General features: G+C 64.0%; 226 protein-coding genes, 8 tRNA genes, 3 pseudogenes and 1 riboswitch (1 of these 238 only partly in view). Of the genes and pseudogenes, 101 read left to right on the plus strand and 136 right to left on the minus strand.

Features of this window, described 5'->3' with window-relative positions:
- Nucleotides 1–360, plus strand: a 360-nt coding sequence (locus tag ACFRJ8_RS14300; protein WP_377986830.1) for an IS30 family transposase, incomplete at its 5' end; no start/stop codon positions are given.
- A gap of 64 nt (nt 361–424) precedes the next feature.
- Here the strand turns inward: ACFRJ8_RS14300 and ACFRJ8_RS14305 are convergent.
- Entirely contained in the window at nt 425–1,168 is a 744-nt protein-coding gene (locus tag ACFRJ8_RS14305) for a potassium channel family protein (protein ID WP_377986831.1), read from the minus strand.
- Nucleotides 1,169–1,840 carry a TrkA family potassium uptake protein gene (locus ACFRJ8_RS14310; RefSeq protein WP_090581885.1) on the minus strand — a complete coding sequence of 224 codons (672 nt, stop codon included), beginning with the start codon at nt 1,838–1,840 and terminating at the stop codon, nt 1,169–1,171. It lies immediately after the preceding gene.
- Nucleotides 1,841–1,994: 154 nt separating this feature from the next.
- Between ACFRJ8_RS14310 and ACFRJ8_RS14315 the strand changes: the two genes are divergently transcribed.
- The 11 genes from ACFRJ8_RS14315 (at nt 1,995) to ACFRJ8_RS14365 (ending at nt 17,042) form a co-directional block, all read left to right on the plus strand.
- On the plus strand, nt 1,995–3,971 hold the full coding sequence (locus ACFRJ8_RS14315; RefSeq protein WP_377986832.1) for an APC family permease: 1,977 nt from the start codon (nt 1,995–1,997) through the stop codon (nt 3,969–3,971).
- Nucleotides 3,968–5,353, plus strand: a complete 1,386-nt coding sequence (locus ACFRJ8_RS14320) for a class I SAM-dependent RNA methyltransferase (protein WP_377986833.1) — start codon at nt 3,968–3,970, stop codon at nt 5,351–5,353. The genes ACFRJ8_RS14315 and ACFRJ8_RS14320 overlap by 4 nt, the downstream gene beginning before the upstream one ends.
- 219 nt (nt 5,354–5,572) lie before the next feature.
- Nucleotides 5,573–8,398 carry an aconitate hydratase gene (locus ACFRJ8_RS14325; protein ID WP_377986834.1) on the plus strand — a complete coding sequence of 942 codons (2,826 nt, stop codon included), beginning with the start codon at nt 5,573–5,575 and terminating at the stop codon, nt 8,396–8,398.
- A 231-nt stretch (nt 8,399–8,629) separates the two neighbouring features.
- A complete protein-coding gene (dxs, locus tag ACFRJ8_RS14330) occupies nt 8,630–10,603 on the plus strand; it encodes a 1-deoxy-D-xylulose-5-phosphate synthase (RefSeq protein WP_377986835.1) in 1,974 nt (657 codons plus the stop codon).
- 75 nt (nt 10,604–10,678) lie between these two features.
- Nucleotides 10,679–11,236 carry a hypothetical protein gene (locus ACFRJ8_RS14335; protein ID WP_377986836.1) on the plus strand — a complete coding sequence of 186 codons (558 nt, stop codon included), beginning with the start codon at nt 10,679–10,681 and terminating at the stop codon, nt 11,234–11,236.
- A gap of 68 nt (nt 11,237–11,304) precedes the next feature.
- On the plus strand, nt 11,305–11,523 hold the full coding sequence (locus tag ACFRJ8_RS14340) for a hypothetical protein (RefSeq protein ID WP_377986837.1): 219 nt from the start codon (nt 11,305–11,307) through the stop codon (nt 11,521–11,523).
- 63 nt (nt 11,524–11,586) lie between these two features.
- Nucleotides 11,587–12,564: an aldo/keto reductase gene (locus tag ACFRJ8_RS14345; protein WP_377986838.1), complete on the plus strand. Its 978-nt coding sequence runs from the start codon at nt 11,587–11,589 to the stop codon at nt 12,562–12,564.
- Between the two features lie 86 nt (nt 12,565–12,650).
- The gene (locus ACFRJ8_RS14350) at nt 12,651–13,679 is read left to right on the plus strand and encodes a nucleoside hydrolase (RefSeq protein ID WP_377987108.1); all 1,029 of its coding nucleotides are present in this window, start codon (nt 12,651–12,653) and stop codon (nt 13,677–13,679) included.
- 144 nt (nt 13,680–13,823) lie between these two features.
- On the plus strand, nt 13,824–14,645 hold the full coding sequence (locus ACFRJ8_RS14355) for an ECF transporter S component (RefSeq protein WP_377986839.1): 822 nt from the start codon (nt 13,824–13,826) through the stop codon (nt 14,643–14,645).
- 73 nt (nt 14,646–14,718) lie between these two features.
- Nucleotides 14,719–15,477, plus strand: a complete 759-nt coding sequence (locus ACFRJ8_RS14360; RefSeq protein WP_377986840.1) for an energy-coupling factor transporter transmembrane component T — start codon at nt 14,719–14,721, stop codon at nt 15,475–15,477.
- Nucleotides 15,474–17,042: an ABC transporter ATP-binding protein gene (locus ACFRJ8_RS14365; protein ID WP_377986841.1), complete on the plus strand. Its 1,569-nt coding sequence runs from the start codon at nt 15,474–15,476 to the stop codon at nt 17,040–17,042. Before ACFRJ8_RS14360 ends, ACFRJ8_RS14365 begins: the two co-directional genes overlap by 4 nt.
- A gap of 17 nt (nt 17,043–17,059) precedes the next feature.
- Here the strand turns inward: ACFRJ8_RS14365 and ACFRJ8_RS14370 are convergent, their stop codons facing one another.
- Entirely contained in the window at nt 17,060–18,418 is a 1,359-nt protein-coding gene (locus tag ACFRJ8_RS14370; RefSeq protein ID WP_377986842.1) for a glycosyltransferase, read from the minus strand.
- A gap of 62 nt (nt 18,419–18,480) precedes the next feature.
- Here ACFRJ8_RS14370 and ACFRJ8_RS14375 point away from each other — a divergent pair, with 62 nt between their 5' ends.
- Nucleotides 18,481–19,134 carry a TetR/AcrR family transcriptional regulator gene (locus ACFRJ8_RS14375; RefSeq protein ID WP_377986843.1) on the plus strand — a complete coding sequence of 218 codons (654 nt, stop codon included), beginning with the start codon at nt 18,481–18,483 and terminating at the stop codon, nt 19,132–19,134.
- Nucleotides 19,135–19,283: 149 nt separating this feature from the next.
- Here the strand turns inward: ACFRJ8_RS14375 and ACFRJ8_RS14380 are convergent, their stop codons facing one another.
- The 9 genes from ACFRJ8_RS14380 to ACFRJ8_RS14420 form a co-directional block, all read right to left on the minus strand.
- Entirely contained in the window at nt 19,284–21,476 is a 2,193-nt protein-coding gene (locus tag ACFRJ8_RS14380; protein ID WP_377986844.1) for a 3-hydroxyacyl-CoA dehydrogenase NAD-binding domain-containing protein, read from the minus strand.
- Nucleotides 21,473–22,729 (minus strand): thiolase family protein, encoded by a 1,257-nt coding sequence (locus ACFRJ8_RS14385; protein WP_377987109.1) that lies wholly within the window; start codon nt 22,727–22,729, stop codon nt 21,473–21,475. The genes ACFRJ8_RS14380 and ACFRJ8_RS14385 overlap by 4 nt, the downstream gene beginning before the upstream one ends.
- 221 nt (nt 22,730–22,950) lie before the next feature.
- Nucleotides 22,951–24,309 (minus strand): HRDC domain-containing protein, encoded by a 1,359-nt coding sequence (locus ACFRJ8_RS14390; protein WP_377986845.1) that lies wholly within the window; start codon nt 24,307–24,309, stop codon nt 22,951–22,953.
- A 61-nt stretch (nt 24,310–24,370) separates the two neighbouring features.
- Nucleotides 24,371–25,018, minus strand: a complete 648-nt coding sequence (locus ACFRJ8_RS14395; protein WP_377986846.1) for a DUF3000 domain-containing protein — start codon at nt 25,016–25,018, stop codon at nt 24,371–24,373.
- Nucleotides 25,019–25,090: 72 nt separating this feature from the next.
- Nucleotides 25,091–26,179, minus strand: coding sequence for a threonine aldolase family protein (locus ACFRJ8_RS14400; RefSeq protein ID WP_377987110.1), 1,089 nt, complete (start codon nt 26,177–26,179; stop codon nt 25,091–25,093).
- A 151-nt stretch (nt 26,180–26,330) separates the two neighbouring features.
- A complete protein-coding gene (locus ACFRJ8_RS14405; protein ID WP_377986847.1) occupies nt 26,331–27,110 on the minus strand; it encodes an SDR family oxidoreductase in 780 nt (259 codons plus the stop codon).
- A complete protein-coding gene (locus tag ACFRJ8_RS14410) occupies nt 27,107–28,534 on the minus strand; it encodes a DUF6421 family protein (RefSeq protein ID WP_377986848.1) in 1,428 nt (475 codons plus the stop codon). The genes ACFRJ8_RS14405 and ACFRJ8_RS14410 overlap by 4 nt, the downstream gene beginning before the upstream one ends.
- A 157-nt stretch (nt 28,535–28,691) precedes the next feature.
- On the minus strand, nt 28,692–29,207 hold the full coding sequence (gene msrB, locus ACFRJ8_RS14415) for a peptide-methionine (R)-S-oxide reductase MsrB (RefSeq protein ID WP_377986849.1): 516 nt from the start codon (nt 29,205–29,207) through the stop codon (nt 28,692–28,694).
- Nucleotides 29,208–29,221: 14 nt separating this feature from the next.
- Complete coding sequence (locus tag ACFRJ8_RS14420; RefSeq protein ID WP_229993284.1) at nt 29,222–29,710, minus strand: hypothetical protein; 489 nt, start codon at nt 29,708–29,710, stop codon at nt 29,222–29,224.
- A 123-nt stretch (nt 29,711–29,833) separates the two neighbouring features.
- On the opposite strand from ACFRJ8_RS14420, the gene ACFRJ8_RS14425 reads away from it, so the two are divergent.
- Nucleotides 29,834–31,147 carry an alpha/beta hydrolase family protein gene (locus tag ACFRJ8_RS14425; protein WP_377986850.1) on the plus strand — a complete coding sequence of 438 codons (1,314 nt, stop codon included), beginning with the start codon at nt 29,834–29,836 and terminating at the stop codon, nt 31,145–31,147.
- A gap of 128 nt (nt 31,148–31,275) precedes the next feature.
- Here the strand turns inward: ACFRJ8_RS14425 and ybaK are convergent, their stop codons facing one another.
- The 3 genes from ybaK to ACFRJ8_RS14440 all read right to left on the minus strand — a co-directional run bounded on the left by ybaK (nt 31,276) and on the right by ACFRJ8_RS14440 (nt 33,283).
- Nucleotides 31,276–31,773 carry a Cys-tRNA(Pro) deacylase gene (ybaK, locus tag ACFRJ8_RS14430; RefSeq protein ID WP_377986851.1) on the minus strand — a complete coding sequence of 166 codons (498 nt, stop codon included), beginning with the start codon at nt 31,771–31,773 and terminating at the stop codon, nt 31,276–31,278.
- Between the two features lie 25 nt (nt 31,774–31,798).
- Nucleotides 31,799–32,272, minus strand: coding sequence for a SufE family protein (locus tag ACFRJ8_RS14435; protein ID WP_377986852.1), 474 nt, complete (start codon nt 32,270–32,272; stop codon nt 31,799–31,801).
- Nucleotides 32,273–32,365: 93 nt separating this feature from the next.
- Entirely contained in the window at nt 32,366–33,283 is a 918-nt protein-coding gene (locus ACFRJ8_RS14440) for a sulfurtransferase (protein ID WP_377986853.1), read from the minus strand.
- Nucleotides 33,284–33,509: 226 nt separating this feature from the next.
- On the opposite strand from ACFRJ8_RS14440, the gene zapE reads away from it, so the two are divergent.
- Nucleotides 33,510–34,547: a cell division protein ZapE gene (zapE, locus tag ACFRJ8_RS14445; RefSeq protein ID WP_277524478.1), complete on the plus strand. Its 1,038-nt coding sequence runs from the start codon at nt 33,510–33,512 to the stop codon at nt 34,545–34,547.
- A 198-nt stretch (nt 34,548–34,745) separates the two neighbouring features.
- On the opposite strand, the gene ACFRJ8_RS14450 is transcribed toward zapE, so the two are convergent.
- The 6 genes from ACFRJ8_RS14450 to ACFRJ8_RS14475 form a co-directional block, all read right to left on the minus strand.
- Nucleotides 34,746–35,033 (minus strand): antitoxin, encoded by a 288-nt coding sequence (locus ACFRJ8_RS14450; RefSeq protein ID WP_377986854.1) that lies wholly within the window; start codon nt 35,031–35,033, stop codon nt 34,746–34,748.
- A gap of 179 nt (nt 35,034–35,212) precedes the next feature.
- Nucleotides 35,213–35,284, minus strand: a tRNA-Val gene (locus ACFRJ8_RS14455).
- A 39-nt stretch (nt 35,285–35,323) separates the two neighbouring features.
- Nucleotides 35,324–35,396: transfer RNA gene (locus ACFRJ8_RS14460), tRNA-Gly, on the minus strand.
- A 57-nt stretch (nt 35,397–35,453) separates the two neighbouring features.
- Nucleotides 35,454–35,528, minus strand: a tRNA-Val gene (locus ACFRJ8_RS14465).
- Nucleotides 35,529–35,567: 39 nt separating this feature from the next.
- A tRNA-Cys gene (locus ACFRJ8_RS14470) sits at nt 35,568–35,638 on the minus strand.
- Nucleotides 35,639–35,684: 46 nt separating this feature from the next.
- Nucleotides 35,685–35,757: transfer RNA gene (locus ACFRJ8_RS14475), tRNA-Gly, on the minus strand.
- Nucleotides 35,758–36,147: 390 nt separating this feature from the next.
- Between ACFRJ8_RS14475 and ACFRJ8_RS14480 the strand changes: the two genes are divergently transcribed.
- The 15 genes from ACFRJ8_RS14480 to hisF all read left to right on the plus strand — a co-directional run bounded on the left by ACFRJ8_RS14480 (nt 36,148) and on the right by hisF (nt 48,352).
- Nucleotides 36,148–36,219, plus strand: a tRNA-Val gene (locus ACFRJ8_RS14480).
- Nucleotides 36,220–36,305: 86 nt separating this feature from the next.
- Nucleotides 36,306–37,151, plus strand: coding sequence for a cytochrome (locus ACFRJ8_RS14485; RefSeq protein ID WP_377986855.1), 846 nt, complete (start codon nt 36,306–36,308; stop codon nt 37,149–37,151).
- Nucleotides 37,152–37,263: 112 nt separating this feature from the next.
- Nucleotides 37,264–37,836, plus strand: a complete 573-nt coding sequence (gene def, locus ACFRJ8_RS14490) for a peptide deformylase (protein WP_277524475.1) — start codon at nt 37,264–37,266, stop codon at nt 37,834–37,836.
- Nucleotides 37,833–38,753 carry a methionyl-tRNA formyltransferase gene (gene fmt / locus ACFRJ8_RS14495; protein WP_377986856.1) on the plus strand — a complete coding sequence of 307 codons (921 nt, stop codon included), beginning with the start codon at nt 37,833–37,835 and terminating at the stop codon, nt 38,751–38,753. The genes def and fmt overlap by 4 nt, the downstream gene beginning before the upstream one ends.
- Nucleotides 38,750–40,351 carry an RsmB/NOP family class I SAM-dependent RNA methyltransferase gene (locus ACFRJ8_RS14500; protein ID WP_377986857.1) on the plus strand — a complete coding sequence of 534 codons (1,602 nt, stop codon included), beginning with the start codon at nt 38,750–38,752 and terminating at the stop codon, nt 40,349–40,351. The genes fmt and ACFRJ8_RS14500 overlap by 4 nt, the downstream gene beginning before the upstream one ends.
- Nucleotides 40,352–40,428: 77 nt before the next feature.
- Entirely contained in the window at nt 40,429–41,085 is a 657-nt protein-coding gene (rpe, locus tag ACFRJ8_RS14505; RefSeq protein WP_377986858.1) for a ribulose-phosphate 3-epimerase, read from the plus strand.
- Nucleotides 41,086–41,194: 109 nt separating this feature from the next.
- A riboswitch (FMN riboswitch) is annotated at nt 41,195–41,346 on the plus strand.
- A 94-nt stretch (nt 41,347–41,440) separates the two neighbouring features.
- Nucleotides 41,441–42,139 (plus strand): nicotinamide riboside transporter PnuC, encoded by a 699-nt coding sequence (pnuC, locus tag ACFRJ8_RS14510; RefSeq protein ID WP_377986859.1) that lies wholly within the window; start codon nt 41,441–41,443, stop codon nt 42,137–42,139.
- 116 nt (nt 42,140–42,255) lie between these two features.
- Nucleotides 42,256–43,371: a bifunctional diaminohydroxyphosphoribosylaminopyrimidine deaminase/5-amino-6-(5-phosphoribosylamino)uracil reductase RibD gene (gene ribD, locus ACFRJ8_RS14515; protein WP_377986860.1), complete on the plus strand. Its 1,116-nt coding sequence runs from the start codon at nt 42,256–42,258 to the stop codon at nt 43,369–43,371.
- Nucleotides 43,371–44,057, plus strand: a complete 687-nt coding sequence (locus ACFRJ8_RS14520) for a riboflavin synthase (protein ID WP_377986861.1) — start codon at nt 43,371–43,373, stop codon at nt 44,055–44,057. Before ribD ends, ACFRJ8_RS14520 begins: the two co-directional genes overlap by 1 nt.
- Nucleotides 44,054–44,767, plus strand: coding sequence for a 3,4-dihydroxy-2-butanone-4-phosphate synthase (gene ribB, locus ACFRJ8_RS14525; protein WP_377986862.1), 714 nt, complete (start codon nt 44,054–44,056; stop codon nt 44,765–44,767). Before ACFRJ8_RS14520 ends, ribB begins: the two co-directional genes overlap by 4 nt.
- 46 nt (nt 44,768–44,813) lie before the next feature.
- Nucleotides 44,814–45,476, plus strand: coding sequence for a GTP cyclohydrolase II (ribA, locus tag ACFRJ8_RS14530; RefSeq protein ID WP_377987111.1), 663 nt, complete (start codon nt 44,814–44,816; stop codon nt 45,474–45,476).
- Between the two features lie 141 nt (nt 45,477–45,617).
- A complete protein-coding gene (ribH, locus tag ACFRJ8_RS14535; RefSeq protein WP_018772462.1) occupies nt 45,618–46,103 on the plus strand; it encodes a 6,7-dimethyl-8-ribityllumazine synthase in 486 nt (161 codons plus the stop codon).
- A 175-nt stretch (nt 46,104–46,278) separates the two neighbouring features.
- The gene (locus ACFRJ8_RS14540) at nt 46,279–46,542 is read left to right on the plus strand and encodes a phosphoribosyl-ATP diphosphatase (RefSeq protein WP_018772463.1); all 264 of its coding nucleotides are present in this window, start codon (nt 46,279–46,281) and stop codon (nt 46,540–46,542) included.
- Between the two features lie 104 nt (nt 46,543–46,646).
- Nucleotides 46,647–47,489, plus strand: a complete 843-nt coding sequence (hisG, locus tag ACFRJ8_RS14545) for an ATP phosphoribosyltransferase (protein WP_377986863.1) — start codon at nt 46,647–46,649, stop codon at nt 47,487–47,489.
- 86 nt (nt 47,490–47,575) lie between these two features.
- Complete coding sequence (hisF, locus tag ACFRJ8_RS14550; RefSeq protein ID WP_377986864.1) at nt 47,576–48,352, plus strand: imidazole glycerol phosphate synthase subunit HisF; 777 nt, start codon at nt 47,576–47,578, stop codon at nt 48,350–48,352.
- Between the two features lie 110 nt (nt 48,353–48,462).
- Here the strand turns inward: hisF and ACFRJ8_RS14555 are convergent, their stop codons facing one another.
- A complete protein-coding gene (locus ACFRJ8_RS14555; RefSeq protein WP_377987112.1) occupies nt 48,463–49,107 on the minus strand; it encodes a TIGR03085 family metal-binding protein in 645 nt (214 codons plus the stop codon).
- Nucleotides 49,108–49,283: 176 nt separating this feature from the next.
- Here ACFRJ8_RS14555 and hisI point away from each other — a divergent pair, with 176 nt between their 5' ends.
- The 11 genes from hisI to pyk all read left to right on the plus strand — a co-directional run bounded on the left by hisI (nt 49,284) and on the right by pyk (nt 64,899).
- A complete protein-coding gene (hisI, locus tag ACFRJ8_RS14560) occupies nt 49,284–49,730 on the plus strand; it encodes a phosphoribosyl-AMP cyclohydrolase (protein ID WP_377986865.1) in 447 nt (148 codons plus the stop codon).
- A 116-nt stretch (nt 49,731–49,846) separates the two neighbouring features.
- Nucleotides 49,847–51,424, plus strand: coding sequence for an anthranilate synthase component I (locus tag ACFRJ8_RS14565; protein WP_377986866.1), 1,578 nt, complete (start codon nt 49,847–49,849; stop codon nt 51,422–51,424).
- The gene (locus ACFRJ8_RS14570; RefSeq protein ID WP_377986867.1) at nt 51,424–52,068 is read left to right on the plus strand and encodes a Trp biosynthesis-associated membrane protein; all 645 of its coding nucleotides are present in this window, start codon (nt 51,424–51,426) and stop codon (nt 52,066–52,068) included. Before ACFRJ8_RS14565 ends, ACFRJ8_RS14570 begins: the two co-directional genes overlap by 1 nt.
- A 107-nt stretch (nt 52,069–52,175) precedes the next feature.
- On the plus strand, nt 52,176–52,463 hold the full coding sequence (locus ACFRJ8_RS14575) for an HGxxPAAW family protein (protein ID WP_229995248.1): 288 nt from the start codon (nt 52,176–52,178) through the stop codon (nt 52,461–52,463).
- A gap of 2 nt (nt 52,464–52,465) precedes the next feature.
- Nucleotides 52,466–53,284 carry an indole-3-glycerol phosphate synthase TrpC gene (trpC, locus tag ACFRJ8_RS14580; protein ID WP_377986868.1) on the plus strand — a complete coding sequence of 273 codons (819 nt, stop codon included), beginning with the start codon at nt 52,466–52,468 and terminating at the stop codon, nt 53,282–53,284.
- 125 nt (nt 53,285–53,409) lie between these two features.
- On the plus strand, nt 53,410–54,774 hold the full coding sequence (gene trpB / locus ACFRJ8_RS14585; RefSeq protein ID WP_377986869.1) for a tryptophan synthase subunit beta: 1,365 nt from the start codon (nt 53,410–53,412) through the stop codon (nt 54,772–54,774).
- The gene (gene trpA / locus ACFRJ8_RS14590) at nt 54,771–55,604 is read left to right on the plus strand and encodes a tryptophan synthase subunit alpha (protein ID WP_377986870.1); all 834 of its coding nucleotides are present in this window, start codon (nt 54,771–54,773) and stop codon (nt 55,602–55,604) included. The genes trpB and trpA overlap by 4 nt, the downstream gene beginning before the upstream one ends.
- 3 nt (nt 55,605–55,607) lie before the next feature.
- Nucleotides 55,608–56,954: a prolipoprotein diacylglyceryl transferase gene (gene lgt / locus ACFRJ8_RS14595; RefSeq protein WP_377986871.1), complete on the plus strand. Its 1,347-nt coding sequence runs from the start codon at nt 55,608–55,610 to the stop codon at nt 56,952–56,954.
- Between the two features lie 264 nt (nt 56,955–57,218).
- Nucleotides 57,219–61,835, plus strand: a complete 4,617-nt coding sequence (gene gltB, locus ACFRJ8_RS14600) for a glutamate synthase large subunit (RefSeq protein ID WP_377986872.1) — start codon at nt 57,219–57,221, stop codon at nt 61,833–61,835.
- The gene (locus ACFRJ8_RS14605) at nt 61,828–63,285 is read left to right on the plus strand and encodes a glutamate synthase subunit beta (RefSeq protein ID WP_377986873.1); all 1,458 of its coding nucleotides are present in this window, start codon (nt 61,828–61,830) and stop codon (nt 63,283–63,285) included. The genes gltB and ACFRJ8_RS14605 overlap by 8 nt, the downstream gene beginning before the upstream one ends.
- Nucleotides 63,286–63,396: 111 nt before the next feature.
- Nucleotides 63,397–64,899, plus strand: a complete 1,503-nt coding sequence (gene pyk / locus ACFRJ8_RS14610; RefSeq protein ID WP_377986874.1) for a pyruvate kinase — start codon at nt 63,397–63,399, stop codon at nt 64,897–64,899.
- Between the two features lie 94 nt (nt 64,900–64,993).
- Here pyk and ACFRJ8_RS14615 read toward each other — a convergent pair whose 3' ends face one another.
- Nucleotides 64,994–65,599, minus strand: a complete 606-nt coding sequence (locus tag ACFRJ8_RS14615; protein WP_090581781.1) for an ANTAR domain-containing response regulator — start codon at nt 65,597–65,599, stop codon at nt 64,994–64,996.
- A gap of 205 nt (nt 65,600–65,804) precedes the next feature.
- Between ACFRJ8_RS14615 and ACFRJ8_RS14620 the strand changes: the two genes are divergently transcribed.
- From ACFRJ8_RS14620 to ACFRJ8_RS14635, 4 genes are all read left to right on the plus strand, one after another.
- A tRNA-Leu gene (locus ACFRJ8_RS14620) sits at nt 65,805–65,886 on the plus strand.
- A 112-nt stretch (nt 65,887–65,998) separates the two neighbouring features.
- Nucleotides 65,999–66,196: a hypothetical protein gene (locus ACFRJ8_RS14625; protein WP_377986875.1), complete on the plus strand. Its 198-nt coding sequence runs from the start codon at nt 65,999–66,001 to the stop codon at nt 66,194–66,196.
- A 151-nt stretch (nt 66,197–66,347) separates the two neighbouring features.
- Nucleotides 66,348–67,331, plus strand: coding sequence for a tyrosine-type recombinase/integrase (locus tag ACFRJ8_RS14630; protein ID WP_377986876.1), 984 nt, complete (start codon nt 66,348–66,350; stop codon nt 67,329–67,331).
- Between the two features lie 91 nt (nt 67,332–67,422).
- Nucleotides 67,423–67,605: a hypothetical protein gene (locus ACFRJ8_RS14635; protein ID WP_377986877.1), complete on the plus strand. Its 183-nt coding sequence runs from the start codon at nt 67,423–67,425 to the stop codon at nt 67,603–67,605.
- On the opposite strand, the gene ACFRJ8_RS14640 is transcribed toward ACFRJ8_RS14635, so the two are convergent.
- From ACFRJ8_RS14640 to ACFRJ8_RS14695, 12 genes are all read right to left on the minus strand, one after another.
- A complete protein-coding gene (locus tag ACFRJ8_RS14640; RefSeq protein ID WP_377986878.1) occupies nt 67,602–68,297 on the minus strand; it encodes a hypothetical protein in 696 nt (231 codons plus the stop codon). The genes ACFRJ8_RS14635 and ACFRJ8_RS14640 overlap by 4 nt on opposite strands.
- 3 nt (nt 68,298–68,300) lie before the next feature.
- Nucleotides 68,301–69,971 (minus strand): hypothetical protein, encoded by a 1,671-nt coding sequence (locus ACFRJ8_RS14645; protein ID WP_377986879.1) that lies wholly within the window; start codon nt 69,969–69,971, stop codon nt 68,301–68,303.
- Between the two features lie 61 nt (nt 69,972–70,032).
- Nucleotides 70,033–70,263 (minus strand): holin, encoded by a 231-nt coding sequence (locus tag ACFRJ8_RS14650; protein ID WP_377986880.1) that lies wholly within the window; start codon nt 70,261–70,263, stop codon nt 70,033–70,035.
- Nucleotides 70,264–71,058 (minus strand): N-acetylmuramoyl-L-alanine amidase, encoded by a 795-nt coding sequence (locus tag ACFRJ8_RS14655; RefSeq protein WP_377986881.1) that lies wholly within the window; start codon nt 71,056–71,058, stop codon nt 70,264–70,266.
- Nucleotides 71,059–71,065: 7 nt separating this feature from the next.
- Nucleotides 71,066–71,437, minus strand: coding sequence for a hypothetical protein (locus ACFRJ8_RS14660; RefSeq protein WP_377986882.1), 372 nt, complete (start codon nt 71,435–71,437; stop codon nt 71,066–71,068).
- Nucleotides 71,430–71,876 (minus strand): hypothetical protein, encoded by a 447-nt coding sequence (locus tag ACFRJ8_RS14665; RefSeq protein ID WP_377986883.1) that lies wholly within the window; start codon nt 71,874–71,876, stop codon nt 71,430–71,432. Before ACFRJ8_RS14665 ends, ACFRJ8_RS14660 begins: the two co-directional genes overlap by 8 nt.
- 202 nt (nt 71,877–72,078) lie before the next feature.
- On the minus strand, nt 72,079–72,732 hold the full coding sequence (locus tag ACFRJ8_RS14670; RefSeq protein WP_377986884.1) for a hypothetical protein: 654 nt from the start codon (nt 72,730–72,732) through the stop codon (nt 72,079–72,081).
- Nucleotides 72,732–73,673 (minus strand): hypothetical protein, encoded by a 942-nt coding sequence (locus tag ACFRJ8_RS14675; RefSeq protein ID WP_377986885.1) that lies wholly within the window; start codon nt 73,671–73,673, stop codon nt 72,732–72,734. Before ACFRJ8_RS14675 ends, ACFRJ8_RS14670 begins: the two co-directional genes overlap by 1 nt.
- A gap of 9 nt (nt 73,674–73,682) precedes the next feature.
- Nucleotides 73,683–74,990: a hypothetical protein gene (locus tag ACFRJ8_RS14680; RefSeq protein ID WP_377986886.1), complete on the minus strand. Its 1,308-nt coding sequence runs from the start codon at nt 74,988–74,990 to the stop codon at nt 73,683–73,685.
- Between the two features lie 8 nt (nt 74,991–74,998).
- Nucleotides 74,999–75,829 carry a hypothetical protein gene (locus tag ACFRJ8_RS14685; RefSeq protein WP_377986887.1) on the minus strand — a complete coding sequence of 277 codons (831 nt, stop codon included), beginning with the start codon at nt 75,827–75,829 and terminating at the stop codon, nt 74,999–75,001.
- Nucleotides 75,829–79,068, minus strand: a complete 3,240-nt coding sequence (locus ACFRJ8_RS14690) for a phage tail tape measure protein (protein ID WP_377986888.1) — start codon at nt 79,066–79,068, stop codon at nt 75,829–75,831. Before ACFRJ8_RS14690 ends, ACFRJ8_RS14685 begins: the two co-directional genes overlap by 1 nt.
- Before the next feature lie 19 nt (nt 79,069–79,087).
- On the minus strand, nt 79,088–79,627 hold the full coding sequence (locus tag ACFRJ8_RS14695) for an HNH endonuclease (RefSeq protein WP_377987113.1): 540 nt from the start codon (nt 79,625–79,627) through the stop codon (nt 79,088–79,090).
- Nucleotides 79,628–79,939: 312 nt separating this feature from the next.
- Between ACFRJ8_RS14695 and ACFRJ8_RS14700 the strand changes: the two genes are divergently transcribed.
- Nucleotides 79,940–80,155, plus strand: coding sequence for a hypothetical protein (locus tag ACFRJ8_RS14700; protein ID WP_377986889.1), 216 nt, complete (start codon nt 79,940–79,942; stop codon nt 80,153–80,155).
- 287 nt (nt 80,156–80,442) lie between these two features.
- Here ACFRJ8_RS14700 and ACFRJ8_RS14705 read toward each other — a convergent pair whose 3' ends face one another.
- The 11 genes from ACFRJ8_RS14705 to ACFRJ8_RS14755 all read right to left on the minus strand — a co-directional run bounded on the left by ACFRJ8_RS14705 (nt 80,443) and on the right by ACFRJ8_RS14755 (nt 85,358).
- On the minus strand, nt 80,443–80,958 hold the full coding sequence (locus ACFRJ8_RS14705) for a hypothetical protein (protein ID WP_377986890.1): 516 nt from the start codon (nt 80,956–80,958) through the stop codon (nt 80,443–80,445).
- An 86-nt stretch (nt 80,959–81,044) separates the two neighbouring features.
- Entirely contained in the window at nt 81,045–81,557 is a 513-nt protein-coding gene (locus ACFRJ8_RS14710) for a hypothetical protein (protein WP_377986891.1), read from the minus strand.
- Nucleotides 81,557–81,727 carry a hypothetical protein gene (locus ACFRJ8_RS14715; RefSeq protein WP_377986892.1) on the minus strand — a complete coding sequence of 57 codons (171 nt, stop codon included), beginning with the start codon at nt 81,725–81,727 and terminating at the stop codon, nt 81,557–81,559. The genes ACFRJ8_RS14710 and ACFRJ8_RS14715 overlap by 1 nt, the downstream gene beginning before the upstream one ends.
- Before the next feature lie 14 nt (nt 81,728–81,741).
- Nucleotides 81,742–82,155 carry a hypothetical protein gene (locus ACFRJ8_RS14720; protein ID WP_377986893.1) on the minus strand — a complete coding sequence of 138 codons (414 nt, stop codon included), beginning with the start codon at nt 82,153–82,155 and terminating at the stop codon, nt 81,742–81,744.
- Nucleotides 82,152–82,589: a hypothetical protein gene (locus ACFRJ8_RS14725; protein WP_377986894.1), complete on the minus strand. Its 438-nt coding sequence runs from the start codon at nt 82,587–82,589 to the stop codon at nt 82,152–82,154. Before ACFRJ8_RS14725 ends, ACFRJ8_RS14720 begins: the two co-directional genes overlap by 4 nt.
- A complete protein-coding gene (locus ACFRJ8_RS14730; RefSeq protein ID WP_377986895.1) occupies nt 82,586–82,981 on the minus strand; it encodes a DUF6093 family protein in 396 nt (131 codons plus the stop codon). The genes ACFRJ8_RS14725 and ACFRJ8_RS14730 overlap by 4 nt, the downstream gene beginning before the upstream one ends.
- Nucleotides 82,981–83,352 carry a hypothetical protein gene (locus ACFRJ8_RS14735; protein WP_377986896.1) on the minus strand — a complete coding sequence of 124 codons (372 nt, stop codon included), beginning with the start codon at nt 83,350–83,352 and terminating at the stop codon, nt 82,981–82,983. Before ACFRJ8_RS14735 ends, ACFRJ8_RS14730 begins: the two co-directional genes overlap by 1 nt.
- A gap of 16 nt (nt 83,353–83,368) precedes the next feature.
- The gene (locus ACFRJ8_RS14740) at nt 83,369–83,554 is read right to left on the minus strand and encodes a hypothetical protein (RefSeq protein ID WP_377986897.1); all 186 of its coding nucleotides are present in this window, start codon (nt 83,552–83,554) and stop codon (nt 83,369–83,371) included.
- 10 nt (nt 83,555–83,564) lie between these two features.
- Nucleotides 83,565–84,479: a hypothetical protein gene (locus ACFRJ8_RS14745; protein ID WP_377986898.1), complete on the minus strand. Its 915-nt coding sequence runs from the start codon at nt 84,477–84,479 to the stop codon at nt 83,565–83,567.
- Between the two features lie 16 nt (nt 84,480–84,495).
- Nucleotides 84,496–84,861, minus strand: a complete 366-nt coding sequence (locus ACFRJ8_RS14750; RefSeq protein WP_377986899.1) for a capsid cement protein — start codon at nt 84,859–84,861, stop codon at nt 84,496–84,498.
- A 5-nt stretch (nt 84,862–84,866) separates the two neighbouring features.
- The gene (locus ACFRJ8_RS14755) at nt 84,867–85,358 is read right to left on the minus strand and encodes a hypothetical protein (RefSeq protein ID WP_377986900.1); all 492 of its coding nucleotides are present in this window, start codon (nt 85,356–85,358) and stop codon (nt 84,867–84,869) included.
- A gap of 196 nt (nt 85,359–85,554) precedes the next feature.
- Here ACFRJ8_RS14755 and ACFRJ8_RS14760 point away from each other — a divergent pair, with 196 nt between their 5' ends.
- The 3 genes from ACFRJ8_RS14760 (at nt 85,555) to ACFRJ8_RS14770 (ending at nt 86,579) form a co-directional block, all read left to right on the plus strand.
- Nucleotides 85,555–85,779, plus strand: coding sequence for a hypothetical protein (locus ACFRJ8_RS14760; RefSeq protein ID WP_377986901.1), 225 nt, complete (start codon nt 85,555–85,557; stop codon nt 85,777–85,779).
- A gap of 327 nt (nt 85,780–86,106) precedes the next feature.
- Nucleotides 86,107–86,442 carry a hypothetical protein gene (locus tag ACFRJ8_RS14765; protein WP_377986902.1) on the plus strand — a complete coding sequence of 112 codons (336 nt, stop codon included), beginning with the start codon at nt 86,107–86,109 and terminating at the stop codon, nt 86,440–86,442.
- A complete protein-coding gene (locus tag ACFRJ8_RS14770) occupies nt 86,439–86,579 on the plus strand; it encodes a hypothetical protein (protein ID WP_377986903.1) in 141 nt (46 codons plus the stop codon). Before ACFRJ8_RS14765 ends, ACFRJ8_RS14770 begins: the two co-directional genes overlap by 4 nt.
- A 190-nt stretch (nt 86,580–86,769) precedes the next feature.
- On the opposite strand, the gene ACFRJ8_RS14775 is transcribed toward ACFRJ8_RS14770, so the two are convergent.
- From ACFRJ8_RS14775 to ACFRJ8_RS14950, 36 genes are all read right to left on the minus strand, one after another.
- Nucleotides 86,770–88,683, minus strand: a complete 1,914-nt coding sequence (locus tag ACFRJ8_RS14775; protein WP_377986904.1) for a hypothetical protein — start codon at nt 88,681–88,683, stop codon at nt 86,770–86,772.
- 3 nt (nt 88,684–88,686) lie between these two features.
- On the minus strand, nt 88,687–90,018 hold the full coding sequence (locus ACFRJ8_RS14780; protein WP_377986905.1) for a phage portal protein: 1,332 nt from the start codon (nt 90,016–90,018) through the stop codon (nt 88,687–88,689).
- 15 nt (nt 90,019–90,033) lie between these two features.
- Complete coding sequence (locus ACFRJ8_RS14785) at nt 90,034–91,632, minus strand: hypothetical protein (protein ID WP_377986906.1); 1,599 nt, start codon at nt 91,630–91,632, stop codon at nt 90,034–90,036.
- On the minus strand, nt 91,632–92,054 hold the full coding sequence (locus ACFRJ8_RS14790) for a hypothetical protein (RefSeq protein ID WP_377986907.1): 423 nt from the start codon (nt 92,052–92,054) through the stop codon (nt 91,632–91,634). Before ACFRJ8_RS14790 ends, ACFRJ8_RS14785 begins: the two co-directional genes overlap by 1 nt.
- 102 nt (nt 92,055–92,156) lie before the next feature.
- Nucleotides 92,157–93,044: an HNH endonuclease gene (locus ACFRJ8_RS14795; RefSeq protein ID WP_377986908.1), complete on the minus strand. Its 888-nt coding sequence runs from the start codon at nt 93,042–93,044 to the stop codon at nt 92,157–92,159.
- 640 nt (nt 93,045–93,684) lie between these two features.
- Nucleotides 93,685–93,921 carry a hypothetical protein gene (locus ACFRJ8_RS14800; protein ID WP_377986909.1) on the minus strand — a complete coding sequence of 79 codons (237 nt, stop codon included), beginning with the start codon at nt 93,919–93,921 and terminating at the stop codon, nt 93,685–93,687.
- Nucleotides 93,922–93,978: 57 nt separating this feature from the next.
- Nucleotides 93,979–95,289 (minus strand): hypothetical protein, encoded by a 1,311-nt coding sequence (locus ACFRJ8_RS14805; protein ID WP_377986910.1) that lies wholly within the window; start codon nt 95,287–95,289, stop codon nt 93,979–93,981.
- Nucleotides 95,290–95,384: 95 nt separating this feature from the next.
- Nucleotides 95,385–95,460 (minus strand) — tRNA-OTHER (locus ACFRJ8_RS14810).
- A 151-nt stretch (nt 95,461–95,611) separates the two neighbouring features.
- Nucleotides 95,612–95,875, minus strand: a complete 264-nt coding sequence (locus ACFRJ8_RS14815) for a hypothetical protein (protein ID WP_377986911.1) — start codon at nt 95,873–95,875, stop codon at nt 95,612–95,614.
- Between the two features lie 40 nt (nt 95,876–95,915).
- Entirely contained in the window at nt 95,916–96,107 is a 192-nt protein-coding gene (locus tag ACFRJ8_RS14820) for a hypothetical protein (protein WP_377986912.1), read from the minus strand.
- 9 nt (nt 96,108–96,116) lie between these two features.
- On the minus strand, nt 96,117–96,605 hold the full coding sequence (locus ACFRJ8_RS14825; RefSeq protein ID WP_377986913.1) for an HNH endonuclease: 489 nt from the start codon (nt 96,603–96,605) through the stop codon (nt 96,117–96,119).
- Nucleotides 96,606–96,809: 204 nt separating this feature from the next.
- Nucleotides 96,810–97,493: a hypothetical protein gene (locus tag ACFRJ8_RS14830; RefSeq protein WP_377986914.1), complete on the minus strand. Its 684-nt coding sequence runs from the start codon at nt 97,491–97,493 to the stop codon at nt 96,810–96,812.
- Nucleotides 97,494–97,585: 92 nt separating this feature from the next.
- Nucleotides 97,586–98,248, minus strand: coding sequence for a DNA-methyltransferase (locus ACFRJ8_RS14835; protein WP_377986915.1), 663 nt, complete (start codon nt 98,246–98,248; stop codon nt 97,586–97,588).
- A gap of 273 nt (nt 98,249–98,521) precedes the next feature.
- Nucleotides 98,522–98,944 (minus strand): hypothetical protein, encoded by a 423-nt coding sequence (locus tag ACFRJ8_RS14840; protein WP_377986916.1) that lies wholly within the window; start codon nt 98,942–98,944, stop codon nt 98,522–98,524.
- A complete protein-coding gene (locus tag ACFRJ8_RS14845; protein ID WP_377986917.1) occupies nt 98,941–99,078 on the minus strand; it encodes a hypothetical protein in 138 nt (45 codons plus the stop codon). Before ACFRJ8_RS14845 ends, ACFRJ8_RS14840 begins: the two co-directional genes overlap by 4 nt.
- Nucleotides 99,075–99,242, minus strand: a complete 168-nt coding sequence (locus ACFRJ8_RS14850; protein WP_377986918.1) for a hypothetical protein — start codon at nt 99,240–99,242, stop codon at nt 99,075–99,077. The genes ACFRJ8_RS14845 and ACFRJ8_RS14850 overlap by 4 nt, the downstream gene beginning before the upstream one ends.
- Nucleotides 99,243–99,338: 96 nt before the next feature.
- A complete protein-coding gene (locus tag ACFRJ8_RS14855; protein ID WP_377986919.1) occupies nt 99,339–99,689 on the minus strand; it encodes a hypothetical protein in 351 nt (116 codons plus the stop codon).
- Nucleotides 99,686–100,372: a hypothetical protein gene (locus tag ACFRJ8_RS14860; protein ID WP_377986920.1), complete on the minus strand. Its 687-nt coding sequence runs from the start codon at nt 100,370–100,372 to the stop codon at nt 99,686–99,688. Before ACFRJ8_RS14860 ends, ACFRJ8_RS14855 begins: the two co-directional genes overlap by 4 nt.
- A 112-nt stretch (nt 100,373–100,484) precedes the next feature.
- Complete coding sequence (locus ACFRJ8_RS14865) at nt 100,485–100,865, minus strand: hypothetical protein (RefSeq protein WP_377986921.1); 381 nt, start codon at nt 100,863–100,865, stop codon at nt 100,485–100,487.
- 2 nt (nt 100,866–100,867) lie between these two features.
- Complete coding sequence (locus ACFRJ8_RS14870; protein ID WP_377986922.1) at nt 100,868–101,758, minus strand: hypothetical protein; 891 nt, start codon at nt 101,756–101,758, stop codon at nt 100,868–100,870.
- Entirely contained in the window at nt 101,759–102,085 is a 327-nt protein-coding gene (locus tag ACFRJ8_RS14875) for a hypothetical protein (protein ID WP_377986923.1), read from the minus strand.
- Nucleotides 102,082–102,378: a hypothetical protein gene (locus ACFRJ8_RS14880; RefSeq protein ID WP_377986924.1), complete on the minus strand. Its 297-nt coding sequence runs from the start codon at nt 102,376–102,378 to the stop codon at nt 102,082–102,084. The genes ACFRJ8_RS14875 and ACFRJ8_RS14880 overlap by 4 nt, the downstream gene beginning before the upstream one ends.
- A complete protein-coding gene (locus ACFRJ8_RS14885; protein ID WP_377986925.1) occupies nt 102,375–102,686 on the minus strand; it encodes a hypothetical protein in 312 nt (103 codons plus the stop codon). The genes ACFRJ8_RS14880 and ACFRJ8_RS14885 overlap by 4 nt, the downstream gene beginning before the upstream one ends.
- Nucleotides 102,683–103,009 carry a hypothetical protein gene (locus ACFRJ8_RS14890; RefSeq protein WP_377986926.1) on the minus strand — a complete coding sequence of 109 codons (327 nt, stop codon included), beginning with the start codon at nt 103,007–103,009 and terminating at the stop codon, nt 102,683–102,685. Before ACFRJ8_RS14890 ends, ACFRJ8_RS14885 begins: the two co-directional genes overlap by 4 nt.
- A 266-nt stretch (nt 103,010–103,275) precedes the next feature.
- Nucleotides 103,276–103,740, minus strand: coding sequence for a single-stranded DNA-binding protein (locus ACFRJ8_RS14895; RefSeq protein ID WP_377986927.1), 465 nt, complete (start codon nt 103,738–103,740; stop codon nt 103,276–103,278).
- Nucleotides 103,741–103,742: 2 nt separating this feature from the next.
- The gene (locus tag ACFRJ8_RS14900) at nt 103,743–103,931 is read right to left on the minus strand and encodes a hypothetical protein (RefSeq protein ID WP_377986928.1); all 189 of its coding nucleotides are present in this window, start codon (nt 103,929–103,931) and stop codon (nt 103,743–103,745) included.
- Between the two features lie 2 nt (nt 103,932–103,933).
- The gene (locus tag ACFRJ8_RS14905; RefSeq protein ID WP_377986929.1) at nt 103,934–104,203 is read right to left on the minus strand and encodes a glutaredoxin domain-containing protein; all 270 of its coding nucleotides are present in this window, start codon (nt 104,201–104,203) and stop codon (nt 103,934–103,936) included.
- Nucleotides 104,204–104,363: 160 nt separating this feature from the next.
- Nucleotides 104,364–104,909, minus strand: coding sequence for a hypothetical protein (locus tag ACFRJ8_RS14910; protein WP_377986930.1), 546 nt, complete (start codon nt 104,907–104,909; stop codon nt 104,364–104,366).
- Nucleotides 104,910–104,911: 2 nt separating this feature from the next.
- A complete protein-coding gene (locus ACFRJ8_RS14915; protein WP_377986931.1) occupies nt 104,912–105,742 on the minus strand; it encodes a PD-(D/E)XK nuclease-like domain-containing protein in 831 nt (276 codons plus the stop codon).
- 154 nt (nt 105,743–105,896) lie between these two features.
- On the minus strand, nt 105,897–106,064 hold the full coding sequence (locus ACFRJ8_RS14920) for a hypothetical protein (protein ID WP_377986932.1): 168 nt from the start codon (nt 106,062–106,064) through the stop codon (nt 105,897–105,899).
- Nucleotides 106,061–106,189, minus strand: a complete 129-nt coding sequence (locus ACFRJ8_RS14925) for a hypothetical protein (RefSeq protein ID WP_377986933.1) — start codon at nt 106,187–106,189, stop codon at nt 106,061–106,063. The genes ACFRJ8_RS14920 and ACFRJ8_RS14925 overlap by 4 nt, the downstream gene beginning before the upstream one ends.
- A complete protein-coding gene (locus tag ACFRJ8_RS14930; RefSeq protein WP_377986934.1) occupies nt 106,186–106,407 on the minus strand; it encodes a hypothetical protein in 222 nt (73 codons plus the stop codon). Before ACFRJ8_RS14930 ends, ACFRJ8_RS14925 begins: the two co-directional genes overlap by 4 nt.
- A gap of 273 nt (nt 106,408–106,680) precedes the next feature.
- The gene (locus ACFRJ8_RS14935; protein ID WP_377986935.1) at nt 106,681–107,046 is read right to left on the minus strand and encodes a hypothetical protein; all 366 of its coding nucleotides are present in this window, start codon (nt 107,044–107,046) and stop codon (nt 106,681–106,683) included.
- The gene (locus ACFRJ8_RS14940) at nt 107,046–107,393 is read right to left on the minus strand and encodes a hypothetical protein (RefSeq protein ID WP_377986936.1); all 348 of its coding nucleotides are present in this window, start codon (nt 107,391–107,393) and stop codon (nt 107,046–107,048) included. The genes ACFRJ8_RS14935 and ACFRJ8_RS14940 overlap by 1 nt, the downstream gene beginning before the upstream one ends.
- A gap of 112 nt (nt 107,394–107,505) precedes the next feature.
- On the minus strand, nt 107,506–107,742 hold the full coding sequence (locus ACFRJ8_RS14945) for a helix-turn-helix domain-containing protein (RefSeq protein ID WP_377986937.1): 237 nt from the start codon (nt 107,740–107,742) through the stop codon (nt 107,506–107,508).
- Nucleotides 107,742–108,074 (minus strand): helix-turn-helix domain-containing protein, encoded by a 333-nt coding sequence (locus ACFRJ8_RS14950; RefSeq protein WP_377986938.1) that lies wholly within the window; start codon nt 108,072–108,074, stop codon nt 107,742–107,744. The genes ACFRJ8_RS14945 and ACFRJ8_RS14950 overlap by 1 nt, the downstream gene beginning before the upstream one ends.
- A gap of 335 nt (nt 108,075–108,409) precedes the next feature.
- Between ACFRJ8_RS14950 and ACFRJ8_RS14955 the strand changes: the two genes are divergently transcribed.
- From ACFRJ8_RS14955 to ACFRJ8_RS14975, 5 genes are all read left to right on the plus strand, one after another.
- Nucleotides 108,410–109,078, plus strand: a complete 669-nt coding sequence (locus ACFRJ8_RS14955) for a helix-turn-helix transcriptional regulator (protein WP_377986939.1) — start codon at nt 108,410–108,412, stop codon at nt 109,076–109,078.
- A 221-nt stretch (nt 109,079–109,299) separates the two neighbouring features.
- Nucleotides 109,300–109,695: an ImmA/IrrE family metallo-endopeptidase gene (locus ACFRJ8_RS14960; protein WP_377986940.1), complete on the plus strand. Its 396-nt coding sequence runs from the start codon at nt 109,300–109,302 to the stop codon at nt 109,693–109,695.
- A gap of 10 nt (nt 109,696–109,705) precedes the next feature.
- Nucleotides 109,706–109,939, plus strand: coding sequence for a hypothetical protein (locus ACFRJ8_RS14965; RefSeq protein WP_377986941.1), 234 nt, complete (start codon nt 109,706–109,708; stop codon nt 109,937–109,939).
- A 121-nt stretch (nt 109,940–110,060) separates the two neighbouring features.
- Nucleotides 110,061–110,420 (plus strand): hypothetical protein, encoded by a 360-nt coding sequence (locus ACFRJ8_RS14970; protein ID WP_377986942.1) that lies wholly within the window; start codon nt 110,061–110,063, stop codon nt 110,418–110,420.
- A gap of 89 nt (nt 110,421–110,509) precedes the next feature.
- Nucleotides 110,510–110,746 carry a hypothetical protein gene (locus ACFRJ8_RS14975; RefSeq protein WP_377986943.1) on the plus strand — a complete coding sequence of 79 codons (237 nt, stop codon included), beginning with the start codon at nt 110,510–110,512 and terminating at the stop codon, nt 110,744–110,746.
- Between the two features lie 1,577 nt (nt 110,747–112,323).
- On the opposite strand, the gene ACFRJ8_RS14980 is transcribed toward ACFRJ8_RS14975, so the two are convergent.
- Nucleotides 112,324–113,424 (minus strand): EAL domain-containing protein, encoded by a 1,101-nt coding sequence (locus ACFRJ8_RS14980; protein WP_377986944.1) that lies wholly within the window; start codon nt 113,422–113,424, stop codon nt 112,324–112,326.
- Between the two features lie 706 nt (nt 113,425–114,130).
- Here ACFRJ8_RS14980 and ACFRJ8_RS14985 point away from each other — a divergent pair.
- The 3 genes from ACFRJ8_RS14985 to ACFRJ8_RS14995 are packed head-to-tail and all read left to right on the plus strand — an operon-like array spanning nt 114,131 to nt 117,970.
- Entirely contained in the window at nt 114,131–115,351 is a 1,221-nt protein-coding gene (locus tag ACFRJ8_RS14985; protein ID WP_377986945.1) for a methylhydantoinase, read from the plus strand.
- Complete coding sequence (locus tag ACFRJ8_RS14990; protein WP_377986946.1) at nt 115,348–116,430, plus strand: DUF917 domain-containing protein; 1,083 nt, start codon at nt 115,348–115,350, stop codon at nt 116,428–116,430. The genes ACFRJ8_RS14985 and ACFRJ8_RS14990 overlap by 4 nt, the downstream gene beginning before the upstream one ends.
- Nucleotides 116,423–117,970 (plus strand): PucR family transcriptional regulator, encoded by a 1,548-nt coding sequence (locus ACFRJ8_RS14995; protein ID WP_377986947.1) that lies wholly within the window; start codon nt 116,423–116,425, stop codon nt 117,968–117,970. Before ACFRJ8_RS14990 ends, ACFRJ8_RS14995 begins: the two co-directional genes overlap by 8 nt.
- Nucleotides 117,971–118,180: 210 nt before the next feature.
- On the opposite strand, the gene ACFRJ8_RS15000 is transcribed toward ACFRJ8_RS14995, so the two are convergent.
- From ACFRJ8_RS15000 to ACFRJ8_RS15010, 3 genes are all read right to left on the minus strand, one after another.
- Nucleotides 118,181–119,179: a zinc-dependent alcohol dehydrogenase family protein gene (locus tag ACFRJ8_RS15000; RefSeq protein WP_377986948.1), complete on the minus strand. Its 999-nt coding sequence runs from the start codon at nt 119,177–119,179 to the stop codon at nt 118,181–118,183.
- A 364-nt stretch (nt 119,180–119,543) separates the two neighbouring features.
- Nucleotides 119,544–120,368 carry an aspartate/glutamate racemase family protein gene (locus ACFRJ8_RS15005; protein WP_377986949.1) on the minus strand — a complete coding sequence of 275 codons (825 nt, stop codon included), beginning with the start codon at nt 120,366–120,368 and terminating at the stop codon, nt 119,544–119,546.
- Nucleotides 120,365–121,717: an MFS transporter gene (locus ACFRJ8_RS15010; RefSeq protein ID WP_377986950.1), complete on the minus strand. Its 1,353-nt coding sequence runs from the start codon at nt 121,715–121,717 to the stop codon at nt 120,365–120,367. The genes ACFRJ8_RS15005 and ACFRJ8_RS15010 overlap by 4 nt, the downstream gene beginning before the upstream one ends.
- Nucleotides 121,718–122,253: 536 nt before the next feature.
- Here ACFRJ8_RS15010 and ACFRJ8_RS15015 point away from each other — a divergent pair.
- From ACFRJ8_RS15015 to ACFRJ8_RS15045, 7 genes are all read left to right on the plus strand, one after another.
- Nucleotides 122,254–124,305 (plus strand): hydantoinase/oxoprolinase family protein, encoded by a 2,052-nt coding sequence (locus ACFRJ8_RS15015; RefSeq protein ID WP_377986951.1) that lies wholly within the window; start codon nt 122,254–122,256, stop codon nt 124,303–124,305.
- Nucleotides 124,306–124,315: 10 nt separating this feature from the next.
- The gene (locus ACFRJ8_RS15020) at nt 124,316–126,037 is read left to right on the plus strand and encodes a hydantoinase B/oxoprolinase family protein (RefSeq protein WP_377986952.1); all 1,722 of its coding nucleotides are present in this window, start codon (nt 124,316–124,318) and stop codon (nt 126,035–126,037) included.
- Complete coding sequence (locus ACFRJ8_RS15025; RefSeq protein WP_377986953.1) at nt 126,034–126,489, plus strand: GAF domain-containing protein; 456 nt, start codon at nt 126,034–126,036, stop codon at nt 126,487–126,489. The genes ACFRJ8_RS15020 and ACFRJ8_RS15025 overlap by 4 nt, the downstream gene beginning before the upstream one ends.
- Nucleotides 126,490–126,553: 64 nt before the next feature.
- On the plus strand, nt 126,554–127,807 hold the full coding sequence (locus tag ACFRJ8_RS15030) for an amidohydrolase family protein (RefSeq protein ID WP_377986954.1): 1,254 nt from the start codon (nt 126,554–126,556) through the stop codon (nt 127,805–127,807).
- 1,263 nt (nt 127,808–129,070) lie between these two features.
- A complete protein-coding gene (locus tag ACFRJ8_RS15035) occupies nt 129,071–129,448 on the plus strand; it encodes a hypothetical protein (RefSeq protein ID WP_377986955.1) in 378 nt (125 codons plus the stop codon).
- Nucleotides 129,449–130,254: 806 nt separating this feature from the next.
- Complete coding sequence (locus ACFRJ8_RS15040) at nt 130,255–130,956, plus strand: DinB family protein (protein WP_377986956.1); 702 nt, start codon at nt 130,255–130,257, stop codon at nt 130,954–130,956.
- Between the two features lie 627 nt (nt 130,957–131,583).
- Nucleotides 131,584–131,946: a phosphotransferase family protein gene (locus ACFRJ8_RS15045; RefSeq protein ID WP_377987114.1), complete on the plus strand. Its 363-nt coding sequence runs from the start codon at nt 131,584–131,586 to the stop codon at nt 131,944–131,946.
- Nucleotides 131,947–132,320: 374 nt separating this feature from the next.
- On the opposite strand, the gene ACFRJ8_RS15050 is transcribed toward ACFRJ8_RS15045, so the two are convergent.
- From ACFRJ8_RS15050 to ACFRJ8_RS15075, 6 genes are all read right to left on the minus strand, one after another.
- The gene (locus ACFRJ8_RS15050; RefSeq protein ID WP_377987115.1) at nt 132,321–132,425 is read right to left on the minus strand and encodes a YdeI/OmpD-associated family protein; all 105 of its coding nucleotides are present in this window, start codon (nt 132,423–132,425) and stop codon (nt 132,321–132,323) included.
- Nucleotides 132,426–132,687: 262 nt separating this feature from the next.
- Nucleotides 132,688–132,840, minus strand: coding sequence for a hypothetical protein (locus ACFRJ8_RS15055; RefSeq protein ID WP_377986957.1), 153 nt, complete (start codon nt 132,838–132,840; stop codon nt 132,688–132,690).
- A gap of 395 nt (nt 132,841–133,235) precedes the next feature.
- Complete coding sequence (locus ACFRJ8_RS15060) at nt 133,236–133,382, minus strand: lmo0937 family membrane protein (RefSeq protein WP_377986958.1); 147 nt, start codon at nt 133,380–133,382, stop codon at nt 133,236–133,238.
- Nucleotides 133,383–133,490: 108 nt separating this feature from the next.
- Nucleotides 133,491–133,688, minus strand: a complete 198-nt coding sequence (locus ACFRJ8_RS15065; RefSeq protein WP_377986959.1) for a hypothetical protein — start codon at nt 133,686–133,688, stop codon at nt 133,491–133,493.
- A 115-nt stretch (nt 133,689–133,803) separates the two neighbouring features.
- Nucleotides 133,804–134,763, minus strand: coding sequence for a C2 family cysteine protease (locus ACFRJ8_RS15070; protein WP_377986960.1), 960 nt, complete (start codon nt 134,761–134,763; stop codon nt 133,804–133,806).
- 9 nt (nt 134,764–134,772) lie between these two features.
- Nucleotides 134,773–134,982, minus strand: coding sequence for a DNA/RNA non-specific endonuclease (locus ACFRJ8_RS15075; protein ID WP_377986961.1), 210 nt, complete (start codon nt 134,980–134,982; stop codon nt 134,773–134,775).
- A 52-nt stretch (nt 134,983–135,034) separates the two neighbouring features.
- On the opposite strand from ACFRJ8_RS15075, the gene ACFRJ8_RS15080 reads away from it, so the two are divergent.
- The gene (locus ACFRJ8_RS15080; RefSeq protein ID WP_377986962.1) at nt 135,035–135,298 is read left to right on the plus strand and encodes a hypothetical protein; all 264 of its coding nucleotides are present in this window, start codon (nt 135,035–135,037) and stop codon (nt 135,296–135,298) included.
- Nucleotides 135,299–135,434: 136 nt separating this feature from the next.
- On the opposite strand, the gene ACFRJ8_RS15085 is transcribed toward ACFRJ8_RS15080, so the two are convergent.
- The 4 genes from ACFRJ8_RS15085 to ACFRJ8_RS15100 form a co-directional block, all read right to left on the minus strand.
- Nucleotides 135,435–136,016, minus strand: a complete 582-nt coding sequence (locus tag ACFRJ8_RS15085) for an NADPH-dependent FMN reductase (protein ID WP_377986963.1) — start codon at nt 136,014–136,016, stop codon at nt 135,435–135,437.
- 36 nt (nt 136,017–136,052) lie between these two features.
- Nucleotides 136,053–136,991 carry an NADP-dependent oxidoreductase gene (locus ACFRJ8_RS15090; RefSeq protein WP_377986964.1) on the minus strand — a complete coding sequence of 313 codons (939 nt, stop codon included), beginning with the start codon at nt 136,989–136,991 and terminating at the stop codon, nt 136,053–136,055.
- A 199-nt stretch (nt 136,992–137,190) separates the two neighbouring features.
- Nucleotides 137,191–138,042 carry an NmrA/HSCARG family protein gene (locus ACFRJ8_RS15095; RefSeq protein ID WP_377986965.1) on the minus strand — a complete coding sequence of 284 codons (852 nt, stop codon included), beginning with the start codon at nt 138,040–138,042 and terminating at the stop codon, nt 137,191–137,193.
- 115 nt (nt 138,043–138,157) lie between these two features.
- Nucleotides 138,158–138,622, minus strand: coding sequence for a DUF6069 family protein (locus ACFRJ8_RS15100; protein WP_377986966.1), 465 nt, complete (start codon nt 138,620–138,622; stop codon nt 138,158–138,160).
- Nucleotides 138,623–138,715: 93 nt separating this feature from the next.
- Here ACFRJ8_RS15100 and ACFRJ8_RS15105 point away from each other — a divergent pair, with 93 nt between their 5' ends.
- Together ACFRJ8_RS15105 and ACFRJ8_RS15110 are read left to right on the plus strand one after the other, a co-directional pair.
- Nucleotides 138,716–139,177 (plus strand): MarR family winged helix-turn-helix transcriptional regulator, encoded by a 462-nt coding sequence (locus ACFRJ8_RS15105; protein WP_377986967.1) that lies wholly within the window; start codon nt 138,716–138,718, stop codon nt 139,175–139,177.
- A 599-nt stretch (nt 139,178–139,776) separates the two neighbouring features.
- Nucleotides 139,777–140,208, plus strand: a complete 432-nt coding sequence (locus ACFRJ8_RS15110) for a hypothetical protein (RefSeq protein ID WP_377986968.1) — start codon at nt 139,777–139,779, stop codon at nt 140,206–140,208.
- A 191-nt stretch (nt 140,209–140,399) separates the two neighbouring features.
- On the opposite strand, the gene ACFRJ8_RS15115 is transcribed toward ACFRJ8_RS15110, so the two are convergent.
- Nucleotides 140,400–141,140 carry a DNA/RNA non-specific endonuclease gene (locus ACFRJ8_RS15115; protein WP_377987116.1) on the minus strand — a complete coding sequence of 247 codons (741 nt, stop codon included), beginning with the start codon at nt 141,138–141,140 and terminating at the stop codon, nt 140,400–140,402.
- Here ACFRJ8_RS15115 and ACFRJ8_RS15120 point away from each other — a divergent pair.
- Entirely contained in the window at nt 141,139–141,288 is a 150-nt protein-coding gene (locus tag ACFRJ8_RS15120; RefSeq protein ID WP_377986969.1) for a hypothetical protein, read from the plus strand. The genes ACFRJ8_RS15115 and ACFRJ8_RS15120 overlap by 2 nt on opposite strands.
- Nucleotides 141,289–141,917: 629 nt before the next feature.
- Here ACFRJ8_RS15120 and ACFRJ8_RS15125 read toward each other — a convergent pair.
- Nucleotides 141,918–142,331 carry a PRC-barrel domain-containing protein gene (locus tag ACFRJ8_RS15125; RefSeq protein WP_377986970.1) on the minus strand — a complete coding sequence of 138 codons (414 nt, stop codon included), beginning with the start codon at nt 142,329–142,331 and terminating at the stop codon, nt 141,918–141,920.
- Between the two features lie 317 nt (nt 142,332–142,648).
- Between ACFRJ8_RS15125 and ACFRJ8_RS15130 the strand changes: the two genes are divergently transcribed.
- The 5 genes from ACFRJ8_RS15130 (at nt 142,649) to ACFRJ8_RS15150 (ending at nt 148,059) form a co-directional block, all read left to right on the plus strand.
- Nucleotides 142,649–143,623, plus strand: a complete 975-nt coding sequence (locus ACFRJ8_RS15130; RefSeq protein WP_377986971.1) for a CorA family divalent cation transporter — start codon at nt 142,649–142,651, stop codon at nt 143,621–143,623.
- 15 nt (nt 143,624–143,638) lie between these two features.
- Entirely contained in the window at nt 143,639–144,583 is a 945-nt protein-coding gene (locus ACFRJ8_RS15135; RefSeq protein WP_377986972.1) for a helix-turn-helix domain-containing protein, read from the plus strand.
- A 269-nt stretch (nt 144,584–144,852) separates the two neighbouring features.
- Nucleotides 144,853–145,110 (plus strand): hypothetical protein, encoded by a 258-nt coding sequence (locus ACFRJ8_RS15140; protein WP_377986973.1) that lies wholly within the window; start codon nt 144,853–144,855, stop codon nt 145,108–145,110.
- A gap of 71 nt (nt 145,111–145,181) precedes the next feature.
- The gene (locus ACFRJ8_RS15145; protein ID WP_377986974.1) at nt 145,182–146,360 is read left to right on the plus strand and encodes a PucR family transcriptional regulator; all 1,179 of its coding nucleotides are present in this window, start codon (nt 145,182–145,184) and stop codon (nt 146,358–146,360) included.
- 361 nt (nt 146,361–146,721) lie between these two features.
- A complete protein-coding gene (locus ACFRJ8_RS15150; RefSeq protein WP_377986975.1) occupies nt 146,722–148,059 on the plus strand; it encodes an alpha-amylase family glycosyl hydrolase in 1,338 nt (445 codons plus the stop codon).
- Between the two features lie 149 nt (nt 148,060–148,208).
- Here the strand turns inward: ACFRJ8_RS15150 and ACFRJ8_RS15155 are convergent, their stop codons facing one another.
- From ACFRJ8_RS15155 to ACFRJ8_RS15175, 5 genes are all read right to left on the minus strand, one after another.
- The gene (locus ACFRJ8_RS15155; protein WP_377986976.1) at nt 148,209–148,343 is read right to left on the minus strand and encodes a hypothetical protein; all 135 of its coding nucleotides are present in this window, start codon (nt 148,341–148,343) and stop codon (nt 148,209–148,211) included.
- 316 nt (nt 148,344–148,659) lie between these two features.
- Nucleotides 148,660–148,872, minus strand: coding sequence for a hypothetical protein (locus ACFRJ8_RS15160; RefSeq protein ID WP_377986977.1), 213 nt, complete (start codon nt 148,870–148,872; stop codon nt 148,660–148,662).
- A 232-nt stretch (nt 148,873–149,104) separates the two neighbouring features.
- Complete coding sequence (locus tag ACFRJ8_RS15165) at nt 149,105–149,350, minus strand: hypothetical protein (RefSeq protein ID WP_377986978.1); 246 nt, start codon at nt 149,348–149,350, stop codon at nt 149,105–149,107.
- Nucleotides 149,351–149,897: 547 nt separating this feature from the next.
- Entirely contained in the window at nt 149,898–150,866 is a 969-nt protein-coding gene (locus ACFRJ8_RS15170) for an NAD(P)-dependent oxidoreductase (RefSeq protein ID WP_377986979.1), read from the minus strand.
- Nucleotides 150,859–152,166 (minus strand): MFS transporter, encoded by a 1,308-nt coding sequence (locus tag ACFRJ8_RS15175; protein ID WP_377986980.1) that lies wholly within the window; start codon nt 152,164–152,166, stop codon nt 150,859–150,861. The genes ACFRJ8_RS15170 and ACFRJ8_RS15175 overlap by 8 nt, the downstream gene beginning before the upstream one ends.
- Before the next feature lie 81 nt (nt 152,167–152,247).
- On the opposite strand from ACFRJ8_RS15175, the gene ACFRJ8_RS15180 reads away from it, so the two are divergent.
- Nucleotides 152,248–153,141 (plus strand): LysR family transcriptional regulator, encoded by an 894-nt coding sequence (locus ACFRJ8_RS15180; protein ID WP_377986981.1) that lies wholly within the window; start codon nt 152,248–152,250, stop codon nt 153,139–153,141.
- A gap of 317 nt (nt 153,142–153,458) precedes the next feature.
- On the opposite strand, the gene ACFRJ8_RS15185 is transcribed toward ACFRJ8_RS15180, so the two are convergent.
- From ACFRJ8_RS15185 to ACFRJ8_RS15240, 12 genes are all read right to left on the minus strand, one after another.
- The gene (locus ACFRJ8_RS15185) at nt 153,459–154,199 is read right to left on the minus strand and encodes a YoaK family protein (RefSeq protein ID WP_377986982.1); all 741 of its coding nucleotides are present in this window, start codon (nt 154,197–154,199) and stop codon (nt 153,459–153,461) included.
- On the minus strand, nt 154,192–155,469 hold the full coding sequence (locus ACFRJ8_RS15190; protein WP_377986983.1) for an amidase family protein: 1,278 nt from the start codon (nt 155,467–155,469) through the stop codon (nt 154,192–154,194). The genes ACFRJ8_RS15185 and ACFRJ8_RS15190 overlap by 8 nt, the downstream gene beginning before the upstream one ends.
- On the minus strand, nt 155,466–156,575 hold the full coding sequence (locus ACFRJ8_RS15195) for an acetamidase/formamidase family protein (protein ID WP_377986984.1): 1,110 nt from the start codon (nt 156,573–156,575) through the stop codon (nt 155,466–155,468). Before ACFRJ8_RS15195 ends, ACFRJ8_RS15190 begins: the two co-directional genes overlap by 4 nt.
- A gap of 58 nt (nt 156,576–156,633) precedes the next feature.
- Nucleotides 156,634–157,287, minus strand: a complete 654-nt coding sequence (locus tag ACFRJ8_RS15200) for a FadR/GntR family transcriptional regulator (protein WP_377986985.1) — start codon at nt 157,285–157,287, stop codon at nt 156,634–156,636.
- A 110-nt stretch (nt 157,288–157,397) separates the two neighbouring features.
- Complete coding sequence (locus ACFRJ8_RS15205; RefSeq protein ID WP_377986986.1) at nt 157,398–158,729, minus strand: MFS transporter; 1,332 nt, start codon at nt 158,727–158,729, stop codon at nt 157,398–157,400.
- A gap of 515 nt (nt 158,730–159,244) precedes the next feature.
- Nucleotides 159,245–160,288, minus strand: coding sequence for an NAD(P)-dependent alcohol dehydrogenase (locus tag ACFRJ8_RS15210; RefSeq protein WP_377986987.1), 1,044 nt, complete (start codon nt 160,286–160,288; stop codon nt 159,245–159,247).
- A gap of 438 nt (nt 160,289–160,726) precedes the next feature.
- On the minus strand, nt 160,727–161,182 hold the full coding sequence (locus ACFRJ8_RS15215; protein WP_377986988.1) for a leucine zipper domain-containing protein: 456 nt from the start codon (nt 161,180–161,182) through the stop codon (nt 160,727–160,729).
- Between the two features lie 275 nt (nt 161,183–161,457).
- Nucleotides 161,458–162,471, minus strand: coding sequence for an alpha/beta fold hydrolase (locus ACFRJ8_RS15220; protein WP_377986989.1), 1,014 nt, complete (start codon nt 162,469–162,471; stop codon nt 161,458–161,460).
- 379 nt (nt 162,472–162,850) lie between these two features.
- Entirely contained in the window at nt 162,851–163,969 is a 1,119-nt protein-coding gene (locus ACFRJ8_RS15225; protein WP_377986990.1) for an acetamidase/formamidase family protein, read from the minus strand.
- Nucleotides 163,966–164,391, minus strand: a complete 426-nt coding sequence (locus tag ACFRJ8_RS15230; protein ID WP_377986991.1) for a RidA family protein — start codon at nt 164,389–164,391, stop codon at nt 163,966–163,968. The genes ACFRJ8_RS15225 and ACFRJ8_RS15230 overlap by 4 nt, the downstream gene beginning before the upstream one ends.
- 7 nt (nt 164,392–164,398) lie before the next feature.
- Nucleotides 164,399–166,018, minus strand: a complete 1,620-nt coding sequence (locus ACFRJ8_RS15235; protein ID WP_377986992.1) for an amino acid ABC transporter permease/ATP-binding protein — start codon at nt 166,016–166,018, stop codon at nt 164,399–164,401.
- A gap of 6 nt (nt 166,019–166,024) precedes the next feature.
- Complete coding sequence (locus tag ACFRJ8_RS15240) at nt 166,025–166,942, minus strand: ABC transporter substrate-binding protein (protein ID WP_377986993.1); 918 nt, start codon at nt 166,940–166,942, stop codon at nt 166,025–166,027.
- Nucleotides 166,943–167,167: 225 nt separating this feature from the next.
- On the opposite strand from ACFRJ8_RS15240, the gene ACFRJ8_RS15245 reads away from it, so the two are divergent.
- Nucleotides 167,168–167,935, plus strand: coding sequence for a FadR/GntR family transcriptional regulator (locus ACFRJ8_RS15245; RefSeq protein WP_377986994.1), 768 nt, complete (start codon nt 167,168–167,170; stop codon nt 167,933–167,935).
- Between the two features lie 166 nt (nt 167,936–168,101).
- On the opposite strand, the pseudogene mgrA (ACFRJ8_RS15250) reads toward ACFRJ8_RS15245, so the two are convergent.
- From mgrA (ACFRJ8_RS15250) to ACFRJ8_RS15265, 4 genes and pseudogenes are all read right to left on the minus strand, one after another.
- Nucleotides 168,102–169,147: pseudogene (gene mgrA, locus ACFRJ8_RS15250) on the minus strand (L-glyceraldehyde 3-phosphate reductase).
- A 54-nt stretch (nt 169,148–169,201) separates the two neighbouring features.
- The gene (locus ACFRJ8_RS15255; protein ID WP_377986995.1) at nt 169,202–169,663 is read right to left on the minus strand and encodes a LacI family DNA-binding transcriptional regulator; all 462 of its coding nucleotides are present in this window, start codon (nt 169,661–169,663) and stop codon (nt 169,202–169,204) included.
- 41 nt (nt 169,664–169,704) lie between these two features.
- On the minus strand, nt 169,705–170,394 hold the full coding sequence (locus ACFRJ8_RS15260; RefSeq protein ID WP_377986996.1) for an aspartate/glutamate racemase family protein: 690 nt from the start codon (nt 170,392–170,394) through the stop codon (nt 169,705–169,707).
- Nucleotides 170,391–171,179: a hydroxypyruvate isomerase family protein gene (locus ACFRJ8_RS15265; protein ID WP_377986997.1), complete on the minus strand. Its 789-nt coding sequence runs from the start codon at nt 171,177–171,179 to the stop codon at nt 170,391–170,393. The genes ACFRJ8_RS15260 and ACFRJ8_RS15265 overlap by 4 nt, the downstream gene beginning before the upstream one ends.
- Nucleotides 171,180–171,681: 502 nt before the next feature.
- On the opposite strand from ACFRJ8_RS15265, the gene ACFRJ8_RS15270 reads away from it, so the two are divergent.
- Nucleotides 171,682–172,353 (plus strand): GntR family transcriptional regulator, encoded by a 672-nt coding sequence (locus tag ACFRJ8_RS15270; protein WP_377986998.1) that lies wholly within the window; start codon nt 171,682–171,684, stop codon nt 172,351–172,353.
- On the opposite strand, the gene ACFRJ8_RS15275 is transcribed toward ACFRJ8_RS15270, so the two are convergent.
- Both ACFRJ8_RS15275 and lhgO read right to left on the minus strand, forming a co-directional pair.
- Nucleotides 172,340–173,452 carry an Ldh family oxidoreductase gene (locus tag ACFRJ8_RS15275; RefSeq protein WP_377986999.1) on the minus strand — a complete coding sequence of 371 codons (1,113 nt, stop codon included), beginning with the start codon at nt 173,450–173,452 and terminating at the stop codon, nt 172,340–172,342. The genes ACFRJ8_RS15270 and ACFRJ8_RS15275 overlap by 14 nt on opposite strands.
- Complete coding sequence (lhgO, locus tag ACFRJ8_RS15280) at nt 173,449–174,636, minus strand: L-2-hydroxyglutarate oxidase (protein ID WP_377987000.1); 1,188 nt, start codon at nt 174,634–174,636, stop codon at nt 173,449–173,451. The genes ACFRJ8_RS15275 and lhgO overlap by 4 nt, the downstream gene beginning before the upstream one ends.
- Before the next feature lie 225 nt (nt 174,637–174,861).
- Here lhgO and ACFRJ8_RS15285 point away from each other — a divergent pair, with 225 nt between their 5' ends.
- Nucleotides 174,862–175,581: a substrate-binding domain-containing protein gene (locus ACFRJ8_RS15285; protein WP_377987001.1), complete on the plus strand. Its 720-nt coding sequence runs from the start codon at nt 174,862–174,864 to the stop codon at nt 175,579–175,581.
- Between the two features lie 145 nt (nt 175,582–175,726).
- Nucleotides 175,727–176,443 carry a fumarylacetoacetate hydrolase family protein gene (locus ACFRJ8_RS15290; protein ID WP_377987002.1) on the plus strand — a complete coding sequence of 239 codons (717 nt, stop codon included), beginning with the start codon at nt 175,727–175,729 and terminating at the stop codon, nt 176,441–176,443.
- 68 nt (nt 176,444–176,511) lie between these two features.
- Here ACFRJ8_RS15290 and ACFRJ8_RS15295 read toward each other — a convergent pair whose 3' ends face one another.
- Together ACFRJ8_RS15295 and ACFRJ8_RS15300 are read right to left on the minus strand one after the other, a co-directional pair.
- Nucleotides 176,512–177,294 carry an MBL fold metallo-hydrolase gene (locus ACFRJ8_RS15295; protein ID WP_377987003.1) on the minus strand — a complete coding sequence of 261 codons (783 nt, stop codon included), beginning with the start codon at nt 177,292–177,294 and terminating at the stop codon, nt 176,512–176,514.
- Nucleotides 177,295–177,399: 105 nt separating this feature from the next.
- The gene (locus tag ACFRJ8_RS15300; RefSeq protein WP_377987004.1) at nt 177,400–178,176 is read right to left on the minus strand and encodes an NAD-dependent epimerase/dehydratase family protein; all 777 of its coding nucleotides are present in this window, start codon (nt 178,174–178,176) and stop codon (nt 177,400–177,402) included.
- 228 nt (nt 178,177–178,404) lie between these two features.
- Here ACFRJ8_RS15300 and ACFRJ8_RS15305 point away from each other — a divergent pair, with 228 nt between their 5' ends.
- The 9 genes from ACFRJ8_RS15305 (at nt 178,405) to ACFRJ8_RS15345 (ending at nt 191,560) form a co-directional block, all read left to right on the plus strand.
- On the plus strand, nt 178,405–179,793 hold the full coding sequence (locus ACFRJ8_RS15305) for an MFS transporter (RefSeq protein ID WP_377987005.1): 1,389 nt from the start codon (nt 178,405–178,407) through the stop codon (nt 179,791–179,793).
- 159 nt (nt 179,794–179,952) lie between these two features.
- Nucleotides 179,953–181,206, plus strand: a complete 1,254-nt coding sequence (gene otnK, locus ACFRJ8_RS15310) for a 3-oxo-tetronate kinase (RefSeq protein ID WP_377987006.1) — start codon at nt 179,953–179,955, stop codon at nt 181,204–181,206.
- The gene (locus ACFRJ8_RS15315) at nt 181,203–181,874 is read left to right on the plus strand and encodes a class II aldolase/adducin family protein (protein WP_377987007.1); all 672 of its coding nucleotides are present in this window, start codon (nt 181,203–181,205) and stop codon (nt 181,872–181,874) included. The genes otnK and ACFRJ8_RS15315 overlap by 4 nt, the downstream gene beginning before the upstream one ends.
- 263 nt (nt 181,875–182,137) lie before the next feature.
- Nucleotides 182,138–182,353, plus strand: a complete 216-nt coding sequence (locus ACFRJ8_RS15320; RefSeq protein ID WP_377987008.1) for a hypothetical protein — start codon at nt 182,138–182,140, stop codon at nt 182,351–182,353.
- A gap of 1,299 nt (nt 182,354–183,652) precedes the next feature.
- Nucleotides 183,653–185,581: a hydantoinase/oxoprolinase family protein gene (locus tag ACFRJ8_RS15325; RefSeq protein ID WP_377987009.1), complete on the plus strand. Its 1,929-nt coding sequence runs from the start codon at nt 183,653–183,655 to the stop codon at nt 185,579–185,581.
- Between the two features lie 40 nt (nt 185,582–185,621).
- The gene (locus ACFRJ8_RS15330) at nt 185,622–186,077 is read left to right on the plus strand and encodes an acetone carboxylase subunit gamma (protein WP_377987010.1); all 456 of its coding nucleotides are present in this window, start codon (nt 185,622–185,624) and stop codon (nt 186,075–186,077) included.
- Between the two features lie 15 nt (nt 186,078–186,092).
- Nucleotides 186,093–188,219: a hydantoinase/oxoprolinase family protein gene (locus ACFRJ8_RS15335; RefSeq protein ID WP_377987011.1), complete on the plus strand. Its 2,127-nt coding sequence runs from the start codon at nt 186,093–186,095 to the stop codon at nt 188,217–188,219.
- 64 nt (nt 188,220–188,283) lie between these two features.
- Nucleotides 188,284–190,614 carry a hydantoinase B/oxoprolinase family protein gene (locus ACFRJ8_RS15340; RefSeq protein WP_377987012.1) on the plus strand — a complete coding sequence of 777 codons (2,331 nt, stop codon included), beginning with the start codon at nt 188,284–188,286 and terminating at the stop codon, nt 190,612–190,614.
- Between the two features lie 121 nt (nt 190,615–190,735).
- Nucleotides 190,736–191,560 carry a hypothetical protein gene (locus ACFRJ8_RS15345; protein ID WP_377987013.1) on the plus strand — a complete coding sequence of 275 codons (825 nt, stop codon included), beginning with the start codon at nt 190,736–190,738 and terminating at the stop codon, nt 191,558–191,560.
- 29 nt (nt 191,561–191,589) lie between these two features.
- On the opposite strand, the gene ACFRJ8_RS15350 is transcribed toward ACFRJ8_RS15345, so the two are convergent.
- Complete coding sequence (locus ACFRJ8_RS15350; protein WP_377987014.1) at nt 191,590–194,385, minus strand: LuxR C-terminal-related transcriptional regulator; 2,796 nt, start codon at nt 194,383–194,385, stop codon at nt 191,590–191,592.
- Nucleotides 194,386–195,388: 1,003 nt separating this feature from the next.
- Here ACFRJ8_RS15350 and ACFRJ8_RS15355 point away from each other — a divergent pair.
- Nucleotides 195,389–197,209, plus strand: a complete 1,821-nt coding sequence (locus ACFRJ8_RS15355; protein WP_377987015.1) for a glycoside hydrolase family 15 protein — start codon at nt 195,389–195,391, stop codon at nt 197,207–197,209.
- A 59-nt stretch (nt 197,210–197,268) separates the two neighbouring features.
- Here ACFRJ8_RS15355 and ACFRJ8_RS15360 read toward each other — a convergent pair whose 3' ends face one another.
- The gene (locus ACFRJ8_RS15360) at nt 197,269–198,168 is read right to left on the minus strand and encodes a helix-turn-helix transcriptional regulator (RefSeq protein WP_377987016.1); all 900 of its coding nucleotides are present in this window, start codon (nt 198,166–198,168) and stop codon (nt 197,269–197,271) included.
- 525 nt (nt 198,169–198,693) lie between these two features.
- On the opposite strand from ACFRJ8_RS15360, the gene ACFRJ8_RS15365 reads away from it, so the two are divergent.
- From ACFRJ8_RS15365 to ACFRJ8_RS15380, 4 genes are all read left to right on the plus strand, one after another.
- Complete coding sequence (locus ACFRJ8_RS15365) at nt 198,694–198,975, plus strand: hypothetical protein (protein WP_377987017.1); 282 nt, start codon at nt 198,694–198,696, stop codon at nt 198,973–198,975.
- A gap of 71 nt (nt 198,976–199,046) precedes the next feature.
- Nucleotides 199,047–200,093, plus strand: coding sequence for an L-glyceraldehyde 3-phosphate reductase (gene mgrA, locus ACFRJ8_RS15370; protein WP_377987018.1), 1,047 nt, complete (start codon nt 199,047–199,049; stop codon nt 200,091–200,093).
- Between the two features lie 152 nt (nt 200,094–200,245).
- Nucleotides 200,246–201,091 (plus strand): aldo/keto reductase, encoded by an 846-nt coding sequence (locus ACFRJ8_RS15375; protein ID WP_377987019.1) that lies wholly within the window; start codon nt 200,246–200,248, stop codon nt 201,089–201,091.
- Nucleotides 201,092–201,370: 279 nt separating this feature from the next.
- The gene (locus ACFRJ8_RS15380; protein ID WP_377987020.1) at nt 201,371–201,766 is read left to right on the plus strand and encodes a hypothetical protein; all 396 of its coding nucleotides are present in this window, start codon (nt 201,371–201,373) and stop codon (nt 201,764–201,766) included.
- A 180-nt stretch (nt 201,767–201,946) separates the two neighbouring features.
- Here the strand turns inward: ACFRJ8_RS15380 and ACFRJ8_RS15385 are convergent, their stop codons facing one another.
- Nucleotides 201,947–202,645: a BMP family ABC transporter substrate-binding protein gene (locus tag ACFRJ8_RS15385; RefSeq protein ID WP_377987021.1), complete on the minus strand. Its 699-nt coding sequence runs from the start codon at nt 202,643–202,645 to the stop codon at nt 201,947–201,949.
- 328 nt (nt 202,646–202,973) lie between these two features.
- Here ACFRJ8_RS15385 and ACFRJ8_RS15390 point away from each other — a divergent pair, with 328 nt between their 5' ends.
- The 4 genes from ACFRJ8_RS15390 (at nt 202,974) to ACFRJ8_RS15405 (ending at nt 208,599) form a co-directional block, all read left to right on the plus strand.
- Complete coding sequence (locus ACFRJ8_RS15390; protein WP_377987022.1) at nt 202,974–204,209, plus strand: HupE/UreJ family protein; 1,236 nt, start codon at nt 202,974–202,976, stop codon at nt 204,207–204,209.
- A gap of 143 nt (nt 204,210–204,352) precedes the next feature.
- The gene (locus ACFRJ8_RS15395; RefSeq protein ID WP_377987023.1) at nt 204,353–205,723 is read left to right on the plus strand and encodes a fibronectin type III domain-containing protein; all 1,371 of its coding nucleotides are present in this window, start codon (nt 204,353–204,355) and stop codon (nt 205,721–205,723) included.
- 963 nt (nt 205,724–206,686) lie between these two features.
- Nucleotides 206,687–207,559, plus strand: a complete 873-nt coding sequence (locus ACFRJ8_RS15400; RefSeq protein WP_377987024.1) for an NAD-dependent epimerase/dehydratase family protein — start codon at nt 206,687–206,689, stop codon at nt 207,557–207,559.
- 8 nt (nt 207,560–207,567) lie between these two features.
- Nucleotides 207,568–208,599: an aldo/keto reductase gene (locus ACFRJ8_RS15405; protein ID WP_377987025.1), complete on the plus strand. Its 1,032-nt coding sequence runs from the start codon at nt 207,568–207,570 to the stop codon at nt 208,597–208,599.
- A gap of 374 nt (nt 208,600–208,973) precedes the next feature.
- Here ACFRJ8_RS15405 and ACFRJ8_RS15410 read toward each other — a convergent pair whose 3' ends face one another.
- Complete coding sequence (locus tag ACFRJ8_RS15410; RefSeq protein ID WP_377987026.1) at nt 208,974–209,966, minus strand: EAL domain-containing protein; 993 nt, start codon at nt 209,964–209,966, stop codon at nt 208,974–208,976.
- A 448-nt stretch (nt 209,967–210,414) separates the two neighbouring features.
- Here ACFRJ8_RS15410 and ACFRJ8_RS15415 point away from each other — a divergent pair, with 448 nt between their 5' ends.
- On the plus strand, nt 210,415–210,630 hold the full coding sequence (locus tag ACFRJ8_RS15415) for a YegP family protein (RefSeq protein ID WP_377987027.1): 216 nt from the start codon (nt 210,415–210,417) through the stop codon (nt 210,628–210,630).
- Between the two features lie 11 nt (nt 210,631–210,641).
- Here ACFRJ8_RS15415 and ACFRJ8_RS15420 read toward each other — a convergent pair.
- A pseudogene (locus tag ACFRJ8_RS15420) lies at nt 210,642–211,012 on the minus strand (integrase core domain-containing protein); the annotation flags it as partial.
- A 121-nt stretch (nt 211,013–211,133) separates the two neighbouring features.
- Nucleotides 211,134–212,744: an alkaline phosphatase D family protein gene (locus ACFRJ8_RS15425; RefSeq protein ID WP_377987028.1), complete on the minus strand. Its 1,611-nt coding sequence runs from the start codon at nt 212,742–212,744 to the stop codon at nt 211,134–211,136.
- Nucleotides 212,745–213,019: 275 nt separating this feature from the next.
- On the opposite strand from ACFRJ8_RS15425, the gene ACFRJ8_RS15430 reads away from it, so the two are divergent.
- A complete protein-coding gene (locus ACFRJ8_RS15430; RefSeq protein ID WP_377987029.1) occupies nt 213,020–213,250 on the plus strand; it encodes a hypothetical protein in 231 nt (76 codons plus the stop codon).
- 364 nt (nt 213,251–213,614) lie between these two features.
- Here the strand turns inward: ACFRJ8_RS15430 and ACFRJ8_RS15435 are convergent, their stop codons facing one another.
- Nucleotides 213,615–214,565, minus strand: coding sequence for an alpha/beta fold hydrolase (locus tag ACFRJ8_RS15435; RefSeq protein WP_377987030.1), 951 nt, complete (start codon nt 214,563–214,565; stop codon nt 213,615–213,617).
- Nucleotides 214,566–214,646: 81 nt separating this feature from the next.
- Between ACFRJ8_RS15435 and ACFRJ8_RS15440 the strand changes: the two genes are divergently transcribed.
- The gene (locus ACFRJ8_RS15440; protein WP_377987031.1) at nt 214,647–214,868 is read left to right on the plus strand and encodes a hypothetical protein; all 222 of its coding nucleotides are present in this window, start codon (nt 214,647–214,649) and stop codon (nt 214,866–214,868) included.
- On the opposite strand, the gene ACFRJ8_RS15445 is transcribed toward ACFRJ8_RS15440, so the two are convergent.
- The 5 genes from ACFRJ8_RS15445 to ACFRJ8_RS15465 all read right to left on the minus strand — a co-directional run bounded on the left by ACFRJ8_RS15445 (nt 214,865) and on the right by ACFRJ8_RS15465 (nt 220,772).
- On the minus strand, nt 214,865–216,457 hold the full coding sequence (locus ACFRJ8_RS15445) for an APC family permease (protein WP_377987032.1): 1,593 nt from the start codon (nt 216,455–216,457) through the stop codon (nt 214,865–214,867). The two genes, ACFRJ8_RS15440 and ACFRJ8_RS15445, sit on opposite strands and share 4 nt — an antisense overlap.
- A gap of 145 nt (nt 216,458–216,602) precedes the next feature.
- Nucleotides 216,603–218,243, minus strand: coding sequence for a GMC family oxidoreductase (locus ACFRJ8_RS15450; RefSeq protein ID WP_377987033.1), 1,641 nt, complete (start codon nt 218,241–218,243; stop codon nt 216,603–216,605).
- Entirely contained in the window at nt 218,244–219,740 is a 1,497-nt protein-coding gene (locus tag ACFRJ8_RS15455; protein WP_377987034.1) for an aldehyde dehydrogenase family protein, read from the minus strand.
- Nucleotides 219,741–219,874: 134 nt separating this feature from the next.
- The gene (locus ACFRJ8_RS15460) at nt 219,875–220,045 is read right to left on the minus strand and encodes a hypothetical protein (protein WP_377987035.1); all 171 of its coding nucleotides are present in this window, start codon (nt 220,043–220,045) and stop codon (nt 219,875–219,877) included.
- A gap of 97 nt (nt 220,046–220,142) precedes the next feature.
- A complete protein-coding gene (locus ACFRJ8_RS15465) occupies nt 220,143–220,772 on the minus strand; it encodes a TetR/AcrR family transcriptional regulator (protein ID WP_377987036.1) in 630 nt (209 codons plus the stop codon).
- A 46-nt stretch (nt 220,773–220,818) separates the two neighbouring features.
- Between ACFRJ8_RS15465 and ACFRJ8_RS15470 the strand changes: the two are divergent.
- Nucleotides 220,819–220,944 (plus strand): annotated as a pseudogene (locus ACFRJ8_RS15470) (IS110 family transposase); the annotation flags it as partial.
- A 129-nt stretch (nt 220,945–221,073) separates the two neighbouring features.
- Nucleotides 221,074–221,412: a universal stress protein gene (locus ACFRJ8_RS15475; RefSeq protein ID WP_377987037.1), complete on the plus strand. Its 339-nt coding sequence runs from the start codon at nt 221,074–221,076 to the stop codon at nt 221,410–221,412.
- A gap of 507 nt (nt 221,413–221,919) precedes the next feature.
- Here ACFRJ8_RS15475 and ACFRJ8_RS15480 read toward each other — a convergent pair.
- Nucleotides 221,920–221,976, minus strand: the end of a protein-coding gene (locus ACFRJ8_RS15480; RefSeq protein WP_377987038.1) for an FAD-binding oxidoreductase. 1,350 nt of this gene lie beyond the right edge of the window; only the last 57 of its 1,407 coding nucleotides appear in the window; the start codon falls outside the window, past its right edge — the gene reads right to left on this strand; its stop codon occupies nt 221,920–221,922.

Below are 221,976 nucleotides of genomic sequence, written 5' to 3' on the forward strand. Positions count from 1 at the left end.
GGCGGTCAGAACCGGGCCGAGGCCCTCCGGGACGGGCTCGTCAGGAAAATGGGCCCCTTGCCCGATGAACTGCGCCTGTCCCTGACCTGGGACCAAGGCACCGAGATGAGCCGGCACAAGGAAGTTAGGATCGCAGCCGACATTGATATCTACTTCTGCGATCCCCACTCACCCTGGCAACGCGGCACGAATGAGAACATGAACGGGCTCCTGCGCCAGTACTTCCCTAAAGGCGCCGACCTGAGCGTCTACAGCCAAACCGACCTCGATTACGTCGCCCACGAACTCAACGACCGACCCCGCCAGCGCTTCGCCTTCCGCACCCCCAATGAGATGATCAGAACCTTCCTGTTGCGATAACCGCCAGAAACCGCCCCCTGGGAACGGCCATATCTGATAGAGCAACTAATGGGAGCGGACGGCTCTAGCCGTCGAAGCCGTCGTCCCCTGACGGCTGGGTGCTGTGGCCGTGCTGGTCCGAAGTCACCGGGTGCTGGTCCTCGAGCGGGGATTCGGGCGCCAGCAGGGCGCGGAGTTCGTCCTCGGCCGCGATCGTGGTGACAAAGAACAGTTCGTCGCCGCCGTCGATCACGTCGTCGCGGCTGGGCGTGATGGGCGCCTGGTCCCGCAGGATCGCCACGAGGGTGGAGTCCTCGGGCCACGTGACATCGCCCACGGTCAGGCCGATCACGTGGGAGTCGTGCGGGACCGTGAACTCCACCAGTGAGGACACCCCGGTCTGGAGGGTCAGCAGCCGGACAAGGTCACCGATCTCCACCGCCTCCTCCACCAGCGCGGTCATGAGCTGCGGGGTGTTGACCGCGACGTCGACGCCCCAGGAGTCGTCGAACATCCAGTCGTTCTTGGGGTTGTTGACCCGGCCGACGGTGCGCCCGACGCCGAATTCCGTCTTGGCCAGCAGCGAGACCACCAGGTTGACCTTGTCGTCACCGGTGGCGGACACCACGACGTCGGCGTCCTCGAGTTTGGCGTCCTGCAGGGTGCTCAGCTCGCAGGCATCCCCGACCAGCCAGTGCGCGCCGCGCAGGCCGCTGCGGCCGATGACCTCCGGCTTCTCGTCGATCAGCAGGATTTCGTGCTTGTGGGCCAGCAGTTCGCGGGCGATCGAGGAACCGACGCTTCCGGCACCGACGATGACGACTTTCACTCAGGACTCCTTGGCGGGGGATTTGGCGAGAATATGGCCGATCTCGGAGCTGCGGTCCACGTTCAGCATGGCGTGAACGGTATCGCCGTCCTGATAGGACGTGCCCGCAGCGGGCAGCATGCCCTCGCCGAACCGGGTCAGATACGCGATCCGGATGCCGGCCGCCTTCTCGATCGAGGAGATCGGGTGCCCGATCCAGTCGGGGTTAAGGTCAACCTCGGCGAGGACCAGCCGGCCCGAGGGCTCCCGGTAGTCGCCGGCGATGTGCTGTTCGGGCAGGATGCGGCGCAGCACCTGGTCGGCGCTCCAGCGGACCGCGGCGACCGTGGGAATGCCGAGACGCTGGTAAATTTCGGCGCGGCCCGGATCGTAGATCCTGGCCACCACATGAGGAACGTGGAAGGTCTCCCGCGCCACCCGGGTGGCGAGGATGTTGGAGTTGTCGCCGCTGGAAACAGCGGCGAAGGCGTAGGCTTCCTCGACGCCGGCCCGCTTCATCGTCTCGCGGTCAAAGCCGACCCCCGTGACCTTCCGTCCGGAAAACCCTGTGCGGAGCCGCCGGAAGGCGCGGTCATCCTGGTCGATGATGGCCACCGAATGGCCTGCGTCCTCGAGCGTGTGTGCCAGGGTTGACCCGACTCGGCCACAACCCATGATCACGAAGTGCGCCACATGGGCCTCCTCTTGGTTCTGCGTCTGATACTGCGTAAAACTCTACCGGCCACGCGGCGCCGTGAGGCCACGGCCACGGGACGCCGGGACGCGTGCTTGCGGGCGCCAACTTCGCCGTCATGACATCGCGTCCGAATCAGACTAGTTTTGTCTGGTGCTGACAATTTTCAATGCCGTGAAGCGGGTGCTGGTAGGCAAGCCCTTCCGGAACGACCGTCTGGCCCACACGCTCTTGCCGAAGCGGATCGCGCTGCCCATTTTCGCCTCGGACGCCCTGTCTTCGGTGGCCTACGCGCCGGATGAAATCCTCCTGACCCTGGCCCTGGCCGGCGTGAGCGCGGTGGCCATCGCGCCGTGGGTGGGCCTCGCCGTCATGGTGGTGCTCCTGACCGTTGTGGCCTCCTATCGCCAGAACGTCCACGCCTACCCCTCCGGCGGCGGCGACTACGAGATCGCCAACGTCAACCTCGGCAAGTACGCAGGCCTCACCGTAGCCTCGGCGCTGCTGGTCGACTATGTGCTGACCGTGGCCGTGTCCATGTCGTCGGCCGCGACGTACCTGACCACCGCCGTGCCCTCCCTGCACGGACAGCAGGCCGCGATTGCCACGATCGGCGTCGTGATCCTGGCCCTCGTGAACCTGCGCGGCATCCGGGAGGCCGGCAGCGTCTTCGCCGTCCCGACCTACATCTTCATGGCCTCCATCCTCGGCATGACCGCCGTCGGGGTCTTCCAGGCCGCCACCGGCCAACTGGGGCAGGCGCCGTCGGCAGCGTTCGAGATCGTGCCGGAGCCGGGCTTCGACGAAGGCCTCGTCGGGCTGGCCGGCGCGTTCCTGCTACTGCGCGCGTTCTCCTCCGGCGCCGCGGCCCTGACCGGCGTCGAGGCCATCAGCAACGGTGTGCCCAACTTCCAGAAGCCCAAGAGCAAGAACGCCGCCACCACGCTGCTGCTGCTCGGCGTGATTGCCTCCGCCATGCTCGCCGGCATCATCTACCTGGCCAACGCCACCAAGGTGCACATCGTGCTGGATCCGGCAACGGAGTTCCTCCTGAACGGCCAGCCGCTCCCAGAGGGGTACATCCAGAACCCGGCCATCAGCCAGATCGCGCAGACGGTGTTCGGAGCGGGCTCCATCCCGTTCTACATCGTGGTGGCCGCCACCGGCGTCATCCTGGTGTTCGCCTCCAACACTGCGTTCAACGGCTTCCCGGTGCTCGGCTCCATCCTGGCCCAGGACGGCTACCTGCCGCGCCAGCTGCGCACCCGTGGCGACCGGCTGGCCTTCAGCAACGGCGTCCTGGCCCTGGCCGCAGGCGCCCTCGTCCTGATCATCGCCTTCAACGCGGACGTCACAAAGCTGATCCAGCTCTACATCGTGGGCGTCTTCATCTCCTTCACGATGAGCCAGCTGGGCATGATCCGGCACTGGGGCAGGGAATTGAAACTGTCCAAGGAACCTGCGGTGCGGCTGCGCATCATCAAGTCCCGGACCATCAACACCGTGGGCTTCTGCATGACCGGCCTGGTGTTGGTGATCGTCCTGATCACCAAGTTCACGCAGGGCGCCTGGATCGCGCTGCTCGCCATGTTCGTGCTGTTCCTGATCATGTGGAGCATCAGGGCGCACTATGACAACGTGGCCAAGGAACTCGCCGTGGACGAGGACTCCTCGCCGCGCGCCCTGCCCACCCGCGTGCATGCCGTGCTGCTCGTCTCGCACGTGCGCAAACCGGTCCTGCGCGCCCTCGCCTACGCCCGGGCCTCCCGCCCGTCGCGGCTGGACGCCATCACCGTGGACATCAGCTCGGAGGAGACCGAAGCGACTGTCGCGGACTGGGAAAAGCTCGAAATCCCGGTACCCCTGACCGTGCTCGCCAGCCCGTTCCGCGAAACGGTGACGCCCATCATGGAGTACATCAAGAACATGCGCCGGGATTCGCCCCGCGACCTGATCGTGGTTTACATCCCGGAGTACGTCGTGGGCAAATGGTGGGAGCAACTGGTCCACAACCAGACCGCGCTGCGCATCAAGACCCGGCTGCACTTCGAGCCTGGCGTCATGGTGTGCAGTGTGCCGTGGCAGCTGAAATCATCCGAAGAAGCCAAGAATCTGCAGGATATCCAATGACCCCCGACACCCGGACGCACGCCCACACCGATCTCGTCGTCGACGTCGGACCCGTCGCCCATGGCGGGCACTGCGTGGCCCGGCATGAGGGACGCGTCGTGTTCGTCCGGCACGGCATTCCCGGCGAGAAGGTCCGGGTCAGGCTCACCGACGACGGCCCCGACGCCAAGTTCTGGCGCGCCGATGTGGTGGAGGTCCTGGAGCCCTCACCGGACCGCGTGCCGCACTTCTGGGACATCGCCGATTCCGCGCGATCCTGGTCGCACCGGCATCCACCGGTCGGCGGCGCCGAGCTCGGCCACATTTCGCTGGCCCGCCAGCGCAGCCTCAAGGCCGACGTCCTGGCCGAACAGCTCAAGCGGCTGGCCGGCGTCGAGCTTCGCCCCGAAGTAGAACCCGTCGGCCTGGCCGGCGACGGAACAACTCACGGCGCAACTGACGGTGAGCCTGCTGGCGCTGGCGTGTCCGGCCTGGGCTGGCGGACACGCGCCGGCTTCGCCGTGACGCCCGCCGGCAAGCTCGGCATGCACGCCCACCGCTCCGATGCCGTCCTGCCCGTGCGCGAAATGCCGCTGGCCGTGGCGGGCATCAACGCGCTCCGGCTCTGGGAAATCGACCTGCAGGGCATCGACCGCGTCGAAGTCGCAGCCCCGGCGAACGGCTCCCGGCCGCTGGTGCTGCTGGTGCCGGCCCCGGGCACCCGCTCCAAGCGGCTCAGCGCCGTCCTGGCCCAACTGCCGGACGACGTCTCGGTGGCCAGCCTGGACCCGGCCACCGGCGAGGTCCTGCAGTTGCGCGGCCGCACCTATGTCCAGGAGTCCGCGGCGGGCCACGACTACCGGGTTACCGGCGACGGCTTCTGGCAGATCCACCGGGACGGCCCGGAGACGCTCGTCGGGGCAGTCACCGGCTTCCTGCACGACGGCGGCTTCCTGGCCCCGGGCTCGGTGGTGGCGGACCTGTACGCCGGTGCCGGGCTGTTCACGGCACCGCTGGCCGATGCCGTGGGCGTGACCGGATCCGTGCTCTCGGTGGAGGGGGCGCCCGGAACCAGCCGTGACGCACGCAAGAACCTGCACGACGCCGCCCAGGTGGAGATCGTCCAGGGCCGCGTGGAACGGGTGCTGCGGCAGAAACCGCGCAACTTCGATGCCCTGATCCTGGACCCGCCGCGCGCCGGAGCCGGCAAGGCGGTAGTCAAGCAGCTGATCGACGCCGGTCCCCGGGCCGTCGCCTATGTCTCCTGCGATCCGGCGTCATTCGCCCGCGACCTCGGCTACTTCCGGCAGGGCGGCTGGGGGATGGCCGGGCTGCGTGCCTTCGACCTGTACCCGCACACCCATCACATGGAGACTGTGGCGTTACTGACTCCCCAACCGTGATGCCACTAGGATGGGCGTAGTAGTCCGTCGTCGCGCTCCATCACCATTGCAGTTAAATCACAATTGCTTAATGGACTGGCGTTCTATCGGCCGTTCCCTGCGTTTCGTACCTGCATTGCGTACCACGATGTACTGATGCCTGTATTAGTTAGGCCGACCTAACTAGCAAGGGTCCTGCGGCGCGACAAAGATGAAACTGTTGCGAGAGGAGTCCTGCGAATGAGCATTGTGGACAGTTTCGGTTCAAAAGGCAAACTTAATGTAGCCGGAACCGAATATGAAATTTTCCGGTTGAACTCCGTCGAAGGTGCAGAAAACCTTCCGTTCAGCCTCAAGGTATTGCTTGAAAACCTGTTGAGGACCGAGGACGGTGCCAACATCACGGCCGACCACGTCCGTGCGCTGGCAGGCTGGGATCCCAGCGCCGAGCCCGACACCGAGATTCAATTCACACCGGCGCGTGTGATCATGCAGGACTTCACCGGCGTGCCCTGCGTCGTTGACCTCGCCACCATGCGTGAGGCCGTCAAGGAGCTCGGCGGAGACCCCAAGCGGGTCAACCCGCTGGCACCGGCCGAAATGGTCATTGACCACTCGGTCCAGATTGACGCTTTCGGCAACTCCGGCGCACTGGAGCGCAACATGGAGATCGAATACCAGCGCAACGGTGAGCGTTACCAGTTCCTGCGCTGGGGCCAGACGGCATTCGATGACTTCAAGGTCGTCCCGCCGGGCACCGGCATCGTGCACCAGGTCAACATCGAGTACCTGGCCCGCACCGTCATGACCCGCTCGGTGGACACCGAGACAGGCACAGTCGTCCGCGCCTACCCGGACACCTGCGTCGGCACCGACTCGCACACCACCATGGTCAACGGCCTGGGCGTGCTGGGCTGGGGCGTTGGCGGCATCGAGGCCGAGGCTGCCATGCTCGGCCAGCCCGTCTCCATGCTCATCCCGCGCGTCGTGGGCTTCAAGCTCACCGGCTCCATCCCGGCCGGCGCCACCGCCACCGACGTCGTCCTGACTATCACCGAGCAGCTGCGCAAGCACGGTGTGGTTGGCAAGTTCGTCGAGTTCTACGGTGAAGGCGTCGCGGCGGTGCCGCTGGCAAACCGTGCAACGATCGGCAACATGAGCCCGGAGTTCGGTTCCACTGCCGCCATGTTCCCGATCGACGACGTCACCCTCGACTACCTGCGCCTCACCGGCCGGTCCGACGAGAACGTCGCCCTCGTGGAGTCCTACGCGAAGGAACAGGGCCTCTGGCACGATCCCTCCCGCGAGATCAAGTTCTCCGAGTACCTCGAGCTGGACCTGTCCACGGTTGTTCCGTCGATCTCCGGCCCGAAGCGCCCGCAGGACCGCATCATCCTCACCGAGTCCAAGGCCCAGTTCCGCGAGGACCTGCGCAACTACGTGAAGGAAGACCTGGCCGACGGAAGCCTGGACGAAGCGATCGACGAAAGCTTCCCGGCGTCGGACTCGCCCTCGTTCACCGCCTCAGCCTCGCACCTGAGTGACGTGGCCCCGCACGGGCATGGCCCGAAGTCCAACGGCCGCCCGTCCAACACGGTCAGTGTTAAGACCGCGGACGGACGCGAGTTCGAGCTGGACCACGGCGCAGTGTCGATCGCCTCGATCACCTCCTGCACCAACACCTCCAACCCGTCCGTGATGCTGGCCGCCGCACTGCTGGCCCGCAACGCCGTCGACAAGGGCCTGACGTCCAAGCCGTGGGTCAAGACCTCCGTGGCTCCCGGTTCCAAGGTGGTCACCGACTACTACAACAAGTCGGGCCTGACCCCGTACCTGGAGAAGCTCGGCTTCTACATCGTGGGCTACGGCTGCGCCACCTGCATCGGCAACTCCGGTCCGCTCGACGCCGAGATCTCCGAGGCCATCCAGGCCAACGATCTCTCCGTCACCGCCGTGCTCTCCGGTAACCGCAACTTCGAAGGCCGGATCAACCCGGATGTGAAGATGAACTACCTGGCCTCCCCGCCGCTGGTCATCGCCTACGCCCTGGCCGGCTCCATGGACTTCGACTTCGACAACGACGCCCTGGGCCAGGACGAGGCCGGCAACGACGTCTTCCTGAAGGACATCTGGCCGAACCCGGTCGAGGTCCAGCAGGTCATCGATTCCTCGATCGACAAGGAAATGTTCGCCCGCGGCTACGAAGGCGTCTTTGAGGGTGACGATCGCTGGAAGGCGCTCGACACCCCGGCCGGCGACACCTTCGCCTGGGACGAGAAGTCCACGTACGTCCGTAAGCCCCCGTACTTCGAGGGCATGAAGGCCCAGCCGGAGCCGGTCCAGGACATCACCGGTGCACGCGTGCTGCTCAAGCTCGGCGACTCCGTCACCACGGACCACATCTCCCCGGCCGGTTCCTTCAAGTCGGACACCCCCGCCGGCCAGTACCTGCTGGCCAACGGCGTGGAGCGCAAGGACTTCAACTCCTACGGCTCACGCCGTGGCAACCACGAGGTCATGATCCGCGGCACCTTCGCGAACATCCGCATCAAGAATCAGCTCCTGGACGGCGTGGAGGGCGGCTTCACCCGCGACTTCAGCCAGGCGGGCGGCCCGCAGGCCTACGTCTACGACGCCGCGCAGAACTACCAGGGCGCCGGCACCCCGCTGGTGGTCCTGGCAGGCAAGGAGTACGGCTCCGGTTCGTCCCGTGACTGGGCGGCCAAGGGCACGGCGCTCCTGGGCGTCAAGGCTGTGGTGGCCGAGAGCTACGAGCGTATCCACCGCTCCAACCTGATCGGCATGGGCGTCCTGCCGCTGCAGTACCCGGCCGGCCAGAACGCTGCCAGCCTGGGCCTGACCGGCACGGAAACCTACGCAGTTGAGGGCGTCACAGCCCTGAACGACGGCACCACGCCGAAGACCCTCAAGGTCACAGCCACGGCCGAGGACGGCACCGTGACGTCCTTCGACGCCGTGCTGCGCATCGATACCCCGGGCGAGGCGGACTACTACCGCAACGGCGGCATCCTGCAGTACGTCCTGCGCCAGATCTCCGCGCACTAGGCGGAGCTGCCGGCGACATCCGGCAACGCAAGCAAAGGCCCCGGCCGGTCACTGACCGGCCGGGGCCTTCGCGTTCCCGGTTCCGGGACGGCGGGGGCCGGCGGGGGCCCGGGTGCGGGGGACCGGCGCAGGTCCCCGGGCCTGTCCCCGGACCGGGGCAGGGCTCCGGCGCGGCGGCCCGCCCGGAGGCGTTAGAGTTAAAAGGATGTCTACCACCCGAAGGAGGGGCCGTTGGGAATCTTGGACACCATCCGGAATCCGCAGGACCTGAATAAGTTGTCCGGGGCGCAGCTGGATCAGCTGGCAGCCGAGGTCAGGGATTTCCTGATCGGCAACGTCTCCCAGACGGGAGGGCACCTGGGCCCCAACCTCGGCGTCGTCGAACTCACCATCGCGGTACACCGGATCTTCGATTCCCCCCGCGACAGCATCGTCTTCGACACCGGTCACCAGTCCTACGTGCACAAGCTCCTCACCGGACGGCAGGATTTCAGCACGCTCCGCCAGCAAGGCGGCCTGTCCGGCTACCCCGATCGCGGCGAATCCGAGCACGACATCGTCGAAAGCTCGCACGCGTCCTCGTCCCTGTCCTGGGCCGACGGCATCTCACGGGCCCGGCAGCTGACCGGCGACGGCGACCGCTTCGTCGTCGCGGTGGTGGGCGACGGCGCCCTGACCGGCGGCATGGCCTGGGAGGCCATCAACAACATCGCCGCGGACAAGAAACGCCGCGTCGTGATTGTGGTCAACGACAACGGCCGCTCCTACGCCGCGACAGTGGGCGGTTTCGCCGACTACCTCGCCTCCCTGCGTCCCACCATCGATTCCCTCCGCGCCGCCCCCTCCTACGAAGGCACGCTGGAGTGGTGGAAGCGCAAACTGCAGAACGGCGGCCCCGCGGGCCAGTTCACCTACAAGAGCCTGCACGCCATGAAGAAGGGCATCAAGGACTGGTGGGCGCCCCAGGGCATGTTCGAGGACCTCGGCATGAAGTACATCGGCCCTGTCGACGGTCATGACCTCCAGGCCATGGAAAACGCGCTCTCCACGGCCAAGAACTACGCCGGCCCCGTGATCGTGCACGCCATGACGGAAAAGGGCCACGGCTACGCCCCGGCCCGCGCCCATGAGGCGGACCAGTTCCACGCCGTGGGGATCATCGATCCCGAGACCGGCGCACCGACAGAGGCCGGCGGCGCCAAATCCTGGACCGCCGTGTTCGCCGACGAGATCGCCGACATCGCCGACGAGCGCAAGGACATCGTCGGCATCACCGGGGCCATGTTGATTCCGGTCGGGCTGCACAAGTTCGCTGCCCGGCACCCGGAGCGCGTGTTCGACGTCGGCATCGCCGAGCAGCACGCCCTCACCTCGGCTGCCGGCATGGCGTTCGGGGGATTGCATCCCGTGGTCGCGGTCTACGCGACGTTCCTGAACCGCGCCTTCGACCAGTTGCTGATGGATGTGGCCCTGCACAAAGCCGGCGTCACGATCGTGCTGGACCGGGCCGGCGTCACCGGACCCGACGGCGCCAGCCACCACGGCATGTGGGACATGGCCATGGTCCAGATCGTCCCCGGACTGCACCTCGCGGCACCGCGCGACGCCACCCGGCTGCGGGAAGAACTGCGCGAGGCCGTGGCCATCGAAGACGCCCCCAGCGTGATCCGCTATTCCAAGGGCAGCGTCGGTGCCGAAGTTGAGGCGGTCGAACGCCTCGACGACGGCGTGGACGTGCTGGCCCGCCGACCCGCGGGCTCCAGCGAGAACGACGTCCTGATCGTCAGCGTGGGCGCCATGTCTGAACTCGCGCTGGATGTCTCCAACCGGCTCGGTGCCCAGGGCATCAGTTCCACGGTGGTGGATCCCCGCTGGGTCCTCCCGGTCCGGCGGTCCATCATCGATCTCGCCGCACGCCACCGCTTGGTCATCTGCATCGAGGACGGGGTGCGGGCCGGCGGCGTCGGCTCCCGGATCCGCCAGGAGATGCGGGCCGCCGGCGTGGACACCGCACTCAACGAGGTCGGGCTGCCGGTGGAGTTCCTCGATCACGGCACCCGCAACCAGGTACTCGAACGCGTCGGGCTGACCGCCCAGCAGATCACGCACGACGTCGTCGCCCAGGTCCTGGGCACCAAGGTGCCGTTTGCCCGCCCCTTGCCGGGCCAGGAACACCCCAGCACCGGCAGCCTGCCGCTGCTGTAGCCAGCACATCTGTTGAGCACGACCCCGTCCTGTGCCGCTCTTTGGGTGCCGGACGGCCCAGGAAGGAACTGGCATATGAGTGGAATTATCCGGGTTTACAAGCGCGACGAAGAGGGCACCCTGCAGTTTAGGGAAGCCTGGTTTGATGAGGATTACAGCCAGTTCGTCATGAACCACGGCGTCGTCGGACACCAGAGCACCACCGACGAGACCGACGTCGAAAACGCCGAAGCCGCGGAACGCCTCATGGACGCCTTCGCGGTGCAGTGCGCCGAGGACGGTTACGCCGAAATCCCCGAGCAGGAACAGTTCTGGGTGGTGGCCCAGTACGCGCTGAAGACCAAGGACGGGACCAGCCGGGACCGGTACCTCGAGGAAAAAGCCAAGGACGCCCTGATCAGCCACCTCGCCTGGCGTGGCCTGGGGATTGTGGACCGCAGCGAGTTCTCCGACTCCAAGCTCAATATCTTCTGCCTGACCCCAGACGTCAACAACACGGTCAGCGCCATCAAGGTCTGCATCCGCGGCGAGGACCTGGACTTTACCAAGCTGAGCATTGGCGCCGCGCCGTTTGGCGAGGACACTTTTAAGCTCAAGCACTCACCGAAACCGGCCAACAGCTTCACGCTCTAGGCAACACCGGTAAGGAGCCGGGGGGCGGCTCACATCAGTTTGGGGGACACCGACTGGAAGGCAACGCAGTGACGCGAAAATCTTCTCGACCAGGCAGCACTCCACTACCCGCAGGACTGGCGGCGCCCGCGCGCAAGTCGCTTGCACACGCGGGGGTCGAAACCCTCGAACACCTCGTGCAGCTTGGCAGGCGCCAGCTTGCCGGAATGCCTGGCGTCTGCCCGCGCACCATGGCGCAACTCCAGGACGCCATGGACGAACACGGGCTGGAGCTGCCCGCAGGCTAGCAGCAGTGTCCCGGGGCGGCAGGCTTGGACGGGACGTCGGCCGGGGCGATATAGGCTAAATCCATGACTGAATACCGCCGCGTAGGAAATTCCGGACTGTCCGTCTCAGTTGTGGGACTTGGCTGCAACAACCTGGGCCGCTCCGGGACCGTCACCGAGTCGCAGGAAGGCACCGACGCCGTCGTCCATGCGGCCCTCGACGCCGGGATCACCTTCTTTGACGTCGCGGACACCTACGGCCGGGAACCGGGCCTCAGCGAGACCATGCTCGGCAGGGCCCTGGGCGGCCGCCGGGGCGACGCGGTCATCGGCACGAAGTTCGGTATGGACATGCGCGGCGCCAATGGCGAGGATTTCGGGGCGCGCGGATCCCGCCGCTACATCATCAAGGCCGCGGAAGCCTCGCTGCGCCGGCTCGGCACGGACTGGATCGACCTCTACCAGTTCCACACCCCGGACCCACTCACGCCCATCGACGAGACGCTTTCGGCCCTCGACCACCTCGTCACCAGCGGCAAGGTCCGCTACATCGGCCACTCCAACCGGGCCGGCTGGCAGATCGCTGAGGCCGAGTACGTGGCCCGCGCCCGCGGGGGAGCCCGCTTCATCTCCAGCCAGAACCACTACAACCTGCTGGACCGGCGAGCCGAGCTCGAAGTCACCCCTGCGGCCGAGGCCTACGGCCTGGGCGTCCTGCCGTACTTCCCGCTCGCCAACGGCCTGCTGACCGGCAAATACTCGGCAGGCAAGGCCCCTGAGGGATCCCGGCTCAGCCACACCCGCACCAACCTGGTCCACGACGCCGACTGGGAGCAGTTGGGTGCCTTCCGCAAGTTCGCCGCCGCACGTGGGCTCAACGAAGTCCAGGTGGCGTTCTCCTGGCTTGCCGCCCAGCCGTCCGTCAGCAGCGTCATCGCCGGTGCCACCACACCGGAGCAGGTGCGCCAGAATGCCGCCGCCGTGGCCTGGGTCCCCAGCCTGGCCGAGCTCGCCGAGCTGAACGATCTCTTCCCGCGCACGCCTAAGGTGGCACTGTTCTGAGCGATCCCGCCATGAACGATCTGGCCTTAAACGGTCAGGCTGTGGGCACCCCCGCGGCCGGACCGGCCGTCACGCACTCGATCCTGATGGACGTCGACACAGGGATCGACGACGCCTTGGCGCTGGTCTACCTGCTGTCACGGCCCGACGTCCAACTCCAGGCAATCACGTGCACCGCCGGGAACGTCGGGGCCCGGCAGGTGGCGCTGAACAACCTGGCCCTGCTGGAGCTATGTGGCCGCGAGGGCATCGAGGTGGCCATTGGCGCCGAGATCCCGCTGGAGATCCCGCTGGTCACTACCGAGGAGACCCACGGGCCGCAGGGGATCGGCTACGCCGAGCTGCCGCCGCCGCACCAGCAGATCTCGGCGCGGCACGCCGTCGACGTCTGGGTGGAGAAGGTCCGCGCGCATCCGGGGGAGATCACCGGGCTGATCACCGGCCCGCTGACCAATTTCGCGCTGGCCCTGCGCCGCGAGCCGGAGCTGCCGCGGCTGCTCAAGGGACTCGTCATCATGGGCGGCAGCTTCTACTACCAGGGCAACACGACCCCCACCGCCGAATGGAACACCTCGGTGGACCCGCATGCTGCCAAGGAAGTGTTTGCCGCCTACCGGGGGATGCCAGAGGACAAACTGCCGGTGCTGTGCGCCCTGGAAATGACCGAGCGGATCGAGATGTACCCGGAGCACCTGCGCCGCCTCGGCGAGGCCGCGGGCGCGCTGGAGCCTGAACTCGTCCTCCCCGAGCAGCCCGAAGGCCAGCGCAGCCAGTCCGGCAACCCCCTTGTGGCGTGCCTCTCCGATGCACTGCGCTTCTACATGGAATTTCACCGGCTCTACGACCAGGGCTATGTGGCGCACGTGCATGACGCTTTCGCGGCCTGCGCTGCCGCGGGACGCACACCGTTCGCCACCCGGCTGGCCACGGTCGACGTCGAAACGGACTCCCCGCTGCTGATGGGCACCACAGTGGCCGACTACCGCGGGCTGTGGGGGATGGCGCCGAACGCGAAGATTGTCACGGACAACAACCCCGGGCACTGCTTCGACGAACTGATTTCCTCGGTCGGGGCCCTCGCCCGCACGGTGGGCTCCCGGTCCCCGACGCCCTGATGGCGGGCACCTTTGCTGAGTCACGGCAGGGAGTTCCCGGGCGGGCCCGCAGATCGCCAGAAAGGTAGCTGCTCGCTAGGATGGTAGCTGCGCCGAGGTGACATGAGGCGGAACTTGTTGCACCCAGCCAAAGGAACAACCCCCATGTCACAGCCAGCCCTCACCATCATTGCCCCTGGACAGGCGGCCGGCCGCAGGCGCCGCCTGCTCGAAATCGCGGGCGCCGCCGCCATCGCCGCCACGTACATCTTCCTGGTGCTCACCCAGCCCGCTGACATTGCCAACGGCCCGGCCAGTTTCTCGGCCCTAGTGGCCCTCGGAGGCTTCCTGCTCGGCGCGGTGCTGCTGATTGTGGCCGTCCTGCCCGTTCTCCCCACGTCCACCGTGGTCCTGATCCCGGTAGCGCTGGTCCTGAACGTGGTCCTCGGTCAGCTGATGGGCAGCACGGGCCTGCCGTTCTACCTCGACGCGATCGGCACCGTCCTGATCGCCGTTCTGGCCGGCCCGGCAGCCGGTGCCGCCACGGGCGCGCTCAGCAGCATCGTATGGTCCTTTTTCAACCCCACCGTCCTGCCCTTCGCCGCCGGCGCTGCCCTCATCGGGTTCCTCGCCGGCATGGCCGCCCGCGGCGGGCTGTTCCGCCGCTTCTACTTCGCCCCCATCGCCGGTTTCGTTACCGGCATCCTGGCCGGCGTCGTCTCCGCCCCGATCGCCGCGTTCGTCTTTGGCGGCACGTCAGGCCTGGGCACGGGGGCGATCGTCAGCGCCTTCCGTGCCATGGGGGACACGCTCCTGGCCGCCATCACCAAGCAGGCACTGATTTCCGATCCCATGGACAAGGCGATTGTCTTCGCGATCGCAGCGCTGCTCGCCTACGCCCTGCCCCGCCGCACCACCTTCCAGTTCCCGTTCGTGCGCCGCTACCGGGTGCTCGCCGGCAAGGCCCCGGCAGCGCCGGACGCCTGACCCCTCTGACCCCTCTGACTGCTGTGGCTGCTGTGATCTTGCGGTGGTGACTCTCCGATACCGCGACTATGACATGAGACCGCCTCTCCACCCCTTCACCGCGCTGACCGCCGCCGCCTGCGCCGCTGTCGTCACGACGGCGGCCGCGTACTGGCCGCTGTCTGTCGCCGTGGCCCTCGCCACGGCGTTCCTCGCGGTGCGCCGTGGAGTTGCGGGGCGTGTCCTGCCTGCCGCGGCGGTGATCCTGACGCCCCTGTGCCTGTCCCTGCTGGTGCTGCACGGCCTGTTCTTCCCCGAAGGCCAGACCGTGCTGGCTCAGTGGGGGCCGGCAAGGGTCACGGCCGAGGGTCTGGGCTTCGCGCTGGAGCTCGGAACGCGGACCACCGCCTGTGTGCTGGTTTTCCTGCTCTTTTCCTTCACCGTCAGCGTTCCGGACCTCATCTCCGCCCTCGCCGGGCGCAGGATCCCGCCGCAGTTCGGCTTCGTCCTGGCCTCCACCCTCACCCTCCTGCCCGCCGTCGCGGTCCGCCTGGACCGGATCCGGCAGGCGCAGGAGACGCGGGGGATGGTGGTCCGCCGCGGCCTGCTGTCCCGGCTCGGCGCCCTCCGCCTCCAGATGGTGCCGCTGGTCCTTGCCTTGATCGACGACGCCGGCGGCCGCGCCCAGGCGCTCGACGCCCGCGGCTTCGGCAGCCCAGGACCCCGCACCAGCTACCGCGAAGTCGTCGACCCGCCCGCCCAGCGACGCTTCCGGGCGGCCGCCCTGCTGTTCGCGGCAGCCGCCGTCGTCGGGCGGATTGTCGCCTCCTGGCCTGCAGGAGTGCCGTCATGACGGCGGCCACCCGGACGGCGCTGCAGATCCGGATCGAGGCGTTCACGTTCCACGGCGAGAACACCCCGGTTCTGAGCGGTGCAACGGTCTCGATCGCGCCCGGCTCCCTGACCGCCGTCCTGGGAGGCTCCGGGAGCGGAAAATCCACACTGGGCAAACTCATGGCAGGCTGGCTCCGGGCCGGTCACGCGGGAGCATTCCGCGGCAGCCTGGAGCTCGGCGACACTTTGCTGGAATTCCACGGTGCGCCCGATGATCCCCGGATCAACCCCGCCGAATGGTCGCGGCGCGTGGCCTTCGTCCCGCAGGACGCGTCCGCGATGCTCTCCTCCGTGCGCGCCACGGTCGCCGAAGAGCTGGCCTTCGGTTTGGAAAACCGTGCGACGCCGCGGGACGATATGCTCCGCGCGGTGGAACGCACGGCCGCGCGCACGGGACTCTCGGACCTGCTGGACCGGGATCCGGCCACGCTCTCCGGAGGGGAGCTGCGCCGGCTCGCAGTGGGCTGCGCCGTCATCGGTGAACCGGACATACTCATCCTGGATGAGCCGCTGGCATCGCTCGACGCCACCGGGGCCGCGCAGGTCGAGGATCTGGTCCGCAGCCTCCGCGGCGCCGGAACCGGCGTCGTCCTGCTGAGCCAGGCGGCGGACCGCCTCGCGGGCGAAGCCACGCACTGGATAGTTCTCGACGGCGGGACAAGACTCGACGGCGGAACGGTCACCGCCGCGGGAACGCCGGCGCAGCTGGCCGGCTCGGCCGAGCTGGACCGCGCCGGTGTGATGGGTGTAGGAGGCCCCGGGGATGCTGGGCCGAGTGATATTGGACCCAGCCTTGCCGCCGGAGCCCGCAATCCCGATCCGGTTCCTGTCCCGGCGTCCGGGCCGGCATCGCTGGAATTGCGCGGGGTGGGGTTCGGCTACGGCGCGGACCCGGGGCGGCGAGGCGCCCCCGCGCAAGCCTCGGTCCTCCGGGACGTGCACTTGGCCGTGAACCCGGGCGAGATCATCGCCGTGACCGGGCCCAACGGCGCCGGCAAATCGACACTGCTGCGTCACTTCAACGGACTGCTGCGGCCCTCGGAGGGGGACGTGCGGGTCTGCGGGCGCAGCATTGCCGGCGTGCCGGTGGGAACCGTCGCGGCCTCCATTGGCCTGTTGTTCCAGCACCCCCGGGACCAGCTGTTCGAACGGACTGTCCTGCGGGAGGCCGCGTTCGGCCTCCGGCAGCTGTTCGGGAAAGCCGAAGCCGAGGGCAAGGCCCGGGCGGCGCTGGCCGCGGTGGGACTGTCCGGCACCGAGGCGGCCCACCCGGCCGAACTATCGGCCTCCCGGCAACGCCTCCTCGCCCTGGCGACGGTCCTGGCCCGTGAACCGGCTGTGTTGGCTTTGGACGAGCCCACCGTGGGGCTGGACCGGCACGGCCTCGCGGCGTTGCAGTCCGCCGTCGTCCGCGCCGCCGCGAAGGGCACCGCCGTCGTCATGGTCACCCATGACCTGGCCTACGCCCGGATGAACGCGCACCGGGTACTGGAACTCCGGGACGGCCAGCTGAGCGGGATCTGACTCCGGCGGGGTTTGCGCTACTCCCGCTCGAGGGAGCGATCGCTGCACACGCTCGCCACCAGGTCCGCGAGCTCATCGACGCCGCGGGAGGCGCGTATCGCGGTTCCGATCCGGCTGCTTGCTTCCCGGTAGGAGCTGTTGGACAGGATGGTGCGGACGGCCTTGGCGACGGCTTCGGGCGTGGCCCGGTTGGTACGGAGGTTGATCCCGGTGCCGGACCAGGCCACGCGGGCGGACACTTCGGCCTTCTCCTCGGTCTGGCCAGCCACCACGAGCGGCACGCCGTGCCGCAGCGCAAACTGCACCCCGCCGTATCCGCCGTTGGTGACCAGGACGTCGGTCTTGGGGAGCAGCTCGTCGTACGGCAGGTAGGACGCGACGCGGACGTTCTCCGGCAGCGGGCCGGTGAGCGCGTCCACCGGGCGGCCGCCGGTGGTGACCACCACCAGGACGTCGTCCTGCGCCAGGCCTTCGACGGCCGGGCGAACCAGGTCGTCAAAGTCCCTGTTGGCCACGGTGCCCTGGGTGACATGGACAACGGGGCGGCCGGCGTCGAGGTCGGCCCACCACGCGGGAAGCTCGGAATCGGGCGACCCGCCGGCACTGCCAGTACTGCCCGTCCTACCTGTCGCGTCTGCGGTGCTCTTTCCGCCCTGCGACACCGGGCCCACAAAGTGGACCGTCCCGGGGAGGTCGGAACGCGGGTATTCAAAGTCCGTAACGGTGAACTGGGCGATATGGTCCGCGGCGCGCGGCCACTCCATGAAGAAGGACGGGAAGGGGGAGCCGGTGACATCCCTGGAGATGGCGTCGGCGTACTTCTGTACGGGCCCAAATACAACTTTTTCGGTCAGCGCCCGCATGGCCCAATTCCGCACCCGGCCGGGCAACCCCGGCATCGGCTCGATGCCCAGTCCGTACGGGGCGGTGTCCCGGCTGGCGAGGCTGAGCGGAACGATTCCACAGTTGATGACCGCCGGGCGGTTGCCCGCCGGCCCGGCCAGCAGCAGCGCGGCACCCATAAACAATGATTCGGCCAGCACGGCATCGACGCGGCGGTCCGCGGATGCCGCCAGGATGGCCTGGTACTGGGCCTTCCCCGGGCGCATGAAAATCTCTTGGATATCGAAGCGGATCCCCTTTGGCCCCTTCAGGCCGACACGGCCCGGGAAGGCGGCATCCAGGCTGGTGTCATCGAAATCCGCTTCCGGGGGCAGAGGGATGAACAAGGCGCCGGTCCCGGACACCTGGCGTTCGAAGCGCTTGCCGGTGAGGAAGCGGACTTCGTGTCCGTGTTCAACGAGGCCGGCGGCAACCGCAAGCATCGGTGTGACGTGGCCGACCAAAGGGCTGGAGCAGACGAGTACCGATGCCATGATGTCTCCTAATGGGATGAGTGCGTTGCATCAGTTTTCATTACTGTGAGACAGTAGTCAATATGGCATTGGAAACTTCCCGCCCGAGGCGCTACCGGTCCGCATTGCGCGAAGAGCAGGCCTCGGCCACGCGCCGACGAGTACTCGAATCGGCCGGCCGTTGCTTTGCGGCCAAAGGGTTCACGGCAACGACGCTGGGTGCCATCGCGGCCGACGCCGGTGTGTCCGTTGAAACGGTCCAGGCCCACGGGCCCAAGAGGCGGCTGCTGCTGGCTGCCCTGGAAACGGCGTCAGCCGGTGAGGAAGGCGGCCGCTCCATCCTTGAAGTGCCGGAGGCGCAAGCCGTGCTGGCCCAGGAGGACGCCCGGGCCGGACTGCTTGGCCTGGCCTCCTTCGCAGCGGAACTCAACGGCAGGATTGGGCGGTTGTGGCAGGCCATGGCGGCCGCGGCGCAAGGCGACCCTGAGATCGCGTCGGCGCATGCCGGCTTGCAGGAGCGTATCCGGACGGACTTCCTGAAGGTCGCCGGATTCCTCCAGGAGCGTGGAGGGCTGCGATCGGATGTTCCGCTGGAGGAAGTGGCCTTGACGCTGTGGCTCCTGACCTCCCCGTACCAATACGAGCACCTCGTGGTGCAGGCCGGCTGGACGCCGCAGCGTTACCTCGCGTGGCTGCAGCGGGTGCTTCTCGAGGGGGCGCTGGCGCCCGGAAAGTGATGGCCGTGCCTGACTGACACGCGGCACAATCAGCCGGTACGAGAACGCGCGGCGCCAACGAAAGCGGCGCCGCCGCCCGGACCGAAGTCCGGGCAGCGGCGCCACAGGGCCACGAGGCGCGCCTCCGCCGGGCAGGCCAGCGTAGGCAGCTAGGCCGGTTCGGACGCCACGCCTGGTGCCAGGAATTTCTTCCCGTTGACCCGCTCTGAGGCTCCTACCCGGTCCAGGTACGGGGTGATGCCGCCCAGGAACATCGGCCAGCCCGCGCCGAGGATCATGCAGAGGTCGATGTCCTCGGGGCCGGCTACGACGCCTTCCTCGAGCATGAGGCCGATTTCCTCCGCCAGCGCGTCCTGCGTCCGGCGCAGTACCTCCTCGCCGGTGGACGGGGTGCTGCCGAAGGACATCAGCGCCAACGTTTCGGCCGGGACAAATGGCTTGCCGTCCGGGCCAGGCACTGGTGTCCCATTTTGCGCGGCCCAAATGGAGGTCACTCCGTTGTCGATCAGCGCCTGCAGGTTCTTCGAAACCCGGAAGCGGTCCCCGAACGCCGCGTGCAGCGATTCCTGGACGTGCTGGGCCACGGGCAGGCCCACCATGGCACCGAGCACGAAGGGAGTCATGGGCAGGCCCATCGACCGCAGCGCGTTATCCGCCACGTCGGCGGGCGTGCCCTCGTCGAAGGCGGCGGTGACTTCACCCATCAGGCGCAGCAGGACGCGGTTGACCACGAACGCCGGGGCGTCCTTGACGAGCACGGCGGACTTCTTGAGCCCCTTGGCGAGGTCGAACGCGGTGGCCAGCACGGCGTCGTCGGTCTTCGGCGCGCGCACAATCTCCAGCAGCGGCATCACAGCCACCGGGTTGAAGAAGTGGAAGCCGATCAGGCGCTCCGGGTGCTCCAGGTCCTCTGCCATCGCCGTGACGGATAGAGAAGAGGTGTTGGTCGCGAGGATGCACTCTGCCGAGACAATGGCCTCGACTTCCTTGAAGACCTGCTTCTTGACGTTGAGTTCCTCGAAAACGGCCTCGATGACGAAGTCGGCGTCGGCGAAGGCCTCCTTGGCAACTGATCCCGTGACGAGCGAGCGGGTGCGGTTGGCGGCGTCGGGGCTGATCCGCCCCTTGGCCAGGAGCTTCTCCACCTCGGCGTGGACGTAGCCGACGCCCTTGTCCACGCGGGCCTGGTCAATGTCCGTCAGCACCACCGGAACCTTGAGCTGGCGGGCGAAGAGCAGGGCCAGTTGGCTCGCCATCAGCCCGGCGCCTACGACGCCGATCTTCGTCACCGGGCGGGCGAGCTTGGGGTCCGGCGCGCCGGCTGGACGCTTGGCGCGCCGCTGCACGAGGTCCAGGAAGGCGTAGACGGTGGAGCGGAACTCGTCGGTCTGCATGAGGTCCGCCAGCGTCTCGCATTCGAGCTGGGCGGATTGCGCCTGGGTCAGGGTGCGGTTGGCTTCCATGACGTCCAGGACCTTGGCCGGCGCCGGCGAGGCGTTGGAGGTCTTGGCCTCAACAAATGCCCGGCCCTTGGCGACGGCGGCCGCCCAGCGTGCGGCAGCGTCGGGGGCGGACGGGTCCACGGCGTTCGCCCGCTCCGGCGCCACGGCACCGGCAAGGACCTTGGCGGCCCATGCGAGGGACTGTTCCACAAAGTCGGCAGGTTCAAACATCGCGTCCGCCATGCCGAGCTCGTAGGCCTGCGGCCCGGTGAGCGTGCGGTTGTTGGTCAGCGGGTTTTCGATCATGACCTTGAGGGCGTTCTCCGGCCCGATCAGCCGCGGCAGGATGTAGACCCCGCCCCAGCCCGGGATGAGCCCGATGAAGGCCTCGGGAAGGGCCAGGGCTCCGGCGCCGGTGGAGACCGTGCGGTAGGTGGACTGGAGTGCGATCTCCAGGCCGCCGCCCAGGGCCAGGCCGTTGATGAACGCGAAGCTCGGCACGCCCAGGTTGGCCAGGGTGGAGTAGACGTCGTGGCCGAGCTGGGCCATCCACAGGCCCTGCTCGCGTCCGCTGACGGACTTGACCGTGGACAGGTCGGCGCCGGCCACGAGGAAGTACGGCTTGCCGGTGATGCCGACGCCGGCTATCTCGCCGCGGGCGGCGCGTTCCTTCAGCCCTTCCAGGACCGTGCCGAGCTCGATCAGGGTGTTGGGTCCGAGCGTGGTGGGCTTGGAGTGGTCCAGGCCGTTGTCGAGGGTGACCAGTGCGAAGGTGCCGGGGCTTTTGCCGCCATTTGTCTTCCCGCCTGCGGCGGGCAGCTCGATGTCCTGGACATAGGAGTGGGTGACCGTCTCGTTCGGGAAGAGATCGGCAAGCTTGCGGAAATCAGCGGCGCTCATGCTGTGGCTCCAGTCTCGGTGGTGGTGGTCTCTGCCGGATCGGCTGCCGTGCTGCGCGTCTCGGTGCCGTAGTCCGCGTGATGCGGGTTCTCCCAGATTACGGTGGCGCCCATGCCCAAGCCGATGCACATCGTGGTCATGCCGAAGCGGACCGAGGGGTCCGCCTCGAACTGCCGGGCCAGCTGGTTCATCAGCCGGACCCCTGAGGACGCCAGCGGGTGCCCGACGGCGATCGCACCGCCGTAGCGGTTGACTCGGGGGTCGTCGTCGGCGATCCCGAAGTGGTCAAGGAAGCTCAAGACCTGGACGGCGAAGGCCTCGTTGATTTCGAAGAGGCCGATGTCTCCGATGCCGAGTCCGGCGGTCTTCAGGGCCTTTTCGGTCGCCGGGACCGGCCCGATGCCCATGACCTCGGGTTCTACGCCGGCAAAGGCGTAGGAGACCAGGCGCATCCTGACGGCCAGTCCGAGTTCCTCGGCGGCCTCGGCGGAGGCCAGCAGGGCGGCCGTTGCGCCATCGTTCAGGCCGGCGGCGTTGCCCGCCGTGACCCGCCCGTGGGCGCGGAACGGGGTCTTGAGGGCTGCAAGGTCCCCGAGTGAGGTTCCGGGGCGCGGGGGTTCGTCCACGGTGTTGACGGTCCAGCCCTGGCCCGGCTTCATGGTGGCGACGGGTACGAGGTCGGGCTGGATCTGGCCGTTGGCGTAGGCGGCGGCGAGCTTGTCCTGCGAGGCGACGGCGTAGGCATCCGTGCGGTCCTTGGTGATGGCCGGGAAGCGGTCATGCAGGTTCTCGGCCGTGTTGCCCATGTTGAGGGCGGCAGGGTCCACGATCCGTTCGGACATGAAGCGCGGGTTGGGGTCTGCGCCGGCGCCCATCGGGTGGTTTCCCATGTGTTCCACGCCGCCGGCGATCACGACGTCGTACGTCCCGAAGCCGATGCCGCTCGCCGTCGTGGTCACGGCGGTCATGGCCCCGGCGCACATGCGGTCGATCGCGAAGCCGGGCACGGTCCGGGGGAGTCCGGCCAGCAGCGCGGCGGTGCGGCCGATGGTCAGGCCCTGGTCCCCGGACTGGGTGGTCGCGGCGATCGCGACCTCGTCGATCCGGTCCGCCGGAAGCGACGGGTTGCGGCGCATCAGTTCGCGGATGCACTTGACCACAAGGTCGTCGGCGCGGGTGCCGGCGTAGATGCCTTTTTCGCCCGCGCGGCCGAACGGGGTGCGGACGCCGTCGACAAAGACGACATCGCGCACGGCGCGGGGACTCGCGGCGCGGGGACCCGCGGTGCGGGGACTCGCGCTGCTGGTGCTCTGGGCTTGGCTCACGTGCTTCTCCTCATTGAGACATGGGTGCCGGATCCGGGCCTGTGGCAGGGCTTGCCTCAGGCAGGCGGGATCCGAACGACATCATGAATAATGTTACTCGCCAGTAACATAGCGCGCAAGGAGGAGAGGAGCGGCCCGGGAAATACCTGCTAGACCGTGGAACCCGATGGCGCTTCCGCGGAGGCCTTGGGCTCCTTCGCGGGCAGCGGAGCGGGGTGCAGGAAGGCCTGGGCAATGAGCGGCGCAGTAATTTCGATCTGCCACTGGCGCGCCCCGAGGTTCGCCAGTTCCTCGGCCACACCTTCCTCGCTGAGCTCTGCCGGCGGACGCCACGCCACCCGCCGAAGGTAGTCCGGAGTCAGCAGGTTTTCCACGGGCAGGTTCAGTTCCTCGGCCCTGGCCTGGAGTTTGGGCCGGGCGGTGGCAAGCCGGGCAGCCGCCTCCGGGTCCCGGTCGGCCCAGACGCGCGGGGGCGGGGGAGCGTTGGTGGCCAGGTGCAGCGGCGGCAGGTCCTCGAGTGCCCGGGCCATGCTGATGCAGCGCAACCAGCGGGGCGCCTCGCGCTGGGCGGCGCGGCCGTGGAAGCCTTTGGTGCCGAGGAGCTGGGGGACCGTGGAGGGCATGGCCTTGGCGGCGGCGACGAGGGCGGAGTCGGGGATCAGCCGGCCGGGAGCGACGTCGCGCTTCTGGGCCAGGGAATCGCGTTCCAGCCACAGTTCCCGTACTGCGGCCAGCTGGCGGCGATCCCGGATCTGGTGCAGCCCGGACGTCTTGCGCCACGGATCAACGCGCGGCGGGGCCTGCCCGGCCTCGAGGATGGCAGCGAATTCCTGCTCGGCGTATTCCAGCTTTTCGTCCGCCACGAGGAGTTCGATCAGTTCCTCGCGCAGTTCGGTGAGGACTTCGACGTCGAGCGCCGCATAGCGCAGCCACGGTTCCGGCAGGGGACGGGTGGACCAGTCGGCCGCGGAGTGTTCCTTGGCCAGGCCGAAGCCCAGGAGCTGTTCGATGACGGCGGCGAGGCCCACCCGGGGCAGCCCGGCCAGGCGCGCGGCGAGCTCGGTGTCGAAGAGCTTGTCCGGCCACATGCCGAGTTCGGACAGGCAGGGGAGGTCTTGGCTGGCGGCGTGCAGGATCCATTCGACGCCGCGCAAGGCGTCATTGATGATGCTCAGATCCCCGAAGGGCTCTGGATCGATCAGCCAGGTCCCGGAGCCTTCGCGCCGGATCTGGACCAGGAAGGCGCGCTGGCCGTAGCGGAAACCTGAGGCCCGTTCCGCGTCCACGCCCGCAGGGCCGTGTCCGGCGGCGAGGGCTGCGGCGCAGCGTTCGAGTCCGGACTGGGTTTCAATGACCAGCGGCACGCCGTCGCGGGGTATGTCGAGGTCGATCACTTCAGGGACCAGGCTGTCGAAGCCTTCCACGGTGATGTGGGCTGTGGTGTCAGCAGCCTCGGCCGTATTGCGAATGGCGCCGGCCGTGCTGATTTCCGGATTCTGAGGGGTCATGGTCATTACAGTTTACCGACAACATGGCGGCTAAGGCCGTGACCGTGGCCGAACCCGCGCCTCATACGTGTCCGCGGGGGCGCCGGGGAAGGGGCGTCACGCCCTCGGGCAGCGGCGGTAGTCCGGCGAAGGTGCAGACCATGTCCGACCACGCCTCCAAGTGGGAGGTGATGTCCGGGGTGGCCGGGGTCCAGGAGGCCCGGAGCTCGATGTCGATTGAATTCGGCCGGTCGGACAGTGTTCCAAAGCTCTCCGAGAGCACCCTGGTGGCGGTGCCGCCGGCGGAGCGGTACGGGGCCTGATGGTTATCCAGCGCCTCGACCAGCCACGTCCACGCCACGGAGCCGAGGAGTTCGTCGTTGCCCATCTCGGGCTCCAGTTGGGCACGGATGTAGGTGACGATCCGGAACTCCCCGTCCCACACGGCAGAGCCGTCGGGATCGTGGAGCAGAATGAAGCGGCCGGTGGCCAGTTCGACGTCGTCACTGCCGGATGCCCGTGCCAGGGCCGCGGCAGCCGGGCCGTGGACCGGTCCGCCGGCGGGGGGCTCGCCCGGTCCGATTACCTCGGCCCCCAGGGCCACCGCGAACGGCGCCAGCCGTGACGGGGCGGGGATCTCGTCCAGATGCAGCTCGCTGCGGCAGCGTGCCTGTCGAAGGGTCCCCAAGGCGAAGAGGAAATCTGCCGGAACCTGATCGAGGGAGCTCACCTTGGAAGGTTATGCAACGGTCTGGCCACTGCCCGGCAGGCTCGCCGCCGGGCAGTGGAAGCCGGGCGGGGCTCAGGCGGCTGCGAGCTCGCGCTTGATGGCCGCAATGAAGGAATCAACGTCTTCCTCGGTGGTGTCGAAGGAACACATCCAGCGGACCTCGCGGGCCGCCTCGTTCCAGTCGTAGAAGCGGAAGGACTCGCGCAGCCGGTCCGCGACGCCGGCAGGCAGGACGGCGAAGACGCCGTTGGACTCGGTCTTTTGGCTCAGTTCGACGCCGGGGATGCCCTCGACGCCGGCGCGCAGCCGGGCGGCCATGGCATTGGCATGAGAGGCCGAGCGCAGCCACAGGTCACCCTCGAGGAGGGCAATGAACTGGGCGGACATGAACCGCATCTTGGACGCCAGCTGCATGTTCATCTTGCGCAGGTAGACCAGCCCATGGGCGGCTTCGGGGTTCAGGGCGACCACAACCTCGCCGAACAGCAGGCCGTTCTTGGTTCCGCCGAAGGAGAGGATATCCACGCCGGCGTCGCGGGTGAAGGCCCGCAGCGGGACGCCCAGGTGCGCGGCCGCGTTAGCCAGCCGGGCGCCGTCCATGTGCAGTTTCATGCCCTTTGCGTGGACATGTTCAGCGATGGCCCGGACCGCGTCAGGGGTGTAGCACGTACCGAGCTCGGTGGTCTGGGTGATGGAGACGGCCAGCGGCTGGGCGCGGTGCTCATCGCCCCAGCCCCACGCTTCCTGGTCGATCAGTGCAGGCGTGAGCTTGCCGTCATGAGTGGGGACCTGCAGCAGCTTGATGCCGCCGATCCGCTCCGGTGCACCGTTTTCGTCCATGTTGATGTGGGCGGTGGAGGCGCAAATGACGGCACCCCAGCGCGGCAGCAGCGACTGCAGGGACAGGACGTTGGCGCCGGTGCCGTTGAACACCGGGAAGCACTCGATGCCTTCACCGAAGTGCCCTTCCATCAGCTGCTGCAGGCGGGCGGTGTAGTCGTCCTCGCCGTAAGAGACCTGGTGGCCTTCGTTGGCGGCGGCCAGGGCCGCGAGAACCTCCGGGTGCACGCCGGAATAGTTGTCCGAGGCGAAGCCGCGGACGGAAGGATCGTGGAGCCGCACCGAGGTGCTGGCAGGGACAGTTTCAACTGTGCTGGTCATCGTTTTGCTCACGCTTTCAGTCTAAGAGGTCGGGCCCCAGCGGCTAAGTCAGGGTGGCTAAGCCAGGGGGCTAAGTCAGGCGGCGGAGCCGGGACGCTGGGTCCGGGGCGCTGTGTGTGGGGCGCAGTACCGCCGCTGAGTCAAGGACAGCTCAGCGGCTGAGCAGCAGCCGCTGGCCATTCAGCCCGCCGGCAGGAGTGCTGAAGAGCCCGGCGGCGGCAGCCGCGAGATCGGCGACGTCCGTGAAGCCCGGGAACGACCGTTCCGGCGCCTTCGCCCGCATTCCCGGATCAACGAGCGCCTTCACCACGAAGATGGCGGCGGCGCTGCGCAGCTCCGGTATGTCCTGCTCCACGCTTCCCGGTTCGGTTGCGCCAGCCCCAGTGCCGGCGTCGGCGGTCGCCGCGTGGGCCCGCCGGAAGCCATCAGCGACCGCCAGCGTCCAGGCTTCAGCGGCGGCCTTCGCCGCGGCGTAGCTGGCCCCGCCCGCCGTCGGGGCGCTCACGGCCGTGGAGGACACCATGGCAAAGCGTCCAGTGTCCGACGCGGCGAGGTCGTCAAAGAAGACCCGCGTGACATTTCGGAGCGTGGTGACGGCATTGCGTTCCAGGAAGTCCCAGTCGTCGTCGCTCTGGTCCGCGATGCCCTTCGCGCCGCGCCAGCCGCCCACCAAGTGGATGACGCCGTCGACGTTCCCGGCCCTGCCGGCGACGCTCTCCCGCAAGGCCTTTACGTCCGCCAGGTCCGCGAGGTCGCAAACAAGCGCGGTGACGCCGCCGCCGGCTTCGGCGGCGGCGGCATCGATGCGGCCAGCATCAGAACCGACAGTGAAGACCCGGTGGCCGGCGTCCCGAAGGGCCCTGGCCGTGGCGATCCCGGACGGCCCGCTGCCGCCCGTGACCAGCACGTTCAAGGTGCGTCCGTTGCTCATCCGGCGTTCAGGGCCTGGACGCCGCTGGCCCCGCCGGTGGCGGTGCCCGTATCTGTGCTGGTGTCTGACGACCCTGTGATGCCGGCGGTGGATTCGATGACGGGCCGCATCTTCTTCTCCAGCGCCTCGTAGAACATGGAGAGCGGGAACTCGTCGTCGAGGACCTGGTCCGTGAGGCCGCGGGGCGGACCGTCCAGGGGCAGAGCGTCCGGACCCTTGGCCCAGACCGAGGCCGGGTTGGGCGTGACCGTGCCGGAGATGAGCTCGTAAGCGGCGAGCCAGTGGGCCATCTTGGGACGGTCGATCGAGCGCCAGTACAGTTCCTCGATCTTCGCGCCGAGTTCAACCACGACGCCGGCGGCCTCGTCCCAGTCGATGCTGAGTTTGCTGTCCGTCCAGTGCAGGACGTGGTGCTGGTGCATCCAAGCGAAGAGCAGTTGGCCGCCGAGGCCGTCGTAGTTGCGGACGCGGGTGCCGGTGATGGCGAAGCGGAAGATGCGGTCGAAGATCACGGCGTACTGGACCAGCTTGGCGTGCCGGCGTGCCTCCGGGTCGGCGTCCTCGTCCTTCTCGATCTTCACGGATTCGCGGAAGGCGGTGAGGTCGCAGCGCAGTTCCTCCAGCGAGTAAAGGAAGAACGGCATGCGCTGCTTGATCATGAACGGATCGAATGGCAGGTCCCCGCGCATATGGGTGCGGTCGTGGATGAGGTCCCACATGACGAACGTTTGCTGCGTCAGCTCCTGGTCCTCGAGCAGCCCGGCGGCGTCCTCGGGCAGCTGCAGGGAAGTGATCTCGGCGGCGGCGCGCAGGACGCGGCGGAAGCGGGCGGCCTCGCGGTCGGCGAAGATCGCGCCCCACGTGAACGTCGGGGTCTCGCGGACAGCGACGGTCTCAGGGAAGAGGACTGCGGAGTTGGTGTTGTAGCCCGGGGTGAAGTCCAGGAAACGGATCGGGACGAACAGCTTGTTGGAGTATTCGCCCGTTTCCAGGCCTGCGATGAACTCGGGCCAGATGACCTCGATCAGCACGGCCTCGACCAGGCGGCTGCTGCTGCCGTTCTGCGTGTACATCGGGAACACGACGAGGTGCTGGAGTCCGTTGACCCGGTGCTGCTGCGGCTGGAAGGCCTGCAGGGAATCCAGGAAATCCGGCACGCCAAAGCCGCCGTCGGCCCACCGGCCGAAGTCGGTGACGAGCAGGTCAAGGTAACGGGCGTCGTGGGGGAACGACGGTGCCAGGGCCGTGACCGCCGCGGTGATGGTTTCAACGTGGCCGGCCGCGGCTTCGTGGGCTTCGGCATCCGGCACGGATCCGTCCTTGATCTGGAGGGCCTGCAGGGCCGTGGCGGCAGCCTTGAGCCGCAGCCATTCCTGGTTGCCGGCAGTGATCGGGGCGGGGGCGGTGAGAGCGGTGATGGTCATCGTCGCCTTTCTGGTTGCTGTGGAGCGTGTCGCTGGATCTAAACCGAGCGTAGCAAGCAAACAGATGCTCTAATGCAAAATTGCCTTGAGCATAAGAAAGTCTGTGGCAACTGATTCTGAAAAGCCGTTCCAGCGGAAGCAGGGGAAGGGCTGCGGGCTACTGCCCGGCGTTGTCCGCGGGAACGAGCTTCAGGGAGACGGAGTTGATGCAGAACCGCTGGTCCGTGGGGGTGCCGTAGCCCTCGCCGTCGAACACGTGTCCCAGGTGGGAATCGCACGTGCCGCAGCGGACTTCCACCCGGTCCATGCCCATGGTGCGGTCATGGATGTAGCGCACGGTGCCCTCGGCGAGAGGCGCCCAGAAGGACGGCCAGCCGCAGTGCGAATCGAACTTTTCGTTGCTGGTGAAGAGTTCGGTGCCGCAGGCCCGGCACTGGTAGACGCCCCGCGTGTGCGTGTCCCAGTATTCGCCGGTGTACGGCCGCTCGGTGCCGGCCTGGCGGAGCACGCGGTACTCCTCCGGGGTCAGCTCCTCGCGCCACTGGGCATCGGTCTTTTCGGCCGGCTGGTGGGTAGGGGTCTGTTCGCCAGAGCGCAGCTCCGGCGGCGTTGCGGCGGACTCGGGGGCAGGCACTGCCGAGGGCATGGATTTGGACCTGTTAAAGATGCTCATAGCTTCAATAACGCTCAGGAGTCCCCGATAAATCCCGAACCGGCGTAGAGATGCAGGACGGGAAGTCCCAGCTTGTCCTGGGCCTTGGTGGCCCAGTCGGTGTGGAAGGTGTCTGCGACAGCGTGCGGGCGCGTGATCACCACAGCCTGTCCGGCGCTGAGTTCCTTGACCTTGGCAACCAGGCCGTCCACGGCCTTGCCCTCGACGACTTCGCCGGAGACGCCGCCGCCCAGGCCGGCAAGTGCGGCCAGCGAGGCGGCCAGGGTGTCGGCGGCTTCGGCCCGCTCCACGGCGGGGTCGGAGTGTGCCGTCAGTTCACGGAAGGCTTTGGCGATTTCCAGCAAGGAAAGATTCTCCAGGAAATCCACCACCAGGTGCCGCTCGGTGTTGGCCGGCACCAGGATCAGCACGGGGGCATCACCGCCGGCAATCAGGGTTTCAATGTTGACGCGGTCATCCGCACCGAGGGGCTCTTCTGTCAAAATGACGATTGGATCACTCATGACCCCAGCCTAGTCGCGCTGGTGGTGCCCTGCATGGTTGTGTCCCGCGGCAGCCTTGCGTGTTCATACCGACTTAGCGACGGCAATGCCATGGTTGGGCCGCGGTTCAGACAGAATGGTGCCATGGCAACCACCTTGCGCCTCCGCCCTGACCGCCGGACAGCCCCTGCTGCGGCGGGCGCTGGTACCGCCCCGTCCGGAAGTGCCAAGTGGGCGCTGGGGGGCATCATCGGTGGGAGCGCGGCTGCGGGCGTGCTCGCCGCAGGGTCCTCCGCCCTCGCCCTGTATTTCGCCCGCCGGGTCATCACGCCTGCCCGGTTCCGCGCGGAGGACCAGGAAGTGCTGGCCGTCATCCGCGAGGGGCGGGCGATGCAGGTCATCCTCGCCGCCACCCCGGATTCCACCGTGGACGGCGTCTACGGTTTCTTCTTCGACGGCGGCCGCGGCCATGCACGGATCGGCCGGATCCTGTCGTACTCGCCAGCCGAACGCACCGTGCTGCGCGAAGTTGAGCACGTCTACAGCGGGGACATTGCCACCGCCCGGCGCGGCTGGTGGAGCGGGGCGACCTATCCGGATCCGGCCGCTTTGGGGCTTCCGGTGGAGGACGTGCTGATCGACGTCGATTCCGGGACCGCGCCGGCTTGGCTGGTCCGTGCCACGTCGGCGGCGGAGGATCTAACCCCGGACGTCTGGGCGATCATGGTGCACGGGCGCGGCGCCACCCGGCAGGAGGGCCTGCGGGCCCTCCGGACCGCCGGGGAACTGGGCATGTCCAGCCTGCTGATCTCCTACCGGAACGATGGCCTGGCACCGTCAGCCAGCGACGGGCGCTACGGCCTGGGCTCCACGGAATGGCGCGACGTCGAGGCCGCCATCGGCTATGCCTTGGAACAGGGCGCCCGCGAGGTGGTCCTGTTCGGCTGGTCGATGGGCGGCGCGATCTGCCTCCAGACGGCTGACCTCTCCCGGCATCGCCACCTGATCCGGGCAATGGTCCTGGACGCGCCGGTGATCAACTGGGTCAACGTGCTGGCGCATCATGCGGAGCTGAACCGGATCCCGTCGTCCGTGGGCCGCTACGGCCAGCTGATGCTCAGCCACCGCCTGGGCCGGCGGCTGACCGGGCTGGCCGCCCCCGTCGACCTCAAGGCCATGGACTGGGTTTCGCGGGCGGTGGAGCTGCGGACGCCCACCCTCATTGTGCACAGCGTGGACGACGAATACGTGCCTTTTGGGCCGTCCGCCGCGCTTGCCGAGAAGAACCCGGAGATGGTCACGTTCGAGCCCTTCGACAGGGCCCTGCACACCAAGGAATGGAATGTGGATCCGGAGCGCTGGGAGCGGCAGGTCGCGGCCTGGCTCCGGCAACAGCTGGCGCCGCGTGCCAACCCCGGCGACCAGGAGCCGGCGGCCGGGAACGCCACACCCACCTAGCAGTTCACGGCAGTGTAGTTTCGCGCGCACGGCCGCGATGTGTCGCCTCGAGAGGGACAGCAAGTCTGAGTCAGGAGTCTGAGACGGCAGTTTGAGACCGTAGTTTGAGACCGTGGCTTGAGACCGTGTCAGTCGCGCCGGGTCCCGATCCTGGCGGTGCGCGCAGCCGTGAGCCGAATGAGCTCGGCCGGATCCAGCTCGATGTCCAGGCCGCGCCGTCCGCCCGAAATAAGGATGGTTTCCAGCTCCAGGGCACTGTCATCCACCACCGTGGGGGAGGACTGGCGCTGCCCGAGCGGTGAGATGCCCCCGAGCACGTAGCCGGTCCGTCGCTGCGCCGCGGCCGGGTCGGCCATCTCCGCTTTTTTGCCGCCCAAGGCAGCGGCCATCGCCTTAAGGTCCAGGCTTCCGCTCACAGGCACGACGCCGACGGCGAGCCGGCCATCGACGTCCACCATCAGGGTCTTGAAGACCCGGGCAGGGTCGACGCCGAGCACTTCCGCCGCTTCCAGGCCATAGCTGGCCGCCGCGGGGTCATGTGCGTAGGGGTGGGCGACAAAGGGAACCCCGGCGGCCGCGAGTGCTGCGGTGGCCGGAGTTCCCTGCGACGCGTGTTTGCGGGCCATGTCCCGTGGCTGTCCGGGCGCTAGGTCAGGACTGCGCCGGCGCCGGCCGGGTACCGGACGCGACCACTTTGCGCTTGATCCGGCCCAGCATGGCCGTCATCCCGCGCATGCGCAGCGGAGTGATGGCCCGGGTGAGGCCCAGCAGATCGGGCATGTCGTCCGGGACGGCCAGGATTTCCGCGGCGCTGAGCCCGTCGAGTCCTTCATGGAGAACGCCGGCGAAGCCGCGGGTGGTCGGGGCCTCCCTGGGTGCCTTGAAGTAGAGCCGGACGCGCTCCGGCGCGACGCCGTCGGCCTGTTCCGTCTCGACGGCCAGGAAGAGCGGCGTCTGGCATTCCACAACCTGCTCCAGCAGCTCCGGGTGGTCCAAGAGGCGCTCCGGTAGTTCCGGCAGTCCCTGCGAGAACTCGAGCAGCAACTGCAGGCGCTCTGCTTCGGTCAGGGCCTGGAAATCATCGACAATGTCCGCCAGCGAGGCGGGGAGGGCTGAAGTATTCATCATTCCCAGCTTACGCACGCACGCCGATTGTGTCCCGGTCCGGTCCCGGTCCCGGTTCCCATCTCTGACGGTTCCGGTCCGTGCAGCCTGTCACTATCGGCCGGCCGGAACCGCGCCGCGCTCGGCACCCTTGACGATCGGGACGCGGACCGCGTTGCCCCATTCGGTCCAGGAACCGTCGTAGTTCCGGACCGTCTCGAAACCGAGCAGGTACTTCAGCGCAAACCAGGTGTGGCTGGAGCGCTCGCCGATCCGGCAGTATGCCACGACGTCGTCGCCTGCCTTCAGGCCGGCCTCACCCAGGTACAGGGTCTCGAGTTCGCCGCGGTTTCGGTAGGTGCCGTCGCCGGCGGCCGCGCGGGCCCAGGGGATGGAGGCCGCGGTGGGGATGTGGCCGCCGCGCAGCGCGCCTTCTTCCGGATACGCGGGCATGTGGGTCCGCTGGCCCGTGTATTCCTCGGGCGAGCGGACGTCGATCAGCGGCTTGCCGAAGTGGGCCAGGACGTCGTCCTTGAAGGCGCGGATCGGGGCGTCGTTGCGCTCGACGACAGGGTAATCAACGGGGGAGGCGACGGTCGTTTCGGTGGAGAGCGCCCGGCCCTCCGCGATCCACTTGTCCCGGCCGCCGTCCAGGAGCCGGACGTCCTCGTGGCCGAAGAGCGTGAAGACCCACAGGGCGTATGCGGCCCACCAGTTCGACTTGTCGCCGTAGATCACCACCGTGCTGTCCCGGGAGATGCCCTTGGCGCCGGCCAGCGCGGCAAACGCCTTGCCGTCAACATAGTCACGCGTGACCTCATCGTTGAGGTCCGTGTGCCAGTCAATCTTCACGGCCCCAGGGATGTGGCCGGTCTCGTAGACCAGGACGTCTTCGTCGGATTCCACCACCACCAGGGTGCCGCCGTCGAGGGCCCCCTCCTCGATTGCCGTGGCCAGCCATTCCGTGGACACCAGGCGGTCCGGGTGGGCGTAGGCGGCGAATTTCTCGTTCTCTTCAACGGGGTAGGACATTGCGATGGCCTTTCACTGGAACGGTCAGGAGGCCGGGCGCGGAAAGCTTGCGCGGCGCCGGGCCTGTTACAACACTAGTCACGGGCCGGCGGGAATGCTCCACAGGGTTCACACGGGGAAATGTGGTCTTCCTCACGCCGGCCGCGGGTCCGCAGGCGGGCAGGTGGGCCCGGCGTGCTTTGCCGGTATTCTTGCTGGGGACAAGAGACCAGCAGAACGGACCACCTTGGTACAGATCGAACAGCTCGCCGCCCGTACGCCGGCAGTTTCCGTGGATGAACTCCTCAAAGGGTTTTATCCGTCGCCGCGGTTCGGTGAGGTGTCGTTTTCCAGCTACCGGCCCGATCCGTCCCAGCCCAGCCAGGCCCGTGCGGTCCATGCCCTCGAGCATTTCGCGGCGGGTGTGGGAGCCCGTGACGGTGATGGCCTGTTCAAGCGGCTCTTCGGCAAGAAGGACACGTCCCGGGCCGGGATCTACCTTGATGGCGGATTCGGTGTAGGCAAGACCCACCTGCTGGCGTCGCTGTGGCACGCCGCCCCGGGACCGAAGGCGTTCGGCACGTTTGTCGAATACACCAACCTCGTCGGTGCCCTGTCCTTTCGCAAGACCGTCGAGGCCTTGAGCCACTACAAGCTCGTCTGCATCGATGAATTTGAACTCGATGACCCGGGCGACACCGTGCTCATGTCGAGGCTCATGCGCGAGCTTGCCGACGCCGGCGTGAAACTTGCCGCAACATCGAACACTCTCCCGGGCTCCCTCGGCGACGGGCGCTTCGCCGCCGTCGACTTTGCCCGCGAAATCCAGGTGCTGGCTGACCAGTTCGACGTCGTCCGGATCGACGGCGAGGACTTCCGCCACCGCGGCCTGCCGGCTGCGCCCGCGCCGCTGCGCAATGATGACCTGACCCATCACATGCATGCCGAGTTCGATGGCAAGACCGTGGCCCGCGATGAGTTCAGCACCTTGATCAACCACCTGGCCGGCGTGCACCCAAGCCGTTACCGCCAGCTGCTGGAGGGGATCGAAGGCGTCGTCTGGAAGAACGTCCACACAATCACCGAGCAGGCCGTTGCGCTGCGCTTCGTGGTGCTGGCGGACCGGCTGTACGACAAAGACGTGCCCATCCTCGCCAGCGGTGTGCCGTTCGACCAGCTCTTCACCGAGGAAATGATGACCGGCGGGTACATGAAGAAGTATTTCCGCGCCGTCTCCCGGCTCACCGCGCTGGCCCGCGAGGGCCAAAACCACGAGCCGTCCTAGCGCCGAGCTCCCTCAACTCCAACGCGGGGTCACTGAGCGCCCATCCTGATGGGCTCAGTGACCCCGCGTTGCTTCGTTAAGTGCCGCTTCGTTGAGTGCCGCTTGGCGACCGGCGGCCGAACGCCAGTATCGCCGTTAAATGCCGGAGGTGCCGGCGCTACCTCTCGGCGGGACCGGCACCTCGCTGACGTATCTGGGTCAGAGGCCTGGCTGGCGGGGTTCCCCGGTTACGGGGGGTTCCCCGGCTACGCGGGGCTCACCGGCTACGGGAGGCTGATCGGCGACGGGGGCCGTCTCCGGCCGGTCGTTCGCCTTGTCCACGAAGTCGGAAGCGCCACGCTGCACGGCATCGATCTTGTCGGCGTGCTTTCCGCCGGTCTTAGTGTCGACGAAATCGCCGGCCTTTTCGATGCCGTCCTTGATGGCTTGTTCGTTGCCACCAATCACTTGCTGAGCCTTGCCCTTTAGATCGTCAAGTAAACCCACGGGCACCTCCCTTCGGTCGCGGAGCCAGATCGCTCCTAGCGTTTTCCACCCTAGCGGGCGCTGACGGGGGTGCCAAGGGTGTCCGCCCAGAGGATAAAAGACGCCAGGGCCAGATGCACAGGGCAGAAGGACCCGAAATGCACAAAAAAGAGCAGCTCCGCGGGAGCTGCTCTTGTGAGTGGGCGATACTGGGATCGAACCAGTGACCTCTTCCGTGTCAGGGAAGCGCGCTACCGCTGCGCCAATCGCCCGCAACCGGAAGGGATCCGGAGTGGAGTTGTAATGAAGAGAGCGGACGACGAGATTCGAACTCGCGACATCCACCTTGGCAAGGTGGTGCTCTACCAGCTGAGCTACGTCCGCATTTTTAGTCCATGCCGGCTGGGCCGGTGGTACTGCATCAAGCAAGTTGCCTTGCTTTGGTGGGCGATACTGGGATCGAACCAGTGACCTCTTCCGTGTCAGGGAAGCGCGCTACCGCTGCGCCAATCGCCCCTTGCATCCGGCCGGAACCGGAAACCAGGGTTTTCACCGAGGTGGGTACGGGATTCGAACCCGTGTATACGGCTTTGCAGGCCGCTGCCTCGCCTCTCGGCCAACCCACCGTGTAGACAGGATTCCGAAGAACCACTGCCGTGACAGTGTCCTGCGAGCGGACGACGAGATTCGAACTCGCGACATCCACCTTGGCAAGGTGGTGCTCTACCAGCTGAGCTACGTCCGCAATGTTGGCGTGTGTTTCCGTGCCGCATTCGGCATTTCCTCGCGTTCCAACGAGTAAGAACTCTATAGGAGGTTCCGGGAATCTACAAATCGAGGCGCATTGACCCCCTTTCCACGGCCCTACTTCCTTGTGTTGTAGGGGATTTTGCTAATTACAGCGCTGTAATTTGGTGTGTATCAAACCGGGGCTCGAAGCGGTGCCCGTACTGTTTCGCGGGGCGGGGGAGAACGCTCGTGGGCAGGACCAGAGCAGGACGGTTGCGAGGGACTGTGGTGGGGAGGTTGCGAGGGACTGCTGCGGGGGAGATCACCGCGCACACCGGCGGCGGAGCCGGGTTCCCCGGACCGATTTCTAAAATCCGGCCGGGTGGGCTAGCATTCAATGTCGTTAGGGCGATTGGCGCAGTGGTAGCGCGCTTCGTTCACACCGAAGAGGTCACTGGTTCGAACCCAGTATCGCCCACTAACGAAATGGTCCGTTCCGCTGACTCAGCGGAGCGGGCCATTTTGCTTTTCACCGTTGTCTGACCCCCGTGAAAGAGTCTTTCTATGACCGCTCCACTCCTCGCACACGCCACGGACTATGGCCGCATGTACGCCCGCTCCACATCGGCACAGTTCTCTGTCCCCTCTATCACCACGGTGATCGGCCAGCAGCCGCACGGCCTGGATGGCTGGTTCGGGTACATGGGCGCGAACAGCCTGGCCCAGGATCCCGGGCTCCCCGGCATTCTGGGGAGCCCGGCCAAGCTGCGCCAGGCGGTCAGCCGGGCTGCCAAGGCTGCGGAGTCATACCGGGACGATGCCGCCAAGCGCGGCGACCGGGTCCACAACTACTGCGAGCAGGTTGCGCTGCGCGCCCTCGGCCGGCCGCATCAAATGAAGGAAACACGAGAGGCCCTGGCCGCCAACGGTGAGGAAGCCTTCGCGGCGCGCTTCGACGAATGGTGGGAGCTCTTCGGCGTTGAACCCATCGCCCCGGAGATCACGGTGTGGAACAAGACAGTCGGCTACGCCGGCACCCTGGACCTCGTGGCACGGATCAATGGCAGGATCTGCCTTATCGACTACAAGACCAAGGGCACCAGCCGGGACGGCACCATCAAGCCGCTGGATGACAAGGTGGTGATGCAGCTGGTCGCCGGCATGAAGGCAGAAGAAAGCCTCGTGGATCCGGTGGCGGGGGAGTGGGAGGCGTGGCAGCACGGCGAATCGCCCATCCTCCTGGCCGTGGCGGTAGGCGAGACCGAAGTCCGTCCGCAGCGTGCCAACCCCGAGGTCCTGAAACACCACTGGTGGAAATTCTGTGCGCTGCGCCGCGTGTGGGAGATGTCAGCCGACACGGCGACCGCCGGAGCAGCACTGCTCCCGCTGGCACCGCCCGTGAAGCGCTGAACCGGCCACGCTGAACCCGGCAGCACTGAACAGGCCTCGCAGAGCGGGAGCCCGGCAGCTGCAACTAAACTGGACTGGATCCCTAGCCGCTCACCGTGAGGACAGACTGCACATGGCCATTTTGAATATCCGCATCATCGGGGATCCTGTGCTGCGCACAGTCGCCGATCCCGTGACGGAATTCGGGCCTGAACTGGCAAAGCTCGTCGCCGATATGACTGAAACCATGGAGGACGTGGAGGGAGCAGGCCTCGCCGCACCCCAGGTGGGAGTCAGCCTGCGCGTCTTCACCTACCGGATCGGCGGCGTCGAAGGTCACATCATCAACCCCGTGCTGGAAAACAGCGAGGACTTCCAGCCGGACCAGGTCGAGGGATGCCTGTCCATCCCGGGCCTCGGCTTCCCGGTCCGCCGCTACCGCCATACCCGGGTGACCGGCGTGGACCTCCACGGCAACCCCGTCGCCGTTGAGGGCGAGGCGATGCTGGCCCGCTGCTTCCAGCACGAGACCGACCACCTCGATGGCATCCTGTACACCGACCGGCTCGAAGGCGATGACCGCAAGGCCGCGCTGCGAGCCATCCGGAATGCCAACTACGACGCCATTACGGAACAGACCACAAGCAAGCGTGCGAAAAGCGTCGGGACGAGCTTTGGCGGTTCCAGCTTCGGAATCAACCCGTGAGGGTCCTTTTCGCGGGGACCCCGGCCGTCGCCGTGCCGTCCCTGGACGCCCTGATCGAGGCCGGGTTCGACGTCGTCGCGGTCCTCACCCGCCCGGACGCGCCGCTGGGACGCAAGCGGGTCCTGACGCCGTCGCCCGTGGCTGCCCGGGCGGCCGAGCTCGGCATTGAGATCATCCACGCGGCCAAAGTCGATGCCGGGGTCACCGACCGCATTGCCGCCGCCGCACCCGACGTCGCGGCGATCGTTGCCTACGGCGGCCTGATTCCCCGCGCTGCCCTCGCTGTTCCCCGCCACGGCTGGGTGAACCTGCACTTCTCCCTGCTGCCGGCCTGGCGCGGCGCCGCCCCCGTGCAGCGTGCGGTCATCGCCGGCGACGACGTCACCGGCGCCGTCACCTTCCGTCTCGAGGAGGGCCTGGATACCGGTCCGGTCTTCGGCACCCTTACCGAGACCGTGCACCTCGGCGATACCGCCGGGGCCCTGCTCCAACGGCTTTCCCACAGCGGTGCCGTCCTGCTGGCCCAGACCCTGTCCGCCATCGACGCCGGCAACGCCGTCGCCCTGCCGCAACAGGGCGAGGTCAGTCTGGCCCCCAAGCTCAGCCTCGAGGACGGCCGGATCGACTGGCAGCAGCCGGCACTGGCGATCGGCCGGCGGGCCCGCGGAGTCACGCCCGAGCCCGGCGCCTGGACCCTGCTCGATGGCCAGCGGATCAAGCTGGAGCCGGTGCAGCCGGCCCCGGAGTCCGCCGCGCTTCGGCCCGGACAGCTGGCCATGGACGGCAAACGCGTCCTCGTAGGGACGGGTTCGCACCCGGTGGAATTGACGCGGGTTCAACCCGCGGGCAAGAAAATGATGGCCGCCGCTGACTGGGCGCGTGGGCAGGCAACACTTGAAAGCGTGGTATTCGAATGAGCGAGTCCGGGACCAGCGGCAGCAGCCGAGGCAGTGGCGCTCAGCGCGGCGCCGGGCAGGGCGGTGGCCAGGGCGGCCGGGGACGTGACGGCAGCATCCGGAACGCGCAGGGCAGGGAACGCAACCGCGGCCCGCAGCGCGGCTTCACCGAAAGCGCCCCGTCCCAGCGGACCCGCCGCGCCGATCCTGCCCGGCTGGTCGCCTTTGAGGTGCTCCGCGCCGTGGAGGCCGAGGACGCCTACGCGAACCTGGTGCTGCCTGCCCGGATCCGGCACCACGGCCTGGACAAGCGCGACGCCGGCTTCGCCACCGAGCTCAGCTACGGCGCCCTCCGCGGCCAGGGCACGTACGACGCCATCCTGGCCCGCTGCGTCGACCGGCCGCTGGACCAGCTGGATCCCGCGATCCTGGACGCCCTGCGGATCGGCGCGCACCAGCTGCTCGCCATGCGCGTGCCCGCCCACGCCGCCCTGGACCAGACTGTGGGACTGGCCCGCGCCGTGATCGGGGCCGGTCCCTCGGCCCTGATCAATGCCGTGCTGCGCAAAGTCTCCGCCCGCACCCTCGACGAGTGGCTCGAGCTGCTACTCAGCACCGAGACCGACGCGACCACCATCGCGTCCATCCGCTATGCCCACCCCGAGTGGATCGTCCGTGCGCTCCGCCAGTCGCTGGTGGCCCACGGTCGCCCGGCCGCTGAGATTGACGGGCTCCTCGAAGCGGACAACGCCGCGCCCGTGGTGAACCTCGTGGCGCTGCCCGGCATCGGCAGCCTGGACGAGGCCCTGGAAATTGGGGCCACCCCGGGTGAACTCGTGGAGGGATCCGCGCTTTCCAGCGGCGGGGACCTCGGCCGGCTCGCCTCGGTCCGGGACGGCAGCACCCGAGTCCAGGACGTCGGCTCGCAGCTCGTGGCCCGGGCCATGGCCGCGGCCGATCTCGGCACCAACCCCAGCGCGGACCCTGACGGGGAAGCCGGGACGGACAGCGAGAGCGCGGGGGAGCGCTGGCTGGACCTCTGTGCCGGCCCCGGCGGCAAGGCCGCCTTGCTCGCTGCCCTCGCCCGGCAGCAGGGCGCCCACCTGCTGGCCAACGAATCCGCACCTCACCGGGCCAAACTCGTCCGCCAAGCCCTGTCCGCGGTCCCGCGGGAAGCCTGGGAGGTCAGGACCGGCGACGGCCGCGACATCGGCGCCGAGCAGCCGGAATCCTTCGACCGTGTCCTCGTCGATGTCCCGTGCACCGGTCTGGGCGCCCTGCGCCGGCGCCCGGAGTCGCGCTGGCGCCGCACGCCCAAGGACCTCGTGGATCTTGGCCCGCTGCAGCGCCAGCTGCTCAACTCAGCGCTCGATGCCGTCAAGCCTGGCGGCGTGGTGGCCTACGTGACCTGCTCGCCGCACCCGGCAGAGACCACCGCCGTCGTCAGTGATGTGCTGCGCAAGCGCCAGGACCTCGAGCTCCTCGACGCCGGCGCCGTGCTGGACAGCGTCAGCCTCACCGGCCACCTCGAGGCCGGGCACGAGCTCACCGCCCAGCTCTGGCCGCACGTGCACCAGACGGACGCCATGTTCCTGGCGCTGATTCATAAGAAGGCCTGAGTTTCACTTACTGGGGCACTGTCAGCTAAGAACGAATCAGCAAAGCGAACAGCTAAGTACGAACGAGAAGGAAATCCATGGCCCAGTGCTGCATCAACCCGAGCATCCTTTCGGCTGACTTCGTCAATCTTGAGGCCGAACTGCGCCGCATCAGCAATGCCGATGCGGTGCATGTGGATGTCATGGACAACCACTTCGTGCCCAACCTGACCATCGGGCTGCCCGTGGTGCAGCGCATCCAGGCCGTCAGCCCTGTGCCGCTGGACGCCCACCTCATGATCGCCGACGCTGACCGCTGGGCACCGGGATTCGCCGACGCCGGAGTGGCCTCGGTGACGTTCCACGCCGAAGCCTCGATCGCGCCGATCAAACTTGCGCGGGAACTGCGCGCCCGCGGCGCCAAAGCCGGCCTGGCGCTGCGCCCGGGCACCCCCGTGGAGCCGTACCTGGACATGCTCCAGGAACTGGACCTGCTGCTGATCATGACGGTGGAGCCAGGCTTCGGCGGGCAGTCCTTTTTGGACCTGACGCTGCCCAAGATCCGGCGGGCCCGGGCCGCAATTGACGGCTCCGGCGTCAACGTGGCGCTGCAAGTCGACGGAGGCATCACGGAGGAGACGATCGTGCGGGCCGCGGAGGCGGGAGCGAACGTCTTTGTGGCGGGCTCCGCCGTCTACGGCGCCGCGGATCCGGCGGAAGCCATCGAAAGGCTCCGGACGGCCGGCAAGCGCTGAGACCACGACGGTCCCGGCAGGGAACTGCCGCCAAGATGACTCAGACCGTAACCTGCGCGGCCGGGAATAGCCCGAGCAGGCCGGCAGTTGTGTCAGAATAGCAACACACATACGTGCTCCGGGGTCGGTGTAAGTCCGAACCGGCGGTTACAGTCCGCGACCCGCGCGCCAGCGCCTTCCTTCGGGAAGGATGCCGGCAAACGGTTGAATCGGTGAAATTCCGGTACCGACAGTTAAAGTCTGGATGAGAGAAGCACGTACAGCTGTTACTGCGGCGCCCAGACGGCGCCGCATAATTGTGCTGTCGTATACCCCCGGAGCCATCGCGGTTCTTGAGGGAAGGAACGACACACGCATGGACCTCTTGCGATGGCTCTTCGAAGCGCAGATCCCAGTAGGCGGATCTGTCCTGATTCTTCGTGAAGTGCTGGGCAACATCTTTGGCCTCGCCAGCGCCTTCGGCGGCATGCGCCGCCGGGTCTGGGCATGGCCCGTCGGCATCGCCGGCAACCTGCTGCTCCTGACGGTCTTCCTGGGCAACGTCTTCGGCTCCGCCACGCCCGCCACGCTATGGGGCCAGGCGGGGCGCCAGGTGATGTTCATCGGCGTCGCCCTCTACGGCTGGTACCGCTGGCAGCAGGGCAGGCAGTCCGCCGACGGCGGGGCAGCCGTCGCGCCGCGCTGGGCCAGCAACAAGACCCGGGTCATCCTGGGTCTCAGCCTCGTGGCCGGGACCGCCGCGCTGACGCCGCTCTTCGACTCGCTGGGCTCCTACCCGCCGGTCTGGGCCGATGCCTGGACTTTCATGGGCTCGCTGCTGGCGACGTACGGCATGGCCCGCGGCTGGACGGAGTTCTGGCTCATCTGGGTGGCCGTGGACATCGTCGGTGTGCCGCTGCTGTTCAGCGCGGGCTATTACGCCAGCGCCGTCATGTACCTCTTCTACGGTTTCTTCACGCTCACCGGATTCTTCGTCTGGTGGCGCGCCTCGAAGCAGGCGGACCGGCCGGTCACGGTCGAAACCGCCTTCCCCGACCCGCTGGTGGTCAAGTGAGCGCCCCCGACAGCGCAGGCTTGGGCACCGGATTCAGCGCTGCCCCGCCCAATCCGTCCCCATCCAGCGCCGCCCCATTCAGTGCTGCCGAATTCAGCGCTGCCGAGAATGCCGCAATGCAGGCTGCCCTCGCCGCCGCGGCGCAAGGCCCGCGGGGCGCCAACCCGCTCGTGGGCGCCGTCGTCGTTGGGACCGACGGCACGCTCCTCGCCACCGGATACCACCGCGGGGCCGGGACGGCCCACGCCGAAGCGGACGCCATCGCCCAGGCGAAGGCGGCGGGCCTGGATCTTCGCGGCGCCGCGATCGTGGTGACCCTGGAGCCCTGCAACCACTGCGGGCGCACCGGCCCCTGCGCGCAGGCGATCATCGACGCCGGGATCATCGACGTCATCTACGCCGTCGACGATCCCCATGATCCGGCCGCCGGCGGGGCCGGGACGCTCCGCGCCGCGGGCGTCCGGGTCCGTTCCGGGCTGGCGGCCGACGCCGCGCTGGACCTGAACCGGCGCTGGTTCGACGCCGTCGCCGCCAAACGGCCCTTCGTCACCCTGCATATCGCGCAGACCCTCGACAGCCGCATCGCTGCCAGCGACGGCACCAGCCAGTGGATTTCCAGCCCGGAATCCCTCGCCGACAACCACGCGCTGCGGGGCCGGATTGACGCCATCCTGGTGGGCACCCAGACGGTGCTGATCGACAACCCCCGGCTCACCGCCCGGAACGCCGACGGCGAAGCAGACGGCAAGCAGCCCCTGCGCGCGGTCATGGGGTACCGGGGGATTCCCGACGACGCCGCCATCCACGGAGCGGACGGCAACGTCATGCATCTGGCCACGCGCGATCCCCGCGTGGCCCTGGACCAGCTGTTCGCAAGCGGCGTCCGGCACCTCATGGTGGAAGGCGGCTCCCGGATCCTGAGCGCGTTCCTCGCGGCCGGCCTGGTGGACGAACTGATCGTCTACCTGGCGCCGACACTGCTCGGCTCCGGCACGGCCGCCCTGGAGGGCCTGGGCATCACCACGCTGGCCGATGCCCAGCAGTGGGAATGGGACCCGGCATCCGGGGGCGCCGTCCAGGTCCTCGGCCGCGACCTCCGGCTCCATCTCCGCCCGGCGACCCCGGTCACTTCGGCCGGGCAGGCCACTCCGGCTGCCCCGGCCGCCACGTCTACTTCATCCGATACAACCCCGCACCGCACCGGCGCGGACACCGCCGCAGGAGGCAATTGATGTTTACCGGAATTATCGCCGAGCAGGGGAAAGTGCTCTCCGTTGAGCGCAACGGGGACAGCAGCGCCACCGTTCGGCTCCACGCGCCGGGCACCACGGACGGCCTCGCCCTAGGCGGCTCCATCGCAGTCAACGGCGTCTGCCTCACCGCGACGCAGATCGATGGCAGGGACTTCAGCGTCGACGTCATGGGTGAGACCCTTGACCGCAGCACCATTGGAGAACTCGCCGCGGGCGATCCGGTCAATCTGGAACGCTGCGTGCCCGCCGGGGGCCGGCTGGACGGTCATGTCGTGCAGGGACACGTCGACGGCGTCGGCCAGCTCCTGGAGCGCGAAGGGCTTGGCAACTGGGACCGGCTCCGGTTCGCAGTGCCGGCCGGACTGGCCCGGTATATCGCCGAGAAGGGATCCATCGCCGTCGACGGCGTCTCCCTCACCGTTGCGGCCGTCAGCCCGGCCAACGAACCGGCCCCCTGGTTTGAAGTGGGGCTGATCCCCACCACCCTGGCCGAGACCGGCCTGGGCCAGAAGCCCCTCGGCGGCCACGTCAACCTAGAGGTCGACGTCCTGGCAAAGTACACCGAGCGCCTGCTGTCTTTTGCCAACGGAACGTCGCCCGCAGCGCACAGGGCGCCCGAAGTTGCCGCCGGAGAATCCGCACCCACGGAAGAGGCCGCGAAATGAGCCGGGTCACAGACCACGTCAAAGACCAGCCCGGCGCGGCAGAGGCGTTCCGCGCCGCCGGCGCCGGCCGGGTGGGCCTCGATCCGATCGAGGATGCCATCAGCGCCATGGCGGCCGGGCGCCCCGTCCTGGTGGTGGACAACGAGGACCGCGAGAACGAAGGCGACATCATTTTCGCCGCCGAGCACGCGACCCCGGCGCTGATGGGCTGGACTGTCCGCTACAGCTCCGGAGTGATCTGCGTACCGCTCGACGCCGAGCGGGCCGATGCCCTTGCCCTGCCGCCGATGGTGGCCATTAACGAAGACGCCAAGGGCACCGCCTACACCGTGTCCTGCGATGCCGCGGTAGGTGTCAGCACCGGAATTTCCGCCACGGACCGCGCCCTGACGGCCCGGATCCTGGCCGACCCGCAAAGTCAGCCAAATTCCTTGACCCGTCCCGGGCATGTTTTTCCGCTCCGCGCCGTTAAGGGGGGAGTGCGGGAACGTCCCGGCCACACCGAGGCGGCCGTGGACCTGTGCCGGCTGGCCGGACTGGAGCCCGTGGGAGTGATAGCAGAGCTTGTGTACGACAACGGAGAAATGATGCGGCTGGACGGATTGCGCGGCTTCGCCCTTGAACATGGCTGCCCCCTGGTTTCGATTGCGGATCTGGTGGCGTACCTTGAATCGGAACAGCACGGCCGCCACGTAACGGACCCCGTCTGATGGAGGAGAAATAGTGACGACTTCGGAGACCCGAGAAGAGAAGGCCATGCCGCGCCAGCCGCATCCGGTCAGCGCAGGACCCATCGTCCAGCTGCCTACCGCCTTTGGCGATTTTGTGGCGCAGGCCTGGACCGACCTGGCCACCGGTGCGGAACACCTGGCTGTCAGTTCACCCCTGGCCCCGGCTGATGGCCGGCCCCCGCTGGTCCGCCTCCATTCGGAGTGCCTCACCGGCGATGTGTTCGGCTCCTATCGCTGCGACTGCGGCGAACAACTGGCCTATGCCCTTGAGCTGATCAACGAACTCGGCGGCACGCTGCTCTATCTGCGCGGCCAAGAGGGCCGGGGGATCGGCCTGGCGAACAAGATGAAGGCCTACGCCCTGCAGGAGGCCGGGTTTGACACCGTGGAGGCCAATGAGCAGCTCGGACTGCCGGTCGATGCGCGCTGCTACAAGGCCGCCGCCCAAATCCTCGCGGAGATGGGACTCCACGAGATCCGGCTCCTGAGCAACAACCCGGACAAGCAGGACCGGCTCGCCCAGGCAGGCGTCAAGGTGGTGGAGATGGTCCCCACCGAGGTTCCCTCCCGGGAGCAGAACATCCGCTATCTGCAGACCAAGAAGGACCGGATGGACCATCTTCTGGTCCTGGACGGTGAACCCGCGCCGGCCGCCAGCCTGCCCGGATTCGAGCCAGACCAGGATTGACCGGGCGGCCGTGCAGGCCGCCCTTACCCGCTTCGCCCCGCGTTCCCTGCCAGCCTGTCCGGCCGTCCTGCCAAGGACCGGCCGGCAGCGGCTGGCCGGCCAGCGGCCCAACCACCAGACTCAAACAGCAAGGAATACCCTATGAGCGGCCACGGCGCCCCGCAGATCGACCTCAGCACTTTCAAGCCGGAGGAAACCTCACGGCTCAAGCTGGCCATTGTGGCCGCGAGCTGGCACACCCAGATCATGGACGGACTGCTCGACGGCGCCCTGCGCGCCGCCAAGGACGCCGGGATCAATGAGCCGACGGTCCTGCGCGTGCCCGGCACGTTTGAGCTCCCCGTCGCTGCGGCCCGGCTGGCACCGCATTTCGACGCCGTCGTGGCGCTCGGCGTCGTCATCCGGGGCGGCACGCCGCACTTCGAATATGTCTGCGAGGCAGCCACCCTGGGCCTGACCGAGGTCAGCGTCCGCACCGGCGTTCCCGTGGGCTTCGGCGTGCTGACGTGCGACACCGAGCAGCAGGGGATCGACCGGGCCGGCCTGCCGGGATCCACCGAGGACAAGGGGCACGAGGCGGTTACCGCTGCCCTGGCCACCGCCGTGACCCTCAAGCAGTTCGGCTAGCCCTCAGGCTCAGCCCCCGGGCTGCAACTGCAGTTGCCGCCACGGCCGGCGCGGGCGCCACCTTGGGCACCCGCGCCTGCCGTGGTGGCTGTGTTATGTGTGTCGCCTCACATCCCCTCCGTCATGCAACCGCCCGGCGAGGGTTCCCGCGCCGGGAGCAAGTAGGCTTGGGGGCGTGAAGAATTTCGAGTCGCTGTTCGCAGAACTGAGTGAAAAGGCCGCCGTCCGTCCGGAGGGCTCCCGCACCGTCGCCGAACTGGATTCCGGAGTCCATGGCATTGGCAAGAAGGTCGTGGAAGAAGCAGCCGAGGTTTGGATGGCTGCCGAGTATGAATCCGATGAAGCCGCGGCCGAGGAAATTTCGCAGCTGCTGTACCACCTGCAGGTTCTGATGCTCGCCAAAGGACTCACCCTGGAAGACGTCTACAAGCATCTTTAGCCGCGCCCGCACCGGAAACCGCCATGACTTCGCTGGCGGATCCCGTGCACCGCGTGGCCGATGTGCCCCCACAGATCCTTCCGAACCCAAGAGAGACTTTTCCCATGCTGAGAGTTGCCGTCCCGAACAAGGGATCCCTGTCCGAAGCTGCCGCGGCCATGCTGGCCGAGGCCGGTTACCGCCAGCGCCGCGATACCCGCGAGCTGGTCATGGTGGACCCGGACAACGACATTGAGTTCTTCTTCCTCCGCCCCCGCGACATTGCCGTGTATGTGGGCCAGGGAACGCTCGACGTAGGCATCACCGGCCGCGACCTGCTGCTCGACGCAGAGGTCGAGGCTGAGGAACTGCTGCCGCTGGGCTTTGCCGCGTCCACCTTCCGCTTCGCCGGCCCGATCGGCGACTTCACCAACGTCGCCCAGCTTGAGGGCAAGCGCCTGGCCACGAGCTACGACGGACTGCTGCGCGGCTACCTGGCCGAGCGCGGCATCAACGCCAAGGTGGTCCGCCTCGACGGCGCCGTGGAATCCTCCGTCCGCCTCGGCGTCGCGGACGCGATCGCCGACGTCGTCGAGACCGGCACCACGCTCAAGGCCGCCGGCATGGAGATCTTCGGCGAGCCGATCCTCAACTCCGAGTCGGTGCTGATCGGCCGCAAGGGCGAGCAGAACCCGGCCACTGAGGTGCTGATCCGACGGCTCCAGGGCGTCCTGGTGGCCCGGCAGTACGTGATGATGGACTACGACATCCGCAAGGAACTCGTGGAGCAGGCCGCCGCACTCACCCCGGGCCTGGAATCGCCCACCGTCTCGCCGCTGCGCGATTCGGACTGGGTGGCCGTCCGCTCGATGGTGCCCAAGCGGGAAACCAACCGGATCATGGACGAGCTCTACGACCTCGGCGCCCGCGCCATCCTGGTCAGCAGCATCCACGCCTGCCGCATCTAGGCGCCCCACCCGCCGGGCCCGGCCAGCGGACACCTCCAGCAATCACCCCTGCCGCAATTACCCTCCAGCAAACATCAGGAGAAGTCATGACAGTTGCCGTGCGCGTCATCCCGTGCCTCGACGTCGATGCCGGCCGCGTGGTCAAGGGCATCAACTTTGAGGGCCTCCGTGACGCCGGGGATCCCGTGGAACTGGCGCACCGCTACGACAACAGCGGCGCCGACGAGCTGACCTTCCTTGACGTCACGGCGTCCTCCGGCAACCGGGAGACCACGTTCGACGTCGTCCGCCGCACCGCCGAGGAAGTCTTCATCCCGCTCACGGTGGGCGGCGGCGTCCGGGGTGTGGCTGAGGTGGACAAACTCCTGCGCTGCGGCGCGGACAAGGCCGCCATCAACACCGCGGCCGTGGCCCGGCCAGACGTGATCGACGAGATCACCCGGCACTTTGGTTCCCAGGTCCTGGTGCTCTCCCTCGACGCCAGGCGCACCCGTCCGGGCTCGCAGCCCACGTCCTCAGGCTTCGAGGTCACCACGCACGGCGGACGGCAGGGGACCGGGATCGATGCCATCGCGTGGGCACGGGAAGCGGCCGACCGCGGCGTAGGTGAAATCCTGCTTAACTCGATCGACGCCGACGGCACCAAGGATGGCTTCGACCTGGAACTGATCCGTCTGGCGCGGGCCGGGGTCAAGGTCCCGCTCATCGCCTCCGGCGGCGCCGGCAAGCCGGAGCACTTCCCGCCGGCCGTGGCAGCGGGGGCTGACGCCGTCCTGGCGGCCTCGGTCTTCCACTTCGGCCCGCTGGACATGATCGCGCAGGTCAAGGCAGCGATCCGCGAGGCAGGCTTCGAAGTCCGCTGATCCCCGCCCGTATAAACTAACGCGGGGTCCCTGACCGCCCATCCCGGAAGGGATACGGGCAGTCGGAGACCCCGCGTTGTTTGGTTCTGCGCAGGTTTTGCGGGTGGGGATTAGAGGCCGACTTCGGCGGACTGCAGGAGCGCGACGGCGTCCGGCTGGCCTTCGAACGTCACCAGGGCGTGGCGGGTGCGGCCGTGGGCGTGCATGAGCAGCTCGCCCGGCTCGCCGACGATGGCCACCGAGACGGGGGCGCGTTTGGCCACATGCCGCGGACCGGAGGGGCTCACCAGCACAATGCCCAGATCCACGCCGCGGTACAGGATTGCGGCCCGCTTGACGAGCTCGTCCCACAGAGCGTCCGAGTAGGCCTCGTCCAGGGCCCGCGGGGCCCAGCGGTCCACGGCGCGGCGGACGTCCTCGGTGTGCACAAAGTACTCGATCAGGTTGGAGCTCTCGTCCAGGGCCTTGATCCGGAGCGGGGACAGCGCCGGGGGCCCGGAGCGGAAGTCGTTGATCAGCTTGGCGTAGTCATCGGCGGTCTTCAGCGTGCTCGCCAGTTCGGCTGTCGCATGGTCTGAGGCCTTGGAGAGGCGTTTGATCAGCAGGCCGAGTCCGACGGCGATTTTCCGCTCGCGCAAGTACAGGTGCGCGGCAAGATCGCGCGTGAGCCAACCTGCGCAGAGCGTGGCGGCATCAGGGCCGGCCGCAAGCAGGGTTTCGGCCAGGACTTCTCGGGACGGTTCGACGAAATGCATCACTTGTGAAACTAGCACGAGAGGGCCGTGCTTGGGCACAGGAATCGCCGCCGTAACCGTGCCTGGCGGCATGATCCGGCGGGGGACCACGGCGGGCGCCCTGATTGGACCACAGTGTTAAGCAACGGGACGGCCCGCAGGCCGGCGGCCTGCCCGGAGGCACTAGACTTGATCTGATGTCTGAGCAGCCCGCCCCCGCCCCCAGCCCCGTCGATGACAGCGCCGGCCCCGTCACCAGCTCCGTCGACGGCAGCCCCGTCAACGGCAGCCCCCTGCCGGCCGGACTGGCGGACGCCCTCAAACGGGACAGCGCAGGGCTGGTGGCCGCTATCGTCCAGCAGTTCGATACCCACGAGGTACTGATGCTGGGCTGGATGGACGACGAGGCGCTGCACCGCACCATGACGAGCGGACGCGTGACGTTCTTTTCGCGGTCCCGCCAGGAGTACTGGCGCAAGGGCGACACCTCCGGGCATGTGCAATGGGTCAAGTCGCTCGCCATGGACTGCGATGGCGATGCCCTGCTGGTCCGGGTCGACCAGGTCGGCGCAGCCTGCCACACCGGAACCCGCACCTGCTTCGACGGCCGCGAACTCGACGCCGTCGTCGGCCACGGAGGCTAAGCGCCCCCGCAGTAGGAGACCCGCAACAGGACACACAGCTTCACGAACCGGACCACACAGATCCCTGACCGGATCCGGCGGCCGGTCCACCTAAAGAACAGGCGGAAAGCACAGCCATGCAGGACCTTGGAATCATCAGCCCCGGCCTCGAAGAGTTCCGTGAACTCGCCGGCCACAGCCGCGTCATCCCCGTCCGGCTCAAGGTGCTGGCTGACGCCGAAACCCCGATCGGGCTCTACCGCAAGCTCGCCCAGGGCCAGCCCGGCACATTCCTGATGGAATCGGCGGCGGTCGGCGGCGCTTGGTCCCGCTATTCCTTCATCGGCTCCCGCTCCCGGGCCACCCTGACCACCAAGGACGGCAGCGCGCACTGGCTGGGCGAGCCCCCGGTCGGTGTCCCGCTGGACGGCAACCCGGTCGACGCCATCCGCGACACCGTCGCGGCGCTCCGCACCGAACGCTTCGACGGCCTTCCGCCGTTCACGTCCGGCCTGGTCGGCTTCCTCGGCTGGGAAACCGTCCGGCACTGGGAGAAGCTGACCAGCCCGCCGGAGGACGACCTCCAGCTGCCGGAAATGGCCCTCAACCTCGTCACGGACATGGCGGTCCACGACAACATGGACGGCACCGTCCTGCTGATCGCCAACGCCATCAACTTCGACAACAGCACCGAACGCGTCGACGACGCGTGGCACGACGCCGTGGCCCGCGTCAAAGCCCTGCTGGAAAAGATCAGCCGCCCCGTGGAGCAGCCCGTCTCCGTGCTCGAAACGGCCGCCCTGGATTTCGCGTCGAGCGTGCAGGAACGCTGGGACGAATCCGAATACCTGGCCGCCCTGGACCGCGGCAAGGAGGCGATCGTGGACGGCGAGGTCTTCCAGGTGGTGATCTCCCGGCGCTTCGAAATGGAGTGCGGCGCCGACCCCCTCGACGTCTACCGGGTCCTGCGGAACACCAACCCCAGCCCCTACATGTACCTCTTCAGCTTCGAGGACGCCGCGGGCCGCGAATACACAATTGTCGGCTCCTCGCCCGAGGCCCTCGTCACCGTGACCGGGGACGAGGTCATCACCCACCCCATCGCCGGCTCACGGCCGCGCGGAAAGACGGTGGAGGCGGACAAGGCCCTGGCCGAGGAACTGCTGGCGGACGAGAAAGAACGCGCCGAGCATCTGATGCTGGTGGACCTGTCCCGCAACGACCTCTCCAAGGTCTGCGTCGCAGGATCCGTCGACGTCACCCAGTTCATGGAAGTGGAACGCTTCAGCCACATCATGCACCTGGTGTCCACGGTGGTGGGCGAGCTGGCTCCGGCCGCGAAGGCCTACGACGTCCTCAAGGCCACGTTCCCGGCCGGCACCCTCTCCGGTGCCCCGAAGCCGCGGGCGCTGCGCCTCCTGGACGAACTTGAACCGCACCGGCGCGGCATCTACGGCGGCGTGGTGGGGTACCTGGACTTCGCCGGGGACATGGACATGGCGATCGCGATCCGCTCGGCCCTGCTCCGGGAAGGACGCGCCTACGTCCAGGCCGGCGGCGGGATCGTGGCAGATTCGGTCAACCCCACCGAGGCCCAGGAAACCGTCAACAAGGCCGCCGCCCCGCTCCGCGCCGTGCACACGGCCAGTTCGCTGTACAACATCAACGGTGACGCAGTCACCGGCTCAGCGCCCGACGCCGGGGCGGAATCCTGATGGGGCAGCCGGAAGGAACCGTGAAGACCACCACTCGGCCCGCCGTCCCCGGCTGGGCCCGCAAATCCACCCTGGTCCTGGTGATCGCCGCCCTGGCGCTGGCCGTGTTCGGGACCACCACCCAGACCTGGCTCACCGTGCACCTCGACCCCGCGCAGCTCGGCGCGGCCGTGGCCAGCCAGGACGGGCTGCAGGTCCAGGGCAGCAAGGCTGCGACCACTGTGACGGCCCTGGCCCTTGTCGCCCTCGCCGGCGGACTCGCGGCCTCCATCGCCGGCCGCGTGGCCCGCTGGGTCATCACAGCGATCATCCTCCTCGCGGCCGCGGGGATCGTTGCCGCGGCAGCCGTCGTGCTGGCGGACCCGCTGGCGGCCGCGCAGGGATCGATCGCGGCCGCCACCGGGATCAGCGGCAGCAGCGTGCAGGTGGACGTGACCGTGTTCCCCGTTCTCGCCGTCGTGGCCGGCGTCCTGCTGGGAATTAGCGCCCTGGCGATCGTGCCGGCCGGTCGTTACTGGAAGAGCCGCACCAAATATGACGCGGCAGCCGCCGGCGGGACAGCAGTTGGGGGCACTGCCTCGGCCGCCCCCGCGGACGAGATTGACAGCTGGGACCGGTTGTCCCGCGGTGACGACCCCACCTGAGCTGATGCCGCGACCAGCAGCGCTGCCAGCAGCGGCCGGCAACGCGGCCAAAAACGCTCGCCAAAAAATGGCAGAATGTAAGCAGTATTCATCCTGAGGAGATTTCAATGAGCAAAGCCACTGTTTCCGCATCCACGTCCGCTGCGCCGAAGGGCGTCTACGACGACGTCGATCACAGCGAAGCGCCGGGTCACGGCAACAGCCCGGCCGCATGGACTTGCGTGATCGTGATGCTGGTCGGCGCCCTCATTGCGTCCATCGCCTTCGTCATCGCCAACACCCCGATCTTCGTCGCGGGTGCGGCAATCATGGTGATCGGCCTGCTCGCCGGCTGGGCCATGCGCAAGGCCGGCTACGGCGTCGGCGGCAGCAAGCTGAAGAACTCCGGCCACTGAGCGTGAGCGTTCTCGACGACATCAACGCCGGTGTCCTGGAGGATATGCAGGCACGCCAGCGTCTGGTCACGCTCGCGGAACTGAAGGACCGCGCCGCAGCGGCGGCGCCCGCCCGTGACGCCTGGGCCGCCCTGGGCGGGACCTCCAGCACCCGGGACCAGCTCAAGGTCATCGCCGAGGTCAAGCGCCGCAGCCCGTCCAAGGGCCAGCTCGCGGACATCGCCGATCCCGCCTCGCTCGCCGCGCAGTACGCCGACGGCGGGGCGGCCGTGATCAGCGTCCTGACCGAGGAGCGCCGCTTCGGCGGCTCCCTGGCCGACCTCGACGCCGTCCGGGCCGCAGTGGACATTCCGCTGCTGCGCAAGGACTTCATGGTTGACGAGTACCAGATCTGGGAGGCCCGGGCCCACGGTGCCGACCTGATCCTGCTGATCGTGGCGTCGCTCTCGGACGCCCAGCTGCGTGACTTCACGGCCCTCAGCCGCGAGCTCGGCATGAACGTGCTGGTCGAGACGCACACGGCCGAGGAAATCGAGCGCGCGGTCGCCGCGGAGGCCCGGATCATCGGCGTCAACGTGCGCAACCTCAAGACGCTCGACGTCGACCGTTCCGTTTTCGCGGAGCTGGCGGGCGGCATTCCGGCCGGTGCCCTCGTGGTGGCCGAATCCGGTGTGCGCGACGTCGAGGACGTCAAGCATTACGCGGCCCGCGGCGCCAACGCGGTCCTGGTCGGCGAGGCGCTGGTCAGTGATGCGACGCCGCGCGAGCGGATCGCCGAATTCATGGCTGCCGGCGCCACGGCAATCGCCACCCGCGCCTGAGCCCGGCCGGTCCTGGCGCCTCCGTCCGGACCGTAAGCGGTACCGGGCCCGCAATTTGCCCGGACAATGAGCGGATCTCGTCTGCAGATCCGCAAAGCTAGCAGTGGAACAGGATGGTGAGACTGATGGTCGATGCGCCAGCAGCCGGCTCTGACGAAAGTGCCGTGGACGCGTTCCTGCAGGGCGGCCGCCCCCAGGAATCTACGGCGCAGGGCGAACCGTCCCTGCGGCACGCCCCGGGGCCCTACTTCGGGAACTACGGCGGGCGCTGGATGCCCGAGTCGCTCATCGCGGCCCTGGACGAGCTCGAGGACACCTTCGAGAAGGCCAAGGCCGATCCCGAGTTCACGGCCCAGATCGCCGACCTGAACAAGAACTACTCCGGCCGCCCGTCGCTGCTGACCGAGGCCAAACGCTTCGCCGAGCACGCCGGCGGGGTGCGGATCTTCCTCAAGCGCGAGGACCTCAACCACACCGGCTCGCACAAGATCAACAACGTCATCGGCCAGGCGCTGCTCGCCAAGCGGATGGGCAAAACCCGCGTCATCGCCGAGACCGGCGCCGGTCAGCACGGTGTTGCCTCCGCCACGGCGGCCGCCCTGCTGGGCCTGGAATGCGTGGTCTACATGGGCGCCGAGGACTGCCGCCGGCAGTCCCTCAACGTGGCCCGGATGGAGCTCCTCGGCGCCACCGTCATCCCGGTGACCAACGGATCCCAGACGCTCAAGGACGCCATCAACGAGGCCCTGCGCGACTGGGTCGCGAACGTGGGCAACACCCACTACCTGCTGGGCACCGCCGCCGGCGCGCACCCGTTCCCGGCGCTGGTCCGCTACTTCCACGAAGTAATCGGCGAGGAAGCCCGTTCCCAGATCCTGGATCAGACGGGCCGGCTTCCGGACGCCGTCTGTGCCTGCATCGGCGGCGGCTCCAACGCGATCGGCATTTTCCACGGCTTCCTCGATGACCCCTCGGTCAAGATCTACGGCTTCGAGGCCGGCGGCGACGGCGTCGAAACCGGACGGCACGCAGCCACCATCACCCTCGGCAAGCCCGGTGTGCTGCACGGCGCGCGCTCCTACCTCATGCAGGACGACGATGGCCAGACCATCGAGTCGCACTCCATCTCGGCGGGCCTGGACTACCCCGGCGTCGGCCCCGAACACTCCTACCTGGCCGACATCGGCCGGGTCAGCTACGAGCCCATCACGGACAGCGAAGCCATGGAGGCCTTCCGGCTCCTGTGCCGCACTGAGGGCATCATCCCCGCCATCGAGTCGGCCCACGCCCTTGCCGGCGCCATCAAGGTGGGGCAGCGGCTCGCCGCGGAGGACGCCGGCACGGCCACAGGCAAAGTATCAGAGAAGATCGTGATCGTGAACCTCTCCGGCCGCGGCGACAAGGACGTGGCCACCGCCGCGGAATGGTTCGACCTGCTGGATGCGGACTCACCTGAAGCCGAAATCGCCAAAGAGGGGGAACAGCTGTGAGCATCAGCCAGGACGGCACCCAGAACACCGCGGAGCACGCCAGCAAGTCGGCCGCGGCCATTGACCGCGCCCGCGCCCAGGGCCGGGCGGCCCTGATCGGCTACCTGCCCGCCGGCTACCCGAGCGTCGCAGACACCATTGCCGCCGGCATCGCCCTGGCCGAGAACGGCGCCGACCTCATCGAGGTCGGCATCCCGTACTCCGATCCGGTCATGGACGGCCAGGTCATCCAGGCGGCCACGACGGAGGCCCTCGCGAAGGGCTTCCGGGTCCGCGAGGTCTTCGACGTCGTCCGCGGCATCACGAGCAAGACCGACGCCGCCGTGCTGGTCATGACCTACTGGAACCCCGTGGTCCGGATGGGCGTGGATGAGTTCTCCCGCCGTCTGGCCGAGGCCGGGGGAGCCGGGCTGATCACACCCGACCTCATCCCGGACGAGGCCGCCGAGTGGATGGCAGCCTCGGACAAGTACGGACTGGACCGGGTGTTCCTGGTGGCTCCCTCGTCTTCCCCGGAACGCATGAAGCGCACTGTCGACGCGAGCCGCGGCTTCGTGTACGCCGTCTCCATCATGGGCGTCACCGGCGCCCGGACCTCGGTCAGCTCGGCAGCCAAGAGCGTTGTGGCCGCCGCGCACGCCGCCGGCGCCGAACGCGTCTGCGTGGGCCTGGGCGTCTCCACCGCCGGCCACGTCCGCGAGATCGCCGAGTATGCGGATGGCGTGATTGTGGGCACCGCCCTCGTCGCGGCCATCCGGGACGGCGGCGTGGATGCGGTAGCCTCCTTGACGAAAGACCTCAGCACCGGCCTTACCAAGGAAGAAGCGTAAGCAATGCAGTCAGTCCTCCACGCGGCGGCGATGATTCCCGCGAGCATTCCGAGCCCGAGCTGGTCCGGATTCGACATCCCGCTGCCGTGGGGGGCCCTGCGCATCCACGCCTACGCCCTCTGCATCCTCGCCGGCATCATTGCCGGCCTGTGGCTCACCTCCGTCCGCTGGGCGCGCCGCGGCGCGCCTGAGGGCAGCGTCTGGGACATCGCCATCTGGGCCATCCCGTTCGGCATCATCGGTGGACGGCTCTACCACGTGTTCTCCTCGCCGGACGCCTACTTTGGTCCCGGATTCGATGGCACGGGCGATCTGTCCCTGATTCCGCAGATCCAGCGCGGCGGCCTGGGCATCTGGGGCGCCGTCCTGCTGGGCGCCGTGGGCGCCTGGATCGGGTGCCGGCGCGCCGGGGTGAAGCTGACCGCCTTCATGGACGCGGCGGCCCCCGGGCTGCTGCTGGCCCAGGCAATTGGCCGGTGGGGCAACTACTTCAACCAGGAGCTCTTCGGTGGCCCCACCACGCTTCCGTGGGGGCTGCAAATCGATCCCAACAACCCGAACTTCCCCGCGGGCATGCCGGCAGAGACGCTCTTCCACCCGACGTTCCTCTACGAGTCGCTGTGGAACCTGGCCGGCGTGCTGATCCTGCTGGCCCTGGACCGGAGATTCAGCTTCCGCCGCGGCCGCCTCTTCTGCGTCTACGCTATGTACTACACCCTTGGCCGCGTCTGGATCGAGGCCATGCGGATCGACGACGCCGAGCAGATCAGCCTCTTCGGGATCACCACCAGGCTCAACGTCTGGACCAGCATCATTGTCTTTGCCGGAGCCCTGCTCGCCTTCATCCTCCTCGGCCTGCGCAAGCGCTCCGAGCCGGACACCGTGTTCCTCCCGGGCCGCGAACCGGCAGAGACTAAGCCCGTGGACGCAACGCCGGCGGAGTCCGTCTCGGACGAGACAAAGCCGGCGGAGACAGAGACGCACGCTGCAGCCACCGACGTCGAGCGCACCACCGCCGCCGACCGCACCACCGACGCCGCCGCTGGCGCAGGCGCCGCCGCGCCGGCCGCCGGCGTCGGGACGAACGAAGCGCGGGCGAATGACGCCGCCGAGGGGGAGCGCACCACCGTTCCCGCGGAAGCAACAACCATCCGCCATGCGGACACTGCTGTCTCAGATAGTGAATCCCGTGCTAATCTCCGGAATAACCAAAGCGGACCAGTTCGCGCATCCGAGGATGCGGACAAGGACTCCACCGGCGGCACCGCGCCCGCCTCAGGAGCTCCGGCAGCCGGAGTATCCGGACGCCAGGGGACTGGAACCGCGCCGGAGGCTGAGGGCACCAAGTAGCTCAGCACCGGTATCCCGGGTTGCGGAGCCACCGCTCGCAGGACCCGAACCCCACAGCGTCGTGGCAAGAAGGCTTGCTGCGGACAGCAGATCGACGCTGTCCGTGCAAGCCCGGGCCAGCACCTGCGTAACTGTTAGTACAGGAGGCCGGGCTGGCCTACAATTCCAGTTAGAAAACACTCTGTTGCGCCCATCACACCGGCCGGCCGAGTGGGGCCAATGTTGTCCCTCCCATACGCACGATCAGGAGGAAGGACGTCTCCAATGACCCAAACTCTTCACAGCCCCAGCTGGTCCGATCCGGACCCGACTCCGGCTGCCGAGTCACCCTTCAGCCGGTTCGCGGCGATTCCGGCGGCTGCCGGTCTCTACAACCCGGAGAACGAGAAGGACGCCTGCGGCCTGGCCATCATCGCCACGCTCCGCGGCGAACCTGGCTATGACATCGTCGACGCCGCCCTGACCGCCCTGCGCAACCTCGAGCACCGCGGTGCCGTGGGCGCCGATGAAGGTACCGGTGACGGCGCCGGCCTCCTCATGCAGGTGCCGGACGAATTCTTCCGCGCGGTCACCGACTTCGAACTTCCGGCCCCCGGCCAGTACATCGTGGGAACCGCGTTCCTGCCCGCCGAGCAGCGTGAATCCGACGCCGCCCGCTCCGGCATCGAAGGCCTCGCCGCGGACGAGGGCCTGACCGTCCTGGGCTGGCGCGACGTCCCGATCGTGGCCGACCTGGTCGGGGCCATGGCCCGGGCCTGCATGCCGCACTTCTCGCAGCCCTTCTTCGCCTCCAGCACCGGCGAAACCCTCGAGCGCAACGAGCTCGATTCCCGCGCCTGGCGGATCCGCAAGCGCGCCCAGAACAAGTTCGGCGTGTACTTCCCGTCGCTGTCCTCCCGGACCATCGTCTACAAGGGCATGCTCACCACCGCGCAGCTGGAGCCGTTCTACCCGGACCTTTCGGACAAGCGCTTCAAGACCAAGCTCGCGATCGTCCACTCCCGCTTCTCCACCAACACGTTCCCGTCCTGGCCCCTGGCCCAGCCGTTCCGCACCATCGCACACAACGGCGAGATCAACACGGTCAAGGGCAACCGGAACTGGATGCGGGCGCGCCAGTCGCAGCTCTCCAGCCCGCTGCTGGGGGACTCACCCGAAGAGCTGTTCCCGATCTGCACCCCGGGCGCCTCGGATTCGGCGTCGTTTGATGAGGTTGCGGAACTGCTCTGGCTCTCCGGCCGGCCCATCACGCACTCGATCATGATGATGATCCCGGAGGCGTGGGAAAACCACGCCACCATGGATCCGGCCCGCCGCGCCTTCTACGAGTACCACTCGATGCTCATGGAGCCCTGGGACGGCCCGGCGGCCGTGTCCTTCACAGACGGCAACCTGGTCGGCGCCACGCTGGACCGCAACGGGCTCCGCCCGGGCCGGTACTGGATCACCGAGGACGGCCTCATCGTCTTCGCCTCGGAGGTCGGCGTGATCGACGTCGAAGCCTCCAAGGTGGTCAAGAAGGGCCGCGTCTCACCCGGCAAAATGTTCCTGGTGGACACCGAGGCAGGCCGGATCATCGACGACGCCGAGGTCAAGGCCGAGGTCGCCGCCGCGAACCCCTGGGCCGAATGGGTCAAGGACAACCTGATCGACCTCAACCACCTGCCCGAACGCGAGCACGTGGTCCACACCGCTGCCTCGGTCAACATCCGCCAGCGGACCTTCGGCTACACCACCGAGGAACTGAAAATCCTGCTGGGCCCGATGGCCCGCACTGGCGCCGAGCCGCTCGGTGCCATGGGTTCCGATACTCCGGTTGCCGTGCTGTCCAAGCGGCCGCGGCTGCTCTTCGACTACTTCGTGCAGTCCTTCGCGCAGGTCACCAACCCGCCGCTGGATGCCATCCGTGAAGAGCTTGTCACGTCCCTGATGTGCGCGATCGGCCCGAACGGCAACCTGCTGGACACCACTCAGGTACGGCAGCCGCAGGTCTCGCTGCCGTTCCCCGTAATCAACAACGATCAGCTCGCCAAGATTGCGAACATCGAAAGCGCCGACGGCGGCAAGGTGGCCATGAAGGTCCGCGGGCTGTACCGCCCGGAAGGCGGCGAGAACGCCCTCCGCGCCCGGCTCACCGAGATCTGCGAGCAGGTCTCCGGCGCCATCAACCGCGGCGTGCAGTACGTGGTGCTCTCGGACCGCGACTCGAACGCCCAGTGGGCTCCGATCCCGTCCCTGCTGCTCGTCAGCGCCGTGCACCACCACCTGCTGCGCAGCGCCAACCGGACCAAGACCGCCCTCGTGGTGGAGGCCGGCGACGTCCGCGAGACGCACCACGTCGCAGTACTCATCGGCTACGGCGCCTCCGCCGTGAACCCGTACCTGGCCATGGAATCCGTGGAACAGCTCATCGCCACCGGCGACGTCGTCGGGGTCACCGCGCAGGACGGCGTCTACAACCTGATCAAGGGCCTCGGCAAGGGCGTCCTGAAGATCATGTCCAAGATGGGCATCTCCACCGTGGCCTCCTACACAGGCGCCCAGACCTTCGAAGCCCTCGGCCTCGGCCAGGACCTGGTGGACGAGTACTTCTCCGGCACCCATTCCCAGCTCGGCGGCGTCGGCCTCGAAGTCATTGCCGCCGAAGTCCTGGCCCGGCACCGGATGGCCTACCCGGAGAACGGCATCGAACTGCCGCACCAGCCCCTGCTCGGCGGCGGCGAATACCAGTGGCGCCGCGACGGCGAACCCCACCTGTTCAACCCGGAGACCGTTTTCCGGCTCCAGCACGCCACGCGTGAACGCCGCTACGACATCTTCAAGGCCTACACGCGCGGCGTTGACGACCAGTCCGAGAACCTCATGACCCTGCGCGGGCTGCTGAAGTTCAAGGCCGGTTCGCGTCCCGCGGTGCCGCTTGAGGAAGTGGAACCGGTTTCAAGCATCGTCAAGCGGTTCTCCACCGGCGCCATGAGCTACGGCTCCATCTCCAAGGAAGCCCACGAGACCCTCGCCATCGCCATGAACCGGCTGGGCGGCAAGTCCAACACCGGTGAAGGCGGCGAGGACGTGGACCGCCTGCTCGATCCCACCCGCCGTTCCGCGGTCAAGCAGATCGCCTCCGGCCGCTTCGGCGTCACCAGCCTGTACCTGTCCAACGCAGACGACATCCAGATCAAGATGGCGCAGGGTGCCAAGCCCGGCGAAGGCGGCCAGCTGATGGCGCAGAAGGTCTACCCTTGGGTGGCCCGCACGCGGCACTCCACCCCAGGCGTCGGCCTCATTTCGCCGCCCCCGCACCACGACATCTACTCGATCGAAGACCTCGCCCAGCTGATCTACGACGCCAAGCGCGCCAACCCCTCGGCCCGGGTCCACGTCAAGCTCGTCTCCGAGGTCGGCATCGGCACCGTGGCGGCCGGCGTCACCAAGGCGAAGGCCGACGTCGTGCTGGTTTCCGGACACGACGGCGGTACCGGCGCCTCGCCGCTGAACTCGCTCAAGCACGCCGGTGTCCCGTGGGAGCTCGGCCTCGCCGAGACCCAGCAGACCCTGATGCTCAACGGCCTGCGCGACCGTGTGGTGGTGCAAGTGGACGGTCAGCTCAAGACCGGCCGCGACGTCGTCATTGCCGCGCTGCTCGGCGGCGAGGAGTTTGGTTTCGCCACGGCTCCGCTGGTGGTCTCCGGCTGCATCATGATGCGCGTCTGCCACCTGGACACCTGCCCGGTGGGCGTCGCGACCCAGAACCCCGAGCTGCGCTCCCGCTTCAACGGCAAGCCCGAGTTCGTGGTGAACTTCTTCGAATTCCTTGCCGAGGAAGTCCGCGAAATCCTCGCGGAACTGGGGTTCCGCAGCATCGAGGAGGCGATCGGCCATGCCGAGATGCTCGACTCCCGCGACGCGATCAACCACTGGAAGGCCGAAGGGCTGGACCTGGATCCGATCCTGCACGGCCTCGAGTTCGACAACGACGCGCCGCTGCGCAACCTCACCGGCCAGAACCACGAACTCGACAAGCACTTCGACCAGCGCCTGATTGCCATGGCCGCCGAAGCGCTCAGTGACCGCACCCCGGTGAAGATCTCCGTGAACGTCATCAACACCGACCGCTCCGTCGGCACCATGCTCGGCCACGTGGTCACCAAGACCTTCAGCACCGACGTCCTGGCCACGGACACGATTGACATCACGCTCAGTGGCACCGCGGGCCAGTCACTCGGGGCGTTCCTGCCGGCCGGCATCACGCTGCGCATGTTCGGCGACTCTAACGACTACGTCGGCAAGGGACTCTCCGGCGGCCGCATCATCGTCCGGCCGGACCGCACCAACGTGTTCCCCGCCGAGCGGAACGTGATCGCCGGCAACGTGATCGGCTACGGCGCCACGAGCGGTGAAATGTTCCTGCGCGGCCAGGTGGGCGAACGCTTCCTGGTCCGCAACTCGGGCGCCACCGCGGTGGCCGAAGGCATCGGCGACCACGGCTGCGAGTACATGACCGGCGGCCAGACGCTCATCATCGGCCGAACCGGCCGCAACTTTGGTGCCGGCATGTCCGGTGGGACGGCCTATGTGCTGGACCTGCAGACGGAACGCGTCAACAAGCAGGCCCTCGAGTCCGGTGAGCTGAAGCTGGTCGAGCTCGACGCCGAGGACCGCGACATCGTCCACGGGCTGCTCGTCAAGCACCTCGAGGAAACCGAGTCGCTGCTCGCGGCCCGGCTGCTTGAGAACTTCGATGACACCGCTGCCCGCATAACCAAGGTGCTGCCGCGCGACTACGCGGCCGTCCTGCAAACCCGTCTTGACGCCATCGAAGAGGGCCTGGACCCCGACGGCGAAGAAGTTTGGTCTCGAATCCTGGAGGTGACCGGTGGCTGATCCACGCGGATTTCTGAAAGTACGTCAGCGCGAAACCCAGCCCCGCCGTCCCGTTCCGGTCCGCATCATGGACTGGAAAGAGGTCTACGAGGCCCAGGAAAAGGGTGTCCTGAAGAGTCAGGCCGGCCGCTGCATGGACTGCGGCATCCCGTTCTGCCATCAGGGCTGCCCGCTGGGCAACCTCATTCCGGAATGGAATGACCTCATCTGGCGGGACAAGGGCGAGGAAGCGATGGAGCGGCTGCATGCCACCAACAACTTCCCCGAATTCACGGGCCGGCTGTGCCCGGCCCCCTGCGAGGCGTCCTGCGTGCTGGGCATCAACCAGCCTGCCGTGACCATCAAGCAGGTCGAGGTGTCCATCGTGGACCAGGCCTTCGAGAACGGCTGGGTCAACCCCCTGCCGCCGGCGCGACTGACCGGCAAGACGGTTGCCGTCGTCGGTTCCGGTCCCGCCGGGCTCGCTGTCGCCCAGCAGCTGACCCGGGTGGGCCACACCGTGGCTGTTTACGAGCGCGACGACAAGATCGGCGGGCTCCTGCGCTACGGGATCCCCGACTTCAAGATGGAAAAAGAGCAGGTGGACCGCCGGCTTGAGCAGATGAAGGCCGAAGGCACCCGGTTCCGCACCGGCGTGGCCGTCGGCACCGACGTGACGTGGGAGCAGCTGCGCCGCCGGTACGACGCCGTCGTGATCGCCACCGGCGCCACCGTCCCGCGTGACCTGCCGATCCCGGGCCGCCAGCTCGAGGGCATCCACTTCGCCATGGACTACCTCGTGCCGGCCAACCGGGTGGTGGCGGGGGAGACCGTGGAGAACCAGATCAACGCCGCGGGCAAGCATGTGGTCATCCTCGGCGGCGGCGACACCGGCGCCGACTGCCTCGGCACCGCGCACCGGCACCAGGCCGCCTCCGTGACCACCCTCGCGATCGGCAAGCAGCCGCCCGTCGAGCGTGCTGGCCACCAGCCGTGGCCGACGTTCCCCACCCTGTTCGAGGTCGCCAGCGCGCACGAGGAAGGCGGCGAACGCACCTATCTCGCCTCCACCGTGGAGTTCGTCGGCGAAAACGGCAAAGTCACCGGCGTGAAGGTGGCGGAGACGGAATTCGTCGACGGCAAGCGACTCCCGAAGGCCGGCACCGAGCGGATCATCCCGGCGGACCTCGTTTTCCTGTCCCTGGGCTTCACCGGCCCCGAGCCGGCCGGGATCACCGCCCAGGTCCAGGCCGACTTCGACGGCCGCGGCAACGTGGCCCGGGACGGCTACTACATGACCAACACCGAGGGCATCTTCGTCGCCGGGGACGCCGGCCGCGGCCAGTCGCTGATCGTCTGGGCCATCGCCGAGGGCCGCGCCTGCGCGGCCGCGGTGGACAAGTTCCTGATGGGCAGCACCATCCTGCCGGCACCCGTGGCGCCGACCGACCGTGCGATGGCTGTTCTGTAGTTCAACAGCTCGAGGCCAGCAGCTAGAGTCCAACAGCTCGAGTCCACCAGGTCGCCCGGGATTCATCCTCACTTCAACTTAATCCATGCAACAGACCACTAGGGTAGGTATATGAGACGCGCTAAAATCGTGGCCACTTTCGGACCGGCAATCGCAAGCTTTGACAACACGCTTGCGGTGCTGGAAGCCGGCGTCGACGTGGCCCGCATGAATATGAGCCACGGCGATTACTCCGTGCACGACACCACTTACGAGAACGTCCGCAAGGCAGCGGGACAGCTCGGCAAGGCCGTGGCCATCATGGCCGACCTTCAGGGCCCCAAGATCCGTCTGGGACGCTTCGTCGACGGACCGCACCTCCTAGAGGTCGGTGACACGTTCACGATCACCACCGAGGATGTTCCCGGCACCAAGGACATCTGCTCCACGACGCTCAAGTCCCTCACCGAGGACGTCAACCCCGGCGATGCCCTGCTGATCGACGACGGCAAGGTCGCCCTCCGCGCGATCGACGTCGACGCCGTCAAGGTGGTCGCCCAGGTGATCGTCGGAGGCTGGGTCTCCAACAACAAGGGCATCAACCTGCCCGGCGTGGCCGTCAACGTGCCGGCGCTGAGCGAAAAGGACGAGGACGACCTGCGCTGGGCCATGCGCCGCGGCGTGGACATGGTTGCCCTGTCCTTCGTCCGGGACGCCTCGGACATCGTCCGCGTCCACGAGATCATGGACGAGGAAGGCCGCCGCGTGCCGGTGATCGCCAAGATCGAGAAGCCGCAGGCTGTTGAGCAGCTCCCCGAAATCATCGACGCCTTCGACGCCATCATGGTGGCCCGTGGCGACCTCGGTGTGGAACTTCCCCTCGAGGAAGTGCCGATCGTCCAGAAGCGCGCCATTGAACTGGCACGCCGCTGGGCCAAGCCGGTCATCGTGGCCACCCAGGTCCTCGAGTCCATGATCGACAACCCGCGTCCCACCCGCGCCGAGGCCTCCGACTGCGCCAACGCGGTGCTCGACGGCGCCGACGCGGTGATGCTCTCCGGCGAAACCAGCGTGGGCAAGTACCCGATCGAGACCGTCAAGGTCATGGCCCGGATCATCGAGTCCACCGAAGAGCACGGCCTCGAGCGCGTCCCCCCGCTGGGCACCAAGCCCAAGACCCGCGGCGGCGCCATCACCCGTGCCGCCGTCGAGATCGCCGACCAGCTGGAAGCGAAGTACATCTGTACCTTCACCCAGTCCGGTGACTCGGCCCGCCGCCTCTCCCGTTTGCGCCCGATCAGGCCGGTCTTCGCCTTCACCCCGGTGGAGCACGTCTGGAACCAGCTCGCACTCACGTGGGGCATCCAGCCGGTCCTGGTCCCGATGGTGGGCCACACCGACGAGATGACGGCACAGGTTGACCGCAGCCTGCTGGAGCTGGACGTCGTCGAGGACGGTGACCTGGTGGTCATCGCCGCCGGTTCGCCTCCCGGAAAGGCCGGTTCGACCAACCTGCTGAAGGTCCACAAGGTGGGCGACCTCGCCGACATCGGCGGCCAGGGCGAAGCAGCCGTGACCAAGGACAAGCTCGGCCCGTGGCCGGAAAAGAAGAAGAAGAACCGGGCCCAGGCCTAGTTCTGAAACCTTGAACGCAAAAGGGAGGATCCCCGCCGGTTGGCGGGGATCCTCCCTTTTTGGTGCTTTGTTGCTGCGTTGCCGTTGGTGACGGCTAGTTGACCTGGTTGATGATGGTTTCGGCCACCTCGCGCATGCTCAGGCGGCGGTCCATCGAGGTCTTCTGGATCCAGCGGAAGGCTTCCGGCTCCGTCAGGCCCATCTTGGTGGTCAGGAGGCTCTTGGCGCGCTCCACGAGCTTGCGGGTGGCGAACTGCTCCTGCAGGTCGGTGACCTCGCTCTCGAGGGCCTTGATTTCCTCGTGGCGGGACAGCGCGATCTCCAACGCCGGGATGAGGTCAGCCGGGGTGAAGGGCTTGACCACGTACGCCATGGCGCCGGCGTCGCGGGCGCGCTCCACGAGCTCCTTCTGGCTGAAGGCCGTCAGCAGGACCACGGGGGCGATCCGGGCCTTGACGATCTTCTCAGCGGCCGAGATGCCGTCCATGACGGGCATCTTGACGTCCATCAGGACCAGGTCGGGCTTGAGCTCCTCGGCAAGCTGCACGGCCTTCTCGCCGTTGTCCGCCTCGCCGACGACGTCGTAGCCTTCGCCGCGCAGGATCTCGATGATGTCCAGGCGAATGAGGGTCTCATCCTCTGCGACAACAACGCGGCGAGCCGGCTGGGAAGTGGGGGATGACTCCGTCTGTTCTGACACGGGAACTCCTTGGAAAGGTACGGCGGGAACTACACCATCATAGGTTTCGTCCGCCGATGTACTTGGACCGGTTTGGTTCGATGCGGCGTCACTGGCGCGATTCTGGAATTCAGCCTATCTGCATGTAGAGTAATTTCGCGCACTGGAAGCGATCGCGTTGCTCACAGCACTGTGGTTGAGTGATTGTTACACCGGTGTACTCCGCGCCCGAGTGGCGGAATTGGCAGACGCGCCGCACTCAAAATGCGGTATCGAAAGGTGTGTGGGTTCGAGTCCCACCTCGGGCACTGAATTCTAGCGGTTTTTAGAGGGTTTGTTGACGGGGATGCTGTTAATGTTGACGAACTGCTGTTAAACTTAGAGTGATGCACTACTACAACTAACAGCAGGGAACACGAGATGCCGCAGATCAAGACGCTTTCCAACGAAGACCGCGAGCTTGGACAGATCCTCGCCAAGCGGGCAGGGCTTGACCCTTCGACGGTTCTTGAGGATTGGGACGTGCAGTCGTTCGATGACGAGGTCATGTTCACGTTTCAGGTTGTGAGCAAGATGCCGCGGGCTGAGTGGGAAGCCCTCGTCGCAGCACATGGCTAGTATCCGTACCCGCACCCGTGCGAACGGGTCTGAGTATCACACGGTTGGTTGGCGGGATGATGCGGGTAAGCAGTGTGGGCAGTCGTTTGACACTGTCGCTGAGGCGGAACTGTTCAAAGCCGCGCTCGAACTGAACCACAACTCGTATAACGTGGCTGAGGCTGTCGTGTACGCGCACACACAGAACGCCCGCACGGTGGCCCAGGTGTTGACGGAGCATGTTGACCTGCTCGTTAAACCGACCTCGCAGACCATCCGTAACTACCGGAACATGATCGAGGACCACATACAGCCGCACATTGGGGGCGTGGCTGTGACCCAGTTGGACATCCGGCATTTGACGGGCTGGGTTCGGGCCATGCAGGAGAAGAAACTCGCGCCGAAGACGATCAGGAATGTGCACGGCCTCATCAGCGCCGGCATGGAAACCGCGATCAGGCTTGGCTACCGGCCCGATAACCCTTGCCGCGGGGTAGCGTTGCCGACCACGGAGCACGCCGAGGATAAGGAACAGTTCCTGACGTGGGACGAGTGGGAACTCCTCTACCGCAACCTGAACCCACTCTGGCAGCCGCTCGCGTTGTTCCTGGTCATGTCCGGGGCAAGGTTCGGTGAGGCTACGGCGGTGAAGGTGGGGGACTTCGCGCAGGTCAGGGCTGATGGTGGGGTTACGTGGGTGGTGCGTATTAACAAGTCGTGGAAGCGTGACGGGGCGAATGCGTACTACATCGCCCAGCCTAAGACCGCCAGTTCTAAGCGGAGTGTCAGCATCCCTCCGATGGTTGTTGAGGCGCTTAAACCAGCCATGGAAGGCGTCTCAGGTGACACGCTCGTGTTCCGCACCTCAACAGGTGGCAGGGTCGCGCAGAAGTACCTTTGGAACGCCTGGCAGGAAGCGATGGAGAAGGCGCGTGCTGAGGATCCAACGTTCCACAAGACGCCACGGCTACACGATCTGCGCCACACCAGCGCCTCGTGGGGGCTCCAAGGCGGGCTCAGTTTGTACGAGGTGGCCCGCCGCTTGGGCCACTCCTCAACAGCGACCACAGAGCGCGTGTACGCCCACCTGATGCACTCCAGCCACACCAAGGGCGCCGCAGTGTTCGGCAAGATGGGCAAGCAGCTCGAGGCGTAGATACACAAGACTCACAAGATACACCGGGATACACAAAAAACGCCCCGCTCATCCGTGATGGATGGCGGGGCGTTTGTGTTAATCTGTGGGCATGGAACATGTGAAGCGGATGCTGACCTTGCAAGCTGAGTACGCCGAGCTCTTGAAGACGGACGTGGTTGACCGCACCCGCTCCCTGGAACAGGTTGAGCAGGAGTACGCGGTCGCGCTGTCGGACTCGATGCAGTATCTGGCACCCGCTCATTCCATGGGCGAAATGTCCATCGACTACTAGATCCCGTACTGCCCCTTGAGCTGGGCAACAATGGCGGTCCGCTGTGCTGTGGTCATGGTGCCGGGGATGAGTGCCACGCGCTTGTAGTCCACCTCTGAGCGGAGGTCGGCGAGGTTGCCGAAGCCGAGGGTGATGCCGTTGCGTTGTGCGACCGGGACGTTGCCGAGGGTTTCGGCGTTGTCCACCCGCAAGGCCGAGGATGTCCCTTGGTGGCTGAGGATGAACACGTGCCAGTTCGCGTCAGGTGCCACGACTGGGCTCATGGAAAGGCTCTGGCCGCCGCCGTTCGCGTTGAAACTGGTCCCGCCCGAGTTGATGCCGAGCGCGCCTTCAGTGTTGGATGCTTTGCCGTAGACGATCTGGTCTGAGGCGACAGGGGTGCGGAGTTTCGCGACCGCCACGATACTGTGTGCGGTGTTGAGGTTGACGTTGATCTGCATCCGGTCGATGGTGCCGTTGAACCGGACCGTCTTGGATGCGCCATCTGTGATGACGGTCGGCGTGGTTGTGCCGTCAGCGACGAGGGGCAGGCCGTCCACGAGGGAAGGCCAGGAAGCTACCGGGCCCAACGGCAACTGGTCTACGGCGAAGTCGTACAGCGCCCCGACGAGCGGCTGGATGTAGGTGATGTCGATCTTCGGGAGGGTGGTGTCTCCGAAGCTTACGTTCGAGACTATGGCGCGTCCTGGCATGGGCTAGACCCATCCTCTCGTGGTGAGGTAGTTGTTGATCTGTGCGGCAACGAGTGTGGCGGTTGCTTTGGACCAGTGGGTGTTGTCTGTTCCGCCGTCCATGATGGATGCGGGGAGCGTGTCGGCTGCCATGGTTGCTAGGTCGGCGGACGTGGGCGTTATGCCGAGGTCGTAGATGGCTTGGTTGACGAGGTATGACCGCAGGTTGAGGAACCGTGACGGGTACGCTGCTGCGAGGCGGGCGTTGATGTCCGCGATGTTCGTGTAGCCGCCGGTCCCTGATGTTTCACTGGTGGTCGTGGTCGCGGAAACGACGAGGACTTGTTTTATCTGCGGGGTTAGCCAGTTCACAATCCGGTCGATTCCCTTGGCGACGTGCTCACCAATGGTCGCGTCGGCACCCTTGATGGAGTAGGACACGTTGTTGCGGCCTAGCAGGATGATCGCGGTATCCCCGGCATGGCCTGCGAAGTCAGGGACGTACACCGTGCCTGCGGGGACCGTCACTGCGCTGCCGTCTGTGGTGCGGGTGAAGCTGAACACGGTGTCGCTGGCGTTGCGCGTCAGCGTTCCCGGGATACCCGCGAGGGTGCCGGGGATGGTACGGACTGTGCCGGTTGCCCGCCATCCGATAACAGCCGTGGTGGTCACGTCTACCGGCCCTGATGCGGGGATGGATCCGCCCGTGACAGTGAGCGGCAACGGGATGGCGCCGATGCGTACGGCTTCCTCGTCCGTGGTGTATCCGCTGTTGCCGAGGTTGAAGACCTGCACACCGGCGGGCACCATTTCGCGGAGGCGTGACGGGTAGGAGTCTGCGTCCTGGTTGCCCACACCGCCGAAGTAGCCGTCCGTGAGGGAGTCGCCAATCGCGGCAATCTTCGTCCTCGAGGATCGGGGATAGCCGATGGTTTCGTTTGCCAGCTTCAGAAGGTTCGCGGGGGTGAGGTTCAGTTTCGCGAACTCTGCTGTGCCATCATTCTTGATTCCGCCGGCAACGTACCCGTCCTTGTCTGCGAACGGGATAGCCCAGCCGGTCGCGTTCAGGGGCCGCATGGTCACGTCAGCCTGACCCTTGACCTGCGGGGTTTTCTCAAAGTTCCAGCGCCCATCCGACAGGATGCCGCCGGACACGTAGCCGGTCGCATCCGTGAAGGGGAGAGCGTAGCCGGTGGCGATGATGGACCGCCCGGCCCTCACGTCGGTGCCCTTCAGGATGTCAGAGTTTGTGAGGGCTATGCTCACGGCGTTTGCTGCTGCTGTTGCGGGCGCGGTGTCCGAGGCGATGACTGCCGCGACAATGGGTTGAACCCGTGCGGTCAGGCGGGTGTCGAGGGCCGCGGCGGTTGCGACACCGTTCTCCAGCGTCTCCGCAAAAGCAAGATCATTCAGCTCGAGCGGATCACCGGTGAAGCCTGCCGCGTGATCAAGGTTCGCGAGGTGGGCCGCGTGAGTTGCGAGGGTTCCGTCCTGCACGGAGTTCTTCGCCTCAACAGCATTGAGCCGCCCGTCCTGCGTCGAGTTCTTAGACTCGATGGCGGTCAGCCTGCCGCGTGCGTCCTGGTGCAGCTCCTCAGCTTTCGCGCCGTTCGCTGCGATGAGGTTGTCGCCGTTGCGGGCAAGTTCGTTCCCGTCCGGTTTCTGGAACCCGAGCGGGGTTGTTTCAATAGCCATAGCGGCGTCTCCTTAAATGCGAAAGGCGCCCAAGGGGACGCCGCGGATGGTTGGCTACGTGTTAGGGCTTGACGGTTTCGGCGTTCGTTGCGGACGGGTTGCCGTCCTTGCCGCCGAATGCCAGGGCCTTGAGCAGTGACACGACGCCGGCACCGAGGGCAACCGATGCGATGCCCTGCCAGTCGGCTTGGATGACGCCGAACGAGTCAGCACCAATAGCGCCGAGTGCACCGCCAGCAATGGACGCCACGACCCGCTCAGCGGTTGCTTTCCAGAATGCGAGGGTGAACATTTACTTGCCTCCGTTTACGTTGACATCGACGGTCACGCCGTCAGCGAGCCCGGCTTTGACTGCGGCGGTGATCTGTTCGGCGGTCAGGTCGGGGTTCTTGGACAGTGCGCCGACGAGTGCGCGGAGTGCCTGCGCCTCGGTCTTCGCGTCGGCGAGTTCCTGCTTCACGCTGATCTGCCGCCCGCCGCGGAGGACAGTCTGTGACCACACCTTCTCCGGGACCGAGCCAACGGGCGCGTCGAGGTAGCGGGTGATCTTGGTGTACAGCTCGTCTTGCTGGGCGTCGGTGAGTGCCATGAGGAATCCTTTGGGGGTAGTCGTGGTGCTTTGCGGGGCGATGGCTGCGGTGCCTGCGAGCCGGTCGATGCGGGGCAGGTCCCAGATGCCGGGGCATGCGGTCGCGTTCCATTGCCGGTGCGGACTGAGGGGCAGGGCGCCGTATTCGTTGCGGAGGAAGCTGACTAGTTCGGCTACGGTTGCGTAGTCCTCATCCGTGGCTTCGGGGTGGCATTCGATGCCAATGGTGGTTGCGTTGCCGACCGCGTTGCCGGAGTGCCAGGCGGCGTCTAGTGGGGACACGAGGCAGTCGATCCGACCCGCGCTGACAACGAAGTGTGCCGAGGTGGTGCCGGGGCCGCTCACGAAGAACTTGACCACGTCATCATGCCGCTGACCGAGGCTGCCCCAATGATGGATCACGATCCCGTCGATGGTCCGCTTACGTCCGAACGTTGCCGGGACTCGAGCGGCGGGCGTGTAGCCCTTCGCCGTCTGCGATTCGTTGATAGTTGTCATGCGGTCCTCATTGGTCTAGGTCTTTGGGCCATTCGAGCGGGACGCCGCCCATTTCGTGGACTTGCCCGCGGAGGCCGTGAATGTACGCGCGATACCCGCTGAACTGGATCTGCACGGACTTCTTGAATTCCTCGAAGTCTTTGCGGAGCTGCCCGAAGTCGTTCTTGTGCTGCTCGCGTTCGTCTTTGAGTTCTTTCTTGGCGAGGTCGCGTTCTTCCTGGACCTCGTTGGCGAACTTGTTGTAACGCTCAACCTCGAAGTTTGTGCCGGTGAGTTTGTTCGTTTCGGACTGGGAGCGGCGTGCCCATAGCGCGGTGAGGACGCCAACGGATGCGGCGATGAGGCCGGAGACGATCGCGGCCCACGGGAATTCATTCACTTGTGTCCCCCGGCTTCTGCACTATCTCCGGGTGGGAAGGCGCGTGGTTCATCATGCGGGCGCACCCTGCGGCAGAGAGTGCCATAGAGGCGAGCAGTGCGGCGGACAACCAGCCGGGGTTAGTCGTCCCGTCGCGCATGACTGGCATGCGGAAGAAGTACTCAAGGAATGACAGAGACCACAGGGACAGCAGCCCCGCGACAGCACCGAGGGCCCGCGACTGGTCAACCTTGAACGCTGAGGCCGCGAGCATGAACGACACGAGAAACCACACCACGGCCCAGATTTCGAGCGGGAACAGCCGCGTGACCATTTCCAGGGCGGGCTGCGGGCGGGATCCCTGTAGCCCGAGGTAAGCGACACCGAAGCACGCGCACATGACCGACTTGCCTAGCATGACCATGCCACGCGGCCCGTACACCTTCGGCAGTGTGTCCATGGCGTGCGACCGTAGCCGGCACAACCATGCGGGGGAGCTAATGCCGAACAGAGACGGTTTGCGGCGTGGCGTTAGGCTAGACATCGGAGGTCCCCCCATATGGGCGTAGTGTGTGGTTTACCCATACGGGCGGGCCTCCTATTTAGGCTTGACTGTGTGGTGTTGTGTGGCCCTGGAGCGCAAGTCCGGGGCCACACGTTTGTTAGTCGTCTTGCGGGCGTACTTCGGCGTAGAACTGCGAGTAAGGGGCTTGAACGCTCACGGCGTGGGTTACTAGGCCGTCAAGGACTTCCACCCACGCCCGGATGAACGGGTCAGTGTTCGCGGCGACGTTCATCCAAGGAGTCTCGGCTGTGCCGGACTGGAGATAGTTGCCGGGCGCGAAGTAAGCGAGCCCGAATTTGCCCTGCGCCGTGGCGACGGATGAGGTGGCGCCAGACACTGCGACGTTCACCCACAGGTTGCCGCTCGTAATCGCTGCGACGCTGATGCCGAGCCGGCAGACGGCTCGGTAAGTTTGCGGGTAGGGCTTGGTCACGCCGGGCATCGTGTACAGCAGGCGGCTCGCGGTGCCGGATGCGTTCTGGAAGTCGGCGACGTTCGCGTCAACGCGCCGCGGAGCCGAGCGGTACTCCCAGCCAGTACTGCCCTGACCGGTGTAGGTCTGGATCCAGTTGTCACGGTCCAGTCGCACAACCTGCATGCCCGGGTATGTGGTGAGCGCGTCACGGGCAGCTTTATTCGCAACCGGGACGGCGACGTGCGTGGTGTCGGCCATCTTCGCAAGGTCGCTGGTGAGGCTGTAGTCGTCAGAGTTGATCGGAACAACTGTCCCGTTGGGGCGTGTCTGTGGCATTATGCTGTCCAGTCCATTTCTATACGCCCCGATTGGGGGTCAACGAGTCTGCCGTCGAACCCGGTGTAGGGGTCGCCGGCTATGCTGATGCCGCCGCCTGCTTTGAGGACGTCAGCGAAAGTTAGGGGAAGGGTGATCCAGTGCGCGCCCTGCGACTGGGTTACGGTCACGTCCCATGGCCCGACTGTGCGGGTAACGTCACCGCCCGGCTGCGACTTCGACGTGTGCGCGTAAAGGTGGACGTTTGCTGAACCGGACGAACCAACGCCGCCAAGTCGCTTCGGGAGGCGGAACCTGATCTCCGTGATGGTTTTGCCGCCGAGGTTCGTGAACGCTGCCCCGTAGAACCATGCGCCAGTGACCGTGTTACCGGACCATGTGCCGGAATAGACTTGTTCGCCGCCGCCCGCCCATGAGCCCCAACCGCCCGGACCCCAGAACGTGTTTGACTTTGTCGCCGCACCCTTAGCCGTGCCCGACTGCTTGACGGGGGTCGCGGCTACGGGCGGGCTCGTGGGGGGTGTCGGGGTGATCCCGGGAAGCTTCCCAAGCACAATCGGGGTCGCCGCGTCCCACGCCACATAGACTGGATCGCCGACCGAGTACGAGCCGGAGAACCTGTCCGTCGTGTACGTGACCCCGTCCGCGCCGGTCATCACCAGTTGAGTAACACCAATCGCAAGAACTGCCCCGGTGGATGGGTGGGGCTGATCCGAGTACCCGTCAATGACGAGCGCCGAGGACTGCCCGTCGCCGTTGTCCGTGAGGTCAACAACGATAGGCCCGTCCTGTTTCGGGCTGACAGCGTTCAACCAGCGGGCGTCGATCAGGTTGCCGTTCAGGTTCGCCCACCACCTAGACCCGTCAAAGTAGGCGGTCCCGTACACGCGGCGAGTACCACCCGCAGGTATGGCCGCCAAAGTTTTCTTCAAAGCAGCCACGGGCGCCTCCTACGGCAAGTTGTTCCAAGTGATCGCGGGGAGTGCGCCCCAACTGGAGGGCATCCGGTCCCAGGTGAGGGCGGGTTTCGTGCTGGTCAGATGCTCCGCGAACGGGGTGGTGTTGAGCGCTATGGCAACGTCCGCGTAAGCGCATGACACGGTGAACTTCGTAGGCCCGGGGATGGGGGATCCGCCGGCAGAAACCGAGACGACCTCACCCGGCAGGTACACGACGTGACCGGCGGGCATGGGACAGCCGACCTCGATCCGGTCGCCCGCCTGAATCTCAGGGCGCGGAACCGTCTCGACCTCAAGCTCAACCGCATACGATGCTGCTTGCCGGTCGCGGAGGATTCCCGCATACTCCGCAGCCTGCCCACGCGTCGTGATCATTTCGGAGCTGTAGAAGTACGGCACTCGACCGTGCGGGCCGTCCCACCGGAGCGGGCCAGCGCGAAGGAATGCGGTTGCGGTCACGGGCTTACCGTTCGCGCCCTCTTTACCCTCAACAACCCACGCGTTATACAGCCCGTCGATGGTCTGTTTCCGGTGGACGCTGACCAGGCCCGCGCCCGGCTCAACGCGCCACGCGGGGGCCGCGGCGCCCATCGGATAGATGTGCATTTCACCGTCGCCGCCCATGCGGAAGCGGGCGCTGACGTTGGCTAGCAAATCCTGGACAGCCTCGAGGCGTTCGCGCTCATAAACGAGCTTCCCCGATACGGCCTTATCCGTTACCCCGTCTTCCACCACAACCGGGAAGTGATCGCGGACTAGGCGCGTAACCTCCCCCAACACTGTTGGGCCGGTGCCGTACGGGGACTGTGGCGCCAGGAACTTGTCACGGTCAACGTCGGCGGTCAAATCCACGGCGTCAACATCAACGACAGCCCCAGTGAATGCGAACACGCGGCGTTCGTGCGGGGCAGCAGGCGAATCTGACTCAAGGTAGCCGTACTCGGGGAGCGTGTAACCATTCACCGAACCGTCCGGCGCGTTGCCCTCAACACGGAACCAACCAACGTTCACAGCACCAGCACCGCCAACACGGTAAACAACCTGCAACACCACGCCGCCAACACCCAGCGGATCATCAAACAGCCACGGCGACAGTGACCCATCCGCGTCCGCAACCTTCAAACTCAGTTGCCGTTGAACCTTCGTAGACGCATCCGACGAACCAGACAGCGACCACGACACAACCCCCAACGGATCAGGCCACGCAAGATCACCGTCATACCAAGCCCACACCACCAACTCATCAGCAGGCCGCGAACCATCCAACGCCGCACGCGACACATCATCAATCGGCAACATAGGGGCTCCTAACCGAGCGGGTGTTTCAAATCATCCAAATAGGTGCCCGTAGCCGCGTCCTGCTTCTGCTGATACGTTGCGAACAAGAGGGCAACGTCGCCATAGGTGAACGTTGCTGTGAGGACCTTCAAGACCGGGGCTGCTACTGTGTCAGCCTTCAAATCCCACCACGTCAACGAACCGCCCCACGCCACATCGACCGGGACCTCAACAGCGCTAGGGACCGTGACGAACATGCTTCCCGGCAGGTCAACGCCGAAACCAGGAACAGGCCGGAACAACAGCAGCGCAGACGACATCAGCAGACTCTTGAGCTTGGCGTTCTGCTCAGCAGACCGCGTGCCCATCGACAACGGAACACCACGGGCAGCCATGCGCTGACCAAACAACGCCATCGGCTTATCCGAGCCCATCACATTGATGAGCGACACGTCAGCCGAATACTCGAGCTGCGCCAATGCCTCACCACGCAGATACGGCGTGCCGTCCGTGTCGTGCGTACCAATGATCGGCACAGCAGACTGCGGCACCAAAGGATCCATCAGCCAGCCCGTCAAAGAGTTGACCGTCACCGAAGATGAGGTGACACGGTCAGCACCAGACGGGCCGCTCACCACCTCAACCTCATATGTGATGGGCCGACCAAGCGGGGCGTCATAATCAATCAGGTATGTTGAATCCACGAGCGTCACGCGGCGGGCCCCGCGGACAGGCTCACGAAGCCCATCCGCGGAACGCCACACAGACACCACCGAATCACCAACGCCGAGGCCCGTGATCGTAATGCCCACACGAGGGCACGGTGCATCAACCAAAGCCTCAACCGATACAGCAACCATCAGCGCCTCCCAGGACGTGCATAAGTGGACTGACGATCAGCCGCAGAAACAACAGACGACGCAACCCGATAAGTCCGGGCATCCAACTGCTCGTTACCGATCATCACCGTCACAGCAGGGGCCGCGACGGTTACATTGGAAGCCGCAGAACCGGCGAACGACTGGGCCGCGTACATGCCGCCCGTTGCAAATCCGGGCAGCTTCGGGAACGTGCCAGCGTTGATAGCCGCAAGCTCCCGGTTATAGCGGTTCGATGAGCGACCATTGATGATCCACTCGTCTTTATCCACGCGAGCCATTGGCATACCGAGAGAATTGACCGCAAGGAACCCGTCGGTCGTTTCCGTGCCGGGCCCAGTTGACGGAAGCTTGCCACCATCCGTGAAGCCCAGTAGCCGGCCGCCAGTCTGCTTCTCCTTAGGCCGGGCTATGCTGGAGGGTGGAGCACTAGACGCTGGCAAGCCGACCAGCCTCTCAAACGTCGTCTTGTACGTTTCAATGCCGACACGAACAACCCTGCCGTCGATATTGTTTAGGGCGCCCGTGGTGAGGTCAGCCATCCGCTTAGCCTCACTTGACATCCAAGACTGGATGCTGACGCCATCAGGCACACCAAGCACCGACCGCGCCAAAGCATCAGCCTTAGTGCCAGTGATACCGAACTGCCCAGCCGCGGCAATCAACCCGGCGTAAGTGTTACTCAGCGCACCCTGCAACTCCTGGTTGCTAGCACCAGCAGCGGCCATCGACTGAGCATTACGGATGCCAGCCTGAGCAACCCCGTCGAACATCGCCTGATTCTTGATGCCCTTCGCGGTGGTGTTATCAAACTCAGTACCGAGGCTGCCGACCTTCCCGCCAGTACCGTCAGCCTGCAACCCCATATCCAGGAGCGCCTGCGACCAGTTGCGCGAGGCATCGCGGGCGCTAAGTTCGCTAAGGCCAGCATCAAAAAGCGCCTTCGCGAACTTGTCAACGCTGACGATAGCCCCTTCGGCGTTAATGCCAAGCTCGTCAAGAGCCTTAGCCACTTCCGCGGTCGGCTCTTTAGCGCCAGCAGCCGCGGCCCCGGCGGCGCCGATGCCCTTAGCGGCTGCTTCCCCACCCTCGCCAGCGGCTTTCGCGTCAGCCTCGGCCTGCTTCAAAGCATCCGTGTAAGCCGGGAACTTTGTCGTCAGTTCCTCAATGGTGACGCCGCGCTCTTTCGCAGCCGCGGCAACAAGGTCGAAGTTCTTGACCGCATCCTCAGCGTTACCGCTTGACACCATGTCAGCGAGGCCCTGATCGAGCCGGTCAAACGATGCGGCGAGGATCTGGGAAGACCCCTGTACGCCCGTTACCCCATTAATCAGGCCTTCCGCCCAGTCGTTGAACTCCTGGTCGCGGTTCTTGTTGAACGTACGAGTCAGCGCGTCACCCAGATCATCGACACCACTGATGAGCTTGCCGCCATCGCGAGCCTTGAACAGCGAGTCGATGCCAGCCGCCGCGCCGGGTGAGTTCGCCGCCACGTCCTGCAACGCAAGCGACACCTTGCCCATGCCGGTATCAATCTTCGACATGTAGTCGGCTTCGGCGAGCCGCGCCAAAGCCAGCGCAAAGGTTCCGATCGCCGCCGCGGGCAGGGCTACCTTGCTGATTTTGTCCAGTGCGCCGCGAGCCTTGCCACCAGCCGGCGCGAGGTCGTTTAGGGCGTCCTTGGTTTCCTTGATTTTAGGAATGATTGTGATCAGCGCGCCGCCGACCAGTCCGGCGGTGCCCACGATAGCAGCCAGCCCAGTCCCGGCAGCGAGTACCGGCGCGGGGACCTTGCCGACGACATCAACAAGACCCTCAAGGCCCTGGACAAGCCCGCGGAGAACATCGTTCGCGCCAGAGCCTGACTGAATCAGTACCGTGTCGAACGAGCCCCCAAGCTTCTCCAGGTCTCCTCGTAAGTTGTCCTGTTTTCGGGCGGCCGTGTCAGCGGCGAAGCCCGCATCGTTGACCGCGGCTTCCCACTTGCTGATACCCGCCGCGCCCTGCTCGTAGAGCACGGAGGCGGCCCGCACAGCGTCAGAGCCGAAGATCGTTTTGAGCGTCGCGTTACGCTGCTCGTCTGACATATCTTTCAGGGCGTTTTGCAGAATGCCCGCATACTCGGACATGCCCACAAACTTGCCTGAGGCGTCGTAAGCGTTGATGCCCAGGTCGTCCATGAGCTTTGCGGCTTCTTTGGAACTCGGCGTAAGGGACATCAGCATCGTCTTGAATGACGTTCCCGCGTCAGAGCCGGTCAAGCCCGCAGAAGCGAACGCCGCCAGGGCGCCCGTGGTTTCCTCGATGGACAGGCCAGTTTGTTCGGCAACCAGCGCGGACTGGTTCAACGCGGCGCCCATATCCTGCACTGACCCCTGGGCCTTGCCGGCCGCAGCGGAGAGCAAGTCCGCGACGTGGACTGCAAGCTGTCCTTTATTTTCGATGTTCTTACCGAAGATCGTCATGGCCGTTGCAGATAGTTCGGCAGCTTCGCCGACGCCCAAGGCGCCAGCGGCGGCAAGATCTAGGGAGCCCTTTAACCCGCCGCCGATGATGTCCTTTGTGGACACGCCAGCCTTAGCCAGCTCCTCGATACCCTGCGCGGCTTCGGTGGCGGAGAATGCCGTGTCCGCGCCAGCGTCAATAGCCGCCTGCCGCAACAGGTCCATGTTCCCGGCAGTTTCGTGAGTTGCGGCGTCGATGCTTGACATCTGCTTATCGAAATCCGCATAGGCTTTTACGGCGAGGCCCACGCCAGCCAGCACGGCAGCGCCGCCAATAGCCGATACGCGCCCTACTTCTTGAACGGATTCCTTGTGCTTTTCCGCAGCCGCCGCGGCTTTGGCTTCAGCTTCAGCAGCAGCCTTGGCCGCCTTTTCCGCATCTTCACCGGCGGCAACCGCAGCCCGCCCAGCAAGGTAGGCCTCTTTGGAGAACGTCTGCAAACCATGAGTTGCCGCCTGCTGAGAGCTGACAGCCTTGCCATTCATCGTGACAAGCTGACCCGTCTTGTCATACTGGATGCCAACAGCCTTCGCCGCCGCGTGATGAGCGAGCGACTGCTTAGCTATCTCCTCCGCGCTCTTATCGGCGGCCTTGCCGGCATCCTCAGAAGCCTTCTTGGCCTTCGCCGTGGCCTGAGCGGCTTCTTCCATCGCCCGCTTGAAGCCCTGGATCTCTGCCGTGAACTTGACCGAAACATTGCGCTGCGAACCAGCCACGGGAGCCTCCAGTATTTATTTAAGCGGGGATGCGCGCCCCCTTGCTGATATTGCAAGTAAGGTGGGCGCCTTGAACGTTGGCGAGCGTGTCAGTGCCGCCGAGTGAGAGCGGCGTGATGTGATCCACGCTTGGGCTGTACCTGTGAGGCCACTTGAGCGATTCGTCCATGCGCTCCATGCAGAGCTGGCAAATCCACAGATCGCGGGTAAACACTTCGTGCGGGCGATAGTTGTCAGACTCGACCGACGCGAGCAGTGCGCGGCGGGCGTGAACATATTTCTTTGCGCAAGTTCGGCATTCACCGCGCTCCGCCCGGAACAGCCCAATGGGAAGGTCGCGTTTGCACTGACTGCAAATCTTGTGGCCGTCAAGGACTTCACCCTGAAGCCTCGCAGTCGGGCTCCCGTGGCGCCTGTTCCGAGTGAAGTGCGCACTGCACCACCCGTGGGCGTAATGGCTTTTACCGCAGTCCACCACAGAGCATCCGATGGGGAATGACGAAGCGCCTAGTGCGGCATCACCGTGCTTGCGCCAGCGCTGATAGTGCATCGGGCACATCTGCCTGGAAAAAGATGGCTTGTTGCAATCTTGGATTGTGCAAGGTGCGGCGTCACTCGGCGGGCGGGTCTGGTACTTGGTAATCAGAGGGTCGCCGTGGCGCACGAATCGCGTATGGTGGAGCTTACAAAATCCGGTGCTGTGGTATTTGCGTGCACAGTTGGCCACGGAGCATGTACGATTAGTAATGTCAGCCTGCTTTCATCAGGTTGTCCACGCCCCCGGAGTCCGCCAAAGACTCGCGGGGGTTCTTACTCTCCATTGTATCGTGGTTTGTTTTAATCGCCCAACCGATGGTGTAGGATCGCGTGCATGACAACACCGGGGGATGTCCACAAAAAGCGCGGAGCGAATACGATAAAAACCGGCGTGGCAATGCTCGTCTTTGGCGTCGCGATTGCCCTAGCAACTGCCGGCGAGAACGGCAACCATTTCCTAAGTAGTTTCGCTAGCGTTGTCGCCCTCGCCGGGTTTATCGTCGCCATTGTTGGCGTTGGTAAGTGGCGCGAACGTCCTGCGGGTAATTAGTTCGTCGTCAATCTCGGTCGCATAGAAGCGCTGGCCCGGATCCGGCTTGAAGTTCTTCTGCCCGGTGTGTTCTTCCACCGCGGCCTGCGCGTAGCAGGTAACGTCAGCGACCTCATACAGGCCCGCGTTAGCTTCGTTGCGGCACTCAAACTTGGGGCGCCCACAATCACACAAGCCCTCTAGATAGAGCGTGTAGGCGAACTCCAGCAGCCTGTCCTTCGACTCAGGCAGGGGCCCAAGATAGTCGGACGGGGGCCGCTGGAACCGCTCAGCAGTCTTGAGGGCTGCTAAGACTCGCCACCATCGTCCGGTGTAGAGCGCTTCGGCAAAAAATCGGCGCTCACAGAAGGCAGTTCCGTGGACGCTTGGTGGTAGGCGGTGAGGATGAGCCCGAACTGTGCCGGGCCGATAGCCTTCTCGAGCCGCTGCACCTGCGCGGGCGTGACCTTCGGGGACTTGATAGCGTCGGCCAAGACGATGCGCCCAAGTTCGGATCCTGAGATGCCCTTGTTCGCCTCGGCAAACTCGCGCTTCTCATCGTCGCCATGCCCGCCAACGCGAACCGTCAGCGCCGAATCGTGAAACTGCTTAGCTAGCTTCGCGTACTCGGCACGGAGCTTCCCAACGCCGCCAGCCATCGACGGACCATCGGCCTCGTCCTCGTCAGCGTTGGTGATCTGCGCCTCGAGACGGTCAAGCTCAGCAATCAAGCCAGCCTTCTGATACACGGTAACGCTGCGTTCAGGCCGCTCCGCATCATCAAGCCACTTATCAAAATCAAAATCCTGCGGGGATACACTCATGGTTTAGGCTCCATAAATTGTGGGTAGGCTCGGGAAAGTTGAGGTTGGCGGCGCGGAGCCTAAACACACGCCGCCAACCGGTCTAACTAGGCGCCGGCTGCAACCTCAATGAAGGGGTAGCCGCGCTGAACCTCAGCAGGGATCCGGTACTTAATGAAGCCCGAACCGTCCGTGCGCTGCGGGGTGTCCGTAATGAACTCAGCGCCCAGGTAGATCTCGTCGTCCGCGGCCCACGCATCGGTCGCATCCTTGTCCGTCTGCCGCGCGTAACCGTAGAGAGTAGTGCCCTTCTCCTTCAGCGCCGCCCAGCCGGTCTCAGCGGTCGCATCGAACCCGCCAGCCGTAGCGAACTTCCGCCAGAGCGTCAGGCCCGCCGTGTAGTTCGACGCACCGATAGCGTTCGCGTTGCCCTCATCGCACAGGGCCTTCTCCGCGATCTTGTCCGAGTCGGTAGCGCCAAAGGCGAAATCGCTGGACAGGATGTCGCATGACAGGTCAACGCCGGCGTTCAACTCGGTCGCCGTAGGGGCTGACGGGTTCGCGGGCTTGGTAGTCAGGATGGTGAATTTGGTTTTGCCGTCGGCAAGAACACGAGCCATTACTTGGCCTCCTTCGTTTCCGGCGAGGCCGGCTTTGGTGTTTCCCGCGCCTTCTGGCGGGGAGTCTTAGCAAGGTCGTCGAACGGGGCGTCAGTGCGGTCCAGCCATGCGGCGGGCACGACCTGCTTAGCCCCGGTCGTCTTGGAATAAGCGTCAATGAACTGAGTCATGGACTACCTTTCGGTCAGAGTTTCGAGGACACCAAAGCGAACTCGTCAACAGCGAAGATTGGGTGAGCGCCACCAGTCAGGGTCACGCTCGTGTCGGTTTGGGCGTCCATGAGGGAAGACTGCCACAGCTTGCCCGGACGCCAGCCAGCAACAACGGGAGTCTTCCGGTTCAGGGCCGCGCGAACATTCCGGGCCACAATCAGAACAGAGTCGCCAGTCAGGCCCGCATATGTCGCCCGCACATTCAGCGCCAAAACATCCGGCACGTCCTCGAGCGAATCCCCATCGGGCCCGCCGGACGACTCGTTGCCAAGATCGCCCCACAAGACAACGTAGGGATAGGCGGGCGTGTCAGGCACGTTCCACATGTACACGCGCACAGTCGACGGCAACAGGGCTTTCACTGCGTCGTAATGCTCCTTGATCACAGCAAACCCTCCGTCGCCTTGAACGCATACTCGTAAAAGTTCGGCGCCTCCTCGAGCATGGCGTCTTCCGGATTACGAACCGTCCCACCACCAGGCTTCGACGTACCGAAGTAGGCGATACCGGCTAGGGAAGCCGCAGACCCGCCAGTCGCACGCCCGCCGCGACCAGCGCCGCCATAGCCGCCAGAACTTGACGATGGACCAATCTCGGCCTCAATCACGCCGTCACCGAAGAACTCCATAACCCGCAGGTCATAGGAGATCGTCGGCGCGATTTGCTTGAAGTGCCGCGACTTGCGCGCATCCGCCTGCATGATCTTCTTCGTGTTCACGGCGGATTTAGCCACAACACCCTTTAGCTTCGGAACCATCAGCGCCGGGATCGCGCGAAACGACCTAGCCAGCCCGTCAAGCTCCGACGCGTCCGCGCTCACTCCGTCACCTGCTGGACACGGGTACGCTGCGCCGTAGCCATCGACTTGTGAAACAACTCAACAACCCGGTACTCCGAACCCACAAGCTGCGGATCCAGCACCGAGACCGTGATCGTCACAACGTCATCAACGTTCAACGGACCGGCACTAACCGGGAAATCAACCCGCGAATCCTGGACAGTGAACGCATGCTCACCAGCAGTAGGAGACGACGCCTGCGAAATAGTCTGCTGCACCTTACACGGACCGGAATAAACGAACGTCTCGCTCGGGGTCACCTCGCCCGTGTCTGGATCCGTGGTCGGCTCACCCGGGCGTTGGACTTTGCAGGCATCGATCATGAGTGATTCAGCGGCTGCGCGACCCCGCAGAGTCGCATCAATCGCGCCCACTAGCTACGCGGCCTAATCTCGAACGCCCGCGGCTTGACCGCAGACTCTGGCGCAACACCAAGCCAGCCAAGCTCAACCTCAGACGCGTACAGCTCGCCAGTGGACAGCGCCGAATCAACGGTGCCGCCCTCCGTATAGTCATCAATCGACTCGTTACGGATCCGGTAGCCGTCCGGGTTTTTCATCACCCGGCGAACCATCCGCGCCACAACGAGCCGGGCGATGTTCGGATCCTTGTCGTCAAGGCCGGGGACTGTGACCGCCAACAGCACGAGCGCCTCAGCGATCAAACCGTCGGCGGTCACAACCTCAGCCGGCGAAAGGGGACGCCACCCCGCAGCAACATCATCAGACGTAACAAAAACAGCCATGACGCCCCCTCCCTAACTACTTCGCCGAACGAGCGGCAGGCTTAGCCTCAGGCTCAGCCTTTTCGAGCATCCCGGCCTCAACCAGGCGATCAACGTCGCCCTTGTCAAAACCGTCAGGCACGGTTGCGCCCTCATAGAAATACGTGTTCTTGCCAGCCGGATCCTTCACGGAAACCAGCGGGGCAGTAACTTTGTGAGCCACAAGGGCCTCCTTAGATGCCGGTGATCTTGATGGCCGCGCCGGGCTCGGTCACGTACGGGACGCAGACGCGGCGGGCACGCAGGCGCCACTTGTCGTTCAGGTCCTCGCGGATGACCTTCGTCTCCAGTGCGCCAGCCTTGGCGTAGTCGCCGCCGAGGTCTTCGTCAGCGATGCCACCGAGAGCGGCGGTGTCGATCAGCCATGCACCGGATCCGCCGGGGATGTTCGGGGTAGGCAGGATCGTGAGGCCGGCAATCGTCGGGAAGTTGCCCGTGTAGATCGAGTTGGCGGAATCTTCGCGTCCGCGGGCGTTCATAACGCCGGAATCGGATGCGAGGTAAGCCCAGGTGATGTCATCGACAACCAAGACGTTCGGGTCGTAGCCCTTGTTCAGGGCCGTGACCTTGGCCTTGGCGAGCATGATGTCACGCAGGATCGCGGCGGTGCCCGAAACGGACCACTGACCGGAAGTGACGGTCTGAGTCTGGGTCACGGTCGCGGCGATCAGGGAGAGGCTGATCGAGTCAACCTTCTTGATAACCGAGTTGGACAGCTTGCCCAGACCCTTTTCGACGGCGGCGAAGTTCTGACGCTTGATAGCCTCGTCCGTGACCTCGGTATCCTGGCCCCACTTGGTGACCTTGGCAACCTGCGGTGTGCCGTTGGTCAGCGTGGTCAGGTCGTACTCTCCACCGGCGGAAACGGCGGTGACGGGGCGAACCGTGTAAAGGTCCTCGTCAACGTCGTAAGTGATCGCGCCGCCGGAAACGTCGGTGCGGCCAGTCAGCAGCACGTCCGCGATGAAGCGGTTAGCGCTGATGTCCTGCACGCGCCGGGCCACAACGGACGGGGAGTTGAGGAAGCGGGAAATGGTTTCGTTGTCGCCCGAAAAGGTAGGGGCAACCGGGGGGTATGAATAAGCCAATGTAGTTGTCTCCTAGTTATCGGGCGAGCTTGACGCGGACGTTTGCGCCATCAGCAGCCGTGGTCAGTGCCACGCCAACCTGAGTCGCAGCAGCCGGGGTTGCGGACGATACGACGGTGCCGGCAGCGCCAGACACAACAGCCGCACCAGCAGTGATAGCGCCGGAAGCCTTCAGCTCCTGCACGCCACCCGCGTAAACGGTGACAAGGTCGCCGGAAGCGGTATCAAACGCCGCGACACCAACCCATGCGACAGACGCGGCGCCAGCGGGGGCGACAGTGCCGGAGCCGGAGACAGCTAGGAGCTGCCCACCGGTGATAGAAGCGGACGCGGTCGAAACCAGCGCCTGACCCGGGGTGTTTACCGGAAGATATTCAGCCATTTTTGTTAGGCCTTCCTTGATCCATAGATGGATTCGTAGAGTTGGTCATCCTCGGAGAGCGCGTTGACCCGCGCGCCTTGTGAGGCGTCGGGGGCTGGCTTCCGTGGCTTGTTCAGATCAGCGAGGATTTCTAGGGCATCCGCCCGAAGTTCTTCCTCAGAGTCGCCTTGGAGGCGTCCCACCCACTTGGCCGGCAACCCGGCGTCAAGTGCTACTTGCTGGCGGAGGGTGGCGGTGCGGAGTTTGTTCAGTTCCTGAGCGGCTTCGGCAGCATCGCGCTGCGCCTTCTCAATCTCTGACAGTTTCGCGTCGTCAACTTCCTTCAAGCGGAGCCGGTTTTTCTCGGCTTCCTTGTTGGCTTTCGCCAGGGCGGCCCGCAGCCGGTCAAGCTCGCCCTTGTCGGGCTCCGTCTCGGTTGCCGCGTTTTCGTCAGCCACTACTTCGGCAGCCTGGGCGGCTTCCTCAGCAACAGCCTCGGTGGTTGTTTCATCAGCCATCACGGCCTCCTGATCTGTTGTTGGTTCTTCCTAATCCATCCCGGAAAGGAAACTGATACCGCTGCGGTGCACTCACGCAGGGAAATAAGGGGTACTTGAAAATACTTCGTGAATTAAGTGCTTTTGAGTAGACAAGGGTGTCGGGACACCCTAAGCTAGGTACAGAAGCAAGGGACAACGAACCAAGGAGAACAACGTGAACAAGGTCCAGGAACTCGAAATCGTAACCATCGCCGGCGCCGACTACACCGTCGAGAACTGGCACGGCGACACGGTCCTCATCTCCAAGCGCGGCACCGCGTACATGATCGCCGAGGGCATCTCCCAGCCGGTCTCCTTCCCCGGCGGATCCCCCCTCACCAAGAAGGGCAACGCAGTCCGCGTCATGAACGTCGGCGGCATCATCGAGCAGGTCAAGTAACCAACCGAGCGGGGCCGGGAAACCGGCCCCAAAGGGGGAGACGTGAAGAACCCGAAGCAAGACGCTATCAGCGCGCTATTCAGTGCCGCCCACGCATGCCCCAGCCGCATCGACCAAGACGCCTACTGGGAATACCAAGCCCGCGTCATGGCACCACTACGCCAAGCCATTCGGGAAGCTCAATGAGCAAGGGCACCACGAAGCGGAGCATCCGCATAGATGACGGGCTGTGGGACCGGGCCACCGAAGTGGCGACGGCACGCGGCGACAACCTATCCGCCATTATCCGGGCAGCACTAGCCGCCTACATAAACGAAGGGACCAGCCATGATGATAAGTGACGAAGCGGTTGAGGCGGCGGCGAAGGAGCTATACGAGATCGGGAACGGCGAACTATTCTCGGATGCTGACAACGAAGACCGCCAGCATATGACCGAGTGGGCTACCACAATCCTCAAAGCCGCGGGGCCTCGCATCAGGGCGCAGGTGCTTGAAGAAATGGCGGCGTCAGTCCTCACTAATGACCCGCTCGACTTCTGGGACATGCACCTGCCGGAAGGGCTTGGCTTCCAAGAAGCAGTGTCCCGGTGGCTCAAGGCTTATGCCCGCGCCGAAATGTCACAAACTCCTGACGACTTTGCGACGCACAGGAGCCAAGCGTGAGCAAGGATGCACCGACGCCTGAGGAGGTAGACGCGATCCTTCAGCACCAGTACGGCGCCTATGGCGTGAACCTGCCAGACTGGTATCTCACGCCATCCGACTACACCCGGCGCATCTCGCACGAGCCCCGTGGCTAGTATCCGTACCCGAGACATTGACGACATGGAAGACATCATCGACGACCTACTGATGCGAAGGAAGTCCGGGAAGTACATCGCCGAGACGTTAGTTAGCTCCGGATTTGGGCGCCTGCCGATTCGGGCAGTGCTTGATTAGTGTCCGTACCCGCTAGCCAGGCCCCCACCTTCGGGTGGGGGCCTTCGGGGCTTACTTAGCCCTCAGGTTCTTCACGAGCCTCGCATGGATGCGCTTGGATAGTTCAGTCGCGCTTGCTCCATTTATCTCGACATCCACGAATGCTTCCGCAATAAGCTCGGCGTTGTCGCTTGCGCCATACGTCGATACCTGCTTGCGCCATTCGGGCGAGTTCACCTTGACCTTAAGCTCGGACCGGAGCCCGGCCTTAATCTTGGTCAGGTCATCCCTTGTGGCGTGGTTCGTCATGTTGTCGATTACGTGCCCGAACTCGTGAGTCATCGTATAAGTAAGCCCTTGGTCCGCGTCGTGGGAATGATGATGCCCACTGCGAACCGCAAACCCCGTGGCGCGCGCCCTGGCGGCGTCATTGAGTGCATTTGCGTTATTGATCCGCACAACCCCGCCAAGTGTGTTGCCGGCGACATTTCCGCGCAGTTCTCCGAAGTAGACCCCAGAGAACTCCGCTTCGGGGTACTTTTCTGCCAACTTTGCCGCAGTCAGCGCCACTTCCTTAGCTGCGCTTATACTCACTTTGCCATCATCGAAGCCGCCCACGCTGAATCCGCGCCCACTCGCGGAACTGTAGGAAGCAAGCGCTTCCCCAACTTCCTGGGTCGTCTTTGCGGACGTGATGGCATTCAACCCCGCGTCCAGTGGAGTCTGGATCGTTTTAGGTGCGGTGGTGATGACCGCGCGCGGCGCGCGGGACTCAACCGTGCGGGCAAGTTCTTTCCGGTATGCCATCTCCACTCTCGCGGCAACCTCCGGCGTAACTTTCGCGCCCTTGCGGTTCGTGAACGGGTTGCGGCCAGCTTGCACCGCGTCCCAGTTCGCTTGCGCATCGAATGATCGACGCTCGGCAGCTGTCATCGTCGCCCGGCTCAGTGGATCCCGGACGCCCGTCTCACGAGCACGCAGGACGGCCTCACGAGCGCCAACACGAGTACCGCCGTGCCCCAGTTGCCCGAAGCCCTCGGCCTGCCCCCTAATGACGCCCAGTGGGTTTTGACCGCCCGGCAGGATGTAGCCGTAGCGCTCAAGTTCCCGAAGCGTCTCAGCGCGACCAAGGCCCTTGCCGTAGATGGCTTCGGGCGTCAGGCGTGGCCCGCGAGTGTTGCCGAAGTTACCTCGCCGCGTAGCACCCTCGGTCGTGACCAGACCGCCCGGCTTCATGCCACGGCGAGAGTTCACCACCTGGAACAAGTCGCCGCCATCGCGGATAGCCTGAGCGCCAGCCTTCGTGTAAGCCTTGTCCTGATCCGCCTGTGACAGCGAATGGAAGTACTCGTAGGGGTCGTGCATCAAGCCCTCAGTCTGCGCAGCCTCGACACTCGTCTGCACATGGACGCAATCGCACTTAGGGTGCCGATCGAACCCGTTGTTCCACCTGTAGAACTTGCCCGCCAGCACCGAGCAGCGAGAGCAAGACGGCGGGTTCAGCATCCGCACGAATCCGGTATTCTTGCGGGTCGCAACGTCAACCCCAGCAGCGCCACGCCCGGCATCAGCAACCTGCGTCCGCGTCAGCGTGGTCAGATGCCTCCCGCCGGCCTCAAGCGCCATCCGCGGATCCATACCGCCCGCAATCAGCGCCTTCGTGTGTGGTACCGGCGAGTAGAGCAGCCCCGCGAGGGTTCGGCCATCAGAAGCCGCGCCAGCGAACGCCCGAGGATCCACAAAATGCTCTGGCGCCTCATACAATCCCTGTGCCGCCAACGTCGCTGCGCCATACGATGCACCGGCAGTCGCAGCCTTCAACTGGACTGCCGACAACACCGAAGCCATAGCCGGAATCTGCCGCGCCCACGAGCCCGTAAGATCCGCAACGCCAACCTCAGACCACAGATCCGCCGCCGCCATAACCACCAGGCCCTGCAAAGACTGCATCTGCTTGTAGTGGGCAACTGCGGCGTCAGGGATCATTAGTTACTCCCCGTTGATAGACCGTGCCAGGTTTGCAATATCAGGGTTGGATTTCGCCCGCGCGTCCATCTCAACCATGTTGTCCCGCTGCTGCTGCGTGTAACCCAGATCAATGCGAGCCTGCTCCACAGGAACAATGCCCGTCTGAACCTTCTTCACAGTCGCATCAGCAACCTGCGCAACAGTCGGCGTGGACGGATCGCGCCAGACCGTTTCAAGAGTCTTCGCATCCTCATCCCACACACCGTTCTTGAAGCGCAACACAAGGCGCTGCACATCTTCCCAAGACCCGCCGAAGTACGTGTGCTTCCGCTCCACACGCTTCACAAGCTGAGTCTCAGACGAACGGATAGCATCAGCCGACGCCGGATTATCCCCAACGAACGACAGATAGTGCGGCGGTAGGGCGAGCATCTGAGACGCGAGCTGCGCCAACAGCTTGATCGAGTTATGGAACACGGACAAGTCCGCCTCCTGGAACTGACCAAACTTCGCCTGATCATTCTCAGAACCCCACAACGTGCCCGTATCACGCGACCATGCGCTAATCGCGTTGCCGTCCTTGTCCACAAAGTCATCAGCCTTCAAGCCAACAGCCCAGCGGCGCGGCATCGCATGATACTCAGCTGACACCATCATGTCCGTAGCCATCTTGTTAGCCGCATCAGCCACCGGAATGACATCCTGGAACTCAGACAAGCCATCAGGCCGCAGGATCCGTGGGCGATTCACCAACGGAACAACAGGGACGCGCCCAAGCTCGTGGTCGTCAGCTTTGCCGGTTGACTTCCACTCCTTGCTGAACGCGAATGACTCCGTCGAATCCGGCAGGTACAGCGTCGCCCGCTGCACGGCGTCCTCGCCCTCGCCCTCCTGCCAACGCTTCACAGCCGCAGTAACGCGCCGAGTGCGCGGATCCCGCTCAGCAAACACCTGAAACGGGCTCTCAACAGTCACAACAGGGTCAGAATCGTCCTCGTCGCCACTGCCAACAATCACATAGGACCGGCCCAGCACCAGCGCGTCAAGGTGAGCTTGCTGCGCCTGCTCATCAAGCCCGTTCGCCTGCCAAATCCGCCACAGTTCCTCATCGCTAGACGACTCGCCCCGGTAGCGGAACCCCTCAATGTCAAGGCGGTTCTCATACGCTTCGGCGCCAAACCGGAGCCAGTTAAGCACAAGCTGACTTACCCTGTCGCCAATCTCCGCCTGCATCACCGGAGCCATGTACTTCAACGGCTGCGCGCCCTCAAAATACTTATCAACCCGGTCAAGACCAGGAATCAGGCCCGCTAGCTTCGTATCCAACCGAACAAGGGCATCAGAAACAGCCATCAGGCCCTCCATCGACTAAGAAACAACAACACGGCGGCGCTTCGGGACAGCAGTCCAGCCAGCAGAGATAGCATCAGCGCGCGCCTCGTAAGCCAACGCAGCGCCAATGACCGAGTCAATCTTTCGCTCGGATTTCGGGTGTTCCTTGCGCACCAGGCGATAAACGCCCTTGTTACGCACGTAAGAGTTAGAAAAGTGCTCAACCATGACCTTGTCCCCGTCGTGGAACAGCGAACCGTTCATAAGGTCAGTGCGGATCCGGTCAAGAGCTGCGTGCATCGCGTTATCCCGGCCCGTCGTCCAAGGAAAGACCCGCTCGCCGAACTCCTCAGCAAGCGCATCAATATCAGAACGCCACTCGTGAGGGTCCATATAGGCGCGGGTCACGTTGTACTTGCCGAACGTCTCCCGGATCCTCGCCAGCACATCGGCCCGCGGAACCTCCCACCAGTTGCCGGCGGGACCTTCAGGCTTAGCCCAAATCTCAATCGGGAACACGAACCCGTCAGACATTCGGGACGCGATAAGGACCGTGCTGTCATCGTTGAGGCTCCCATCGAACCCCAACGCAATATCAGTACCGGGCGCAACAGCCTCAGGCGCGATCTGGCGCTTCACAATGTCATCAGCGATCCAAGCATCCTTAGACGACATGGGCCGGTTCAGGAAGTAGCGTGCAGCGGTTTCCTCATCAGGGCAGATGCGAATATCGCGCATATCCCGATACTTGCGGTCCATGTCGATCCACTCAGACGCCGCTCCGTAAACCTCGCGGAGCTGCTTCATCGTCCGCGGCTTGTCTCCGAGGTCGATCTTGCCCGTAGCTTCCTTGTGATTCACAAAGACCGCTTCAGGCAATTCGCCCTTCCGCCACATCGTCAGCGTCGTCTCAAAGACCGACATCTCACCAGGGCGGTAAGCCGTGGAAGTCTGATGCATCCAAGCATCCGCATCCTTACGCTTGCCCATATTGCGGGCAGTCGTCGCATACATCGAACGCAACTCAGGGAGGACGTAAAGGTGTGTCTCGTCCGCCACAATATGCGTTTCCAGCCCGCCATCCTTAGACGCGGCGCCAGACGTGCAGGCGCGGATCTCGCCGCCATCCGGCAGATAGATAGCCGATGCTGACTGATAGCGACGAACGCCACCAGCACCACCGTAAATCTCTGGGTGCATGTCCTGGCCCCACTCGCCGGCAATAAACGCCACATTCGAGAACGTGTTGCCAGCCTGCGACTCCTCAGTCGCAAGACACTTAATTAGCGGGGAACGCACAGGACGCGCCACCGGCTGACCATCAGCACCCCACCCATCAAAACGGGTAGGGGCAAACGCCTCAGCAACCACAATCAGCGCCGCAAGCTCAGACTTCGCACGCCCCTTAGGGCGAGACAAAACAGCCTCGTTAAACACGCGCCGCCCCGTCGCCGGGTCAATCTCATAGCACTTGATGATGTGCTCGCGCATCTCGTCATCAAGGTCAATCGGCAGGCCCTGAATATCGCCAACGCCGTGGCACTCATATTCATGGATCCAATCAAGGACCTCATAGCCGACAGAGCAGATATGCCCATCAAACATCGGACCAGCCCAGCGAGTATGCTTACCCATCAGGCCCCCGTCTTGGCAGCCCTCGCCCTATCCAAAGACGAAACCTTGCCCGAAGCAGCCTTCGGAGTCGCCGCATACGCGCCACGAGCCCCGCCCCGCTGCTGAGGCTTCTTACCCTCAACATCAGGCAGGCGCAACGCGGCAAGCAGCTGCTTCAACAAGTTCGCCGTCGTATTAGCAGACGCAAGCGCCGAATCAATCTTCAGCTCGTGATACTCCGAACGGTCATCCTTGATAAGGCGCATCCAAGTTTCCTCGTCGCCCCGCAACACCTCATCAAGCTTGTCAAGGCGATCCTTCGAGCGGCACGCCTCCAACAGTGTGACCTCCTGGACCGGATCAAGTTCATGCGCATCAGAGACAGCCCGCCAAAGGGAGCGACCGCCGCCAGAGAGGCCCGCGGGAGTGCGTGAAGTAGCCATTGCGAACCTTTCTCAAAAGGACATTTCAGGTGCCGCGAACTGCGAGGGTGCTCACCGGCGGTGGTTTGGAGGGGGTGGGGGAGAGTGTAGGTCCCCGGGTGGTTAGGCGGCGAGGGACAAGGTATGCCTCCATGCATTGCCCGTCGCTTCACCGAGCGTCAGGTGCTTGAAGCGGGGGTCGTGATAGGGCAGTGAGTACCTGAGCGGCGGCTTGCCTAGCCTGGCGCGTTCGGTCGCCCACTCGGCTAGCGTCAGGTCGCACTTGTCCGCGTTGCATGAGTGGCAACATGGGACTATGTTGCCTAGGTCATTGCGTCCGCCGCGACTGATCGGAGTGACGTGGTCCGGGTCTGGTTGCTCTGTCATTACCTTGTCGCAGTAGCTGCACTGCTTGCCTGCTGCGATCCAGATGCGGATAACCTCAACCCATCGGAAGTTGCCGGGTGCGTTGTGCTCGCGGGCTTTACGCGCCCGCCTGCCTACTCGTCGGCTGCATCTGTTCGAGCAGTAGCTACTTGGGTTGTGGTTGTTAGCTTCCACAAAGCGGGTGCCGCAGTCGTCACATGAGTTGGAGATGAACGCTGGAATCTCCCGCTTGGGTTCCTTGACCTTAGGTGGTGCCCATGCGCTTGCCTTGCCGTACCATCTGGCCCAGTGGTCTTCGGGTAATGCGGTTCCGAAGGTGAGGGTGCGCTTGCATTCGTCGGAGCAGACGGATGCGCGAGCCTTGCTGTTGCTACTGAACTTGAGTGCCGGCTTGTCGCATATAAAGCATGGCGTCATCGTCGGTGAGTGACGGTTTGCCGCGTACTGCTGGTTGTAGTGGGATGAGCATAGGTCGCGGGCGCGAACGTTCTTTGTGCATCCGTCTTCAGCGCAAGGCCTGGCCGCATCCCGGTTTGCGGTGCGACTGCATGTGCTGGTGCAGTATTTGGCTTTACCGCTGCGTTCGGACGGGATGGGTTGCTGACAGAGGGCGCATGTGCGCATGTGTATTCTCCTGAGGAATGGCGAAGGCCCCAACACTCAGGATGTTGGGGCCTTCTGACCGCGGTAATTAGTCGCGGGTTCTTTTGTGTTCAGTTATTGGTGGGACTTTCGTCCGCCTGCCGCTCTGTTGCAGCGGTGGGAGTGTTCGGCTCCGCGATAGATTGTGCGGTCGGTGTCGTCGTGGCCGAGGTCAAATGGTTCGGTGGGTAGGATGATCTCTCGGCAGCGCCAGCAGACCAGCGTGCCGTCTTGGTGTTCCTTAATGAATGCCTTGCGAAGTGACCTGTGCGCGTTGCCGTACCCTCGTTGTTCGCGGGTGCCCCTTGCGTTGTCTGCTTCGCGTCGGTGCTGTAGGCATAGCCGGGCGTCCACGATGGCGGGGCATCCGGGCTTGGCGCATATCTTCTTAGCCCTCGGCATCTACTCTCCACGTAAGTTTGTGTGGCTGCCTGCTTCTCAGCGGTAGCCGTGCGCTGTGACCCTGCGCGGGAGATAAGCCACTTCCTCTCGGTTGCGTTCTCTTATCTGTTTGCCTGCTGACACCAGGCGTTTGCCCCGGCGGCGTAAGGTAGCGATTCTTCTGCCCGGCGCAAATCTAAACGCGACTGATAATCAGCCGCGTGCATGCGATAGTGGAATATCAGTCGTCTTCGGTTCCGTTGACCAGCATCTCTAGCCCTCTATGGATCAGGCCTAGTCGGTGATGGTATGGAGCGTCGGCCCCGATGTTGAGGTAGAGCGTCTGGCTCGGGTCGCTTGCTATTGCTGCTGCGACCGTTGCATTCCAGTCGGTGAGCAGTAGCACCTCGTCATCGCATTCATCCGCGATGTGCTTTGCGATGGCCTCGTGGATTGTTCTAAGCGTCGCGTCACTCATTGGCGCTCCTAACGCAAGATAGGCAGAACAGGAACCAGAGGAACAGCAGCAGGTATGTCATGCGGCTAGTTCCATGCCGCCGAGGAGTGCGACGCCGTTGCGGATGCGGTAGACGGACGGCCATGATTCGGTGTCGTTGTAGTAGGCGAGCCCGAATCCTTGCTGCCAGTTCTCGACTATGCGGGCTGGTGTTCCGTCTGCACCGATGGCCCCGTTAACGGAGGGTACGGCGCCGTCTACACGGCATAGGCATCCGGGGTTGGCTGAGTAGGATTCGACGGCTTCACCACGGGCACCCATAACTGAGCGGTAAGTAATTTCTACCCGGTGTGTGTGGCCTGCCCATGTGTTGAGGTGGGGCAGTTCGAACACGTACTGGCTGGTAGTGGATCCGCGGCTGTTCGCTTTGGTCCCGTGAGTGTTCCTGGTGGTGTCGTTGTCCCAGTCTGTCGCGGCAGGGTAGGCGTCAACGTACTGGACGTTGAGTTCATCAAGCCGGAGCAGGTAGGGCAGGCTCATGACAGGCCACGAGTCAGGCAAGCCGGCACGCTTGAGGCCGAACGCAGCGACAGCGTTCGCCTCGATGAAGTTCTGCATCCGCTTGTCGTGGTTGCCTTCAATGACAACGATCTCAGCGTCAGGGCAAGCGGCCCTGAGTTTGGCTAGGAACAGGTGTCCGGCGTTGAGCGCTTCCTGTGTGGTCTGCGCAAACGCGGCTTCCTGAGCGAACCTGCCTTGCGAGGCTAGGTCCAGGAAGTCACCAAGAATCTGGATCTTGTCAGGCTGTAGTTGCGTGGCGGCTTGGATGAACACGCCCATAGCCGCTTCATCATGGAACGGGTCAAGGCTGCCGTCAGCGAGGCGACGGAAGCCGATCTGCGTATCCGCACCCTTGAGTGCAAGCTTCTTATCACGGACAGGCTTAGCGGGCCGGTCGCCGATAGTGACGTTCACCGGCTCGGCGGGCTGAATAACAGGCCATGCCGGGTATTCAGAGTTAGACCCCGAACCAGCAATAGGGCGAACGTTATTTAGCTTATTCCAGAATCCGCCCGCGGGGTTTGAAGTCCAGCCGTGGGAGAACGTGACAGCGTCGGGATCCTGTCCAGTTGAGCGGATGAACTCGCGGTAGTCGTCGTAACCCCAGGGCCGTTCGCTGTAGCGAACGTATGATGCGGTGCCGTCAGCGTTGTGCGTCTCAGATTCGCCGGCAGTTGATGCGGGCGCTTCAACGACCTTGCATGAGCAATCGCCGCGCCTGTGATCCCCGATGGCTGACTTGGACATCCCGAGGAACTTAGCGGCCTGACGTGATGTCATGGCTTCCGTGTTGACGGTCAACGCCGCACCATACTTGCATAGTGACATTCGGGATCCTTGCTCAAGGGGTTGGAATAGACGGTTACTGGCTCTGCCCGCTGTGGGCGCTCGTGGCGCGTGCTCTTCGGGGGCTGTCACCGTCAGTGGGATGGCAGGAATCGAACCTGCATCATGGCGTCTCTATTGGTCACCACTGCTCTACCTTTGAGCTACAACCCGTCCGTGCATTTATTGAGCCGCGCACGGTCGCGGACATGAATTGGCGTACTGGCAGCCCATCGGATGAGCGGCCGGTAGGGCTTGCGCGGCACGGAAAGGGGGAGCCCACATCGCGGCTTACACGCTTCACCAGCACGCCAAACTTAGGGGGTCAGCTGATTCGGACTCCAAAGTTCTGCCCGACGAGGCGCGCTGGATCTAGGACGGCGGTGGCGGGGGCGGTGAATTTAATCCGGGTGCTTCCCGCGTAGGCGGCGAGAATGGCCTGATAGTCGCTCTTAGTCGCGGCCCAGAGTGCAGCTTGTGCGTCTAGCTTCGCCGCTTGTCCGCGCAGGTCTTCGGCGTCTGTTTTGGCCCGTTCGATCTGGCTTGTCAGCGTATCGATTCGTGAGTGCATTTCTTCAATTGCTTTCATCTTGCTTCTCCTTGCGTTGGCCTTGCTCTGGTGTTGCGGTTTAGGGGGTGAGACTCCGGGATGCACCGCGGAGGATCGTAATCGCGTGCATGGCGGCTTGACGGGCCGCGGCTGTGCTCATCGTGTCGATGGTGCCGTCCAGGAAGGTGGCAGCCTGGGCGAGAGTCGCACTGTCGTTGAGTTCGGCGACAGCGACCGGGTGCCGTGGCCTGCGAGATGGATCGTAAGCCACGGCGTTCTCCTATGCTGCTTGTCGGTCTAAGTCGTTGTGTGTGAAGAGTTCGTTTCGCTTGGCAATTACGGCCGCTTCAGCTTCCGCGAGGCTGTCGTAGCTCCCGGCGTAGTGCTGCTTGCCGGAGTGCCTTACTTCCGCAACCCACTTATTTTTCCCCGGGCGCCACCTGACGCCTCGTACACCGCTGCGACTAGCGGACGATGCGCCCTTGCGGTTCTCGTGATTCTGCTTGTGCGTGACAGGGCGCAGGTGGTCGGGATTGACGCACATCCGGTTGTGGCAGATGTGATCAATGGACATGCCTTCGGGGATGGGCCCTTTTGCTAGTTCATAGGAGAGCCGATGCGCCTGGTACTGCTTCTTCTTCGTGCCGCCCGGGGGGAGCATGTAGAGGAATCCGTACCCGCTGTTTCTTGGCTTACCTGTCCAGTTCCAGCACTCGTCGCTCTTGTTGACTCGCGCCCAGAAACGTTCTTCGACACTAAGATTTGTCATTTTCCAACCTCCAGAGGGTATGCGTAAGGCCCCGCACTCTGGATGCGGGGCCTTACTAGGCCGCGAGGATCAGTCGCGGAGTTCTAATGGCTAAAGGAGCTGCATATTTCTTGGGGCAGTCATTCCATCTAATCACTACGTTACGGCAATTTGGAGTAAAAAGATACCCAAAGGTACTTGATTGTACTTACCGTTACAGTACCGTTATGAAACCTTGCGGCGTTCCTTCATCCGCTTGGCAACTGCCCAAACCTCATTGACCCGGTATTCCTTGCGCCCTTCGCCATCAACCGGCTTGAGGTGCCCCAGCTTGACCCAGTTCTTGAACGAGGACATCCGCACATGAATCCCGTACTGAGCAAGGGCCTTGATGATCAGCGGCGGTGGGCCTACGGCGTTCCATGAGGCTCCGATAGCGTCACGCTGCCTAGCCTTCACATCCCATGTGGTCCCGCACACCTTGCACCGGATCTCGTCTTGATCCTTTAGGGGGGTCAGCGGGTTCGTGCATTCAACGTCGGAGATGATCGCGCCACAGTTGCCCACGCTCACCCGCTCGCCGGGGGGCTGGGTTGCTTGGATCGCCTTCTTCAGCAGCCCGCGCAACTCAGCTTCTACCCCGGGCGCCCACTCTTGCCGGCGGAGTGCGTCAATGTTCCTGAGCAGGTACGACGCGAGCCCCTGCGAACTCCTGTCACTGAGCGGCCCAATAACCTCAGCCAGCCTCAACCCAGTCCGCATCAGCCAAGTGTGCAGCGCATGCCGCGCATCAAACACGGCCTCGTTAATGAGCAGCGGCGCATGCAACGGCCCCGAACTGGACACCCGCTCGCCGTACCCAGCCACCCCAGGCATCCGACCAACACCCGCATCCAACACCTCAACCACACCATCAACCTCAGCCAGTGCGTAGGCTAGCGACTCGCCACACGTTGCGCACAGGTAGAAGCCGTCCGGGAGTTCGGACCCGCACTTGCAGATCATGATGCCATCCCGAAGTCGAGGACATCTTGAGCGCATCGCTTGGCAATTAGTTCGCAGTAGCGTTCTTCAAGTTCGACTCCGATTGCTTTGCGGCCCATTGCTTTTGCCGCGACAAGAGTTGATCCGGACCCGGCGAACGGATCCGCGATTGTGCCGGTGGTCCATTCGATCAGGTTCTCCAGTAGGCCGGTCGGCTTGGAGTGGGGGTGTTCGGTTCGGTAGCGTGATACCCCGCCGCCCGTAGTTAGGACTGAGGACCTGGACGGTGGGCGCTTCGGGTGCTTGCCGGTCAGGAAGATCAGTTCCGTGTCAGTGCGGTAGCCGGTTGTGGATCCTACCACGCCCGCATCTACCGGCTTCTGCCACACGAGCGTCTGCTTCACGCCCGCGGGGAACGGCGCCCTGAATGAGCCGAACACAAATGCGGGCCGAGTTGAGCCCCAGATCGCGAGGGCCGCATCCCTGACTGACGCGTCGTGGTCATTCTTGATTCCCGCGTGCGCGTTGGATCCGGCGGCGTTGTTCTGCCCCTTCTTCCATGCGATCCCATAAGGCGGATCCGTAACAAGCACGTCGGCTGTCCACCACGGCTCGGCATCATCGCCTACGCATGACCCGTGGTAGAGCGTTACGAAGTCATCTTGATAGTAGAGACTCATACCCCACCTTCCGTTCCAAGTAGTTCCTTCAAGCGCCCAATGTCGTAAACCCCGGCCCCGCTCATGAGTTCGAGCGCGCACCTGGCCTTCTGGAGCCGTTCCCGCGACTCCGACTCACGGGCGAGGAGGGCGTCGTAGTTTACTGTGCGATCACTCACTGTCCGCACCTCGCGCAAACCCCGTCCGTGTGGGATCCTTCCGCGATGCACTTACGCAACCGGCGGGTCAGGATCGCGTTCGCTAACAGGGTGCCGGCGTCCATGATTTCCGCGGTCACGGCTTCGGCTCCAATGCGGCGCGGATGTGGGAGGCGGCTTCAAGCTTTACATCGGCAGAGTCGGGCTTGCACGCCGTCTCATGAAATGAATCGATTGCCAGATCATCAGCGACTTTGCCTACCGCCTCCAGTTTCGCGGCCTGCTCCCGGACCAGCGCGAGGAGGTAGGGGACGTCAGCGCGCGCGTGGGCGATGAAGTTGGCGTTCCATGTCCTCAAGCCGCGATCAGGGTCTGCCGTGTTCGCGATCAGCAGCGCATCGTCCAAGTCGGAATTGCCTACCGGATCAGACATAACATCCATGCCCCAGAGCTTCCAAGGGCCAGCCGTCGCCTTGTCTGCCCTGCGCTGGATCTGGTCGAGCACGTCCCCGTCCCCGTCCCCGCCGGCCTGCGAGATCAGGTGTTTATAGTCGCTCACTTCGCGGCCTCCAGGTTCTCGGCGATCTTCGCCAAATGGTGCGTGATCCGTTTGATCGCCCGGACGTCCATGTAGTTCGGGCCATCGTCAGCCAAATTGTCAACCAACGTGATCAGCTCATCGATGATGGTCATGCGACGTACGCGAATTCGCTGAAGAACTCCGAGGCATCGACGGTCGCTACAAGCACGCCGCCGACCCGGATGCATACTTCGCCGTATGCCGGGAAGTGCTCGATGGTGACACGTTCGCCGCCGTCAATGTTTTCTCCGATGAAAGTTCGGGTTGGTTCGTTCATGGTGCTCATCTCCATTTCGTGCCCCACGCGCAAGGCGAGGCGATACCTAATTATACCTGATATGCTGGGTAACTTTAAGTGCCCAGCAGGGGAAAGTTAAGGGCGTTTGCCTGTCAGGATGGCTACTAGATCATCAACGGTCATAGTGACCCATTGTTGACCTGCCTTACCCTTGCCGTGACGCTTGTGGACGATGACGCCGGCGAGGGCTTCGTCATTCACCCGCTCCGTTTCGGCCTCCGTTGCCCAGGTTCCGAGGCTGATCTTCGATGTGTTCTTGCACTCGAGCACCAGCCGGCCCGCATCAGTCCCAACCCCACCGACGTCCCCGCGGTCCTTCGCGCCGTTCTTGACGCGCCGGTCAGCGAACGGGAAACCATTGGCCTTCAGGTAGTCCGCGATCAGACGCTCAAAGCTGCTGCCCTTCTGGCGGTGATAGGCGGTCATGCTGCGAGTTCCTTAATCGAGGCTTCGCTTTCGAGCCGGGTCATGATCTGCCCGCCGATGAAGCGGGTATACGCCGGCGGGATTGCCTCGGCGATGCTCTTGCGGTTGTCAGTCCACGTCATGCCCATCGCTTCCTGCCACTGCGCAACGGTGCCCTTGCCTCCACCGTCTCCATACACCGCGAAGTAGGGCCCGTCGAACCATTCGCCGTGACGCCAGCCGGCAACGCGTCCACGATGGGCCTTGTGCTCGAGCGGCAACGCGGCAAACCCGGACACCTCGAAGTAGCGGTGCCGGATTACCCCGAGGCCGAACATTTCGCCGCAGAGGGTGAGGTCGCGGCGTAGGTCGGATCCTTGGACGTTCTCGATGACGGTGGGTTTGTTGTGGAGTGCGAGGAGGGCGCGGGTTGCGGGGATGAGGTTTAGGTATTCCTTGCCCTTGTTCGTGCCTTTGGTGAGGGCTGATGATGCCTGGCAGGGTGGGGATGCGTGGATGGCGTCGTATTCGTGGCCATGGGCTGCGAGGTAGGCGAGTGCGTCACCCTGGATGAACGTTCCGGGGTAGTCGGGCTGGGGTGCGATGTCCACGCCGGTTACGTCGAACCCGGCATCCATGTAGCCGCGACCAGCACCGCCGGCACCGCAGAAGAGGTCCAAGAGCTTGGGGGTGTTGTTGCTCATTTGGTGAAACCTTCCATTCTCGTCTGTACTGGCCTAGTTTTTGTCGGGTGAGTACTTGGGCCGCTAAGTACCTTTGAGTACCGCAGTGGGCAGCAGGGAGCCGCTGAGGGCATCATGCGGCGCCCCTCTCAGGCAACCCGAGTTCCCGGCGGCGGTCAGCAGCGCCGATAGCTACGAGCCGATCCCATTCCTCCGGGTTCCGCGACCGCCACGACATGGGATGCACCCTGGACTGCTTCGGGTTAGCCTCGATGGCCCGTTGCCCTGCGTCACGGCTGCTCTTGATGTTGCCGGCCCGCTTAGCAATGGCTGCCGGCGTCACTGCGATGGCCTCATGCTGCCGAACGTGCTCAAGGACCGCCTGCTTAGCGACTGCCGCGTCAACCGTCCGCAGCGAGTAGTGCCAGAACTCCACCGCCGAATCGTTGAACTGCACCCGCGGATCACCCTCGTTGATCCACCGGAGCATCGAAATAACTTCCTGAACCTGCACGGCTAACCCTCAATCTCTAGGAATGGCTGATCGTTCTGCGCGTTGAACCTGGCGAGCATGTCCGCCTCTTTCGCCCGGGCCCTCGCGCTGTGGTCCATGCGCTGCGGTTGGGGGTTGTTGTGGGCTTGGGCTTTGATCTTCAAGGCCTCGAACTTTTCCCGCAGCTTGGGGATGGAGAGGATGTTCGATTTCCAGAACTCGTCCGTCGTGGCGAACCTGGCAACGTAGAGGATCTGCTCTGGCGTGTACCCGTCCTTGTCGATCAGCAACCTTGCCGCGGTCCGCCACGCCTGTCCCGGCTTGTGTTTTACGTCGTTGGCTTTGAGGAGCTCAGAGAAGGAGGAGATGACCTGTTCCACGTCGGGCCGGGACGGCTCCGATGAAGAAGCTTTAGCTTCTTCTCTTTCTCTCTTTCTTTCTCTCTCTCTAGCCATTGCGATTTCGTCAGAATCGCATTGCGGATCGCTATGCGATTCGTATGCGGTTCGCATGCGATTCGCATTAGGGTCCGCATTTTTGTTGCCCCATCGTGCGGCGGCGCCCTTCTTGCCGGCCTCCGCTGACCTTTTCACCCCGCCTGAGGTGCGGTTGTGCTCGGTGTAGTCATGGACGTAGACCTTCCCCGCGTCCGGTTGCGGGCAGTATTCGCAGCCGTGCCCTGGTGGGTGCCATAGTCCCCGCTCGACCAACAGGTCCGCGTCACCGTTCGTGCCGCCAACCTTGCGTTGCATCGGCTTCGCGGTGATAACCCCGTCCGTGAGGTGCTGCGCGCAGTACAGGACTGAGGCGAAGTGCATGAGGATCGCGATGGGTGATTCATCGAACACTTCCATGATTTTCGGGTTGTCCAGGTAGCCGACGTCGAATTGGGCGAACGCTCTTTTGTCAGCCATTCATGCCGCCAGTTCCCAGTTGTTGACAACGCGGTTGTAGAGGTCGTTGCGTCCGTGTTTTTGGAGGCGCCTTTGGAGTGAGGCGGGGTTGTTGGTGTATCCGGTGGCTTTGAGGATGGCGTGTTCTCCTTCGCCGGCGTTGAGGAGGAAGGTGATGTCTTCGATGAGGTCGGCTGCTTTGGTGTTGGCGTTGATGCCGTTCGCGCGTCTTAGGTTTGCGCGGTATTCGCGGTTGGCGGTTGTGCAGGGTTCGCATGGTGGTTCGCCGGCTTGGTGGTGGCGTCGGTATGCGGCGTATGTTCCGCAGGGTTTCAGTGGGGTGCTCATTGGTAGTCCGTTTCGTGGGCGTGGGGGAGGTGCTCGAAGCGGAGCATGGTGGTTGCTCGCTTGCTGGCTGTCACTGCGGTTGCGTCTTCTTCCACTCCGAGCGGCGTCCAGTAGGTGAGGCTTTCGTGATTGCTTGCCTCGATATAGTCGGCGCGTGCACTGTGAAATTCCGCGGCCAGCTCGGCATTCGTGAACCGCTTGTCCTGACTAACGAGCGCGTAGGGGGAGTAGAACCCGCCGACACGGTATGCGTCCGCCGCGGGGTGCTTCTCGAAGATTTGCAGGGGGATCATGCTGCTTTCTTCCCTGCGTCGTGGGCTGCGGCTTCTGCTGCTGCCCTGCGGAGTCCTGCGGGTCCGCCGTGGATGGGGCGGGGCATCTGTGCGACACGGAGGCAGTTGGCGGCCCAGTAGTCCATGGCCGCCTGTGACGGCTCGTATGTGGCTTTGTGTTTCAGCTTGTATTTGGCGGCTTCGATGCGGGCCAGTTCGCGGCGCTTCTCCAGGATGGCGTCTTCGATCTGCCGCTCAACCTCGCGGTACTCTTTCAGCTTCTGGTTCAGATCCTTGACGTTTGATACGCCGGGTAGGTAGTTGCTCATGCTGCCTTCCTTGCTCGGTAGTCGGCCATGTATTGTGCTGCTGCTTTGCGGCACGGTTCGCAGGCTGGTTGTTTGTAGAAGTAGTGGCGTGCGTATCCTGCGTTGGTGCCGCATTTGTCGGGGGTGAATTGGAAGACTTTGCGGCCCCGGGTTTTGCGTTGTTCGTAGTTGTTGCGCCAGTAGGAGTTGGCGGCGTCTTTGCAGTCCCGGCAGGTGTCCTCGTCCTTGCGGAGGTGTGCCCGGTATCCGGCGTACGTGCCGCAACCGCTGACAATGACCGGCTCATCCTCAACGAACGTTGATCCGCTGTACTTGTATGCCATTACTCGCCCCTCCAGCACTTGCGGAACTCGGGGTCCATGTGGTCACACGGGCTATGAGGACAGGTAGCCCATGTGGTGAGGGGGTGGTTCGTTGTGTGCCAGCGGACAAGGGCCCGCATGTTGTCGCTGACGCTGAGGTGGAACGGGCTCATTGGGTGCTCCTAAAGTTGTGTGGCGCCCCGCCCGAAGACGGGGCGCCTACTCAATTATGCTTCATGAACTAAGTATCTTTAAGTACCTTGGTGCTTAAGAAAAAACGTGGCGGATCAGAACGGCGGATCCGCGGGACCGTTGCCCCAGGTGGACGCTGCGGGCTGTGCGGCGAAGTTGTCTGTGGAGGTGGGCGTGTTGCTGAAGCCGCCGCCCTTCTGCTTGCGGGCGACCTTGGCGGTCGCGTACTTGAGGCTGGGGCCGATCTCGTCCACCTCGAATTCGATGACGGTTCGCTTTTCGCCTTCCTTGGTTTCGTAGCTCCTGGACTTGAGGCGTCCCTGAGCGATGACACCCATGCCCTTGGTGAGCGATTCGGCGACGTTCTCCGCAGCCTCACGCCAGACCGATGAGCGCAGGAACAGGGTTTCGCAGTCCTTCCATTCGTTGCTGTTCTTGTCGAACGTGCGTGGGGTGGATGCGATTGTGAAGTTTGCGACGGCAGAACCGCTGGGGGTGAACCGCAGCTCCGGATCGCTGGTCAGGTTGCCGATGACGGTGATGATGGTTTCGTTAGCCATGTTTACTTGCTCGCTTCGATGTCGTTGGTGGTGGTGTAGGCGAATCCGACGCGGGTCTGGTCGGCGGCAGGGTCGTAATCGGCGGTGACTGCGGTGAGACGTTCGCCCCAGGTGTTCGGCCCTTTGATTTCGCCGATGATGTGGGTGGTGTCGCCGGGGTAGGTTGCAAAGCGGGCTGATGTGTTGCTCATAGTTATGCTGCCTGTTCTGTGGTGTGGACGTACTTGTTGAGGTTGTTGATTTCGAAGCCGGACCACATGAGGTCAGTCTCGGCGTCACCCGTGGAGACGATGACGACGGGGGCCTGCTGGAATCCGAGAGCCTTCACAGCCTCCGCATCCTCGGGTGATTCCGTGATGTCGATCAGGGTGTACGGGATTGAGCGTTTATCAAGCCAACGCTTCGTCGCGTCACACTGAACACAGCGCGGCTTCGAATAGACGGTGATGGTGCGGGTTTTCATTCGTTCCTTCTATTGGATGGGTTCAAGCATTCTTGTCCAGTGGTATGACCCGTGCGAGCAGGGGTAGAACCTGACCCGAGCTTCCCCGCCCCTTGCCGCCCATATACGGGCGTGGAGTTGGCGGGCTTCGTCAAGGCTCGAGGACCGGACCTTGCCGCAGTTACACCTGCGCGGGCTCATCGGGGGCCACCATAGCAGCGATAGTGTCGAGTACGGCTTGGGGTTCGCCGGCGGATTTCGCGGCGGTCCACAGCGCGCGGAGTGTGGCCTTGTCACCGTTCGCCGCCTCAGCCTCAGCCAGGAAGTCGCGCTTCGCGACCTCGGCCAACGGCGCGACGGTGAAGTTCTTGCGCTTCCCACGGGTTGCGGTGAGTGCCACGGTCAGCGGCTTGGGGATGTGGCTGAGGTGACTGATTTCGATGCCGCCGACTTTGTCCCTGCCGAACGTGATTTCGGGGTTGCGGAACAGGGTGATGCGGTGCCCGGCGTACGTGCTCGCCTCTGCCCCCCACGCCGACACGAGCACCCGGCGCATGCTCTTGGACGGGCGGTAAGCGCGGCCCGGGAACTCAACCAGGTGCACATCCACAGGCTGCTCCGGGCTACCCTTAGCGACTTCCCGGATAGTCACGGTCACGGGGCCCGCCATGAGGTCGTCAGCGTTGAGCTGGTCAGACTTCGGGGCGATACTCTCGGTCAGATCCATGCTTAGAGCTCCATTTCGATGTCGTGGACGATGCCGAGGATGTCTTCGGATTTGTAGATGGCCCAGAGTGGGAGGCTGATGGGCTCAGCGGTGGGGTAGCCGGGCCAGGTGTTGCTTTCGGTGCATTCGCGGTAGATGCGCTTTGCCCGGTCGTTGAGAGCGCGACCGATAGTGACGGCTTCGTCATCGAGTTCGACCACTGACACAAGGTAGGGCGCCGTCTTCTCAACCAGCACGAAATGGAAGGGGAGTTCTTCGCCGGTCGCTTCTTTGACGCCGTCGATGTAGTGCGCGGCTGACTGGTGGTAGCCGAACTTAGCGGCGGTCTTCCCGAACTCGTTGGGGTCCGCGTCGATGGTCGTCTTGAGGTCAACAAGCAGTCCAGGTTTCCATGCGTCCGGGCGGCACTTCAACGCGAGCCCATCCTCATCCCAGAACACCGACTGTTCAGCCTTGTGCCCGCTGAACAACTTCCCAGCTACCGGGTGATCCATGACGGCGTCACGCATTGCGGATACCTGCGTCCACTCCTTGCTAAGGAGCGGCTGCTTGCCCTCAGCCAAAGCAGCGGCTTTGAGTTCCTTCGCAGCCTTGGTCAGCCAACTATCAGCCGTGACCACAACGATGTTGGAGATATCGTCTTCAAGGATCCAGGAGTGCGCCGCGGTGCCGAGGGTGAAGGCGTCCGAGCTTTTCGGGTGGGTCAGGTCGTGCTGGTAGTGGGCGGGTGTCTTCGTTGCCAGCGTCTTCAGGGACGTGCTGCCGAGTGCCGGGTCACGGTGGTAGGCGGCGTTCGTAATGCCGTCGTAAATGCCGGTGGTGGTAACGGTCATCCTAGGTCCTCCAGATCAATGGGCGTGGTCATGGCGTCGTCTTGCCTGCATAGGCAGTTGTGTCCGCATCCTCGGCGGGCGAGGTCCTGGATTCGGGCGAGGTGGTCGCGCTCACGGAACGCGGCCTGCTCGGTCGGGTCGTTCGGGTCCGGGGTCATAGCACGTGCCCAAGAACCATGCCGACGAGATCCGGCGCGTACTTGTTCATGTAGGTGAGGGCGAGTTTTTCGGCTTCCTCGTCCCGCTGGACGTCGTTGAGGACGTGTTGGTGTCGGAACGTTTTCGTTGCCGTGACGGTCGAGTTGCGCGGGTTCTGGTTCACTGGTTCTCCTCGGTGTATGCGTCGTGGTGGGATTTGTCGGTGCAGTTCTTGTCCGGCTCCGAGTAGTGGACGGTCAGCAGGCCGAACCTTTCGACGCGGGTGCGGCAGGTGGGCAAGTGGCTCATGATTCTTTCCAATCCGTGTAGGTGACTTCGCGGGAACGGACCTTGTTAGTCCCGTAATACTTGGCGTTGTTGCGGGCCGATTCCTCGGGGCAGTTCGGGTTGGCCTTGACCCAGAAGCCGTCATCGTTGAGGAACTGCCATTCTTCGACGGTGGAGATTCCGACTGACACGAGCCCGAATCCTGCGAGGTATTCCTTGACGCGTTCCATTTCGCTCATTGCTTGCTCCTGGTTGGTTGTGTGATGAGGCGGGCCGACTGGATGCCGAAGTAGACGGTTCCGAGGAGGAGGACCAGGGCGCTCATTTGCTGTTCCGCTGAACGGTTAAGATGGCGGATTCCCAGCGGATGTAGGCGTCGCATAGTCCCCAGCAGGATCCGTCATAGCTCGAATTGGTGAGGTCGTGTGCAGCGTTGTTGACGCATTTCCGATCACGCAGCGCCCACGGGAAATCCGGATCGCCACTGTTCTTGCGAATAACGAATCGAGGCTTCACGCGAGCACCTTCTCTCGGCTCATGGGTTCGGCTGCTGCGAGGAGTTCGGTGATGGTCGCGTTGATTTGCTGGTTGATGCGGTCGGTGAGTTCGCCGGTGTTGTCGATGGTGCCGGCGTTGTTGACGGTCAGGTCGGGGTGGGTGCCACACTCGAGGCTTTCCAACTCCTCAAAGTCGGTGATGAGCTGGTTCAGGTCGGCCCCGTTCACCCTTGCCCCGAGCGCCGCGTTCATCGCTGCTTGCGTGCGTCGGGCCCGTGCGATCCAGGAAGCTGACGTTTCAGCCCACCCGGTTTCGGCTACGTGCTGCTGTGCGTACTTACGGACCAACCAGCGGGCGTGCATATCGGATGCGGGGGTCATTAGGACTCCTTCGGGGTGTAGAGGACAGTTGCGGGGAGGTCATCAAGCTCGTCTGAACTGAGGCACCACTCGGAGTCGTCCGCGGTGAACCATTCCGATTCGTTGTGCCAGAACGCAGCCTTTACTGCTACCCGCGGATCGCATTCGTCTTCGACCCCAGAGGTTCGGATAACAGACCCGACCGGCAGTGCATCAAGTTCAGCCTCGGTAGTGATCGTGCGCGGCTTCGAGTAGCCCGCGGCGAGGACTGCGTCGGCAACGATGTTCGCGCCGGTTGCGGAGATCGTCTGTTCGTCGTGGTGCGAGGTCTCCCAGATGATCCGTCCGAGTTCGTGGCGGGCGCTCACTTGCGGAACCCCTTCGTCAGGTCAACGCGCTTACCGGACGGGACAAGTACCGACCGCAAAAGGTCGTCGCGGAAACGTTCGGCGGTCCAAGTCGTGCGGTGCTTACCAGTGCTCATTTGTTGTTCCTCTTGTTCGCTCGTGTGCCGATGCGTGGTGTCCGGCGTTCTGGTGCGGGGGTTTGCGCGTACTTCGCTTGGATGGCTGCTACATCTTCGGGACTGAAACGGATCTCGGTTCCGAACCTGTGACTCGGCCAGTTGTCGCGCTTCTTGAATCGGTAGGCGGTGCTCCGGCTGATGCGGAACATGACCGCGATCTCATCGATGGTGATGAATTGCTGTTCCATCACTAGGCCGCGAACTGTGTTGCGTGCTCCATGTCGGGGCGTTTGATGGCTTTCGGATTGACCCCTAGGTAGCGGGCGATTGCGTAGAGCATGTCGTTGTTCATGTGCTTGGCGCCGTTGCAGAGCTGCGAGATGTAGGTCCTGTGAACCCCACGCTTGCCGTTGAGGACAATGTTCTTCGCCATGTCGCTATGGGTGATCTTGCGGAGGACCAGGAAGCCTTCTTCGTTGATTTCTTCGCGGTGCATGAGTGCCTGAAGGGTCAGGCCAATGCGGACATCTTCCGGGTCATATGCGGTGTGAGTCTCCCGGGTACTCATCTGTACTTTGCTCATGGATCAACCATGCAGTATCGCTGAGTATCCTGTCAACCCTAAGTTGGGTATCTTCCAGTATCCATTCTCAAATTCCGCGCCAGTACTGGGTATCAGGGGTACTGTTCGAATACATATTCGAATGCCCTATGACCATGGGATACGCCGATTAATCGCGTACGGTACTCAGGGCGCCTGATTGCGGATACTCAGAATTGTTTGCAAGTCTGTGGCCAGCGCAGAACTAAGTACCTCAGCAAAACGGAATGAGCGCCGGCTGAGTGTTTCTAGGTAGCGGCACGCGGGAAAACGAGTACCGCGAAGTATTTACAGACCAACGCATGGGGAGAAAGATCATGAGCATGAACAGCCTCGGAGCAAACGAGATCCGTTCATACCGCGAGTCGCTGGGGATGAGCGTCCAGGAACTAGCCGATAAAACGGGAGTCACTATGAGCGCGGTAGTTGAGTGGGAGAATGGGACGAAGGATGTCCCGCAAGGGAAGGTCGCCAGTGTGCGGAAGGCCCTAGAGATGAGTGGTGAGTCTGTGCCGGAGTTCGGGCATGGGGCCCTGCTTCGGCAGCTGGGTCGGCTGGCTAAGCAGCGTCGTGAGGAGATCGGCCTGGGGAGGCCGACGTTCGCGAAGGAAGCCGGCATGGGGTCAGATAAAACGATCACACAATTCGAGTTCGGTCGGGTGCTTCCTTCTGGCACGAACCAGCGGCGCATGGAGAAGGCCCTCGGGTGGCGGCTCGGCGTGATCGAAGACATCATGAGGATGGTTGATCGCAAAGCCAGCGACATCACCATGGAGGAAGTTGACGCTGAGGATTCTTTGCACATTGCGGCGGCTGGTGGGATCAAGGGTGCGGCTCTACTCACGAACGCTGAACTAATCGCGGAACTGACCCGCCGCCTGTCTCAGGTTCCGTCGCCGATGGAGGCCCGTGTGCGTGACATGTTCGGGCTCGCTGCGTCAACGAACGTTGAGCACCTGGAAGAAGACGAGCACCCCGAGGACTAGCCGCAGGTTTGGCGCAGGATCGGCGCAAGCCAACCGTTAGTGCACTAACCGTCAGTAGGCTGTGTGATTAAACCGACCGCGCCAAGGATCCATTAGAGGCGGCTCCGGTGCTAAAAATGTCACCGCTGTCATTTACGCTTCTCGTATGCCGGTTATGCAGTGGCCGACACAACGTTCTATTGCTGGGGGTTTTTGGTTTGACGGTGGTATACAAAACGCGGATGCCTGATGGTGTCGCGGCCCGTACTGATGGTGTTGACATCTGGGTTGACGACAGGCTTAACGAGGTGCAGGAGCGCTGCGCCATCGTCCACGAGGAAGTCCATATCGAGCTCGGCCATTCGACTATCCAGGTTGAGGCGGTTGAGATGATGGTCCGGTATGAGACTGCCCGCCGCCTCCTTCCCGACAGCAACCTGCGTGAGGACGGCCCGCGGTGTCAGGGTAAGTCGCTCGCCCAGGTTGCGCGTGGTCTTGGTGTGACGCGGCAGGTTCTGATGGATCGTGCGGCGACACTAACGGATGCGCAGGCTGAGGCTGTTGGTTGCTTGACGTGCCGGCTGTGCCCCATCGTTGAGGCAAGGTACCCGGCACGGCAGCTCGTCGGCGCGTTGTAGGATGGCCCGCATGGACATTGTCACGGATGATGAGTACGCGCTTATCTGCAAGAATCTCCCGGCTTGCTCGGTGGAGTTTTTTGACAGGATGAGGTTTCTTGGGTTGAAGCTTGGCGACGTGGACAAGATGCCTCACCTGTTTGCATGGGGCCGCGCTGTGGAAGCGGCCCAAGGTGAGGGCTTAGGCCGTTATGTCCGCGCCCATGACCTCCGCGCAACTTGGCTCCACCACGCTTACGCCTGATGCTCGTCGGCGCGTGACCCCCAGCGCAGGAGGCCCCTAGTTTTGGGGGCCTCTTTTGCTTGGGTGGATAGATACTTAAAAACACTGTGCGCGGGGAGTGTTTCAGGGTAGGATAGGGGGTATGAGTAACTTACTAACTGAGACCCTGTCCGCCATCCAAGATTCCGGCCATGAGGTCGCAGACATCGTCTTTGTCGGCTCGAGAGATGCAGAATATCGCTGCGCTTGGGATGAGTTCACGCAATTGGCGAATGTCGAATATGACAGCGCCTACGGGTCTTCGGAGGTCGCAACTGACCTAATCGTTATGTTCAGCGACGGGCGGCGGATGTGGCGGTGTGAATATGACGGGTCCGAATGGTGGGCGTTCGACCCCATCGCAGAAATCGACTACACAAGGCCGGGCAAGGCGATCAGCAAGCTCACTGGGGGCGCCGGGGGCACGTTGGCCGAACTCAATGAGGATGGGGCTGCCAAGTGATCCCGGATGAGGCGGTTGAGGCGTGGGAATCACGCGCGCACCCTGACTCGATCATTGGACGACTCCGCGACGATAGGAAAACTATGAGGGTGCCGGAAGCTGCGGTCGAGGCGGCGGCGGGCACCTTGCACGAGAGTTGGTACGACTATGCCTCTCCTGGACAGTGGCAGGAAATCATGCGCGCCGCCCTCGAAGCCGCAGCCCCGCACATGCTGCGTGACGCGAAGGCTGAGGCGTGGGATGAATGTGAGGCCGCAAAATATGAGATCCGACTGAACCAATCCGGTAATGCTTGGGAGCCTGTCAAGGACAACCCTTACCGCTAACCCTGTGGCCCGAAACGGCAGGTAAGTACGTGAGCAAGTGCGCTGGCCGTGTTGGGCGCAATGTCGCTAACTGGCTCACGTCGCCAAAAGGAAGGCCCCCACCTGATGGTGGGGGCCTTTTGCGTGCCCGTTGACGGCTGTTGACGGCGTCATCAAATTTGCGTGTCGTTGACACTCGTAGACACTCGTGCGGACTGGAATGTAGGCGTTTTCCCCTACCTGACGCCATCGGGATACGGGTTCGAGTCCCACCTCGGGCACGTGTTTTACCTGTTCAGGGGCTTGTGGGCCGCTGAATGTGTACAAATCTCCTTTGATGGTCCCCTGCGGGGGACCATTTTTGTTGCTGGCGGCTGGTCTGGCGGCTCCTTTTCTTGGCTTGGACAGCGGTGTTGCTCTGTACTCCTTCATGGCGGGGAGCGCCTGGAACTGCATGACTTGCTGCAACTTGGGATCAAATCGTCATGGTCATCCCTGCAGGCTGCCGGAAATCCTGGGAAAGTCTCGTCATGACCTCGATGATGTTCTCGGGCATCGGGTAGGGGCCGGGCGAACCTATCGGGTTTGGTGACGACAAGGGGAGTCGCCGGCTCGGACAGCCGCCAGGGCTTTCGCTTGGTCCTGGCCGTTTTTCCTGTGGGTCAGTCATTGTCGCAATAGATCGGGCCCTCGGGGGATACCCAGCCGATAAGCGCATTGCGTTGCGCTGTAGGGTCCTTTCGTTAGTGGAGGAGACCCGGGCGTAGCCCAGTGATCTGCGCGGACAGGGTTCCACTGTCGCGATTGTCCACCCTGAGCGGGACAGTTTTTCGGGCGGGGTGTACGCGAATCAAGGTCTCCAATATTTGTTTCGGATCTCTCACAGCGCCAGTGCGGGCGGATGGCGTCGCGGCGGGGGACCGGCTAACGGGCGCGGGGGGCAACGATGAGCGTCTTGGAGAAGTGACGGAGTCAAGCCGGGAGCGCGTGTTTTGGCCGGCGACTTCGGTTGTTCTGGGACACTTCAAGCATGACCAAGCGCCAGTTCCCATTCAGCCCAAGAACCAGCGGAGAGCTGGAGCAGGGGGATGTCATCGCAGTTCCTTGTGAGGGAGTGCGTTGGGCCTGCCTGCCAGTTGTTGAACTGACTGCCAGTCACGGAGCAAGGACTAACTCGAATTGAGCTTTTCACTGAGGGGGTCTGCAAGTCGTCGCGAATAGCTCTGGTGTGCCGACCGCCTTCGCATTGAACCACCGAGAGCTTGCGGGGGGTACTCGGCACCGCGTCTGGGGATGGAAGACGGCAATCCGCGAGCCGATAGCAGCGGCAGATGCCACCTGATCACGTGCCCCGGTGAGGGACCGGCTTACTGGCTGCGAGGGGGACTGAGGCAACCGCACAATGGCGTTGCGAAAACATTGCCGGGCGGGCGGAGGGCGGGTCCGGTGAAAGAAGCCCGTCGGTAGGATCGACCTATGACCCGTAAGCCCTGGATGACTCTTGCTCCGCCTGCCCATGTATGCGACCGGCTCGTACAGGACGAGCGAGCAAATATCGTCACAGGCATCCGGACGGGGAATGGGCCTTCGTCGGCGGGTCAGGACCGCAGGCTACCGTCCGGATTTGTAAAGGACCGTGCTTCCTGCCCGGCAGGGGTCCACCCGTTCCAGTCCTCCGGCCGGGTGGTGGGCGCGCCCAGCAAATAGCCCTGACCGGCGGTCATGCCTAGCCCCGTGACTGCCGCCAGTTCTGCGCAGGTTTCGATGCCCTGGGCGATCACGACGGCACCGATATGATCGGCGAACCCGATCATTGCCTCACACAAGGATGAATGAATCGGGTCCGTAGCAATGCCGGCAACAAGGTTGCGGTCCAGTTTGATGATGTCCGGCCGGAGCTGCCTGATATGCCGGATCGACGTGACGTACGAGCCGGCATGATCAAGGGCAAGACGGACTCCGCTCCTTCGCAGCGGAGCCAAAGCCGTGAGCAGCGCGGCGGGTTGCTCCCTGGTCAGGGCCTCGGTGAGTTCCAGGACCAGGCGCGCAGGGGCGAGTGCCGATTCCTGCAGGAACCCCGGCAGGAGAGGGTCCAGGCAGGTGGACGGGGACAGTTTCAGAGCCACGTACAGCTGGGCCGGGAGGATTCTGGCTGCGGCGAGGGCCGATTCCATTGCCGCGAATTCAAGATCGCTTCCCAGCCGCGCATCCCTGGCTTCGGCGAACCAGTCCGCAGGCTGGTTGCCGGTGTCGCCAAGAAACCGCGTGAGGGCCTGCGCGCCGACGACTTCCCCGTTGGAGAGGTCACGGATCGGCTGGAAGGCCGTCAACAGCATTCTGTCCTGCAGCACCGCCTCGATCCGCGAATGGACGCTCCCGCCCGGGCCAGAATACGTGGCTCGACCGTCCTCGGGCGCATCGCGCCGGCCCCTGGGAGGAAATTCGGTCAGGGCGCCAAGGGCGATAAGGTGCTCCAAGAGCGCTGTTTCCGGCCGGTCGGGATGGGCGGCAAGACACTGACGCAGCTGTTCCCGGGCGGCCGCCTGCTCCGGCGCTGACGCGGACAGCACCGCCTCGATGATCTCGGATGCCTGTTGGCGTATCTCAGGCACCCGGCCGCCACCGGGCGTGGCCTCGGTCGGGTCGTCGGGACCCGCCGCATTCGCGAGTGGCGGAAAAGACGATGGCTCTACCGGCATTGGCTATTCCTTTGGTCCCCGTTCCGGCTGAGCCCGGAACGGACAGCCGGCCGCCCGCTCCCGCCTTCCGGATTCCCTGACGCTGGAGCAGAAAGACCGTGACAAAACTTTACAGCATGAATGACTCGCATGTCATCCTGCGGTTAGCAGCGCTGCCGCAGTACCGCGTACGGACAGGACCCGGCCGAACTCGACGGCATCCAGGCAATCCGCTCCCCGTCGATGCCGAAGGGACCAGTGACCGCCGGCGGCGCCGATGAGCGCTAGCTGGAACTGCCGTCCGAGCCGGGCCGCGGTGACGGACCGGCGCCGGGCCAGCCACGGTCTTGAGGAATACCTGGTATTGCGGGCCAGGACGGTTCCCTCGCCCCCACCGGATCGATATCAGCCCGGCCCCCGGATCCGCCCTTTGAGGGTCTCCAGCACATCGGGTATTCGTGCCCGTGGTGGGGACTTAGCTAACGGGCCGCGCTGGGTATCTTCGTCAACGTCTCGATAGGCCGAGGAGCACGAAACGATGCTCTCTCCGCGCCTGGGGGAACACTAGAGGACGACTAGTGGTGCACTCTATACACATGGAAGATAGACGCCAGGCAGGAACTGAACAATGAGAGTGGGACTGCGGCTACAGGGAACCAGCTGCCGGACCGTTGTACTCGACGGGCGGACTGTAGTTTCCGCCGCTCGGGAGGTGCACGCGGGCAGCTTGTCGGAAGCATTGGAGTCGTCCCTGTCCGGGCTCCGTCGGGAGTTCGGGTCAGGCATCACGGAGATCACTGCTGACGTCGGACGGGTCTTGGTGGAGCGGAAACTGGCCGACGTCGTCGCCATCCGCATTTCACCCCGTCCCCCCGCGGACGACTTTCACATGACCGTGCTGCCAGCCCTTGTTGAGCCGGCAGTGACTCGGACCGTGCATGTCCGCGGGGGTCACGACCTGCGGGGACGGCCTCTGGCTCGGTTGGGCCTGGAGGCGTTCCTGTCCGACCTCCCCGGCATCCTTGCCGGTGACGTGCGGAATGTGGCGATCACTTCGGTCGGTTCGACAGCGTCAATGGACCATGAAACGCGCATAGCCGATGCCATCCTAAGCAACGACAGAGATATGCGGATCAGTATTTCCAATGACTTCTATTCCAGCGTTTTCCGGGACCGCGACTACACGGCCATCCTTAACAGCGCCCTGATGGAGTCGGGGGAAGAGCTGGCTGCCACGCTTGAGGAGGCAGGCCGGCGCCAGTTCCCGGCCGCCCTCTTGTCGTTTGCAAAGAACGACGGCGGCCGCGCACCTCTGTCACGGCTGGCCTTGGCGCCTGTGCACGGGTTGCGCGCCCAGCCCGCGATGGCAATCCTTGGCGCGGCCACGTTGGCGGGAATCCCCGAGGGGGAAGTCATTCTCTGCATGGAGGACGGGGTCACCGTGGGCCACACCCGTGGAGGCCTGCCTGTCACCAGAAGCCTCATTCGCCAAGGATTTGACGCAAGCCTCGCCAGCAACGCCGCCATTCTGGAGCCGTACACCGTCCATCATCCGGTTCGCACCGACATCCCCTCGGTGATTGCCGACCTCCGCGAGTGGCAGGAGAGTGCACTGCCCTTCGGGCTGGTGCCCACTCTGCCGGCGGTGCAGGACGCCGCACTGGTAGGATCTGCCGTGGCCCCGCTGACGGCGTGGATCGACAGGCTCGAGACCGTCAGCGGCCGGGTTGACCTGCGACGCGTGCAGAACCTCGCCGAGGAGGACGCACACTCAGCGGCGGTCCAGTTGGGCGCCAGCCCCGGGCAGACCCACATCATTGAATCGAACGTCTTTGCCATGCCCTACGGCAACCCCGGAATCGTTCGAATCCGGGTCCAGGCGGCCGGAGAAGCGTCCGCCGACGAGGAACACGTGCTGCCGGCAGCCGCGCGGGGAACCAACCCATGAGCACCGTACTCACTACCGAGGACGTCCGGAACCTCAGAACAGGTGCCCACTTCCTGGCTTGCACCATCGACCCGACGGCAATCTACGTCTACGCGGAGATGATCCAGCGGGCGATGGAGGACCGGTCACTGGAACTCATCGCCGTCGATGAGCTTGCTCCCGACGACCTGGTGGTGGCGGTCGGAATGGTAACGCAGGGCCTTTTCATCGCCGACATGCCTCCCGTGGGCGACGAGTTCCTCGGCTGCATCAGTGCCATCGAGGCCCGTCTCGGCCGGAGGGTGAGGGCGATCTATTCGCTCGCCGCCGCAAACATCAATGGAATCGTACCCCTCATGGTTGGGCTGCAGTCCTCGCTGCCCGTCATCGATTCCGACCCCATGGGCCGCGTTTTCCCCTTGATCAGCCAGACAACTCTGAACATTGGAAACGTGGCGATCGGCCCTATCGCGCTCATGGGGGTAACCGGGGAACGGGCGGTGGTTGAGGTCGACAGCCCGCAACGGGCCGAGACGCTGGTGCGTGCACTGGTGACCGAACTCGGCGGCTGGGCAGCCACCGCCATGTATCCGTGTTCCGCACAACGGCTGAGAGAGCATGGCGTCCACGGCTCCATCAGCCGCATGATCCGGATCGGGCAAATCCTCGACGCGAGCAGCTCGGTTGAGAGAAAGCTGTCGTTGCTCGCCGATCTCCTCGACACCACGCGCATCGCCCGAGCCCGCGTGAGCCACATCGAAAGCCTCTCCCGGCCCACCGACCTCGGCCTGCCGGCGCAGCCGTCCAGCGTAACGCTCGAAGACGAAACCACCGGCCGCATCGTGCGTCTTGAAATCCAGAATGAGATCCTGCTGGTCCTCGTGGATGGTGCGATAACAGCAGCCGTCCCGGACATGGTGACGCTACTCAATTCCGAGCAGGGCACGGTGGTGAACCTCGACGACGTCCAAGTGGGCGACGTCGTGGATGTCCTGAAACTGGCCGCGGCGCCGCAGTGGTATTCGGAGGCCGGACTGAATCTGGCAGAGCCCAAGGCTTTTGGGATTCCGCTCGAGCATCCAAGGCGCCATCATGACTAGGTCGAAAAACGAAACCCGGCTCGATGTCGCTGGGCTATTGGCGCACGGTTCCCTCCGTGGCACCACGCCGCTATATCTCACTCCATCCAGCGCGTTGATAGAAAGTGTTGTTCTCGTCTCCCAGCTTGAGGCAATCCGGCAGGTGCGGCCCAATACTGTGGTGGTCCTCTCCTCAGAGATGGGTTCAGGGGGTTGGCTGGTGTCCGCGGCGCTCCGCCATGCGTGGGAGCGGCGGGCCAGCGCCGTCGTCGTGGCCGGCAGCGCCTATGCAAGCGCGGCGGTCGGACTGGCGGAGCGGTTGAGCATCACGCTGCTGGCCACTGACGGGGAGCCTGCAGCCCTTGCATTGGCCCTGGCGGCCGAGATCGGCGCGGCCCTGTCGGTGGTCGATGCGGAACTGGCCAGGGTCTCCCGGACAGTCGCAAAGGACACCACACTCGGTGATGTCCTCAAGACCATTTCCAGGGAACTGGACGGGGTCGGAGTTTTGCTGGAGTACGACGGCGTGGTTCTGGCCTCCGCCGGGCTGCCTCCAAGGGAGACTGACGAAGTCATCACCGTGGAAGTCGGCGGGGCCAATAGCGTCGTCCGCTGCACCCTCACGGCCCGCGTGCCCACTTCCGGCATCCACAACCTGCGGCTGGTGCGCTCAATCCTTGAGGTGGCCACGCCCGCGGTGAAGGCTGCCTGGCTGTTGGAGGAGCTACTTAGTACTGCCCGGGCCGTTCCCACAGCGGCGATCGCCGGGTTGGATCAGGACCCTGCCGCGTCGGGCGCGGAGTTCGAGGAAAAACACCGACATCTGCTGACCCAGTTGGGCTGGCGCGAAGGGGAGCCATACGTGGCCCTATGGCTCCGCAGCGGGGAGGTGCAAGACCACCGGCCCGAACTGACGGCCGTGTTGCGCCTGCTCTGGCGCAAGGTCACAGTACGCAGCCCCTTGGCTGAGGTTCAAGGCGGTTGGCTGACGCTCGTACCCGCCGGGGATCAGGATGCCTCGACCCAGCTCGAAACCCGAATCAGGACACGTCTGGGGCCAGCTCTTGCCGAGCTTGGCCTGGTGGCGGGATTGTCCCGATGGCAGGAGGATGCCCCTGCGCTGGCGTTGATCGTGCGTGAGGCGCGGCTGGCTGCACAATCCGCCCGGTCAACGGGGCCCGGCACGGTTCTAGGCTTCGCCAACCTCGGGGTGGTCGCGGCCACGACCTTCGTCGACATGGACGCCGTCGCGCTCGTGGCAGAACTATCACTGCCGCGACTGATGAGCTCCCCGGACCGCGACGTGATCATTACGGCAGTGGCCGCCTTCCTCGATCACCGCGGCTCAGTCAGCCTCGCTGCGAAATCCCTCAACCTGCACCGGAACACCCTGCAGGCCCGGCTTAACCGGGCACGGGATCTCGGTGTCCCGCTTGATATCCCCTCTGAGCTGCTGTCCGTCCACCTCATCGTCAAAGTGCTGCGGCGATCTCTGCGAGACAAAACGACTTCCGAAGACCCCCTCGAATACCAGAAAGGACTCCCTGAGATCCCAGTCTGATTCCTTCAATGATTGCCCCGAGGATTTCTGGCTTCGGCCAGCGCCTAAAACTGCCCCCATCGAACGCAGGGGGCACGAGCACGGCGCGCGTCTCCATCCGTCAGCAGTCCGTGACGGCGGTCCATGCGTGAGCCCGACCCCGGTCCGTGCCCGCCGGACTGTTCCACGGACACGGACACGGACACGGACACGGACCCAGGCGCGGCAGGGCTAACTTATTTCGACGACAATTTTCCCTGACTGTTCGTTCGACTCCATATAGCGGTAGGCATCAAGCACTTGGTCGAAAGCAAAGACCCGGTCGACTCTGGGCCGCAGGGCCCCAGAGCTAATCCCCTCGCGGATGAAGTCGACACCTCGCTGCCGCTCATCGGCCCGTCCGACGTGGTTGAACATTGAGTACGGGTGGAAAACCGATTGAGTTCTGCACATTGCGGCCATAGGGATAACGGGCTGCAAATCGCTCAGCGTGCCGTAGCCGAAAATGACGGCGTTAGGTGCGAGGTGATCGACGTAGGTGCCGAGGGACTCTCCTCCGACAGGATCGAAAGCGACCCGCACGCCTTTGCCGTCGGTGGTGCGGTCGATGACCTCGCCGAGGTCGTCGACCCCCACGAGGGCTACTTCGTTTGCGCCGGCCTCAAGGAGGAGCGATCGCTTCTTCTCCGACCGCGTCGTCGCGACCACCTTCGCCCCAAGTGCGCGTGCGATCTCGATGGCGCCAAGCCCGGCCGAACTGGCGGCGGCAGTGACGAGCACTGTGTCTTCACATCCGAGATTGGCTGTCTCCGCGAAGGCGAAGTAAGAAGTGAGATATTGCATCCAAACAGAGCAGGCCTGGGCATCCGAAAGTTCCGGTGGAGCAAGGGTTAGGTAGTCTGCCGGTAGGACGGCCGTTGTTCCCTGCACGCCGTCGGTTGCGGTGAAGAAGGGAATGCTCGTGACGCGGTCGCCGATGCTGAAAGCTGTGACTTTCTCGCCAATCTCGGTGACGGTACCCACTGCCTCGGACCCAATGCGCGAGGGGAACTCCGGGATGGTGTAGTGCTCGCCGTGGATGAACATTAGATCTGCCCTGTTGAGTGCGAATGCTGCGACGTTGATGCGGACATCGTTTTCCGCGACTTGACGTGGAGAAGCAGCTTCGACGGCCAGCACTTCGGGGCCGCCCAATGTGCGGAAGACAACCGCGGATTCTGGCCTGCTCATCGCTGGACCAGCGAGAAGTTGGGCTTGAGGGGGGACAGCAGTCCGATAGGGACATAGTAAGCGTGGGTCATCATGGGCTTGATACATAGGGTCCGTCTGGACATATCCTTACCTCCGTTTTTGAGTGCTATATGCCACGTTTGATTTTGATTGGGTTAGCCGGCGCTGATGCCGCCGGGGTTATGGGAAGGATGCGGTTACCCGTCCCCGCATTGCTGGTGACCCGCGGGGGTTCCCTCGCCTGCCTCGATCACGGGATGTCAAGGCAAGCGAGGGTATCGGGGTAACCTCCGGCCAAAGATGCCCTAGGGTGGAGGGGCTCTGTGACGCGCAAGCAGTCGGCGTCACGGGCGGTGCAATGTATTTACGAGGACACCGTGGTCATTGACACCATGTGCTTTGGCTCGAGAGCCGGGAAGAACCGCTGGCGTTCTTGGGCCGTGGGCCCGTCGTAGCCCAGGCGCTTGCTGTGCGTCCAACCGAACCGACGAACCGAGTCAACGAGCTGCTCGGCGTGTTTGAGCGGGGCCACAGTCGCGTCGATCACGGGTACGCCAATTTCCTCTTGAACCGTTCGGAAGAATCCGAATTCGGCCGTGCAGCCGAGGATGACGACGTCTGCGCCGTCCTGTTCCACGGCCTTGCGGGCTTCGGTCATGATCCGCTTTTCCGTGAGCGCCGGGTCCTCCTGGAAGTCATCGACGCCCATCTCGAGCACGCGCCATGAGGCAAGTCGCTCTGATGCGCCGCAACGATGGACGTTCTCGGCCATCTCGGGAATCCACTTCTTCCGTCCAACGAGAATGGAGAATCGCTCGCCCAGACTTCCGGCGATGCTCAGCGCCGAGTGCGCCGGGCCTACAACCACCATGCGATCGGTGATTTCGCGTGCCGCCCGCAGCGCCGGGTCGTAAAAACAACCGATGACGGCGGCGTCATAGCCTTCTTCTTCCGCCCACCGCACGGTTCGCAACAGCTGCGGAAGCATAAGTGCCTCGAAAGCATTGTATTCAACGTGGGAGGGGCCCTCTCCGTCAAGGGAAACGACATCAACTTCGGTGCCCGGACGGACTATCTGGCGGAAGGAATCCGCCATCGCTCGGTTGTACACATCGGTGTAGAGCGGGTTGATCCACAGGATTCGGGCGTTCTCCGAGAGATCGTCAAGATTGTCGGTGGGGGTGATCATTCCAATTCACTTCCTTCGGTTTCGGGCAAGAACAGGCTGAGGATGACGGTGACAAACAAGAACATGTTGATAAACAGAATTGTCGACGTGACTCCGGTGGCGGAGGCTAGGAGGAACCCGACAAGACTCGGTGCGACCGTATTTGCGACGCGCTGACCGAAGACACCGAACCCGTAGCCTGAGCCACGAAGGGCCGAGGGATAGAGTTCGCCCATCCACGTGTCCCAGACACCCCAGGCTCCCAGAGCGAAGAAGGCCAGAGAGAACATGCCGATATACATCTCAGTCTCGGTTGAGGCTGTCGCGAAGAAGAAGCCGCCGCCAGCCGCGGCGAGGACATAGATCGTGAATATCCATTTGCGGCCAAAGCGTCCGGTCAGGTAGGAGGCCGTCATGTATCCCGGGATCATGAGGACCGCGCTCAGGGCAATGAAGGAAAAGCTTGATGAGGCGCTCAGTCCTCGCCCTTGAAGCAATGTTGGCATCCACGATTGAAGTCCCCAGTAGCCCCAAGAGAAGGTGAAGTTGATGAGGACTTGAATGATCGTGATCCGGCCCATTCTCCCCTTGAAGAGGCTCCAGATGGACTGCTTCTCGCCCTCCGACACGGTGAAAATGGTGCCACGCGAGATGGGGTGGGCTCCCAGACGGTCGAGGACATCGTGCGCGTCTTCATTCCGCCCCCGCCTCGCGAGCCAGTACGGGGATTCCGGAACGACCTTGTACAGTACGATGCCCCACAGGCTGGCAAGTGCGCTAGCAGCAGTGACCCAGCGCCAGCCGTGCCCGCCGATCAGAGCAGCGGTGCCGAGGGCGGCCAGGATACCGATCGGCCACCCTGCGGCAAGATAGACCGTGGCCTTTCCGCGGACCTTAACCGGGAGCAGCTCTTCAAAATAGGGGAAAGTCACAGTGAAGACGCCCGAGAACAACAGCCCGGAGAGGAAGCGAGCCACCGAGAGGGTCTCAAAGTTCGGTGCGAAGCAACTCAGGAGCGTGAAGACACCATAACCGGCGAAGCTCCATGCACACGTGGATTTCCTCCCGATCCGGTCAGAGATGGGCCCCCAAATTAGTGACCCGGGGATCATGCCCAGGAAGAGCGCCGAGATGGCGATTCCTACCTGCGTCATGCCGACCTGCAGGCTAGTAGCCAGATCACTAGCAACGTAGGTGAGCATGAGCATTTCCCAGGCTTCGATTGCGAAAGCGAAGAAGAGGACCGCGCAGATTTTAAAGTGGATGGACCCGAAAGGCATGTCGCGGAACGCGTGCCCGACGGCCATGGAGCGAGGCGGGCTCGCCGTCCCGGGCGCTCGCCCTGAAATGAGTGGGTCGATACTGGACATGTCTTGACCTCCGATAATTTGGACACGATTAGAAGTACACGCAGCGTTTCTGTGCACGGAGAACAGTCCGGATATCAGGGAATTCACCTCGGAGCAGCTCACCCAAGCCTCCACTCGGAGTAGCTCTCCTAGCCTCCCGCCGAGTGATTGCCCTCACACTACAAACGAAGAGCGCTCAGACGGTGTTCACTTTGCACTTCTTTGATTCGCCCGTTTGGGCGGAAAGCACTGCGCTTGTAAACGCGCACCCTCTGCGCAGGTCAGAAGGACTGTGTTTTTTGGTGACATTGGGCAGTCTCTGTCCGCCGTTATTGCGTTGTCGCACTGAGGAGGGACAAGCGCCAATTCAGTAAACCTCGCGCCGTTGGAGCCGAGCCCACCGGCCTCGACAGTCGGGTGCGCGCGCACCACTGTTATGCACTCTGCCCGTCCAGGTGAAGCCGAATCATGCAGTATGCCCACTATCTTGGTCGGCCCCGTATGTACCGTGATCTCCCACACACAAAGTTCCATTCCAAGACCATGAGGAGATACACATGCCGAACTACAGGGTGTCGATGGATATCGGCGGAACCTTTACTGACATAGTGGCGTACGACCAGGACGCCGGAACCTACGCGGCTACGAAAGCGTCCACCACGCCGTGGAACCTGAGCGCCGGCGTCATCGCAGGCCTGGAATCGATAGTTGATGATCTATCGGACATCGATTTCCTGGTCCACGGCACCACCCAGGGCCTGAACGCGTTCCTAGAACGTCGTGGGGTTCCCGTGCTACTGCTGGCCACGGCCGGCATCGAAGATACCTATCACATCGCCCGCGGCCCCCGCCTTGAGCTCTACAATGCGCAGTACCGCAAGCCTGCCCCGCTGATCGAGCGCAAGGACGTCATCGGCGTCCGTGGCAGGCTGGACAGCCAAGGCCAGGAACTCGTGCCCTTGGACGAACTGGCAGTCCGCCAGGCCGCGCGCCGGGCAGTGGAGGAGGGCTACGGCGCCGTCGCCGTTGCGTTCCTCTTCAGCTACAAAAACCCCTCGCACGAAATCAGGGCCCGCGAAATCCTGCTCGAGGAACTCGGGGAAGAGTTCACAGTCTCCCTTTCGCACGAAGCAGCCAAGGAATGGCGCGAATACGAGCGCACGTCCTCCGCCGTCGTCGAGGCCTACACGGGGCCGGTCGTACGTAACTACCTCCTGGACTTGGAAGAGAAACTCGGTGACCGGGGAGTGGAAGCCCCGCTGCACATTATGCAGTCCTCCGGCGGCGTGCTTACCGCCGAGTCCGCCCGTAAGCGGCCGCTGCAGACATTGCTTTCCGGCCCGGTCGGCGGTGCCATGGGCGATGTCGAACTGGCGGGTGTCTCGGGAAACCGCAACCTCATCGGTGTGGACATGGGCGGCACATCCTTCGACGTTTCCTTGGTGGTCGACGGCAAGCCGGACGTCTCCACGGAGGCCCACCTTGAAGGTCTGCCGATGCTGATGAGCGTCGTCAACATCCACACCGTCGGCGCTGGCGGCGGCTCCGTCGCGTGGCTCGAAGCCGGCGGCCTCCGGGTCGGGCCGCGTTCCGCAGGAGCCACCCCCGGACCGGCTTGCTACGGCCGCGGCGGGACGGAACCCACAGTCACTGATGCCAATCTGGTGCTCGGCCGTGTCGACCCCGACTGGTTCGCCGGCGGACAGGTCGCCTTGGACCGTGAAGCCGCGATCACAGCCCTGAAAACAGTTGGTGATCAGCTCGGCCTTGACCCCATCGCCATGGCCGAAGGCATCTGTGACGTCGCCAACTCCCAAATGGCCCAGGCGATCCGGACCATCACCATCTCCCGCGGCATCGAACCCCGCGACTTCGCCCTCGTGGCCTTTGGCGGTGCCGGACCCATGCACGCCGTGTTCCTAGCCAAGGAACTCGGGATTCCGGAGACGGTCGTTCCCCGCTTCCCCGGCGCTTTCTCCGCATGGGGCATGCTCCAGACGAACATCCGTAAGGACTTTTCCGAACCGTACTTCTACCTCGACGAAGACATCGACGTGGCAGACATGGCCGGCATCCTGCGCTCCATGGAAGTCGAAGGCCTGTCGTCACTGATCTCGGAAGGCGTCCCGGAGGAAAGCCGCGCCACCACGGCGTCCGTGGACGTCCGCTACCAGTCGCAGGAGTTCTCCCTGAATGTTCCGCTGACGTCCGCTGACGAACCCGAGTCTCAGGACTTCGTCGCGAACCTCGCTATCCGTTTCTCCGCGATGTACCACGAGCGCTACGGCCACTCCAATCTCGGCGCCCCGATCGAAATCGTCACGCTGCGCACGCAGGCCGTCGGCGACCTGGGACGGCTGGAAGCTCCGAGTTACGTCACCGCAGAGGGCCCGGAGTTCAAGCACGAAATCCGCCGGGTGGTCTTTGACCACGTCGAACACGACACCACCGTGGTTCGCCGTGACGACCTCGGCGCCGGCCACACATTCGAAGGACCCGCCATCATCGTGGAGCAGACCGCCACCACCGTGGTGCCCCCCGGGTTCAACGTCAAGGTCGACAAGTTCGGCTCCCTGGTCATCCGCTCTGAAGACGTCGAAGGAAACTGAGGTACCAAAAATGACAATTACAGCAGTCAAAACCCTTGATCCCGTCACCGTGGAAATCATCCGCAACGCGCTCACCAGCGCCGCGGATGACATGAACGCCACCCTGATCCGCTCCGCTTACTCACCCATCCTCTACGAGGGCGGGGACTGCGTCGTGGCCCTCCTGGACACCGAGCACCGCGTGCTCGGGCAGTCCGCCGGTCTGCCGCTGTTCCTAGGCAACCTGGAAACCTGTTCCATCGCCGTGGAGGAGATGTACGGCCGCACGGTCTGGCAGGAAGGGGACATCTGGATTCTCAACGACTCATACCTGGGCGGCACCCACCTGAACGATGTGACCATTTTTGCTCCGATCTTCGACGAAGGCGCGGTGGTCGGATTCGCGGCCACCCGTGCTCACTGGATGGACATGGGGTCCAAGGATGTCGGCGGTTCCATGGACTCGACGGACATTTTTCAAGAGGGCTTCAGGATGGGGCCAGTCAAGCTGGTCGAGGCCGGAGTTGAGACTTCTGTTGTGGACCTGATCCGGACCAACGTGCGCTTCCCTTACCAGACCATTGGTGACATGCACGCCATGATCGCCGCCCTCCGGATGGGGACCACCCGAATGAAGGAGCTCGTGGGCCGGTACGGGATGGAGCAGCTCGATGCCGCCCGGGATGAGATATTCCGCCAGACTGAGGAAATCGAGCGTGCGACCGTACGCAACATTCCGGACGGGGTCTACGAAGCCGAGGGTTTCCTGGACAACGACGGCATCAATCTGGACACTCCCATTGCGATCAAGCTGCGGATCACCGTAGCCGGCGACACGGTTGACTTCGACGTCACCGGATCGGCGGACCAGACCATGGGTCCGGTCAACTGTGGCGCCGCCCAGGCCGTCTCGGCGCTGCGCGTGGGTTACAAGCTCCTCGTCAGCCCGGAGTCCAACTCCAACGGCGGATCTTTCCGGCCAATGACCACCCAGGTACGGTCCGGCTCAGTGCTCGGCGCCGTGACGCCAGCCCCGTGTCAGTGGTACTTCTCCCACCTCGGGCTTCTGATCGACCTCGTCTCCAAGGCAATGGCCCCGGCCATGCCCGACCGCGTCGCCAGCGCCAGCCACGGTGACTCAATGATCATCACCGCCGCCGGTTTCGACACCCGCTTCGGCCGGAACTTCGTCACCATGGAAGCAACTCTGGGCGGCTGGGGTGCCTGGCAGGGCACGGATGGCGAATCCGCCATGATCAACAACGTCAACGGCTCCCTCAAGGACCTGCCGATCGAGATGCTGGAGACCCGCTACCCGTTCCGGATCAACGAGTACTCCATCCGCCCCAACTCCGGCGGCCCCGGGCAGTACCGCGGTGGCAACGGCGTGGTACGCGAATACGAATTCCTGGCCGACTGCGTTGTCGGACTCTGGTTCGAACGGTCAAAGACGCCCGCCTGGGGGCTCTTCGGCGGATCAGACGCCCAAGGCCCCGAAGTTGTGATCAACCCCGGCCGCAGCGATGAGGTCCGCACGCTGAAGGCGAACGCCCACAAGGTCAAGGCCGGCGACGTCGTCCGCCTCGCCGTGGGAGGCGGCGGCGGCTTCGGAGAGGTCTCCAAGCGCTCCCGCGAGGACATAACGTACGACATCGTCAACGGTTTCATCACCGAGGACTTCGCCAAGACGCACTACGGCTACCAAGCACCGCCAGCGGATGGGTTCCCATCAAGAAAAGAAAGGACTCCATGAGTTCCCAATTTGAATCCTTCGACGACGTGTACGCCCACGCCCAGCAAGCAGTCGGTGTCACGCTCTTTACCGCCTCCGTCATTGCCGATAATGGCACCAGTATGGCCCGCGTCTACACCACCCATCCCGATGTCTATCCGGTGGGCGGGAAGAAGACTCTCGCCGAGGACACGAACCGGGTGTGGCTGGAGCAGGTGCTCAATGGACAGCAGCCGTTCCTGGGGGCGGATAAGGAAGCGGTCCGCGCATTCTTCTTTGATTCGGCAACCATCGAGTCATTGGGCTGCGGGGCCATCGTCAACGTTCCGGTCGTGAGAAACGGCCGGACTATCGGTTCCATGAACTTCCTCGCACCTGAGGGCAGCTACGACCAGAGTTCGGTGGATGCAGCCGTGGACGTCGCACGGCGGTCTGTCCATCTCCTCGAAGAAGCCCTTACCGCAGCCAACTAGTTCCTTCGCGGGCGGGCACCAATTGGGGGGCCCGCCCGCGGGGGGCAACAGGAAGGAACAGCACGTGACCACTCCGGGAAGCCTGACAATACGGAACGCCCTAATCTTTGACGGTGAATCACCTGACCTGATTGAGGGTTCTATCAGCATCCGGGATGGCCGGATCACCGCCGTAGGGCTGGTGGTGGAAGAGACCGGCGCCGTCCTTGACGCCGGCGGCCGAACCGTGATTCCAGGACTCATCGATGCGCATTTTCATGCCTACGCCCTCAGCCTGACGTCCGCCAGGAACGAGACGGGGCCACTGAGCTATTCCGCACTTGCCGGGGCACGGCGCCTCGCCGCTGCACTGCTCCGCGGCTTCACTGCGGTTCGTGACGTTGCCGGTGGTGACGTTGGCCTTGCCAGTGCCATCGAGGAGGGCCTGTACCCCGGTCCGCGGTACTTCTTCACCGGCCCGGCGCTCAGCCAGACAGGCGGCCACGGCGATATCCGGGCCGCGAACCACGGAGGATGCTTCCACGGCGGGCACATGTGCGAAGTGGTGGACGGCGCCGATGACCTGTTGCGGGCCGTGCGTCACCGATTCCGCACAGGTGCCTCCGCCATCAAGCTAATGGCCTCCGGCGGGGTCGTCTCACCGGTCGATCCGATTCGGGTTCCGCAGTACAGCGCGGCGGAAATCCGCGTCGTAACGGAGGAGGCCTCCCGCCGGGGCAGCTACGTGACGGCTCACGCATATTCGCCCGAGGCCATTCGTCATTCAGTGCTTAATGGGGTTCGCTGCATCGAACACGGCAATCTGCTGGATGCGGAAACCGCCCAGCTAATGGCTCACAATGACGTCTATCTAGTCCCCACCTTGGTGACCTACGAAGCCATGGAACGGCGCGGCAGGGAAGTCGGCCTCACCGAAGTGGGAGCAGCCAAGAACCGGGAAGTGTTAGAGGCCGGGAGGAACGCCGTGGCACTGGCCCGAGATGCCGGGGTCCGGATTGGGTTCGGAACAGACCTCATGGGTGAACTGGAGGATGAGCAACTGGCCGGACTCCGCCTGCAGTGTGAAGTGCTTGGCGTGTACGGCGCACTCCGGTCGGCAACATCAACCAATGCCGCCCTGCTTCGGCGCGGTGACCTTGGACGCATCACCCGAGGGTCCTGCGCGGACTTGGTGGTCCTGGACGGGGATCCCTTCCATGAACCCTCGATCCTCTGGGACGAAAGCAAGACGCGTACCGTTATCAAGGACGGCCAGATCATCTCCACGGGTGCCCTTTGGGATGCCAGGGATTTGCCGTTAGACGTTCCGGTTGCCTAGGAAAGCCGCAAAATAACCGCTAATAGGCGGAGGGCTCGCCAGGCTGACAATGGGAGCAATGCGCCATAACCTCACACAATATCCACTATCGGCCGTCAACTCGGTTGTGCTGCGGGGATGGTGCCTTCATTTGAGGGCCGATAACGGACCTTCTGTTTGGTGTGGCAGCGTTGCGCCTGATGCTGCGGCTGACCGGAATTCCGTTCCGAAAGTCTCGTGGCACAGAATTCAGAACAGCCAGCTCGACTCGGGGAGTGGGGCCGCAATGCTCTGAGCTGTCCAATCTGGCGTGTGTACATTGTCCACATTTTGGGCGTCGGATCGGGTCGTACTGTTGCAGGATCGGGCTGGATTCCGCATGTTTCCGCGGGATCCCAGTGTTTGCGGGGGAGGGAATGCGGTTCGAGTCCCACCTCGGGCACGTGTTTTCCCTGTTCAGGGGCTTGTGGGCCGCTGAATGTGTACAAATCTCCTTTTATGGGCCCCTGCGGGGCCCATTTTTGTGGGTTGCGACTGGTCTGGCGGCTCCTTCTCTTGGCCGGGACGGCGGTGTTGCTCTGTACTCCTTCATGGCGGGGAGCGCCTGGAACTGCATGACTTGCTGCAACTTGGGATCAAATCGTCATGGTCATCCCTGCCGGCTGCCGGAAATCCTGGGAAAGTCTCGTCATGACCTCGATGATGTTCTCGAGCATCGGGTAGGGGCAGGGCGAACCGATGGAGTTTGGGGACGACCAGAGTCTCGCCGGGACGGACAGCCGCCAGGGCTTTCGCTTGGTCCTGGCCGTTTTTCCTGTGGGTCAGCCATTGTCGCAATAGATCGGGCCCTCGGGGGATACCCAGCCGATAAGCGCATTGCGTTGCGCTGTAGGGTCCTTTCGTTAGTGGAGGAGACCCGGGCGTAGCCCAATGATCTGCGCGGACAGGGGTTCGACTGTCGCGATTGTCCACCCTCAGCGGGACAGTCTTGCGGGCGGGGTATACGCGAATCCAGATTTCCTGGATCTGTTTCGGATTTCTCGCAGCGCCATTGCGGGCGTACGGTGTCGCGGTTGGGGACCGTCCAACGGGCGGTCGCAACCTGGGGCCGGCCCACCGATGTCATTTTCCGAAGTCGCCTGCACGGAACGTCAGGAGTCCTCTGCACTACAGGAACAGCTCATCTGGGGCGGGGCGGGTCGAGCAAGGATCCAGCGGGCCCGCCTGATTGGTGGTGCGGTTTGGCTAATTCGTTGGTGAGGCGTGCATGCCACAATGAGGCCCATGACTCGAATCCTCATGATCGGCATCCACGCGCGAGCCCTCGACTATAGCAAGCTGCCTCCTGGCCTCGACGAGGCCACGATGACCGAACGGATCGAAGCGGGGTTCGGGGCCACTAGGGCCGCCGGCTTCGACGCCGTCAACTGCCTGATCGGCACCTCCCCGGACGAAGCCGAAGCAGAGATTCGCTCGGCGTTCGGTCGTGATCGTTTCGGCCTCGTGATGATCGGGGGCGGCATCAGGATGATCCCGGAGTACACCGAGCTCTTCGAACGGATCATCAACGTGTGCAATGCGGAATCGCCCGGAATCACCTTCTGCTTCAACACATCGCCCGAGACGACTCTGGACGCGTTGGAGCGTCACGCCCAGCCGTGAACGTTTGCGACGCGATCCGGTGCGTCGACTAGCCTCGGCGTTTCGTGTCGGCGGTCATGAGATGCGCCTCTGCTCACGTGCGGCTGCGATGTATTGGGAATAGGTGCTCGCCTTACGGGCACTGTTGCGACACGGAGCGACCAAAAAACGCCGCCACAGAGCGACCAACTCCACATGTGCAGTGTTTCGTGCAAAGGTCAGTGTCGGCGTTCCGCGAATTGGCGCGGCGTCAGGAGCCGCGGACGATGCGGTGTGGCCAGCGCACGAATACGACCGTTACTGGTCACGCTCACTCGCGGCGGCGCTGCGGTCACCCAGCGCGTTAGGTGAAGGAGCCAACAAAACCAGGGTCATTTCCAACCGTCACCCGACGCGTCGTTCCCCGTGCCAGAACTCGCCCGTTGATCAGCACGGCTTGACTCCGGTCGGTCATGCCGACCGCTGAGGACGACCACGGAGAAGGACCAAGAGAATTGCTGTGACGACAGCTGCGGCGATTCCGCCCAGAAGATCTGACCAAAAGATGACAGGGAGCTTGGTAATGACGAACAGCAGTTGTATCAGCGCGCTCAAGCGGCAATCCCGGCGCCGGCGATCATTAGTCTCGTTCTGTGGTCCATGCCATCCCCCAATGCGGTGGGCTGTTCCGCAGCCCGTCGCAGCCAGCATATCTGACGGCCTATTCTCGCTCCGGGCTGAGCATTCGAGAGCCGGAAAGGGATCCCTTGGCGCGCACTTGGTGGTGGACAGCCAGCAGATGCCCCGAAGACGAACATCGACCGTGCGTAGGCGCCTAACGGCATCTCGTGGGGTATAGGCTGCATGCCATGATGACCAACCAGCGCCTCAAGCCACTGCTCGAGCAGTACGACTGGGCGACGGAACGACTTCTTAGTCGCCTCGCCGGGCCCACCAGCAACTCGGGTGATGACAGCGACGTCGACGTACCGGTACTGACGGACGCCGAGTATCTCTGGGAACCGGTCGACGCGTGCTGGTCGGTACGGAGGCGCGCCGATGGGCCCGGACCGGGCGCCATCAAGCTCATCGGCGCGGGTGAGTGGGGGCGAGACGGCGCCCCCGAAAGTCCGTGGCCTCCGCCCCTCACGACGATCGCCTGGCGACTTGACCACATCTCCGAGACGCTGTTGGGCCGATCCAACCACCTCGGGGGCGACGGAACGTTCGATCGAGCGACGTACGAATCACGACCAGATGCAGCCGGCGCTATCGAGAGGTTCCGTCAGGCCGCAGCCGACTGGCGCCGGGTACTACTCAGTGTCGATGAGTCCGACTATGACCGGACCGGGCTAAGCAGCTACCCGTACGGCAGCGATGCCGAGGAGACGTTTCCGTCGATCGTGTGGTGGGAGAACCAGGAGATCCTGCACCACGGAGCCGAGATCGCGCTCCTCCGCGACCTCTACGTTCACCACGCTCAGTGGCGACGAGCGCGCACCGCGGACAACTCAGCTGGCGGAGTCTCTACGAAGTCGGCAATTCCATGAATGTGTCCCGCGTCATAGAGAATTTAACGTCATCTCGTGCACGAGATGATCAAGAGGATTACGTCCGCATCGGTGCATAGGTGCCCGCAGGCCGATCCCTCAGCGGGACGTTCGGTGTAATGGCAGACTGCTGGCTATGAGCACTCTTGAGCGGGACGCCTCCGCGGCTTGGTCGGCTCTTCGGAGTGTTTGGTCAGATTTGGCGTGGACAAGCCCCGTCTACAGTCATGGAGCTTTTCATCATGTCGCGGTGCTGGGCTCAACCGGCGTCGTGCGCGTGTCTTTTGCTGCCAACCATGGGGCGCAGATCGCCCGTCAGAGCGCTGTGCTCCTCGCTGTCAGCAGTGTCGGGCTCAAGACCCGCATCCCGAAGCTCCTTCGAACACTGACCGGTGACACCTGGTCAGCGATGGCGTGCACCGTCATCGAGGGAGCCCATATGGCGGATCGGCCGTGGCATGAGGTCCGGCACTACTTCGCCGGTGTCCTCGATGACCTTCAATGTGCGCAGCTATTGACAGGGTTGCCTACTGCACGCTCGTGGTGCGGCGGAAGCTCCTGGCCTGACGTCGTTGACGCATCACGGCAGGTTACGGCTCTCGTGTGCGGAAAGCTGCTCAAATTGTGGTGCGGGAGGTTCTGAGTCTCGAGGAAGGGGTAAGCCCTTCCCTCGTCCATGGTGACTTCGGTCCGCACAACATTTTGTGGGACGAGTCCGGCGCACCGGGCCTGATCGACTTCGACAATGCGTGTGCGGCAGATCCTGCTATCGATGTTGCTCCACTCATCGGGTTTTACGGAGCGTGCAAAGTAGGGGAAATTGTCGACGCAGACGTGCTGGCGCGAGCGAAAGTGTACCGCGCATCTCTACCACTCCAGGTAGCGGCGGGCGCAGCGCTTGGGGCAGACCGCAAGCTCCAAAGCCACGCACTGTCGAACTTCGCGCGCCGGCTCGAGGCGGGATCACTCCACGATCCAGCAGCTACCTAGACATGCACGAATAGGGATCGGCTTACGGGCACCAAGGGTGACATTTAGCGCTGCGAAAATGCCGCCACTTATCGCTGCGACTCACACGCCTCGGTGCTTGCAGCTCGCTGCAAGCACCGCCATTCTCGATTCAAGGTGTTCTTGTAATCTTTCGTTTCCGAGAAGGCCTCGTTGCCGGCAGCCAAGCGGACGGCGTTCTGGCGGATTGCGGCTTCATTCGCGCCTGAGCTTTGAGGGCGGTTTGTCCGCTCCCTTTTGCTGCGACAGACAGGTCTCAGCCTGTTCTCAGCTCCGGGCGGGACATTGGTAACAGGCCCTGAAAACTTGACACCGACTCGGCTGTCGTTTCACAGGTCCCGGGCCGCACGCTTCCCTCAACCGGCGTGCGGCCGCTGGCTGCTGTAGGGGAGCGTCGCATAGAAGGCCTTCGCTCCGGGGTCCGCTTCCAAGGCGGCCGCGAGGATTTCGGGGACGTCGATGACTGCCTCTGCGCATCCGGTTCGACATCGACCTCCACGGTGTCCCCGGCCGAGGCGCCGGTCCGTCCCGTTTGGCGGCGCTGACGCCGATCATGTTCTGGCAGCCGGCACCGAGTGCGTTGACGAGCTCGGGCTTGGAGCGGACAACCCGGTACGGGCTCCCGGAGTGCGTGGACCGGCCGGCGTGCCAAGTTTGCATGTGATTGGCGCTCCAGTTGGACATGATGCGCGGGACGTTGGATCCGGCGAGGACCCGGTCCGCCTAGGTTCCTGTGAGGCGGGCGATGACCGGGGCGCCATAGGTAACCCATACCACTATCCCAGCGGCGATCAGGACCAGGAGAATGGCGACGCCCAGGAGCATCAGGGGAACATTTTGACGGTTCCAGAAGCGTCGTTCCCGTTTTGGTGACATCGTTGGCACCTCGCTGTTCGGAGGATACTGAGGTGGCGTTGCGTGTCTGCCTGACAGCCTTGCTGCAGGTGCCATTTCTCTTGCGTCGAATGATCATGCCGCTCGTCACCGACGCTCCAATAAGTCCTACCGGCCGTTATCGGGGCATCTCTGGTTTGAATAACAGTGGGCTCGGCGACTGTGTTGAGAATAGCGGTCGCCTGTGAGATTGCTGTGAGACGGTTTGCACGTCCCGGAAGCGCCTCACTCAATGGTCTTTTGTTGGCAGGTGACCGGCGGGGCAACGCCCGCCGGCCATCCTGTCCCGGCGCCTTGTGTGGATGGGCGTCATTGATGATCTTCCGGCACCTGCCGGCCGTCCGACAATTCGGCGAAGGCGGGATCATCGTTCGTATTTAGACACGGGACCTGCCGCGGAGGAAGTGGAAGATCAGGACGATCACGGCGATAACGAGCAGCAGGTGAATGAGCCCGCCGCCGATGCCTCCGAGCAGGCCGAGAAGCCAGAGAACGGCGATGACGATGGCTATCCAAAGCAACATGAGAGTCTCCCTTGCAAGGGCCTCGCGCAGGTTCGGTTCGGGTTCCGTGCGGCCTGCACGGCGCCCGCCCGTCTCCGGTGCGGCGTAGAGCCGGGTTGGTGTGGACGGTTAGACGTCAGGGGATCTTTCCGTGGCCGGGGGGTGTTCTGCGGCCAGGTGGTGTGCTTCCTTGAGATGGCGTGCGAGCTTTTCTTCGGCGGCCGCGCGCCGTTGCCCGATGGTGCGCATCTGGTGCGTGGTCAGATCCTCGCGGCGCGTCCACGGGGCGGCACGTTGTGCCGGGCCGGGTTCGGCGTGTTCGCTCATGACCGCATCGTCGCACACGATTTTTCGGGGCAAAAGGCACAATTTTGCAACGTTCCGGAAATGCCGGCGTTCCCCGATGGATCGCGGAACCGGCCCGGGGTTCAGCAGTCTGGTCTTAGGGATATGTCGGTATCGCGATGTACTGGTTGATGTTCGTGGACCGGAAGGTCTCAAACGACAGCGTCTCCTGGCCTCCCTCCGGATCTGCCACCACGACGGTTTGGTCGGAGGAATTCACGCCCAGCAATGCGTAGGCGTGGTTGGATACCAGCTTGCCGTCGGAGTTGGAGGTCCCCAGCGTTACGAGGCCTTGCTCAAAGTCCTGCTGCATCTGTTCAAAGCTCACTCCCGTCATCGGGCCGCCTGGGTTGCGGTCGATGGGCACCTCGCCGGTGATGGCATAGAGGGCGTTATGGACATCGTGGTCCTGAATGTCGCTGAGGTCGGTGCCCTCGATGCCCTTATAGCTGTTGCCGTTCGCCGCCGCCCATCCTTTTTCGATAATCGCCGCCCAGGACACGTTCTTGCCGTCGATATTTTCGATGCCATTTTGGAAGGGTTTGCCGCGGCGGTACGGGAGGTCACCGTTGACCGTCACCTTTACCGGATTGGGCTCGCCGTTGTACTTGCTGTGGAATGAAACGGTGTAGGTGCCGTCGTCGTTGTCATGAACCATGTTCAAGATGGTCTCGGGCGCTTTGGCGGCCACTGTCAGCAGGGCTGCCAGGAAATAGCAGTCTCCGGTGTCGCCCTGGGCGATGTTCGTCAGGTCGCCGGAAATATCCGGGTTGCCGGCGCTGTCGAGTGCAAACAGCACCTGATCCGGGACTGTCTGGTAGGTGGCGCGCCCAGACACCATTGGATCACTCCAGGGAAGCCCCGACGGTCCCAGAACCGGCGTAGCGGTCGTCCGGTAAATCCAAATGTACGCAATTCCAAGAATTACGATCAGGACGATTAGTGAGTAAGAGACAATGCTGCGAAATTTGGCTGACATGGTGCGGGGGACCTTTCCCCGGCGGGCCGCGTCAGTGTCAGGGGCCGCCAGATCCGGCTGGTCGTCGATGAGTCCCATGGGCTAAGGCTACGGATCCAACCCTTGGTTAAACTTGGCCGCCTGCGGGGCTGCGCTCGTGTAGTGGAAGGTGTCCGCGTTGGCCCGGGCGGCTTCCGCCCTCGTGTCGCCCCATACCGCTGATGCCCTGCGGACGAGATGGCCGCGGATTGATCCGTCCCCGGCCCATGGCCCCTTCCGTGGTTGACCACACGGGCGTAGCTTGACTCTGTCCGGCATCGCCCACTCCCATGGATGGCGCGCAAGGCAACATGATTCTTAGGAGCCCGGGATGGCACTGTTACTGATACTGCACCGCGTCGCCGACTACGAGGCCTGGCGAAAGGTCTACGATTCCGTATCAGACATGCCGGTATTCGGCGGGATTAGGCGCGAGTCCGTGCACCGCATGGTTGGTGATCCGAACAACGTTCTCGTGCTCCACTACTTCGATTCCGTGGACGAGGCCCGCGCTTTCACGACCCTGCCGGAACTGAAGGAGGCTATGCAGCGGGCCGGCGTCCAGGGCGAACCGCGCTTCGAGCTCTACGAATAGGGAATAGCAGGGCTTGTGGGCGTGGATGACGATGGCGAATAAGACGCAGCTCCCAGGACCTCTGGGTGCTACCGGCCGGAATTTGTGCCCGTTGCCCCCTGGCGGCGGCACGGCGGTGGACGCGGTCCGCGGTTCGCTAGTCGTCGGCGGCGCGGGCGGTGGCGAGGGCGCGCACCCACCATTCCAGCCCGTCGGCGAGGGCTTTGAGCTTGGGTTCGATGGGTTCGAACACGCTGAAGTCAGTTGGATCCTTGGACTGCATTGCGGGACGGATGACCTCGGGGAGGATGTGCACGGCGTTGCGCAGCGGGGCCATTTCCAGTTCGATGGCGACCAGTCGTAACTGTTCGATCACGCGGGCCCCGCCTACGCCCCCCCATCCGACGTAGGCCACCGGTTTGCGGTGCCATTCGATGTGTGTGTGGTCGATGGCGTTCTTCAGCACGGCCGGATAGCCGTGGTTGTACTCGCCGGTCAGGATGACGAATCCGTCGGCCTCGTCCAGCTTGTGGCCCAGGCGGGCGATGTCGGCGGTGGGGTAGTTTCGCAGCGTGACGGAGGGCGGGAGTTGATCGAAGAAGGGCAGTGGGTAGTCCCGCAAATCCAGAAGTTCCGCGTCGAACCGGTGGTCTTTGAGCCGTTGCAGCACCCACGGGGACACCCGTTCATTGAAGCGTCCGGTCCTCGTGGTGCCCATGATGACCTGGATCTTGGCCATTGTCTTCTTACACCTGCCTTGCTGTACTTTGGTCGTTCACGGTTCCAGCACCAATTTGCCGTGGGTGTGGCGCTGTTCGAGCTCCCGGAACGCGTCCCGCACATCGTCGAGGGCGAAGACTCCGGCGATCGGCACTTCCAGCTCACCCCGTGCGATGAGGTCCGCCAGTTCGGCGACCACCGCTGCGGTCGCGGCTTCCGCGCCGCCTGCCGACTGGACCCCGAACCGGTCCACGGCGTCGAAGTCGGCGATGGTGTCAACCCTGTCGCGCGGGACGTTGAGCTCCTCGACCGCCATGGCGACATATCCGCCGCCGAAGAAATCCAGCAGGGCGTTGATGTGTCCGGACGGTGCTGCGGCGCGCAGCCGGGCCGGCATGTCATCGCCATAGTTGACCGGGACCGCGCCGTGGTCGGCGAGCCATGCGTCGTTGGACGGCCCGGCGATGCCGAGGACCGTTGCCCCGGCGCGTCGGGCGAGTTGAACCGCGATCGAACCGACGCCGCCGGCGGCATTCGCGATCGCTACCGTGTCTCCCGGCGCGAGGTGCACCGCCCGTACCGCGCCGTAGGCGGTGGCGCCTGCGACAAACAGTGAGCCGGCCACCTCCCAGGGAACTTCCGGCGGCTTGGGCGTCAACTGGTTTGCCGGCACCGTGACGTATTCGGCCTGGCTGGAGCGCCGCATGGAGAATCCGATCACCTCGTCGCCGACGGCGACAACGGTGACGCCGGAACCGAGTTCGGCCACCACGCCGGCCAGGTCGCTGCCCTGCCCGGACGGAAACGTGCCAGGGAAAAGATCGTGCAGGGCACCCGTGCGGATCACCGCCTCGCTGATGTTGATGCCGGCGGCCCTGACCTGGACCAGAACCTCCCCGGCTGCCGGGATAGGGCGGGGCACGTCGCGGACCTCGAGGACGTCGATGCCGCCGTAGGAATCGAACTGCACTGCTTTGGACATGTCGTTGGTCATGGGGTGTTCCTTTCCGGTGAGCTGTTTTTGATCGGGCCGTAGGCGCGGTTCTTGAGTGTCTGTGTGCATCGGGCCGGGCGCGGTCGGGATAGTTGCGATAAGGCGTCCTGCATTTGTTCCCGCTTCAGCGGCGGTCGTCGCCCACGGGACGTTTTGTTTTTCGCGGAGCATCGTGGTCACGGCGGCCGCCAGTAGTTGCTCAGCCGAGGTCCGATTGGCGCGCGAGCCACCGCTGCAGATCTTCGGCATCGGGCACGAGCTCGCGGGTGCGACCGAAGTCGGCGCGATAAGACGGCGGCGTTGCGAACCAGCGAAACATCCTCTTGACGTCCTCGTTTGGGCCGAAGACGTCCAGGGGTACCTGGACGAACGTGGCGGGAGCACCGATTCGATGTGAGACCAGTTCTGCGATCTGATCGCCGGTGACCTCGTCACCGGCGATCTCGACCGGCGCCGTGTCGGGGTTCCGTTGCGCAAGAAGGGTGGCGGCCGCTTTGCCGATGTCTCGCACCGAGATCATCTGCAGCGGCACGTCGCCGGGCATGGGCATTCGGACGAGCAGTTGGTCACCGTCGCGGGCGATCATGCCGAGCAGGTTCTCCATGAAGAACGTCGGCCGGAGGAAGTTCACCGGGACCGAGTCCATGAGGATTTCCTCGATGCGCCTCTTGCTCTCGAAGTGAGGGATACCGGTATTGCGGTCGGCTCCGCCGACGGAGCTGTAAACCAGGAACGGCAGCTGTGCTCCCCGTGCCGCTTCACGGATCGCCTGGCCGTGCGAGATCTCGCTTTCGGTGCCACGGGGTCCGGTGATGCTGGTCATCGCGAACCCCGCGCCGGCACCTTCAAGAGCGCTGCGGAGGGACTCGGGGGCATCCAGGTCGGCAGCGACCACGGCCACCCCCCGCTCAGCCAATGCGCGTGCCGGGCCGCTGTCCACAGTGCGGGTCAGCGCCCGGACCGACTTCTGGCGATCTAGCAGCGCGTCGACAGTTGCCGAGCCCTGCTGACCGGTGGCTCCGACGACCGCGATCTCGTCGGTGGTGTTCATCGCTTGTTCCTAAATGTGTAGGCGTCCGGGGTTGGTGACCTGGGCGTAGCTGATGAGTTGTTGCTGCTTGTCCGGCCTGGTGCAGGCAGTCCCCAGTCCGCGACTGCTTGTTCCCTCATGTTCCCGCCCCGATCCTCCGCTTCCTGGCGGCCGTCCGTTGTCCGGCTCTGGGCAGGCCGACGATCAGGACTCCAGCCACGGCCAGGTGCATCAGGGACAGAGTTGTTGTCACGGCCACCGTGGTCCCGCCAACAATGGGTCCGTACAGCGAGAGCACGAGCACCGCGGCGGCCAAGACTCTCCACACGGAAACTCCTGACCTCAGGAAATGCCTGGACACCCCCAGCAATGCCCAGGCGAACAGGCCAGCGACCAGCGGCGCCGCCGCGACCGAAACCGGCGACACGGTCTGCGGCGGAGTGCCGGGAAATTCGACAACCAACGCAATGCCCAGCACAGGCACGGCAATGACCCAGATGAAGAGAGCCGCCAGGGCCGACAGCACTACCCATCCAAATGACGGGATCGGCTGCAGGCTGACCGCACTGTTCTTGCCTGCACGCTCCGAGACGATGCCCATAACCGACTCCTCTTCAGTCCGCCTTGATATAGTTAGGCGTCTAACGATATGGATTAAGGTTAGGCGCCTAACTAATCGGTGACAAGAGGTTCGATGGACAACGAGCAGGCCTTTGCCCTCAATCGGGCTATCCGTACGATTGGCATGCGGCACCGGACCCTGGCCGCTGCCGAGCTGAACCGCATTGGCCTCTCCGTCGGCCAGGAGATTTTGATCATGGAACTGGCGAATCTAGGGCCCCGCACGCAGGCGCAACTCGCCGCAGCCGCCAGCTGCGAAGCCCCGACCATAACCTCCGCCGTACGGAAGCTTGAAGCGCTGGGACTAGTCAGCCGGCGCCCATCCACCGAGGACCGGCGTGCGACGGTGGTGGAGCTGACTGCCGAGGGCGAGGCGCTGCTCGGCGGGGTGTTAGCTGCTTGGAAGGATCTGGCCGAGGCGACGGTGGTCGGTTTGTCCCGGACCGGGGTGGAAGAGTTGATCGGGGCACTGGCTGACCTGGCCGAGAGCCTGGAGACCGCGACTCGCGATCTGGACGCCCCCGGGCCTGCCTGATACGGCGGTGACCGTTGGGGTGCGGTCGTCCACCGGCGGGCTCGTCTGGCTGGACCGGTCCGCAAAAGCGCAGCCTTGGCACAGGCGCCCCGGGCGGCTCAGGCGGGCGATGACAGGGGCGGGCTGCGCACGACGCCCGAACCAGGCGATGACAAGGGCGGCCTGAGGCAGGCACAGGCGCCCCGGGCGGCTCAGGCGGGCGATGACAGGGGCGGGCTGCGCACGACGCCCGAACCAGGCGATGACAAGGGCGGCCTGAGGCAGGCACAGGCGCCCCGGGCGGCTCAGGCGGGCGATGACAAGGGCGGGCTGCGCACGACGCCCGAACCAGGCGATGACAAGGGCGGCCTGAGGCAGGCGCCGGAACCGGGGGATGACAGCGGTGGCCATGGTGGCCGCGGCAGCGACGACTGAACCCTGGCCTGGCTGACTGTCCAGCAATCCTGCAACCCCAAGGTGGTCCTCCTGCACCTGGCGTAGAGGAGGACCGTCTTTGGTTCCGACCCACTGCGTGGACACCTAGAGGCGGGCACGAGTCGTGGACAAACCTTGGATCTCCCTGGCTTCATTCTTTTCTCTGGCCGTCCTACAGTTGAGCCATGAAAAGTTGGGCAGCCCTCGCACTTTCAATTGCCGGGATCCTCTTTATCGGCTCCGCCGCCCTCGCCGTGAATATCTACACCCTCAACGGCTCACACACATCAACCCTCGGCAACGCCGGCAACGTCCTGCTGCCGGACCCTTCGGTCACAACAACCGGCGCCCCAGCCCACGTCCCGACCAACACCGTGGCCAGCCCCAAAGCAGCACCAAAGGCGCCGAGCGCAGCGGGCAGCGGCAAGAATGGGGTCAACAGGAAAGCTGTACCATCCAAGAAGCCGTCCCCAGCTCCTGCGCCGACGAGCAACCAGGCAGCCCCCGTCACGGTCCAGCCTGATCCCGGCAGCGGCGGAACCATCGCCACCCAGCCAGGTGATGACAAGGGAGGTCTCCGCGGCGGAGGCGGCGGTGGCCACGGCAGTGACGATTGAGCTAGCCCGGACCACTGTTTGAGTACCTAGCGACCCAAGATTTTGTCCCATGTCGTCATGGCGCAGGGCTTTGAGGCAGGCGGCCAGTTGGGGCTGGTCATCCCTCGTTCGGCAGCGAATCGTGCGTACATGGTACCTGCGTGCGCTCCGCTGGCCGTAGGCTCCCTCCGTGCAGTTCGCGCCGCGACTTCCTAGTCGTTTGGATCGAAGTCGAGATCGAGGTCCCGCGGTGTTCTGAGTCGCCGCCAGGTTGAGGCGACCCCGGCGGTGGGCAGGGTTGACGCGATGGGCATCCGGTCCACGGCGGTCAGTTGTTCCAGGTCTAGCCCGGTCAGTACCGCGATGTCTCTGATGAGTACCTGGAATGTTCGGAACGGACCCAATGGGGGAGCCTCGTCCAGTGCTCCAGGCCGGGGTACGTCCGGGAGGTCCGCCAGCTGTGGCGTCTGGTCCACGACGTATCCGGTGGCGGCGAGGGAGCCGTGGTGCATGAAGGCGGCAGCTTTGAAGAACTTCAGCGGAATCTGCACGCCGCGGTAGACGGGGTCGGTGTCACCGAAGATCGGGCCCGTGAAAACGACGAGACGCCGGCTGTTGTCGGCTGCGTTGTCCTGCAGGTAGGACTCCAGGCCGAGCCAGAGGTCCATACCCTGGTTAAACTTGGCCGCCTGCGGGGCTGCATTCGTGTAGTGGAACGTGTCTGCGTTGGCCCGAGCGGCTTCCTCGAGGGTGTCGCCCCATACTGCTGATGCCCTGCGGACGAGGTGGCCGCGGTCGATGTCGTTGCCGGCGTAGACCATCTCACCCCTCTGCTGGTCCGCGCGCAGCCGCGGATCCAATCTCCACTGGATCCCGGACCGGCCCAGATCGATCAACTTGGTGCCGTCCATTCCGAGCGCAGTGACCGCGGCCAGACGCTTGTCCAGCCGCATGAGCACAGAAAAGTGGGTGTTGGGGGAGCAGGACCAATTCGACGCCCTCGAGGGCCGGAATGCCAACCCCGACACCCAGGAACTGTTCATCGAACCCGGGACGATCGGAAAGATCCTCCACGTTCAATGCGAGCTGGGCCTGCACTAGTTCATCCATGGGCAGACCGTATCAGCGCCCGGCGACAGAAGGAGATACACCTCCCGACTAGCTTTCTGGGTTTCCACTATCCCTCTCGTAACCCGATTTAGGGCTCTTGAGCGCCCGTTCAGTTTCGAGAACCATTTGTGGAATCGCAGATAGGAGGATCCTCGGCTAACGGCGGTGTTGCCGATTCTCGATTCGAAGCGCTCTCCAAATCCTTCGTCGGCAATGTCCCGCTGCACAACCGCAGCGTAACTGGCGGTGTGCCTGGATGGGATGCCGACGTATTCATCCAGTGCAAAGCCCCTTGCGTTGGACAGATCGACGTCGCCAATTTGGCGCATGGCCGCGAGCTCTGAGTAGATCCCGGAAGGCGAGGATCCGTCGGAATCGTCCGTCCTAACGAATTCTTGACGCGGCCGGGTCGAGTCCTGACGCCTCCCTAAACTCAGAGCATGCTGTCCGACACGCTACGGACCGGCGGGGCGGGGGTCTTGCGTATTCCTGCACGAAATTCGCCAATTTGTGCACTGGGCGTGCCGTACGGCAGTCCCGCGCGTCGCGGTTAGACTGCATGCCCCGAAAGGGGCCGGCCGACCAGAGAACTTCGCAGGTCTCTGGCCGGGCCGGTCGAGTCACACGTAGTAGGGGTATGCCGGGTAGACGTACTCGTCGTACCAGTAAGGCGAGTAGCCGTAGTAGCCGTAGACGTCGACGTAGTAGGCCTCGTCATAGACCAGCGTCGGGTCGTATGCCGGCGCGGCACCGATCTTGTCCTTGTCTCGGTCGATCACGACCTCGTCGGCCGTGATCCGCGCGACGGCGTCAACTGGGATTGCCGACGTGGTCTTGGTGAAGAGGTGGCCGTGGCCGACCACCAGTGCACGAACTTTGTTCGTCGTCAGGTCGACCAGGAGATCGTTGACTTTTCCGAGGTCCTCTCCGGTACTGTCTACGACCTTGCGTCCGCGGATGTCCGCGTCGGGGTCGAGCGTCACCTCGTACGTGTCGCTCAGCCTGACGAGTTCGTTGGGGTTGTATGTGGTCATTTGTCCTTCTCCTGACTTCGGTGTTGAGAGGCGTCGAATGCTCGATGCGTTAACCACGCTAGGAACGGACGTGGCCGGAGTCTTGAACGAACGTGAATGACAAATCTCCAATTCGTGTACGCCTCCGCGGCGACGGTCTGATCGAAGTCATAGGTCTGAGCACCTGGGCGTTCGACGTAGGAGTATCGGTTGTTCCGGAGCACATTTTCGGGCACCTGATCGTGTTAACGGTTCCATTGCCCGCCCGGCCGACGCCAGCCAATATTGGTTCTGTCACCCCTCAAACCCCCTGATCGGAGCCGTTCAGCATGCAACGAGTGATTCGTGGATTCGACGCAAACGGTGGGCGGACCAGCGCTGAGAGTCTGCCCGGTCAGGGGGTCGTCGTCGCGAGCACGAACGGTGGCTTTGTCTGGGTGGACGTTTCGGGTCTCGACGCCGCGGAAATGATGGAGCTGGGCAAGGAACTCGGTCTGCATCCGCTGGCCGTCGAGGATGCAACAGCCAGTCGGCTGCAGCCCAAAGTGCAGTGGTTCGAACAACACCTTTTCATCGTGATGTGGGAAGTCCGATCCGCGATATCCTCGGACGAATCGGTTATCATCGAGACCTTCATTTTCGCTCGCCCCGGTCTCCTCGTCACAGTTCAACGGGGATCGGCGGAGCAGCAACCGGTCGACCTCTCATCCGTTCTCGAAAATGCGCCAACGGGCCTGGCGGGCGGCGTGATGAGCGGAGTTCACGCGATCGTTTCGAGCATCATCGATGGATACATCGTTGCGACGAGCCTGAACGAATCCGAGTTGGAAGAACTCGAGGACCAGGTGTTTGACGAGGCCGTCCAGGATGAGCCGAAACGTATCTACGAGCTGCGCAAGCGGATCGGCAAAGTGACGCGGGCCGTCTCTACTCTCGCGATCGCGTTCTCCAACAACAAAGATCGGCTCGATGAACTTACGGCCGGGAATCGTGATCTCGAACCGTTCGTTCAGGATCTCATCGACGACCTGACGGGAGTCAATCAGCTTTGCGCCGACCAGGAGGTCGCTCTCGACGGCGTAATCTCCACTCACGAGAACGCGATTGCGAGCGCCCAAGGCGTCGACTCCCGAAAGATCTCCGCGATCGCGGCGATGCTTGCGATTCCGGCAGTTATCTCCGGCCTCTACGGAATGAACTTCACGAACCTTCCCGGCACGAACTGGCCTTATGGGTGGGTGGTAATCGCCCTCGTCATCGTCCTCATCGAGGTTTGGGCGTACATCCTGTTCAAGCAACGCGCATGGTTGTAGGAAGTAGCCCCAGCAATGGTGTTGCATTCGCTCTTCGATGTGCCGCAGCGTCAGCGCGCCGAGGCGCTGAGGTCCTCGTTTCGAGACGGAGATGCTTCCGCCGAGTTCCGAGTCGGTCATGATCGCGGCCTCGGCGGCCATTTCGGTGCCAGCCGTATAGGGGAACTCACAGTCGCAGAAGTACTCATAAACGGTGTAGACAGTTCGCTTCATCGACAAGGGAAGCCTGGCGAGGGCGACCTGGAAGTGCTGCTCTTCAATACGACGGACGCGGGCAGAAGCGCTGTTCACCAGAACGGACATCAGGTCTCTCTTCCGCCGGCACATATGGTGCTCACCTCGACCCGGTTCGATCTCGAAGCTCGCCAATGGGGATCCAGCCACCGATACTCGATCGTCATCCCCTACCGGACCTTGGGCTTGCCGGACGAGCTCGTCGACTCACTTGTGGCCTCTCGCCTGCCGATCGATGAGTCGTTGTCTTCGACGGTGTCGGGTTTTCTGATGCGGGCAGTGCACCAGTCGATCAGAGGGGACGCCGCGATGGCTTTGTTTTCCCCACCGATTGTCGACATGGTGCGCAGCGTGATATTGGCAGCGGCAGGTAGTGCCGAACGAGCGAGGGAGCCACTCGCCGACACCCTCTTCCGTCGAATCATGGACTACGTGCGACTACACCTCCTCGACCCCGGACTCTCCGCCGCCGGCATCGCCCACGCGCACGATATCTCCGTCAGATACCTTTATGTGATCTTGGCCCGCGAGAGCCTGTCACTCGGGGCGTGGATCCGCGAACAACGCGCCCATCATGCCGCCGGCCTCCTCACGGATTCGGCCCATAACCTTTCGATCGCCGATATCGCATACCGTACCGGTTACGCGGATCAAGCCCATTTTTCGCGGTCATTCCGCCGCTGGTACGGTACGTCACCGCGGGAGTGGCGACGAAGGCACCGTTAGTCCCGCTACACGCCCCGTGCACCGATACTCCGCCTGCCAGGCCCCCTTCGAGTCGGTGTGGGCAGTCCAGAAGAGCTCCGCGATGATGTCCGGATCAAAATTCTTCCCCGGCTTGACAGTCCGGCGATCGTGATCCTCGCGGCGTCGATGCCGCCGTCCGCACGCCTCACCTGAAGGCGAGAGCCGTCGCGGGGCCTCCTGATTTCTGCTCGCCGAGGAACGGCTGCACGATCGCCAGGACGGTGGTCAGCGCGGCGCCGACTTCGACGATGAACATCACCGTTGTGCCGCACGCCCTTCGGGTTCAGCTTGCGGAACGCGCCGACCAAGCCCGCGATGAGCTGTCGGGCTTTGAATGCACCCGAGGCGCCTGCCCCGCGGGGCTGGTGTTGTATATCCGGGGCAATACCGGGATCGCAGCGGAAGATGCGGTCGTCTCCGCGACTTATGCACTGCGGGAATTGCAGTACACCATCTGGACCAGGCGGACGCCGGGGGCGAGGCCGACCAAAAGTCCGAAAGGGTAGACGACAGGGGGGTAGTCGTGCACAGTTTCGTTACACGCCACTCACTAACTTCGTTCCGGATGGACGACCCCATGACCACATCCAAGCCCCCCGACCTCCTTCCGAGACTTACCGCAACGCTTCTCGACACGGCCGACGACCTTCCCACTCGACTGGCCCAAACCATCAGGCGACGCGTACCCAGCTACCGCCAGCCGTCGGCCGTCACCGACCAGGAGCTTCAGGACTCCTGCACCGCTCATGTCGGCTTCATCTCATCCCTCGGTCTGCCCGATCCAGAACGCGACAAGACCGTCCGGATGATCGGCGCATCGCGTGCCCGAGCGAACTTCCCGCTCCCGGACGTCCTCGATGCGATAAGGGTGGGCTCCGAGTTCATCTGGGGGGAGATCGTCGACCACGCGCGATCGTCCGGGGCCGCATCCGATGCAGAGCTCGTGACCGTCGCCGGACAGGTGTGGTCGATGAGCGACGAATTCGTCGGCCTCATGGGCGCCGGGTATCGCGAAGAGGAAGACCTCCGGCTCATCAACGGCGAGCGCGAACGCTTCGCCCTCATCGACACCGTGCTGAGCGGACACGACCAGCCGAACGCCACTCTCTGGCAGGCGGTCGACAGGCTGGGGCTCCCCCGCGACCGGCCCTATGTCGTCGTCGCGGTTGAGGCGCAAGGAAGCGGCCAGGTTCCGACCCCCCGCATCGACCGGCGGCTCCGGGGAGACAATATGGAGTCAGCCTGGCTGCTGCGCGCCGATGTCGAACTCGGAATCGTCTCCTGTTATCAAGCGCAGATCCACTCCGTGCGGACCTCGCTACAGCACTATCAGGTCCGCGCGGGGATCAGCCCGGTGACCACGGACTTCGGGCACACGCCGCAGGCCGTCCGTCTGGCCCGGACGTCGCTCGCGGCGTCCGGGCACGGCCAAGTGACCTTCTTCTCGGATTCTGCGATCGATACGATGGCCGCCGGTGCGCCCGACGTGGCTTCTGAACTCTCCGCCATCGTGCTGTTCCGGGTCCTGGAACTGCCCGAGACCGACCGCGAGGTGCTGCTCGGCACCGTTCGGACCTGGTTCGGTACGGGCGGCTCCGTGTCAGAGACGGCACGGCAGATGTTCCTGCATCCCAATACGGTGCGCAATCGGCTACGCCGGCTTGAGACGCTCACCCTGAGAAGCCTTTCGGATCCGCGCCAGACCGCCGAGCTTTACCTAGCCGTCGTCTCCCTCCCACGGCGGACCACCGACTAGGAAAAGCCGCTGCGGCAGGATCGGCACTCCCCGCCTAGGACGAAGACTCTGACATCGACACGGCCGCCGGACGCTACCGCACTCCACCGGCCGGGTTCGACTTCTACGACGACCGCTGGAACCCGCATTGCCCGCTTCGTGCCCTCCTTCGCCCACACCGAAACCGACATTGACACGCTGCTGGTGGCACTCCGGGAACGTATGAGCACGCCGTAACAAGTACCGTTTCTTATGTATTCGGCGGATTGGACCCGCCCTCAGCTGCCCCGCGACCGAGCGGGCTCCATCGTTCCTCGGCGCTTCCCGGGTTGCTGCTCCGTGGTCCCCGGTAGGTTGGGGCAGAGACGAAAGGTGAATCACCATGACAGAGCCCGCATGGGTCCAGCACGCCATCTGGTGGCATGTCTATCCTCTCGGCTTCACGGGCGCGGAACCGACTATGCTGGCCGGACAGCCAACGGTGCACCGTCTCCCTCAATTGCACGCCTGGCTCGACTACGCTCTGGAACTTGGGGCATCGGGCCTGGCTCTTGGTCCTGTGTTTACCTCAGAATCGCACGGGTATGACACCACAGATTATTTCCGTATCGATCCCCGGCTCGGCGATGACAGGGACTTTGACGAACTGATCAGGCAGGCCCATGCCCGCGGTCTGAAGGTTCTCCTTGACGGCGTGTTCAACCACGCCGGTCGCGGCTTCGGCCCGTTCCAGGGTGTGCTGGCTGAAGGCCCGGCCGCTCCCACGGCGCCGTGGTTCCGGCTGACCTGGCCGCAGACCGGATGGACGCCCGGGACTGTGCCTGGCTACGAGGATTTCGAGGGCCACCATCACCTCGTCGCACTGAACCATGACGAACCGGAAGTGGCCGGATTCGTTGCCGAGGTCATGAAGCACTGGTTGGGGCGCGGCGCGGACGGCTGGCGGCTGGACGCCGCCTATGCCGTGCCCCCGGCCTTTTGGAAGGCAGTGCTGGCCGACGTGCGCCGCGAATACCCGCAGGCATACTTCGTGGGGGAGTACATCCACGGTGACTATCCCCGGGAAGCGGGCGCCGGAACGTTGGACTCGGTCACACAGTATGAATTGTGGAAGGCCATCTGGAGCTCCCTCAACGACGCCAACTTCTATGAACTCGCTGCAGCCCTGGAACGGCACAACGGCTTCCTCGAGACGTTTGCGCCCTTGACCTTCGTGGGCAACCACGACGTCACCCGCCTTGCGAGCAAGCTGACCAACGCAGATCAGCTCCCGCTCGCGCTGGCGGTGCTCCTGACCGTGGGCGGAACGCCCTCCATCTACTACGGCGACGAGCAGGCCTTCCGTGGCCTTAAGGAAGACCGGGCCGGGGGAGACGACGCTGTCCGCCCCGCCTTCCCTGCCGAACCCTCCGAGCTGGCACAGGTCGGGCGGCCGGTCTACCACCTCCACCAGGAACTGATTGGTCTGCGCCGCAGGCACCCGTGGCTGCACAATGCGCGCACGAAGGTGGTGACGCTCAGCAACGAACACCTTGTGTACGAAGCGAGCAGCAATGGCGCCGCCATCACGGTCGCCCTCAACCTGTCCGGCACGGCCGCTCAACTCCTGGTTCCGTCATCGGCCCGCACCCTGCTGGCCGGCCCGGGAACAAGGCCGTCGGCCCGCAATGAGGTCAACCTTCCCGGTTACGGCTGGGCCGTGCTCGGGACTGTAACCTAGGCCGCTGCACGCAGCACTTATCCCCGCTTTTCACGGGATTTTCCAATGCCATACTGGACTTTCGACGACCTACTTTGACGAAATATCCGCTTTCGGTCTGGACGGTACCCCCAATGGAAGGAAGCGCCCGACGCCGCCATCAAACCTATTCAGTGCCCGGCGCCACGTGGGCTCTGGACCAGCCAGCCGGCGTCGACGTCTCCCAGGCGCCTTTCGATGGCATAGCTTTCTATTTGGTCATCAATTGAGGCCTCTGGCCCCTTGAAGATCTTCAGGACGGACATGGAAATTTTCCTCAGTTTGTGTGGACAAAGGGTTTCACTCAATGCCGATGGTTGGGCGTCACGCTGTCGCGGCCGCGGGACGTTGGCTAGTGACGGGAGAAAGGCGGTTCCATGTCGGTGTAGGAGCCTGGCCGGGTGATGGGAGGGCCTTGCATCTCCACGCGCAAGGTAAACGACTCGGTACCATCAAGTTGGATTTCCACTGGGTCGTGGCCCGTGACTGAAACCGTAAGGGTCTTTTCCGCGAGGGGGAATTGGGTCATGGTCTCTCTTCTTTCTTTAGGCCATGCGGCCGGATCCGTTGGTGGTTAATTCATCAATCCTGATGCTCGAGCGTCTGCCCGAAGGGCACATCGTCGCTGAGCGCGACGGTGAAGGAATCGTGGGCGTGTCTCGTGACGAGAATTCCCTGGCGTCCTTCGCGGATTGCCCTTGTGATGGCAGCGTCCACGGCTTCGTCGAGCTGGCGGTCCAGGCTGGCACGGTCTGTCGCGGTGATTGCCACGGTTAGGTCAGGGGCCGTTCTCATCGGTCTTGTTCTCCTTTTTTCTCGGATTGTTGGCCTCGGCAATCAGCTATATGAGCTAGATCTCAACGAGGACTAATCCCATGTTCGCTCCAGGTGCGGTGTGGCTGGCTACTACCCTGGCGGGTGGACTATCCGGGACAGCGGTTGGCCACCCGGGTGGGCAGTGGACTGGTCTGACGCGCGTATACGAAGTAAACCCGTCACTCACGGTCCCGAACGACCAGGATTCTCTCTACTTTCGTAGCTGGACGATCATCCATACGTGGCTGGCGCTCACGTGCAGTCGGCGGGTCAGGCCGACTTTCTCCGCGGCTCGGTATGTGACACTGGCCAGCCAGCGCTGCTGGGCAGCCAGTCTTCTGGCTCGGCGTCCCGGGCTTGGTGCCGCCACGATTGGCGCGTCCGGCAAGGCACTGCGGCCCTCGTGTTCCATTGCGTTGATGACGGCGCAAGCCACCATCATCGTCGAATCATTCATCGCCCTCTTCTTGTCATGTACGTGCACCGCGCCAGTCCGCCGCATTACCCGGTAAGGTCCCGGGCACGAGCTACTCCCGGTGAACCATTTCCCTGCGAGCGGGGAGGATCCAGCTCGATTCGGAATCCCTTCGCTGGGGTCGCTCAGCTGGCGTCAGCCGGCACGGGAATTCCGGCAAGAGACTGCTGCCGCGCGGGGTCTACAAGCGACGTTACGGATGTTGGGAGGCCATGTCAGCAGGTTTGCCGCTCCCTGCTTTTCCTAGGACTGGCAGTCCTCCCTTCGCCTTAGCAAGAGCGGACGCGGGGATGCACAACGGAAGTGATGGACCAGAGTGCGGAGTTTGGAAAATTCCTGAAGGCAATGCGGTCAGGCATCCAAAGCGAACGAAACGGAGTCCGGTTACGCATCGGCGACTATCGCCGGAGGGGCAGAGCGATCGGGGAGCGGCCCGCTATTGAGCGCGCCAACCATGCATGGTACAGGGGGTCGGTTCTGGCAAGCCCCCCGATTTGCTTGTGGCGCCGCTTCTGGCTTGGTCCTACTTCTACTGCTCCGCCTCGTACACGGCCGCGACGTCTTCCCGGCCGTGACCGGCTCTGACAGTTGCCTTGAGGCGTTCGCGCACCGCTTCCAGGAAGGGCAGCCTGAGTTCCGCGTTCTGCAGGGTCAGTTCGATGTCCTTGAGTGCGAGGTCGACGGCGAAGCCTGCCGGATACTGCTGCTTCTCCATGAGATCGATCTTGGCGAACGCAAAAGGCATGGCTAACGGGGTGGCTTGGAGCGTTCTCACTAGCGTTTCGTGAGGGACTTCCAAGGCGTCACACACCTTCAGAACGTCGGCAATCGCGACAGTCGACGCTGCCAGCCACGTGTTCATGGCCAGTTTGAGGGCGCTTGCTTCCAGCCCGGCCCCGACGACGACAACTTCCTTGCCCAGCCTCTCCAGGACCGGGCGTGCAATGTTCACGGCAGCGTCCTGGCCGGAAACAAGCCAGAGCAGCGCCCCTTGCTGAACTTGGGGGGTGCTTCCCGAGACCGGAGCATCGAGAAACGTGATTCCCTGGCTGGCCGCTGAGTCGCGTAGCTCATGTGCGTCGACCGGCCCGACCGTGCTGACCTGGACCCAGATGGCGTCGGATCTCATGGCCGGCAGCATCTCCTCGGCTACGGCGGCCACGGCCGGTCCGTCCCGCAGCACAGTCAGCACAACATCCGCGTCCGCGACCGCCACCGCGACAGTTCCGGCAGCCACCACTCTGCCCGACTCCGCAGCCACCTCTTCAGCCCGGGCCGCGGTGCGGTTCCACAAACAAACGTCGAAACCACCCTCGGCTAAGCGGGTAGCCATGGCCGCTCCGAGTGCACCCGCACCTAGTACTGCAACAGTTGTCATTTCGTTCTCCCTTGACGGAATATTCTTGGAATCATTTGTCCGGCCGAGGCACGGCCATCGCGCCGACGTGTATGGCACTCCGGGAACTGCAGTCGGCGGAGTTGCATCCCATTCAGCCATGATGCACTCTCCCTTGAATCGGTTGCTTCGAGGTCGTCGGCAGACCGGCGGGTCCCGACGCGCCCCTGCCGTTGGTGCGGATCAGGGTCACGGCGGTGATGACGATCAGTGCCAGCATGAGCGCCCCGAACATCACGACGGACGGGACCATCGGGACTGTCTGCATGATCAGTCCGAGTAGGACGACGGGCAGCGCCATGCCGACGTAGCAGACGAGGAACAGCCCGGCCAGCGCTTCCCCGCGGGTGTCCGGAGGGGAGACGGCGATCACGGTTCCGATCGCTGACTTGAAGATCACGCCTACCCCGGATCCGGCGACGATTCCACCAGCAATCAACACCGGAAGAGACGCAACGGTGATCGCCGCTGTGACCAGGGCGAGTCCCGTTGCGAGGAGGATCAGACCGACGGCGAACTGTGCGGTGCGCTTCCAGCGGGAGGAGAGCACCTGGAAGGCTGCCGAGGAGGCGAAAACGACGAAGGCCACGACACCGGCCACCACGTGGGAGGTGATACCCAGCTGCCCCGAGATGAACGTGGGGGCAAGCGAGGTGAAGAAACCGAACATGGCGAATCCCACGAATGCCATCAGGGCCACCGCCGCATACTGTCCCCGCGCGGCGCGCGGCACCACGACACGCTGGGGACGGTAGGTCCAGGTTCCGTCGACGTGTTTGACGGTTTCGGGAACGATGGCCATCAGCAGCAGCCCGATGAGCAGCAGGAATGCGAAGACCACGAACGGCGTGTAGAGGGGCATCGGCGCGTATTCGGCCATAAGTCCGGTAAGGAGCGGCCCGGTGCCGAGGCCCCCGATGTTGGCTGCGGTGGAGATCACCTCTGGGCGACGGGGTCCGGCGTCGGGTCGTGCCGCACTGTGGAGTTCGGTCATATGTGCGGTGGCGGTTGCGGTGAGCATGCCGATGCCGAGGCCGCAGATGAACCGCGCCAGCAGCAGGCCCGGCAGATCGGGCCAGGCCAGGAAGACCAGGGCTGCGATGACGTTGAGCAGGACGGCCGGAGCGATAAGCCTGCGGCGGCCGAATCTGTCGGAAATGTGTCCTGCCAGGAACAGGCTGACCACCACTCCGGCGGCGTATGCGGCGAAGATGGCCGTGATGGTGAAGGTGCTGAGGCCATCGCGCTGCTGGTAGAGCACATACAGCGGGGCAGGCGCTGCGGCGAAGGCCATCGTGATCGTAAAGACGAAGGCGACGATCCAGAACCCGCGTGCGTGCTTGCGTTCGTGGGCCCGGTTAACGTCCGTATTCGGGGCCTCACTGATTGAAGTAGTAGCCATTTCTCCAGTATTCAACCGCTCACGCATCGCGTCCAACGCTTAATGGTGATGCTATTCATCGTCATTGGCGATACTGGATGCATGCAGCTCTTTCAGATCGAATACTTCGTTGCGGTCGCCGATGCCCTGAGCTTCACCCGCGGTGCCCGCCGAGTCAACATCGTCCAGTCCGCCGTGTCTGCCGGGATTAAACAGCTTGAACGCGAGCTGGGTGCGGAGTTGTTCGTGCGCCGGGGCAGGAGCATACGGCTCACGCCGGCAGGGGAGGCACTTCTCCCGCACGCGCGCGGGATCCTGGCGGACGTCCAGGCTGCCCGGGACGGCGTCGACGCCGCCAGCGGGACGGTGCGGGGCACGGTTGTCCTCGGTATCCTGGCCCATGCCGGTTCCATCGATGTGCTGCGGATCCTGCAGGGGGTCCGCCGGGATTACCCGGACGTCGTCGTGAAGCTCCGGCAAACCGTCCAGGGCACGCGCACCAGCCTAGAGGACCTCCGTTCCGGCGCCCTGGATCTGGCGCTGGTGTCCGTGCCGGAGCAGGCGGCGGCCGGTCTTGAGCTGTTCCCGTTGCACGCCGAGAGCATCGTCTTTGTCTGCCCGGAACACCACCGACTGTCAGGGCGGAAGCGCGTCGTATTGTCCGAGATTGTCGACGAACAATTCATTGACTTTCCCGAGGGCTGGGGAAACCGCGCTGAGGTGGACAAGGCCTTCTCCGCTGCCGGACTGAACCGCACAGTCTCCACCGAGGTGGTGTCCTTCGCCATGGCTCTGGAACTCGTCCGGCAGGACCTCGGCGTCGTGTTCCTGCCCGAGTCAGCGTTGAAGAACGGCGCCGCGACTGGCACCTGGTCCGTGAAAACTCCCCTGAGCTGGAGGATCCAGCTGGCCCGCTCCGCGACCCGTCAACCCACGGCGGCCGAACAGGTGGTGATCGTCAAACTCAGGCAAGCGGCGCGGCCAGCGTTGCCCTGATAAGCCGCTGAAGAGCTGTGCATGACGCACTCGGAACGCAAGACACTGCAGCGTGCCGGCGAAACCAGACCTCCCACTGGAGGAATTCCAGGCATGTTCCAGCCCGAATTCGCGGCAAGGTCAACATCTACATCGCCCGGGTCGATGACAGGCTCCGCCAGGATCCCCCCGCAGCCACCGTGGGGATCCTGCAGCAGCAAGTATGGCCACACCGCGCTACAGCCTCGGCCGCGCGACCGCACTCATGACCGTCGCCTCCTACACGTACAACGCCCTGCCCACCGAGGTCCGCAACGATCTACTGGACGCTGACCTGCTCACCTCGTCGCTCCCACCGATGATGTGGGCTCTGCGGCTGAAGGTGTCTCCTGCTGCGGCGCCCGCTCGCGGGCGAGACCGCCGATCACGGCCACTACGAACGTGAGGAGCGACGTCAGCAGGATTCCGAAGCCGAGGTGGAAGTGCAGCAGTCCGGCACCCGCAGCTGCCCCGGCCAGGATGAGGACGACGGCGGCAAGTCGCCTGCCTGCGTAGGCGCCCGTACCGCCGCCCAGCCGTGAATCTGCGGCCAGGCCAGTCAGGGTTGAGGTCACCACAACTGTGGTTACGTCCTTGACGGCCAAGTGCCGTGCCGTGGCTGCCTGAATCCCCATCGCGGCCGCCAAAACCCCGGTAATGGTCATGGTGACGGGGTCGTCGGCGCGCGGGGTATGTGCGAACAGGACACCGGCAACGGCGGTCATGGTTACACCGACGGTGGTGAGAAGGCCAGTGGTCCTCCGGCTCCAGCCTGCCGTAACAGGCTTGAGGATGCGGCCGGCGATGGCGGCGCCGAGCATGAAGCCCGCCAGAGCGATGGAGGGCCCAAGTACGGGCAGTTTGTCGGCGCCGAGGAGCGCCATGCCCAGAATCACGACGTTGCCGGTCATGTTTCCCGTGAAGACCCGGTCAAGGCCCAGATAGCCCACCGCGTCAATGACCCCGGTAGAAAACGTCAGAACCAGCATGAGGATCAGGTGCAGCCGGGCGGGATTGGCGGACTTCAAACGGTTAAGCATGTTCATTCTTTCGCTGGTGGAGTCGATTTTCGCTGAGTTGGATTGCAAAGGCCAGGATGTCGGCGTCGCGGTTTGCCGGGCCTATGATGCTCAAGCCGCAGGGCAGCCCGTCCCCGGTGGCCAAGGGTATGTTGACCGCCGGAAGCCCGGCAATTCCTGCAATGCAGGTCAGCTGCATCGTGGTGCGGCGCACGTTTTCGATTGCCGCAGCGCCCAATCGGGCCTCGGTGATCAACGGCGCTACAGTCGATGCCGAGGGAAGCACCAGCAGGCCGTTGCCGATGACGGAGCGGATGTGATGCCGGGCAGCGCTGAGCACATTCCGCGCATCCTCGGCCTCGTGGCGATCGACCCCCGATGCAGTGTGGAACCGCGCGGCCACGTCGGCGCCGAGTGAAGACCAGTGGCGGCTGACCCATGGTCCGTGATGCTGCCACGCCTCGTGGCCTTGGACCGTTTGATAGGCGGCAAGCCAGGCGGGAAGGTGCTCCGTGCGGAGACCGGCCGTTTGCAGATCCGGAAGCCCCACAGTCACGGCCCAGGCCGCGAGGTAGTCATCCACCGCGAGGCCCACCTCGGGCTCCGCCAGCGCGAGCAGCTCGGGAGCGACCAGCGCTCCGGTGAACGGCAGCTCAGTCCGCGGCACCTGGGCCAACGGCCCCAGGAACTGCCGGGACGGCAGCAGGACCTTTCCGACGGCGGCAAGCGTCGCGGCGTCGCGTGTCATCCAGCCCACGGTGTCGAACGACGGCGCCAGCGGCAGGAGGCCATCGGTGGGGATGGCTCCGTGGCTGGTGCGGATGCCGTAGAGACCCTGGTATGCGGACGGTACGCGGATCGAGCCGCCCGTGTCGGTCCCCAGTCCGACGGTGGCTTGACCCAGCGAGACCGCGCTTGCCGAACCGGAGGACGATCCTCCGCTGACCCGGCCCGGCGCTTTCGGGTTGGGCGGTGTGCCGTAGTGCGAGTTGGTACCGGCCAGGCTGTAGGCGAACTCGTCCGTCCGGGCTATGCCGGTGACTACGGCGCCCGCTGCCTGCAAGACGGCGACCGCAGCCGCCGTCGTCGTTTCGTCGGGGCTTTCTGCCAGCCGTTCCGCATTGCCGGCACCGATGGGGTACCCTTCCAGGGCGAACAGGTCCTTGACCGCCACGGACGTCCCCGTCAGCGGTCCGGCTCCGGTGGCCGGCAGCAGGGGATCGCCCACTTCGCGCCAGACCCGGGTGTCAAACGCTCCTGGTACCCGGACCGGCATTGCCGGTGCCGTCATCGGAGAAAGTCCTCGACCCGGATGCGGGCGTGCACTCCTTTGACGAGGTCCACCACCTGAGAAATGTTAAAGTCGGTGGCGGCGCTGAGGTAGGCGTAAGCGAGGCTTGGATCCATGTTGTACCGGGCCTGGAGCAGGGCGACGGCGGCGCGGACGCAGTTCTGCACGGCGGTATCGAGGTCTTCATCCATTCCGGTGGGCACCAGGAATTCTGGGGTTTCGGCCATAGGACCGTTCAGGACGCCGAAGTTGCGCACCGCCTCATCCTGCGGCACCACATCAAAACGCAGGCGGACCCGCAGGGATGCCTCCATGGCCGTGAGCGACACCTCGCCGTCACCCTGGGCAAAGTGGGGGTCGCCCACGTAGGCGAGTGCGTCCGGGACTTGGACGGGCAGGTAGAGCGAGTTGCCGGCCGTGAGGAGGTTGATGTCGATGTTTCCACCGTGGCTTCCCGGCGGCACGGAGTGTGGCCGCTGGTCGCCGTTCACCGCGACGCCCATGATTCCGAGGAACGGCTTAAGCGGAAAGTGCACCGAGGGTTCTTCGCCTGGCCGCAGGGGGAGCCAGCCGGACGGCGTTCCATCCGCGGCGTCACGGACGGTGGCGAAGGCGCTGTAGTTATCGGGCCCGAGTGGAAATTCCCCGCTGAGAGCGCCGCGGCCGTGCCGGTTGGAGATCACCCCGTACGGCACGCGTGGTGTCGTTTCCAGCACGGTGATTTTCAGCAGGTCGCCGGGGCGGGCGCCCTTGACGGCTATCGGGCCCGTCACCACGTGGGGGCCGAAGCGGTCCGCGGGCCGCTGGATGTCCGATCCTGCCAGGTCGATGGCGTCTTGCAGCACCATGTGTTCGCTGACGCCATGCGATCCGAAGAACGCAACCGGGTCCCGGCCCTGGTCTTCGATGATGCCCTCGTGGCTGATGGTGTCGACGGTGACGTCGGTGCCGGAATCGATGTTGAGGACGGGGCGGTCGCCTGCGCAGGGAAGTGCTCCCCAGAGGACATTGCGGGTAGAAGAAGGCAGATAGAGGGTGCCGTCCTGGATCCCGTCCCACGATTGCAGGGCAGGAGCGGGCGCGGGCTGGATTAGTGCGGTGGTCACGATTTTTCTCCGGTGTTGTGAATCGACAGGGGGCGCAGGCGGTGGTTGGCCTGCGGCGTCAGTGCTGGGCTTTGATCAGGAGTGCAACGTCTGCCAGGTGGTCGCGCATGGCGACCCCCGCAGCGGTGGCGTCCCGGGCCTGGATGGCGTCGAGAATGTGGCGGTGGCCCTCGATGGAGAGGCGGCGGCCCTCGGTCGTGGAATGCGAGCGGAGGCGGACCTCGGAGGTCCACGAGCTTGTCATGGTGAGGACAGTGGTCATCAGTTGGTTCCGTGCTGCCTGAGCTACGAGGGTGTGGAACTGTATGTCGAGGCGCAGTGCCTCTTCGGGGGACAGATGCTCATTGGACCCGGCGAGGACGTCCTGTAGCTGGATCAGGTCTGCGGCGCTGGACCGCAAGGCGGCGAGTTCGGCCACCAGCGGTTCCATGGCACCGCGCATTTCTGCCACGTCTTGCTGGGCGCTCTCAAAATTGGCGAGCCGGGCGTAAAGCTCGCTGACTTCGGCAGGTGGCGCCGCCACGATGGTTCCCCGCCCCTGAGTGCGTTCCAGCAGGTGCTTTGACTCCAGGTCCTGGAGCGCCGACCGTACCGTGGCCCGGGATACGGACAGCGTTGCGGCCAGTTCACGTTCCGTCGGAAGCTTGTCTCCTGGCTTGAGGCCGCGTGAGGCGATCTCGCGTTCCAGGTAGGCCGCGACCTCGGCGCTCATGGAAGAGGTCTTCCGCAATACGTGGCGTTGGCCTGTCGGGGCGTTCATTGTGGGCCTTTCGTTGTTCGGCGGCGCCGCCGTGTCCTTCAGTCAGTTTTGTTGGTCTGAGGCTACCGCGCCGGCTCGAGTACTGCCGCCGGCTTGGTGAAGCAGAAGGCGATTGCGCCGACGAGGAGCAGCACCGCCGAGAGGTAGAAGCCCGCCTCGAGTGCGCCCGTCGCGTCGGCGAGGGCGCCGGTGATGTAGGGGGCGAAGATGGAGGAGAGCATCCCGGCAAAGTTGAAGTAGCCGTAGGCGCGTGAGTACATGGAGCGCGGGGTGTTTTCGGCCAGGAAGGCGATCAGGATCGGGTCGAGGGCGAGTTTGCCGACCAGCCCGTACACCACCAGGCCCACGATCATGAGGGAGTATTCGCCGGTCAGCGGGACCATGATCTGGCATGCGCCGCCGAGGACGGACAGCAGGACGATCAGCGGGCGCGTGTTGCTCAGGCGCCGGGCAAGCATGCTCAGCAGGATAGCGCCGGGGATGGACGCCCAGGGGACCAGCGAGGCGATGATGCCGGTCTGGGAGGGGGCGACGTCGCGGGCCTGCTGGAGGTAGGTGGGCAGCCAGGTCAGCATCGAGAAGAATCCGTAGAGGGAGCAGAAGATCAGCACGTAGGTGAGGATGTGGTTGCGGGTGAAGAGCGCCCTGTTCGATTCCTTGGCGGCCGGGACCGCACCGTTCAGTTCGAAATCGGCCGTCTTGGCGACCTGGGCTTTGTGCTCGGCATCGATCGGGGCGAGGAAGTAGTTGATCAGGAAGGCTACAGCCAAGGTGGCGGCGCCGAAGATGATGAACGAAACCTGCCACTCCAGGCCCAGGGTGAAGGTGAAGTAGCTGGAACTGATGAAGCCGAGCGAGATGCCAACGGCCATGCCGCTGTTGATGAGGGCGGCGGAGACGCCGCGCCATTTGTCGGAGATGTAGCTGGAGGAGATGCCGTAAACCGGGCTGTAGAAGGTTCCCTCGCCGATTCCGGTGAAGGCGCGCATCAGCAGGAAGATCATGAAGCCCGGCGCGAAGCCGCTGAGGATGGTGCCGATGCCGAAGATCACGTAGCCGGCGACCACCACCTTGACGCGGCCGATCCGGTCCGCGAGGTAGCCGGTGGGGATCTGCATCAGGGCGTAGGTCAGGAAGAAGACGGTGGACATCAGGCCGAGCTGGCCCTTGTTCAGACCCCACTGTTCCTGGATGACGCTCATCACGGGGGAGAGGATGTTGCGGTCCGCGTACATGAAGACCCAGCCCAGGGAGAACAGAAGGGTGACGGCGACCGGACCGGGGCGCTTGCCGCTGACGGGCAGCAGCCGACGCTTTGGCGGAATTGAAGTACTTGGCCGAACTGCCGGCAGCGTTCCCGCTGGCTCGGGCTTTTGGGCGGTTGAGACGTTCAAGGGGTGCTCCTGAAGGCTTGGGGGGCATTGGTAGTTTGGTCGGACCAATTACCAAGTTAGGGCACAGAACCCTTGAATTTGCGGGGGTGAGGAGCATTAAACGGCTCTGAAACGCGGTTTAACACGGTGTTAACATGACCGCATTGAGAACGACCCAAACGCCCGTTCCGGGAGGGGTTTTGCGAGCTAGGAGCCTGAATATTACGTGCGGGGGAGAGCGGGAAGGCCTGTGACTGCTGCACGTCTGGGCAGAAGCTAGCGCATGAAAGATGAGGACCGCCACCTGGCGAGTTTCCGTCGTGCCCGAGCTGCGGGCCAGCCGTCTGGCCGAGAAGGCCGGGGTCCGGCCCGGGCCGTGCGGGTCGCGGGCCTGCACGAGGACCCGGACATTATCGCCGAGGTCCGCAACGCGGCACTGACCCGAATCGCCTCCGCGAATGGAGCGGATCGGCGCCAGGGCGGCCCGCCTGCTGGTGCTGACGGGCCGCGTGGAATGGATGAATTCGGGTGTCCGTTTAGCTCATTGTGCTCGTGTCAATGACGAAGCGGTACCGCACGTCGGAGGCCAGTACGCGCTCGTAGGCGTCGTTAATTTTCGCGGCCGGGATGACTTCGATCTCGGCGCCGAGGTGGTGTTCGGCGCAGAAGTCGAGCATTTCCTGGGTCTCGCGGATGCCGCCGATCATTGAGCCTGCGAAGGACCTGCGCCCCAGGATGAGGGAGAACGCGTTCACCGGGAGTGGTTCCGCGGGCGCGCCGACGTTCACTAGGGCGCCGTCGAGGGTCAACAGCTGCAGGTAGGAGCTGATGTCGATCGGGGCGCTGACGGTGTTCACGATCAGGTCGAAAGTGCCGGCGAGCTGTTCGAAGGTGGTGGGGTCGCTGGTGGCGAAGTAATGGTCCGCGCCCAGGCGAAGACCGTCTTCCATCTTCTTGAGCGATTGGGACAGGACTGTGACGTCGGCGCCCATGGCGTGGGCTTGCTGGACGGCCATGTGCCCGAGTCCGCCAAGCCCGACGATGGCCACCTTTTTGCCGGGGCCCGCGCCCCAGTGGCGCAGCGGGGAGTAGGTGGTGATGCCTGCGCAGAGCAGCGGTGCGGCGACGTCGAGCTCGAGGGTGTCCGGGATCGTCACGACGAAAGCCTCGGTTACGACGACGTGGGTGGAGTACCCGCCCTGGGTGACCGTCCCGTCGCGGTCAACGGCTCCGTAGGTGCCGGTCATCCCCGCGAGGCAGTATTGCTCCTCGCCCTTGCGGCAGTTGGTGCACTCGCCGCAGGAGTTGACCATGCAGCCGACGCCGACACGGTCACCGATCTTGTGGCGGGTGACCTCGGAGCCGATCCCGGTGACGATGCCGGCGATCTCGTGGCCGGGGGTGAGTGGATACTGCTGTGGTCCCCAGTCGCCGCGCACCGTGTGGATGTCCGAGTGGCAGATGCCGGCGTACTTGATTTCGATCAGCACGTCGTGGGGACCTGTATCGCGACGTTCAATGGTGGTTGGGACCAGCGGCTCGGTAGCGGACGGGGCTGCGTAAGCGTTAGCGGTAGGCATGTTTCTCCAGTGTGTTGGTTGAGACATTTTCTTGGGTCAGTGAAGGGTTTTTTGATCGCGGCATCGGGCACGTTCTCCACGGGCACGACGACGGCGCCGTTCATCACTGATGCTCGAATGAGCTTTCCTTTCGGCATCTCTCTCTAAAGGAAACACGAGATAAATCCGCTGAGGGAGTCCCCGATGATCCTAGGACTGGCGGATCCCCCTTAGCGTGCCGGGCTGCTATGACTGAAGCGCGATCCTAAGCGTCAGGTTGGCGACGGTAGTGACGAGCAGCTGGCCGACGGCAAGTCCGCCCTGAACGTCCGGAGTGAGCCGATCCGGTCGGTTCAGCCGGCGTGCGCCGGCGTCAGTGGTTGTTCTCTTTGATTTCCTTGAGCACGGTTATGGCGCTCAAGGCGTTCGGCTTTGCCGTTGGTCTAGGGGCAGCGGGGCTTAAAAAAGCGTTGAACGGCTCCGAGATCGGCCTGGCGGAATGCAGTCGAGTTCCGATAGGCGAAGGCGTTTTCGGTGACGCGTTCTATCCGGTGGATGCCGTGCTCGGCGAAGTAACGGGCCGCACGGGTCAGGATCCTGCCGCGGTGGCGCCCTTTCATCCGGGAGGGCTTGGGCATCGCCGATGCGGGTGTGGTCATCGGTGGCGACGCGGACGCAGTCGTACCTGTTGCCGCTCCCTTGAGCTGCTCGGAACATCCGTCGGACGTTCAGGACGGCTTGTCCCCGTTCGGCACTCGTGCGTGTGGGTGTTGATCTAGGCCGGCTCGAGCGGTCTGGCAGTCCAGTTGCCCCCTCGGCCCCGAACCGTATGATCCACCGGTATGCGGTGTGCCGGGACACGCCCAACTCCGCAGCAATTGGGCGACCGGGTGCAGCCGGCAGCCACGCGGTCAACGATCCGGCGTCGTCCAGTAACCGTCAAACGGACATAAAGCGGGACATGAGGACCTCCGAGTGCAAAGTGTGTGAACAAGACAGCTCCACTAAGCCCGGAGGTCCTCCTCGTTTTCTAACCCTCCGTGTCAACAACGTCCCGGCGCAGTACACCTAGTGCGAAGAGCGACTAGGACGCCGCCTCTTGGACGCCGCCCGCCGAACACGGCATTCGTCGCGACGACGCCCTCGGGGTCGGAGGGGGACTGGTCATTGTCTGCTGATGCCTCTCGTGGTCAGGTGTCGAGCCAGGCGTGTACCTGCTCGGTCAAGAATTTTAGGTCGGCAGGGATGGTGCGCGGATTCCCGGCACGGTGTCCCCAGACGCTCTGGATCGGGGCGATCTTCCCGTGCCTTAGATGAGCGAGTTCGGCTTCGTTGTCAGCGACACGGAAGTACAGGTCGGTTGTGCTGGGCATCAACAGCACCCGCGCTTGGATCGACGCGAGCGCTGCCGGATGGTCCCCGTTGTGACCGGCGCTGATGTCCGATTCCTGCCAGGTGATCGCCTGTGCGTAGAGGTTGGCCCCGAGCCGGCGTCCGAACCTTGCCTCCCAGTCGGTGCTGATGTAGGTGGCCAGGTCGGGCGCGCCGAGTGCGGTCTCGAACAATCCCTCCCGGTAGAAGTCCTGGCTGAGTCCCCAGCCGGCGTATACGTGGGCGAACGCGCGGATCGCGGCGACCGGCTCGGAGCTGAATCGTCCCCCGCCAATGTGTTCGGGGGCGGCCTCGAGGATGCGCAGCAGCCCGGAGAGGAACACGCGGTTGTGGACGGAGGTCTTGCTGCTGCCGCAGACGACGATCGCCCGCTCTACAAGCTCCGGATACAGGGTGGCCCAGTGGTAGGCCTGCCCGCCTCCCATAGAGAACCCGTAGGCGGCAGCCACACTCGTGACACCGAACTGCTCGGTGATCAGCCGGTATTGCGCCCTGACGTTGTCGGCCATCGTCACAACGGCCGGGAAGCCCGGGTCATGAGACGCGCTCGATGACAGGCCACCGGAGAACATGTCAGGGATGATGATGAACCAGCGATCCGGGTCGAGCACGAGGCCGGGACCGATCAGCCAGGACAGGTCCATATGCGTCGCCTCATAGCTGCACGGGTAGACGATGACGTTGTCCCGTGCCTCGTTAAGCGTTCCATGGGTCTGCCAGGAGAGCCTCGCGTCCTTGATTACCCCTCCGCGCTCGACCTCGAGGTCGCCGAGTTCGAAGATGCCGGTAGTGACCTGCCATCGGCCTCTCATGCGAGGATCCAGTTCGGAAGAACCGCGAGTACGCCCGGGCAATGTCCGCGCGGAACCGCGAACATTCGCTGCTGCGGCGGCAACTTTTGCCTGTCGAGACAACCGTAGGCGTCGAGCGAACCCACGACCGTAGTGTCCCCCGGATCGACGGTGGGCACGGGTGCGTGGGACGGGCTGTCCACCGTGGTATCGGGCAGTGGCGCGAGTTCTTGGCTGGGCATGTCTATCGTTCCTCTTGGTTGTCAGTTGGCGGTGATGGAAAAGTGCCGTGGCCGGAAGGCCGAGCGAGACCGGACGCCGCTTCGCGCCGGGAAGGGGGAGGCCGCCACGCCTGCCGGGTCCGTGGGTTAGATGAGAATCCGGCAGGCTGGTGGTGATTTCAGGACCAGTGGGCGAAATCGGCCTTGCGTATTTTGCAGTGGACGCCTTTGACGTCGTCTACCACCTGGCTGATTTCGAAGTCCGAGGCCGCTGAGAGGTATGCCATTGCCGCTTGCCGGGGTACTCCCAGGTGGGTATTGAGGAAGATGACGGCGTTGCGGACGGCTTGGCGCATGGCTTCGTTGAGGTCGGCGTCCATTCCGGATGGTATCCAGTGGGTTGGGGTTTCCAGAAAGGGGTTCTTGAGCAGGCCCGCGTGCCGCGCTGCGTCTTTGGCATTGATGACTGTCAGGCGCACCGTGGCTCTTAGGGGTGCTTCGAGTGCGGTGAGTGCAACCTCGCCGTTTCCTTGTGCGAAGTGCGGGTCTCCTACGTAAAAGCCTGCGCCTGCGGTCTGGACGGGCAGGTACAGAGTGGTCCCCGCTGTGGCTTCTTTGATGTCGATGTTTCCCCCATGGTCTCCCGGGGGTATAGAAGGTACAGGACTGGATGTGTCGGGGGCGACTCCCATTAGGCCGAGGAACGGGCTGAGCGGGAAGTGCAGGGTTCGGTCGTGTCCGGCATCCATCACCCCTGTGAGGGCTCCGCCGTCGTCTACTACCTGGCTGAAGTGGCTGATCGTTGTGGGGGCCGCGATCCGGTCGATGTCTCGGAGATATTCGGAGCCCTCCGGGTCCGGGAACTCATCCGGGAGTGCCCCGAAGCCGTGCCTGCTGCTGATGAACCCGTAGGGTGCCCTGAGGTCAAGGGACAGGATGTCTATTTTGAGCAGGTCCCCGGGTTCTGCGCCTTCAACGGTGATCGGGCCGGTCACGACGTGGGGCCCGTCGTCGGGGTCCCGCGCAACTTCCCGGGAAATGGTCTGCACATCGGTCAGCACCTGGTCGCGTGCGACGCCGAACTGGGCGAGGTAAGCGACCGGATCGCTGCCCTGGTCTTCCATCAGGCCTTCGTGACTGACGGTATCGATGGTCACGGTCTCGCCGGAGAGGACCTTGAGTACGGGTGCCGTGTCACGGTTGGGTAACCATCCCCATTGGACCTCCCCTGGCCGGGAGGTGAGGTAGTGCTCGCCTGGGATGGGACCGGTGCCTGATTCCAGGAAGAATCTGCTCATGTTTCCTCTGTTTCTGTGATGCCTGCGATGAGGTCGATTTCGATGGCGGCGTCTACTGCCAGGCCGGTGGTTCCCACGCAGGTGCGGCTGGGCAGGGGCCCTGCAAACCAGGTGGCGTAGGCGCGGTTGAATTCTTCAAAGTCTGAGAAGTCGCGGAGGTAGACCCGGACCATGAGACTGTCATCGAGGGTTGCGTTGAATTGGCGTAAGACTGCCTGCAGGTTTTGCCGGACCTGGTCGGCCTGTTCCCGGATTCCTCCGGCAACGAGGCGCCCGGTGTCGGGGTCTGTGGGCATCTGGCCGGTGACGAAGAGGATGGAGCCCCATCGGGTGGCGTGCGCGAAGGGACCGACCTGTGGCGGAACGCCGGCGGTGGCGTCGAAGGTGTACGTCTCTTTCAAGGGGGCGGTGGTTGGCGGCATACGTGTCCTAGAGTTCGGCGGTGCCCATTGCGCGGAGGAATTTCGCGACCAGTGGGCTTTGCGGGTTGTTGATGACCTCGGCAGCCGGGCCCTGTTCGACGAGGGTGCCGGAGGCCATGAATACGACACGGTCGGCGACTTCCCTGGCGAACCGGAGCTGGTGGGTCGCGATGAGCATCGTCAGACCGTCTTCGAAAGCGAGCCGGCGGATGACATCCAGGACTTCGAAGACCAGTTCGGGATCCAGTGCCGAGGTTGGTTCGTCCAGGAGCAGGACCCGAGGTTTGGCCGCCAGCGTCCTGGCGATCGCGACGCGTTGCTGCTGGCCGCCGGAAAGGTGGCGAGGGAGTACGTCGGCCCGGTCGGCCAGGCCGACGCGGTCCAGGAGTTCGTCGGCCTGGGCCAGGGCTGCTGCCGGTGCAAGGCCTTCGACCCAGCGCAGAGGTGCGGCGACGTTTTGGCGGGCGGTGAGGTGGCTGAAAAGGTTGAAGTGCTGGAAAACCATGCCCACGCCCAGTTCCGCGCGTTGCCGGGCGATCTGGCGTTCGGGCAGTGACCGACCGTCGCTCCTGTATCCCAGCCGGGAACCGTCGATCAGGATGTGGCCGGAGTCGAACGTCTCCAGATGGTTGATGGTCCGCAGCAGGGTGCTCTTGCCGGAACCGCTGGGCCCGAGCAGTGCGGTGACTTCCCCCCGGTTCACCGTGAGGTTCAGCCCGCGCAGGACCATGTTTGATCCATAGGACTTATAAAGATCGCTCACCTCGATAAGCGGGGTTCCCGAAGCCTGCGGAGCTGTTCCGGCGTCGGGGGCCCGGCGTGGCCTCACGGGGGAGAGCGCAGGTGAATCCATGGCGGGCGGAAAGTCCGGTATCTCAAGAAATTCCAAGGGATCAAATTGCTCTGCCACGGGTTTATCGGTCCCGTCCTGGCTTCTACGCCACGGGACGAGGCGCGAGACGATGGAGGTGCGGTGCGTCCGGTCCAGATTCAGGGCATCTTCGATCAGGAGCTGGATGACCGAAATGAGCCCGGTCAGGGCCAGATACATGACGCCGGAAGCGAAGAAGATCCCGAAATAGTCGAACGTCGAGGATGCCAGCTGCTGGCTGCGCAGCGTCAGCTCGGGCACGGCAATGATAGAGGCCAGGGCGGAATTCTTCATCGTGGACACGGCTTCGTTCCCGAGCGCTGGCACCATGCTGCGCAGCGCCTGGGGGCCGATAATATGGCGCATCAGCCGCCCGGGTTCCATGCCCAGCGCCCGTCCGGCGGAAAGCTGGCCGCGGTCCACGCCGAGGACGGCGGACCGGAAAATTTCCGCGAAAAACGTGGCCTCGTTCATCGCCAGGGCGACGCCCCCGGCGACCATCGGCGGCAGCACGATGCCGATATGCGGCAGTGCGGTGAAGACGAACACCAGCTGCAGGATCAGTGGTGTGCCGCGGTAGATCACGGTGTAGCCGCGGGCTGCACCGGACAGGACACGGAATCTGCTCAGCTGCATCCAGGCCAGCATGATCCCAAGGACCAGTCCGCCGGCGAATCCCAGTCCTGTCAGCTGCAGGGTGAACAGCGTCCCCTGTAACAGGTAGGGGAGGGTGAGGTAGTGGAGGAACTCTTCCATCGTTGGCTACTTGGTAGACAGAACTGTGGGGGCGTCCAGGGCGTTCTCGTCAAGCTTCCACTTCTTGGCCAGCTCGGTCTGCAGACCGCTGGACTGCACCTGGGTCAGGGCGGCCAGCACGGCGTCACGGAAGCCCGTCTTGTTCTGGGGAACGCCGATACCGATCTTGTAGGGCAGGGTCACGGCGGTGGCCTTGGACATCTTGTCGGTGTGTTCGGAAACGAAGGTATTTACGGTGTTGACGTCATTGATGTAGGCATCCGCGCGTCCGGCCATGATGGCCTGGGCGCAGTCGGCGTTGTTATCAAAGAGGCTTACCGTGGGTTCGGGCAGCCCGGCCGTCTTGCAGCCCGGTGCCAGGGCCTGGACCAGGGGCACCTCAACGAAGCCCTTGTTCAAGGCGACGGTTGCACCACAAAGTGACTTGTTGATGCCGTCAATTTTTTTCGGGTTGTCCTTGGCGACCAGAATCCCGTCGAACACCTTGGAGTACGTCACGAAGTCCACGTTTGCCGCACGCTCCTCCGTGGCGTACAGATCCGAAATCACGATGTCGGCCTGTCCGCTGCTGAGTGTGGGGATGAGCTCGGCGAACGCGACGGGAACGTAGCTGACGGAATAGCCCAGGCAGGAGCCGATGGCTTCGCCCAGATCGATGTCGAACCCGACGTACTTTGTCGGGTCCTGGGGGTCGAGGGCCTCGTATCCGGGGGTGTGGGGATTGACCGCATTCTTCAGCGTCTTGCCTGCCAGCTCGGGGTGGTTCTTCTGCAGGTCTTTGCAGGCCGCCGAGGAGGCCAGGGAAGCATAGGCCGCTGGGGCTGCGGTGGTGCCGCCGGCCGCTGCGCCGCCGCCGCAACCGGTCAGAACGAGGGCGGAAGCAGAAACGGCTGCAAGGGAAGCTGTCCGGAAGATATGTTTCATGAGGGGTCCTTTGAAAGTTGGGTTTTCCTGGCCGACGGGAAAGAATTTTCGTTGGGAAGCAGTCGGCTTCGAATCTTTACTTGGTCGGATGGTTGGACCAAGATTGATCCAAGAATATGCAGTTAAAAGTCTGTTTCTTCGGGATATTCAAGGCTGTAACGAAGGATTTACGTCCCGGAAACAAGATGCAGGACGACGTCGCAGGGACAAGAAATCGGAGCAAAAATGAGCAACATGGAGATACCCCCGCTGCGGCGCCGCAGCGGGCACGCGAGTGCAGAGCTCGCCGCCCACTTCGAAAAACTCATCGCTTCAGGTGACCTGCAACCGGGAATGCGGATCCCCGCGGAACGGGAGCTGGCTGTCAGCATGTCCGTCTCACGGACTACGCTGCGCGAGGCCATGCATGAACTGGAAGCCAAGCACCTTATTGAACGCCGGCCGGGACGGGGCACAACGGTGCTCGGGCCTTCTTTGGAGGTCGGCGTTCTCATCGATACCCTCAACGACCTTGAGCTTCAGGTCCGGCACGCGGCTGAGATGCGGTTCGTCGTCGAGCCTCGAATCGCAGGCTTCGCGGCCAGGCGGGCTACGGCCGCTGATATCCTCCGATTGCACGAGGTGCTCGATCAATCCGGTGACCATCTCCGTCCCTCCGAATCGCTCAGTCTGGACCTGCAGTTCCACACGCTGCTGGCGGAGGCAGCGCAAAACCCTCTTCTGAGCGCGGTCCACCGGCTGTCAGCGGAATGGACCGGCGACCTCAGAGCCCATTCACATGCAACCAGGGCGGCCCGGCATGCCTCGACTGATGGGCACCGGATCATTCTGGCTGCCGTAATTGCCCATGATGCCCAGGCGGCCGAAGACGCAATGGAACAGCACCTCAGGGAGGTGGCAGATCTCGTCTCACAAGGAGCTCTGCGAGAGGACAGCAAAGCCAACCAGACCGCTCAACCAACGCCGATGGGCGCGAGCGAACGGAAGCCTTAGCTGACGTCCGCCTGTCCGGCTCGGGGTTGCCCGCACCGACCTTCGGAAAGAATAGACATGCTTACGCCTGGGCGTGACGGACCGGCCATAGGTGCGCTTGTGGCTCATGCTGCTCAATAAATGCTTCCAGGCCGGGAGGAATGCTGCTCTCCTTTGGTCCATAGGTTTACGCCTGCAGAGCCTTCGCCCAGAGGTTGATGTCGGATTCGATGGCGTATCCGTCTATTTTCTGGAGGTCTTCGCTGGTGAATTCCGGGCCCGAGACTGCCGCGAGGTTGTCTTCGAGTTGCCGGACGCTGCTGGCTCCGATCAGGGCTGAGGTGACGGGTGTCCCCTTCTCCTGCGGGCGCAGGACCCATGCGATGGCCATTTGGGCCAGGGTCTGCCCGCGCTCGGCGGCGATCTCGTTCAGGCCGCGGATTCGCGCCAGGTTCTCCCGGGAGAGGTGCGTGTCTGCCAGCGACTTGCCCGCCGCTGCCCGGGAGTCTTCCGGGACACCGTCCAGATAGCGTGCGGTCAGCAATCCCTGAGCCAGCGGTGAGAAGGCGATGGACCCCGCCCCGACTTGTTCGAGGGCCTGGAACAGGTTGGGGTCACCGTGTTCGGTCCACCGGTTGAGCATGGAATACGAGGGCTGGTGAATGAGCAGCGGTGTGCCCAGATCGGCGAGGATTTCCGCGGCCTGGATGGTTTTTCGGGTGAGTAGGAGGAGATGCCGGCGTACAGTGCCCGGCCCGAGCGGACCGCGGTGTCGAGGGCGCCCATGGTTTCCTCCAGTGGCGTGTTCGGGTCCGGGCGGTGGCTGTAGAAGATATCGACGTGGTCCAGGCCCATGCGTTCCAGTGACTGGTCCAGGCTGGCCAGCAGGTATTTCCGGGATCCCCACTCCCCGTACGGTCCGGGCCACATGCGGTATCCGGCTTTGGTGGAGATGACGAGTTCGTCACGGTGCGCTTTGAAATCGTCCGCCAGGTGCCGGCCGAAATTCGTTTCCGCGCTGCCGCTCGGCGGACCGTAGTTGTTGGCCAGATCGAAGTGCGTGACGCCAAGGTCGAAAGCCCGGCGAAGGATGGCCCTTTGCGTTTCGAAGGCCTTGTCATCGCCGAAGTTGTGCCAGAGGCCGAGCGAAACGGCCGGAAGTTTCAGTCCGCTGCGCCCGACCCTGCGGTAAGGCATGGAATCGTAGCGGTCCTGCACTGGGTTGTGAGTCATGGTTCAGTTCTTTCGCTTGTAGCGGTGCTCTTGGTGTTCGGTTCGTTTCCTGGCTTATTCCAGGATGACGAGATCGATCCCGTCGCTGGCATGAATCATTCGGCGCCCGCCGCCGGCTTCGAGCCAGACCCAGACGGCCGATCCGTCTGCTGTCACCGTCTCCATCCAGCCCCTGGCAAATTCGTCGCCGCGGCAGACAAGACCGACGTGGCTGCCCTCCAAAAACTGCAGCGGCGCCGAGGAGCCGTGGATCTGGATCGTTTGCGACGCCGGGGCAGGGGATTCCTCCCGAACGTCAACTTCCGTGGTCCGGTGTTCCCAGGTCCCGCGGCGTTTCCTGCCTCTGGCCTGCGCTCCTTTGCGGAGCTCATAAGCCTGCTCATTGCGCACATAACCAAGGCGGTCGATGGCCGCCCGAATCCTGGCCCGGGTCTCGGTTTTCACTTTCTGAGGGCAGTTCAAGACGTTAGAAACGGTGCCGACCGAGACACCGGCTGCTGCGGCGACGTCGCTCATCCGGCAAGACGAGATCATCTTCAGTTCCTTTCGCGCATCGATCAGGGTCGGTTTGCGGTTACCGCTGCCTTTAGCTTGAGCGCCGCGGCCTGTGGGCCAGAGATCACTGGAACGCCTAGCGCTTCCTCGACAGCAGTGACTGCGGGGGACAGAGAATACTGACCGAGCAGCACTGCGTCGACTGAACCTACGAAGGGTTTGGCCGCTTCGATCAGTGCTGCAGTCAGCGCGCTGATGTCGCCGGCTTTAGTAGCGGTCAGCGCTGCGGGAACAGGTTCTCCGACGACCTTTGCTGTGGAGCCATTGGCCCGCAGGAACGCGGTGAACCGCGTCAGAGAGTCGTTGAGGGCAGTCTCGAATGATGCGACCACAAGGATTCTGCCGTAGCCGCCCGCGAGGGCTGATTCGAACGCCGCCTCGTCGGGTGATAGGACGGGAACGTCTGCCTTTATCCCGTGGGCGACCGAACCGTAAATAGAACAGGTGAGCAGAACACCGGCTGCACCATCTGCGAGGGCGAGATCGATCAGGCGGTTCATCCGCTCGACTAGGTGTGCCGTGAGGCCACCATTCGCGTCCGCGTCGGGGAGTAGCTTATCGTCGAGGATGTTCCACACCTCGGCGTCCGGGAACACGTTGTTCATGCCGGCAATGGCCGGAGCGATCGCCGCGGTCGTGGCATGGATGAGCGCAATGCGCGGTGCCGCTGATATGTCTGTCGTAAGGGTCATTGCGCCAACTCCTTAATCCAGGTGAGTCCTTCGACGGTCCCGCCGATGGGTTCGTATTCGCAGCCAATCCAGCCCGTATAGCCGGAAGCGCGTAGTGTGTCGAAGATCGTTCGGTAGTTGATCTCGCCGGTGCCGGGTTCGTGCCGTCCCGGAGGATCAGCTACCTGCACATGAAAGATGTCCGGGCGCATCGCCTGCAGCTTCGTCACGAGGTCGCCCTCGTCAATCTGAGCGTGATAGACGTCGAACATGATGCCCACGTTGTCGGCATTCACCGCCTCGGCGACCGCAGCCGAGTGCGACTGGGATTCGAGTATGAAGTCGGGTGCGTCGCGCTTGTTCTGCGCCTCGAGAACGATCCGGACGTTTGTGTCTCTGGCCTTCTCGGATGCCCAGATAATGTTGCTCACAAAGCGTGCGAACGCACGATCACGGCTGACGTCCGCCTGGCGGATGCCGGCCATCACGTGGATGAAGTCGCTGTCCAGCTCTACGGCGTACTCCAGCGCGAGCTCGAAGTCGGCGTGGAATTGCGCGACTTTGTCGGGCATGCAGGCGATGCCCTGACGTTCGGGGGTGCCGGCCTGCCCAGTGGGTGAGTTGATGAGAACCTGCTTCAGGCCCGCATCCGTCAGACGCTTTTTCAGCTCGGTTGCCTTGTAAGGGTATGGCGCGGCGTACTCGACGCCGGCAAACCCGGCCGCCGCAGCCGCGTCGAAACGCTCAAGAAAGTCGACCTCGGTGAACAGCCACTTGAGGTTTGCATCGAACTTTAACTCCGTCATGGGTCTCCTCCGTTCTGTGACCTGTCCTCGACTGGCAAACCGTCGAGCAAGGGTAGGGCTTTCGATTCACGGTCACTTTGTCTTGCGCCCCGGGTAGAGGAGCTCACTCCCATAATAGTATATTTGAAGTAGTGATCATATAGTTTTGAAGAACCGGTCATGCTTTCCGGTATGCGGACCCCGTGCAAGGATGGCCCTTTGTCGCGGGGGACTGCCGGACCGTAACTGCATAACTACTTCGGGGATTGGGGCGCTGAAGATCGAAACCGGCGTGCGAGTCGGGCCAGGAGGTTGGGGCGGCCAGCACAGTAGTGGTGTCGGAGGGCGGGTTTTGTGCAACCAGCCGACCACCTGGTGGCCTCGGCGAAAGGCCCTTCGCGGACGTGGTGGTTTGCTGCGGGAAACGCGGAAGTGGGGCGGGCGCCGTCCTCTTCCCGTGGCGAAGCCATCGTGACCGCACTCCGACCGATAAGCTGAATAATATAGTCGAGAGGGAGATACCATGGCGAACCGCCGAAAGCCGGGAACAACATATGCCGACACCGTCTATGACCAGCTCTTGAAGCAGTTCATGGCCGGTGCGCGGGAGGCCGGCCAAGCTTTGAACATCCCGTCCATCGCGCGCGAGTTTGATGTCAGCCAGACGCCGGTACGTGAAGCGCTGGCGCGCCTTGAGCACACTGGTCTTGTGACCCGCGAGCCGTTGAAGGGGTACCGGGTCGCGCCGTTGTTCAGCGAACACGAGCTGGTCAAGCTCATGGAAGCGCGCTTGGTGATTGAGCCCGCCGCCGCTTTAGAGGCGGCGCGCCGAGTGACGCCAGAGTTCCTGACAGAACTTCAACAGACAGTCGATGACCTGGCAGCAGCAGCCGAATCCGAATCGTTCAGTGAGTATTGGCGATCAGACGATGCCTTTCACGGGCTGATCTCCCAGCAAGCGGCCAACCCGTTTCTCGAGTCCGCCTACAGGGCGATCGGCGGGCACGTGCGTAGGTTCCGCCTCCTCGCCCAGGCGAGTTCAAGGACCGCTGCGATCGCAGTGGTCGAGCACGGCCACATTATCGAAGCGCTCGAGGCGAGGGACGCGGACAAGGCGGCCGCAGCGATGCGCATGCACATCGAGGGAGCCGCCGCCCGCGCCCTCGCCGACCGAAAATCGATCAGCTCGACGTAGCCGGTCGGAGGAGCTCGACGGCGCCCACCTCGGCGAGGACCACCGGAGCCGAGGCGCGCCCGGCGATATCGCTGATCGTTGTGAACAGCGTGTCGGGGATCGGGATACCGTTCTCGCCCCGCTCGCGCCGCGCTTCGCGTTCGGGGTCGCCCGGGATCCTGACGCCGTTTTCGCCCTGCTGCATTGCGTTGACCAAGTGTTCGACGTTCTGTGGCGTCTTGCCGCCGGGGTTCAGTGCTTCCGGGTCGATGACCAGGAAGAAGTGACCGATGTTGTCGCGGTCGCCGGTCTGCAGCGGGCCCGCGGCGTTCGACAGAGCGGCACTCAGTACCTGCGACATCAGGCTGAGTCCGAAGCCTTTGTGGCCGCCAGACTCGGGGGTCGGTCCGCCGAGCGGGCTGATCGTGGCGCCAAGCTTCGTCAGCAGCGAGTAGGCATGCGTGGCGTCGGTGACGGCTTCGCCTGCCCGGTCGAAGACCCAGCCTTCGGGCAGGGTCTTGCCCTTGTTCGCATAGGCCTTCACCTTGTTGAGGGCGACGACGCTGGTCGACATGTCCACCAGCAGGGGCTCACCGCTCACGCGGGGCGCGGAGAAGGCGATCGGATTGGTGCCGAGAATCGGGGTGGTCCCGCCGGTGGCCGAGGTCACCGGTGTGCGCGTCGTCGTCGTGATGAGCGAGAGAAGCCCCTGCTCCGAGGCCAGACGGGCGTAGAAGCCGAGCGCGCCGAAGTGGAGCGAATTGCGCACCACCACCATGCCGATTCCGCTCTCGCGGGCCTTCTCAATTGCTAGTTCCATCGATCGGATACCGGTCGGATGCCCGAGTCCGTGATGTCCATCTACGACGGCAAACGCGGGGCCATCCATGACGACCTCGGGCTCCGCGGTCAGGTCGAGGCGGCCCTCCACCAGGAATTTCTCGTACATCTGCAGCATCGAGACACCGTGGGAATCGATGGCGGAGAGATCGGTGTCGACCATGACGTCGGCGGTGATCGCCGCAGAATCGGCACGCATGCCCCACGCGTCGAGGATGGCGAGGATCTGCGCCCGCAGGGACTCCGGAGTGAAGCGTCGCAACTGGGTCTCGGTGGTCATACGGTTACTCCTACTTGGTCTGCGATGCGCTGACCTATCTCCAGCGCCGCGGTTGCGGCCGGCGACGGCGCGTTTAGGACATGGATCTGACGATGCGCGCGCTCGAAGTAGAAGTCGTCGACGAGGGTGCCGTCGCGCTTCATCGCCTGGGCGCGAACACCGGCATGGGTGGGGACGAGGCTGTCGTCCGAGAGGTCCGGGATGAGCTCGCGAAGGCTGCCCAGGAACCTCTTCTGCGAGAGGGACCGGAGGGTCTCGTCGATGCCGGTGCGCCAGAACTTCTTGCCGAGAATCCACAGGCCCGGCCACATGGCGCTTTCGAGTACGTCCCGCGGGTTGATCTGGCGCCAACTGTAGCCTTCCCGGGCCAGAGCGAAGACAGCGTTGGGTCCGGCATGGACGGAGCCGTTGAACATCCGCGTGAAGTGGACACCGAGGAAAGGGAATTCAGGATCCGGGACCGGGTAGATGAGGCCCTTGACCTTGTGCGACTCCTGAGGCGTGAGCTCGAAGTACTCGCCGCGGAAGGGGATGATCCGCACCTGCGGGGTGAGTCCAGCGAGCCGCGCGATGCGGTCACTGTGCAGACCGGCGCAGTTGACGAACTCCTCGCCGCGGTGCTCTCCGATCTTGGTGCTGACGGTGACTCCGTCGTTTTTCGAGGCGATTCCGACGATTTTCTGGCCGAAGAGCACCTGACCCCCGTTCTCCTCGATCAAGCGGCGCAGTGTGTTGCAGACACCGCGGTAGTCGACGATGCCGGTCGACTCCACCCGGAGTGCCGAGACGGTGCGAACATGTGGCTCGTACTCGCGGGCTTCCTCGGAGGTGATGACCCGACACGGGACGCCGTTGGCCTGGCCGCGACGGTACAGCTCCTGGAGGGCGGGGAGCTGCGAGTCTTCGGTCGCAACGACGAGCTTGCCGCAGATGTCCACCGTGATCCCGTGTTCCTCGGCGAAATTCTTCATCGAGAGTGACCCGGCCTGGCCCATCGTCGCCTTGAGGCTGCCGGGCTTGTAGTAAAGGCCGGAGTGGATCACTCCGGAGTTGTTGCCGGTCTGATGTTCGGCGACTGCGTCCTCCTTCTCGAGGACGGTGACGCGGTGACCGCGGAGTCCGAGCTCATATGCGGTGGAGAGGCCGACAATTCCTGCGCCGGCCACAATGACGTGGCTCTTCATGGGGTGACTTCCTTGTTCGGGGCTGTCGACAACTGTGCCGAGGAGCACAAAATACTATGTGCGTATCTAGAATACTATAGTCTGGAGCCCTAGCGGGATACTATAGTGAAGCGCGTAAAAGTTCCGAGATGGCCGCCTCTCTAGGAAATCTTGGAAAGCTCAACGATGAATTACCTGCGCGGTCTGAGTCGACAGTGCGGGCCCCGAGACCCTTAAGGACAAACCATGACCACTTCATCCGACCCCACCGTCGTGCCCCTCTGGAGCGCTCTTGTCGTCCGTGGCGCCCTTGACGCCACCGTGATCCCGGCCTTTACCGCCGAGGGGGAGCGGACCGTAGATGCTGTGTTCGACCCGACGACGGTGCTCATGCAGCGCATTGATGCCGGCGAGCTGCCTGAGGTCATCATCTCCACTACAAGTTCCCTCAGCGGCTTGCCCGCGGGCACCCTCCTCGAGGGATCGATTGCGCCGCTCGTCCGGACGGGCATCGGCATTGGCGTGGCCGAAGGGGCGGAGGCACCTCAGATCGCGACGGTTGTTGATCTCACCGCGGCGCTCCTTGGGGCCCGCTCGGTCGCGTACTCGCGCACCGGCCAGAGCGGGATCTACTTTTCCTCTCTGATCGAGAAGCTCGGCATCGCCGATGAGGTCAACGCGAAGGCCACCATCCTGGAGAAGGGGTTCACAGGAGAGGCTGTGATCGACGGCCGCGCCGATCTTGCCATCCAGCAGGTCAGCGAGCTCCGCTTCGTTCCAGGCGTCGCCGTCGTCGGGCCGCTGCCGGAAGCTGTGCAGGCCTACACCGACTTCTCCGTCGCTGTCACCTCGGCCGGTGCTGCTTCGGCCGGGGCCCACGCCCTCCACGCGTTTCTCATCGGACAGCTGGCGCGAAACGCTTACGTCGCCGAGGGGCTGCAGCTGCCCGCCGGCTCGCAGTCGTAAAGTGCCGGAGCGCTGGTTCGCTGCCAGGCGGTAACCGTGCTCTCACCACCTACGTCGTCACCACCATTGCTTCCGTGCCGCTGCTCCTCGCCGCAGCGGCATTTCTCGACCAGGGCGAGGCATCAGCACAGCTTGGAGAGAACTCATGACAGTCATTCCCGTCGTACCTGCGCATCCTGGACTCCCGATCGTGGGATCCGATGAACGCTTCCCCGTCCGGCGCGCGTACTGCGTCGGCCGAAACTACGGCGACCACGCTCGCGAGATGGGTGCCAACCCTGATCGGGAGCCGCCGTTCTTCTTTTCGAAGCCGACCGACGCCGTGTACGCCCTCGACGAGGGGCTTCCACTCGACGGCCTCGGGCCTGGGCGCGTTCCGTATCCTCCCCTGACGTCCGAGCTGCATCACGAGGTCGAGCTCGTCGTGGCCATCGGTGTCGGGGGGAAAGACATCTCCGCGGACACCGCCCTCGAACACGTCTGGGGCTACGCGCTCGGGTTCGATTTGACCCGACGCGACGCCCAGGCTGTCGCGAAGCGGATGCGCCGGCCTTGGGACTTGGCAAAGGGCTTCGACGCCTCGGGCCCAAGCTCGGCGATCGTCCCCGCATCGCAGATCGGCCACCCGGCCACCGGACGGATCTACCTCGAGGTCAACGGCGAGCTGCGTCAGCAAGGCGATCTCGCGGACCAGATCTGGAGCGTCCCTGAAGTCATCGCCGCTCTGTCACGGACCATCACGCTGACGGCCGGCGACCTCATCTTCACCGGCACGCCGGCAGGCATCGCTGCTCTCGCCCACGGGGATATCGTGACGGCAGGGATCGACGGGGTGGTCACTACCTCCTTCATTGTCGACTGACCTCGCGGACACCAAAAAGCGTCCGTGCCCGGGAATTTGGTCCCAGGCACGGACGCTTCGTCGTGCCGCTAGGCGATGTGGGTGAGCGTGCCGTTCGCGTTCAGCTCGACTTCGACAGGACCTGCCTTGCCGTCGAAGTTCACCGTAAAGATCTCACGGAGCGCGGGGCCTTCGTCGATGACCTCGCCGTCGACCATCCGGAGCCGATTGTCGTGTCCGGGAAGCAGGCTGATCGAACTGTCCGCCAACAGGATGCCGCGGACCGTGTCGATGCTGCGTTGGCTCGCTTCAAGATCCATCGACAGGTCAGGAACACCGGTGAACAACTCGACTCGGTTCTTTACCGAGTCGCCGGAGAGGAGTACGCCGCCCTCGGTTGTGGCGACCTGGAACGCGATGTGACCGGGCGTGTGCCCCGGCGTCGGGAACCAGGAGATGCCAGGGAGGAGTTCTCCACCTTCGTCCATCCCCGTGAGGAAGTTCTTGGGCTGGTCCGTCGCGACCACGTAGTCGAGGTACGGCTTCGAGAGGAAGACCGCGTCCGGCTCGGGGTGGTTCGTCGCCCAGTCGTACTCCACCTGGTGCACCGTTATTGTCGCCTCGGGAAACATCCCAATGTTGCCGACGTGGTCCCAGTGCAGGTGAGTCAGCAGAACATCCGTCACATCGGCAGCGGTGAGGCCGAGCTCCGCGAGGTTGGCCCGCACCATTCCGCCGTGTGTCGGCGAACCGGTGTCGACGATTACGACTCGATCTCCCGAGCGGAACAGGTGCACGCTGCTCCAGCCGAAGCCGCCGTGGAAGGCGCTCTTGATCGGGAATCCGTGTGCGAGGGGATGGGCGTCGTACATGGAGATACTCCTCAGGTTTCTAGATGGCTGCGTCATAGGGGCCGGCGGAACCGGCCAACGGCTTTGTGCAGGTGGGCGAAGGGAACGTCGGTCACGCCCCGCGTCTCACCAGAGGCCTCCGGTGTAGTCGGGATCGACGTACCCTCCACCTTGGTGCCCCGGAACGGCCTGTCCCGCGAATTGATCGGCCCACGCCTCGGCGTTGTCGAGTGGCTGCCATCCCAGCGCCTTCATTCCCGCCTCGTTCTCCCAAAAAGCGCGGGTATTGGCGGAAACACCATAGACGATCTGGTACCCGACGTCGGGCGCGTCGATCGATCGCTGCATGAGCGAGATTGCATCGCGGTAGCTGAGCCAGGTGCTCAACTGTCGCGCCTCTCCAGGCGTATCGCGGAAGCTGCCGATGCGCAAATTCACGACCTCGAGGCCCCACTTGTCGTGGTACAGACGACCGAGCGTCTCGCCAAAGGCCTTCGACACACCGTAATACGAGTCAGGCCGAGGAAGGACTTCATTGTCGATCGTGGTGTCCGACGGGTAGAAGCCGGTCGCGTGATTTGAACTCGCGAAGACGACGCGACGCACGTTCGCGCGTCGCGCAGCCTCGAACAGGTTGTACGTTCCGACGATGTTGTTCTCGAGGATCATCTCGAACGAACGTTCGTCGGCGATTCCGCCCAGGTGGACGATCGTTTCGACGCCATTGCACAGCTCGGTGAGGAGATCGAGGTTGGAGAGGTCACCGACGAACTCGGTCTCACCCTTCAACAATTCGGTTCCAGGCTCCATGACCAGCAGGCGAACGTCGGCGTCTTGACCTTCCAGGCCGGCACGGATGACCGTACCTACTCTTCCCGCGCCCCCTGTATACATGATTGCCATCCCGCGCTCCTTTGTCTCGTGGTTGCGGCTCGGGTTGCTTTTGTGTCGATAAGCCGCTTCAGTATCCAACAGCATACTATATGCAGTTCCCCTAAACTATATTATGCTGTTGGATACTGAAGCCCGACTCAACGGGGAGCTCGTTCAGCCGGCAACGGGAATTGCAGCCCCCGCGGGAATCAAAAGGACCCCCACAGGCAATCAAAGGCGATCTGAAAGGCCAAACCGATGCACGAATCAGCATCTACAGCAACAGCAACAGCAACAGCAACGGCAATCTCAAGGGCAGAACTGCGACGAGTCGGTTGGGGGAGCTTCGTCGGAACGGCGATCGAGTGGTACGACTTCTTCGTCTTCAGCGCAGCATCGGCACTGGTCTTCGCCCCACTCTTCTTCCCGGGTGCGGACCCGCTCGTGGGCGTCCTCTCGGCGTTCGCAGTCTTCGGAACGGGGTTCGTCGCCAGGCCCTTTGGGGCCATCTTCTTCGGGTACCTCGGCGACCGGATCGGGCGCAAGAAGACGCTGATCGCGACGCTCCTGATGATGGGGTCGGGCACATTCCTCGTCGGCTGCTTGCCAACGGCCGAGCAGATCGGCATCTGGGCACCGGTCCTCCTTGTCGTTTGTCGACTGCTGCAAGGCTTCGCCACCGGCGGGGAATGGGGCGGAGCTACCCTGGTCGCGATCGAGTTCTCCCCCGACAACAAGCGCGGCAAGTTTGGCACGTTCCCGCAGCTGGGAAACGGAACCGGCATCGCACTCTCCACTGCGGCGTTCGCACTCGTATCCCTCCTGCCTGAGGACCAATTCCTCTCATGGGGCTGGCGCGTGCCGTTCTTCGTGAGCGTCTTTCTGATCATCATCGGACTCATCATCCGGAAGCAGATCGGCGAGACGCCGAGCTTCACCAAGATGCAGGAGAACAACGAGATCGTGAAGAACCCGCTCGCAAGCCTGTTCCGTCACGACTTCCCGTCTGTTCTGCGCGTGGTGGGCATGAAGCTCATCGAGGGTGTGTTCGCGATTATCTGCTTCACGTTCGTCGTTGCGTTCGCGACTGGTCAGCTTCACGTCGATCGCACCTCCGTTCTCATCGGCTCCACGGTCGCCGCGGTTCTCAGTGTCCCGTCGCAGTACTTCTGGGGAACACTCTCCGACCGCGTCGGGCGTCGCCCCGTCTTGCTTTTTGGCGCACTGTTCCTCATCGCGTTCGCATTCCCGTTCTTCTGGCTCATCGAGACAGCCAACCCGGTTCTCATCTCGTTGGCTCTGATCATCGGGTTCTGCGTCGGCTACTCAGCGATGTACTCGGTACACACGTCGTACTTCGCCGAGCTTTTCCCGTCTCGCACGCGTTACACCGCGCTAGCAGTTTCGACGAACATCGGCTCTGTGATCTCCAGCGGCCCCGCGTCGCTCATCGCCGGCGGCCTCGTCGCGGCAGCCGGCGGGTCGGCCTGGATGGTCTCCGTGTACATCATCGTCGTCGCAGTGATCTGCGTCATCAGTGTGCTGCTGTCGCCCGAGACGGCTAACCGCCCCCTTCGGGGTGAGGAAGCCAAGATCGAGGAATCGGGTTTCGCGCCGAGCGCGAGCCTGGTCCAGGTCGCTGAGTAAACCCTCCAGCGTTGAACGCCCGTACCCGCTGTGCTCTAGGAGAGACCGCGGGTACGGGCGAAGGACAAACCACGTTTCGCTGCTCGGACAAGTAGTCGCGACGTGCCGCTGCATTAACCGCTGGCACGAAACTTGGACACTCAATAGATAGGACCAATAATGCCTCAATGGGGTTGCATAGCCGATGATTTCACCGGAGCAACGGACTTGGCTACGAACTTCGTTGCACAAGGGTTCCGCACGACCGTCATCTTTGGGGCTCCCGACCCAGTCCGGCCAGGCACGCAAGACGATCCTGCGATAGATGTGGTTGTGGTCGCCCTCAAGACGCGCACCGCTCCGGTCGAGCAGGCTGTCAGCGAGAGCCTGCTGTCGCTGCGGTACCTTGAGTCAATCGGTGCACAACGGATTTACGTGAAGTACTGCTCGACCTTTGACTCGACGCCGACGGGTAACATCGGGCCGGTCATAGACGCTGTGCTGGCCGAACTGGATGAGGCCGCCACCGTGGTTGTTCCCTCCTTCCCGCAGGCAGCGCGCACCGTATACCGGGGGCACCTTTTCGTTGGGAGTGACTTGTTAAGCGAGAGCTCAATGCGTCACCATCCACTCACGCCGATGCTCGACTCGAGCGTTCCCCGGATGCTCTCGCTGCAGTCGGTCAACCACGTGGGATTGGTTCCTCTCGACGTCGTCCGGGCGGGGGCCGTTGCCTTGCGCGATCGCGTTGTGCCCGGCGCGGGGCGCACGCTTCTCGTCGTCGACGCCATCTCCGAATGCGACCTCACCACCATCGCTGAGGCGACGAACGGCCTTCGCGTGGTCACCGGCGGCTCGGGTTTAGCGCGGGGATACGAACACGACGCTGGTTCCGCAGACGCCCGGGACATCCGAGTCGCCGACGGATACAGAGCGACCCTGTGCGGCAGTGCGTCGCAGGCGACACGCGCGCAGGTGGCCCACGCGAAGCAGAGCGTGCCGTGGCGCAAACTCGACTTGCACGCCCTGCGGGACGGTTTCGATGCCGAGATCGCATCGCTGCTCGATTGGGCGGCCGGGGTTTACGAGGATCGGGCGGATGCGACGCCCCTTTTCTACTCCGTCGATTCGCTCGCGGATACTGAGAACGTTCCAGCTGGCACGAGCGAGCTTGTGGAGCAGGCACTCGCCGCCATCGCGGCCGGACTCGTGCGGCTCGGTGCGCGCCGGCTCATTGTGGCGGGCGGTGAGACGTCGGGACGCGTAGTCTCCGAACTCGGCATCGACAGCATCACGATTGGCGCCGCGATCGCTCCTGGCGTGGCGTGGAGTGCCGGCCGCACGGCCGACGGCGTGCCGGTGAACGTCGCCCTCAAGTCAGGGAACTTCGGAGCCGAAGACATGTTTACATCGGCCTGGGCGGTGCTGGCATGACCGTCATCGATGACCTCGTCGCGGCGGGGCGCCAGCTCACCGCGCTCGGACTCAGCCCTGGTTCGTCCGGGAATCTCAGCGTGCGCGTCGGCGACACCATCGTGATGTCTCCGACAGGCAGCGATCTCGCGAGCCTCCACGTGCAGCAACTGTCGGTGCTCGACTTCGAGGGCAAGCTTCTCAGCGGACCGAAGGCGTCGAAGGAGTACCCCTTCCACCGCGCCATGTACCGGCGCAATGTGGAGACGAGGGCAATTGTGCACCTGCACTCGACTTATGCGGTGGGGGTATCTTGTCTCGAGCCCTGGAGCACGATGAGCGCGCTCCCGCCTGTCACGCCATACTTCGTGATGCGGGTGGGACAGACTCCGCTCATTCCCTACGCGGCGCCAGGTGATTCGTCGCAGGCGGGAATCATCGAGAACCTTGGATTCCCGTTCGGTGCGGTTCTCCTGCAGAACCACGGCTCGATCACGTCCGGTTTGACCATGGCTGCCGCCGTCGATGCCGCGATTGAACTGGAAGAGGCGTGCAAGCTCCTTCTGCTGCTGGGCACGAAACCTGCACGCCACTTGACCAGCCGGGAAGCCTGTGCGCTCGGGTCTGCATACTCATCCCCGTGGACGGCCACCGACGACGGTTCAGCCGTTCCGCTACAGCGAGACTGACACGTCTAGACCCGAGCCAGCTCATCCACAGGACGATACCGTTCGAGCGGGATTCGGCGTCCTGCGGTATGGGCAGACACGAAGCGACCTGCGAATCCGTTGCCCACCCGGGTGGCCGACAAATGTCGCAAATAGTTCACCCGGCAGGGTAGTAGCATGCCACACCGCCTTTGGAATGAAACTGAGGACAGTCCTCAACAGGGTCCGGCCCTCACGGCTCGATGCCGAGGCCAACAATCAAGAAAATGAGAAGGGATAGAACCATGACAACCGCCCTTGACCTCAGCATGAAGGTCATCGCCAGAGACCGCGCGAGTATGGACCACCAGCTCGACGAAGCCGTGGCCATTGCCAAGGCCAGAGCAATGCGGGAGAAGCGCCAGGGAATTCTTGTCACGAGATACGCCCACGATTCCTTCACGGTCGCGCTCAGCGATACCGTGCCCTTCGGGACGACCCTCGAACATCAGGATTGGTGAACCACCTATGGTCCGGAAGTTCTACGGACCGCAACGTCTGCGTTCTCAGTCGTAAACGCTTCATCTCCAGAAGTACTCCAAATTCGGTGCATATTTTCGATGCATATTAACGACAAGAAGTGGATATGGAATTTTCGATCATGATGGCCTGCGCTGTCATCAACACAATGACGCATGAAGGCCGCAGCGCGTTGCCGAATGCTCCTGTTGTAGGGCCACCAAGCAGCGGACACAGTCGGCGTAGGCTGGCTCGCGCGCGCGGTCGGCTGGCAAGCGCATTGCACAGAGCGGCGTGGAGCATTGAGCCTGACGTGCAGACTGCACCTGAGCCCCGACAGTGAAGTAGGCCATGGGCCCCTCGGGCGGGAGAAACACCGTGGTCCGGGGACCGACCACGGAAAGCGAAACACGTCTCCTTCCGCAACCGACGCCTACAAAGACCTCTAAGTATTGACAATCCACACGAATAGCAAAGGTCGCGGTGCCGGGGGAGCAGACCGTCGCGGTCGTCCGCGCCGCCACAGCCGGATCGTGTTACTGAAACTTACAGAACAGCTGCTAGCACTCCGTCGCTTGCGCTATGAAAATAACGGCAGGGCCGAAACCTCGTGGAGGGCCGACCCTCTTCACCAGGTCATGACTTAAATGCCCGCATTGGCCTCAGGATCTGCGCCCGCATCCTGACCATCTGCGTTCGGCACCATGCACCAGCACCCGTCCCAGGCCGACTACGACCGCAAAGGTGGTCGAAGGCAAACGCCACAACCAGGCCGGTATTGCGCTCCTGACTGGAACGAGGCTCCCCGGTTCCGCGGTGTTTCCCGCTGCTGAGTTCGCGATGCTGGGCAGTGCATATGCCTGTACATTCTGCACGTATCCAAACCGGTCATTGGTCGCCAGAATCCTTCACTTTGATGGCAACGGTCCGCCGTCGCATTGTTGCCAATCTGGCCTGTTCGGTGAATCCCACCACGGACAGAGTGCTGGGCCGAGCGCTGTGGCGCCGTCGAAGTAACGGGTGTCGATTCCGCTTCGAGTCGATCAGCGTGGGGAGGCGGCCGCGGAGCAGAAACCACGCGCGCTGAGGGCCCAACTTAAGTGCTCGCGCGCGCCCAACCAGTCCAGCGCCCACCCGGGTGGCCCACCCATGTCCCGGATATTCCACCCGGCAAGGTAGTAGCCAGCCACACCGCACCTGGAGCGAGACTGAGTTCAGTCCCCGATGTGGCCGAAATCACAGCCGCATGCTGCGGGCTTCACCGATCGTATCCCCGCGCCTCAACATACAAAGGAGTATCAATGGAACGGCTCATTACTGTCGATAACGGTGGGACGCTGACCGATATCTGTGTCTGGGACGGTGAAAGTTTTACGTTCGCGAAAACGCTCACCACACCTTTTGACCTCTCTCAATGCCTCTTCGACGGCATGGCCAAGGCATCAGAACAGATCTTCGGAGAGGAAGATCTTCCGAGCCTTCTGCACTCAACCCGACATATCCGGTACTCAACGACTCAAGGAACAAACGCGCTCGTAGAACGCAAGGGTCCCCGGATCGGAATCCTCACCGACAGCGATTCCCTCACTGAAGAACTCAGCGCCGGTGATGGAGGTGCTGAGCTGTTCGAAGACCTCGTTGGCACCCGCGTTGCAGTCATCAACGCTCAGCAGCCCCTCGAACAGCTATCGCGGGATATCGTCAAGCAGGTCAAGCGGCTGACGACCGATGGCGCGGCCCGACTTGTGATTGCCATGGGGGACAAGAGCACGGAGAAGGTCGTCAAGGGCGTTCTGCTACGGAAATTCCCCCGGCATCTGTTGGGGTCCGTGCCCATTCTTTTCTCCTGGGAGTTCACACCTGACGTCGTCCAGGGCCGCCGTGTATGGTCCGGAATCATCAACTCCTTCCTGCACCCGACCATGGAGCGGTTCCTCTATAGCGCCGAGCACCGGCTGCGGGATCACAAGGTGAAGAACCCGCTCCTGATCTACCGCAATGACGGAGCTTCCTCACGCGTGGCTAAGTCTGTGGCGTTGAAGACATACTCTTCCGGTCCCCGCGGCGGGTTGGAAGGAACGAAGGCGCTGTCGGAAGCGTACGGGCTTGCGCACGTTCTCATGATCGACGTCGGAGGCACCACTACTGATGTCGGCTCAGTAAAGAACTCGACAATCTCAACGGATCGCAGAGGCTCCATCCGGGGTGTTCCGATCTCGTTTGAGATGAGTAACGTCCATTCCAGCGGTGTGGGCGGCAGCTCAATCATTGCGCTTCGCGACGGAGTCATTACTGTCGGCCCCGAGAGCGTCGGAGCTGCGCCGGGTCCCGCCTGTTTTGGTTTTGGCGGGAAGCAGGCCACTATCACGGACGTAAACCTGCTTCTGGGAGTCCTGGATCCGGACACCTACCTCGGCGGAGGGTTCAGCCTCGATGCCGCGCGCTCCCGTGCCGTTATCACTGAAGTCATCGCTGAACCTTTGGGGATATCGCTAGGTGACGCCTTGATGCGAATGGAGACTGCCTACTTCCAACGCATGGCACAGTCCTTTGCGGCCGACATCGAGGATGCGGACACCACAACAGTTGCCGCCTTCGGAGGCGCTGGCCCCATGAGCGCCTGCGGCGCGGCACGGATGGCCGGTGTTCGCCGTGTCCTAGTACCCAAGATGGCCGCTGTCTTCTCAGCCTTCGGAATTGGCTTCTCTGACATTGCGCAGACCTACGAGGCCAATGTGACCGGAATGGATGCCGAAGCGTTCGGCGTAGCCAAGGAGTCGTTGTTGGCCCGGGCGGCTAGGGACATGTTCCAGGAAGGCCATGACATCGGCGAATGCCGGCTCGAATGGAACGTGGTTCTTGAAGACAGCGATGGCCAGCTGATTTCAGAGCTGGCGCACCTGGAATCGGACCCACGGCCCGACGCGGGCGAAGACAACACCATGCTGACACTGACGGCCCGCTTCGAACTGCCGCACGCCTCTATCCGGCGAGCCGCATCTACGGCCCGAACACCCGCGGTCCCCACCTCCACGCGAAAGGTCCGCTACGCCGCCGACAAGGTGGAAGACGTCCCGGTATTCGAACTGGAGAGTCAAGCCGCCGGCGCATCAGCCACCGGGCCGGCCATCGTCGAGGGCCCTTACTTCACGTCCCGCGTGCCGCAGGGCTGGAGGCTTGACGTGACTGATTCCGGTGACCTCATGCTCACCGACATCATCCAGAAATGATCATGACCCAACTATTGCAAGAAGACAGGTGAGACAAGCTATGCGGATTCCAATGACGGAATATCTGATCATCGATCTTGACACTGAGCGGTGGACCTGCAGGGTGTGCAGCCATGATCTCGGGGACGCGAGAGGCAACTACAAGGAGGGAACCCTGGTCTATGACCGGGACCCGCGGGAAATCCACCAGTCGATATTGGACCCGGAAAAGTACGAATTCACGTTTGCTCCCGACCCCGCCTTCTGCCGGATCCTCGAATTTTACTGCCCGGGTTGCGCGACGCAGCTTGAAACAGAGTATGTACCACCGGGACACCCGCCGACCGTGGACATGCTCTGGGATATCGACTCGCTCCGCGAGAAATGGACGGAACGTGGAGTCGACCCTGAATTCGTCATCAACTACGGGCCCGGCGAAGAGGCAGTTGCCGACTTCAGTCCTGCCCTTGGCTCGTACAACAGCCTCTCCCCGTCCGCACCCCATTCGCACAGCTAAAGGAAACCACTGGTCATGAAGCGAATTTCCGTTGACATCGGCGGTACATTTACCGATTGTTTCTTCGCATGGGACGGCGAGTATGTTGAAGCGAAGGCGCTGACAACCCACCACAACCTAGCCCAAGGCTTCAATGAAGCACTCGACCTTGCCTGCTCGCGCGCCGGGCTCGACCGGGACCTCGTCCTGGCGGAAGTCGATTCGGTCCGCTACGCAACAACCCTCGGCACCAACGCGCTCATTGAAGGAAAGGGGCCCAGGGTCGGTGCTTTGGTGACCCACGGCTTCGAGGACACTATCCCGCTCTCCCGTGGCCGCGGCTACGGAGAGGGGCTGGACCCTTCCAAGCAGCAGAATCTGCCGGATGCTACCCGTCCGGATCCGCTCGTGCCCCGCGCCTTGATCCGGTCTGTCAAAGAAAGAATCAATTCGGCAGGAAAAGTCGTCGTTTCCCTGATGGAGGACGACGTCCGCACGCAGGTGCGCGAACTCGTGGACAACGGTGCGGAAGCCATCGTGGTCTCGTTGGTCAATTCGACAGAAAATCCGGTCCACGAACAGCAGATCCTGGACATCATCTTGGACGAGTACCCGGCTCACGAGTTGGGGGCTATCCCCGTTCTGCTGGGCAGCCAGGTGTCCGGACGAAAGGGTGAATATGTGCGGGCAACGTCCACGATTGTTGACGCCTTTCTGCACGAAATCATGTTCCATGCACTCGGGCAGCTGTCCAACAACCTCCGCGGGTCCGGCTATGACAAACCCATGCTTGTCATCCACAACTCGGGCGGCATGGCACAGTCGAATTCCACCGACGCCCTGCAGACGATCCACTCCGGGCCCATCGCCGGAGTAGGTGCTGCCCAGCACCTGGCCGACAGTACCGGTTTGGGGAATGTCATTTCCACGGACATGGGCGGCACGTCCTTCGACATCGGGCTCGTCCCTGAGGGAGGGGTCAAGCACTACGACTTCCAGCCGACCATCGGACGCTGGCTTGTTTCGGTTCCCATGATCCACCTGTTGACGCTGGGTGCGGGTGGCGGTTCGATAGCCAGCTATGACCGGATCCACCATTCGGTGCAGATCGGACCGGAATCTGCCGGTTCAGACCCGGGTCCTGCCTGTTATGACCGTGGCGGTCTCCGCCCGACGGTCACCGACGCGGACTTGGTCTTGGGCTACCTTGATCCGGACAATTACGCCAACGGCTACATCCAGCTGAACAAGAAGCGTTCCATTTACGCTATTGATGAGAACTTGTCCGATGAACTGAACCTGGACACGGTTGAGGTCGCCAAGATCATCAAGAACGCGGTCGACGAGCAAATGGCCATCGGCATGTCGAAGGAGTTGCGCGTCCGGGGTTATCTTCCGGAAGACTTCACGATGCTGGCCTATGGTGGCAACGGCCCGCTTCATGCGTGCGGCATCGCCGACCACGCAGGGATCCGCCAGATTCTCGCCCCGCCGTTTTCCTCAGTCTTTTCAGCCTGTGGAGCCGGCAACATGAAACCGCTCCATATCCACGAGCGGGGCTCCCACGTGGTCCTGTACAACCCCACGGATCGCAGCCTCTACACGAGCTATGACGAGCTGAACCGTGTCATTCAGGAGCTCGAATCCAAGGGCCGGGAAGACCTGGTCCGTCAGGGTTACGACACCGCCGGAATACGCCACACCCTCGAGATGGACCTCCGTTACGGTAACCAGTTGGTGACCACCGCAGTCGTCTTCGACATCAACCGCGTGAACGGTGTCGCCGACGTCCTCCATCTCATCCGGACATTCTCCGACATCTACGGTCAGCGCTATGGTGCCGGCAGCCAGGCCCCTGAGGCCGGCATCAGGGCACAAACCATTCGGGTGTCGTCCTACGTTGACGGGGAGGTCGTCAAGTTCGATTCGATCGACTCCGGCCACGATCGAACCATGCCCTCGCCGATCGGCACCCGGCAGGTCCACTTCGTGAAGATCTACGGAGCAGTCGATACGCCTGTCTACGATGCCGAGGCACTGCACCACCAGCACGTCATCCACGGACCGGCGATCGTTACCACCGAAAACACAACGTATCTCGTTGAACCGTCGTGGCGCTTGGAGCCGACATCCCAGGGGGCCGTGTGGTTTCTCAAAGACTGACCCCGTACCACACGGATCCTCACCAAGACCTTCCAGCTATTCACATTGAAGGAGCCAGACAGCAATGACGCTTACAGCAAATGACACCAGCACGACGGCCGGCGCAGCCGAGCCCGCTTCGCAGCCGCTGACTGCACAAGAGCAGCAGTGGGTGGACCAGTTCATGGATGAAACTACCCTGTTCCTGGGCCCAGACCCGGACATCATGCGCAGCCACCAGATCACTTCCCGCTCGGCCTATGAGGAAGAGTGCATCTCAAAGGGTGTGGACCCCATCCAGGTCGACCGAATCCGCAAGCGGCTTGCCGGCGCCCTGGACGAGGGCTACGAAATGTGCGAGGCCATGGGGGCCGCTCCCGGGGCAAAGTGGGGGGACCTGACGACGGCGATCTACACTGCCGAAGGGGATGTCACCTACCTGTCCTGCCACGGGGTTATCGCGTTCTCCGCCATCCTGCACCACCCGATCCGGTACATCATGAAGTACTGGAAGGACGAGCCGACGGTGGGAATCAACCCCGGCGACGGATTCATCCATAATGATGCCCGGTACGGAAACGTCCACAACACCGACCAATCGATGATTTCTCCGATCATGCGTGACGGCAACATTATCGCCTGGGTTGCGGCCACCATCCACGAGGGTGAGAATGGTGCCTGCGAGCCCGGCGGGATGCCGTCCGGTTCGGAGACACCCTTCGATGACGGTCTGCGCTTGTCACCGATCAAGATTGTTGAGAAGGGCGAACTCCGCCGGGACCTGCTGACATTCCTGCAGCACTCAGTCCGCGATCCCAAACTGCAGTTGGCCGATATTAAGGTCAAAATCGGCGCGGTCCAGCGAATTCAGGAACGAGTCGACAGCATCATCGACGAAGTAGGCATCGAAACATTCGTAGCCGCCCTGCGAGTCACAGTCGAAGACGTGGAGCAGGAAGTCAAACGCCGCATCAGCGAGCTGCCGGATGGGACCGTGACCTTCAACCAGTTCATGGACTCCACCCTGAAGGAGAACATCCTGATCAAACTCGCCTGCAAGATAACGGTCAAGGGCGAGAAGATGACGATCGACCTACGCGGTACAGGCCCGGAAATCCTCAACCGGGCCATCAACTCGCCGCTGTGTTCGGTCAAATCGATGATGATGCAAGCGATCCTCGCTTTCTGGTGGCCGGACCTGCCAAGGTGCACCTCGGCGATGTCTCCCATCGACATCATCTCGGATGAACACACCTGGGCCGACGCCGGTTATGATGCACCGATGGGGCAGTCACTGCAGGCCTCGTTCCGCGGGTTCTCGGCCCTGCAGACTGCCTTTGCCAAAGTGCAGTTCTCCAACCCGGAAAAGTTCTCCAATGTCCTGGCTCCATGGTTTAACCAGATCAACACCTTCCTGTGGGGAGGCCTGACCCAGCACGGGGACCAGGTAGGCAACCTGTGTGCGGACCTCAACGGCATGGGCGGCGGGGCCAAGGCGTTCCGCGACGGCGAAGACGCCATCTCACCGTTGTTCTGTGCCATGGCTGACACTGCTGAACAGGAAGTCATGGAAGAGGAGGTGCCTTTCATGCAGCTTGTCAGCAAGCGAATTGTCCGCGATAACCAGGGCTTCGGAAAGAACAGCGGCGGGATGGGTTACGAGATGATCGTAGCCGCCGAAGGAACGCCGTTGTGGGGCTTCATGACCGTTGCCTCAGGCTCCAAGTTTTCTTCTGTGACCGGTATGTTCGGCGGCTACGGCTGCGGCACAAACCCGCTGGCGATGGTCAAAGGCATCAATATCTATGACGTCATCCGCAAGGACTCCAGCCACTTCGATTTGTCGATGGAAAGGATCATGAACGAGCAGCCCTATGAAGGAGGGAAATACACCACTGCCCACATGGGGCTGCAGTTCGATGTCGCCAAGGACGGTGAGCTGTACATGATCGCCCAGGGCTCCGGCGGCGGCTATGGTGACGTCCTGGAACGCGACCCCGAAGCGGTGGCCAAGGATCTGGAGCTCGGCCGCATCTCGGCGAACGTTGCCACCACTATCTACGGCGTTGTGTGGAATCCCGACACATTCGTTGTGGACGAAGAAGCAACAGTCCAGTTGCGTCAGGATGTCCGGCGCGCCCGCATCGCACGGGGGAAGCCGTACAAGGAGTTCCTTGAAAGCTACGTGCAGCCCGAACCGCCGAAAGACCTGCTCTACTACGGGTCCTGGGGCGATACGGGCGAGCTTACCGCGACCCACTTCACCAGTGAGGGGCCAGAACGGGTCAAGGCGACCGTGGACAAGTTGCCGCTGATCATGCTTCCGGACCGGCGGGAAGTGAAGATCAGCCAGCTGGAGGAAAGGATCCGGGAGCTGGAACAGAAACACGGGGAAGTCATCCAGCGCAAGTCCTAATCCTTCAGCGAAGGTCCTGACCTGGACCAACCCGACAGAAGCCCTCGGCGCCGCATCCTCCACCATCCAGGACGGTGCGGCGCTGAAGGCTTGAAACAGCAAATCTCCCGAGAGAGACGTCATGACCCCAACAATTACTACTCCTGCCACACTTGCCACCGTTGTTGCATCTCCTCCGTCGGGCCGGCCCAAAGCCGTGCTGTTTGACCACCATGAGTATGCAAATTCCGTGATACTTCGCGGAGGCGATGTTCCCTGGGACAATGCCACCGCCTATTCGGCATTTTTCGCCCAGGCCCAAGGGCTCCTGAGGCCGGACGTTGCGCTTTTGGACTTGAAGCGGCTCTACGATCATCTGACAGCGGGAAATACGCGGCTTGAGACCGCGATGGGGGGCAAGTCACGGACCGGGTACGCGCTTCGGACTCTGTTGGCAGACGATGACACAAACAAGGCGGTGCTGGAATTCGCCACGGTGTTCGCTCAGACCGCACGTCAGCCCGTGGTTCTTCGTATCCCGTCGCCAATGGAATGGCTCATCGCCACACACCGCCTCGGGGGCGCAGCCAACCTGAGCGACCTGGACGCGGACGACGCTGAAAACGCGTCGATGTATGTCAGCGACTGGCTGCGTGCATTCGCAGCACTGCCCGTCGGCGGCCTGCTGCTGGATGACCGATCTGACCAAGACCGCCCACGCGTACCCGTTGGGTTGGAGGCCTATACGCCAATCGCCAACGTGACCAACAACTATCGGTGGACTTTAGGGCAACTGGACGACGCACAAGTGCGTCTGCATGCCGACACCGCGGTTGGCGGGTACATCCCGGCGAGTTTTTGGCTGGATTCGAAGGTAGAACTTCCGTCCGCAGACTTCTACCTGGCCGAGATACCAAGTGCAGCACGACCCGAAGACGTGCTGGTACGACTGGAGGCCCTGACCTGACCAGCCGCCGTCACCTTCGGCCCTGCAATTCAACCTGACCTCAGCAAATGCCTGCGGCGTGCCTCATCCACACAGGCCTGACGACCGCTGACGCCGAGACTACTGAAAAGGTTCTTCAAATACCACTTCACCGTGTTGATCCCGAGGTGAAGCTCCATGGCGATTTCGCGATTGGATCTGCCCTTGTCAATGAGGAGCAGGATGGTCTGCTCACGCTGTGACAAGGCCGGTTCCGGGACTGAGGCCAGTTGGTGCCACCGGTGCTGCGGCTCCCCGTATAGGGTTCTGGAAGCGCCCCGGTTGACTGCAGCATTTGAATCCAGCCGGATCAGGAGACTGAGAAACGTCCCGAGATCCGGGTGGCAGTCGTAATTCGACGTACCCAGTCTGAGCTCCTCAGAAATGTTGTGCACGAGTTCGGAACAGGCAACGCCGCCGTCCAGTACGGGCCGGACAAAGCCCAGCCGGCAACACGTGTTGAGCGCCGGGAGAAGGGTCACTTCAGCCTCACGATGCAGGCCTGCCTGCTGGAGCGCCGAGGCCAACAGGATGCGGGCGTGAAGTTCCGCCCGAGGACCGGAGTAGGCCGCAGCCCGTCCGAGCAGATACCGGGCCGCTTCGACTGTGGCCAGAGGGTCGGAAGTGTCTGCGCCGGCACTGCCGGTCTTGGCCATTTCCGACCGGATCTGGGTAGCAAGGAAAATCTGGTAGGAAGCTTCGCTCAATCCTTCCAGCCTTTGTCCCGGGGCGCCCGGACCGGGGGGAGAATCTGTGGTGCTGAGTGGTTGAAACGGCCCATGATTGATGCCCAACTGCGCCCGTTCAAGATTGATCGCATATTTGAGCCGCGGGAGTCCCAGGCTGTCAGCGACGAAGTCGCCTTCGTCGAGTATCTCCGCGGCTTTTGACCCGTCTCCACGCAGGTCCTTGATTCTGGCGAGAGTGGCAAAGGTGCAAATCATGAAGTCCACGACGCCGCCTTCTGAACCCAGCTCGTGGGTCTCCTCAAGAAGCCGTTCGGCCTTGTCAAGAGCGCCACGTTCGTAGAGGAGTTGCCCCATCATCGCGCCCGCCAGGCGGGCGGCGTGGGAGTGTCGTCCGGCGCGGCTACGGCCCAGTTCGACGGCCAGGGCAAAGTGCTGTTCGGCCTGGCTGATATCAAGCAGCGCATATGCGGCCAAGCCTGCAAAGCAGTGTCCGTAGACATTACTGAATGGGCCCGCGACCTGGCCGTGAAACGTGTTCGCCCAGCGTTGCTGTTCCAATGCCAGCTCATACTGGCCATCGTGAATTTTCTTGAACGTTGACAGATTCGCGCCGACTGAGACGATCCAAGGACGAAGCCTGCTTGCTTGCGCGAAGCACTTTTCATCCAATTCCCCAATGCGGCTCACGGCGTCACCGTACATATCGATGCAACTTTGCACGACGAGGCTCTCAACGCCGAGTTCAAAGCGGTCGTCGTCGTCCAGTGTCCCGTCGTAGGGCATCACAGCTTGGGCTTGGTCGAGGGAGGCCTGCGCTTCTGCAGCTAGGTGAAGCAGGGTGTTTGCCCATGCGATGGCCATCTGGAGCCGTGCTTGGCCAGCAACACGAGCAGCCGGGATTTTGCCGACCAGCGCAAGCAAGGTCGCCATGCTTGAGTGTTCCACCAGCCACATCGCGCGGGACTCCACGATTTCCACGGCGAAATCGACGTCACCTGCGGCCAGTGCATGGTCGACGGCGTCGCTTGGAAATCCGTTCTCCGAGTACCAGTGCGCTGCTGTCAGATGCAGTTGCTTGACGCGCCCCGGGTAGTCGCGCTCCAGCCGGCGCCGCAGATAGTCCTCGAAGAGGTGGTGATAGCGATACCAGGTGCCGTTCTCGTCAAGCGGCTGCAAAAACAGGTCGCGGGACTGGACTCGTTCGAGCATCGCCTGCCCCTGTTCGATTCCGGACAGGGCAGACGCGAGCCCCGCGCAGAGCCGCTCCGGTACAGAGGAGGTCAAGAGGAAGTTCAATACATCCGGTTCCAGAGTGTTGAAAACGTTCTCCGCCAGATACTCGCCGATGGACTGGTGCCCTCCCGAGAGGCTTTCTATAAGGGCCGAAGCCTCCCGATGATCGCGCAAGGAGAGGGAGACAAGTTGCAGAGCAGCAATCCAGCCTTCGGTCGTCCTACAGAGGCTGGCGACGTCCTCTCCTCCGAGGTCAAGACGGCCAATGTCTACCAGGAAAGACTGAGATTCGGCCTGGTCGAACCGCAACGAGACAGCATCTACCTCAACGAGCTGACCACGTACCCTTAGCCGTCCGAGGGGGAGGCCTGCACGGGTGCGGCTCGTGATGATGAAGGACAGATGGGCGCCACCGGCGTCCAGCAGGCGTTCGGCGACGTCCAGAGTTCGTTTGTCAGTGACCAGATGCCAGTCATCCAACGCGATGACGATATCCTGACCGCCCTCATCGATGGCATTAATAAGAGCGGGAATCACGTAGCGTTCCGCGTCATCCGGTCGTTCCTCAAGCAGTTGCTGTAATTCTTGATCGAAACCCGTCTTTGCTCTCCCGATTGCTTCGAGCAAATGGGACAGGAACCAGATTGTATTGTTGTCATCCCGGTCCAATGACAGCCAGACTGTCGTTCGTCCTTGCGTGCCGAGAAGCTCCATCCATTGGGCGGCAAGGGTGGACTTGCCGAAACCCGCCGGGGCGTGGATCAGGGCCAAGCGCCAACTGGCGTCGGCGCGAAGAACATCGTTCAGGCGCGTCCGGGGGACCCACTTCGCGACCGGCTTAGGGGGGCGGAACTTGCTTGAAGCGCCGGGGGGCACCAGTGCCATCTGCCACCTCCTTGTGGTCCGGCGTTGGCCAGGAATGCTCTGAGCCCTCTAAAAAATCCTATGCCAAAAAGGCGCCGAAGACAGCGCCAGGGAGCGGGGCAGGTCCGTCGGACCCTATTGCGGACCAACGTGCTCCTCGGTAACCACGTCCTGGACAGGTCGCGAGAAGTCGCTGGTGTCCCCGAAGCTGTGTTCGACCGGGGAAGCACCCAGGACAGGCTTACCAACGCTGAACCGGTGTTGTAGCCCTGGTGCTTTCCCGGAAATGTCACCAGCATGGCTTTTCTGTTGCAGGTCGAGTGGGTCGCCGATGTCGAGCTTGACGTAGCCTCAAGCCGAAGCCGCCGACGGTGGGAGTCACGTCCTGGCGGGCTTCGGCTGCACCGGCTCTGTGAAGAACGACGGACGCCGCGGCCGATCGGACCGGGAGGGGACGTTACCTCAGAGACCTGCGCTTGCGTGGCCGGGCGTGCAGACGAAGAACCGCGGCTGCTCGATTGGCGCGAACGGAACTATCAGCCACTGATTGCCGTACAGCTCCACATATGAATCGTCGGGGCAGCGGGCGTAAGCTTCGTCGCGAGTCATCTCCGGGCCCCGATTCCACAACTGGTCTGCGGTGCCAACGGCCCGTTCCGGAGTCGAACTCATTGTCGAAATACCTCCGCCAGTCCAGGCCGGAGAAGCGGTTAGTGTCTCACCACTGTCGACGTTGACAGGCCGCTGCATGACTACTCCCTTATGTGTTGCTGCGTGTTGACACTGGTCGTGTCTTGTATTCAGTCTGGCTCCGCAGCCAGAGTGGCCGGCAACTACCTCCCCGGGTGAACTATTGCGGGGACGGTTGACCACCCGGGTAGGGGAGGAGTGGCGGCTTTCATGCCGTGGAATTCCAAGTGGCGCGGCGCCGGAAGCTCGTGCCAAATCATCATCCTGGCTGGAGGCTTAATGGTTCCTCGCCCCGGACCTGTCCCTGCTGAAACCCTTGTGATTCAGTAGAGCTATGGCCGCACCCATAGAGGACTACGCGCTCCTGTCCAACCTCTCAACAGGGTGTCTAATCTCCCGACGGGGCAGCATCGACTGGCTCTGTTTGCCACGCTTCGACTCCGACTCAATCTTTGGCGCGCTCGTGGGGAATGAAGAACACGGCAGGTGGGTGCTTGCCCCCGTGCTGCCGGAGTCTGTCGTCGTAGACCGTCACTACTTGGCGTCGACTTTTGTTCTTGAGACAACGTGGCAGACGCCCACCGGCCAAGCCCGGGTCACCGAGTTCATGCCCGTCGGGGAAGGCCGTTCGTCGCTTGTGCGCCGGGTCACGGGCCTGAGCGGTACTGTCACCCTGCTACAGGAGCTGAGGATCCGCCCACGGTACGGTTCCCTACTGCCGTGGGTGAGCCGATATCGCGAGAACGCCACGCGCGGTGCTCCAATATTACTGGCCATGGCCGGACCGGATGCCTGGGCGCTGCGGGGGCGTCATCTTCCCCAGGCCCACGAGGGCCGGCACGCAGGGGAATTTGTGGTTACAGCTGGTGAGAGTGTGGACTTCGAGCTGACATGGTTTCCGTCCTATCGCGACGTGCCCCCGGGCGTCGATGTGGGCACTGCCCTTGAGGAGGCCACGGATTACTGGACCCGATGGGGTGGCCATTGCCGCCAGGATGGGGTATACGGGGGCGCAGTCCAGCGATCGCTGTTGGTGCTGCGCGCTCTGACGCACTATGAAACAGGAGGCATCGTCGCCGCTCCTACAACGTCACTGCCGGAGGATTTTGGCGGTTCACGCAACTGGGACTACCGATATTGCTGGCTTCGCGACGCGTCGTTGACACTGGAGTCCATGTTGACGCACGGCTACGAATCGGAGGCTCTGAAGTGGCGCAACTGGCTGTTGCGTGCCCTTGCCGGGGATCCGGAGGACATCCAGATCATGTATGGAGTCGCGGGGGAGAGGGACCTGCCGGAGAAAGAACTGGACCATCTGCCTGGCTACCAAGACGCGAAACCGGTACGGATTGGCAACGCTGCGGTCTCCCAGTACCAGGCGGATGTAGTGGGAGAAGTCCTGGTTTCCCTGGAAAGACTGCGGCTCGCCGGGGGGAGGGAAGACCACTTCTCCTGGGCATTACAGTGTGCCCTCTTAGGCTTTGTGGAGTATCACCTCGATGACAAAGACTTCGGTCTTTGGGAGATGAGGGGCAGTGCCCAATACTTCACGCATTCCAGAGTCATGATGTGGGCCGCATTCGACTGCGGGGTCCGGGCCGTTCGGGATCACGGATTGCAGGGCCCGTTGCAGCACTGGCAGGAGCTCCGTGAGGTGCTGCGGGCGGAAATATTGGATAGAGGCTTCAACCGCGATCTCGGGTCCTTCACCCAAACCTATGAGGGGCGACAGACGGACGCGGCACTGTTGGCCCTACCGCAGGTTGGATTCCTCGCATACTCGGACCAACGCATGCTCGGTACCGTTTCCCTGATCGAGAAGGAGCTCCTGACTCGCGAGGGTCTGCTTCTTCGGTACCGGACCGAGACCGGCGTCGACGGACTTGAACCGGGTGAACACCCATTTCTTGCGTGTTCCTTCTGGCTCGTGGAGCAGTATGCCCGCACCGCTCGCTGGACTGAAGCCAGGGCTCTGATGGACAAGCTCGTGGGGTTCTCCAATGAAGTCGGTCTGCTCAGCGAAGAATACGCAGTAAAGGAGCAACGGATGGCGGGGAACTTCCCGCAGGCATTTTCCCACTTAGCCCTTGTCCGGGCAGCGGATGCAATGCACGGGGTCGACCGCCTGAGTCTGGCGGTTGAGGAAACCGCTTGACGCCCTCTTACCGGCCACTGACGCCGTGAGTTCCGTGACGGGCGGGCGTGCACACTGTTTCAGGGGACCTGGGTGTCGGATGCTTTGGTGTTTTCGAGGGCGCCTGCGGGTTCCGGGGCGGGGGCCTGGCCCGCGCCGTAGCTGCCTAGCAGTGCCAGGGCATCGGCCGAAGGTGAGCCGGGTTTGGCGGAGTACACCCGCAACACCTGATCGGGATCGTCGGGCAGGAACAGGTTTTCGACACTCAATTCCAGGTCTCCTACAACCGGGTGGTGGAGTCGCACAGTGCCTGCGGATGCAGCGGCCACGCGGTGTCCGGCCCACCAGCGGCGGAAGTGTTCGCTTTGTACTGCGAGTTCGCCGACGAGCTGGTTGGCTTGGGCGTCGTTGGGGTGACGTCCGATATCGGCGCGCAGGCCTCCAACTGCTTCGGAGGCGACTGTTTTCCAGTCCCGGAAGAGTTCCCGTGCCCCCGGGTCGAGGTGGATCCAGCGGGTGAGGTTCCGCTCGGCCGCGGGCATGGCGGGGAAGTCAACGAAGAGGAGGAAGGCCAGGCCGTTTCCGGCCAGGACATCGGTGCGGCGGCCCAGGATCAGGGCGGGGACGTTCCCGACGGCGTCCAGCAGCTGGTGCAGCGCCGGGCGTACGGTCTGGGCCGGACTGGAGGGCCGGGAGTTGGCACAGTTCTCCAGCAGAGCAATCATGTGTGCCTGTTCCCCGGGGTCCAAGTTCAGTGCCCGGCCCACTGAACCGAGCACGGCCCGGGAGGGGTGGATATTGCGGCCCTGTTCCAGCCTGGTGTAGTAGTCGGTGCTGACATCGGCCAGCCGTGCGACCTCTTCACGCCGCAGCCCGGGGACCCGCCGGGATGCGGGGCCGGAGGGCAGCCCGGCCATCTCTGGCGTGATGCGTGACCGCATCGCCTTCAGGAACTTCCCGAACTCTGCACTTTGACCCATGTCTCCCATTCTCCATGCCCGTGCCTCCGCTTTCCATGGGCGAAGGTAGGACTGCCAGTCCTAGGAAAAGCAGGGCGTGGCGTACCTGCTGACTTGGCGGACGCTGGCACATAGCGTTTACTGCGTAGCCGGTCAGGTAACCCGGCGCCGCGCCGGGGCTTTTCCGGGCGAACAATCGTTCCCGTGCGGCTAATAAACCCGGCACGTTAATAGATGAGACAAGAAGACAACCATGGACTTTTCCTTTGTGATGGCGGCCTACGCCAACAGGACAATGAACCACGAGGCCCGCAGTGCATTACCGGACGCGCCTGTTGTTGCGCCACCACCCCCGAGGCAGCCAAGCCGAAGCGCCACGTACGCACGCAGACGTCTCGCTCCGCTGAAGGGGTGGCTGGCGGGTGCCCTGCACCAAGCCGCATGGGCTATTGAGCCTGACCCGCGGGCTGTGACCGGTCCGGGATATTTGAGCGCGGCTCCCATCCTTGCCGAGGACCGGCAAAGTGACACCGGGCCAGGCAGCCGGTGACTGAGGATGTCCTGAACCCCGCTAACGCCGTTCAGCCGGAGGCTCAGATCCCGTTGGTTGGGGGGATCGAAGTCCTCGGCTCGTCACTGTTGGTCCAGCTCTTGGTGGGCAGTTACGTCGGCCTCGTGAGCCGGGGCTGCGTAATTGCCAGGGGCTGGGTGGACCTGGTGGCAGCAGATGGGAATACCGCGTGGATCTGGCTCGATGGGGGAGGCGGGCGCCGTATCGTGCAGGCCCAGGAAGGGATCGGCCTCACCCTCATTGAGGAAAAGATCTAAGGTCGCTCACATCCACAGTGCGAGTATCCAAACCCCGGAAATTGGGGCAACAACCAAAGGAAACCGAACATATGAGCTATACCCCAGCGCATGACCGCTACGATTCCATGCCTTACCGCAGGGTCGGGCGCAGCGGACTGAAACTTCCGGCCGTTTCGCTCGGCCTCTGGCACAACTTCGGTGATGACAAGGCCTTCGAAACGCAAAGGGCCATCCTTCGCCGTGCTTTCGACCTTGGCGTCACGCACTTCGATCTGGCCAACAACTACGGTCCGCCGAGCGGCAGCGCGGAAACGAATTTCGGCCGGCACCTGGCGGATGATTTCAAAGCGCACCGTGACGAACTCGTCATCTCCACCAAAGCCGGATACCGCATGTGGCCCGGACCGTACGGGGAGTGGGGATCCCGGAAATACCTGTTGGCCAGCCTGGACCAGTCACTGGAACGCATGGGCCTGGACCACGTCGATATCTTCTACAGCCACCGCCCGGACCCGAACACGCCACTGGAGGAAACCATGGGCGCCCTCGACACCGCGGTCCGCTCGGGCCGGGCACTGTACGCCGGCATCTCCTCCTACTCACCCGAAAAAACCATCCAAGCCGCGGAAATCCTCGCCGATCTGGGCACACCGCTGCTCATTCACCAGCCCTCCTATTCCATGCTCAACCGGTGGACCGAACACGGTGACCCCAACCTGTTCCAGGCCCTCGAACAAGTCGGGGCGGGGTCCATCGCCTTCTCACCGCTGGCTCAGGGACTGCTGACCACACGCTATCTGGACGGTGTCCCGGAAGACTCCCGGGCAGCGGCGGGCAAGTCGCTGGCAAACACGCACCTCTCCCGGGAGAACCTGGCGCGAATCCGCGGCCTGAACGAGATCGCCGCCGAGCGCGGGCAGACCCTGGCCCAAATGGCCATCGCATGGGTCCTGCGCCCGCAGGAGAAGGGGACACCCGTCACCTCAGCCCTGATCGGAGCCAGCAGCGTCCGGCAACTTGAAGACAACCTCGCGGCAGTCTCGGGCCCGGAATTCACCAGCGAAGACCTCCAGGAAATAGACGAATTCGCCATCGAATCCGACATCAACCTATGGGCTGGAGCGCTCCAGGCCTAGACCCCCGCATTCTTCCAGAGCACTAACTCACCAACAGCGGCGTGCAACAACCCGGTCGCATCAAGGATGGGCCCTGCCGCACCCACACTGGTTACCCTGGCACCGGCGGCGCCCGGATACCGATGCCGCCCCCACCTACGAAAGAACTGATGATGTCCCAGACACAAGAAACAACCATCCCCACGGTCACCCTGAACAACGGCGTCCAGATCCCGCAACTCGGCTTCGGCGTGTTCCAGGTCCCCGAAGAGGACACCCAGCGCATTGTTGAGGACGCCCTGGAAGCCGGCTACCGCCACATCGACACCGCGGCCGCTTACCGGAACGAAGCCGGCGTGGGCGCCGCGATCGCCGCGTCGGGGATTCCTCGAGAGGAAATCTTCGTCACCACCAAGCTCCGGAACGGCGAGCAGGGGCTGGTCTACGAGGCCTTTCAGGACAGCCGAACCGCTTTGAACCTGGATTACGTGGATCTCTATCTGATTCACTGGCCTGTCCCGTCGCAGGGGCTCTTCACCGGAGCCTGGAAGGCCATGGAAAACCTGTACGGCGACGGTCTGACACGTGCTATCGGGGTGTCCAACTTCCTGGAACCACACCTGGACACCCTCCGCGCGTCGTCAGACATCATTCCGGCGGTCAACCAGATCGAAATCCACCCCACCTTCCAGCAGCGGGACCTCGTCGCCACGAGCCGGTCCCGGGGCATCGCCGTCGAGGCATACAGCCCCCTGGGCCAGGGGGCGGATCTGGACTCCGGCGCCGTGAGGTCCCTTGCCGCCAAGCACGCGGTCACGCCCGCCCAGATCGTGCTCGCGTGGCACCTTAGCACCGGCAACATCGCCATCCCGAAAACCTCCTCGGCTGACCGCATGCGGGAAAACTTCGAGGCCGCTGCGATTATTTTGACCGCCTCGGAACTGACGGCCGTCAACGAACTGGAAGAGGGCGCACGGATCGGGGCGGACCCGGCCACAGCCGCCTTTACGCAGTTCTAAGAGCCGGCTGCGGTGCCAGGGTGCGGGGACCCGCGAAGCGACTTGCTGCAGCATCGCGGGTCCTCGCACCTGGCAAGTTCGTGGGGCAATGACCTTTCGGTTTTGGACAAAATTCGCTATCGGCCCTGAGCCCGAGGGGCCGCGCGCTCGCCAACCCTGGGCGGTCGACGGGCCTACCGAATGCTTTCGAGGGTGATGACACCCCCTGAGAGTTCATTTGCCCGGGCACTTCCTCGATCATGCAAGTCAGCGGCGCGGACCGGCGGATAAGATCAAATCATGCCCGGACCCGCAGATGTTCTTGGCCCCATCCTGCAAGTGATGACGTGGGTGGGGTTCGTCCCCGGCATTCCGCTGCTCGTCGCCGGCCGGGTGATCGCCAAACGCCGCTGCCCGTGGACCAGCACTACCGCTGAGGTCTTCGAAGCTGGCGGTTACAAGGGTTTCCGCTGGTCCGACATTGACAACAAACTCCACCTTTCCCTGCACACCGCCGACGAAACGAACGGGCTGGAGCCAGGCAGCGAGGTCGTACTCCATTACGACGCGTGCCACCCGGCCCGGTGGCGGCTCAGCCCCCACCGGCACGATGACAGCATCATGACCATTGGTTGGATCCTGACCGTGGTTGGGGTCGTCTGCACCCTCGCCGGATTCATTCTATTGATGCTCTAAACGGTGAGACTCGGCGTGCTTCTCTATGTGACTGGAGTCCGCCAGGACATGACGGTACGGACCCTGATGTACGGAATGAAGTCGAAGGACCCTGCTCACTGGGCGCGGGTCATGGCCTGCACGTAGTGGATCCTTGCCGCGTTCAAGCGCGACTCTGAGCGGTGCTGAATTGCACTGAGCTCAGGCTCCGAGCTCGAGCACTATCCCGGTCAGACCGTGCAGCACGCTCGCGACGCCTGCGGTGACGGCGTCGCGCGCCAGTTCCGGGGTGACGGATGCCGTGTCCTGCTCCCCGGCAGCGCCGAGCCCGGTGCCGCGGAACGTCGCGCCGGACCAGACGACGGAAGTGACGTTTTCGGTGGGCTCGGGAAGCTGGGCACCGACAACGAGGAACTGCTGGGCTAGGTGCTGGGCGGTGAGCAGCGAGAACACGTCGATCACGCCGGTACCCGCCCCGACCACGAGATCAGCGTGCATCGCGACGGCCTCGTTGATGCGTGCTTCGACTTCGTCGTCGTCCGTTGCGGTAAGGGCATGCAGCTCGACGTCTTCGCGCTGAGCCCATCCGTCCACGGCGGCGACGAGTGTCTTCGTCGCGTCGTCGTTGCCCGCGGAGATGAGCACCACACGATACCCGTCGGGCGGCACGACGCCGTCCCAAGACCCGTCCTCGGGACTGACGGTCGCCTCGGGCGAGGGCGACGCGATGTCGCCGAGGAACCCCGCGCCCAGGGGCTGAACGGCCGACGGAGCGACGCTGACACTCGTGCATCCGGCCAGGAGCGCGACGGCCGCGGCCATCGCCACGACCTTTGCGACCGGGCGAGGCCGGGGGCGTAACGTCTTGGCTCCAGCCAGGCGGATTTTGTGGTCGGTCAAAGGAACTCACCTTCGGAGGAGTCGTTGGATCGCGGGCGGCTCGACGTGTCTGTCCCCAGTTTCCGCGCCGCCGAAACTATAGAATTACAGAGGCGCGCGGACGGCGGATGTCGGAAAGGTAAACAACAAGGAAACGGTCGTTCGCGCCACCCAGCCTTGGCGCTGGCGTCATGGTCAACTCACGTCTGATTCGTCCGTTTCTCCGCCCCATTGCGGAGCTCCCGGGGCCCGTACGCTCCCGGCGTAGCATTCTCCCGAAGTTCGCTTGGTGGACGAGTATCGTTCACCAAACTGGGGAAATGTGCGGGGCTCACCCCTTAGGAGCCCCATGAAACAGCATCGCCCCCGCCTTCCATTCGCCGCCATCGCCGGGACCCTCGTGGCCACCGCAGCCGTGAGCGCCGTACTGCAGGTCACCCCCGCCGAGGCTCACGGATTCGCGTCGACCGTCTACGTAAAAGTCACCGCGCCCGCCCACGACCGGGTGCGTACGGAGATCGACCTCGAGTACGACCTGCTCGTCGCCTCCGCCGCGGACACCGAGAACGACCCGGACTTCTACGCGGTCGGGATGGACCTGTTCGAGACAGGGGACGAGCAGGACGCCCTCGACGCCCACGCGGACACGGTCAAGAAGTACGTCACCGAACGCTTCACCGTCACGGCCGACGGCGAGCCCTGCGTGCCATCGCAGGTGGGCGGTCTTAGCGTGCACGAACGCGACGGCGTCCCGTATGCACTGTTGGTCCTTGACCACTCCTGTTCCGCGGTGTCCGCCGCTGAGGACGGCGTGGCACACGAATTGCGGAGCGCTCTGTTCCCGGACGCGGAAAACTACGTGAGCGACACCAAGACAATCGCAACGTACGACCTCGACGGCCGGTCCGGCAGCGCCGCGCTCGATGCGGCGCACCCGTCGTTCTCCACCGGGAAGAGCTGGACTGAGCGGTTCGGAGAGTTTTTCCTGCTGGGAGCCGAGCATCTACTTGGCGGCCTCGACCACCTCCTGTTCCTCCTGGCCCTCATCGTCGGCTCGCGGCGTCTGCGTGACGTCGTGCTCGCGGCGACGACCTTCACGGTGGCGCACTCGGTGACGTTCCTTCTCGCCGCGCTTGGCCTGGTCGCGGTGCCGTCGGCTGTCGTGGAGCCGCTCATCGCGTTGTCGATCGCAGTTGTCGCCGCCGGGTACCTATGGCGGCTGTGGCGCCGTCCGGCGAATGCCACCGCGCTCCAGCCCGGGCGAGGGGGCCGCCTCAGCCTGGACCGAACCGACTGGACGCGGCTCGCTGTCGTGTTCTTCTTCGGCCTCGTTCATGGCCTCGGCTTCGCCGGGGCGCTGGGGATCGACGAGGCCTGGTCTTGGGTGCTGCTGTGGTCGCTGATTGTCTTCAATGGCGGCATCGAGGTGGTGCAGCTGGGCATCATCGCCGTTGCCTTCCCGCTGCTGGCCCTGCTGGGCAGTCGGGCCCCGCGCGTCGGCCTCTGGACGGGCGCCGTCGTGGCCGCTGGCGTGACCGCCATGGGCCTGATCTGGTTCGTAGAACGCGGCCTCGGCCTGGGGTGACCTCCCAGTCCTAGGACTGACATGCCTACCCTCCTCACCCCCCCGTTCTGTCGCCATTCAGTCCCCGTTCACCAACCCGGTTCATGTTGGAACAGCGCATCCGCGCTCTCAGGTAACTCACATGAAAAATGAGGAAAAGACACATGTTGATTAATGAAGCGACTCTGGTCTCCGCGCCAGTGCGCCGCCGTGCGTCCGCGCGCATTGCGGCGCCGCTTATCGCCCTCGCTGTAGTACTCAGCGGCGGGTCCATCGCGGCGGTCAGCGCCGCCGCGGCCACCTCCACCTACTCCGACATCGTGCTCGGCGTCGGCTCCGACCAGGCGCACCGCAACATCGCCTGGTATTCCTCGGTCGACACCGCCCAGGTGGCGCAGTTCGCCCGGGCGTCCGACGTCGTCAACGGAGCCTTCCCGACGTCGGCCGTCACCGTCCCGGCCACGGGCGGCCCCACTACGAGCGGCGAGTTCAACCGCTTCGCGACATTCGAGGGACTTAAGCAGAACACCACCTACGTCTACCGCGTCGGTAGCGAGGAGGGTGGCTGGTCCGCCAGTTACTCGTTCCGCACGCAGAAATTCAATGGTGACTTCGACTTCTTGTTCTTCGGCGATCCGCAGCTCGGTTCGTCCGGCAACCTGGCGAGCGACACCGCGGGCTGGGCCGACACACTCGATGTCGCCACCGCGACGTACCCAGACGCCGAACTGCTCTTCTCGGCCGGCGACCAGGTGGAGAAGGCAACAGACGAGACCCAGTATGCGTCGTTCCTCTCGCCCGACGCGCTCCGCGAGATCCCGTTCGTGGCGACCAATGGCAACCACGACGTCGGCTCAAAGGCGTACGAGCAGCACTTCAACACGCCGAACACGGACCGCACGGCTGGCCCCAACACGGGTACGGGCTCTGGCGGCGACTATTGGTTCATCCACAAGGACGTCCTGTTCATGGACATCAACTCGAACAGCCGCGACTTCGCCTCGCACATCGACTGGATGCGAAAGGTCGTCGCCGAGCACGGGGACAAGACCAAGTGGCAGATGCTCGCCTTCCACCACTCGATCTACTCGCCCGGCCCGCACGCCACGGACGCTGACGTAGCCGACCGCAGGAATAACCTGCCGACGGCCATTTCGGAGCTCGGCATCGACCTCGTGCTCCAGGGGCACGACCACAGCTACGCGCGCAGCTACCTCCTCAACAAAGGCGAAAAGGCCAACCCTGCCGAGGAGGCCGGCGCCGACACCGTCGCGGCAGGCCCGGGTGGCGTGCTGTACGTGACATCGAACTCGGCGTCCGGCTCGAAGTACTACAACCTGCAGCCGCAGGGCTTCCCGTGGCTGTCTGTCTCCAACCAGGAGTATGTGCGCAACTACACTGCTGTCGAGGTCACCGGCAAGGCGATCACCGTCAAAACGCTTCGCAGCGAGGCCAACGGCACCGACAAGCCTGTGAACAGCATCGTTGATCAGGTCACCCTGCTCGACAAGGCGCGGGGCAACGCCAAGGGCTGATTACACTGAGCACGCACAGCTGGTGACGGTGTCCTCGTCCACGCTTACCTCACTACGCTGAGTTGATCCGGCCAAAAACCGGTCGGGGTGGATGCCCTCGCGGCATTCACCCCGGCCGGTTTTTTCGTTCCCCTTCCGAACTCTCCCTTCGGATGGAGGAACGCCGGCCCCGGCCATCACCACTGGTCGACGGCAAGGCGTTGACCGGGTCGTTGCCTCGGCTTCATCGGCGTCATTCCCTACGCAGCCGCAGCCCTCTTCGTCTTCTACTGGAGCAACCGGTCCGACAGGACCGGCGAACGCGCGGCCCATGCCAGCATCAGCATGCTCATAGCCGCCACCGGGCCGACCGGCGCCGCGTTCCTCCTGCCGGTCAACCCTGTGGCTGCACTCGTATTCCTCAGCATTGCCGCCATGGGCGTCTTCTCCGCGACCGCCCGGCTCCTCTCGAACGGCGCGAACGTGCCGGGGAGCCCGTTTTCAAGCGTCACTCCGGGCCAGAAATACTTGGCACACGGATTTCCTCCCGCTAATCCCCGTCGGATATCCCAACTACAGGGAAAGGTAGGACTCCGCGTCCTAGGAAAAGCAGGGCCAGGAAAACTTGCTGACCATGCCGCGCGACGTGCGTATCGTCAATGAGGTACGCCTCAGGAAACCGGTTCCCGCGCCACTCTGCCAGCGCAGGTGCCTAGGACGCCCTAGAAATCAGCGAAACCTACACGCTCATCGACACATCACGAGGGCCGTAGTACCTGGCCGCATGCACCGGTCGTAGCGGAACGACGCGCTGGAGGCACACGCAGAAGGCTGAGCGACTTGCGGGGCTGGCAGGCCAGCGTCCTGCATCAGGCCGCGCGGGCAGTTCGGCGCCCCCTCGGGCTGTACCGAGACCGATAGGGAGGCCGCCGCGGCCCTGGCCGCGGGATGTCGAGTTTGATGGATAAAGCAAAGGGAATAATCATGAGAATTGCAGTGACAGGTGGAAGCGGAAAGCTGGGGCGGCATGTGGTCCGCAGGCTCGTCGGGGAGGGGCACGAGGTGCTGAACCTGGACCGTGCGGGGGAGAGGAGTCCAGGGCTGGCCATCGTAGACTTGCGCAATTACGGACAGGTGCTGGATGTGCTTTTGGGGCTGGATGACCGGCACAGCGGCTTCGACGCCATCGTGCACCTGGGCGCCATTCCCGCACCGGGCATCGTCCCTGACGCCGCCACGTTCGAGAACAACATGCTCTCCACCTACAACGTGTTCCAGGCGGCCCGCCGAGCCGGCATAAAGAACGTGGTGTACGCCTCCAGCGAGACGGTGCTGGGACTGCCGTTCGACGTCGACCCTCCGTACATCCCGGTGGATGAGGAATACGCGGCCCGGCCGGAAAGCACCTATTCGCTGGTGAAGCACCTGGAGGAGCAGATGGCGGTGGAGCTGACCCGCTGGGACCCGGAGCTGAGCATCACGGGTCTGCGGTTCTCCAACGTCATGGACGCCGAGGATTATGAACGGTTCCCGTCATTCGACTCCGATGTCAGGCTGCGCAAGTGGAACCTGTGGGGGTATATCGACGGGCGGGACGGAGCGCAGGCCGTCGCCCGCGCGCTGGAGAACGGCAAGCCCGGGTTCGAGGCGTTCATCATCGCGAACTCGGATACGGTCATGAGCCGTTCTAGTGCCAGCCTGGCCGCCGAGGTGTTTCCCGACGTCAAGCTTGTCAAGGACCTGGGCGAGCACGAGACCATGCTCTCCATCGACAAAGCAAGGCGGCTGCTGGGCTTCGAACCCGAACACAGCTGGCGCGCCTACCTCTCCAACAAGACCACCCCCACCGAGAACTGAGGAGCATCATGCAGTACCGCACACTGGGCAACAGCGGCGCCGTGGTTTCGAACTACGCGCTGGGAACCATGACGTTTGGGGCCGAGGCCACCGAGGAAACGTCCCACGCCATCCTGGATAACTATGTTGCCGCGGGCGGCAACTTCATCGACACCGCTGATGTTTACAGCGCCGGCGTATCGGAGGAAATCATCGGACGCTGGCTCGCGCGGCGGCCCGAAGATAGGGACCGCGTGGTCCTGGCCACCAAGGGGCGCTTCCCCATGGGCGAGGCCCCCAACGACGTTGGCACGTCCCGCCGGCACCTGACCCGGGCTTTGGATGATTCCCTCCGCCGTCTTGGTGTGGAGCAGATTGACCTATACCAAATGCATGCGTGGGACCCCATCACACCGCTGGAGGAGACGCTCCGGTTCCTGCACGACGCCGTCAGCAGCGGCAAGATCGCCTACTACGGCTTCTCCAACTTCCTGGGCTGGCAGCTGACCAAAGCCGTCCACGTGGCGAAAGCCCACTGCTGGAGCGCCCCCGTAACCCTGCAGCCGCAATACAGCCTGTTGGTCCGCGAGATCGAGTCGGAAATCGTCCCGGCCTCGCTCGACGCAGGAATCGGGCTTTTGCCATGGTCGCCGCTGGGTGGCGGGTGGCTCTCCGGCAAGTACAAGCGCGACCAGCCGCCCGCCGGTGCGACCCGGCTCGGCGAGAATCCCAACCGAGGCATGGAAGCGTGGCAGGCCCGCAACGACGACCCTCGCACCTGGGACATCATCGGAACGGTGGAAAAGACTGCTGCTGACCATGGTGTGAGCGCCTCGCAGGTGGCCCTGGCCTGGCTGGCGGACCGGCCCGCGGTGACGTCTGTGATCCTCGGCGCCCGGAACATCGAGCAGCTGGAAGACAACCTTGCCGCTGCGGACCTCGAGCTGCTTCCCGAGGAATCAGAGCGCCTGACCCAGGCCAGCCATTCGCGCGTCGGGGTGTATCCCTATGGCCCCATGGCACATGAACAGCGCGGCCGGAAGATTGAAGGCGGCAGGTAACCCAAGGCCCCATGAGAGGCGGAACCGGCCCTTAGGCCGGCGCCACTAGCATGAGGCCCCCCCGTTATGACGAAGGGGCAGACGAACAGGGCAACCCATCGAGGTGGTCGACCGGCCAAAAGACACCGTCATGGCCGCGGCCGATGGCAGCACCACCACGACCCGCTCTCCTCTCGATACCTTTGATGACGTCCACACCGACAGCTCTGGGACGCGGCTTTCAGACGCCCAGACCATCCGGAATCTCGTCGACGAAGGTGCGCTCGCTGAGGCAACCGGTGTGGACTACTTCGGGATCGGGGCGCCCAGGCTGATCTGGGAGGGGCGTAGCCTTCCCCGCAATATGCGTGGTGAGGCCCTGCTGTTTGACCGTGTCAAAACCAAATCGACGATATCGGGGGAGAACCGTCCGATCCCGTCATTGAAGGAGCCGGGAGATTCCAGTGGGCCCAGTCCTGGGGGCGGGTGGTGGGCCGGCCGAGGAAGTAGCCTTGCACAGCTGACACGCCGAGAACGGCGACAGCTGCCAGTTCGTCATTGGTCTCGATCCCTGCGGCGATGAGCGCTGCTCTGAGCTGCTCGGCGAAGCCGACCATGGTCTCGCCGAAGGCATGGCGGAGGGTGTCCGTATCGATTCCGGCGATGATGCTGCGGTCTATTTTGATGATGTCGGGTTGGAGCTGCCTGATGTGGCGGATCGAGTCGAAGTACGAGCCGGCGTGGTCGATCGCGAGCCGGACTCCACGCTGTCGCAGGGGTGCAAGCGCGGCGACTAGGGCGGCGGCCTGTTCCGCGGTCAGAGCTTCGGTGAGTTCAAGGACCATGCGGGCAGGGGCCAGCATGGACTCCCCAAGCAATCCCGGCAGCAGAGGGTCCAAGCAGGTGGCCGGGGACAGTTTCAGCGCCACGTACAGGTGTGGCGGGAGGTGCTGCGCGGCGGCGAGGGCGGACTCCAGCGCCGCGAATTCGAGCTCGCTCCCGAGCCGTGCTTCGGCGGCTTCCGCGAACCAGTAGCCCGCGCTGTCGCTCCCGTCGGTGACGAACCGTGTGAACGCTTCGACGCCAACGGCGGAGCCGGTGGAGAGATCGTAGATCGGCTGAAAAGCGGTCAGCAGCATCCTGCCTTTCAGCACCGCCTCGATCCGCGAGGCGCGCTCCGCCGCTGCCGGGGTTCCGGCTTGCGGCTGGCTGGCGGACCCGGCGGCCGGGGGTGGCACCTTCGAGGTGCCGGTGGGGAGCCTGGTCGGGGACCTGAGGGAAATCAGGTGTTCCTTCAGTGCTGTTTCCGGGTGCCCGGGGTGGGCGGCAAGGTGCTCGCGAAGCTGATCCCGGACACGGCTTTGCTCCGGCGCGGGGTCTGAAAGCACTGTGTCGATAATGGCCGAGGCTTGCCGGCGTACCCCCGAAGTGTCATTGCGGGAAGGGCCGCCGGGTGCCGGGTCCGCGGGATGTTGGCTTTCGGAGAATGTAGGCCAGGCCGATGGGTCCATACACATGGGCTATTCCTTTGTTCCACGTTCCGGCTGAGCCCGGAACCGGCCCGCCTCTTCCGGAATCCAGCATCCGGGATCCCGGAGACGGCAGGCCGTGAAAGGGACTGTACCACGGTGCCGACGCGGCAGGAAGGGACGCGCATGTTTGCCGGAGACCTCAAAATGACAGATAATTCAACTGAATGACAAAGCGCGTTGTCATGTATTGACAATTTTGTTATTCGCATCAATTGGGCGGCGCCCGTCGCGACGACGACCACAAGGTCCGGGAACTCGTGCCTCGGGGAAAATGCCGTCGTCCTTGACTTGGGGGAGGCCCGCGATGGCTGGACCATTTGAACTTTTTCTCGACGCGCACTCACGGTACCGGTTCCGGCTAAAGGCTCCTGACGGGACGGTCATGGCCGTTTCGAAAGCCTTCGACGACAAGCCGTCGGCGGTGTCCGGGATCCGACACGTGCGGGAGTACGCAGGGACGGGACTGATCCGGGATCTGTCTGCAGGCGAGCCGCAGACGCCGTGGTTGGGCCCCCGTTAGCAGTCCAGCGTTCATGCGATAGCTGGTTGATTTTTCTTGCGTCCAGTTTCCCAGTAACGTTTCGGCGTCATGCCGTCCAAGGATCCGTCGGGCCGTTCATGATTGTAGATGGCCTTCCATTCCTCGCCAAATACCTGGTTTCGGCCATGGTGTCCATGATTTCTCCGGAGAATTGTTCCCTTCTGAACTGGGCGTTGAACGATTCGATGAACGCGGTCTCCACGCCTACGGTGTTATACCAGTCGATCAGTGCCGCGGCCGTGAATCCCGGCCCGTTGTCACAACTGAGGTAGGCCCGTGCGGCGGCGGTTTCTGCGATGATGTTCTCGATTTCCGCGAAGACGTCCGGGGCTTTGAACGACCTGCGTGGGACGACTACCAACGGCGGCAGCCCACGCCGTAATCGTCTAAAGCAGGAAACCCCGACGGCGGGTGGCTGGCAAATGCTGCCGGCCACCCGCCGTCGGGGTTTAGTCACAGGTGCGTCGGTTGCATCTGCGCGCTTAACGCTCCGGCTGCAGGTCCTTGCTCCAGACCACCGTGCCGTTGGCGTCGCGCAGGCTGACGGAGAAGACATCGTCCTCGCCGAGGTCCACGTGTCCGAAGAACTGGCTCTCTCCGGTGCGCGGGGAATCGTTGGAGTAGCGGCCGGCCTTGTAGAAGGCGACTTCCGGTCCGAACGTGCCATCCAGTTTGCTTGGCCCGAAGCTGCCCGCGTTGATGGGGCCGGCCACGAACTCCCAGAAGGGGTCGAAGTCGTTGAACGCAGCGCGCTCCGGCGAGTAGTGGTGTGCCGCGCAGTAGTGGACGTCGGCCGTCAGCCATACCGCATTCTTCACACGGTTCTTTTTGAAGGCGGACAGCACCCGGGCGATCTCGAGCTCCTTGCCCAAGGGGGCGCCGGCGTCGCCGTTTGACACGGACTCCTGGTTCACCGGCCCGTCCCCCACCAACAGTCCGAGCGGAAGGTCGTTGGAAATGACCTTCCAGGTGGCCTTGGACTTGCTGACCTCCTTTATCAACCAGTCAGCCTGCTCCTGGCCGAGGATGTGGGTCAGGTTCGTTTCCTTGCCGTTCGTGTTGGGGTCCTTGAAGGAGCGCATGTCCAGGCAGAAGATGTCCAGCTGCGGGCCCCGGGAGATCTTGCGGTAGATGCGTTCCGGTTCGAAGCCGGTGCTGCCGTCGCTGAGCTGGGCGATCGGCTGGTATTCCTGCCACGCCTGGCGGCCGCGGGCGGCGAGCACGTCCACCCGGCGTTCGGTGTAGCGGGGGTCGTCGATGATCTGCCCCGGGTACCAGTTGTTGCGGGTTTCATGGTCGTCCCATTGGGGTATCACCGGGACCTCGGCGTACATGGCCCGGATATTCTTGTCCATCATGTTGTAGCGGTGCCGGCCGCGGTACTCGTTGAGCGTCTCCGCTACCTTGGACACCTCTTCGGTGACCAGGTTCCGCCAGATGCTCCCGTCCGGCTCGGTGACCTGTGCGGCGATGGGACCGTCGGCGTAGATCGTGTCGCCGGAGTTGATAAAGAAGTCAGGGCGGGTGGCGTGCATGGCGGCGTAGCCGCGCATGCCGCCGATCTCCTCGTTGATCCCCCAGCCCTGGCCCGCGGTGTCGGCGCTCCAGACAAAGCTCTGCCCGCCGGGCGTGCGGCCGCTGCGGAGCTTGCCCATGCCCGGTGCGGTGCTGAAGGATCCCTGTGCGGTTTCGCCGGCGTTGCCCTCGGCGTCTTCGAAGTGCATATTGAGCGCGAACCGGGTGCCGGACGGAAGGCCGCGGGCGTTGATCTTGGAGGTGAAGTCAGTTGATTTGCTCGCGGTGGTCCCCCGCAGCACCCGTTGGAAGGCGCGGCCCCCGCGGAGCGGGGACCCGCCCTCGTCGACAGCCAGCAGGCTGGCCACCAGGCGGCCCGGGCCGGACGCGCGGGACCATAGAACGCCGGAATCGGCGGTGACATCGCCAGTTGAGATGCCGGATGGGAGCGTCAGGCGGTTGCGGACCAGCGCGACGCCGGACGGCCGGGCCGCGTGGGCGGTTGCGGGAAGGACGGCGGCGGCACCGGCGGCGGCGATGGCACCTTTGAGGATGGTTCGGCGGGTGAAGGGAGTCATGGATTCATCGTTGACGGAGAAGGTAAACCGCCGGTGGCGAGGGCGTTAATACTCTAGTGGGGAGCCTGGGTTTCATTGGACCTGTCACCGGCGGCGGATTAGGACTAAGATGCCGCCCCAACCAGACCAGACCGCCGGCCTTCGGGTATCCAGGAGGATGCAGTCTGATTTACCCTTCGCGACGCTCGACTCCGGAGGGAACCTCCGCCCGCTGCCCTTATGCCATCACCGGCCAGGTGGGCGTCGACCGCAACCCCGGCGGCCCCATGACGGAGGTGAGCTTTGCACAAATGCAGCAGGACTTCACGAAGGGCCTCGTAACGCTGGGGACCTCCAACTCCAACGGCAAGTTGGTATCCAACCATTCCTACGCCTTGCTGGGCGTGAATTCCTCCGACCAAACCGTCGTGGTGGGAAATCCCGAGGGCGGCCAAGAGACGCTGTCGTTTGAGACCTTCCAGTCAACGAACATCAACCAGTACATCGCGATCCCGGAATATCGCTAAGAATCCGCTCATAGTGCGGTCATTGCCCTGGTGCCAGTAGTGGCCCCCCAATCCGTCCACTCCGGAGAGAACGACAGAGGCAATAGGGAGGGATCGCACCTGCCGGGGAATCCGCCTCGAAGACCAACGGTTATCGAAGATCAGCGGTTGTGGACGGTCTCATCAACTGGGCTCGTGGCGCGAAACCTCACCAAAGACACCAGGTACCGGATTCGGCGTCCACGGTGACTGGCGGACGCCCGCCTGAAGCCACTTCTGCGTCGCGCTCGTCGGCGGTGTTCTTGCCGCGCGGGCCGCGACTGCTTGGTGCTGCTGGTTCGGCGATGGTCCGGAGGAGCCGGTGTTGGCAACTCCCTGACACGCTCTACCGGGCATGCGCGTGATCGATGAACGCGGTCACTGCGTCCACGGTTGCGTCGGGCTGCTCGTCGGGAATGAAGTGCCCGGCCTCCGGGATGACGACGCCGGTCACGTTCTCTGCCCAGGGGCTGATGGAGGCGGCCATATCGGGGATCGAGCCGTGGGAGCTGGAGATTCCCAGGACCGGGAGGGTCAAGTGCCCTCGTCCGGAAGCGAGAGCGTCATGGTTTTTGCGCGCTGATTCCTCGGCGTCGCGGAAGTAGGCGAGAGACGCTCGGAGCCCTCCCTCGGCTGCGATGGAGGCGGCGTAGTGGTCGATATCGGCGCTGTCGAACGTGCTCGGGGACAGTGTCTTGACCCTCAAGAACCAGTCCACATAGTCACGCTCGCGGCCGGTGATCAGCGTCTCGGGCAGTTCCTGCACCACGTGGAATGCCAAGTGCCAGGTCTTCCAGGCCCGTTCGGGATCCGTTGGGATGGCGTCCGGGAGGGTGATTCCGGGAATGCCGGCGTCGAGCAGGGCGACGCCGTGCAGGCGGTCTTGGTACCTCAGGGCGAGCGAGAAGGCGACGCAGGCCCCGATGTCGTGGGCGACGAGCCAGTACTTCGGCGCGTTGAGCGCGGTCAGCGCGGCCTGGACGCGCGAAGCGAGGGTGTGGGTGTCGTAGCTCCCTTGGGGGCGGTCGGAGTGGCCCTGTCCCGGCAGGTCGATCGCGATCACGTGGAAGCGCTTGGCAAGGCGCGGCATCGCCTTGTGCCAAGCCCACCAGGTCTGCGGGAACCCGGCGAGCAGCACGACGGTGGGGTCGCCCGGCCGGCCGCCTTCAACGGCGTGAAGCCGGATTCCTTCCGCGTCGACCCAGTGGTGGGTGAAGCCCGCGAGGTCGAGCAGCGGCAGCCCGAGGACGTGGTTCTGGTTGGGAGAGCGGTTCGGGGCGATGGAGGCACCGGCCATGGCTCAAGTTTAACGCCTCTTGGACTGTTCAGTTCAAGACAGAACGTTGACTCGTAGAAAACCTCCGCGTAGCCGGATACGTTGCCGATATACCACCTGACCAGCCGGCGTGTCCGGCTTATCACCGAGCTGCCGCTGTCGGTGAACCTCGACGGCGGGATCGCGACGATCACACCGGCTGACTTCACCGCCCAGCGCAACGCCGTTCACGTCGTCGTACCTCAGAGCAGCAGCAGCGCATTGTTCGATGGACCGGGCGAGCGAGCCGTCCATTTGAAAGCCTATTGGCCCCGAGACCGCTAAGGGGCAGCCGCAGTTACGGTTTGGGCGGGGCCCGACGACGGATGTGCTGCGACGGCCGCGGCGTGCTCGGCGAGGACGCCGGTCTGGTGCCTGAGCTTGAGCCGGTACATCAGGACACCTGTGATCACGACGGCGCCGACGAAGAGGACTCCGCCCCACTGCAGGTACCACTCGAACGGCGGCACCGAGTTGTAGATCTCCGGCCGCGGCCAGATCAGGTTCAGGGTCATGGCGCCTCCCCAGAGAACGGCGAGGATGTTCACCGGCAGTCCCCACTTGCCCAGGCTGAACCCGGGCTCGGTGTCGTCGTCGGGCAGCGGCCACTTCCTGACCAGGCGCTTGCGCAGCATGGGCACCGTGACCAGCAGGTAGGAGAGGTAGATCAGGACAATGCTGATGCTGGAGAGGATGGTGAAGATGGCAGGCTGGGCAACGTTGACGATCAACGGAATGACCGCGATGATGCCGATGACGATGGCCGCCACAGTGGGGGTCTTCCGGCCCGGGTGGACCTTGCTGAGCTGGCGGCTGTAGGGCAGGTTGTTGTCCCGGGCCATGGCAAACATCATCCGGATGGCAGCGGCGTGCACGGCGAGCGTGCAGACGATCACGGCCACCACGATGCACACGAGGAACGCCTTGCCGAACGGGCCGCCCAGCACGGAGAGGACGATGTAATGCAGGCCGCCGTCAGCAGCGCCGAGCTTCGGGTCGGCCAGGTCAGGGGCGGCGAGGAGTCCGCCGAGCAGGATCAGCCCGCCGAGGACGAAGGATGCGGTGATGGCCCGCAGGATGGCCCTGGGTGCAGTGCGCTTCGGGTCCTTTGTTTCCTCACCGAGGGAGCTGGCGGTATCGAAGCCGTACATGACGTAGCCGGACGCCATGGCACCGATAAGGAACACTCCGAAGAAGCCGAGGTCGTGGCCCTCCCCGAAACCGGCGGTGTCGAAGAAAACCTCGGGACCCCGCACCACGTGCCAGGCGAGGGCCAGTATGAGCAGCACCGCCGCAACCAGCTCCACGAACACGCCGATGCTGTTGATCTTGGTCATGAGCTTCACGCCGAAGGCGTTGATGAGGGTGGAGACGCCGATCATGATGCTGGCCAACAGGACGCCGTTGACCGCGAAATCGTACGGGCCTGTCCCGTCACCGACCAGCTGGAACCCGGACCAGATCTGCGGCAACGTAAGTTGCAGGGCCAGGGCCACCGCCCCCAGCGCCATGATCGAGGAAATCAGCAACAGCCAGCCTGCCAGCCAGGCGAAGGTGCCGGAGGAAAGCCTTTTGGCCCAGTTGTACACCGAGCCGGCCACCGGGTAGCGGCCGGCCAGTTCGGCGAAGCACAGCGCCACCATCAACTGCCCGGCGAAAACGAGCGGCCACGACCACGCGTAGGCAGGTCCTGCCATCGCGAAACCAAAGTAGAACAACTGAAAAACACCGGTAAGAATGGAAATGTAGCTGACGCCGGCGGCGAAACTGGCGAACTTGCCGATGCTCCGGTCCAGAGTCTGGGCATAGCCGAACTCGTCCATTCCGCTGGTGTCTGTGCTCTTGCCGGATCCTGCCTTGCTGGGTTTTAGCATGTGAGCTCCTATGTCTAAAAGCACGATGGTGATGACCCGCGGCCGCCATTGGACGCAGGTGAAATCAACGGCCGGGCGCCAATTTGTGGGCCCCCGGCCGATTTCCCCCCATTGTTGTTTCCTAGCTGACTGGGCGCGCCGCCGGTCAGGCTAGGGCCGCGCTGAGCTCCGGCTCCGCCGTTGTTGTTTCCCCGCTTCGGCTGGCACGGATGAGATCCGCGCAGCGCTCACCGATCATCATGACGGTGATGTTGGGGTTGACCGTGAGTTGTTCAGGCATGACAGAGGCGTCGGCGACGCGCAGGCCGGTGACGCCCTTGACCCTTAGCTCGGGGTCGAGCGGTGACATGTCGTCGTCCGCTGGCCCCATGCGGACGGTGCCAACGGGGTGGTAAACGGTGTTGTGCGTCTTGCGGATGTAGTCCTGCAGTTCCTCGTCGGTCTGCGCCTCGATGCCGGGCGAGAGTTCGCGGCCGGTCCATTCGGCCATGGCAGGCTGTGCGGCGATTTCACGGGCCTTGCGGATACCGGCGACCATGACGCGCATGTCGTGGCCCTCCGGATCCGTAAAGTACCGCGGATCGACAGCGGGCTTGTCGCGGAAGTCCCGGCTGCGCAGCCGGACGGTGCCGCGGGAGCGGGCGTGCGTGACGTTCGGGGTGAGGCTGAAGCCGTTCTCCGTGGTCGGGTAGCCGTACCGCAGGGTGTTCATGTCGAACGGGACGGAGCCGTAGTGCATCATCAAGTCCGGGCGGTCCAGGCCCTTCTCGGTGGGGGTGAAGATGCCGATCTCCCACCACTGCGTCGAAGTCTGTACCATCGGCTGCTTGGCCTCGAACTGCACCACGCCTTCGGGGTGGTCCTGCAAGTGCTCGCCGACGCCGGGGGAGTCCACCAGGACCTCGATGCCGTGCCCGGCAAGGTGCGCGGCCGGGCCGATGCCGGAGAGCATGAGCAGCTTGGGCGAGTCGATGGCGCCGGCGGACAGGACCACCTCGCGACGCGCAGAGAGCCGGTGAGTCCGGCCGAACGCCGAGTCCACGACGTCGACCCCGGTGCAGCACTTGTCCGCGTCGAACACCAGTTGGCGGGCTCGCAGGCCGGTCAGCAGTGTGAACTTCTCACGCTCGATTACCGGGTGGATGTAGGAGACCGAGCTGGAGGAACGGGTGCCGTCCGCGCGGCGGTTGATCTGGAAAAAGTTGGCGCCGTTGATCACGGTGGTGCCGGTGTTGAACTTCGCCCGCGGAATGCCGGTCTGTTCGCAGGCATCCAGGAGTGCGACGCCGGTGGGGTCCGCCGGGGGCACGTTCATCAGGTGCACGGGGCCTGAGTTGCCGTGGTGCGGCGCGTCCGGGCCGGCGTCCTCGTTGGTCTCCAGCCGCTGGTATAGCGGCCAGGCGGTCTTAGCGTTCCAGCCGGTAGCGCCGTACTTAGACTCCCACTCGTCCAGGTCTTCGCGCGGGGCCCAGAAGGCGATGCAGGAGTTGTGGCTGGAGCAGCCACCCATGACCTTGGCACGGGCATGGCGCATGAAGGAGTTGCCGTTCTCCTGCGGTTCGATCGGGTAGTCCCAGTCGTAGCCGGAATCCAGCAGCTCCATCCAGCGGTCAAGCTGCAGGACCTCGGGCACGCCGCGATCGTCCGGACCTGCCTCCACCAGCGCCACGGACACCGCCGGGCCCTCGCTCAGCCGGGCGGCGACTGCAGCTCCGGCGGATCCGCCGCCGATGACGATGTAGTCGAACTCGCGGTCGTTGAGGCTCTCGACGTTCTCGATATGCATCTAGTTCTCCTTGCCGTGGTCAACGAACCAGCCGGTCACCTGTGGGCTGGTGTTCTGGTAGACGTGCTTGGCTTCCTGATATTCGGCCAGGCCGGTCGGTCCGAGCTCGCGACCGACGCCGGACTGGCCGAAGCCGCCCCACTCGGCCTGGGGCAGGTAGGGATGGTAGTCGTTGATCCAGACGGTGCCGTGCCGCAGCCGGCCGGCCACGCGCTGCGCCTTGCCGGCGTCCTGGGTCCAGACCGCGCCGGCCAGCCCGTAGACGGTGTCGTTGGCGGTCGCCACGGCCTCGTCCTCGGTGCGGAAGGTCTCGACGGTCACCACCGGGCCGAAGGCTTCGTCCATGACGACGGACATTCCCTTGTGTACGCGGTCCAGGACGGTTGGCTGGTAATAGAAACCGGCATCGTACCTCTCCCCTTCAGGCACCACGCCACCGCACCGCAGCCGCGCACCCTCCTGAACTCCGCGCTGGACGTAGGCGTGGACCTTCTCGCGGTGGGCCGCGGAAATCAGCGGCCCGGTTTCGGCAGCCTCGTCGAACGGGCCGCCGAGACGGATGCCCTGCGCGCGGCGGACCAGCTCGTCGACGAAGCGCTCGGCGATCGATTCCTCGACCACCAGCCGCGCCCCCGCGGAGCAGACCTGCCCGGAGTGAACAAACGCCCCGTTCAGCGCATTATCGACGGCGGCGTCGAAGTCCGCGTCGGCAAACACTACGTTGGGGTTCTTTCCGCCGAGCTCCAGCGCCACCTTCTTCACGGTGCCGGCGGCCGCCGCGGCAACGCGCTTGCCGGTCTCCAACCCGCCGGTAAAAGAGACGAGGTCGACGCCGGGGTGTTCCGAGAGCGGTGCGCCCGCCTCCGCGCCGGGACCGGTCACGAGGTTGGCCACGCCGTCCGGCAGGCCCAGGTCCTGCAGCAGCTGCATGGCCAGGATGGCAGTGGACGGGGTCAGCTCGGAGGGCTTGAGCACGAAGGTGCAGCCGGCGGCCAGCGCGGGCGCGATCTTCCACGCGGCCTGGAGAAGGGGATAGTTCCACGGCGTGATCAAGCCGCAGACGCCCACCGGCTCGTAGACGATCTTGCTAACGACGGCGGGATTCCCCGCGTCCACCACGCGGCCCGCCTGCTGCCCGGCGAGCCTTCCGAAATATTCGAAGCAGGCGGCGATGTCGTCCATGTCAATCCGGCTCTCGGTGATCCGTTTCCCGGTGTCCAGCGATTCGGCGCGGGCGAATTTCTCGCGGCGCTCACGCAGTTCCGAGGCAACCTTGAGCAGGAAGGCGCCGCGCTCAGACGCCGGGACCGAGGCCCAGACACCGGAGTCGAAGGCCGCACGGGCCGCAGCGATGGCGCGCTCGGCATCTTCCCGACCGGCCTCGGACACCGTGGCGACCAGTTCGCCGTCGGCCGGGTTGCGGATTTGGCGCACCGCGCTGGACGCGGCCGGCTCCCACGCGCCGTTGATGAACAGGGTGGATGCGGTATCGGTCAAGGTGTCTCCTTTAGTAGTGCGGCGACGGGCTCGTCGACGGTCTTCTAGTCGGCCTCCCGGTCCGCCTTGGGCGGGCCGTTTCCGGCGACCGTGCTGCAGCCGGGCGTCGCGCTGCTGGTGAGGGAACTCCACGTTCACCTCGTGGTGGTCCGGCACGTCGGCGTCCCTGCATCAGCCATGAGGTTGTGGCTGCCCTCGAGCGGGAACACCTCGATCCGATAGTGCTGCCCCCGCCACCCTGACCAGTCAGTGAGGTCCCCCTGGGCCGGGTGGACCCGATACTGGGCCGGTGTGATTTGGGTCATGGCATTCAGAGTAAAGCAGGTTGAACAAGTGTTCAATACTTTGGTTGAACAAATGTTCAAGGACGGTTACGTGCTGCTGCCGCCTGATCAAGCAGCTTCAGGACTCTTGAGGCTCGGTGCCCAGGCCTTGCTCGTTTTGACGCGAAAGGGCGAAGGCGATTTGCTCCGTGCGGGCGATGCCTCGCTGGATGGATTCCCTGTCTATGCCAAGAATCGTGGTTAGCCACATGCCGTTTTGTACTATGACAATGTCGTCTGCTCGCTCCCTGCACTCATCGCGGGAAAGCTCGGGTCGGGCGTTCCCTATCAGCGTCGCGAGCCCATCGAGATATCGCTCGAACGCCGCCGCGTTAATCAGTGCAAAGTCTTCGTGGGCCTGCGCGAGAGCCCAAAGGTGGAGACGCAGAGATAGGTATCGTGTGGTCAGGAGGTCCGGGTCCGCAACGCGCCGGAGAGCCTTGCGGAGCTGTTCGTCCGGGGGCGAAGCCGGATCGGGCTCGACGAGCCTAAGGTCGTGCTCGTCGATTCGGTGCAGGGCCGCACGGATCAAGCTGGACTTGTCCTCGTAGTAGTAGTTCACGAGCCCCAGTGCGACGCCGGCTTCTCGCGCCACGGCGCGCATATTGACGCCAGAGATGCCGTGGCGGGACAGCAGCTCCAGCGCCGCTTCGAGAATGCGCGACTGCCTGTCAATCTGTTCGTCGGAGTTCACGGTGCTTGTATCCACCCGGCCAGACTATGGCGAAACCCGGATGAGTGCATCTCGCTAACCACCCGTCCTGGCAGCCGAGTTCCTAGGCGCCACCGGCGGCGACCTCACCATCTTCCAAACCGCCGACCGGTTCGCCGGGCTGGCTCCGGCACCGCGGGACTCCGGCAGGATCACCGGCAACCATCACTGAGGTGACGATACCGGTCGTCTAGGAGGAGCCGGATATGTCCGGTTCCGGGGTTGGAAAGGAGTTGCCCTGAGCTACTAGGTCTAAGTCAATATTAGGTCTAGCGTGGGAAGTCAAGATCCTGTGCGCATGAATGCGCGTAGGCGGGGGACCGGACGAGGATCCGTTACGGCCTTCGATGACGATCGGGCAGACGTGGTGGGCAGCGGCAGCGATCAGCTGGTCATTTCAGGAAGGGACGCAGCCGAGAAGGTCGCACGGGATCTGGCCGTCGAATTGAGCTCCCCGCAACTGCAGGTGGCCTACTTCGCGGTACACGGCTCGCCGGCCCATGCATTGATGAAGCAGGCCGACCAATACGACGCCCGGATGATCGTCGTGGGCAACATGCGGATGCGCGGCCTGGGCCGGTACTTGGCAGCATTGCAAACAGCATCGCCCACAACGCGCCCTGTGACGTTTACGTAGCCAAAACGAACGAACCCTAGGCATACCGCCGGACGCACCGCCAAGCTGACCGGATAGCGCATCCCGAGACAAATCACTGCGCTCCAGCTTGACGTAGTCTCCGCTTTCGGCTGGCTGTACAACCGATCGAAGGCGCTAGTGCGGGACTTCGTCGGAATCTTTTGAACTGGCCAATTTGGGGGTGTGTACAAAGTACACACTTTGGGCTTCGGATCGGGTCGTACTGGTGCCGGATCGGGCTGGATTCCGCATGTTTCCGCGGGCGCCCAGTGTTGGCAGGGGAGGGAATGCAGTTCGAGTCCCACCTCGGGCACAGCATTCCCCCTCGTCAGAGGGGGTTTTTGCTTTAACGTGTGTACATTGACCCTGGTTGGGTCCCCCTGACGCTTGTCCGGAGCGAGTTTCCTGCGGTTGCTGCTTTGTGGCTCGCTCCTTGCCTGCTTCCCACGCAGGAAGATCCCCGGAAACCCGGGGATCTTTCTGCCTCAACGCACGCAGGCAGTGCTGTCACACCGTAGGGGCGATGTTCTGGTTCAACCGGAATAGATTGGTGGGGTCGTATTC

The sequence above is a fragment of the Arthrobacter sp. NPDC056886 genome (assembly GCF_042788715.1).
GTDB lineage: Bacteria > Actinomycetota > Actinomycetes > Actinomycetales > Micrococcaceae > Arthrobacter.

Excerpts from the sequence above, each read along its gene's own strand:
- ribH (WP_018772462.1), top strand. The coding sequence starts at position 45,618 with ATGAGCGGCCACGGCGCCCCGCAGATCGACCTCAGCACTTTCAAGCCG.
- ACFRJ8_RS14915 (WP_377986931.1), bottom strand. The coding sequence starts at position 105,742 with ATGACCGTTACCACCACCGGCATTTACGACGGCATTACGAACGCCGCC.
- ACFRJ8_RS15330 (WP_377987010.1), top strand. The coding sequence starts at position 185,622 with ATGCGGATTCCAATGACGGAATATCTGATCATCGATCTTGACACTGAG.
- ACFRJ8_RS14350 (WP_377987108.1), top strand. The coding sequence starts at position 12,651 with ATGGACGTCGACACAGGGATCGACGACGCCTTGGCGCTGGTCTACCTG.
- ACFRJ8_RS15160 (WP_377986977.1), bottom strand. The coding sequence starts at position 148,872 with ATGAGAACGGCCCCTGACCTAACCGTGGCAATCACCGCGACAGACCGT.
- ACFRJ8_RS14570 (WP_377986867.1), top strand. The coding sequence starts at position 51,424 with ATGGGGCAGCCGGAAGGAACCGTGAAGACCACCACTCGGCCCGCCGTC.
- ACFRJ8_RS15075 (WP_377986961.1), bottom strand. The coding sequence starts at position 134,982 with ATGCCGGACAGAGTCAAGCTACGCCCGTGTGGTCAACCACGGAAGGGG.
- ACFRJ8_RS15110 (WP_377986968.1), top strand. The coding sequence starts at position 139,777 with ATGAAAAGTTGGGCAGCCCTCGCACTTTCAATTGCCGGGATCCTCTTT.
- ACFRJ8_RS14410 (WP_377986848.1), bottom strand. The coding sequence starts at position 28,534 with ATGACCATCACCGCTCTCACCGCCCCCGCCCCGATCACTGCCGGCAAC.
- ACFRJ8_RS14790 (WP_377986907.1), bottom strand. The coding sequence starts at position 92,054 with ATGGCTACTTCACGCACTCCCGCGGGCCTCTCTGGCGGCGGTCGCTCC.
- gltB (WP_377986872.1), top strand. The coding sequence starts at position 57,219 with ATGACCCAAACTCTTCACAGCCCCAGCTGGTCCGATCCGGACCCGACT.
- ACFRJ8_RS14850 (WP_377986918.1), bottom strand. The coding sequence starts at position 99,242 with ATGAACGAACCAACCCGAACTTTCATCGGAGAAAACATTGACGGCGGC.
- ACFRJ8_RS14855 (WP_377986919.1), bottom strand. The coding sequence starts at position 99,689 with ATGACCGCCTATCACCGCCAGAAGGGCAGCAGCTTTGAGCGTCTGATC.
- ACFRJ8_RS15375 (WP_377987019.1), top strand. The coding sequence starts at position 200,246 with ATGTCCCAGACACAAGAAACAACCATCCCCACGGTCACCCTGAACAAC.
- mgrA (WP_377987018.1), top strand. The coding sequence starts at position 199,047 with ATGAGCTATACCCCAGCGCATGACCGCTACGATTCCATGCCTTACCGC.
- ACFRJ8_RS15475 (WP_377987037.1), top strand. The coding sequence starts at position 221,074 with ATGAATGCGCGTAGGCGGGGGACCGGACGAGGATCCGTTACGGCCTTC.
- ACFRJ8_RS14565 (WP_377986866.1), top strand. The coding sequence starts at position 49,847 with ATGCAGGACCTTGGAATCATCAGCCCCGGCCTCGAAGAGTTCCGTGAA.
- pyk (WP_377986874.1), top strand. The coding sequence starts at position 63,397 with ATGAGACGCGCTAAAATCGTGGCCACTTTCGGACCGGCAATCGCAAGC.
- ACFRJ8_RS14520 (WP_377986861.1), top strand. The coding sequence starts at position 43,371 with ATGTTTACCGGAATTATCGCCGAGCAGGGGAAAGTGCTCTCCGTTGAG.
- ACFRJ8_RS14695 (WP_377987113.1), bottom strand. The coding sequence starts at position 79,627 with ATGTGCCCGATGCACTATCAGCGCTGGCGCAAGCACGGTGATGCCGCA.
- ACFRJ8_RS15220 (WP_377986989.1), bottom strand. The coding sequence starts at position 162,471 with ATGAGAGGCCGATGGCAGGTCACTACCGGCATCTTCGAACTCGGCGAC.
- ACFRJ8_RS14960 (WP_377986940.1), top strand. The coding sequence starts at position 109,300 with ATGCCTGATGGTGTCGCGGCCCGTACTGATGGTGTTGACATCTGGGTT.
- ACFRJ8_RS15315 (WP_377987007.1), top strand. The coding sequence starts at position 181,203 with ATGACCGTCATCGATGACCTCGTCGCGGCGGGGCGCCAGCTCACCGCG.
- ACFRJ8_RS15080 (WP_377986962.1), top strand. The coding sequence starts at position 135,035 with ATGGCACTGTTACTGATACTGCACCGCGTCGCCGACTACGAGGCCTGG.
- ACFRJ8_RS14345 (WP_377986838.1), top strand. The coding sequence starts at position 11,587 with ATGACTGAATACCGCCGCGTAGGAAATTCCGGACTGTCCGTCTCAGTT.
- ACFRJ8_RS15055 (WP_377986957.1), bottom strand. The coding sequence starts at position 132,840 with ATGTCACCAAAACGGGAACGACGCTTCTGGAACCGTCAAAATGTTCCC.
- ACFRJ8_RS15170 (WP_377986979.1), bottom strand. The coding sequence starts at position 150,866 with ATGGCTGAATGGGATGCAACTCCGCCGACTGCAGTTCCCGGAGTGCCA.
- ACFRJ8_RS15140 (WP_377986973.1), top strand. The coding sequence starts at position 144,853 with ATGAACATCACCGTTGTGCCGCACGCCCTTCGGGTTCAGCTTGCGGAA.
- ACFRJ8_RS14965 (WP_377986941.1), top strand. The coding sequence starts at position 109,706 with ATGGACATTGTCACGGATGATGAGTACGCGCTTATCTGCAAGAATCTC.
- ACFRJ8_RS15350 (WP_377987014.1), bottom strand. The coding sequence starts at position 194,385 with ATGGCACTGGTGCCCCCCGGCGCTTCAAGCAAGTTCCGCCCCCCTAAG.
- ACFRJ8_RS15240 (WP_377986993.1), bottom strand. The coding sequence starts at position 166,942 with ATGAAACATATCTTCCGGACAGCTTCCCTTGCAGCCGTTTCTGCTTCC.
- ybaK (WP_377986851.1), bottom strand. The coding sequence starts at position 31,773 with ATGGCCCGCAAACACGCGTCGCAGGGAACTCCGGCCACCGCAGCACTC.
- ACFRJ8_RS15005 (WP_377986949.1), bottom strand. The coding sequence starts at position 120,368 with ATGATCACCCCCACCGACAATCTTGACGATCTCTCGGAGAACGCCCGA.
- ACFRJ8_RS14320 (WP_377986833.1), top strand. The coding sequence starts at position 3,968 with ATGACCCCCGACACCCGGACGCACGCCCACACCGATCTCGTCGTCGAC.
- ACFRJ8_RS14875 (WP_377986923.1), bottom strand. The coding sequence starts at position 102,085 with ATGAGCACCCCACTGAAACCCTGCGGAACATACGCCGCATACCGACGC.
- ACFRJ8_RS15150 (WP_377986975.1), top strand. The coding sequence starts at position 146,722 with ATGACAGAGCCCGCATGGGTCCAGCACGCCATCTGGTGGCATGTCTAT.
- ACFRJ8_RS15085 (WP_377986963.1), bottom strand. The coding sequence starts at position 136,016 with ATGGCCAAGATCCAGGTCATCATGGGCACCACGAGGACCGGACGCTTC.
- ACFRJ8_RS15105 (WP_377986967.1), top strand. The coding sequence starts at position 138,716 with ATGGACAACGAGCAGGCCTTTGCCCTCAATCGGGCTATCCGTACGATT.
- ACFRJ8_RS15225 (WP_377986990.1), bottom strand. The coding sequence starts at position 163,969 with ATGAGCAGATTCTTCCTGGAATCAGGCACCGGTCCCATCCCAGGCGAG.
- ACFRJ8_RS14935 (WP_377986935.1), bottom strand. The coding sequence starts at position 107,046 with ATGACCCCCGCATCCGATATGCACGCCCGCTGGTTGGTCCGTAAGTAC.
- ACFRJ8_RS14435 (WP_377986852.1), bottom strand. The coding sequence starts at position 32,272 with ATGAATACTTCAGCCCTCCCCGCCTCGCTGGCGGACATTGTCGATGAT.
- ACFRJ8_RS14485 (WP_377986855.1), top strand. The coding sequence starts at position 36,306 with ATGACCGCTCCACTCCTCGCACACGCCACGGACTATGGCCGCATGTAC.
- otnK (WP_377987006.1), top strand. The coding sequence starts at position 179,953 with ATGCCTCAATGGGGTTGCATAGCCGATGATTTCACCGGAGCAACGGAC.
- ACFRJ8_RS14650 (WP_377986880.1), bottom strand. The coding sequence starts at position 70,263 with ATGTTCACCCTCGCATTCTGGAAAGCAACCGCTGAGCGGGTCGTGGCG.
- ACFRJ8_RS14925 (WP_377986933.1), bottom strand. The coding sequence starts at position 106,189 with ATGAGCCACTTGCCCACCTGCCGCACCCGCGTCGAAAGGTTCGGCCTG.
- ACFRJ8_RS14755 (WP_377986900.1), bottom strand. The coding sequence starts at position 85,358 with ATGGCTGATGAAACAACCACCGAGGCTGTTGCTGAGGAAGCCGCCCAG.
- ACFRJ8_RS15300 (WP_377987004.1), bottom strand. The coding sequence starts at position 178,176 with ATGGCAATCATGTATACAGGGGGCGCGGGAAGAGTAGGTACGGTCATC.
- ACFRJ8_RS14880 (WP_377986924.1), bottom strand. The coding sequence starts at position 102,378 with ATGATCCCCCTGCAAATCTTCGAGAAGCACCCCGCGGCGGACGCATAC.
- ACFRJ8_RS15020 (WP_377986952.1), top strand. The coding sequence starts at position 124,316 with ATGACAATTACAGCAGTCAAAACCCTTGATCCCGTCACCGTGGAAATC.
- ACFRJ8_RS14805 (WP_377986910.1), bottom strand. The coding sequence starts at position 95,289 with ATGTCACTATGCAAGTATGGTGCGGCGTTGACCGTCAACACGGAAGCC.
- ACFRJ8_RS14400 (WP_377987110.1), bottom strand. The coding sequence starts at position 26,179 with ATGACCAGCACAGTTGAAACTGTCCCTGCCAGCACCTCGGTGCGGCTC.
- ACFRJ8_RS15450 (WP_377987033.1), bottom strand. The coding sequence starts at position 218,243 with ATGCATATCGAGAACGTCGAGAGCCTCAACGACCGCGAGTTCGACTAC.
- ACFRJ8_RS15395 (WP_377987023.1), top strand. The coding sequence starts at position 204,353 with ATGTTGATTAATGAAGCGACTCTGGTCTCCGCGCCAGTGCGCCGCCGT.
- ACFRJ8_RS14780 (WP_377986905.1), bottom strand. The coding sequence starts at position 90,018 with ATGGCTGTTTCTGATGCCCTTGTTCGGTTGGATACGAAGCTAGCGGGC.
- ACFRJ8_RS15405 (WP_377987025.1), top strand. The coding sequence starts at position 207,568 with ATGCAGTACCGCACACTGGGCAACAGCGGCGCCGTGGTTTCGAACTAC.
- ACFRJ8_RS14995 (WP_377986947.1), top strand. The coding sequence starts at position 116,423 with ATGACTAGGTCGAAAAACGAAACCCGGCTCGATGTCGCTGGGCTATTG.
- ACFRJ8_RS15000 (WP_377986948.1), bottom strand. The coding sequence starts at position 119,179 with ATGAGCAGGCCAGAATCCGCGGTTGTCTTCCGCACATTGGGCGGCCCC.
- ACFRJ8_RS15180 (WP_377986981.1), top strand. The coding sequence starts at position 152,248 with ATGCAGCTCTTTCAGATCGAATACTTCGTTGCGGTCGCCGATGCCCTG.
- ACFRJ8_RS15435 (WP_377987030.1), bottom strand. The coding sequence starts at position 214,565 with ATGGCCGGTGCCTCCATCGCCCCGAACCGCTCTCCCAACCAGAACCAC.
- lgt (WP_377986871.1), top strand. The coding sequence starts at position 55,608 with ATGCAGTCAGTCCTCCACGCGGCGGCGATGATTCCCGCGAGCATTCCG.
- ACFRJ8_RS14645 (WP_377986879.1), bottom strand. The coding sequence starts at position 69,971 with ATGGCTATTGAAACAACCCCGCTCGGGTTCCAGAAACCGGACGGGAAC.
- pnuC (WP_377986859.1), top strand. The coding sequence starts at position 41,441 with ATGGACCTCTTGCGATGGCTCTTCGAAGCGCAGATCCCAGTAGGCGGA.
- ACFRJ8_RS14715 (WP_377986892.1), bottom strand. The coding sequence starts at position 81,727 with ATGACTCAGTTCATTGACGCTTATTCCAAGACGACCGGGGCTAAGCAG.
- ACFRJ8_RS15025 (WP_377986953.1), top strand. The coding sequence starts at position 126,034 with ATGAGTTCCCAATTTGAATCCTTCGACGACGTGTACGCCCACGCCCAG.
- ACFRJ8_RS15090 (WP_377986964.1), bottom strand. The coding sequence starts at position 136,991 with ATGACCAACGACATGTCCAAAGCAGTGCAGTTCGATTCCTACGGCGGC.
- hisF (WP_377986864.1), top strand. The coding sequence starts at position 47,576 with ATGACAGTTGCCGTGCGCGTCATCCCGTGCCTCGACGTCGATGCCGGC.
- ACFRJ8_RS15445 (WP_377987032.1), bottom strand. The coding sequence starts at position 216,457 with ATGCTAAAACCCAGCAAGGCAGGATCCGGCAAGAGCACAGACACCAGC.
- ACFRJ8_RS15120 (WP_377986969.1), top strand. The coding sequence starts at position 141,139 with ATGAGCACAGAAAAGTGGGTGTTGGGGGAGCAGGACCAATTCGACGCC.
- ACFRJ8_RS14795 (WP_377986908.1), bottom strand. The coding sequence starts at position 93,044 with ATGCGCACATGCGCCCTCTGTCAGCAACCCATCCCGTCCGAACGCAGC.
- ACFRJ8_RS14860 (WP_377986920.1), bottom strand. The coding sequence starts at position 100,372 with ATGAGCAACAACACCCCCAAGCTCTTGGACCTCTTCTGCGGTGCCGGC.
- ACFRJ8_RS15260 (WP_377986996.1), bottom strand. The coding sequence starts at position 170,394 with ATGACCCTTACGACAGACATATCAGCGGCACCGCGCATTGCGCTCATC.
- ACFRJ8_RS14405 (WP_377986847.1), bottom strand. The coding sequence starts at position 27,110 with ATGAGCAACGGACGCACCTTGAACGTGCTGGTCACGGGCGGCAGCGGG.
- ACFRJ8_RS14655 (WP_377986881.1), bottom strand. The coding sequence starts at position 71,058 with ATGACAACTATCAACGAATCGCAGACGGCGAAGGGCTACACGCCCGCC.
- ACFRJ8_RS14670 (WP_377986884.1), bottom strand. The coding sequence starts at position 72,732 with ATGCCACAGACACGCCCCAACGGGACAGTTGTTCCGATCAACTCTGAC.
- ACFRJ8_RS15125 (WP_377986970.1), bottom strand. The coding sequence starts at position 142,331 with ATGACCACATACAACCCCAACGAACTCGTCAGGCTGAGCGACACGTAC.
- ACFRJ8_RS14825 (WP_377986913.1), bottom strand. The coding sequence starts at position 96,605 with ATGACAAATCTTAGTGTCGAAGAACGTTTCTGGGCGCGAGTCAACAAG.
- ribB (WP_377986862.1), top strand. The coding sequence starts at position 44,054 with ATGAGCCGGGTCACAGACCACGTCAAAGACCAGCCCGGCGCGGCAGAG.
- ACFRJ8_RS14845 (WP_377986917.1), bottom strand. The coding sequence starts at position 99,078 with ATGACCATCATCGATGAGCTGATCACGTTGGTTGACAATTTGGCTGAC.
- ACFRJ8_RS14955 (WP_377986939.1), top strand. The coding sequence starts at position 108,410 with ATGAGCATGAACAGCCTCGGAGCAAACGAGATCCGTTCATACCGCGAG.
- ACFRJ8_RS14885 (WP_377986925.1), bottom strand. The coding sequence starts at position 102,686 with ATGAGCAACTACCTACCCGGCGTATCAAACGTCAAGGATCTGAACCAG.
- ACFRJ8_RS15115 (WP_377987116.1), bottom strand. The coding sequence starts at position 141,140 with ATGCGGCTGGACAAGCGTCTGGCCGCGGTCACTGCGCTCGGAATGGAC.
- ACFRJ8_RS14335 (WP_377986836.1), top strand. The coding sequence starts at position 10,679 with ATGAGTGGAATTATCCGGGTTTACAAGCGCGACGAAGAGGGCACCCTG.
- ACFRJ8_RS15135 (WP_377986972.1), top strand. The coding sequence starts at position 143,639 with ATGGTGTTGCATTCGCTCTTCGATGTGCCGCAGCGTCAGCGCGCCGAG.
- ACFRJ8_RS15345 (WP_377987013.1), top strand. The coding sequence starts at position 190,736 with ATGACCCCAACAATTACTACTCCTGCCACACTTGCCACCGTTGTTGCA.
- ribD (WP_377986860.1), top strand. The coding sequence starts at position 42,256 with ATGCAGGCTGCCCTCGCCGCCGCGGCGCAAGGCCCGCGGGGCGCCAAC.
- ACFRJ8_RS14895 (WP_377986927.1), bottom strand. The coding sequence starts at position 103,740 with ATGGCTAACGAAACCATCATCACCGTCATCGGCAACCTGACCAGCGAT.
- rpe (WP_377986858.1), top strand. The coding sequence starts at position 40,429 with ATGGCCCAGTGCTGCATCAACCCGAGCATCCTTTCGGCTGACTTCGTC.
- lhgO (WP_377987000.1), bottom strand. The coding sequence starts at position 174,636 with ATGAAGAGCCACGTCATTGTGGCCGGCGCAGGAATTGTCGGCCTCTCC.
- ACFRJ8_RS14905 (WP_377986929.1), bottom strand. The coding sequence starts at position 104,203 with ATGAAAACCCGCACCATCACCGTCTATTCGAAGCCGCGCTGTGTTCAG.
- trpB (WP_377986869.1), top strand. The coding sequence starts at position 53,410 with ATGGTCGATGCGCCAGCAGCCGGCTCTGACGAAAGTGCCGTGGACGCG.
- ACFRJ8_RS15275 (WP_377986999.1), bottom strand. The coding sequence starts at position 173,452 with ATGACCACCGAGACCCAGTTGCGACGCTTCACTCCGGAGTCCCTGCGG.
- ACFRJ8_RS15355 (WP_377987015.1), top strand. The coding sequence starts at position 195,389 with ATGGCCGCACCCATAGAGGACTACGCGCTCCTGTCCAACCTCTCAACA.
- ACFRJ8_RS14390 (WP_377986845.1), bottom strand. The coding sequence starts at position 24,309 with ATGACCCCTCAGAATCCGGAAATCAGCACGGCCGGCGCCATTCGCAAT.
- ACFRJ8_RS14705 (WP_377986890.1), bottom strand. The coding sequence starts at position 80,958 with ATGAGTGTATCCCCGCAGGATTTTGATTTTGATAAGTGGCTTGATGAT.
- def (WP_277524475.1), top strand. The coding sequence starts at position 37,264 with ATGGCCATTTTGAATATCCGCATCATCGGGGATCCTGTGCTGCGCACA.
- ACFRJ8_RS15255 (WP_377986995.1), bottom strand. The coding sequence starts at position 169,663 with ATGAGCGACGTCGCCGCAGCAGCCGGTGTCTCGGTCGGCACCGTTTCT.
- ACFRJ8_RS14700 (WP_377986889.1), top strand. The coding sequence starts at position 79,940 with ATGACAACACCGGGGGATGTCCACAAAAAGCGCGGAGCGAATACGATA.
- ACFRJ8_RS15245 (WP_377986994.1), top strand. The coding sequence starts at position 167,168 with ATGAGCAACATGGAGATACCCCCGCTGCGGCGCCGCAGCGGGCACGCG.
- ACFRJ8_RS15060 (WP_377986958.1), bottom strand. The coding sequence starts at position 133,382 with ATGTTGCTTTGGATAGCCATCGTCATCGCCGTTCTCTGGCTTCTCGGC.
- ACFRJ8_RS15200 (WP_377986985.1), bottom strand. The coding sequence starts at position 157,287 with ATGAGCGCCGAGGTCGCGGCCTACCTGGAACGCGAGATCGCCTCACGC.
- ACFRJ8_RS14635 (WP_377986877.1), top strand. The coding sequence starts at position 67,423 with ATGGAACATGTGAAGCGGATGCTGACCTTGCAAGCTGAGTACGCCGAG.
- ACFRJ8_RS15230 (WP_377986991.1), bottom strand. The coding sequence starts at position 164,391 with ATGCCGCCAACCACCGCCCCCTTGAAAGAGACGTACACCTTCGACGCC.
- ACFRJ8_RS14355 (WP_377986839.1), top strand. The coding sequence starts at position 13,824 with ATGTCACAGCCAGCCCTCACCATCATTGCCCCTGGACAGGCGGCCGGC.
- ACFRJ8_RS14815 (WP_377986911.1), bottom strand. The coding sequence starts at position 95,875 with ATGAAAGCAATTGAAGAAATGCACTCACGAATCGATACGCTGACAAGC.
- ACFRJ8_RS15100 (WP_377986966.1), bottom strand. The coding sequence starts at position 138,622 with ATGGGCATCGTCTCGGAGCGTGCAGGCAAGAACAGTGCGGTCAGCCTG.
- ACFRJ8_RS14785 (WP_377986906.1), bottom strand. The coding sequence starts at position 91,632 with ATGGGTAAGCATACTCGCTGGGCTGGTCCGATGTTTGATGGGCATATC.
- ACFRJ8_RS14950 (WP_377986938.1), bottom strand. The coding sequence starts at position 108,074 with ATGAGCAAAGTACAGATGAGTACCCGGGAGACTCACACCGCATATGAC.
- ACFRJ8_RS14910 (WP_377986930.1), bottom strand. The coding sequence starts at position 104,909 with ATGGATCTGACCGAGAGTATCGCCCCGAAGTCTGACCAGCTCAACGCT.
- ACFRJ8_RS15035 (WP_377986955.1), top strand. The coding sequence starts at position 129,071 with ATGACTCGAATCCTCATGATCGGCATCCACGCGCGAGCCCTCGACTAT.
- ACFRJ8_RS14425 (WP_377986850.1), top strand. The coding sequence starts at position 29,834 with ATGGCAACCACCTTGCGCCTCCGCCCTGACCGCCGGACAGCCCCTGCT.
- ACFRJ8_RS15360 (WP_377987016.1), bottom strand. The coding sequence starts at position 198,168 with ATGGGTCAAAGTGCAGAGTTCGGGAAGTTCCTGAAGGCGATGCGGTCA.
- ACFRJ8_RS15415 (WP_377987027.1), top strand. The coding sequence starts at position 210,415 with ATGGCTGGACCATTTGAACTTTTTCTCGACGCGCACTCACGGTACCGG.
- ACFRJ8_RS14380 (WP_377986844.1), bottom strand. The coding sequence starts at position 21,476 with ATGAGCGCCGCTGATTTCCGCAAGCTTGCCGATCTCTTCCCGAACGAG.
- ACFRJ8_RS15325 (WP_377987009.1), top strand. The coding sequence starts at position 183,653 with ATGGAACGGCTCATTACTGTCGATAACGGTGGGACGCTGACCGATATC.
- ACFRJ8_RS14765 (WP_377986902.1), top strand. The coding sequence starts at position 86,107 with ATGATGATAAGTGACGAAGCGGTTGAGGCGGCGGCGAAGGAGCTATAC.
- ACFRJ8_RS14575 (WP_229995248.1), top strand. The coding sequence starts at position 52,176 with ATGAGCAAAGCCACTGTTTCCGCATCCACGTCCGCTGCGCCGAAGGGC.
- ACFRJ8_RS14800 (WP_377986909.1), bottom strand. The coding sequence starts at position 93,921 with ATGAGTGACGCGACGCTTAGAACAATCCACGAGGCCATCGCAAAGCAC.
- ACFRJ8_RS15175 (WP_377986980.1), bottom strand. The coding sequence starts at position 152,166 with ATGGCTACTACTTCAATCAGTGAGGCCCCGAATACGGACGTTAACCGG.
- ACFRJ8_RS14710 (WP_377986891.1), bottom strand. The coding sequence starts at position 81,557 with ATGGCTCGTGTTCTTGCCGACGGCAAAACCAAATTCACCATCCTGACT.
- ACFRJ8_RS15305 (WP_377987005.1), top strand. The coding sequence starts at position 178,405 with ATGCACGAATCAGCATCTACAGCAACAGCAACAGCAACAGCAACGGCA.
- ACFRJ8_RS15390 (WP_377987022.1), top strand. The coding sequence starts at position 202,974 with ATGAAACAGCATCGCCCCCGCCTTCCATTCGCCGCCATCGCCGGGACC.
- ACFRJ8_RS14870 (WP_377986922.1), bottom strand. The coding sequence starts at position 101,758 with ATGGCTGACAAAAGAGCGTTCGCCCAATTCGACGTCGGCTACCTGGAC.
- ACFRJ8_RS15290 (WP_377987002.1), top strand. The coding sequence starts at position 175,727 with ATGACAGTCATTCCCGTCGTACCTGCGCATCCTGGACTCCCGATCGTG.
- ACFRJ8_RS15425 (WP_377987028.1), bottom strand. The coding sequence starts at position 212,744 with ATGACTCCCTTCACCCGCCGAACCATCCTCAAAGGTGCCATCGCCGCC.
- ACFRJ8_RS14365 (WP_377986841.1), top strand. The coding sequence starts at position 15,474 with ATGACGGCGGCCACCCGGACGGCGCTGCAGATCCGGATCGAGGCGTTC.
- ACFRJ8_RS15145 (WP_377986974.1), top strand. The coding sequence starts at position 145,182 with ATGACCACATCCAAGCCCCCCGACCTCCTTCCGAGACTTACCGCAACG.
- ACFRJ8_RS14970 (WP_377986942.1), top strand. The coding sequence starts at position 110,061 with ATGAGTAACTTACTAACTGAGACCCTGTCCGCCATCCAAGATTCCGGC.
- ACFRJ8_RS14420 (WP_229993284.1), bottom strand. The coding sequence starts at position 29,710 with ATGAGTGATCCAATCGTCATTTTGACAGAAGAGCCCCTCGGTGCGGAT.
- ACFRJ8_RS14555 (WP_377987112.1), bottom strand. The coding sequence starts at position 49,107 with ATGCATTTCGTCGAACCGTCCCGAGAAGTCCTGGCCGAAACCCTGCTT.
- ACFRJ8_RS14360 (WP_377986840.1), top strand. The coding sequence starts at position 14,719 with ATGAGACCGCCTCTCCACCCCTTCACCGCGCTGACCGCCGCCGCCTGC.
- ACFRJ8_RS15400 (WP_377987024.1), top strand. The coding sequence starts at position 206,687 with ATGAGAATTGCAGTGACAGGTGGAAGCGGAAAGCTGGGGCGGCATGTG.
- ACFRJ8_RS14980 (WP_377986944.1), bottom strand. The coding sequence starts at position 113,424 with ATGCCGGTAGAGCCATCGTCTTTTCCGCCACTCGCGAATGCGGCGGGT.
- ACFRJ8_RS14375 (WP_377986843.1), top strand. The coding sequence starts at position 18,481 with ATGGCATTGGAAACTTCCCGCCCGAGGCGCTACCGGTCCGCATTGCGC.
- ACFRJ8_RS14370 (WP_377986842.1), bottom strand. The coding sequence starts at position 18,418 with ATGGCATCGGTACTCGTCTGCTCCAGCCCTTTGGTCGGCCACGTCACA.
- ACFRJ8_RS15265 (WP_377986997.1), bottom strand. The coding sequence starts at position 171,179 with ATGACGGAGTTAAAGTTCGATGCAAACCTCAAGTGGCTGTTCACCGAG.
- ACFRJ8_RS15460 (WP_377987035.1), bottom strand. The coding sequence starts at position 220,045 with ATGACCCAAATCACACCGGCCCAGTATCGGGTCCACCCGGCCCAGGGG.
- ACFRJ8_RS15380 (WP_377987020.1), top strand. The coding sequence starts at position 201,371 with ATGCCCGGACCCGCAGATGTTCTTGGCCCCATCCTGCAAGTGATGACG.
- ACFRJ8_RS14325 (WP_377986834.1), top strand. The coding sequence starts at position 5,573 with ATGAGCATTGTGGACAGTTTCGGTTCAAAAGGCAAACTTAATGTAGCC.
- hisG (WP_377986863.1), top strand. The coding sequence starts at position 46,647 with ATGCTGAGAGTTGCCGTCCCGAACAAGGGATCCCTGTCCGAAGCTGCC.
- ACFRJ8_RS14890 (WP_377986926.1), bottom strand. The coding sequence starts at position 103,009 with ATGGCATACAAGTACAGCGGATCAACGTTCGTTGAGGATGAGCCGGTC.
- ACFRJ8_RS15285 (WP_377987001.1), top strand. The coding sequence starts at position 174,862 with ATGACCACTTCATCCGACCCCACCGTCGTGCCCCTCTGGAGCGCTCTT.
- ACFRJ8_RS15210 (WP_377986987.1), bottom strand. The coding sequence starts at position 160,288 with ATGCCTACCGCTAACGCTTACGCAGCCCCGTCCGCTACCGAGCCGCTG.
- ACFRJ8_RS15070 (WP_377986960.1), bottom strand. The coding sequence starts at position 134,763 with ATGGGACTCATCGACGACCAGCCGGATCTGGCGGCCCCTGACACTGAC.
- hisI (WP_377986865.1), top strand. The coding sequence starts at position 49,284 with ATGTCTGAGCAGCCCGCCCCCGCCCCCAGCCCCGTCGATGACAGCGCC.
- ACFRJ8_RS14440 (WP_377986853.1), bottom strand. The coding sequence starts at position 33,283 with ATGTCCTACCCCGTTGAAGAGAACGAGAAATTCGCCGCCTACGCCCAC.
- ACFRJ8_RS14685 (WP_377986887.1), bottom strand. The coding sequence starts at position 75,829 with ATGGTTGCTGTATCGGTTGAGGCTTTGGTTGATGCACCGTGCCCTCGT.
- msrB (WP_377986849.1), bottom strand. The coding sequence starts at position 29,207 with ATGAGCATCTTTAACAGGTCCAAATCCATGCCCTCGGCAGTGCCTGCC.
- ACFRJ8_RS15185 (WP_377986982.1), bottom strand. The coding sequence starts at position 154,199 with ATGCTTAACCGTTTGAAGTCCGCCAATCCCGCCCGGCTGCACCTGATC.
- ACFRJ8_RS14665 (WP_377986883.1), bottom strand. The coding sequence starts at position 71,876 with ATGGACACACTGCCGAAGGTGTACGGGCCGCGTGGCATGGTCATGCTA.
- ACFRJ8_RS15065 (WP_377986959.1), bottom strand. The coding sequence starts at position 133,688 with ATGAGCGAACACGCCGAACCCGGCCCGGCACAACGTGCCGCCCCGTGG.
- ACFRJ8_RS15190 (WP_377986983.1), bottom strand. The coding sequence starts at position 155,469 with ATGACGGCACCGGCAATGCCGGTCCGGGTACCAGGAGCGTTTGACACC.
- ACFRJ8_RS14735 (WP_377986896.1), bottom strand. The coding sequence starts at position 83,352 with ATGGCTGTTTTTGTTACGTCTGATGATGTTGCTGCGGGGTGGCGTCCC.
- ACFRJ8_RS15295 (WP_377987003.1), bottom strand. The coding sequence starts at position 177,294 with ATGTACGACGCCCATCCCCTCGCACACGGATTCCCGATCAAGAGCGCC.
- ACFRJ8_RS15320 (WP_377987008.1), top strand. The coding sequence starts at position 182,138 with ATGACAACCGCCCTTGACCTCAGCATGAAGGTCATCGCCAGAGACCGC.
- ACFRJ8_RS14680 (WP_377986886.1), bottom strand. The coding sequence starts at position 74,990 with ATGTTGCCGATTGATGATGTGTCGCGTGCGGCGTTGGATGGTTCGCGG.
- ACFRJ8_RS14625 (WP_377986875.1), top strand. The coding sequence starts at position 65,999 with ATGCCGCAGATCAAGACGCTTTCCAACGAAGACCGCGAGCTTGGACAG.
- ACFRJ8_RS15340 (WP_377987012.1), top strand. The coding sequence starts at position 188,284 with ATGACGCTTACAGCAAATGACACCAGCACGACGGCCGGCGCAGCCGAG.
- ACFRJ8_RS14500 (WP_377986857.1), top strand. The coding sequence starts at position 38,750 with ATGAGCGAGTCCGGGACCAGCGGCAGCAGCCGAGGCAGTGGCGCTCAG.
- ACFRJ8_RS15015 (WP_377986951.1), top strand. The coding sequence starts at position 122,254 with ATGCCGAACTACAGGGTGTCGATGGATATCGGCGGAACCTTTACTGAC.
- ACFRJ8_RS14900 (WP_377986928.1), bottom strand. The coding sequence starts at position 103,931 with ATGAGCAACACATCAGCCCGCTTTGCAACCTACCCCGGCGACACCACC.
- ACFRJ8_RS15270 (WP_377986998.1), top strand. The coding sequence starts at position 171,682 with ATGGCGAACCGCCGAAAGCCGGGAACAACATATGCCGACACCGTCTAT.
- ACFRJ8_RS15235 (WP_377986992.1), bottom strand. The coding sequence starts at position 166,018 with ATGGAAGAGTTCCTCCACTACCTCACCCTCCCCTACCTGTTACAGGGG.
- ACFRJ8_RS15010 (WP_377986950.1), bottom strand. The coding sequence starts at position 121,717 with ATGTCCAGTATCGACCCACTCATTTCAGGGCGAGCGCCCGGGACGGCG.
- ACFRJ8_RS15165 (WP_377986978.1), bottom strand. The coding sequence starts at position 149,350 with ATGAATGATTCGACGATGATGGTGGCTTGCGCCGTCATCAACGCAATG.
- ACFRJ8_RS14640 (WP_377986878.1), bottom strand. The coding sequence starts at position 68,297 with ATGCCAGGACGCGCCATAGTCTCGAACGTAAGCTTCGGAGACACCACC.
- ACFRJ8_RS15155 (WP_377986976.1), bottom strand. The coding sequence starts at position 148,343 with ATGTCCGTCCTGAAGATCTTCAAGGGGCCAGAGGCCTCAATTGATGAC.
- ACFRJ8_RS14775 (WP_377986904.1), bottom strand. The coding sequence starts at position 88,683 with ATGATCCCTGACGCCGCAGTTGCCCACTACAAGCAGATGCAGTCTTTG.
- ACFRJ8_RS14930 (WP_377986934.1), bottom strand. The coding sequence starts at position 106,407 with ATGAGCGAAATGGAACGCGTCAAGGAATACCTCGCAGGATTCGGGCTC.
- ACFRJ8_RS14835 (WP_377986915.1), bottom strand. The coding sequence starts at position 98,248 with ATGAGTCTCTACTATCAAGATGACTTCGTAACGCTCTACCACGGGTCA.
- ribA (WP_377987111.1), top strand. The coding sequence starts at position 44,814 with ATGCCGCGCCAGCCGCATCCGGTCAGCGCAGGACCCATCGTCCAGCTG.
- ACFRJ8_RS14750 (WP_377986899.1), bottom strand. The coding sequence starts at position 84,861 with ATGGCTGAATATCTTCCGGTAAACACCCCGGGTCAGGCGCTGGTTTCG.
- ACFRJ8_RS15335 (WP_377987011.1), top strand. The coding sequence starts at position 186,093 with ATGAAGCGAATTTCCGTTGACATCGGCGGTACATTTACCGATTGTTTC.
- ACFRJ8_RS15095 (WP_377986965.1), bottom strand. The coding sequence starts at position 138,042 with ATGAACACCACCGACGAGATCGCGGTCGTCGGAGCCACCGGTCAGCAG.
- ACFRJ8_RS14990 (WP_377986946.1), top strand. The coding sequence starts at position 115,348 with ATGAGCACCGTACTCACTACCGAGGACGTCCGGAACCTCAGAACAGGT.